This window comes from beta proteobacterium MWH-UniP1 (assembly GCA_036362785.1).
Classification (GTDB): Bacteria; Pseudomonadota; Gammaproteobacteria; order Burkholderiales; family Burkholderiaceae_A; genus Lacustribacter.
Genome location: CP143625.1, coordinates 1490317 through 1719221 on the forward strand (window position 1 = coordinate 1490317; position 228905 = coordinate 1719221).

Genomic DNA, 228905 nt, shown 5'->3' on the forward strand with positions numbered 1-228905 from the left:
CATGAGCCAGGTCATTGATCTTGGCCCCTACTCCACTGCGATCTGGGCCGTTGGCATTGTCTTGTTACTCACACTGATCAACATCGCAGGCATTCATGCGTCTGCCCGCGTTCAAACAGTGATGACCATTTCCGAAGTGCTCGGACTGATTGGGGTGGTGATTGCGGGATTCATGCTGACCGCTCCGGCGGGTGCCGCCAGCACATCGGCCGCATTTTCATCCACACCACCGCTGGGCATGATGGGCCTGGCCATGGTCTTTGTTCTGCTGACCTATGGGGGCTGGAATGAATCCGCCTACATTAGCGCAGAAGTCAAAGGCGGCCCACGCACCATGGTGCGTGTCATTGTGATCAGCCTAACGGTGATCGCCCTTGTCTATTTGTTGGTAAATGCAGCATTACTGCACGGCCTGGGCATTAAGGGGCTGGCTGAGAGCAAAGCAGCCGGGGCCACGGTAATGGAGGCTGCTTTTGGCCCCTGGGGGCAAAAAGCAATTGGTGTGATCGTTGCAGTGTCGGCACTTACCAGCATCAATGCCACCATGGTGGTGGGTGCTCGGTCGAACCATGCCTTGGGCAAAGACTGGCACAAACTGCGGTTCCTGGCCCAATGGGAAGGCAGCAAAGGGTCCCCAACACCAGCCTATCTGATTCAATCGGCGATCGCCTTGGCCTTAATTGGTTTTGGCACCATGCAGGCCGATGGCTTTGAGACCATGGTGGAATTCACGGCACCAATTTTTTGGGTGTTTTTGTTTCTGGTGGGCATCTCGATTTTTGTGCTGCGTTTCCGGGACAAACATCGTGAGCGACCATTCCGTGTACCGCTTTATCCCGTAACGCCGATTGTCTTTTGCTTATCGAGTGCCTATTTGGCCTACTCCAGCATCACTTACGCAGCCAGTAAAAATGCAGCCCATGTGGCGCTATGGGTGATGGTTGTGGGGGTGGTTGCACTTGGCCTTTTGAAACGGGCGCGCGCCCAATAAAAAACCCGCTTGGTTTCGCAAGCGGGTTTTCAAAGCACGACCAGCAGGCTTAGTCGATCTTGGCGCCAGAGTCTTTCACAACCTTGGCCCATTTGGTGACCTCAGCACTAACCATCTTGGCAAACTCATCAGGGCCCAAGCCGCCAGGCTCAGAACCCAGGGTCTTCCACACATCTTGCAGCTCTTTGGTTGCAAGTGCCTTGACCACTTCCTGATGCATCTTGGTGATGACCGGGCGGGGAGTGCCGGCCGGTGCCCAGATGCCGTACCAGGTACCGGCATTAAAACCCTTCAGTCCCAACTCGGTCAGTGAAGGAACATCTGGCAGTGCATAAGAGCGCTTTTCGCTGGTGACGGCAATGGCAGTCAGCTTGCCGGTCTTGATCTGGGGCGCCGAGGTACCGAGTCCGTCGAACATCATGTCGACCTGGCCGGCCAACAAATCGGCCATGGCTGGGCCAGCACCACGGTATGGAATATGGGTAATGCGGGTGCCGGTTGCGCCCTTGAACAACTCGCCAATCAGATGGTGGGCGGTGCCGCTACCTGCTGAGCCGTAGTTCAACTTACCAGGGCGCTCTTTTACAAACTTTAAGAATTCAGCGTAATTCTTCACGGGCACCTTGGAAGGGTTCACCACGATCACATTAGGTACAGACGACAACAAAGTGACGGGCACCAGATCTTTTTGCAGGTCGTACCCGAGCTTGGGGTACATGGAGACTGCGATGGTGTGGTGAACTGCACCAACCAAGAAGTTGTAGCCATCTGCTGGGGACTTGGCTGCGATATCCGCACCAATTGTGCCACCGCCGCCGCCACGGTTATCAATCACAAAGGATTGACCCAACTGGCCGGTGAGTACCTTTGCAAGTGGGCGGGCAAACGCATCGGTGCCGCCACCTGCAGCAAAGGGAACCACTAACCGAACAGGCTTGGTGGGCCATGCGGCCTGCGCATTGGCCTGACTGGCCAAAGAGGGCAATACCGCTGCAGCAGCAACACCCTGCACAAACTGACGACGATTGATCTTGGACATCTTGTCTCCTTTAAAAATTTAGTCGCCAAGGATGTCAGAACTCGCAAGCTTTGTGGCTTCGGGAAATCCCCTGAACCCGTCAGTGACATCCGTCACCGCGGCAATCTTGAAAGTTCTTGCGTGGCATAATTTGGCTATGGCTAGAACTGTGCAATGCATCAAATTAGGTCGAGAAGCCGAAGGCTTAGACTTTCCTCCCGTTCCAGGTGAAATGGGCAAAAAACTCTGGCAGTCTGTCTCGAAAGAGGCCTGGCAGGACTGGATTCGTCAGCAGACCATGCTGGTAAATGAATACCGCTTAAATCTATCAGATCCAAAGGCCCGCAAATACTTGGCCCAGCAGATGGAAAACCATTTCTTTGGCACGGGTGCCGATACGGCATCGGGCTACGTGCCCCCACCAAAATAAGACAAGGCTAGTGGGTTGCCCGGACAAATAATCTCTGGGGAAATAAAAAAAGCGGACTTTACAGTCCGCTTTTTTGCATCTATGAGTTAGATCAATCAGTCCGCTTGAACTTCGCGTTCAACATCTTCCACATCAAGGTGGCGAACATCACGCCCCTTGACCATGTAGACCACATGCTCGGACATGTTCTTGGAGTGGTCGCCGATGCGCTCCAAGGCTTTCGCAATAAAGAGCAGATCAATTGATCGAGAAATCGTGCGCGTGTCCTCGATCATGTAGCTAATCAGCAGGCGCAGCGTGTTACGGAATTGGTCATCGACACTGATGTCTTGGCGAATCACCTCGGGCAAGGTTGAAGAATCATTGCGCGCAAAAGCATCTAATGACTGACGCATCATCTTAAGCACCAGCCCATACATCGACGATAGGTCAATGCGCGGCGCAAAACTTCCCGCATTCGTATCGTGAATCATTAGTGACATACGGGCGATCTTTTCAGCTTCGTCACCAATTCGCTCAAGATCACGAATCATCTTCATGCAGGTCAGCACGAAACGCAGGTCCGCTGCTGTGGGCTGGCGACGGGCAATCACATGGTTGCAGCGGTCATCAATCTCAATTTCCATGCGATTGACTTGTTTTTCTCTGTGCAGGACGTCTTTTAACAGGGGCACATCGGAATCTTCCAAGCCCTGAACGGCGCTCTTGATCATGCCCTCGACCAGGCCGCCCAACTCCAGAACGCTGGTTCGGATGGTCTCTAGCTCTTTGTCGAATTCTTTTGAAATGTGTTGTAGCGGCATGCCTCACCCTTTAGCGAATAACGAAGGACCAACCCACCCGCCAGGGTAGGCCAATTTTGCCGAGTGTAGCCCAGACGTGTTTCAGTTTTGTGTCAGCCGGGCAACACCGCTGGCCGCGGCCACCAGCGCCACATCCGCCCGACGCAGGGCAAAAATCCCGTTGGTGACCACCCCGGGGATCTGATTTAGGGCCGTCTCCATAGCGACTGGGTCCGAAATCGAGAGCCCATGGACGTCCAGAATGGGGTGGCCGTTATCCGTCAGGACTCCAATCCTTCGGCGCGGGTCTCCGCCCAGGGCACGTATCGCCCAAGAAACAGGGGTGATGGCGGACTCGATAACCTCAATGGGCAAGGGGAACCTGCCAAGACACTGAACCTGCTTGGAGGCATCCACAATGCAAACAAAGCGCTTGGCAGCGCTGGCCACGATCTTTTCCTGGGTCAGCGCGGCACCACCCCCCTTGATCATGCAGAGCTTGGGGTCAATTTCGTCAGCCCCATCGATATACAAATCCATGGGGGCGTCTAACTGGTCAAGGCCGATGACTTTATAGCCCAAGGACTGAAGCCGAGCGGAACTGCGCTGCGAGCTTGAAATTGCAGCAGCCAAGCGCACGCCGGCGCCAGCCAGGGCATCAATGAATAAATCGACCGTAGATCCGGTCCCAACGCCAAGCACAGAGTCTTGCGCTACTTCTGCGACTGCAGCCCTGGCCACGGCCAGCTTGAGCGCCTGTTGATCGGGGATCGTCATACAATCCTTTCTTTGAATACAAAAGGATTGTGCCATGTCCAAAGCCAAATACGATTGCAGCAAGTGTCCCGGTTACTGCTGCAGTTATCCCAGAATTACCGTCACCAAAAAAGACGTGAAACGGCTAGCGGAGCATTTCGGCATGACCGAGGCGGCGGCATGGAAGAAATTCATCACCCAGTACACCGTTGAGGAAGGCGATGAAAAAGGCGAGGTTGAAAATATCCTGAAGCATCAGAAGGATGATGTCTACGCAACCATCTGCCAATTCTTTGACAAAGATGAGCGCCGTTGCACAATCTACAAGGCGCGCCCCAGCGTCTGCCGTGAGTACCCAGATGGCAAGACCTGTGGCTATTACAACTTCCTGAAATTCGAGCGAAAGCACCAAGGCGACAAGGAATTTATTCCCAGCGCATAAGCTAAGTGGTCTGAAGTGCAACGCCAAGCATGACGCTCTCGGTTTTCTTCAGAATCTTCGACCAACCCTGACCAAGGGTTACCCGCCGTGCTGCTCGGCCCAGAGAAGACCGAAACTCTGGGTCGGCAGCCAGCCGATGAGCAATCGCGACGAATCCACGCTTGTCGCCAAGACTTGCCAAACACCCGCTCTCGGCATCCCGAATCAACTGCCGCGCTGCTGCGCAGTCAAAAGCGGCCACCGCCAAGCCACTGGCCATCGCCTCCAAGGTCACGTTACCAAAGGTTTCCGTCACGCTAGGAAACAGAAAAACGTCGCCGCTCGCATAGTGGGCGGCGAGGGCCTCTCCGCGTTGGGTCCCCGTAAAAACGGCATCAGGGCAGGCCTTAGCAATCTGTTCGCGTAGCGGCCCGTCGCCAACGAAAACCAAACGAACATCACCGCCACTGTCGCGGATTTGCTGATACGCCTTAACGGTGAGATCCAGGTTTTTCTCTGCAGCAATTCTGCCCACGGAGAGCAGCACCGTCGTCTTCGGCCCCACACCCCAGCTACTTCGCAAGGCCAAAGAGCGCTTTGCCGGATCGAATAGATCGGTATCAATGCCCCGCGGGACCACCACCAGTCGCTGAAATCCCAGGAGAGCTAAGGATTGATGTAATTCATCGGTGGGCACCATCGTGCACTGAGTAGTGTTGTGAAACTTACGCATGTAGCCAAGAATGGCTTTTTTAAGAAAACCAAGGTTATAAAACGCACTGTAAGCGTGAAAGTTAGTTCGAAAGTCCGACGTAATCGGAATCTTTAACTTTTTCGCAGCCTGTATTGCCGACCAGCCCAACGGACCTTCTGTCGCGACATGAACCAGATCAGGTCGATGACGGGACCAAAGCCTGACCAAGTAACGCTTGGCTGGCAGACCAAGCTTTAATTCGGGATACATTGGAATTGGGATACCCCGCACCAGAGACTCGTTGTCCTGGCCCTCTGGCACCGGAGCCCCCAATGGGCGTGGGCGCACCAACCAGACATCATGGCCCAGCGATTGCAGCCCCTCAACAATACGCTGCAGTGTCATGGCAACGCCGTTGACATCCGGTGGATAGGTTTCTGTAACAAACGAAATTCTTAGTTGTCGGCGGGCGCCGAGAAAGGGCCTTACTTCAATCGCAGGCAGGTCAGGTAAATCCATGACCGCAAGCCTAGGGCTGCATCATAACGGTTACATGACAGAAAAAAGAAACTTCTATGACAGGGTTTTAATTGCGCATTTAATCTGAAAGAAATGTGTCATGAATCTGACATGATCAAAGTGCAGAGTTCGGGCTTACCAAAAAAATTGCCAAGTATGGCGACACATGTTCAATTGCCCGAAGGGAGAGCGCAAATGGCCAACGCACTAAAACAACTCTATGAAGCGATAGAAGTGCAACGCTGGGATGATCATCGTTATTACCATCAGAGCCGAATCAACCAGTCGCTACATTTTGTGAGTGCGTTATCGTTTTTAGCGGCTTATGCATTGTTGTTCGTTGACCCTGTGATGGCAGCCTTGATTGCCTGGCTGGTGGCAATGACCACCCGGCAGGCTGGCCACTTCTTCTTTGAATCAAAAGACTATGACGTGATCAACCAAGCCACGCATGAGTACAAAGAAGCCATCAAGGTGGGCTACAACCTAAACCGCAAGGTCGTGCTGTTATCGGTCTGGGCGGCCATTCCGGTATTTGCATTTGTCTGGCCCCCCGCCATCACCTGGGCTGTGCCAGAACTCTTTGAGGATTCCGCCTTGCGAATGATCGGTATGGCCTGGTTGTTTCTGGGGGTAGCGGGCCAAACGCACTGCCTGCATCACCGCCTCGGTACCCGACATATGAAACGACACCTCGTCCATGCCGGAGATGTCGATCAATTCGCTCACCACCTGCCCAATTGCCGGATGGTAGCCCCCCAAAAATGGACCCAAGGGTTTGGCCTGTGTCACGGCCTGATCAATTGTCTCTTTGTAAAAATCCAACCCAAAAAGATTCACGCCATAGCAGCCACTGACATCAATAAAGCGCTGCCCATCCAAATCAGTCAGCCAGGCACCCTGACTCTGCTGCCAAATGTTGCCAACCGAGAGCCGGTCCAGGCTTGCATTACGAAATTGAAACGGAATCCGATATCGCTTGGTCAGCTGAATTTCAGATGGGGACGTTGTATTACACCAACATGACGAATAGATGACGATATGAATCGACTCGCGCACGCTCTCCGGTCTTTACTGATGCAGGAAGATTTAAATTTCCTGCTCACCAACCGGATTCCGCGCTCGGCAGCGACGCGATTTATTGGCTGGTTTAGCAAGATCAAAAGCCCCTTGCTCGCAAGGGTCTCGATCTGGGTCTGGCAACGCTTTGCACCCCTTAATTTAGACGAGGCAAAGACCACTCAATTTTCCAGTCTTCACGACTGTTTTATTCGCGAACTCAAATCCGGTGTAAGGCCCATTGATGCCGACCCCACCATACTCACCAGCCCCTGTGATGCGATTATTGGCGAGTTCGGGACTATTCAAAACGGTCAGCTCTTTCAGGCGAAGGGGTTCCCATATGCACTAGCGGATCTAATTCTTGATGATCACGATGCGGCAAGGTGGAATCACGCACGTTACATCACGCTAAGAATCACCTCTTCGATGTATCACCGTTTCCATGCGCCTATCGACGGGACGCTAAAACGCGTTCGCTACATCTCGGGGGACACCTGGAACGTCAATCCAGTCGCGCTAAAACGTGTCGAACGGCTGTTCTGCAAGAACGAGCGGGCCGTCTTGGAAGTCAGCTGCCAGAACGATCAGTTCTCACTGCTGATGATTCCCGTCGCAGCAATACTTGTTGCAAGTATTCGGCTTCACAGCATTGATACAACGCTAAATCACGGCACCCCAGACGGACTGGTCGTGAACACGAATCACCGATTCGCCAAGGGAGAGGAGCTTGGGTGGTTTGAGCACGGATCCACCATCATCTTGTTCGCACCCCAAGAATTTGAGTTTCTGAGTTCTATCAAGACCGGCGACACCATTCGCATGGGAGAAGCCCTAATGCGACTGGTCAAGCCCGAACAGGGCTAACGTCATGCTTTTGAAACATTGCCAACCTAGAGTCACGCCAGTGTTATCTACCAGGAGCATTTACGTGAACGAGTTTGTTGATTCCATTGCCAATCCAAGCCAGAAAACCCCAGTGTCGGATCTTAAGAACCCGATTCGACGCCGCCTGTTAATCGGCTCGGCGATCGCTGCACTCTTTAACGCCAACCCGGTCATGGCCAGCACCAGCAGGCCTCGCACTGGATTTAGCTTTAATTCCGTTTCCATTACTCAGGCCGCCGACAACATCGTGCTGCCATCGGGCTATCGCTGGTCAGTAGTGGCCGCCTGGGGAGACCCGATTGATGGCGTTGGAAAGGAGTTGTCGTCAGACGCCAGTAATAGCGCTGCCGAACAAGAGCGCCAGTTTGGTATGCACCATGACGGTTGCGCTTTTTTCCCCGAGCAGGGCCACGATTCGACCAAAGGCCTGTGGGTGGTGAACCATGAATACACCGACGATGGCATGCTCCACCCCGGCGGGATGACGCCCTGGACCGCAGAGAAAGTGCGTAAAAGCCAGGCGGCACACGGCGTTACCGTTAGCATGATTGCCCGCCAGCCAGATGGTGGCTGGAAGCCTATTCCCAGCCCCCTCACCCGCCGAATTACTGCGTTTACACCTTGCGATGTAAGCGGCCCTGCTGCGGGCCACGCCCTGATGATGACGGCCGCCGACCCAAGCGGAAAGACAGTGCTCGGCACACTCAATAACTGCGCGCACGGCGTAACACCATGGGGTACTTACCTGACCTGCGAAGAAAACTTCAACGGATATTTCGTCAAGACTGGCAACCCATCACAAGAGGAACGCCGCGTTGGCATTGATGCCAAGGGGTTCGGCTATCGCTGGCACGAGTTTGATGAGCGGTTTGACGCCAACAAACACCCTAACGAGCCAAATCGCTTCGGCTGGGTGGTTGAGATTGATCCGCGCGACGCAAGCCGTCGGCCAGTTAAGCGCACGGCGCTCGGACGCTTTAAGCATGAAGGGGCCTGGGTCACGCTCGCCCGTGATCGGCGCGTGGTGGTATACATGGGAGACGACCAGCGTAATGAATATGTCTACAAATTTGTCTCAAAGCTGCCCTTTGATGCCCAGAAAAATCCCAAGGGCGATGGTTTGTTAGACAACGGCACGCTCTACGTTGGCCGGTTTGAGTCCAATGGCTCCGGACAGTGGGTCGCCCTTGAGCATGGCAAAAATGGGCTGACAAAAGAAAATGGCTTTCCTGATCAAGCCTACATCGCAATCAATGCACGTTTGGCTGCGGATTTTGTTGGCGCAACACCCATGGATCGACCCGAGTGGATTGCAGTACACCCCAAGTCCAATGATGTCTACGTCACCCTGACCAATAACTCGGATCGCGGGAGCAAAACACCGATTAACGCGGCCAACCCAAGAGAAAAAAATCTCATGGGCCATATTGTCCGGTGGCGTGAGTTCAACAAAGACGCGGCCGCACCCACATTCAAATGGGAAATTTTTGTCTTAGCCGGGGACAAAACGGCACAAGACCCCATGCTTCGCGGCAATATCAATGGCGACCAATTTGGCTCGCCGGATGGCCTATGGTTCGATAAGCGCGGTATTTTGTGGACACAGACCGACATTTCCACCAGCACGCTCGGCAAGAACGCTTATGCCAACATGCCCAACAACTGCATGTATGCCGCTGACCCAACGACCCGTGAGTTCCGTCGGTTTTTGATTGGGCCCAAGGGCTGCGAGGTCACCGGCATTGACATCACGCCGGACTACAAAACCATGTTTGTGAACATCCAGCATCCGGGTGAGAGCCCTAGCGAGCGCGCCGATCCGGCCAACCCAACGGCAGTTTCGTCCTGGCCAGATGCTGCCGTATATAAACGTCCTCGTTCCGCAACCATTGCCATCTGGCGTGAAGACGGCCAGGCGGTTGGCACCTAACAAAACCGTTTAGCTGAAAGGGTTTGGGCCGCCGATGAGGCGGCCCTTTTTTTGGGAAAATAAGAGAGACCAGGCCGCTGGGCCACCCCAGCGCAGGTCACACAAGTGTCACAATATTTCGATACAATTGGAAACATGAACAATCAGCAAGCCATCGTCGCCTTCCTCGCCCTCGGCCAGGAGTCCCGCCTGAATATCTTTAGGCTCATCGTGCAACGCGGAGATCTAGGGCTATCCCCGGGGGAGATTGTGGAAAAACTGGGCATCCCTAACGCGACGCTTAGCTTTCACCTAAAAGAGCTCAGCCGGGCGCAGTTGATTTCGGTAGAGCGCCAAAGCCGACACTTGATCTACCGGCCCAATGCAGAGCTGGTCCAAAAGCTAAGCGGCTTCTTGCTGGATAACTGCTGCGGCGGCAAGTCATGTATTCCACAAACCACCCCTAAAAAGACGAGAACCAAATGAAGCAATACAACGTACTCTTTCTTTGCACACACAACTCTGCCCGATCGGTTCTTGGAGAGGCGCTTGCTTCGACTCACAAAAGCGGTCGATTCGTTGGCTACTCTGCTGGCTCTTCGCCGGGCGGCCAAGTCAACCCCTTTGCACGCGAGATTGCACTTACTCTAGGCTATCCCGAAGCGAAGCTTCGCAGTAAAAGTTGGGATGAATTCGCCATAAGCGGTGCCCCCCAGATGGATTTCATTATTACCGTCTGCGACAACGCCGCAGGCGAGATCTGTCCGGTCTGGCCGGGCAAGCCGGTGACCGCCCACTGGGGCTTTCCAGACCCACCTCAGGTCCAAGGCTCAGATGACGCCAAACGTCGCGCCTTTCGCGAAGTAATGCAGGGCCTTTCGCGACGAATTGATGCGTTAGCCGCACTCCCATTTGAACAGCTTGATCAGATCAGCCTGCAGGCAGAAGTTCGCCGGATCGCATCGACATGAGTATTTTTGAACGTTATCTCACCCTGTGGGTAGCCTTGTGTATTGTGGCGGGCATTGCCTTAGGGCAGGCATCGCCAGAGTTTTTTCAAGCCGTCGGAAGCCTGGAGGTCGCGCAAGTCAACCTTCCAGTGGGACTACTGATTTGGGTGATGATTATTCCGATGTTAGTGAAGGTGGATTTCGGCGCCCTGCATCAAATTCGCCAACATGTTCGCGGGATTGGCGTGACTCTTTTTGTGAATTGGCTTGTCAAGCCATTTTCAATGGCGCTGTTGGGATGGTTGTTTATCCGCGAGCTATTCGCGCCTTATCTTCCCGCAGGCCAGATTGATAGCTATATTGCTGGCTTAATCTTGCTTGCCGCAGCCCCCTGCACTGCCATGGTGTTTGTCTGGAGCAGGCTTTCCAACGGTGACCCACTCTTCACTCTGTCACAGGTGGCGTTAAACGACACCATCATGATTTTCGCCTTTGCGCCACTGGTAGCGTTTCTATTGGGAATCTCCTCGATCACAGTGCCATGGTCGACGCTGCTGATCTCGGTAGTGCTCTACATTGTGATTCCCGTATTGATCGCCCAGGCGTGGCGAAGACATTTGCTTGCGAAAGGCGAGCAGGCCTTTGACCGCGCCATGCATTGGATTGGCCCCTGGTCCATTGCCGCCCTGCTGCTTACCCTGGTATTGCTTTTTGGTTTTCAGGGAAAGGCCATTATTGAGCAGCCATTGGTCATTGCACTCTTGGCAGTGCCAATCCTGATTCAGGTGTTCTTCAATTCTGCCTTGGCGTATTGGCTTAATCGACGGTTGGGCGAAACACATAGCGTGGCCTGCCCATCTGCATTAATTGGCGCTTCGAATTTTTTTGAGCTTGCCGTTGCTGCTGCAATCGGTCTGTTCGGATTCGAATCAGGTGCTGCCCTGGCCACGGTCGTGGGGGTGCTGATCGAAGTTCCGGTAATGCTCTTGGTGGTCAGTGTCGTGAACCGATCAAAAGGCTGGTACGAAAAAGGCTTGGCGAGATAGTGGGGTGGCCGATGGGACTCGAACCCACGACAACAGGAATCACAATCCTGGACTCTACCAACTGAGCTACGGCCACCACTGACTCAACAACGTTGTCCCCGGCCTGCGCCAATGGCCTGCCGGGAGGGAATCGAACCCCCGACCTACAGCTTAGAAGGCTGTTGCTCTATCCGACTGAGCTACCGGCAGCGGGCCGACACAACGCCAGGCTTTACAAGCTAGCCTGGTCGGGGTGGAGAGATTCGAACTCCCGACCCTCTGCTCCCAAAGCAGATGCGCTACCAGACTGCGCTACACCCCGAGAAGCCCGAGATTATAACAGGCGCAACGGGGCTTTTTAAGCGACAATCTCGCTCCTGAATACGCCTGCGCGCCATGCCCATGACAACGGTTCACCTGACCCTGATCTATATCGCCGCCATGACCGGGGCAAACCTGTTGGTGGCCTGGCTTGGCCCCTGGTTTAGCCCCATCAATGCGTTTTTCCTGATCGGGCTGGATCTCACGCTACGAGACAAGCTGCACGACGCCTGGCAGGGGCGCCATTTGGCCCTGAAGATTGGGGGGCTGGTGGTGGTGGCAGGGCTGATTTCCTACCTGCTCAACCCGGCCAGCGGCAAGATTGCAATAGCAAGCATCACGGCCTTTGTCTGTGCCATGACGGTCGATTCGCTGGTCTATCAGTTAATGCGGCACCGCAAATGGGTTCAGCGGGCCAACAGCTCCAACATTGCCGGTGCGGCAACCGACTCCCTGCTTTTCCCCACGATCGCCTTTGGCGGGCTACTGCCGCACATTGTGCTGCTGCAATTCGCAGCAAAGGTGGCGGGCGGAGCAGTCTGGTCTTTGGTGCTCAATCGCCTTGTTGTTCGACGACAAGCTGCGGAGCAGTAATTCACCCGCCATTAAAAATGGCCGCATTGACATGCGGCCAAGCCATCAGCCAAAACGACCCGTGATGTAGTCCTCGGTTTCTTGTCGTTTGGGCTTGATGAAGATTTCGTCGGTTTTTCCGAATTCAATCATCTCGCCAAGATACATGTAGGCCGTAAAGTCGGATACCCGGGCAGCCTGCTGCATGTTATGCGTCACGATGGCCACTGTGTAGTCTGATTTCAGTTCATGCACCAGCTCTTCCACCTTGGCCGTTGAAATTGGATCCAAGGCCGAAGTAGGCTCGTCCAGAAGAATCACCGATGGCTTCACCGCCACCGAGCGCGCAATACAGAGACGCTGCTGTTGACCGCCTGATAGCGCAAGACCGCTCTGATTTAGCTTGTCTTTGACTTCGTTCCACAGTGCAGTCTTGGTCAGGGCCCACTCCACACGAGCATCCATTTCGCCTTTTGACAACGGCTCATACAGACGAACGCCAAAGGCGATGTTGTCGTAAATGGACATGGGAAACGGCGTGGGCTTTTGGAAGACCATACCGATTTGAGCGCGGAGTAGGTTTAAGTCCTGTTTGGCGTCGAGAATGTTTTTACCGTAAAAATTGATCTCGCCTTCGGCACGTTGGCCGGGATACAGGCTGTACATCCGATTCAGCGTGCGCAGCAGCGTAGATTTACCGCAGCCCGACGGGCCGATAAATGCTGTTACTTTGCGTTCGGCAATATCGAGATTGATATTTTTGAGACCCTGGAACTTGCCGTAATAGAAATTCAGATTACGGATTTGCAGGGCGGTCTTGAAATCGAATTCGGTGTTCTGCGTCATGGTCTACTTTCTTTCATGTCTTTTTTCATCCACGGGCGGGCACTTGGCCCTGCCCCGATCACTCAACTAGGTTATCGCTGGCCTTTTTCTCGGAAAAACACCCGGGCCACAACATTCAGCACCAACACTGCCAGGGTGATTAACAATGCACCACCCCAGGCAAGCCGGACCCAGTTGTCGTAGGGGCTCATGGCAAACTGGAAAATCACCACGGGCAGGTTGGCCATCGGTGCGTTCATGTTGGTTGAGAAGAACTGATTATTTAGTGCCGTGAACAACAGAGGAGCCGTCTCACCGCTGATGCGCGCAATCGCCAACAGCAGACCAGTCACCACACCTGACTTCGCAGCCCGAAGGGTGACATAAGAGGCCACTTTCCAACGGGGTGCGCCAAGCGCAAATGCGGCCTCGCGAAGACTACCGGGAACAAGCCGAAGCATGTTCTCGGTTGTTCGCAACACCACAGGAATCGCAATCAAACACAAGGCAAGGCTGCCCGCCCAGCCCGAAAAATGCTTCTGCTGAGCAACCAGAATGGCGTAGACAAACAGACCCAGCACGATGGACGGTGCGCTTAACATGATGTCGGTCACGAATCGCGTGATTTCTGCCGTCTTACTTTCGTCACCAAACTCGGCCAAGTACACACCCGCAAAAATACCAATTGGCGTGCTCACGAACGCTGTGACGGCAATCATCATTAGACTGCCGACAATCGCGTTGGCAAGACCGCCGCCCTCAGACCCCGGTGCTGGTGTGGACTGGGTAAACAGGGCCCAATCAAGCGCAGCAAAACCATTGGCAAACAGAATGGTCAAAATCCACAGCAGGACAAATAGTCCCAGCCCCATGGCCGACATGGATAAGGTTAGCCCGATCGAGTTAACGAACTTTCTTTTTTGATAAAGACGCTGATTGATGTTCATGTCTTCGCTCCTTTTGCGCGCTCCGTGCGAATAATCAGAATCTTGGCGAACGCGAGCACGAAGAACGTAATCACGAACAGCAAAAAGCCCAGCGCAAACAATGTGTTCAAGTGAAAATCACCTGCCTCGCCAAACTCATTGGCAAGGGTCGAGGCAATCGAGGTTCCCGGTGCAAACAACGAAGGAAGCAGGCGCTGGGAGTTTCCGATCACAAAGGTGACCGCCATGGTCTCGCCAAGGGCACGGCCCAGGCCAAGCATGATGCCGCCGATCACACCCTTGTTGGTGTAGGGCAGCACCACATAGCGCACGACTTCCCAAGTGGTGCAGCCAACCCCATAAGCGGACTCACGAAGGATTGGGGGGACGATCTCGAACACATCACGCATCACCGCGGCGATGAACGGCAGCACCATGAAGGCCAGGATGATGCCGGCCGCCAAAATACCGATTCCGTTGGTTGCCCCGCCAAAGAGCGGCCCAATCAACGGCATTTGACCCAGCGTGGACTGTAATGCCGGCTGTCCATACTCGGCGAATAAGGGCGCAAAGATGAACAAGCCGAACATACCGTAGATGATCGACGGTACCGCCGCAAGTAATTCAATCGCTGTTCCCAAAGGCCGACGTAGCCAAACGGGACAAGTCTCGGTAAGAAAGAGTGCGATCCCGAAGGCAAGCGGCACCGCAATCAAGAGTGCAATTGTTGCGCTGGCAATCGTTCCGTAAATTGCAATCAGCGCGCCGAATTCTTCATTAATGATGTCCCATTCGACACGCCATAAAAACTCAATGCCAAATTTTTGAAACGCCGGCCAGGCGTTGATAAAGAGAGACACCAAAATGCCGACCAAAGACACCAAGACCAGCAAAGAAAACACCATGGTGATCTTGTGGAAGAACCAATCCTGGGTTCGCTGGGTTTTTACGACAGCAAGCCGGCGTTGCTCCAGGGCTTGCGAATCGGCAGAGGGACTCATAGGTACTCCAGATAATGCTGTTTTACAGACGACACAACTGCGGGACCCTGATGAATGTCAGGAATTAGCCCGCGGTTTTCATAAATATTGCTTTTATTACTTCAGGTTAACCTGTGACCAAACCTTGTCACGAATCTGTGCAGTCAAGGCATCGGGCAGCGGCACATAATCCAGCTCGGCAGCCATACCTTTGCCGTTCTTGAAGGCCCAGTCGAAGAACTTGATTGCGTCAGCAGAAGCTGCCTTGTCTACGGGCTGTTTGTACATCAGCACAAACGTTGCGCCAGTAATCGGCCATGCCTTTGCGCCCTTTTGGTTCACCAAGGAGATGCCCATGCCAGGAACGCTAAACCAATCTGCACCCGCAGCTGCGGCCGCAAATGTGTCGTCGTCAGGATTGACAAACTGGTTGCCACGGTTCTGCAGTTGCAGATGGGGGATCTTGTTTTTCTTGGCGTACGCATACTCAACATAGCCAATCGCACCTTTTACACGGCTTACGTTTGCGGCAACGCCTTCGTTACCTTTGCCACCAACCGAGGAAGCTGCGGGCCACTTCACTGCAGCGCCTTTACCAACTTTGTCTTTCCACAGTTTGCTGACTTCGTTCAGGTAGTCTGTGAAAATGAAGGTAGTGCCGGAACCGTCAGCACGGTGTACCACGGTGATTGCCTGGTCAGGCAATTTCTTACCGGGGTTGAGCTTGGCGATTTTTGGGTCGTTCCACTTGGCGATATCGCCTGAGAACATTTCTGCAAGAACTTCACCGGTGACACGGAGTTCACCCGGCTTGAAACCATCGAGGTTAATCACGGGAACAACGCCGCCGAGCACGGTGGGGAACTGAATCATGCCGTCTTTATCAAGATCAGCACCAGATACGGGCGCATCGGTGCCGCCGAAGGTCACGGTCTTGGCACGGATTTGGCGAATGCCGCCGGAAGAACCAATCGACTGATAGTTCAGACCAACATTGGTGGTCTTTTTGTAAGCTTCAGCCCACTTGGCATAGATCGGGTACGGGAAGGTTGCACCTGCGCCAGTGATGTTAGCCGCCTTAGCGGAGCTGATCACAGCAATCGCAGACACAGCCGCAATCAGGTACTTCTTAAGCGTTGATGTCATGTTTTCATTCCTATTCAAGTTACCAACTGTTTTCACTTCAAACTCTCCGATCTCGGATCGCTTCCCACTAAGGGGTAGGCGTAATTTACGAGCCGAATGTTTCAAATTCGTGACACTATTGCAGCGCAAAAACAAAAAATTCTTTAAAAATCAATTAGTTACAGAAGCCCAAAATGTTTTCCGTAGCGGGGGTCAATCTTTTGTAGATCCAGAAGCATTAGAAAATCGGCCGAATTAAAGTCAGGGTCCCAATTGGGTTCACCACAGATTCGGGCCCCAATTCGAAGATAACCGCGAATCAGCGGGGGTACCTCTACCTTCGCTAGACGCGGGATCTCATCAAGCTGAAGCGGATGTTTAGGGAAGGCTTCCAACATTGGGTCGACCATTGCATCTTGGCGAAACTGGCCCCATAGCGAGGCGGCCAGGGCACCACCGTCTCTCATGCTGACACTGGCACAGCCAATCAGATGCTGATGGCCGTGATGCTTCATAAACCGGGCGATTGCGGACCAGAGCAGCATGATGACCACGCCGTTACGATGCTCTGGGTGCACGCAGGATCGGCCCAGCTCGATCAAATCCGGAACATTACGTTCGATCCTTGGCATAAAGAATTCGCTCTGGCTGTAGTAGCGGCCAATGCGCTTTGCCTGATAAGGCGTCAGCAGCCGATAGGTGCCGACAATCTCTTGGGTCTGGGACAAACGAACAATCAGGTGCTCACAGTAATCATCGAATTCATCTTCATCAATACCCGATGCTGAGCTAGAAAATACCGCACCGTACTCGGCCTGAAATACAGAGAAACGCAGACGCTGTGCTGATCGTAGAGCTACTCAATACGGCGATCGAAAAGACCGTGGATCGGATTTCAACGGAATCAAATCCGCTGTCGAAAAAGGTGAAAGATATTGGGAGCGCCGCGGTACTCGGGGCGATTATTAATGTGGTGATTGTTTGGACTTTTGTGCTGATCTAAGGTCAGCCCGCGTGGGCGCGCAGCACATCGGCGACTTGTGTTGCCGTGGTTTTGGCAAGCAGCGCATCGTTGGCCTCGACCATGACCCGGACCACCGGCTCGGTGCCCGATGCCCGGATTAATAAGCGGCCCTGCTGGCCAAGTGCCTGCTGCGCGTCAGTGCAGGCCTGTTTGATTGCTGCGATCTTTTGCCAATCGCTACCCGCCGCTACGGGAACATTGATCATGGTCTGCGGGAAGCGCTGGAAATCCGACACAATCTGGGCAAGCGGCTGCTGAAAGCGAACGATGGCCGCCAAGACCTGCAAAGCACTCACGATGCCGTCGCCCGTGGTGTGTTGGTCCAGACACAAGATATGCCCCGAAGACTCACCGCCCAGATTCCAGCCGGTTTCTTTGAGCATTTCCATCACATACCGATCGCCCACCTTGGCGCGCCGAAAATCCAGATGCAATCGATTGACGGCCTGCTCAAAGCCAAGATTGGTCATAAGCGTGCCCACGACACCGGTTACCGAATCCACACTGACGTGGCGCAGCCGGTCTTTCACAATCGCGTACAGCAATTGATCACCGTCGAATACAGTGCCGCTTCGGTCCACCATAATCAGGCGATCGCCGTCACCATCAAGGGCAATGCCGTAATCGGCCGACTCTGCAACGACCCGTTTGGCCAGCGCTTCTGGGTGTGTGGCACCCACATGATCATTGATATTAAAGCCATCGGGCTCGTGTCCCATCACCACCACTTCTGCGCCCAGTTCATGAAAGACGGGGGGCGCGACCTGATAGCCCGCCCCATGGGCACAATCAATCACCAGCTTTAAGCCACGCAGTGACAAGGCCGATGGAAAAGTGTTTTTACAAAATTCAATGTAACGGCCGGATGCGTCTTGTAGACGACGAACCTTGCCCAAATCTGCCGAAGCAACACAAGTCAGCGGGCTATCCAGTGCGGTTTCGATCGCCTGCTCAATCGCATCCGATAGCTTTTCACCCTGGCCATTAAAAAACTTAATGCCGTTGTCATCAAAGGGATTGTGTGAGGCGCTGATCACAATACCCGCTGACAGGCGCAAGGCACGCGTGAGATAAGCCACTGCGGGGGTGGGCATCGGCCCGACCAAGAGCACATTCACACCGGCGGCGCTAAACCCGGATTCAAGCGCCGACTCCAGCATGTAGCCAGAAATACGCGTGTCTTTGCCGATCAAAACGGTGGGGTGTGCTCCGCCATCTGTCTGCGCGCCAGATGCAGCCTTTGCGAAGACCTGGCCAGCGGCCATGCCAAGCCGCAGGACAAAATCTGGGGTGATGGGGGCCTGGCCGACCTTGCCCCGAATGCCATCGGTGCCGAAGTATTTTCTGCTCATGCTGGCATTTTAATCGCCGACCAGACGGCAAGCGCCTGGGCGGTTTCTTGGACATCATGTACACGCAGGATCTGGGCGCCCTGATCGGCAGCCCACAAGGCGGCCACCACACTACCGGTGACCCGTTGGTCTGGGGGGTAGTCCTGGCCGAGCAGGCCGGCGATCATCCGCTTACGCGACACCCCCACCAAGATCGGCTGCTGCGCCGCCATCTGGCCAATGGCCCGCATCAATGCCAGGTTGTGTTCCAGGCTCTTGCCAAAGCCAAAGCCGGGGTCGATCAGCAGCCGACGGCGATCCACGCCTCGATCCACAAAGGCCTGGCAACGGGCCATTAAAAAGTCGGTGACCTCGCCCACCACATCGCTGTATTGCGGGTTGTCTTGCATGGTGCGGGGCTCACCCAGCATATGCATGATGCAAAGCCCACAAGACGAATTCACGGCGGCCTCAAAGGCCTGCGGGTCTCGAAAGCCGTTGATATCGTTGAGTAGGTCCACACCCAGAGCGACCGCTTCTTTCATCACCTGCGGTCGACGGGTGTCAATTGAAATGGGAACACCCAGATCCATCACGCCGCGCAAGACCGGAAGCACACGCTGCAACTCTTCTTCCACGCTTACCGGTGCCGCACCAGGCCGAGTGGACTCGCCACCAATGTCCAGAATATCGGCGCCCTGGCTAATCAGTAACTTTGCGTGGGCGATGGCCTGCTCGGCTGTGTCATGCTGACCGCCATCAGAAAAAGAATCGGGCGTGACATTCACAATGCCCATGATCTTGGGCCGATCTAGCGGTATTGAAAAACGGCCACACTGAAATACGGTCGACATAGTGCGATTGGGAGTCTTTAACGAAAAACGGCGGGGCAACCTTGGGGCTACCCCGCCGTTTGTGATGGTCACTAACGCTTAAGCTGCTGCCGGGGCAGTGGGTGCAACACCCGTTGGGCCCTGGCCAGAACTTGGCGTGTTGCCCGGTCCGGCATTTTTCGGTGGGCGCGGTGGGCGACCTTCGATGATGTCGTTGATCTGATCAGCATCAATCGTTTCCCACTCCAGCAATGCATTGGCCATGGAGTGCATCTTGTCTTTGTTGTCCTCGATGATCTTGCGGGCAACGGCATACTGCTCGTCCAGAATGGCACGAATCTCGGCATCTACCTTTTGCATGGTGCTTTCCGACACGTGGGTAGTCTTGGTGACCGAACGGCCAAGGAAGACCTCGCCTTCGTTTTCCGCATAGACCATCACGCCGAGCGAATCACTCATGCCGTAACGGGTTACCATGTCACGGGCCAACGCCGTGGCGCGCTCAAAGTCATTGGATGCACCGGTGGTCATCTGATTCATAAAGACTTCTTCGGCAATACGGCCACCAAACAAGACCGCAATGGTGCTGAGCATGCGCTCTTTGTCCATGCTGTAACGATCACCCTCGGGCAACTGCATGGTCACGCCCAACGCACGGCCACGAGGAATGATGGTGACCTTATGCACTGGGTCGGTCTTGGGCAGCATGCGTGCCACCAAGGCATGGCCAGACTCGTGATAGGCGGTGTTCTTACGCTCTTCTTCCGGCATGACGATGGACTTGCGCTCAGCGCCCATCATGATCTTGTCTTTGGCCTTTTCGAAGTCACTCATTTCCACCACACGGCCATTACGGCGCGCGGCAAAAAGCGCGGCTTCGTTCACCAAGTTGGCCAAATCAGCACCAGAAAAACCAGGCGTACCGCGGGCCAGGATGTCGGCGCGAACGTCGGTTGCAATGGGAACCTTGCGCATGTGCACGTTGAGGATCTGCTCACGGCCACGGACATCGGGCAGGCTGACCACCACCTGACGGTCAAAGCGGCCGGGGCGCAACAGCGCGGGGTCCAACACATCGGGGCGGTTGGTTGCAGCGATCACGATAATGCCCTGGCCGGTTTCAAAGCCGTCCATTTCCACAAGCATCTGGTTCAATGTTTGTTCACGCTCGTCATTGCCGCCACCCAGGCCAGCACCACGCTGACGGCCAACCGCATCAATCTCATCAATGAAGATGATGCAAGGCGCGTTTTTCTTGGCCTGCTCAAACATGTCGCGGACACGGGCAGCACCCACACCCACAAACATCTCAACGAAGTCAGAGCCAGAGATGGAGAAGAACGGCACCTTGGCCTCGCCTGCGATGGCCTTTGCCAACAGGGTCTTACCGGTACCCGGCTGACCCACCATCAACACGCCACGAGGAATGCGGCCGCCAAGCTTCTGGAACTTGGAAGGGTCGCGTAAAAACTCAACGAGCTCGACCACATCTTCTTTGGCCTCGTCGCAACCAGCGACATCGGCAAACGTGACGGGGTTGGTGTTCTCATCCAACAGACGGGCGCGAGATTTCCCAAAGGAGAACGCGCCGCCCTTGCCACCGCCCTGCATCTGTCGCATAAAGAACACCCAGACCGCAATCAAAAGCAGCATGGGGAACCAAGACACGAAGATGCTCATGAGCAGAGAAGGCTCTTCTTCTGCTTTTGCAGAGACCCGAACCCCATACTTCATGAGATCAGAGACCATCCAGAGATCCTGGGGAGTATTGACCGATATTTGACGCTCGTCAGACGTGACGGCGCGAACCGTGCGGCCCTCGACGCTGGCGGACTTAATCCGGCCCTGACGCGCGTCTTCCATGAACTGCGAATACGGGACCTCTTGGCCGCGGGTCTGGCGATTGTCAAACTGACGAAACACCGTGAACAGGACCAGCGCAATCACCATCCATATGGCGGCCTTGGGGATCATGTTGTTCAAGGGCACTACTCCTTCAAGAAAACATCAATAAAACATCGAAACTGCAGGTGACTGAAAACCCCAGCAAGTTACTTGGATTCTATGCCTCGGGCTTAGTTTCCTCAATGAGATTTTTATATCCCCACCATAGGGAAAATGGCGTCAGAACGCCATTTTTCAAGGGTTGATCCTGTAAAAAACGGAATAAAAGCAGCTTCAATGTGGGATTTCACTACTGCTTTAGGGGTTTTAACTTACGACCCAGCAGAAAAGTCTCAGACGACTGGGCCCGGGAGGCCGGGGGCTTACGGGAGGATACCGACACAAAATGGCGCTTAAAGAGCTCCACCAGCTGGCTGTAGCCACTGCCATTAAAGGCCTTCACCAAAAGCGCCCCATCAGGCTTTAGGTGAGCCAGCGCAAACTCCAGGGCAAGCTCACAGACATGCATCACACGGGCCGCGTCGGCCGACTCTACGCCTGAGAGATTCGGGGCCATATCGGAAATGACCAAGTCAACTTTCTCACCGCCCAGCCGATCCGCCAGGGCCTTGGCAACCGCGTCTTCACGAAAATCACCCTGAATAAATTCGACATCGGCGATCGGCTCCATGGGCAAAATGTCCAGGGCCAAGATGCGGCCATGCACGCGTTTGCCTTCGTCGCCAGCCCGTTTCACACACAGGATTTCACGCACCACCTGGGACCAGCTGCCGGGCGCACTGCCCAAGTCCACCACGGTCATGCCGGGCTTAATGATGCCGTCTTTTTCATGAATGCCAAGCAGCTTGAATGCGGCCCGAGAACGATAGCCCTTGGCCTGCGCCTGTCGGACATAAGGGTCCGTCAGGTGCATATGTAACCACTGTGGGTTGAATTTATTTTTTGCCACTGACGGCGCCCGTAAGCCCATGCGCCGAGGTTCGGCGCAACAGGGGATTAGATGTAGCGGACTTCCAGAATCTCAACCTGACGTGCACCGCCTGGGGCATGCACCACCGCAACATCGCCCACCGACTTGCCAATTAAGGCACGCGCAATCGGGCTGGAAATTGAAATCTTGTTTTCTTTTAAATCGGCTTCGTCGTCGCCCACGATCTGATAGACCGATTTCTTGTCTGATTCAATCTCAACGAGTTCCACTGTTGTGCCAAAGACCACACGGCCGTCTTGCTCGATTTCAGCGGGGTCAATGATCTGTGCATGGGCCAATTTGCTTTCCAGCTCAGAGATACGGCCCTCGATAAATCCCTGACGCTCTTTCGCGGCGTCGTATTCGGCATTTTCAGACAGATCACCCTGGGCACGTGCCTCGGCGATTGCAGTAATCACGGCGGGACGCTCCACGTGTTTTAAACGTGTGAGTTCTTCCTTTAATAGCTCAGCACCGCGAACGGTTAACGGGGTAATGCTCATAACTAGCCTTTGCTTGAATTAATGGGCGATTTGCTTGTGCATAGACTGCACATCAATCACGGTCAGGCTGGCATCGGCCAAGTGACGGATGCCCTCTACCGCAGCCTCGGCCCCTGCAATCGTGGTGAATGTGGTTACCCGCGATGCCAGGGCCGTGGTGCGAATGGAACGCGAATCCGCAATTGCAGAACGCTTTTCATCCACCGTGTTGATCACTAACTGTACATCACCATTTTTGATCATGTCCACGATATGTGGCCGGCCCTCGGTAACTTTGTTGACCGTGGCCGCAGGAATGCCCGCCGCCACAAGTGCTGCCGCAGTACCACGCGTACCCAAAAGCTTAAAGCCGAGATCGGTCAACATCTTGGCGATCTGCACCATGGCCGGCTTGTCGCTATTTTTCACACTGATAAAGGCCGTACCGGAAGTGGGCAGCTTGATACCAGCGCCGATCTGGGATTTCACAAAGGCCTCGGCAAAGGTCTTGCCCACGCCCATGACTTCACCCGTTGATTTCATCTCTGGGCCAAGAATGGTGTCCACACCCGGGAACTTCACAAACGGGAAGACCGCTTCTTTGACTGAGTAATAAGGCGGGGTGACTTCAACCGTGACGCCCTGGGCATCAAGTGTCTGGCCCAGCATGCAACGCGCCGCGACTTTCGCCAGCGGAATGCCCGTGGCCTTGGAGACATAGGGCACGGTGCGGGACGCACGTGGATTTACTTCCAACACAAACACGGTGCCGTTTTGAATGGCGAACTGCACATTCATCAGACCCACCACGTTGAGTGCACGAGACATCAAGGCGGTCTGGCGCTTGAGCTCGTCAATCATCTCGGGCGACAGGGAGTATGGCGGCAGACTGCAGGCCGAATCGCCCGAGTGCACGCCCGCCTGCTCGATGTGTTCCATCACGCCACCAATGAAGACCCGTTTGCCATCGGACAGACAGTCCACATCAACTTCAATCGCGTCATTTAAGAAACGATCCAAGAGCACTGGCGAATCGTTGGACACTTTTACCGCTTCACGCATGTAGCGTTCCAAATCACGCTGCTCGTGCACGATTTCCATGGCCCGGCCGCCCAAGACATAGCTGGGGCGAACCACCAGTGGGTAGCCAATTTCTTGGGCCAGACGAATGGCCTCTTCTTCTGTGCGGGCCGTGCGATTGGGCGGCTGGCGCAGTTCAAGCTTGACCAGAAGTTTCTGGAAGCGCTCGCGGTCTTCGGCGATATCAATGGATTCGGGGGATGTGCCCACAATCGGCACGCCAGCGGCTTCTAAGGCCTTGGCCAACTTCAATGGGGTCTGACCGCCGTACTGCACGATCACGCCGATGGGTTTTTCTTTATCAACGATCTCTAGAACATCTTCTAGTGTGAGCGGCTCGAAATACAAACGATCGGATGTGTCGTAGTCGGTCGAGACAGTCTCGGGGTTACAGTTGACCATGATGGTCTCGTAACCGTCTTCGCGCAGGGCCATGGCCGCATGCACACAGCAGTAATCGAACTCAATGCCCTGACCAATTCGGTTGGGGCCGCCACCCAAGACCATGACTTTTTTGCGGTCGGTCGGTCGGGCCTCGCACTCGTCTTCGTAAGTTGAATAGAAGTACGAGGTTGATGTGGAAAATTCTGCCGCACAGGTGTCCACCCGTTTATAGACGGGCCGAACATTTAAGGCGTGACGCAGTTTGCGCACTTCGGCTTCGGTTGTTTCTAGCAGGTAGGCCAGGCGACGATCAGAAAAGCCTTTGCGCTTGAGGGTGCGCAGAGACTGTGCATCCAAATCAGACAGGGTTCGCTTGTCGAGCTCGAGTTCGATGTCCACGATCTCTTTGATCTGCACCAGGAACCAAGGGTCAATCTTGGTGAGGCTATGGACCTCTTCAACCGTGAAGCCCTGGGCAAAAGCATCACCCACATACCAAATCCGCTCGGGACCAGGCTCGCCAAGTTCTTCTTCAATACGCTCGCGGTCGGTGGTCTTTTGGTTCATGCCATCGACACCGACTTCAAGGCCGCGTAACGCTTTTTGGAAAGACTCTTGGAAGGTGCGGCCCATGGCCATGACTTCGCCGACCGACTTCATCTGCGTGGTCAGGTGCGAATCTGCCGATGGAAACTTTTCAAAGGCAAAACGCGGGATCTTAGTGACCACATAGTCAATCGATGGCTCAAACGATGCGGGGGTTGCACCACCCGTGATGTCATTTTTGAGTTCATCAAGCGTATAGCCAACCGCAAGCTTCGCCGCGACTTTTGCAATAGGAAAGCCAGTGGCCTTGGAGGCCAATGCCGATGAGCGAGAGACCCGTGGGTTCATCTCAATCACAATCAATCGGCCGTTTTCTGGGTTGATGGCGAACTGTACGTTTGAGCCACCGGTATCCACGCCGATTTCGCGAAGAATCGCAATCGATGCGTCGCGCAGGACCTGGTATTCCTTGTCGGTCAGGGTCTGGGCTGGCGCTACCGTGATGGAGTCGCCGGTGTGGATGCCCATAGGGTCTAGGTTTTCAATCGAGCAAACGATGATGCAGTTATCCGCGCGGTCGCGGACGACTTCCATCTCGTATTCTTTCCAGCCAATCAAAGACTCTTCAATCAAGAGTTCGGATGTGGGCGAAGCCTCGATGCCACGCTTACAGATCGTTTCAAACTCTTCGGCGTTGTACGCGATACCGCCGCCCGTGCCACCCAGCGTGAAGCTGGGGCGAATAACCATGGGAAAGCCACTGCTGCCAGTGGTTTGCGCAATTGATTTTTGCACGGCCCAGGCTTCTTCAAGCGTGTGGGCAATGCCCGACTTGGCCGAGTCCAGACCAATCTTGGTCATGGCGTCTTTAAATTTCAGACGGTCTTCTGCTTTTTCAATCGCCTCTTCTTTGGCCCCGATCAGCTCCACGCCGAATTGGTCGAGCACGCCGTTGCGATGCAAATCAAGCGCACAGTTCAATGCGGTCTGCCCGCCCATGGTGGGCAGCAGGGCATCGGGCCGCTCTTTTTCAATGATCTTGGCCACCACCTGCCAGGTGATGGGTTCGATGTAGGTGACGTCGGCCGTTTCGGGGTCGGTCATGATGGTGGCAGGATTGCTGTTCACCAGAATGACTTTGTAGCCCTCTTCTTTCAGAGCTTTACAGGCCTGTGCGCCGGAGTAGTCAAATTCGCAGGCCTGGCCAATCACAATTGGGCCAGCGCCGATGATCAAAATACTTTTTAGGTCAGAACGCTTAGGCATTCGCAGTCTCCATCAGCGCAATAAACCGATCAAACAATGGGCCAATGTCATGCGGGCCGGGGCTTGCTTCCGGGTGGCCCTGGAAACAAAAGGCGGGCACATCGGTTCTAGCCAACCCCTGAATCGATTGATCAAATAAGGACACATGGGTCACGCGCAGGTTGGCCGGCAGTGAGTTTGGGTCGACCGCAAAGCCGTGGTTCTGGGATGTGATGAACACGCGCTTGTCGCCCAAGTCTTGCACGGGGTGGTTGCCCCCATGGTGACCAAACTTCATCTTCAGGGTCTTGGCACCCGAAGCCAAGGCCATGATCTGGTGGCCCAGACAAATACCAAAGACCGGGATTTTCTTGGCCATGGCGGCCTTGGTGGTGGCAATGGCGTAATCACAGGGCTCGGGGTCGCCAGGGCCGTTGGACAGAAACACGCCATCGGGCTTTAAGGCCTCGATTTCCGCAAAAGTGGTTTGGGCCGGCACCACGGTGACCTTGCAGCCACGATCGGCCAGCATGCGCAAAATATTGAGCTTCACACCAAAATCAAGCGCCACCACGTGAAAGCGGGTTGCCCCCATGGGCTGATGGCCCTTGCCCAGCACCCAGCTGCCCTCGGTCCAGCTATAGGGTTTGGTGGTGGACACGACCTTGGCCAGGTCCATGCCGACCAGGCCAGGAAATTTCTTTGCCGCTTCAATGGCGACCGCGGGGTCCAGCGTTTCGCCAGGCTTACCCGCCAACAGTGCGCCGTTCTGGGCACCCTTTTCCCGAAGAATTCGGGTGAGCTTGCGGGTGTCAATGCCCGCGATGCCAACCACGCCCGCGGCCCTGAGGGCATCCGACAGGCTTTCTTTGGCGCGAAAGTTAGAGACCACGGCTGAGAGGTCGCGAATGACCAGGCCTGCGGCGTGAATTTGTTTGGATTCCGCGTCTTCGGGGTTCAGACCCACATTACCGATGTGCGGGTAGGTGAGGGTGACGATTTGGCGGCTGTAGCTGGGGTCGGTCAGGATTTCCTGGTAGCCGGTCATGGAGGTGTTGAAAACAACTTCCCCTACCGACAAACCGTTGGCACCGATAGACTGCCCTTGAAACACCGTGCCGTCGGCAAGCGCGAGCAGAGCCGGAGCCACGGTCGAAGACTGGCTGAACAACAAGAGATACTCCCGGAATTTTTTCGATTATACGCTTTAAGCGCCCGAGGCGAAAATCACCAGAGTGGTGATAAAGCCAGCCAGCCAGGCCAAAGTCCGCAATGTCGATAAATTCGCGAGATAAAAGCCGATGAACAAAATTCGGCACACGATGAAGATGATTGCCAGATCATCGATCTTTCCCGGGTCCGCCTTGGTGGCCATGGCCACCAGCACAGCAATACCGAACCAAAGAAAAGCTTCCCAGCTGTTTTGCTGGGCGGCGTTGGCCCGCTTGCGATGGCCCTCTTGTTTGGCCAACCACTCGCGGGGATATTGATTGTCAAAATCTGAAGCGCCCCACTTCGAGACACCAGCGCAGACAATCGGCAACCAGCCAGCAATCATCAGGCACCACAGGGCAATACTCATAGTCGTCTCCGATCTCTCATGGCCTGGGCAATCGTGCCCAGATCGATGTATTCCAACTCGCCCCCCACCGGCACACCTCTGGCCAGACGAGCAATTTTCTTTTGCTCTGTTAAACCCCGGGATTTCAGGAGCGATTCAATCGCGTGGGCTGTGGCCTCGCCCTCGGGTGTGAAGTTGGTGGCAATCACAATTTCTTTCACTTCTTCATCTGCGACCCGGGCAATCAAACGATCAAGATGAATCTCTTTGGGCCCAATACCATCGAGCGGTGAGATGTGGCCCATTAGCACAAAGTAAAGGCCCCGCCAGGCATGGCTTTGCTCCACCGCCAGTAGATCAGAGGGGGACTCCACAACACAAAGCTGAGAGCGATCACGCGATGGACTCACGCAGACCTGGCAGACCTCTTCTTCCGTAAAGGTGTTGCACTGCCGGCAGTGCTGAATGGCGGACACCGCATGAAGCAGTGACTGGCCCAATAATTCCGCACCGGAGCGATCGTGTTGCAGCAAATGCATGGCCATGCGTTGCGCAGTTTTCGGGCCAACACCCGGTAGCCGCCGCAGGGCTTCGGTCAGCGCATCAATCGCATGGGGTGTAGCGGGAAGTTCACTCACACGCGTTGTTAAAAGAGTTTCATGCCCGGGGGAATCGGCAGGCCCGCCGTGACTGCAGACATGCGCTGCTGACTCACTGCCTCGGCCTTGGCGTGCGCATCATTAAATGCCGCCACCAAAAGATCTTGCAAGGTCTCACGATCATCGGCGTCAGCCGACATCAGGCTTGGATCAATTGCCAAACTCTTGACTTGGTTTTTGCAGGTCATGGTGATCTTCACCAAGCCGGCACCCGCCTGACCTTCGACAATTTCATGCTCCAGGCTATCTTGCACCTGTTTCATTTTTTCTTGCATCTGCTGGGCCTGACGCATCAGACCTGCAATCTGGTTTTTCATCATGATGAAGTTCCTTTTTAATCTTTCGTCGATCGAATCGAGCCGGGCACGATCTTGCCGCCAAAGTCTTGCAAAATGGATTGCACCACAGGGTCAGCAGCAATCACCTGCTCTGCCTTGGCAAGCGCTTGGGCGGCGGCCTGTGCATCTTCTGCAGCCGCAGTTTTAGTGGCCGCCTGGGCGACTTCGGTCTCAATACGGCAAGGCTTTCCAAAATAGGTCGAGAGCGCGTCCTGAGCCTTAGCGATGATGGCGGTTTCCGTGAGCGCCGGAATCGCCACGCGAAAACGGCAATTCACTGTGCGGCCCGCATCTTCACAGGAAATGAGCTCGGCCTGCTGCACAAACTGCTTGGCCAGGCCCGAGATCGACAGGCTGCGAGACACCGTGGGCCATTGCTCGGGGCTTAGCGATGCAGCGGCAAGCGCAGGCGCATAGGACGGCTCATCCACAGTGCTCGCAGCCCGTGCCGATGGTGCCGAAGCATTTGATGTCGCTGGCCGCGGCCGTGGGGCCGCAGACGAAGGCATCACTGCCGGAGTCGACGTTGCATCCGATCGTGTTTTGATTGGTGGCGTCGGGACCGCAGGAATTGCGGCAGAGCGCTGTGATCCGGCCGCCGCCAAAGCCGCTGCACGCGCATTACCGGCCGATGGCGTGGCCGTGGTCACGCCGGCTGCGGTGGGTTGAAAGGCAAATAGGCGCAGCAGTGTCATTTCAAGGCCGGTGCGCTCGTCGGGCGCAAGGCTCAAATCACGCCGGCCCAAAACGGTAATTTGGTAATTCATTTGCAGCAACTCTGCCGACATTTTTTCTGCAAGCAGGGCTACCGTGCCAGTGGGGTCGTCATTCGATTCAATACCGAGTGCAGACTGGGCGGCAGCCTGATGGAACCACTTGGCCATGTCGCCCAAGAGCGCCTCTGCGGAAGCCCCCGCTGTGAGCAACTCTTCCATGGTGGCAAATGCCGCAGCAGGCTGGTGCTCGGCGATTGCACGAAGCAGCTTGGCCAATAACTCCCGCTGCACCAGGCCCAACATCGATTGCACTGCGGGTGCTGTGACCTGGCCTGCACCATAAGCAATGGCCTGGTCAGTGAGCGACAGACTGTCGCGCACGCTGCCCTGGGAGGCCGCAGCAATCCAAGCCAATGCGGTTGGATCGGCAGTAATGCCTTCTTGCTCCAGCACCCAAACAAGGTGCTGCTGCAGGGTGTCGGGCGGTACATTCTTAAGATTGAATTGCAGGCAGCGCGACAAGACCGTGACCGGAATCTTCTGTGGGTCGGTGGTGGCCAACAAGAACTTCACGTCGGGTGGCGGCTCTTCCAGGGTCTTTAACATCGCGTTAAAGGCGTGGTTTGAGAGCATATGGACTTCGTCGATCACATAGACCTTGAAGCGGCCCGCCGTTGGCGCAAACTGCGCCTGCTCTAAAAGCTGTTGAATCTCACCAACCCCACGATTCGATGCGGCATCGATTTCGATGTAATCAACAAACCGGCCACCATCAATCTGAGTGCAGCTGCTACAAACACCACAGGGCGAGGCGCTAATGCCCTGCTCACAATTCAGAGCCTTAGCGATGATGCGTGCGAGCGTGGTTTTCCCGGTACCACGGGTACCGGTCAGAAGATAGGCATGATGGAGCCGCTGGGCGTTGAGCGCGTGGGACAGCGCCTTGACCACATGGTCTTGACCCACCACCTGTTCAAATGCTTTGGGCCGCCACTTTCGGGCGAGCACCACAGGCGCAGAACTGGCCATTGAATTGGCAGACCCCATGGGCAACTCATCTGCAGAAAACAAAGCGTCCGTCATTGGGGTGATTACATCCGTCCTGATTAAGGCCCAAGCCCTGGGTGTTGGCGATGACACATCAAACAAAGGGGGCGAGCCGGACCCCCGGCACTTGGGAAATTCAGCATTGGCTGCTTCGTTCCCGACCTGACCAGGTTTACCGACTCCCAATGCGGGGCGGCCCGCCTACCCGAAGTGTACCAAGCGGCCCTGATCTAAGTCCCAGATTTCTGCTTCGGACGTGAGAATCTTGGCAAAAACCCGGGCCTGCGGCCGGATCGATTGCATCAGAGCCTGATAGCCAGCGAGCTGTTTCGCGTAATCCGACATCTCAGAGGCCAGCACCTGCCATTTGAAGTCGATGATCCACCAGGTCTCGGGATCTTCTGAGACGCGAACGATTCGGTCGGGGCGGGCTAGACCAAGATCGGCCGTTGGCCACTCGCGCTCGGCATAGGCAAGCAGATGTTTAGAAAAAATTCTCTCGGCAATCTCACTTTTGGCGATACGTTCAACAGCACTTACCACTGCTACCTGAGCATCGCTTGGCAAGGCAAACGGCGCGATCAACCGTGTACGCTGGTTCGGCGTAATGTTCGGGCCAAATTCCAATAGTCGGTGCAGGGCTTTGCCCTGACGCACTGCCAGGGAATCAGGTGTGGCACGGGCAATCGCACCGTTGCCCTGCTTGTCAAACCGCAGGCCCCGCCAGCGCAGGGCTGGGGCTGCAGAACCCTGGGCCGCAATCGGCGAGAGCATCATTTCTTGGCAATGATCGGCGACCTTGGTAAACCATTTCTTGTCCGCGTTCTTGCCGCTCTCGGTCGCGCTAAACAACAGGAAACGCCGAGCGCGGGTGCAGCCCACGTATAGCAAATTGAAATCTTCGTCGTCGCTTTGTCGGCGATCATCCAACAAGGCCCGTTTCACGGTTGGGTCCATTGGCTCGCCTGATCGCCATGCCGCCACGCCACGAACCTGATCACGGGAATCACTCCAATCGACCAGCCATCGAACACCCACGTCTGACTTATCACGATCCAAGAGCCCGGCGAGCACCACCACATCGGCCTCTAGGCCCTTTGCAGAATGAATGGTCGAGAGCATGACTGCATCGGTACTGGGCATGACACCAGGGCCAGGGGCGTCGGCATCTTTGACCTGTGACCAGCGATGCAACTCTTGCAGAAAACGGGCCAGGCTTGGAAAGCGGCCCGTATCTAAATCCAGGGCCAGAGTGAGAAAGGCTTCCAGATTGGCAATGCACTGCAGTCCACGGCCATGCGCGAAACGCCCCGCCATGCGATCAAAGACATCTTGGCGATGAATCATTCGATCTAAAAGATCATGGACTGGCAGCTGGGCAGACCAGTCAATCCATTGGGCCAAAGAAGCACAGGTCTCTTTGAAAATTGCTGCGGTGTCGGACTGATTCGCCAGTGTTTTTAGCTTCTCGTAAAACGAGAGTGGCCCATCGGCCGATGTCACTGCAGCGATTGTGGCCAGCTGACGATCAGCGCAGCCAAAGATCGGGCTTTTTAATGCATGGGCACAGTCCACATCAGACCATGGGAAGGCAAGAAACCGCAGTAAGGCCATGACGTCTCGGATCTCTGGCTCTTTTAACAGGCCACCGGTTCGGTCACTGACAAATGGAATGCCCGCCGCGGCCAAGGCCTGCTCGTAAGCGGCCATGTGGGTGCGGCTTCTGACCAAGATGCGCATATCGGACCACTTCAATTCAGCGTGCTCGGTCTTGATCTGGGCCAGGGCCTGCGCAATGGATGCACCTTCGGCAGACCAATCGCTGGCGACTGGCAACTTGGCCACGAAGCCCTCGCGATCCGTGGTGTGGCTCTCGTGGGTGTGATAGCGGTGCGACGGATCAGCACCCGGCATGGCGGCGTTTAAAAAGTTAACCACCTGTGGGCCGCAACGACGGGTGGTATTGGTGGGCAAAACAATTGCGCCATAGTGCTGGCACAGCCAATCCGAGGCCACGCGAAACACCTGCGGGTCTGCGCGACGGAACCGATAAATCGACTGCTTGGGGTCCCCCACCAAAAAGACCTTTGGTGCTTGTGACCGCAGAACTTGGTCGGCCTGCACATATTGGCCCAACCACTCTCGAAGCATGGCCCACTGCACAGGATTGGTGTCTTGAAACTCGTCGACCAACACATGAGAAATAGTCTGATCGAGTCGCTCATGAAAACCGGCCGATGCCTGGCCACCCATTAAGTGCCACGCGGTCAACTCCAGGCCTGTGAAATCAATTTCGTTGGTTTTTGCCATGACCCGATCTAGGCATTTCCCCAAGGCATTGCCACAGAGCCACAGGGCCTGGGTCTGGGCATGCAGTAATCGAGCACTGTTGGCATCCAGCAGACGGGTTAATGCGCCCACCAGCAATTCCACCTCTGCGCTGTATTGCGCAGCATTAGCGCCCCATTGTTTCAGCTCGGTACCCTTGCGAATCAGCACATGACTTCCGCCCTTCATGCGATAACGGGCGGGCGGTGTCTCGGTGCTGTCCAACTGCGCATCCGTATCGATCTTGGTGAGCAAAAATTTCACCAAACCATCCAGGTCACTCGGCTGCCAACGATTAAGCATCTCGCAAAACGATTCGCGGCCAGCACATTGCGCAAAGGCCTTTGCCAGGCCCTGGGCACATGCAGACTGCTCAGCAAAAAAAGACGCAACGGCCTGCTGATTCAATTGCTCCGCCTGCATCAGAAGCTCTCTGGCCTGATCCGCTGCCATCTGATCCAGACCAAGCTGCTGGCCAAAGGCAGCCCATTCGACGCGGCTTTGGACCCAAGCCTCCATGGCCTGCCGTGTCGGGCTATCCCCCATGGATGCCACGAGTGCGGCATAAGGAAGGCCGTCCATCTCTTCGGCGTAAAACAACTTCCATGCCTGACGCAACAGATCCCATGGCCGCTGCGTGAGCGAGCGCGTTGCGATGCCAGCAAGCGACAAGGGCGCCATTGCAGCAAGCCGCACATACCAGCTGTGAAAAGTTGCAATGACCGGTGGCTGTGGATCTAACAAGTAACGGGCCAGCAGGCCTCGCGCATCCAACATGGCCTTGGACAGTGCTTCCCCCGTGAGCCCCCAATCACGCAGTTTGGTCTCAAGCGTGTCATCACGAAGATCTGCCATCTCTTTGAGATGGCCAACCACCCGGGTGCGCATCTCGGCCGCAGCTTTGTTGGTAAAGGTGAGTGCCAGAATCTCACGCGGCGGCGTGCCCTCGAGCAAAGCGCGGGCAATGCGCGAAGACAACAACCAGGTCTTGCCACTGCCGGCACAGGCCTCCACCACCACACTGCGTGAAGTGTCGAGTGCGATGTGATTGTCCAAACTCATTCGTCGGCCCCACCCTCTTCTTCATCGCCCACCACTGCCGCGATGTCGTCGCGCCGGCAAACACCACGGACATTGCAACGCTCGCAGATTTTCTTATCCCGCGTCATGCCCAAAAGCTCAATCGGCTGGCCGGCAGCAAGTCGGCCAAGGGCATCGCCCACCTGAGTCAAGACCGAGTCAGTGAGTTGCGACATGGTCTGGCCCGTGGTTTTGGTCAGCCCAATTTCTTCAACCGCATCACGCCTGATCGAGACATAGGCGGCATCTGCAGCGGCATGTTCCGGGCCAATCAACCAGGCATATAGCGGTAGCTGCACATCTTGATCACCTGGCTTGACCGATTTTTTAAGCTGATCTGGGTCAGAGGTTTTGAAATCAATCAGCATGGATGCTTGATCGCCTTTTTCCCACCGGTCGATGCGGCCCTTGATGCGAACACTCAGATCATCCAAGGCACGCTCGACCGTTTTTTCCGTGAGTGTTTCAGTCCACTGCCACGCTGAGTCATTACTGCGTTTAAAAAGCCACTCGCTTAAGCCTGGCACCAGGGCCATGGCATCGGCACGAAGCTTGGCAGCGATCGCAGGCGGCACAGATAGTCTTTCCAGTTCTGCGCCCCGCCGAACAAAAAAGGGCTTATGAAGGAGTTCATCAATACGCTCGGTGAGCCAAACGGCCCAGTCGTGGGCAGACGCCTGCCGCATCCGCGCACCGGAGAGCGCCTGGTGAATCAAGGAGCCAAGATCACTGGGCGGGCTCTCTTCTTCTAAGGTTGTGGTGGGGGATAAGCCCAACAGCGTTTGCAGATAAAACTGATACGGGCAGTCAATCAATTTTTGTAGATCCGTCACGCTGATCACATCGGGCAGCTGGCCTGTGAATTGCGCAGTTTCAATGGCCGTGGGTTGATCCGACTCTGCCGAGATCGCGTAGAGGCCGATCATCTCAGAGGCGTGTGTGCGCTCGACCAAGTCAGGCCGCTCTATGGCCAACAACTCAATCCAACTTGAGAATTCAACGTCGCTGTCTGACTTTTCAGCGCAGGCAATCAACGCCATGGCAAGCGGGTCTGCCCAGACCGATGCGAACTGACCAAAGCCCTCGGCCTCGGCGAATTCGGGCGGATTGATCAGGCCCATCTCGGCAAACCGCTTCGGGCCAAAAAACTCAGGTGTTGGCCGCTCCGGAAGCCGCTGTGCATCGGCACCCAGCACCACCACCGCCTTGGGGCGTTGCCATGAGAGCGAGGCGAGCGAGCACATTCTGACGCAGGCCTGTGTGACCGGCTCGACAAATCGAGACCGGGCCAAAGACTCATTTAAAAGGGCCTGCCACAAAGACGGCGTGATCCGATTCTGGTCCAGCGAGGCATCGGCATGCAGCATCTGGATGGCCGCCAGCACCGCCTGGCCTGCGGGGTCTTCAGCAAGCGACGACTCCAGGCCACTTGTAGCCACGGCATGCATCAATTGCGCTGACCAGAGTGCCAGCGGCTGTCGAGCGGCGCTTGTTGCAAGCGCTGCTTGCAACTCCTGCAGGGGCAACAGCCCCTGACTCACCAGGTCGGTCAGTGTGATGGGCGCCACACGGCCATAGGCCCGCAATGCACTGTCGAGCCGACGACGATCCGAATACTGAAACCCACACCGAAGCCCAAGACCACGCATGACAAATGGTGAGTGAATCCACTCTAAGACTGACTGTGTGTTGGCCTGATGGATGATCAAATCATTGAGACCAACCACTGCTGATGCAGCCACCGTTGTGTCCAGCGCCCAGCCCGACCGATCAGAAAAGGGTTCCCCGGCGCGCTCAAGCAAAGCCCGCAGACGACGCAGCATCTTTCGATCCAGTGGGACCACCCCAATGTCATCCATGCCCTGTGATCGCCAGTCCAGAATTGTTTGCACGGCGGCCCAGGCCGACTCCTCGGTGGTCTGCGCGGCAATTAGGCGACGCGGCAAAACAGACCCACCCGGGCGTGAACTGAATTGCTGATCAAGAAGTTTGCGCAGTGCTGTCATGGAATCCACTGCGGGATGGGACCAGAACCGAATCGCATCACTTGGCACACGCCAAATGAGTGCGGCCATGGCAATCTCTTTGGGCGAAGGCGTGCGATTGATACAAAACCAGACTGCCGATGCCGACAAGGTGCTGTGTTTGGCTGCCCAGGCAGCACGATCTACATCACTGCGATTGGCCTGATGCAGGTTTTTTAAGAGATTGAGATCGTCAGACAGATGCGTGGCATCCGCCATGACGTTTGCCCAATCGGTGCCCCGTGACTGCAATTCCAGCCATTCCCAGCCATCGAAGATGTCGACCCACTTCGTCGCCAGATGAAGGGCCGCACGGGCCGACCCCCCGAGAGACTCGGCAATGCTGCGGTAATCCATGAGCTGCTGCGCCAGCTGAACTCGACGCACGAACAAAGGCCGGGGCGCGGGAATCTCTGGGTTGATCGCACCACCCTCCACTGATGCCTCGAAGGCCTGGTCCAGGGTTCCACACCAAGGCAGCGGTTCGCCACGGTCACGGCCTGGCCAGCCGGTCTTTGCCAGGGCGGCCTTTACCGCCTGGGCAGTCAATGCCGAATCCACCACGAGAGCCGGCGGCAGATCTGTCGGGCCAAGCCCGGCCATCGCCTGGGCAAGGGCCTGGGCCATAGAGGTCGTGGTGTTGGCAGAAATATCTTGGGGGTTCACGGGATTTATGCTATCTTTTTTCACACGGTGGTCCTGATGGGGTCACCATTTAATCCGCCAGGGGGCTCACCAGTTGACCCTAACTCGGCTAAAAACCTTTTCCAACCGACTTTTCGTCCTCTTTGACCACTACGGTCTTTCATCTCACACACTATGAGCCAATCCGTTATTGCCTTATCCGATGCCTCGTTTGATAGCGAAGTCTTAAAATCTGACCTGCCCGTCCTGGTGGACTTCTGGGCCGAGTGGTGCGGTCCTTGCAAGATGATCGGCCCAATCGTGGAAGAGATTGCCAACGAATACAACGGCCGTCTCAAGGTCGCCAAACTCAATGTGGATGAAAATGCGGCCGTTCCGGCAAAGCATGGCATTCGGGGCATTCCCACACTGATCCTGTTCAAGAACGGCGCGGTCGTCTCCCAAAAGGTTGGGGCCGCCGCAAAATCCCAACTCACTGCATGGATTGATAGCAACCTGTAAGAACGACCTGTAAGCGGGCCGACCAACGCGCCTGCTTACCGCTTGCGGCGATCGCAGCAAGGGAAAGCCTCCCAGCGATCGCCGAACACACAACACTCCCTACCCCTTCTCTATTTGTCACAACCCAAAGCCGCTGTGGCGGTGAATTGTTAAAACACTTATGCATCTTTCAGAACTTAAAGCACTACACGTTACGCAGCTGGTCGACCTGGCCATGACCCTGGAAATAGACAACGCCAGCCGCCTGCGCAAACAAGAACTCATGTTTGCCATCTTGAAGAAAAAGGCCAAGCTTGGCGAACAGATTTTCGGAGATGGCGTACTCGAAGTTCTGCCCGATGGCTTTGGCTTTTTACGGTCCCCAGAATCGTCTTACCTGGCCAGCACCGACGACATTTATCTCTCCCCCTCGCAGATTCGACGCTTCAATCTGCACACCGGTGACTCGGTCGAAGGCGAGGTCCGCACCCCCAAAGAGGGCGAGCGTTACTTCGCACTGGTCAAGGTCGACAAGATCAATGGCCAGCCACCGGAAGCATCTAAAAACAAGATTCTTTTTGAAAACCTGACGCCACTCTTTCCCGACGAGCCGATTCGCCTTGAGCGGGACATGAAGGGCGAAGAAAACATTACCGGCCGCGTGATCGACATGATTGCGCCGATTGGTAAAGGCCAGCGGGGCCTGCTGGTGGCATCACCCAAAAGCGGTAAGACCGTGATGATGCAGCACATTGCCCATGCCATCACCACCAACCACCCGGAAGTCACGCTGATCGTGTTGCTGATTGATGAGCGCCCGGAAGAGGTCACCGAAATGCAGCGATCAGTGCGCGGCGAGGTGGTGGCCTCCACCTTCGATGAGCCCGCCACACGCCACGTTCAAGTGGCCGAGATGGTGATTGAAAAAGCAAAGCGCCTGGTCGAACACAAAAAAGATGTGGTGATTCTGCTGGACTCGATCACACGGCTGGCCCGGGCCTATAACACCGTGGTGCCAACGTCTGGCAAAGTGTTGACCGGTGGTGTGGATGCCAACGCCCTGCATCGGCCCAAGCGCTTTTTCGGTGCCGCACGAAATATTGAAGAGGGCGGCTCGCTCACCATCATCGCCACTGCCCTGATTGATACCGGCAGCCGGATGGATGAAGTGATTTATGAAGAATTCAAAGGCACCGGCAATATGGAAGTCCACTTGGCCCGCCGCCTTGCCGAAAAACGGGTCTACCCGGCGATCAACATCAATCCGTCAGGCACCCGCCGCGAGGAGCTGCTGATCAAGCCCGATGTGCTGCAAAAGATCTGGATCCTGCGCAAGCTGCTGCACGACATGGACGAGCTCCAGGCCATGGAGTTCCTGCTCGACAAGATGAAGCAGACCAAAAACAACGCCGAGTTCTTCGACATGATGAAACGAGGCGGCTAAACCAGGGTCCATACGCCGGGAAGGCCCGCCGCAGGCGGGATTCCGGGCGTGAGAAATTTCGTATATAATTCAAAGGTTTAGGCACGTAGCGGGGGGTTTTCAGCTCGCCGGCGACCCACACCAATTAAGGAAAAATCATGAAACAAGGCATCCACCCCGATTACCGTGAAGTCGTGTTCGTCGACCTATCGAACGACTTCAAATTCATCACCCGCTCCACGGTCCAGACCAAAGAAACCATCAAATGGACCGACGGCAAGGAATACCCGCTTTACAAACTCGACACCAGCTCTGAATCTCACCCCTTCTTCACGGGCAAACAGAAACTGGTCGACACCGCTGGCCGTGTTGAGAAATTCCGCCAGAAGTTCGGTGCTAAAACCGGCAAGAGTGCCAAATCTGAAACGGCCGCCGGCTAATGCGGTGTCGGTCACGCAACGCCTTGGTGACCTAAGCACACTCAGCATTCGTTGATGAACACGCACGAAAAAGGCAGCCGTCCGGCTGCCTTTTCTTTTTTCGACGGCAACTCCAACGCCCCGCTGCCGGGCCTGGCCGCAAGCGCAGCCAGCCGACTGCCGCGATGGGCCCTGATTGCACTGGTCCTGCTCTATGTGGGCCACGGACTGGTGCACCGTGATCCTTGGCGTGGCGATGATGTGATGGGCATTGCGCTGGCCCGATCCGTGATCGAGGCGATCTGGTCGGGTGACATTGGTGGCCTCTTCATGCCTTACCTGCAGGGGTTTGCTGTGAATGGCACTGGGCCGCTTTGGGCTGCCATCAGTGCCCTGTTCATGCTGCCGGTCTATCTCTGGTCCGCCCTGCAACAAACACCACTGGCCATTGGGCTGCTCGACGATCTAGCAAGGATTCCGCTGGGTATTTCACTGTTGATTGGCCTGACCGCGATATGGAAAGCCACGGATCGGTTTGCTCGGCGGCGTGAGGCACAGCCAGTAGACCCCCTGGGGGTTGGCCCGAAGTCTCAGGATTTTGGAAAGACATTGGCCGATTGCGCTTTGCTGCTTACCACCGCAACCCTTGGGGTGATCTATCCCTGGCATCAGGCGGGCACGGCCAGCGTGAGCTTTATGCTGCTGGCCTTGTTGCTCTGGTCGTTCGCGACCGCCCCCGAAACACCCAAGCGCGCAGGGCGTCAATCCGGAATCATTCTGGCCGCAGGCCTACTGACCCACGGCCTGGGGTTGGCGACCACCATTGTGCTGGCCATGGTCTTGGTGTTTTCCTTCGTTGGCCCCTACCAGCTGGTGGCACGCGAGTTTTATCGGCGCAGCTTCACGACTGCGGGGCTCATCGTCGGCATTTGGATTGGGCTATCGCTACTCACAAATCCCTGGGATCGCGTAATTCAGTGGTGGGTGGCCGGTGTTTCGCAATGGTGGCTTCTGAAGTGGTTTACCAATCCGGTGTCCTTGCTGTCGATTAGCGGCTGGGCCAACGACAGCCTTTGGAAATGGTGGCCCCTATGGCCCATTGCGGCTTTTGGGCTTTGGAACGCGCGAAAAACTGCCTTGCTCAAGGCCCCCCACTGGGCTGTGCCACTTCTCTTTGTTGTGGCAACCATCTGCGCGGGATTGATTGGCCCCACCGAATGGAAAGTCCATCAACTCTTGCCGATTGCACCGCTTGCACTGATCGCGGCTTTTGGCCTGCTGTCTTTGCCCCGACCGATTGTGAATCTGGTCGACTGGTTTGCCGTGGTGCTCTTTACCGCGCTTGGCGTCTTTATCTGGCTTTACTGGAGCGCATTAAATTTCGGTTTCCCAGAAACATTGGCCAACCGTGTCCCACTACTGGCACCCGGTGTGAAAGGCAATGCCAATGTCTACGAGGTTTTCATTGGCATCACGGCAACTTTGGCATGGATTGGCCTTGTGTCTTGGCGTGTGCGCCGCGGCAACCCCAGGCTGTGGCGCCCGGTGGTGTTGAGTGCCGGTGGTCTCACGCTGGTTTGGGTCTTGCTCATGACGCTATGGATTCCTGCCATCGACCGTATTCAAGGCCAGGCAACCCTGGCCAGCTCACTGACATCGGGCTGGGTGCGTGCCGCCGAAGTGAAATTGGAAATACCTGCCACGGAAGTGCGTCGTGCACTTGCCAATCGCCGTCACGGACAAACCAGTCTTAAGGCGACATCACCCACATCATGTATTCGACTCTCCGGCGAGAGCGCCAACTTAGATGCCATGGCCGTTGCCATGACTCCGCTACCCATTGCCAACAAGGTCGATTGCATTTGGCAACTGGCGCTCTTTAATCCCAATCAGATTCGTGCCGTGGATCAGACCGCAAGGCTCGAAGCCGATCGTGCGGCGACACTGCCGCGATGGAAAATTGTCTGGCAGAGTTCGGTGGGCGAAGACCGCCGAAGCCGTGACCGATACGTGCTTTTAGAGCGTATTGATTCGCGCTGAAAGACTGCACGATGTCCACCACGCGGGCACGCGATGTTTTTCTTCTGGGTTGGCCTATCTTGGTGGGCCAGATCGCCGTGCTGGGCAATGGTGTCATCGACACCATCATGGCCGGCCAACGCTCAGCCGTTGATCTGGCGATTGTTGGCCTTGGTGCCAGCATCTATATCAGCGTATTCGTTGGTTTTCGTGGCGTGTTGATGGGCCTAACCCCCATTGCCGCAGGCCATTTTGGCGCCGGGCGTTTGTCCGAGATTGGCGACGATGTCGGCCAGACCGTCTGGGTGGCCCTGATTCTGGCATTACTCGGTGTTCCCTTGTTGCTCTGGGCCGACCCGTGGCTGTGGCTGATCAAACCAGATCCATCATTACATGCGCCGCTGTCAGGCTATCTGCAGGCCACCTTAACCGCCCTGCCCGCCACCTTGCTGTTCAGTGTGTTTTTCACCCTGAACAGTGCAACGTCTCGGCCAGCGGTCACCATGACCATCAATCTTGTGGGGCTTGCCCTGAAGTGGCCACTCAACATGGTCTTCATGGATGGACTCTTTGGCTGGGTGGAGCCCATGGGTGCAGTTGGCTGTGCAGTCGCCACGGCAGTCTTGGCCTGGACATCTTTTTTCATTGGACTTGCGGTCTTGGCAATCGATCGGCGCTACCGTGAATTTCATATTCGACTGCGCCGCCCAGACACCAAGAAAATCGGTGAGCTCTTTCGAATTGGGCTGCCCATCGGTGTTGGCTACCTGATTGAAGTCACATCCTTCACCCTGATGGCCCTCTTGATTGGTCGATTTGGCACGATTGCGAGCGCCAGCCACCAGGTTGCTGCCAACCTGGCAACACTCATGTTCATGGCACCGCTGGCGCTATCAAATGCCACCAGTATTTTGGCGGCCCAATGCATCGGCGCCCAAGATGAGCGAAAGGCTAGAGCGTGGGTCTTTGCCGGCATGCGGCTGGTGATGGGAATTGCAATCACTCTGAGTGTTGCGCTGGTGTTGTTCCGATCACCGATTGCAGCACTCTATGCAGAAAATGCCCAAGTCCGCGCCTTTGCAGAAACACTCATCGTGATGGCCGCAATCTGCCATGTGCTGGATGCCCTGCAGTGCCTGCTCTATTCCTCGCTGCGCGCATGGCGGATCACATTTGCACCCATGCTCGTCTATGGCGTGAGTCTGTGGGGGCTTGGCGTGGGGGGCGGCTGGCTATTTGCGAACCATCTATTCACGCCTGATGCCAGCGCGGCCCAGGGTTTTTGGATTGGTAATTTCTGCGGCCTGGCACTGGCCTGCATGGGCCTTTGGTTCTTACTGCGGCAGCGGTTTTTGAATCCAGTTGTCGCGATAAAAACGTAATTCCTGAATCGACTCTTCGATATCGGCCAATGCCGTGTGGGCCCCTTTTTTCTCAAAGCCCTTCATGACTGCAGGACTCCAACGCCGGCACAATTCTTTGATCGTGCTGACATCAATATTTCGATAATGAAAAAAGGCCTCGAGCTCAGGCATGTAACGGGCCATGAAGCGGCGGTCCTGATGGACCGTGTTGCCACACATCGGTGCCTTACCAGCCGGCACATAGCCACGTAAAAACGCCAAGAGCTCGGCAGCCGCCTGTGACTCCGTTGTGGTGGACGCCTTGACCTTGTCAATCAGGCCCGAACGGCCATGGGTACCTTTGTTCCAGGCATCCATGGCGTCTAACACCGTATCGGGCTGATGCACCACCATCACGGGGCCAACCCCAAGGATATTGAGTTCAGCATCCGTCACGATCACCGCCACTTCCAAGATACGGTCGGTCTCGGGATTCAGGCCGCTCATTTCCATGTCGACCCACACCATATTGAGTTCATTTACCTGTGTCATAGCCCGCAATCATAGCCTGTGCGATGATTGCCGCCATGCCGTTAGACGCTCTATCCGCCCGCCTGCTCAGCCACCAAGGCCGCCAGGCTTTGGTATTGGACGAGGCCGGTGAGACTCGGCGCTGCGTGTATAAGGGCCGCGACTTAGCGCCCACGGCCAACGACCAGGTCATCATCGATACCACCGTGACACCGGCGGTCATCACAGCCATTGTCGAGCGCCACAACCAACTCATCCGTAGCGAGGCCCACCGGTCCAAGATTCTGGCCGCCAATATTGATCAGGCCATGATCGTGATTTCAGGGGCCCCGCTCTTTTCCGATGAACTGCTGGCCAGAATGATTTGCGCCTGTAGCGCCGAGCATATTCCTGGCATCGTTGTGCTCAATAAAATTGATTTAAAAGACGAAACAATTCGGGCCCGCGCACAGCTTGCGCCGTTTGGAGATTGCCTGCGGCTTTTGGGCTGGCGGATTTATGAAGTGTCTGCAAAACCGCAGGCCTCCCCACAGGTGTCAGACACCGCAGACAAGGTGTCTGACACCTGGCAAGATGGGTTGGCAAACGGATTGGCCCAACTTCGGCTGGCCCTCGAAAATAAAACGACCGTGATCATGGGCCAATCGGGCATGGGCAAGAGCAGCTTACTCAATGCACTGGTGCCCGGCTTTAATGCCATGACCCGCGAAATCTCTGAAGCGTTGCAAACGGGCAAGCACACCACCACCGCTGGACAAGTTGTGAAGTATTCAACGAGCCCAGGGCAAGACGGCGCACGCGCCTCAGATCAAGGCTGGTTGATTGACACGCCGGGGTTCCAACTCTTTGGCCTGCACCACTTGTCGGAAAGCCAGATGGCACTTGGCTTTCCAGAGTGGCGTGAAATTCACGAGCAAGATGGCCGATGCAAGTACTTCAATTGCCGGCACATCAATGAGCCCGGCTGCACGGTGCAGGCTGCTGCAGAAAATGGTCGCATTGCAAGGCGGCGGCTAGGCCTGTGGGCCAGTCTGGTTGGCGGCTAAGCGCCTAGCCGATTGAATTAGAAAAAGTGTTCGCTAGTGCAACAACACTAGCCTAGCCAGTGGCCAACTGACACCAAGAACATTAAGGCCACCCAAAGAATCAGTGCCCGCCAGACCAGACCAACAGCAGAGCGCAAGGAAGATTCGTCTGCCTCGCGAAAGTCGGGCATGTCTTGATACAGCGATGGCCACGGGCCACCGAGTGCCTCGGTCTCAGCAGGCTCATCAATCTGTATGGATACCGAATGGGCCTCGGGCACACTGAGCCGAACGCCCATAGCACCGGCACCTGAAGACAGAATCACACGCTCCGTGTCGTTGGCATGGGGCACAAAACCAGATTTGATTCGCCACATCAAAATGGCATCTTCAAAGTTACCCACAATCGCAAACACGATGGCGGTGACGCGTGCGGGAAACCAGTCGATCCAGGCAAAAGCACGGACTGCAAATTCGCCAAAAGGTGACAGCGGTGGCGTTGGCGCATTCGGCGCAAGACTGACTTCCTGGCGGGCGTCGGCCCAGACACGCCGTGCCTCAGCGCTTAAGCGATACAGCATGGCACCGGCAGGGCCGGGCAGAATCACAAACCAGAACAGCACACCAAAGACGTGACGCTGCGCCCCCACCAAGGCAAGACGAATGGCCTCGCGAGAGATGGCCGATGCATCACCCGAATCGGCCGCGATACGGGTCATGAGATCACCACCAGAGTGGGCCGCCCACTTCCTTAACTCTTCGCGGGCCAGCGGTAGATCGTTGTTGGCCAAGGCCAACTGGATTTCGGTGAAGCGATTGCTGAACTGACGAAAACCAATCGTTACATAGAGCACACCAATTGTGGCCAGAAAACCCAGAATCACATGGACCCGAGTGAGCAGCGCCACAACGATCCAGGTCAACAGCGTGCCGCCAATGACCACCACCAGCCATGTCCATCGGGCCGAAGCCGCATCGCCCGCATTGGTCACACGCTCGGCGCGCAACAAAATCCGCTCGATCCACGAGCCCAGGCGTGAGTCATCCCGGACGGGCCGGACCTGCTCAAGCAACATGGCAAAAATAAAGCTAAATAGCGTCATGGCCGTTAGTCTAGCTGCTTCGGGTCAAGTTTCAATTTTGATGCCAGGCGGCATGCAGTAGGTGGTAGAGATTGCGCAACATGGCCGCCGTTGCACCCCAGATAAAGAAATCCTGGTAGGGCATGGCATAGAACTGGATTCGCTCACCCGTTGGGCTTCGCTCCGCGGGAATGACACGGACCTGGTGGTGGCTGGGGTTCATCAGAAACGAGAGCGGCACCTGAAAAATATCCGCCACCTCGCGCTTATCGGCGGTAAAACTCGGCTGCGCCTGAATATGGCCAATCACCGGCGTGACGCAAAATCCTGTCGCCGTGAAGTAGTCAGGCAGTCGGCCCAAGACCTGGACCGACTGCGGGGAAAGACCAATTTCTTCGAAGGCCTCCCGCAGGGCAGTGGCCTCGACCGATGGGTCATAGCGCTCAGCACGGCCCCCAGGAAAACTAATCTGACCAGCATGACTGGACAGACCAGAGGTGCGTTTGGTGAGCACCACCTGTGGCTGCTCATGGCCCACCAGGGGAATCAGTACCGATGCCCTAACCGCATTTTCTGGTGTGACTGGACGCACGGGCCTGCGGCGATCACGCAACAATTCAGGGGACCAACTTGGAAACGTGGGATCGGCACGGACTCGAGAAAACAAAGTGTCGAGGGCCGAAAACGACAAAGCCTGCTCGGGTAGAGCAGGCTCTGTGGGGCGGGCTTCAAAGTCCGCTGATTCGGGATCGAAGCCAATCTGGGACGACATGATGACCCGTTGGCTCCGGCCCTTGTGCGACCTGAATTACTCGGCGGCCGAATCAGCCTTGCCTGCGTCAGCTTTGCGTGCAGGCAGCTTTTCGCGGATACGGGCCGATTTGCCGGAACGATCACGCAGGTAATACAGCTTGGCACGGCGAACATCACCGCGACGCTTGACTTCAATCTTTGCAATCAGGGGTGAGTACAACTGGAAGGTTCTCTCAACGCCCTCGCCCGAGGAAATTTTTCGAACGATAAACGAGGAATTCAATCCACGATTACGTTTTGCGATGACCACGCCCTCGTAGGCCTGCATACGTTTGCGGTTACCTTCCACCACATTCACGCTAACGACCACGGTATCCCCTGGTGCGAATTCGGGGATGTCTTTGCCAAGACGGGCAATTTCTTCCTGCTCAATTTGACGGATCAGATCCATGATTTCTCCAAAAACCATCGTGGGTCCAAGAGGAGAACATCGCTTAAGCGATTGCGCGATATTGCGCACGTTCCCATTGACCTATTGGATGGGGTTCACAATTAACAACACTCATTTTTTGGCGCGACCCCGAGTGATGAAACGATCGGAATCGGTCACAAGAAACGACTAGTCCGGTTTTTCTAACAGGTCTGGCCGAAGCTGCTCTGTGGCCGCTAAAGCGGCCTTTTTGCGCCAATCTGCGATTCTCTCATGATGTCCGGATAAAAGCACGTCGGGCACGGCCTGCCCCGCGAATACCTCTGGCCGGGTGTAGTGGGGCCAATCCAACAGCTGGCCACCGGAAAACGAGTCCTGCACCGCCGATTCGGCATCGCGCAAGGCCCCAGGCAGGCGACGAATCGCGCCATCTAAGACGGCCATCGCCGCAATCTCGCCGCCCGAGAGCACAAAGTCCCCCAGGCTCCAGAGTTCATCGACCTGCTGATCAATAAACCGCTGATCCACACCCTCGTAACGCCCGCAGATGATGGTCCAACAAGGCGTAGTGGCCACCCGGTCCATCAGGGCCTGGTTCATCGGCTGGCCGGCTGGACTCATCAGCACCACCGGGCCCGGGGCAAGGCCTGCTGCCTGTTGCTGGGTTTTTACGGCAGCCACCGCCTCGGTCAGGGGGCCGGGCATCATGACCATGCCAGGGCCGCCGCCATAGGGCCGATCGTCGACGGTTTTATAAGCGTCGTGGGCGTAGTCCCGCAGCTGGTGGGTGTGCAGCTGGGCAAGCCCCCGGTCCAGGGCGCGGCCGGTAATGCCAAATTTCGAGACCGCATGAAACATCTCGGGAAAGATGGTCACGATGTCAAAACGCACCAAAGGCTGGGCCATGCGAACTGCTCTTATTTCATCCAGGCCGGATCCCAATCCACGTGAATCACACGCTGATCGGAGTCGACCTGGTCGATGTATTGGGCAACAAACGGGATCATTCCGGAATCCACCACAAGCCAATCGTGTTCGCCATTGGTCTGTAGCGAACCCACCAGGCCAAGATCTAGCCCTTGTCGATTGATGACCCTGCAGCCGATCAAATCAGCCCAGTAAGTCTCGTCTTCATCAGGTTCGGGAAATTCACTGCGCGATAGCCCAACGAGCGCGCCGCGAAGCAATTCGGAATGATTTCGATCACTGACCGCTGCGAGTTGAAGCTTTAGGCCACGGGTCTGCGGCGAGCACTCGACAATATCGGAGTGCAACCATTGGCCGCTTTTGAGTTTTACCCAGCAGTGGGAAAAATCCTGCAGCAGAGAATCGTCGATGGGAAGTCCGGTCACGGACTTCAGCGTGTGGAGCCGAACGGCTCCTTTCAGACCGATGGGTGCGCCGACCTCGGCCAGCGGCACCCAATCTTCAGGAGGTGAAACCTCAGGCAGCTTTTTGGCTTGCAAATTCTTTGATCAGGCGCTGAACGCGCGGGCTTACCTGTGCGCCCTGGCTACGCCAGTAATCAACGCGATCCATTGCGATGCGCAGTTTTGTCTCGCTGGCCGCGGCCACGGGATTAAAAAAGCCAACACGCTCAATGAATTTGCCATCACGGCGGCTGCGCGAATCAGTCGCGACCATGTGAAAGTAAGGCCGCTTGTGTGCGCCACCACGGGCTAAACGAATAATGACCATAAATGCTCTCTCGTATCAAAATCGGGTCGGCGGCAGGCGCCTTGCCTACAGCCGGAAAAGCCCTCGATTCTAGCAGTCTGGCCTTTATTTGGAAAGGGCTTGGGTTAATTCAGGGACAACCTGAAAGAGATCCCCCACCAGGCCGTAGTCGGCCACCGAGAAAATCGGTGCCTCGGCGTCTTGGTTGATGGCCACGATCACTTTGGAGTCTTTCATGCCGGCCAGGTGCTGAATGGCGCCAGAAATGCCCACTGCAATGTAGAGCTGGGGGGCGACCACCTTGCCCGTCTGGCCCACCTGCCAGTCGTTGGGGGCATAGCCCGCATCCACGGCGGCCCGGCTTGCACCCATGGCGGCCCCAAGCTGATCCGCCAGCTGCTCCAACATGGCGAAGTTTTCTTTCGAGCCCAGGGCCCGACCACCGGAGACCACGACCTTGGCCGCCGTTAATTCCGGGCGGGCCAGCACGGCGATTTCACGCGAAACGAACTTGGCGCAAGCCGCAGGGGCAGCGGCGACAGCGACGGGTTCAATCGGGCAGGCGGCCTGTGCACCCTGTGCCTCGAAGGCAGTGCCACGGACCGTCATGACCTTCACCGCATCGGTTGATTGCACAGTGGCAATCACGTTGCCCGCATAGATGGGCCGCTTAAAAGTGTCGACCCCAAGGACTTCGATGACGTCGGAGATCTGGGCCACATCCAACCGAGCCGCCACACGTGGCGAGATATTTTTACCAAAAGCCGTGGCAGGAAACACGATCGCGTCCATGCCGGCAGCGCTGACCAGGATCTGCTCGGCCATAGGCTCAGCCAGTTGGTCAGCAAGCAGGGGCGCGTCGGCCACCATCACGCGTTGCACGCCCGCGATCTGGGCGGCCGCCTGGGCAGCAGGTCCAACATTGGCACCGGCAACCAAGACGCAGATTTCTGCACCACCGCCAGCCTTGGCCAGGGCACTCGCTGCAGCGACCGCATTGGCCGTGACCGGACGCAGTTGATCGTTACTGTGTTCTGCAATGACTAGAATTTTCATGAGATCGATTCCTTAGATCACTTTGGCTTCGTTGCGCAGCTTGTCAACGAGCGTGGCGACATCGGCCACCTTGATGCCGGCCTTGCGGCTTGGTGGATCTTCAACTTTTAAGAGTTTGAGGCGATGGGTAATGTCGACCCCATGGTCAGCCGGCGTGGACTGCTCAATGGGTTTTTTCTTCGCCTTCATGATGTTGGGCAGGGTGACATAGCGGGGTTCGTTTAGCCGCAGGTCGGTCGTTACCACTGCAGGAAGATTTATGGAAATTTTTTCCAGACCACCATCGATTTCACGCGTGACCAGGGCCTGCTGACCCGATATTTCAAGTTTGCTGGCAAAGGTGGCCTGGGGCACGCCCCAGAGTGCGGCCAGCATCTGGCCGGTCTGATTGGCGTCGTCGTCAATGGCCTGCTTGCCCATGATGACCAACTGAGCCGATTCTTTTTGCGCAACCGACTTCAGAATTTTTGCAACCGCCAACGGTTCCAAGAGCTGGTCGCACACCACATGGATGCCCCGGTCTGCGCCAATGGCCATTGCGGTGCGAAGCACATCTTGGGCCTGGGCAGGGCCACAGCTGACCGCCACAATTTCTGTGGCCACACCCGCCTCTTTCAGGCGGGTTGCCTCTTCGATCGCAATCTCGTCAAAGGGGTTCATCGACATCTTGACGTTGGCGATATCCACATCCGAGCCATCCGACTTGACTCGGACTTTCACGTTGTAGTCCACCACGCGCTTTACGGGTACCAACACTTTCATTACGGTCTACCTTTTAAATACGGATTTGGTCAGGGACATGCGGCAAAAAGGCTTGACGCAACAAGACGCCAAGCTACATTCTAATGCGACAATTCCAGCAACCCATCCATGCCCAACGACCACGCCATGCAGCCCCGCCGCCGACGCACACTTGCGCTTGGGGCTGGCCTGCTTCTGTCAGCCGGGTTTCCTGCAGCGCACCTATTGGCGCAGCCCCGCAACAAAACCGCCCGCGAAACTGAAGAGTCTCTGGCCATTGGCCTGCGGCATGGTTGGCTGGGCCGAAGCGATGTGCAAACCTTCATCTCGGATACTGCCGACAAACACAACCTGCCGCGGACATGGCTGTGGAGCCAGTTTGAGGGGCTCGGGGCGCAGCCCCGGGCACTACTGCTGATGAATCCGCCCCCACCGCCCCCGGGCGAAGTGCCAAGAAAACGGTCCTGGGCCCGTTACTTATCGCAGCACGCCGACATCACCCGGATCAACGCGGGGCGCACCTTTATGGCCGAACATCGGCAGGTACTCCACGATGTTGCACAACAATCTGGTGTGCCGGCACAGGTGATCGCCGCCATCATTGGTGTTGAAACCAAATACGGGCAATTCACCGGTCGATTTCCAACATTAGAAACGCTCACCACGCTGGCCTTTGAGTCACCAAGGCGGGCGGATTTTTTTCGTAAAGAACTCGAGACGCTTTTGGTGATGGGCCGGCAAGGTGTTGTGAATTTGAAAGAACTACGGGGTTCGTTTGCGGGCGCACTGGGCTTGCCGCAATTCATGCCCAGCAGTTGGCAGAATTTTGCCCTTGGCTACCGTAACCCAGCACGTGCCGATTTGATCAACAACCCGCATGACGCAATTGCATCGGTGGGGAATTTTCTAAAACTGCATGGATGGCGGGCCAGTCGCCCGAGCCACACCGTGGCAGTGATTCCACTGCACACCAACCCAGCAAGATTCGTAGCACCACAGCTTGAACCGCTACACACCGTGGCACAGCTTCAGGCGGCCGGTATTGAACAAGAAACACCCAGACTTTCGGCGGATACAAGCGCGAGCCTAATCGATCTTCCCGAAGAAGATGACAACGTGACCTACTGGATTGCAGCCCATAATTTTTTTGTGATTACCCAGTACAACCGAAGTTTCATGTACGCAGCGGCCGTTTTAACGCTCGCCGAATCCCTGGAGAGTTAAGTCTTGCGCGTGATTCAATGGCTGGCCGCGACGCTGGCTGCACTGGTCATCGGCCTGTCGGGATGCAGCTCACAGCCAGGCCTGGCCCCACCAAGTGGCCCCTACAAGATTGCGGAAATCTTTGATGGTGATTCCTTTAATCTGATTGCTGCCAATCAACAGATCGTGCGCGTGCGCATTGCGGGCATAGATGCGCCAGAAAAACGCCAACCTTATTCCAACAAATCCAAAGAGTCTTTAGAGTCTTTGCTCGCGGGCGGCACAATCACGCTCACGCCTGTGAAGATCGACCGGTTCGAGCGCTGGGTGGCCCATGTGTCGGTGAATCAAAACGATATTGGATTACTTCAGATCCAGCGGGGCTACGCCTGGTTCTTCACACGCTATCAGCAAGACCTGGATGATCGCCGCAAATCGGACTATGCCCGGGCCGAAGAAAACGCCCGCCGAGAAGGCCTAGGCTTGTGGGCCGGCATTGCGGCATCGGTCAACAACCCCGCACTGGCACCCGAGCCACCGTGGAAATTTCGTGAGCGGACAAAGAAAGAAAAATAATTGATTTACTTACGCGCCTGACGCTGACGCAGCGCTTCATAACAACACACGCCGCAAGCCACTGACACATTCAGGCTTTCCACCGACCCTTGCATGGGCAGCCGCACCAGAAGATCACAACGCTCCCTCGTTAAGCGGCGCATGCCCTCGCCTTCGGCGCCCAGAACCAGAGCGATCTTGCCCGTGAGATCGGTGGCATAGATTGACGCCTCTGCCTCGCCGGCCAGCCCAATCACCATGTAATCGGCCTGCTGTAGCTCTTCAATGGCTCGCGCCAGATTGGTCACCTGCAGATACGGCAGATGATCCGACGCACCAGCGGACACACGTGCGGCGACATCGTTCAACGGTGCGGATTTGTCACGTGGTGCAATGACTGCCGCCGCACCGGCAGCATCCACACTGCGCAAAATCGCCCCAAGGTTGTGAGGATCGGTCACGCCATCCAAAACCACCAGCCACTGATCAACCGGCTTGAGTGATTCCATCTGCTCTAATAAGTCTGACAGGCTGTCAGGCTGCGGACGTTTGCTGGCAATGGCCAACACGCCCTGATGTCGCTGCCCCTTGGCCAGCCGATCCAGCTGAAGTATTGATTCCGAAATGGTTTTGATCGAAGCCTGTTCGGCCTGCTTCAAAAGCCCATTGATGCGTGCGTCTTTACGCTGGCCATCAAACACGATTCGGCTGATGGTGTCGGGCGCCGCCCGAAGGCGGGCACGAACCGCATGAAAACCGAGTAAACAAATTTCTTTGGGATCTGCCATTGGGAATTAGCGCCGGCTGCGTTTGGATTTGCGCGCTTTGCCGGCCTGAGATGCCGGCTGGCGGGCGGTCTTGGTTTTCGCGGGTTTTGCCCTCGCGGACTTCGTGGAATTTTTCGTGCCTGAAGGCGGCGCAACGACTGGTGTCACCGATGGTTTGGATTTTTTCTTCTTGCCGCCCCGTTTCGCTGCGCCACTGGCCTGCTCTGCCAAGGCCTCGGCCAGCCAGCGGGGCATATCGAGCACTTCTTCCTCATCATCAGGAAGTTCGTAATAGTCTTGCTCGCGCTCGGTCGTCTTGGTGGACTTGGTTGCGCGCATCAGGCTTGGCACCAGCTGAAACTCAATACGGCGGGCATCCAGGTCAACACGGGCAACCTGCACCACCAGGCTGTCATAGAGCCTAAAACGCCGGCCGGTTCGCTCACCGCGCAGCTCATGCAGGACTTCGTTGTGTTGGAAGTATTCTGCGCCGAGCTCTGACACATGAACAAGACCCTCGACATAGAGTGCATCTAGAGTGATAAACAAACCAAAGGGCGCAACGCCTGTGACGGTGCCGCGCAGCTGCTCGCCCACACGAGACTTCATGTATTGACACTTCAGCCAAGCCTCGACATCGCGCGATGCCTCATCGGCACGACGCTCTGCTGCCGAGCAATGGTCACCAATATTGCGCCAACGCTGCAAGGGATCGTCGTCGCCGAGATCGCCAAAAGACGGCACATAGTGGCCCTTGTTGTGGATGATGGTCTTGATCACCCGATGCACTAACAAATCCGGATAACGGCGAATCGGCGATGTGAAATGGGCATAAGCCTCGTAGGACAGGCCAAAGTGGCCGGAGTTATCCGGTGTGTAAATGGCCTGCTGCATACTGCGCAAGAGTAGCGACTGAATCAATCGCGAATCGGGTCTGGCACGAATCTCTTTGGCCAGGCGGGAATAGTCCCCGGGATTGGGCTCATCACCCCCCTCGAGCTTTAGTCCCTGCACTTTCAGAAAATCGCGTAGTGCCTTTAAGCGCTCCGGCGTGGGCCCTTCGTGAACGCGGAATAAGCCATGGCGTTTTGCCCGCTTAAAAATATCGGCAGCACAGGTGTTGGCCGCCAGCATGCACTCTTCAATCAGACGATGGGCATCGTTGCGGACTCGCGGCAAGATCTTCTCAATTCGGCCATTGGCATCGAATTGCATAAAGGTCTCGACCGAGTCGAAATCAATCGCGCCACGGGCCTCGCGCGCGCCCAACAGCGCACGAAAGACTTCCTCGAGTTGGCCCAGCGGTTCAACCAAGGGGCCAAGCTGCACCGCCTCTTCCGACAGCGGGTCGCACAACACCGCCCAGGCGCGGGTATAGGTGAGCCGCTGATGGGAACAAATCACGGCGTCATAAAACTGATAGGCCTTGACCTCGCCGTCGGTGCTCACCACCATGTCGCAGACCAGGGCCAAGCGATCGACATGTGGATTTAAGGAGCACAGGCCGTTGGAGAGTTTTTCCGGCAGCATGGGAATGACCCGGCGCGGAAAATACACCGATGTGCTGCGTGAAAATGCATCGCGGTCCAGAGCATCACCCGTTTGCACATAGTGGCTGACATCGGCAATGGCCACCAACAAACGCCAGCCTTTGCCGGGAATGGCTTCGGCATAAACCGCATCATCAAAGTCTCGCGCATCTTCGCCGTCAATGGTCATAAACGGCACATCGCGCAGATCAATTCTGTTTTTCAGGTCTTTGGCACGGACCTCGTCTGGAAGACGGCTGGCGAGTTTTTCCGCCTCGGCAGAAAACTCATGGGGTACATCGAATTTGCGTACCGCAATCTCAATTTCCATGCCGGGGTCGTCGACCCCGCCAAGTACCTCGACCACCCGGCCCACCGGCGGCGTGTACCGGGTGGGGGGGTCCACAATCTCAATGGAGACCACCTGTCCCGACTCCGCCCCCATGGTGTCGGCCGGCGCCACGATCACGTCGTGTTTAATGCGCTGGTCCTCGGGCACCACCACTAAAATGCCGCGCTCATTGACCAGTCGGCCCACGAGCTTGCGATTGGCGTGCTCCACCACTTCCAAAATGACCGCCTCGGGCCGGCCCCGCCGATCGGTGCCCACCACACGGGCACTCACCCGATCGCCATGCATGGCCTTGAGCATTTCTTTTGGCGAGACAAAGACGTCATCGCCGCCAGTATCGGGCCGAATAAAACCGAAGCCGTCTCGGTGGCCAATCAGGCGGCCATAAAAACCACTGGGCTGGGCTTTGGATGGGGTCAGAGGCGAGGCTCGTTTTGACAATTGTGTGTTTCCAAGTAAAGTACGCGGCTCACTTGCCCAGATGGCGGAATTGGTAGACGCACTAGGTTCAGGTCCTAGCGGTGGCAACACTGTGGAGGTTCGAGTCCTCTTCTGGGCACCATCTTAATCCCCTGAAGTTCAAACACAACCAGCCCGAGCAACGCGCCCGGGCGGTCACCGCCTTACTTCCCAAACGGATGGTCGAGCAATATCGTGTCTTCCCGGTCTGCACCGGTCGAGACCATGGCAATGGGCGCCCCCACCACCTGCGCCAGACGCTCAAGATAGCGCTGGGCCGTGGCCGGAAGATCTTTCCACTGGCGCACGCCCTGTGTCGATTCCGTCCAGCCCGGCATGGTCTCGTAAATGGGCTGGCATTGTTCCACCGCGTCCGAACCAAAAGGCAGCACGTCTAAGCGGCCGGCAGGGGTGTCATAGCCAACACAGAGTTTGATTTCTGATAAGCCGTCCAACACATCAAGCTTGGTAATGCACAGTCCCGTCACACCGTTAATCTGCATGGAGCGGCGCAAGGCTGCGGCATCGAACCAGCCGCAACGACGAGGCCGGCCCGTGACCGAACCGAACTCATTGCCACGTTTGGCCAGGGTCTCACCTACCGTGTTGATCTGCTCGGTGGGGAATGGGCCACTGCCCACTCGGGTGGCATAGGCCTTGGTAATGCCCAACACGTAATGCAATTTCGAAGGGCCAACACCGGCGCCAGCACCCGCCGCACCGGCAACACAGTTGCTGCTAGTGACATAGGGATAGGTGCCGTGATCAATGTCGAGCAAGGACCCCTGGGCACCCTCGAACAGCAGGTTGTCACCGCGCAGGCCAGCTTCGTATAGAAGCTGAGGCACATCGGCCGTCATCTTCAAAAGCCTTGGTGCCATGGTCATCAGATCATCAAAGACCTGATCCACCGACAGGGGCTTGGATTTCAAATGATGTTCCAACACAAAGTTATGCAGGCTCATGGCCTCGGCAAGCTTTGTTTTTAAAGCAGATGGGTTGGTGAGATCCAGCAGACGAATCGCTCTGCGGGCCACCTTGTCTTCATAAGCTGGGCCAATGCCACGGCCCGTGGTGCCAATCTTTGCATCGCCCTTGGCGGCCTCGCGGGCCTGATCCAGAGCCACGTGATAAGGAAGAATCAGTGGGCAGGCCAGACTGATTTTTAGGCGTGACTCAACGTTAATGCCATTGGCCTGTAATTCGTCGATCTCACCCAAAAGCGCTGATGGGGAGAGCACCACGCCGTTGCCGATATAGCAGGTCACGCCGGGGTGCAAAATGCCCGATGGGATGAGCCGCAGAATGGTTTTTTTGCCATTGACCACCAGGGTATGGCCCGCATTGTGGCCACCTTGGAATCTCACCACGCCACTGACCTGCTCGGTCAGCCAGTCCACAATCTTGCCTTTGCCCTCGTCACCCCACTGGGTACCGATGACGACCACATTCCTGCCCTGCTGTACAGCTGTTGCGCCTGCCATTTGTTTTCCGATTCTTTTGAGTAACCAAGCCCGACAAGCCCAAGGCCTGCCTTCATTCAAAGGCCTGCCTTAGGCCACGGACCAGCTGCCCGCCTGATTCACGAGCTTTTCGCCGGTCCACACCCCTAATTCTGCATCAGGAAGAGCAATTACCGTTTTCCCCTGTGCCCGCAGGCTGGCAATCGCTGCCCGAAGCGCCGCATCGTCACGCCAGGGCGCGGCGATCGGGGCGAAAGAACAATCCGCCTCGCCCTCTGAAGAGGCCGTGATGCCGAGTAATTCCCGTAGTTCCAGGCTAAACCCGGTGGCCGCACGTGCACGGCCAAAGATCTCACCCACACCGTCGTAGCGGCCACCACGGACCACGGCGTTGGGCAGGCCCTCGCAGTAAATCGAGAACATGACACCGTTGTGATAGCGATAACCGCGGAGATCGGCGAAGTCCACCGTTAACACGCACTGCGGGTGTTCGGTAAAGAGTGCCGAATTGGCCACCGCCTGCAGACGATCCAGCGCCTGGCTAATCGTTGGCACGGCCGGCAAGACTGCCCTGGCTTTTTCAATGACATTGCCTGGGCCCGTTGCTGGGCCGTACAGATCGATCATGGCCAGAAGCGACTTTGCCGTTGCCGGTGCTAGCCGGGTAACGAGTTGATTCAGGCGAACACGGTCCTTGGACTGCAAGGCCTGCAGCACATCAGTCTCAATCGCTGCCAAGGCCGGATCCTGGTCACGCAAGGCCAAAAACACCCCGCGGTGCGAGAGATCCAGCCTAACTTTTTGAATGCCAGCAGCATCTAAAGAGGCCAGCGCCAGTTCTTGAACTTCCAAATCCGCTTCCAGGCCAGCATGGCCAAAGAGTTCACAGCCCACCTGAACCGGCTCACGCGACGAGAGCAATCCAGCCGGCTGCGCATGCAGCACCGAGCCGGCGTAACACAGGCGGGTCACGCCCTGATGTTGTATTTGATGGGCGTCAATACGTGCTGCCTGCGGCGTCATATCCGCCCGCAGGCCCAGCAACCGGCCGCTGGCCTGATCCACCAGCTTAAAGGTGCGCAGATCAAGATCGCGGGCCTGATCAATCATGAGTGATTCGACATGCTCCACCAGGGGTGGCTGAATCAATGCGTAGCCGTAGCCCGCATAAAGGTCGAGAAGGCGACGGCGAAGCGATTCAAGCCGCTTCGCCTCGAGCGGCAAAATATCCGAGAGTTGGTCAGGCAAAAGCCATGCGGGCATAAAAAATTCGCCTGTGGTTACTTGGCGTTTCCGTTGCCGCTTGGCCGAACACCTGAAGACCTGAAATGACGGAAGAAGTCGGATTGCGGGTCCGCCACAATCACGTCCGATTTGTTTTTAAAGCTCTCGCGATAGGCCTGCAGGCTTCGGTAAAACGAGGCGAATTCCGGGTTTTGTCCAAAGGATGCGGCGTAAAGCGACGTGGAGCGTGCATCGCCGTCACCCATGATGCTTTGGGCGCGACGATAGGCCTGAGCAAGAATGACTTCGCGCTGGCGATCGGCATTGGCACGAATCTTTTCAGACTCGGCAGCACCGGAAGAGCGCCGCTCATTGGCGATGGCTTTTCGCTCGGACTCCATGCGGCGGAAAACAGAATCGCGGATTTCATCAGCCAGATCGACACGCTTGATTCGCACATCGACCACTTCCACACCAAGCCGCTGGGCATCGGCATTCACGCGGTCGCGAATGCCCGTCATGATCTGCTCGCGCGATGCGGAAATCACTTCATTCATGGTGCGCTTGGCGATCTCGTTATTCAGCGCGTCACGCAGGCTGCGGGAGATACGGTCTGCGGCACCGGCCGGGCGGCCAGCCACCGAGACCCAATACTCTTTGGGATCGATCACACGCCATTTCACATACGTATCCACCAGCACGTTTTGTTTTTCACTGGTGATAAAGCGATCAATCTCGGGCGTGTCGATGGTCAGAATGCGTTTCTCAACGAAAACCACGTTTTGAAAGGGGGGTGGCATCTTGAAGTACAGGCCAGGCTTATTCACCACTTCTTTGATTTCACCCAGGGCAAACACAATAGCGTATTGCCGTTGATCCACCACAAAAATGCACGAACCGGCGATCAGGACCAACACGACCAGCGCGGAAATCGCTGTAAAGAGCTTATTCATTATCTTGCCTCCCGCAGACGGTCACGCAGGCTTGGCCCGGAATTGTTAGCGGCTGGAACCGATGGCTCGGCTGCTGGTGCAGCCGGTGCAGGTGCGGCTGTTGGTGCGGCCGGTGGAGTGGTGGCCATGCCCGATGCGGCGGGTGCCGCGCCCGGGGCGCCGGCAGCCGACTGCTGCATCAAACGATCCAGGGGCAAGTACAACAGATTGCTGTTGTTCTTGGACTCGACCATGACCTTGCTGACATTGCTAAAGACCTGCTGCATGGCTTCTAAGTACATCCGTTCACGCGTGATCGCAGGGGCTTTGTTGTACTCCACCATGATCTTGCGGAAACGGTCTGCATCACCCTGGGCCGTGGCGATCACACGCTCTTTGTAACCTTCGGCTTCTTGGATGAGTCGCTCAGCAGAACCGCGGGCACGAGGAATGACATCGTTGGCATAGGCCTGGCCCTCGTTTTTCGCGCGCTCGGCATCTTGGCCTGCTTTGATCGCATCGCTAAAAGCAGCCTGGACTTCTTCAGGCGGCTGGGCATTTTGAATGGTCACGTCGATGATGCTCAAACCCGAGGTGTAACGATCCGCAATGGCCTGGATCTGGGCGAGTGCTTCGCGAGCGATGCCCTCTTTGTTTTCGTAGAGCACCGTGTCGCTCAGGCTTCGGCCCACAATTTCACGCATGGCGGTCTCAGCAGCCTGGGCCACGATGTCATCAGTGGCCACGTTGTTAAACAAATACGACTTGGGATCAGCGATTCGGTATTGGACCGCGAACTGCAGATCCACCATGTTCTCGTCACGGGTCAGCATCAGGGAATCACGCCCGCGATTACCCGCACCGCTACCGCGAATACCAACGCTCACCTGACGAATCTGAGACAGATTCACAATCTCATGCGATTCAAAAGGGTAAGGCAAACGCCACTGAAAACCAGCGGGTGCCGTGGTGCGGAATTCGCCAAAGCGCAGCACGATCGAGGACTGGCCCTCTTGCACAATATAAAAGCCAGTGGCCAGCCAGATCAGCGCACCGGCAACCGCCACCATGCCAAAGGCTGGGCCGGTTTTGACATTCGGGGCCTTAAAGCCGCCGCCGCTACCACCAGGGCTACGTCGGCCACCACCGCCAAAGCCCCCACCTGAATTCTTATTGCCCTTGCCGCCAAACATGCCGCTGAGTCGGCGATTAAAGTCACGCCAGACTTCGTCGAGATCGGGGGGCTCGTTGTTGCCCGAGGGGCGATTACCCCGTGGCGGCTCAGACGGCCCGCGATTTGGTTCCTGCTGGTCCTGGGCAGATGGCCCCTGGGCATTGCGGCCAGGCTCTTGGCCGCTGGGCTGCCCATTACTGGCAGGCGGCTCTTGGCCAGAGCCCGATTGACCCCAGCGGGGGTCGCCTAGGGCGAACAAGCGCCGAAAAATAGACCAATTTTTAAGTCGAATCATGGGCTTTTAGAGAAGGGACTGAACAGAAGGTTGCACTGCATCGACATTATCGCTGAGAGCCCCCAAAGTCGGTTCGGAATTAGGGAAAGCCGGCATATGGGATCTGACCGCCTGCCGCAGAGCATCAATGCCGCTGCCAGAAGAGGCGCTCAACCAAACCCGGCGGATCCTACCATAGGGATCTACCTCGGACCGTGGGGGCAAATCGGTCAAGTCAATCTTGTTGTAGACCTCGATTCTGGGAACGTCTGCCGCCCCAACCTCAGCCAATACTTCTTCAACGGCCTGTTTATGAAGATCGCGGTCAGGGTCAGATGCATCAATCACATGTAACAGCAAATCGGCGTCGGCCGCCTCGTGCAGCGTCGACTTAAAGGCCTCGATCAGGCTGTGCGGGAGTTCACGAATAAAGCCAACTGTGTCTGACAAGACCATAAACTCACCTGGCGCAAGAAAGACGCGACGGCTGGTGGTATCTAGCGTGGCAAACAACTGGTCAGCCGCATAGACATTGGCATGGGTGAGGGCATTAAAAAGCGTGGATTTGCCGGCATTGGTATAGCCCACCAAGGACACCACAAAAGCCCCCTGTCGGCTGCGCTGACGACTTCGATTCTTGCGCTGCTTTTCCACCAATGCCAGCCGCGACTTCAACTGTTTCACACGCTGGCCAATCAGCCGCCGGTCGGTTTCCAACTGAGTCTCACCTGGACCACGCAGACCAATACCGCCCTTTTGCCGCTCTAAGTGGGTCCAGCCACGGACCAGCCGGGCCGACAAATAATCTAGCTGGGCCAGCTCCACCTGCAATTTGCCCTCATGGCTGCGGGCCCGTAGGGCGAAGATATCCAAGATGAGCGCAACACGATCGATCACGCGACGTTTTAACAATTTGGTCAGGTTGCGTTGCTGACCAGGCGTCAGGGTGTGGTCAAAAATGACCAACTCTGCCGCATGCTCCTGGCAGGCCAACAGAATCTCTTCCGCCTTACCAGTGCCGACAAACAAAGCAGAGTCTGGTTTGTCTCGGCGGCCTGTCATCACGGCCACTACCTTTGCGCCTGCCGATTCAGCCAGGGCCTGAAGCTCATCAATATCTGGCCGTGGGCCTTGGCCCAGGGTCAAGGCGACTAGAACAGTGCGCGGCTGTTTAGAAAAATCAACGTCATTCGACGTTGAGACGGAACCGAGGTCGCTCAGCTCGACTCACCCTCTGCTGTGAAGTTCACTGCGCGGGCAGGAACAATTGTGGAGATCGCATGTTTGTAAACCATCTGCGTCACGGTGTTGCGAAGCAGCAGCACATACTGATCAAACGACTCAACATGGCCCTGCAATTTAATACCGTTAACCAGATACACCGATACCGGCACATGCTCTTTGCGGAGCAGGTTTAAAAACGGGTCTTGTAACGCCAGCCCTTTTGCTTGTGACATGGTAGAGAACTCCCAAATAGAGCACCTACTATACCCATTTCAGGCCTGGGAATCACTCTTCTGGCTTGTAGGGATTGGTGGACGTCTTCCACTCAATTCTCAGGGGTGTGCCCTCAAGTTTGAAGACCTTGCGAAACCGGGCCTCCAAGAACCGCTTGTAAACGTCGGAGATGTGTTCCAGGGCGTTGCCATGCACCACGATAATCGGTGGGTTCTGTCCCCCCTGGTGGGCATAGCGCAGTTTTGGCCTAAACCGGCCATGCCTTGGTGGCTGCTGATGTTCCACCGCCTCGCGCAGGGCCCGCGTGATCTTGGGTGTTGAGAGTTTGAGTGTCGCCGCCGCATAGGCTGCATCCACCGACCGCATCAGGGCATCCACGCCGGTGCCTTTTAATGCCGAAATAAAGTGGAACTTCGCCCAATGCAAAAAGTGGAGCTTGCGGTCTAAGACTCGCTTCACATCGTCACGGGCAACGGAATCCAAGCCGTCCCACTTGTTGACCGCAACCACCAGGGCCCGGCCCGCCTCCATCACGAACCCAGCAATGTGGGCGTCTTGATCCGAGACCTCTTCCCGGGCGTCCAGCATCAGAATCGCGACATGGCAGGACTCAATCGCCTGCAGGGTTTTAATCACCGAAAACTTTTCAACGGCTTCAAAGACCTTGCCCCGTTTGCGCAGGCCCGCGGTGTCGATTAGCTGATACTTTCGGCCATCACGCTCAAATGGAATCGTGATGGCATCTCGCGTGGTGCCTGGCATGTCAAAGGCAATTACACGCTCTTCACCCACCAGGGTATTGATCAGCGTGGATTTCCCCGCATTTGGCCGGCCAACAATGGCCACACGCAGGCCGCGCTCAGCAATCTCTGCGGCTTCATCTAGTTCCGGCACATGGGCGGGCAATACTGCAAATACCCGTTCCATCATGGTGTGAATGCCGTCCCCATGGGCCGATGAAATTGGGCTGGGATCACCCAAGCCTAGCTCGTAAAATTCGGCCGTGCGGCCCTCGCCGGTCAGTCCCTCAAGTTTATTCACAGCCAGCGTGACGGGACGGCCTGTTTTGCGCAAAAGATCGGCAATCTGAAAATCCTGTGGCGTAAGACCCGCGCGGCCATCAACCAAGAACACCACCGCATCAGCCTCGGCAATGGCCTGCTTGGTCTGCTTGGCCATCTGAAAGGTAATGCCCTCTTTGACCACGGGCTCAAAGCCACCCGTGTCGACCACCAGATAGGGCCGTTCACCTAAACGGCCCTCGCCGTAGTGGCGATCTCGCGTTAAGCCAGGCAGGTCGGCGACCAACGCATCACGGGACCGCGTAAGCCGATTAAACAGCGTGGACTTGCCGACATTCGGCCGACCCACTAACGCAACGACAGGTTTTGGATTCAAACCATTAGCCTTCCGTGCGGATCAGCATCAGCTGGCCGCCTTGGGTCTGAATCAAGAGGCCCGAACGCGTTGTGCGAATCGCACCGCTTGGCGCACCGCCATCCAAGCTCATGCGCGCCAGGAGCCGCCCGTCTTCACGGTTCACGGCATGAAGATAGCCAAAACGATCTGCAACCCACACAGCGCGGCCCCATGACACGGGTGTCATCAAGTTGCGCAACTGAAAGCTATCAATGGTCCAGGCGGTGGTGCCATCTTTGCGGTTTAACGCATGCAAACGGGATTGGTCATCGGACACATAAACAAACCGTGTGTCGGCGGCCACCGGTGTGCTGACCACGATATCGCGACTCCACAGCCTGCGACCACTCTCTGCACCAAAGCAAGAGACCATGGTCTGATAGGCCGCAACGCAGACATCAGGGCCATCGACTGTGGGTGCGCCAAGTAAATCGATGATGCGTTCGACCTCGTTTGCGCCACGAGGTGTCACCACCTGGGATTCCCAACGGACCGCACCCGTGGTGATATTCAGCCAAACCAGCCGGCCACCGGGCATGTTGACCAGCAGATCACCCGGGCCCAAGACAGAGCTGGATAACTCCTCGGGTGCCTGAGGCAGTCCGCGCAGGCCAGACTGCGCATGCAAGACCAAAGGCGGAAGACTGCGCTGTATCACCCAGCGACGTGCGCCAGTCTGTATGTCCCAGCCGGCGACACGGTTGTCTGCCAATCGGGCCACAAGAGTGCTGCCCAACAGTGCCGGAATTTCAAGGGCAACGCCACCCAATGCAATGCGCCGAAGAATTTTTCCATCGGCATCAATCAAGACAGCCTCACCGCGATCGGTCAGTACTGCAGATACGCCAGTGGATGCGCCGCTACCGGTGGCCACACCCGCCACAATCGGAGCGCCCACCTGGGTGCGCCAGAGCTGTCTTCCGTCAGCGAAGTTAATTTTCGACACGGCACCAGCAGCAGATGCGGCATAAATGGCGTCGCCACTGACGGCAGGTGAAAACTGGCCAACGCCAAACTCAAATTTCGGTGAGCGGCCAACATCCGCCTTCCAGGCCACCTTGGCCTGAAGGGTTGGCGCGAAATTGGTCAGTGATGCCGGTTGGGGTTTTTTGGTGCCACCACAGCCGGCCAGCAGCACCGCCGCCGTGAGAGCTGCACCCCAAGTCATCATGCGGTTCATTTTGTTGCTCCAAAGGAATCAATGGTCTGCAATTTTCTTAAGACCAACTCACGTGATGGCGACTGGGGAGGCAGTTCTTCCGATGCTGCCTTCCACGCGGCTCTGGCTTCTTCTTTGTTGCCCAAAGCGGCATGTACATCGCCCTTGCGGTCATTCACCAAGCCAGCAAATTCTTTGGGTGGTTTGCCTGAGAGCGCATCCAGTGCCGCCTTGGCATTGTTCTCGTCTAACAAAATTCCAGCAAGCCGGATTTTCGCAATCCAGGCAAATTCGTCGGCTGCTTTTTTAGAGACCTGCTCTAAGACACCCCGTGATTCGGCTAGCTCACCGCTACTGGCCAGGGCCTTGGCAAACTGCAGCCCACCAAGTGCGGCCTGAGTCGATGCGCCGTAATCCGCGGCCAAGGCCTTATACGCCGCACGAGCCTTGTCTAAATTCTGTTCCGTCAACGCGGTTTCCATGGCCACCAAGGCATCCGTTGCCTGATTGGCCTGACGATTTTGCCACCAATTCCAGCCGTTAAATGCGGCGGCTGCAATCAGCAACAAACTGATCAGCGGAACAATCCAGCGCTTGTTTTCGCTCCAAAAGCCTTTAATGGCATCTAACTGTTCTTGCTGTTCAAGATCTTCACGCATATCGCAACCACCCTTTTAAATTCTGATCATGCCGCGAATGACCGCGGCGACATCTTCTTGCGGTACCTGGTCCTGTTGGGCCAGGCCAACTTCTGAACGCAGCGGTTTAATACTCGCGGCATCGGCTGCCCGCTCATCATCGCCCAGAAGCACAGCCACACGGGCACCGCTCTGGTCGGCTTTTTTCATCTGAGACTTCAAACTGCCCTCGCCGCAATGCATCTGCACCGTCAACCCAAGACCACGACAGCTCTCGGCCACGCGCAGCGCTGCGGCAGTCGAGTCTTGGCCCCAGTGCACTACGTAGACATCTAAGGCCGATGGAAGTGCCGGTGGCGCGACTTCTTTCAATAATTCCACCAAACGCTCCACACCAATCGCAAAACCACAGGCGGGCGCAGGCTTGCCCCCCATCTGCTCCACCAGGGTGTCGTAGCGGCCACCACCACAGACCGTGCCCTGGGCGCCGAGCCGATCGGTAATCCACTCAAACACCGTCAGGTTGTAATAGTCCAAGCCACGCACCAGTCGTGGATTCACGGTGTAAGCCACACCGTGGTCACGCAGCGTCTGTAGCACCGCCTGAAAGTGTGCCCGCGATGACTCGCCCAGAAAATCTTGGAGTAGCGGCGCACTCTCAATCACCGGACGCATGGCTGGATTTTTTGAATCCAGAATTCGCAGAGGATTGGACTGCAAACGGCGCTGCGCATCAGCGTCTAACACTGATGCATTGGCTTGGAAGTGGGCAATCAGGGCCTGACGATGGGCGATCCGCTCGTTTTTTTCACCCAGGGAATTGATTTCCAATTTCGGCGCGTTATCACCAGTGAGCCCCAGCAGCTGCCAGAGCCGGTGAATCATCAGCAACTGTTCCGCATCGATGTCCGGGCCAGGCAGGCCCAGGGCCTCGATACCAAACTGGTGAAACTGCCGATACCTGCCGCGCTGCGGCCGCTCATGCCGAAACATGGGGCCAACATACCAGAGCCGCTTGGGGCCGTCGTAGAGCAGGTTGTGTTCAATCGCGGATCGCACCACCGCTGCCGTATTTTCCGGGCGCAGTGTGAGCTGCTCACCATTGAGCGCATCGGTAAAGGTATACATCTCTTTTTCAACGATGTCGGTGACTTCACCAATACCACGAACAAATAACGCAGTGGGCTCAACAATCGGTGTGCGAATAGCGCGATAACCGTACTGACGAAAGACACTTGCCACCTGCTGTTCAACCCACTCCCACAGTCCCGACTGATCGGGCAGCAGGTCGTTCATGCCCTTCACACCAACAATTTTTTCTAAAGATTTTTCTGCCACGCTTGACTCGCTTCTTGCTCGTTCAGGCTGCAGCGCCGTAGCGCTTTTGGACATAGTCGGCGACCAGGGCCTGAAATTCTTCGGCAATGTGGTCACCCTTTAACGTCACGTTGCGTTCACCATCAATGAAGACTGGCGCAACCGGCGATTCACCGGTGCCCGGCAGACTAATGCCGATGTCCGCATGTTTGCTTTCACCTGGGCCATTGACCACACAACCCATCACTGCCACGGTCATGTTTTCCACACCGGGATATTGGGTCTTCCATTGCACCATTTGTTCGCGCAAGTAGGCCTGAATCTTGGCCGCCAACTCTTGGAAATAAGTCGAGGTCGTGCGGCCACAGCCAGGACAGGCCACCACCATCGGGGCAAAGGCCCGCAGGCCCATGGACTGCAGCATCTCTTGGGCCACGATCACTTCTTGCCGGCGATCACCGCCGGGTTCGGGCGTGAGTGACACACGGATTGTGTCGCCAATGCCCTCTTGCAAGAGCACCGCCATGGCGGCAGTCGAAGCCACAATGCCTTTGCTGCCCATGCCGGCCTCGGTTAGGCCAAGGTGCAAGGGATAGTCACAACGCTTGGCCAACTCGCGATAAACAGAAATCAAATCTTGAACACTGCTGACCTTGGCCGACAGCGTGATGCGATCACCGGGCAGGCCCCAGGCCTGGGCCTGCTCTGCGCTTTCAATCGCCGAGGTGACCAAGGCTTCACGCATCACGGCCTGGGCATCCCATGGTTCAGCGCGCTTACTGTTGTCGTCCATGAGCCGGGCCAATAATTCTTGATCCAGGCTGCCCCAGTTCACACCAATGCGAACTGGTTTGTCATAGCGGCAGGCCGCTTCAATCATGGCGCCGAATTGATTGTCGCGCTTGGCACCCTTGCCCACATTGCCCGGATTGATTCGGTATTTGGAAAGCGCCTGCGCACACTCGGGGTAGTCGGATAACAGCTTGTGGCCATTGAAATGAAAATCACCAATCAAGGGCACGCTGCAATTCATACGATCCAACTGTTCACGAATCGCGGCCACTTCTTTGGCCGCTTCCGGTGAGTTCACCGTGATCCGCACCAGTTCACTGCCAGCCTGGGCCAGGCCCTGCACCTGAATGGCGGTGCCAATCGCATCGGCCGTATCGGTATTGGTCATGGACTGCACCACGACTGGCGCATCACCGCCAACCGTGACCGTGTTCGAGCCCCATGAAATGTGCATTGCGCGCGATTTGCGACGCGCCGCCGGCCCACAAGGAAATGCCGAAGCAGACAGATTGGTACAGGGGGGGTTAGAGGACTCGTTCGCGCTCATTTCCGTCTCAGAGTAATGCTAGTTCGATCTTGGATATCACCGGCCAGCTGGCCACAGGCTGCATCAATATCATCGCCACGGGTCTTTCGAATCGTGGTGACAAAGCCTTCTTGCGTCAAGAGATCGGCAAAGGCCCGGGTCTTGGGCCAGGCTGGTTTTTTATAGCCGGAATTGGGGAAAGGGTTAAAGGGAATCAGATTAAATTTGCAGGGAATCTCTTCCCGGCGGACCAGCTGCACAAACTGCCGTGCATGGTCTAAAGAATCATTTACGCCGTCTAACAGCACGATCTCAAAGGTAATGAAATCTCGTGGCGCAGGTTCAATATACCGCCGGATCGACGACATCAAATCCCTGAGCGGATACTTCTTGTTAATCGGCACGAGCTCGTCACGTAAAGCATCCGTTGGCGCATGCAGCGATACCGCGAGAGCCACTGGGCAATCCCGAGCAAGGCGATCGATCATGGGCACCACGCCAGAGGTCGACACCGTCACCTTTCGGCGCGACAGGCCATAGGCATCGTCATGCAACATCAGCTGCAGAGCCGGTACCAGATTGTCGTAATTGAGGAGCGGCTCACCCATGCCCATCATGACCACATTGGTCACGGGCTGGGCCAGTTCATGCCGGGCCCACCAGAGCTGGCCAATGATTTCTGCCGTTGTCAGGTTGCGATTAAAGCCTTGACGGCCCGTCGAACAGAACGGGCAGGCCACGGTGCAGCCCGCCTGAGAAGAGACACACAGCGTGCCGCGGTCGGTCTCGGGAATAAAGACTGTTTCCACCGCATTACCGGCGCCTACATCAAACAACCATTTGCGTGTGCCATCGGCTGACACATGGTCTTGCAAAACCGCAGGCGCCTGGATCACCGCGTCTTGTTCGAGACTGGCGCGGAAATCCTTGGCCAGATCGGTCATCTCTGAAAACTGACTGGCGCCACGCTGGTGAATCCACTTCAGCAGCTGACGGGCACGGAAAGGTTTTTCACCACGGGCCACGCACCAGTCGGTGAGTACCTGCGGAGAAAGGCCAAGAAGATTGGTCTTGGGGGTGGAGGCGGCGGTGTCGCTCATGGGGTCCTGAAGCATCTGGAAAAGCGTTCCGCCGCAGCGGGGGTGTTACAACGGCACCCCCTGTTCTGCAGCGCTTTGGCCTTATCGGCTGTAAATCGACATTGCGGGGAAGAAGAAAGCCACTTCCTGGCATGCCGTTTCAGGGGCATCAGAGCCGTGAACGGCATTGGCATCAATGCTGTCTGCAAAGTCAGCGCGAATGGTGCCAGGGGCTGCCTTCTTCGGGTCGGTTGCGCCCATCAGGTCACGGTTCTTCGCAATGGCGCCTTCGCCTTCCAAGACTTGCACCATTACTGGGCCAGAGATCATGAAGTCGACCAGATCTTTGAAGAAGGGGCGCTCGCGGTGAACACCGTAAAAGGCTTCGGCTTCGCCACGGGAGAGGTGCATCATGCGGGCGGCGATCACTTTCAGGCCAGCTTTTTCAAAACGGGAATAGATTTCGCCGATCACATTTTTTGCGACTGCGTCGGGCTTGATAATGGAGAGGGTGCGTTCGATTGCCATGTTGTCTTAATTCCGGGTTGAGTTAGGGGTTTTTATGCTCCCGACAGGCGGGGCGGGAGGGGCCCTGGGGACAGCCCCGGAACCTTTCCCTACTTGATTTGTCAAGTAAACCTGAGATTATACGTGCTGGCGTCCGCCCGGGTAGCATTGGGCTTTTCGGGATTTTCGCCAACGAATCATGATCCCAAAGGAGAAACGATCACTATGGTTCCGAGCTTTAATAACAGTACTTCATTGCCACGTGCCGAATCGTCTGCAGCGCGCAATCGGGTGCTACGCAACACCTATTGGCTGCTCGCCGCATCGCTGGTGCCAACCGTGTTGGGAGCTTGGGTGGGCCTGCAGTTTGGCTTTGCCTGGTTTGCCGGCAGCCCCCTGATCGGCGCCCTGCTCTTCCTGGGCATCGCCTTTGGCTTTTTCTACGCCATTGAGCGGACCAAGCACAGCACCACGGGGGTCTACCTGCTGCTGGGCTTCACCTTCTTTATGGGCCTGATGCTGTCCCGCCTGATTGGTGTCGCCCTTGGCCTGCAAAACGGCGCCCAGCTGATGGCTGTTGCTGCCGGTGGCACGGCCGCAGTGTTTTTCGGCATGGCCAGCATCGCCACCACCACCAAACGGGATCTGTCCAATATGGGCAAGTTCTTAATGATTGGCGTGGTGCTGCTCTTGGTGGCCTCGATTGCCAACATCTGGCTGCAGATGCCTGCCCTGATGCTGACCGTCTCCACCCTGGCCGTTGGTATCTTTTCGCTCTTTTTGCTTTACGACTTAAACCGTATCGTCAATGGTGGCGAAACCAACTACATCTCGGCAACACTGGGCGTGTACTTAAGTGTTTACAACATCTTCAGCAACCTGCTGGTCCTGTTGATGTCGCTCTTCGGTGGCAACCGCGAGTAAGTAAAAACTGGCGCCCGCAAATTCTGCGGGCCAACCAAAAGCCCACGTTGATCAACAGCGTGGGCTTTTTTATTTGTAAAGGCGAAGGTGTCAGACACCACCCTCAAAGGTGTCAGACACCATGCTCGTGACACCACGCTCGAACATGGCGATCGATTCCACATGGGCCGTATGCGGAAACATATTGATCACGCCGGCCTGCTGCAACTGCCAGCCGCCCTGGTGCACCAGGATCGCCGCGTCTCTGGCCAGTGTTGCCGGGTTACACGACACATAGACCATGCGTTTGGGCAGAAGTGATGCTGCAGCAGCCGGGTCCGACTGATGCAAATCTGCCATGGCCTGGCACAACGCCTGGGCGCCCTCGCGTGGTGGGTCCAACAAGACACGATCAAAACGGCCCGCGTTCTTAAGCCACTCCGTGGTCACTTCAAACAAATTACAGGTATCAAAACTCACACGATCCCCGAGCTGATGCAATTGCGCATTTTTCATGGCCCGATCGGTGAGCGACTTTGAGCCCTCAAAGCCTGCGACTTGCGCTGCGCGACGGGCCAGCGCCAAAGTGAAATTACCAAGGCCACAAAAATAATCGGCCACACGATCTTGCGGCCGCGGATCTAAAAGATCCACAGCGCGCTTGACCATGACTTGATTGATGCCCGGATTCACCTGGGTGAAGTCCACCGGTGAAAACGGCATGTGCAGATTAAACTCAGGCAGGTAATAGGCCAGCTCTGGTGCGTTGAGCGGGTAAAACAATGCAGCAGTCTGTGGCCCACCCGGCTGAAGCCAGAACTGAATTTGCCATGCATCCGCAAAGGCCCGCAGTTTTTCTTCATCATCCGGCGTAAGCGACTCCAGGTTTCGCAGCACCCAGACAATCACCGGGTTTAAACGTGCCGCCGAATAATCACCCTGACCAGATGCAGGCGGTTCGCCCACCGCCACTTCGGCCTGTGGCAATCGCTTGGCAATACTCAGGCTACCAATCAGGTCGCGCATGGCGGGCAACATCTCGGCCACACGCGGATGCAGAATTTCGCAGGAATCCATCACCGCGACATAGCTGCTTTTGCGTTCATGAAAGCCCAGCAGCATGCCGCCTTTTTTGTCCACCCAGCGGGCGGTCAGGCGGGCCCGTGTTCGATAGCCCCATGCCCCGCCATCCAGTGGCGGCAGTATTTGATTGGGTTTGAGCCGGCCGATATGCCACAGGTTATCTTCCAGCACACGTTGTTTGATCGCAATTTGGGCAGCGCTGTCAATGTGCTGCATGGAGCAGCCGCCACAAACGCCGTAGTGCTTGCAGCGCGGCACAACACGCTGTGAGCTCTCTTTGTGCCAGGCCACTGCACGGCCTTTGGCATAGCTGGCCTTGCTGCGTGTAATCTCAATATCCACGACTTCGCCAAACAATGCGTTTTCGACAAAGATCACTTTGCCATCGTGTCGGGCCAAGCCCTGTGCATCAAGATCTACCGACTCAATCGGGCAGGTAATGCGCGCTGACATGCCCAAGCCTTAGGTCGATTGAAGTGCAGGCGCTGCTTCGATATACCGCTTCCAGTGTGCGCCCTGTAATGGCGCCGAGGCATCACCAATCAGGGCCTGTAGTGCATCCCGGACCACCTGAAGTTCCTGCCGATACTGGGCATCTGACCACTCGCCGCGAATCATGCGAAAGCGGCAATACAGCAAATAGGTGTTGACGACATCGGTCTCGCAATAGGCACGAACGGATTCACCCTTGCCTTCCAGAAAGGACTGCCAGACCTTGCTGCCGTCTTCACCAAGCTTGCCGGCAAAACCACACAGCCGTGCCAGCCCATCCAATGGCGCAAAGGCACGGTTTTGATAACCCGACACCACGTCCATGAGATCTAAATGGCGGGTGTGATAACGCGACAGGTAGTTGTTGTATTTGAAGTCGCGATCATCGTCGCCCTGGTCCCAGTAGCGTGGCGCAGGCACACCCTGAATCAAGGCCCGGTGATGCAGCACTGGCAGATCAAAGCCACCACCATTCCAGCTCACCAGCTGAGGCGTGTGTTTTTCAATCGTTTTAAAAAACGACCGCAGGCGTGCCACTTCTTCGGCATCACTTGCCCCATGTGAATCGCCCAGACAACGCACTCGAAAGCCTTCGTCGTCACGAAAGGCGCAGCCAATCACCCAAATACGCTGCAGATAGTGGGGCAGGAAATCACTGCCATGGGATTCCAATCGTGCGGCTTGCACGGCCGCCACACCAGCGGCGTCATCGAGTACCGGATCAAAGAAATCAAGCCGCCGCAGGCCGGCAGCATCTGGAATGGTTTCCAGATCAAAGCAAAGAATGGGTGTCATAAGAATTAGCGCTGTGCCAGAAATTTCAGCGGATCGACCGGCTTACCGGATCGGCGGACTTCAAAGTGAAGTTTGGGAACATCGGAATCTGTTTTGCCCAATTCTGCAATTTTCTGGCCGCGCTTCACGCTCTGGCCTTCTGACACCAGAATTGATTTGTTGTGGGCATAGGCCGTTAGAAAATCACCATCATGTTTCACAATCACCAAGTTGCCATAACCACGCAGACCATTGCCGCTGTAGACCACTCGGCCATCACCTGCGGCTAAGATTGGGTCGCCTTCGGTGCCCGCAAGTGCAATCCCTTTGTAGCCAGGGTCGGCAAATTGCGTGATCACCTGCCCCTGTGCGGGCCAGGCCAACTGAATTCCATCCGCAGCTTTTGCCGCTGGCGCAGCCGCTGCTGGTGGCGCAGCCGCTGCTGGTGCCGCAGGCTGCGGGCTTGGTGCTGGTTTTGCTGCCGCCAAGGGGCGAATCTCAGTGGCCTGCTTTGGGTCTGGCGCGCTGCGGGGTGCGGCCGCAACGCTGGTCGATGCCGGCGGGCGAACCCGTAAGAGCTGATCGACTTCAATCAGATTGGGATTATCGATTTGATTCCATGCGGCAATTTCACGCCAAGCCACACCGTGGTCTAAAGAAATACCAATCAAAGTATCACCACGGCGTACCCGATAAAAGCCATCGGGTGCCGGTGCAGCCGGTGCGGCGGGTGCGGCCGCAGCGGCGCTCGGGCTTGATCGTGACATGGCATAGCCCGACTTTGATTTAGAGACTGATCGGCTCTCAACTGGTGCGGGATATTTCGGGGAAGAACAGCCGGCCACCAAGACCGCTGTCGTGATCGCTGCAACAAGCAGTCCGCCCGATGGATGAAAAGCGTTTTGTTTCAAATTGCAAGATCCCTTACGCAAGAGCATTACTCGGTTCCCCGCAAAACAGGCACGTAACGCACCATATCAAAAGCCTTGGAATCGAATTCAGATTCACCCAGCCGATGGATGACCGTTAAATATTGTTCGGGCTCGCCAATCGGCGCCACCAGCACGCCCCCAATGGCCAACTGCGCCACCAATTCCTGGGGCAGGCTGACCATGCCAGCAGAACACAAGATCACATCAAAGGGGCCGTCTTCTGCCGCCGCAACAAGGCCGTCCCCATAGACTAACTTCAAGTTCGATCGCCGAACGGTTCTCAAGTTCACTCGCGCAAGATCTGCCAGGGCCTTGATGCGCTCCACCGTGACCACACGATCAAAGCAATGCGACATGACGGCCGCCTGATAACCGCAACCCGACCCAAGTTCCAGGGCCTTGAGTGGCCGGTTGGGGTCGGTCACCTGTCCCAAGGCGAGTTCAATCACCCGGGCCACAACGAAAGGCTGAGAAATCGTCTGCTGGTGGCCGATGGGCAGGGCAGTGTCTTCGTAGGCCCGGCTGGCCAGGGCCTCGTCTACAAATTGATGGCGTGGTACTTGGCGCATCGCCGCAAGTACCCTGGGGTGGCGAATGCCCTGCTGCATGAGCCGCTCTACCATCCGGGCCCGGGTCCGTTCACTCGAGAGCCCAGGATTAATCCAGCCCGTGGGTGGGCGTTTCGGCGTAATGCGCGCCGAAAACACTGCTTTTTCAGGGCCACTGCCAGCACCAGGTTTTTCTGTCGACTTACCCCCCCAGCGCGGCTCTAGTGTTGGTGCTTTGACCTCGGTCGTTTTGGTGCCCAAACGCAGCCCCGGCTGGGATGGCTTAACGGGCCCACGAACCTTGGTCAAATCTTTGTCAGCCATTGGCCGACCTCATCAATGGCATACGGGTCCCCAAGATCAACACGCAAAGGCGTGACAGAGACGCAGGACTGATTCAATGCATAGAAGTCTGTGCCGGGGCTTGCATCGCGCTGGCCACCCGGTGGGCCCACCCAATAGACTTTTTCACCCCGGGGCGACACAGCAGTCTCAACCGGCTGCGCCACATGGCGCCGACCAAGGCGGGTGAGTTCATAGCCCCGAATGTCTCCAACCGGCACAGCAGGAATATTGACGTTTAAAAGCCTGGGCATTGAAAAAGGCGAGGCCAATGCATGGGCCACCACACGTTTGGCAACATCGACTGCCGTATCAAGATGCTCAAACCCACGGCTTGCCAGCGAAAAAGCAATGGCGGGAATGCCCAGCAGATAGCCCTCCATGGCCGCTGCAACCGTGCCCGAATACAGGGTGTCTTCGGCAAGGTTTGCCGAATTGTTAATTCCTGACACCACCAAGTCCGGGCGGTCGGGCAAAAATCCGGTTACCGCAACGTGCACACAATCAGTGGGCGTGCCATTGACGTAATAAAAACCATTGGCCGACTGACGCACATAAAGTGGCCGATCAAGTGTGAGAGAGTTTGAAGCACCGCTGCGGTCGGCCTCGGGGGCCACTACCGTGACCTGACCAAAGGCGGCCATGGCCTGGGCCAATGCAGCAATGCCCGGGGAGAAGTAGCCATCATCATTCGAAACAAGAATTCGCATTAAACAATTTCCATAGCAGCGGACCGCGACAGTTTATTTCGTCTCGCCATCTTCTTGCGGCCAGTCGCGGATATAGGCCTTGAGCATTTTGTTTTCGAACCCCTGCATGTCCAAGACCGCCCGCGCCACGTCGTGAAAGGACACCACACCAAGAAGGGTTGTGTTCTCCATCACGGGCAGATAGCGCTCGTGAGAATCGACCATCATCTTGCGCAGAGTGTCCACATCCATATCCGGATTGGCCACGGTAGGTGTTGGGTTCATCACCTCGCCCACGGTAAAGGCTGACACCGGCGGTGTTGGCCCAGAGCGATTTTCCGCTTGGCGCTTGGCCAAAATACGAATGACTTCGCGAAAGGTCAGCATGCCAGCAAGCTTGCCATCTGACATAACCACGATCGAACCAAGGTCGTGCTCGGCCATCACCATGACTGCAGTGGCCAGAGACTCCTCTGGCCCAAGTGTGTAAAGGGCCTTGCCTTTGACCTCTAGAATTTTGCTGACCTTCATGTTTTGTCTCCCGTGGTCTTTTTACTGACGGAAATCCTAGCACTGACTGCCCGCCAGCTCGGCAGAATCGAGGCCAACAGGGCCCCCGCCAGAAACACCCACCAGGTCAAATAGGTCCAGATCAACAACGCGGGAATCGCCGCCAGTGGGCCATAGACCTGCTGATAGGTCGGTACCGCCGTAAAGTACCCTAGAAAAACTTCCCGCGCGATCTCGGACAAGACTGCTCCGGCCAGCGCACCCATCAGCGCATCGCGCCAGCGGACCTCGACATTGGGAATCCACCGGTAACACAGGGCAAAGGCCGCCACGGTCAGTCCAAGATTGACCAGATCCCACCACTCAACACCAAGAAAGCCCGAACTCATGCCGCGCTTTCCACCCGCCAGCACAATGGCAAGCGATGCACCAGCACCCACAAGAATCGGCCCCAAAATTAAAGCCATCCAATAAATTGAAATGCGGTGCAAAAGCGGCCTTGGTTTTCGGACACGCCAAATCAGGTTTAAGGTGCGATCCAGGGTCAGCATCATGATCGTTGCTGTCACCAACAAAAAACCAATACCAATTAAGGATAGTGTTCTGGCTTTGGCAATGAACTGATTGATATAGCGATAAATCATGGTGGCAAAACCATCGGGCAGCAGGTTTTGCACCACCAGCAGCTGCACGGCTTCCAGAATTTTGGAAAAAATTGGAAACGACGCCAACGTGGCAAAGGCCAGCGTGAGCAACGGCACCATCGCCAGCAAAGAGATAAAGCTCAGGCTTGCCGCAGTCTGCCCAAGTCGAAGTTCTCGCTCACGGGCCGCCATGGCCCGCACAAAATACGCCAGGTTCAATTTGAGTTGGGTCGACATGCGCCTATCATAAAGTCTTGTCCCCCTTAAAACGGAGCCAGTAGTGGAAATCCTTGTCGTGTACTACAGCCGATATGGCGCCACCCGAAAACTTGCCGATGCCATCTGCGACGGCATTGCTCTGGTTCCAGGCTGTCAGGCCCGCTTAAGAACCGTGCCGCCGGTATCCGCTGTCTGCGAAGCAACCGAACCCGCCATTCCTGCCGAAGGCCCCCCGTATGCCGAACCAAAAGACCTGGAAGAATGCGATGGCCTGGTGTTGGGATCGCCCACACGGTTTGGCAACATGGCAGCGCCCATGAAATTCTTTTTAGATCAGACCATCAGCCAGTGGCTCTCTGGCGCAATGGTTGGAAAACCGGCCGGTGTGTTTACCAGCACGGGAAGTATGCATGGCGGCCAAGAAGCCACACTGCTTTCCATGATGCTGCCACTGCTTCACCACGGCATGATCATCGTGGGCATTCCTTATCGAGATACCGACTTGCTCACCACCACATCGGGCGGAACCCCTTATGGCGCTTCTCATTTGGCGGGCGCCGATAGCGCCAAGCCAGTGACCGATGAAGAGATCCGCATTGCCCGTGCGCTTGGCCAGCGCATTGCGCTTACTGCAAAAAAATTAAAGAGCGCATAAGTGAATTCCACCGCAACACCTTTGGCCCAGATCACTGTGCCCAAGCCATGGCCAGTGCTCACAACAGTCTTGGCAGTGGCATTGATTGTGTTTGGTCTGGCATGGGAACTCGTGTTGGACCCAATCCGGCCAGGCGGCTCTTGGCTGGCGATTAAAGTCCTGCCTCTTGTCTTTGCGCTGCGTGGCCTATGGGCGGGCAAGATGTACACCTTTAAATGGATGTCACTGCTGGTCTGGCTCTATGTGGGCGAGGCACTCGTTCGAATTGTTGGTTTGTCGGAAACTGAACGGCTGCTGGCCTGGAATAGCCTGGCCATATCAGTTGCGTTATCGGTCGCCGTGCTCATAGGCGCCCGCGCCCAGATCAAACTCGCGACATTAGCTGCTGATAGAGCTTAAGCGGGCCCACCTGCCCTTCACAGATTTCACGGCGCCAGACCCGTGCACCCGGCTGGCCGTGAAAGAGCCCATGCCAATGTCGTGTCATGTGTTTGGGTGGCACGCCCAGGCGCACCTGTTTCTGAAAGTAATCTTCTAGTGGCGGCAAAATATCAGCACGTTGTTTGGGTGATGCATCAGCAAACGCATTGCTGATCCACTGATCAATCTCATGCAACACCCACGGATCGTGATAGGCCGCACGGCCAAGCATCACACCATCCACGGCAGGCAACGCACCATCGGCCGCCATTAATTCGACAACCTGCGCCAGGCCATGAATGCCGCCATTGGCCACAATGATCGCTTCTGGAAAATCTTGTTTTAACTGCCGCACCACCGACATGTTGAGCGGGGGAATCTCACGGTTTTCCTTGGGGCTTAAGCCCTTCAGAATCGCCGATCGGGCATGAACAATAAATACCCGACAGCCCACATCAAAGAGCCGCCCAACAAAATCACGCACAAAGCCATAGTCGTTTTGATCATCAACACCAATCCGGTGTTTGACCGTAACCGGAATATCCACCGCATCTTGCATGGCCCGTACACCATCGGCCACCAAATCTGGCTCTCGCATCAAACAGGCCCCAAAGGCGCCGCGCTGCACGCGCTCACTGGGGCAGCCGCAATTTAAATTGATTTCATCGTAGCCCCACTGGGCACCAACTTTAGCGGCCTTGGCCAAGTCATCGGGTTCGCTTCCACCAAGCTGCAAGGCCACCGGATGTTCTGCTGCGTTGAAATCCAAGAGTCGATTCAAATCACCGTGCAGAATTGCACCGGTGGTAATCATCTCGGTATAGAGCAATGCACTCGGTGCGATCAGCCGGTGAAAGAACCGGCAATGCCGATCGGTCCAGTCCATCATCGGCGCCACACAGAGCCGATAAGAATCCCGCGTCAGAGCCACCGCGTTAAATTGCCCCGGGCCTTAGCCCGACAGCAAGGCATCCACATGGTGGGCCACACCGCGGGCCAGGGCCTCCACGTGATAGCCGCCCTCGAGCGACGACACAATGCGGCCGTCACAAGTCTTTCTTGCGACCTTCACCAGCTGCTCCGATAACCATGCATAGTCTTGGTCAGTCCATAACAAGTGGCTCATGTCGTCTTCACGGTGGGCATCAAACCCAGCAGAGACCAAGATCAACTCCGGCTGAAAGGCTTCAATCGCCGGTAGCCACTGAAACTGCACCGCCTCGCGCATGGCCGTGCCGTCGCTATAGGCTTCAAGTGGCACATTGAGCATATTGCTGCCCATGGGGATATCGCCTGTGAACGGATAGATCGCACTTTCAAAAGTCGATACCATGAAGACCCGCTCTTCATTGGCGAAGATCTCTTCTGTGCCGTTGCCATGGTGCACATCAAAGTCAACAATCACAATTCGCTTCAGGCCATGCACTTCCATGGCATGTGCTGCGGCCACTGCAATATTGTTAAAGAAACAAAACCCCATCACGGCATTGCGCTCGGCATGATGGCCAGGGGGGCGGACCGCACAAAAGGCATTGCGGGCCTTGCCGGCCAACACAAGATCTACCGCCTGGATCACTGCGCCCGCCGCCAAGTAGCCGGCATTAAGTGTGTGGGGGTTCATGGCGGTGTCTGGGTCCAGCGCCTGATAGGGCTTGTCTTTTGGCGAGGCCGCCACCAGCCGATCCAGGTGGTCCATGGTGTGGACCCGCAGAATCGCCTCGTCACTGGCGTGGGTGGGCTCGTGCATGTCCAAAAGGGGCAGCAGCCCCTTACGGGTCAGGTGGTCATGGATGGCCCACAGCCGCTCGGGCGACTCGGGGTGATGGGGCCCCATCTCGTGCTTAAAGAAAGCGGGGTGCGAAAAAAAAGCCGTCATAGCTTTAGTTTACGATAAGGCCCTGCCCACGCTCGACATGTAGGCGTGGCCTATCTTGGATATAGATCAAGGTTTCCCGCCTCCGTAGCTCAGTGGATAGAGCATCCCCCTCCTAAGGGGAGGGTCGCACGTTCGATTCGTGTCGGAGGCGCCAGTTATTTGCAGCGCCGACTGATTAAACCGAGACCGGCACCCGCACGTGATCCGGCCCCACCAGATAGAGATCGTCGGTGTACTGGCTTGGTGGCTCGCGATTTAACTCCACACCGTTATAGCCAACACCCACCAGGCAGCGGAAGCTGCCATCTGGCACTGCGACTTCGCCCGTTAAAAACTGTAATTTCTCGGGGCTGAATCGGCCTTTAATGTCGAGCCCCCAGAAGGCTTCCGGTGTCCAGGTGTCTCTGACCAAGTAATACCCCTTGGGGTTAGACACGGCATGCCGCACCACCGGTGCTGGGCATTTGCCCAGGATCTGAATCGCCAGGTCAGTCCGGTCTTTGCCATTGACCTGCACTTGAAAATTAAGGGCATCCACGTCAAACGTGAACCCGTAGAGCAGGGTCTGAGACATCAGGTCTTCTTCCAGTGAAGCCCACGCCTTGCTGTGTCGACCATCTTTTTTAATTTGGTTGTACTGGGCTTTGGTGATCTCCATGATCATGATGTCGCACTCAAAGCCTTTAACGATGACTTTACTCATAGCAAATTTGTTTAGTCAGAAATAAATGATTAACCAGGGAAAATGCCCGTTGAAAGATAACGATCACCACGATCGCAGACAATGAACACGATTCTTGCGTTTTGCACTTCTTGTGCGATTCGCAATGCAATCACTGCTGCACCGGCTGCCGAAACGCCACAGAACAAGCCTTCTTCTTTCGCCAAACGGCGCGTCATCTCTTCGGCCTCTTGCTGTGACACTTCTTCAATGCGATCAATAAACGCCTTTTGCCGAATGGGTGGGATGTAATCGGGCGACCACTTCCGGATACCAGGAATCGACGATCCATCGCTTGGCTGCGCCCCCACAATCACCACATTCGGGTTGCGCTCCTTTAAGTAACGAGACACACCAGTAATCGTTCCCGTAGTACCCATTGCCGAAATAAAGTGGGTGACGGTGCCATTGGTCTGCTGCCAAATCTCTGGCCCGGTGGTCTCGTAGTGCGAGATCCAGTTATCGTCATTGGAAAACTGATTCAAGACCTTGCCCTTGCCATCGCGCTCCATCTGGTCGGCCAGGTCGCGGGCGCCTTCCATGCCCTGGGCCTGGGTGACCAGAATCAGTTCGGCACCAAAGGCCTTCATGGTCTGGCGGCGCTCTAGCGACAGGTTATCCGGCATGATGAGCACCATGCGATAGCCGCGCATGGCCGCAGCCATGGCCAATGCAATACCCGTGTTGCCGCTGGTCGCCTCGATCAGCGTGTCGCCGGGTTTGATCTCGCCGCGGGCTTCCGCCCGCGCAATCATCCAAACCGCAGGCCGGTCTTTGACCGAACCAGCTGGGTTATTGCCTTCTAGCTTGCCCAGCAAAATATTGCCGCGCGTGCGGTTCACTTCCCCTGCGATCCGATCAAAGCGGACCAGGGGCGTGTCGCCAACCGACTCTTCTAAGGTTTTGTAGTTCATAGTTTTACGCAGCCGGGCAGATCCACCGACAAAATGGTTTTACGCAGGGCTTCAATGGCCTGGGTGCGCGTGAACGATTTGCGCCACGCAAGCAAGACCCGCCGATTGGGCACGGGTGCCTTAAAGGGAATAAATTTCAACAAGGGGTCGTCTTCATTGGAAATCGACATCTTGGGAAGCACGGTCACACCCAGGCCCTCGGCCACCATGTGGCGGATGGTTTCAAGCGAGCTTCCTTCGACAGTTTTTTGAATGCCAGCAGAGTTGGCTGAAAAACGCGCCGCTTCGGGGCAGACTTCGAGCACTTGGTCGCGAAAGCAGTGGCCAATACCAAGCAACAACATGGTTTCCTGTTTCAGGTCGACCGATGCGATGGATGATTTCTGGGCCCACGGGTGTTTTCTTGGCACGGCCACCACAAAGTCTTCGTCGTAAAGCGGTGCGGTCTCTAAGCCAGAATCATCAAAGGGTTCCGCTAAAACGGCCACATCAAGATCACCGGTGCGCATCATTTCCAACAGACGCACTGTAAAGTTTTCCTGCAAGATCATCGGCATCTCGGGATGCTGATCAATCATGGATTTGATAATGCGCGGCAAAAGATAAGGACCAATGGTGTAGATCACACCAAGCCGCAGAGCGCCCCGCAGCGGATCCCTTCCGTGATCGGCCACTTCTCTAAGTTGACTGGCCGCATCCAAGACACGTTGGGCCTGCTGCACAATCTCTTCGCCAATTGGCGTGAGTGTGATTTCAGTGCCGCCGCGCTCAAAAATCATGACGCCCAATTCGGACTCGAGCTTTTTGACACTGACCGATAACGTGGGCTGGCTGACAAAGCAGGCGTCGGCCGCGCGGCCAAAATGCTTTTCACGCGCCACCGCAACGATGTACCGAAGTTCTGTCAGAGTCATGTCATCCGCTTGCCAAAAGTGATTCTTTTCCAAAGGCCCAACGATCTACCAGGGCATCCAGAGCCCCCGCTGGGGCCCCGCCCGCCACTGGCCCCTTGCGGGACCCTTCGGCAGCCATCAATTTTGCCGCAAATGCGACAGCTTTCTCGACCAACAAGACATCTTTCTCAAGATCGCTGTAGCGCAAAGAGGGCACCCCCGACTGCCGCACCCCCAGAAACTCTCCCGGCCCCCGCAGGGCCAGATCCCGCCTTGCCACCTCAAAACCATCATCGGTCTCATACAGGGTCTTCAGACGCTCTTTGGCAAGATCAGACAAGGGCTCATCAAACAGCAGGATGCAAGTGCTTTGCTCCGAACCCCGGCCAATTCGGCCACGAAGCTGATGCAACTGGGCCAGGCCAAAACGCTCAGCGTGTTCAATCACCATGAGTGTGGCCTTGGGCACATCCACGCCAACTTCAATCACCGTTGTAGCTAACAAGAGACGGGACTCCCCGCGGCTAAAGGATTGCATGGCCGCCTGCTTGTCTTCAGCACTCATGCGGCCATGGACCACCGCCAATTGATCGCCAAAAAGTGGCTCCAGCCAAGCCTTTGCGGTTTCAATCGCCTGCAAGGCAGACTCTTTGCCCTCGCGCTCCGCCTTGGAAGTCGACAGCACGGTGTCAGACACCATCGCGGTGTCTGACACCGTGGGGAACTCCTTGCCTGGCTCGTCGGAAGCCGCCTCGATCACGGGGCAGACCCAATAGGCCTGGCCACCCTGTGCCAGAAAATCACGGAGCCGGTCAGCAAGTTCTTCGCGCCGACTAGATGACATCAACTTGGTGATGATCGGCTGTCGATTGGGTGGCCGCTCATCCAAAACTGAAACATCTAGATCGGCAAGATAGGTCATGGCCAGGCTACGTGGAATGGGCGTGGCCGACATGCCCAAGACATGCGGCACACGGCCAGCATGCGCACCTTGACCACGTAGTGCCAAACGTTGCCCAACACCAAAGCGGTGCTGCTCATCTACCACCACCATAGAGAGCCGATCAAAGCCCACATCTTTTTGAATCAAGGCATGGGTTCCCACAACAATCGGGATTTCACCGCTCGCAATTCTCTCCAACATTGTGCGCCGCTGCCTTGCCGGCAGGCCACCTTTGAGCAAGACCACCTCTGTGCCCAAAGCCGAAAACCAATCGTTAAATTTCTGAAACAACTGTGCTGCCAGAATTTCAGTGGGCGCCATGACCGCCACCTGACCACCAGAGCCCACAGCAAGCGCTGCCGCCAATGCGGCAATCACGGTCTTGCCGCTGCCCACATCGCCCTGGAGTAAGCGCTGCATGGGCTGGGCTGATTGCATGTCGTTACTGATTTCCGCCCAGACCCGCTCCTGGGCCTTGGTGAGAGAGAAAGGCAAATGCTTGCGAAGCCCCTTGACCAACTGATCATTGCTCAACGATTCAGCGGACTCATTACGCCGCAGACGACGGGCACGCCGCATGACCACCTGTTGTGCCACCAACTCGTCAAACCGGATGCGATCCCATGCGGGCCCCTCTCGGCGAACGATCTGCTCTAAAAGACCGCTTGATTCTGAATCGGCTGGCGGTTCATGCAGCAGCCGAATGGCCTGGGGGAGTGGCATCAGCCCAAACGCTTTCAATTGATCTGTCGTCAGCCACTCTGTTGGCATGGCAACACTTGCTGCACGGGCCACCGCACGCCGTAAGTTCAACTGCGAAAGCCCCGCAGTCGTGGGGTACACCGGTACCAGTGGCTGCTGGCCAATCACTTCTGTGGTGAGCCAACCCGATCGAATACGGGGGTGAATAAATTCAATGCCTGCCAACGACTTGCGTGCATCACCCAAGACGCGAATCTTGTGGCCCACGGGAAAGGCGTTTTTCTGTGCGTCTTTGAAATAAATAAATCTAAGAATCGCACTACCGGTGTCGTCTTCAACTTCAACCACCAACATTCGCCGGGGCCGAAAGACAATGCGGGCCGATACTACCGTGACCTGGACCTGTGCAAACTGCCCCGGTACGACTTGGTTAAGCGTCAAGACCTGCGATTCGTTTTCATACCGCAGTGGAAAGTGCAGCAGCAGATCCACCCAACGGGTGATGCCAAGTTTCTGGATACCCTGGGGGAGCGCTGCTGACAATTACGACAAGACCATTATGGCTTCGGCTTCAAACGCCACACCACGGGGCAGACTGGCCACGCCCACTGCAGCACGTGCCGGATAAGGTTGCGTGAAATACTCCGCCATGATTTCGTTCACCTTGGCAAAGTGGCCAAGATCCGTCAGGTAGAGATTGAGCTTCACCACGTTGTTCAGCGACCCACCGGCGGCCTTGGCCACTGCGGCCAGATTTTTAAACGCCTGATGAATTTGCTGGGCCACACCATCGGGCGAGTTATCCCCCACCACCTGCATGGTGACGGGGTCCAAAGGGATCTGGCCAGAAAGCCACACGGTGTTGCCAACCGCCACGGCCTGGGAATAAGTGCCGATCGCCTGTGGTGCCTGATCGGTTGCGATAATTTTCTTTTGCATAAGAGTTTCCAAAAATAGTGTTTTCTATCAACAAGATTCGACGTTTTAACTTGCCAAGACCAGCGGCCGCACGCCAATCAACCAGGCATGCCCCTGGAACACAAACCAGGCCCATACGCCAGCCCCGACCACAACAGTAATGAGTGTGCTGAGCAATTTACCCTTGGGCCGGACCACGCCTTCACGCTGATCACGCTGACGCGCCGCACGAAAACTCAGGACCGCCCAAATCAACAAAACACCAAACAGAATCAGATCAGCCAGGTTGCCATTGGCCAGCAGGTGGGAAAAGGCCCAAATCTTGACCGACACCACCATGGGGTGACCAATCTTGGCCTTGATCCCATTGCCTGGCACATAGGCCGCAATCAGCAAAATGAACGCAATCAGCATCAGTAAAGACACCAGATGCGAGATCCAAAACGGGGGCTGCCACAAGATGACCGGTGCCTGCCGGGCCAGGCCATACCCCATCACGATCAGTACAAAGCCAACCAAGGAGATCACCGAGTTCAGGCCCTTCCATGGCATCTCACCAAGACGGGCCACCATCTGACTGCGCCAACCGTCAGCAAAGATTCGCAACGAATGCGCACCAACAAAAATAATCAAACCAAGAATCAGATAGGTCATAAGACTTCCTTAAAAAAGATAACTAAGACTTCAGTTTAACGATACCGTCACGCGACAGCGTTTCGATCTGCGCCTGGCCATACCCCAGGCTTTGTAACAGCTCAACCGTATGTTCCCCCAGAAATGGCGGCTCTAGCCGCACACCCAGGCGTTGCCCATCCATGACCAAGGGTAATAAGGGCGAGAGCCCCTGGGTTGTGTCCGTCTGCGGATCCGGGATGCGGACCCTGGACAGACCACCCGTGGCAAGAAGATGGGGATCTTCTAACAACTCGTGGGGTTTGCTAATTGGTGCATAAGGCAGCCCTTTGGCCTCGAATCGATCGGCAAGCGCTTTGGCAGAGTATGCGGCTAGCCGGCTGCGCAAATCAGGGATTAGCCAATCGCGGGCCTTGACCCGCTGATTGTTCGTTTCAATGCGAGCGTCTGCCAAGAGATCTTGAAAATCAAATTCTTGGCAGAAGATTTTCCAGCTGGTGTCGGTCACCACCGCCAGAAAAATCTGCTCACCGTCTTTCACTGTAAATACATCGTAAATGCCCCAGGCCGATATCCGGCTGGGCATGGGCGCTGCGGGTTTTCCAGTCACCGCGTACTGCATCATGTGCTGGCCAATCAAAAAGATATTGTTTTCAAAGAGCGCACTCTGCACTTCCTGACCCCTGCCCGTGATGTCACGACTCCGCAAGGCGGCAATGGCACCCAGCGCTGCAAAAATTCCGCCCATCATGTCGTTCACCGAAGCGCCTGCCCGCAGTGGCTGGCCCACAGGGCCAGTCATGTAGGCCAGGCCACCCATCATCTGCACCACCTCATCGAGTGCGGTGCGATGCTCATAAGGGCCAGGTAAAAAACCCTTCATGGAGACATAAATGAGTCGCGGATGATCTTTCGAGAGCTCGGCATAACCAAAACCCAGCTTCTCAATCGTGCCGGGCTTGAAATTCTCGGAAACGATATCGGCAGTCGCAATCAGTTCTTTTGCGATGCGCTTGCCAGCGTCTGTTTTGAGATCCAGTGCGATACTTTTTTTGTTTCGGTTGTAGTTGGGGAAAAACCCCGCACCAGAGCCCAACAAATGCCGTGTGTTATCGCCTGCAATCGGTTCAATTTTGATGACCTCGGCCCCAAGATCACCCAACACCATGCCGCAGGTTGGCCCCATCACCATGTGGGTGAACTCCACCACCCGAACACCTGCCAACGGCAGTGCCTCAGACTGATTTTCAGGCGCGCCAGAACTAGCCGGCATGGGCAAACCCCTTGGGTAATCCAGCGGCCGGCAACATGCCATAGGTCGGCTCATCGGGCAGGCCACGCGCAAACACATCACGGGCAAGCATCAGTTTTTCGAGATCAACACCCGTGGAAATTCCCATCGACTCGAACATGAACACTAAGTCTTCGGTGACCACATTGCCCGACGCACCCGGTGCAAATGGACAGCCGCCGATGCCGCCCATAGAACTATCAAAAATACGAATGCCCGCCTGATAGGCTGCGAGCGCATTGGCCAGGCCAAGGCCGCGAGTGTTGTGCAGATGGGCACTGGTGCAACGCTCGCCAATCTCGGCGCGCAGCCGCTCAAACAAACGGCGGACCTGGGCTGGGTTGGCATAGCCGGTGGTATCGGCCAGGCCAATTTCCTCCACGCCCAATTCCACTAACTGGCTTGCCAGCCGCGAGACCGTGTCTTCTGACACAGGACCAGCAATCGAACAGCCAAAAGCTGTCGATAAACTCGTTTCAATCTGAACATGCGGATACTGGTCTTGACGCAGAGCCAAGATGGCAGCAACTTCATCCAGCATCTGGGCATGGGTTTTTCGAACATTGGATAGCGAATGGGCCTCGCTTGCCGAAAACGGAATAGTGATCTTGTCAACGCCAGAGGCAAAGGCTGCCGCTGCGCCCTTGACGTTGGGCACGAGTGCAGTCACCAAAAGATCTGGCAGGCCCTTCGCATAGGCCACAACTTGCGCAGCGTCGGCCATCTGGGGCAGCAGCTTTGCCGGAACAAAAGAGGCCACTTCAATTTCGCGCAGGCCTGCATCGGCCAGGCTTTTGATCCAGGCACATTTGTCCTGCGTGGCCATGGTGCGCGCAATCGACTGCAGCCCATCACGCGGCCCCACTTCACTAATTAATACTTCTGGCATGGCCAAGACCCCATGGTTCGTCGATCACTTACGTTTTAAAAAATACGCAACAGAGAAATTATGACCCGTCTTTGGGGGGCGGGTTCTGCGGGGTGCCCGGCATACGCTTTACCGGCTGCCAGCGATCCATGCCAATGATGCCCTGGGACCAGAATCGCGGCTGCAGATGTCCCGAAACACCTGAAAACACAAACTGAACCATCCGAGTATTCAGGTGGGGCAGATCCGACACCACACGGTGGCCCAATACCCCAAGGCTGGCCCACAGCAGTGTTAGTGCCAGCCCTTTCTGCAAACGAGAAGGGGGTGATGACAACACGCCTTTGGGCCAATGCAAGGCCAAACACCAGCCTGAAATAATGGCTAACCAGAGCTGGGTATAGGGCATGACCAACACACCATCGACCAGGCTCTGCGTGAGCGACGCCACCAAGGCAGCAGCCACGCCCACACGAAGCACGGATGTGTCTGACTGCGAAGCGCTTTCCACACGAATTCTTCGAAACACTGCGATTGCTGCCGTGGTGATGAGGCCAAGTAGAGCAATCGCAGAAGGCAGACCCCACTCGGCCGCCCACTGCAGAATCGACTGGTGTGGGTGGGTCGCGTTGTTGTTGATTACATCGGCAAAGTGCATGGGGCCATTGCCCAGAAGTGGGTTGGACACCATCAAATCAATGGCCTGCTGCCAGATGACTTCCCGGCCAGACAGCGATGTGGTGAGCCGTGTGGCTGCATGACCAGACACTTCAGTGGACCACTGCTTCGGGATGACCGTAAACAGCCACCAATACAGCAAGAGACCAATGATCACGGCCAGGGCTTGAACAACCACCCAACGGCGCGCATTACTGCCCAGCCACAGCATTATCAAAATAGCCGTACCAATACCCAGCCAAGTGCCGCGTGTGCCGCAGGCAATTGCCAATAACCACCACAGCGCGAGCAAGACAAAGGCAGGGGCAGCGTAACGGCGCAGCCGATCTTTACTCATCACCGCCACAGCAAGCATTGGCAGCGTGAGCGAGACGAATTGGCCAAAGAACCGCGGGTTGGAAAACCCAGTAAAAATATCGTGCACATTCAGCGCACGATCACCACGGACAATCAGGCCGGCGTAAGTCGCCAAATCACGCGATGTCAGCGCAGCACAAATCAGGCATATCAGGCCCAGAATTCCATAGTCCACCCATTGCGGACTTGCGCGGCGAGCCAGGGCTATCGCATAGGCCAGACCCATCAAAGCAAAAAATAAGCCCCACTCGACCAAGGCCCAGATTGGCTGCCGCGATAGCGCAGCAGACAGTAGACCAACTACCGCAATCGCCAAGACAACGAAAAAGGTTTTGCGGGGCAGCGATGGGAAAGTTGCCGATGGCCGCAGGGCGTAAATAGTCAGGCCGAGTGCCGCCAACCCAAGGATCAGTATTTCGCCAACACGCTGGCTGTCATGCCAAAACAGTGTGATTTGAAAACGCCAGAGCGGCAGCACAAAGCAGAGTGCCGCAATGAGTAGCCCAAAAAGATAAAAGATCCAATCGCGGCGCGTTAGCAAGGATTGACCTTTAGAAAAGTGGTGCCGATGAGAGGAGTCGAACCCCCGACCTTCGCATTACGAATGCGCTGCTCTACCAACTGAGCTACATCGGCCTGGCCAAATTCATGGCGTTTTGGGGCCAGGAGCGCCCCGGAAAGCCGGCAAGTTTAAATCAAACCCCGAAATAAATCCTTGCCGGCCCAGCGCCCGCGGGTTAGTTCAGGCCCTTGGGCATTGGAAACTTCACGTGCTCTTCCACGCCCGGCAGCTTGCGAACGACCGACGCACCGCACCGCTCGACCGCTGCCAATAGGCCCTGCACCAGTTCTTCCGGTGCCGAAGCACCTGCCGTGATTCCCACCCGCTGAACGCCATCAAGCCACTCGGCCTTGAGCTCACGGGCACTACCGATCAGATAGGCAGGCACGCCAAAGCGTTCGGCCACTTCGCGCAGACGGTTGCTGTTCGAGCTCGTTGGGCTGCCAACAACCAAGACCAGATCGACCTCTTTGGCCAAGGCCTTGACCGCATCCTGGCGGTTCTGGGTGGCATAACAAATGTCACTTTTCTTGGGCGCCTGAATACCGGGGAATTTCTTTTGCAAAGCCTGAACAATCACATCGGTGTCATCTACCGAGAGCGTGGTTTGACTGACATAGGCCAGCTTTCCTGGCGTCTTCACGTTTAAGGTTTCAACGCCATCCACGTCTTCGACCAAATACATACCGCCTTCGACCTGGCCCATAGTGCCCTCTACTTCAGGGTGACCCGCATGGCCAATCATCACAATCTCATAACCCTCGGCCCGTAGTTTTTTCACTTCAATGTGGACCTTGGTCACCAGCGGGCAAGTGGCATCAAAGACTTCAAGTTGTCGCTCGCTGGCATGGTCGCGGACTTTTTTGGACACGCCGTGGGCACTCATGATGACCCGCGCACCAACGGGAACCTGTTCCAGGTCTTCGACAAACACCGCACCCTTTCGGCGCAAATCCGTGACGACATGATCGTTGTGCACAATCTCATGCCGCACGTAAATCGGCGCACCAAACTTTTCCAAGGCACGCTCGACAATATCAATCGCCCGCTCAACGCCGGCGCAAAAGCCACGGGGTTCAGCCAGCACGACTTCCTGGAGTTTTTCAAAACGAATCGGCGATTCAGTCACGGCCACGCGATGCCCTTTCTTAGAGAAGACCAATGATTCGGACATCGAACCGTAGCGTCTGTCCTGCCAAGGGATGGTTGAAATCAAACACAGCCGAATTTCCTTCCCAACCCTTGAAAACGCCTGCCACACGGCCACCCGAGTCGTCTGGTGTCGGAAACTCCACGACATCCCCAGGCTCAATGGTCTCATCTTCTTTGGCGTATTTATCCATCAGTTGTTTGCTGATTTTTTGCACCAAATCTGGGTTCCTTGGCCCGAAGCCATCGTCGGGGCCAAGTTCGTAGGAGCGCTCATCGCCCTCGTTCAAGGCAATCAGGCAACGCTCCAATGCTGGAGAGATCTGGCCCTCGCCCACCTGAATCGTGGCAGGTTTGTCAGTAAACGTATCGAAGATCACATTGCCATCGCCCAGCGTGAGTCGGAAGTGAAGCGTTACGTGGGAACCGGGCTGGATGCCGGATACGGCATTCCCGTCAATCGATGTAGGCGTCATGAACGATAGTCAATTTCAGAAAAGTTGCAGATAGTCCCTGATTTTAGGCGCAAGGCAATGTTTGGACCCAGAGAAAAATTAATGGCCCGCGGGGTCAAGAGTTTGGAAGATGCCGAGTTATTCGCCGTCTTGCTCGGCACCGGCGTTGCCGGGCGATCCGTCACCCAACTCGCTCACGACTTACTCAACCGGTTTGGCAGCATTCCCGCCACCCTGTCGGCCTCTTGGGAAGAACTGCGTGAGCTGCCCGGGATTGGCTCTGCCAGATTCGCGATGCTTCAGGCCTGCCTGGAACTCGCCCGCCGGTCGTCTTATCGGCCAATAAGTGAGCGGCCACTAATAAATAGCCCCGGCGCGGTCTCAGAGTTCCTGATGGCCCACTTGGGCGGGCTTCCGCATGAAGTCTTCGCCGTTTTATTTTTAGACGCCGGCATGCGGCTGATCCGATTTGAGCAGCTCTTTGTGGGTAGCCTGACCCAGACCAGCGTCTACCCCCGGGAAGTCGCAAGGCGTTGCCTGCAGCTCAATGCAGCGGCCATCATCGCCGCCCATAATCACCCCTCGGGCGTGGCCGAACCCAGCCGAGCCGATCAATTATTGACCACTAGCCTGCGCCGAAGCCTGGCCGTCTTAGAAATCGAGCTTCTGGACCACCTGATCGTGGCTGGGGACAGGACCGTGTCGGCTGGCGGCATTTGACCTAAGTCTTTGTTTTCTCATAGAATCTCGGTCTTTGCCGAAATCCGGCAGCCCGAATTAAATCAGAGGAAAAATCATGGCGCGTGTATGCCAAGTAACGGGGAAAGGCCCCATGGTTGGGAACAATGTATCCCACGCCAACAACAAGACCAAGCGTCGTTTTCTGCCCAACGTACAGTACAAGCGTTTCTGGGTAGAAAGTGAAAACCGTTGGGTACGCCTGCGCGTTACCCCGGCTGCTGTTCGCACCATCACCAAAAATGGCATTGATGCTGTTTTGGCCGATCTGCGTGAGCGCAACGCACTGTAACCAACCCTCTACTGATAACCGAGAACAATCATGGCAAAAAGCGGCCGCGAAAAAATCAAATTAGAGTCCAGTGCTGGCACGGGCCACTTCTACACCACCACCAAGAACAAGAAGACCACGCCTGAAAAGATTGAGATCAAAAAATTTGATCCCAAAGCTCGCAAGCACGTCATGTACAAGGAAACCAAGATCAAGTAATCAGTATCTTGGCCCAATAAAAAACCGCGACATCTCGCGGTTTTTTATTGTCCAGTCGCCACATCACTAAGCGACAAACAAACTCTCCATTTCTTTTCGTAAACGATAAGCCGTCTGCGTTGGATCGATCTTCACGTCGTCCCACGTGAGTGACTGGCCTGCCGGCACATCGCGCACCAGCATCAGGTTGTGGGCTAGCCCCAGGGGCAGTCCACCAATCTGCTTTGATCTTTGCGCTGACAGCAGTTTGCCGTGAACGGTGTAACCACCTTCGCCGTCCAACATTTCTCCGGCCTTGAGATTGCGCTTTGCCGTTGCCACAACATCGGCATTCCAGCCAATCGCGGCACCCGTGGATTCTCCACGCAGGGCAACAGACGCTACAGAGATACCGACCTCTAGGCCAATCAAATGCCAACGTTTATACATGCAGGCGTACCGACCGGATGGATCAGTGCGGACCATGTATTCCTTAAAGCAATTACGGATGTATTCAGTGTCGCCTTCAAAAACAACAAAGACACCGAATCGAATGTCATAAGGAATCACGCGACCATCTTTTTCCAGAGACGACACCACTTCGACCTGGCCCTTTTGATGCAGTACACCGCCCTCACTGATGGGTCGGCAGACAAAGGGGATGTCATCTACTGATGCCGGCGGATAGGTGAGTCCGTCAGGTGGCGCAACGAGACCCGTGGCGTTACAGATTGCCGTGCTCTCAATCGCAGGCTTCGATCCATCTAAAAATGAGTTGAACATTTTCGGATTCAAACCACCGATACGCGCCTGTTCCGGTGACAAGCCGTAGTAGCCCCATACGGTTTCCGGTGTGGACTGCGCGAAATGCGGCAACCACTTGTGGCCCCGGCCAGCCGCCACCACGGAAAAACCTGCGGTACGGGCCCAGTCCACCAACTCACAGACCAAGGCGGGCTGGTCACCATAAGCAAGGCTGTAGACAACACCATTTTCCGCCGCACGCTTGGTGAGAAGCGGGCCGCAAAAGGCATCTGCTTCCACAGTGACATTGACCACATGCTTGCCATTTGCAAACGCCAACAAGCAATGCTCGACCGCAGCGATGGGGTGGCCTGTGCACTCCACCACCACATCTATTGCAGGATGTTTAACCAGCGCCTGCCAATCGTCACCGATGTAAGTTTTTCTTTGGGCAAGTGCCTGGTCAATGGATGCGGCAGCGTATTGCTCGGGCTGCCAGCCAACGCGGGCGAGATTTTGTTTCGCGTTATCCGGTGATAAGTCTGCAATGGCGACCAGATGCAAGCCCGGCGTCTTGGGCACCTGGGCCAGATACATCGAGCCAAACTTGCCGGCGCCGATGAGACCCACACGAATGGGTTGTTGCTGCGCTTCTCTTTGCTGCAGTTTTGTATACAGATTCATGCCAAACCTTTTGCTTTGATTTTTTTCAAAACTATTTCAGATTTTATTTGTGCAATCTTGTGCCGTACATTCTTATTTGATACAAGTCGCACATGACTTTAAACCGCCCCTTCCAACCAACCCGGGTACTGATCGTGGAGGACGAACCCGAGTTAAGAAAAATTCTCCGCGCCTTGATTGAGTCGATTGGTTTTCCGGTCGACGAAGCCACCAACCGACAAGACGGTCTTGCCATGTTAGGCGGGGATCGCGACATTGGCATTGTATTGCTTGATTTGGGTTTGCCGCCCGCAACCGACAACTACTCCGAGGGAATCTTGTTTCTACAGAAGGCACAAACGCGGAGCAGCCTGACCAAGGTCATTGTCCTGACTGGCCGGGACACCCCGGATGTGGCGCTCCAGGCAATTGAGTACGGCGCAGCCGACTATCTGACCAAACCCTTTGATGGGGCATCACTGGTCAATGCGGTCAAACGGGCGGCGTTTTACCACCAGAAACAATCGATCTTGTTGGAGCAATCAAAGGTGTCGATTCATTTGGTGGCCGACACATCGAAAACAGATTCGGTTCAATGCCTAAAGGATCAGACCATGAGTCAACTGATTCGCACTGTGTTGACCGAGGTTGATCACAATATTTCCAAAGCGTCCCGCCGCCTGAACGTTTCCCGCGAACATTTGTACTACTACATTAAGAAATACGACATCCATCGGCCAGAAGAATGACCCGTAAGGCCACCTGACACTGTCCACTTGCCCGACTAGGCGGCCCCTACGCGCCTGCGGAACATGGTGTTGTCACTCGGGCATTTTTGATTTGCATCCCACCGCCTGAGTGAGCACCACCGGTTCAACACACAGGAGGCAATGATGGCAAAAGGTTTTTTGATTCGGCATGTAGCAGCACTAGGCGCCCTGGCCCTAACCGCACTACCCGCGCTGGCCGACAGCAACAGTGCGAGTTTTGATGTGACGGTTCAGGTTCTTGCGAGCTGCTCAATCAGTTCTAGCAACATGACGTTTAGCAGCATCACAACTGGCACCACATCAAATTCAGATGCCGCCTCATCACTGACAGTGAATTGTTCGTCAGGAACGCCGTATACGATTGCTCTCGGCAACGGTAGTAACTACATGAACGTCCGCAGAATGGCATGGGGTGGTAGTTACCTAAACTACCTGCTTTATCAAGACAGCGCGAGAACGGCGGAATGGAACGGCGTCTCCACGAAGGCTGGAACGGGCAACGGCTCTGATCAACTTTTCACAATTTACGGTCGAATTCCGAGCGGTCAAACCTTAACCAACACGGGTAGCTACGGCGACACCGTCATCGCAACCGTCACTTACTGAGGTGCGCCATGACCACACCTCTACTTTTTTGGTCGGACGGCGTTCGTTCCTCGTTGATCAAAGTCTTCTTGGCGAGCGCTTTTGCCATCACTCTATCGCCACACGCGTCTGCGGCATTACAAATTACGCCACCTCAGCTCGCACCTGACGACCAGGGGGTGATCGCCACCGAAGTTAAATCCAGCCTGGCATCATCGTCCCGTTGGTCGGTTCGGGTCATCCCCTGGGACCCAACCCAGCCTGAGACTACTGCAGCAGGTGCCATGCCGGTCTCGATCACCACGAACACGACCAACACACCAGAGGTCGAGATCTCGCCACGCTTTTTCTCCCTGGCGGGTTCCGGCCGGCAGGTTATCCGGGCAAGAGTGACTGATCGCTCTCGGCACTATCGACTGCTGATCGAACAAATCCCCGACGACCAGCCTTCTGGCAAAGGCGTGAACTTTCGCTTCCGTTTCAGCCTGCCCATTTACCGCTCAAGCCAGGACCCACTGATTCCGCGCGGCATAGTCATCCAGTAACGCCATGCTAGAGGCCGCATGGCTGCTGGCCGCGATTGAGTTAAACGGCGCCTTGATTTCGCGTGGCGCGGGCGCCCAACTCACCGACCGCGACTGCGTGGTTGAGGCCCGCGTGATTGCCAAACATTTGGCACCAAAGTATCGCAAGGCAATCAGCCAAGGTGACAAATGGCGAACCGAACCCAAACACTGCAGCTTCCACCCCGCCGAGGGCCTGCTGCGCATCAAACTGCCACAGCACCACCTTGCGAAAAAAACCTTGTCGCTCGGGGAACCCTCAAGCCAGGTCAGCATTGCCCTGCTGCACGATGCAAATCTTTTATCCCAACACCCTGAGTACGCGAGCCAACCTGCAACACGCGCTATCCCCGCTGCAGCCGTTGATGTATTTCTGGGCTCTGGACTCAACGGCCTTGGGGCCGCCATCACCCATGGCCCCTGGTCTTTGCAATCACTCCATCAGCGACCAGAAAAAAGTGCCTCGATTGGCCGCACCACTGCCGAATACTTTTTTGTAAATGGCGCGCAAATTCGCGTTGGAGATTTTCGTACCGAGTCTGGCCCGGAACAACGCTTTGGCGAATATCGTGGCCTGTTACTGACCAATCGCGCCGCGCCACTTCGGGGCGATGGCAAAGCCGAGGCCTCTCTTTCGATTGCCAGCCCGTCGCGGGTACAGTTTTTCGATCGCAATGGCGTGCCGGTCTATGCCAGCGAAATTCTTGCGCCCGGCAACTATCAAATCCAGGGGTTTGGGGCGAGTACGCTGCCTGGTTTTTTGGAAGCGCGGCTGGTGGACATCAATGGCATCACCCAGTCCGTTACCCTGCCCTGGTCTGCGGACCGCCGACTGCTATCGGCCGGACAGACCGAATGGGAGGTGTTTTCCGGCAAGATGCGGCAGACCCAAGGCGGCCTTGGCCAACAGCCCACCCACTCCGCAAGGGTCCGTTACGGCTTGAATCAAAACTTCACCGGCGGCATCTATTTGCATCGTGATGCCAACCAGCACAACGAAATTCTGGAAATCAATTCACGGGCAATACCAAGCCTTATTGGCACCCTGGCCATTGGTCAGACCTGCCCAACAAACCAAACGAACCAATGCCAAGCCACATGGTTTACCGAGGCAAGAACCTCGGTCCAACGCGGTATCAACATCATTGCCAGTGCAAGCCACACCACACCCCATGGCGATCAACAACAACGCCAACGCACCGCCTTTCTTGGTCTGACCGGCGCTCTTCATGCGCGGGCAAACGGCGCAGTGCAATTTGCCCAATCAGACACAGACGGGGGTAGCCGCCAATCGGCCAAAACAATGTCGCTAACCGTTCGACTCACACCCCAGGCCAGCCTGCAGACCCAGATTCGCCACCAGCAGACCGATGGCTCGGCATCAGTTTGGTCGGGCTTTGTGGGACTGACATTTTATTTTTCAAGCCACAAGACATCGGTGAGCAGCTACGCCAATCTAAGATCGTCTGAGTCGGGCAAAAACAATCAGCAGCAACTCACCCTGCAGGCGAATTACGGAAGCGGCAGCCTGTATGGCCCACAAATCAATTTCGCCCACACTCAAGACCAACGGCCAAAGTCCGATGCATTCCTGCGTTACGCCAGCCCCTTTGGTGATGCATCACTGCACGCCAACAGCCAATCTGATCGCAGTAACTGGTCCGCCAGCACCCGACTCTGGTGGACACAAGAAGGCGTTTTATTCACCCCTGCGGGAGACGACAACCTGGTGATCCAAAACCTGGGCCTGCCATCCATCCGCGTGCGCCACTCTGGCCGTGACCAGCAAACAACCGGCCAAGACGGCAGGGTCATTTTCCGAAAGGCGCCTCCTTGGACCGACAGCAGTTACACCATTGATGCGAAATCAATGCCCTTTGGTGTCCACCTGGCCACGGGGCGGGTTCGCATTCCGTTGGCTGCCAACCGCGCCTATCTTGTGGACTACCGTGGGCTGTGGTCTGCGGCCAAAGCATGGCGCATATCCACACCAAACAATGACGCCTTGCCCGAAGGCCTAACTTTAAAAGATCGCTTTGATCGCCCTGTCTTTGTCACGCCCGATGGCTATGTGGATCTGCAGTCCAGCGACCAGTTACCGCTGACCGGCCAGGCCGCGAATCGCACAAGCCTGCAATGCCGCCCAGTTGCCAGTACCGCCAACGCTGCTGAAGTCAAACTTATCTGCCAACCAGCCGGCCCCTTCAACATGTTTTAAATCGGCGACAATAAAGGCCTTCTTTTAGACCTTTCTTATCGCTTGTCGAATGCCATCTCACGTGACTGATCCGCGTCGTCTCGCCCACGACATTTACAATCAGCTGGCCATCATTTCCGGACACGCTAGTCTCTTGCAGACGAGTCCCAACCTGACCCAAAGCGAACAGGCGGCACTTCATTCAATTGCCCATGCAACGCAGATCATTCAACAGCAGGTGAGACATCTGGCCAAACCGGCACACACCACTGCCTTGCCAGACGAGAAAACAGCTGAAGTCGTTGCGCCCTAACCGCGACCAACAAACGGCATCTTGGTGGCCATCACGGTCATGAACTGCACGTTTGCGTTTAACGGCAAGCCCGCCATATAGGCCACGGCATCGGCCACGTCTGAGATCTCCATGCGCGGTTCCGCCATGCGGGATCCGTTGGCCTGAAGCGCGCCTGCGCCAAAGCCAGTGGTCATTTCAGAAGCTGCATTGCCAATATCAATCTGGCCACATGCAATATCAAAGGGCCGCCCATCGAGCGATAAGGACTTGGTCAAGCCGGTAATGGCGTGCTTGGTCGCGGTATACCCCACCGACTGTGGACGTGGTGCATGGGCCGAAATAGAACCATTGTTGATAATTCTGCCGCCCTGCGGTGATTGTCGGCGCATCTGACCAAAGGCAGCGCGGGCACATAAAAAAGCGCCGGTTAAATTCACGTCGACCGAGGCCCGCCAATTTTCAACAGACAACTCATCAATCAACTGACCCGGCGGAAAAATGCCGGCGTTATTGAATAACAAATCAAGCCGTGACCAACGGCCCACGATTTCTGCAAACACGCGGTCAACATCTTGTTCATCTGCGACATCCCCCATCAGGACCAAGGCACGGTCCTGAAAGCCCTCTGCGGTTTCCGCAAGCGGTCCCTGGCGACGGCCCATGAGCGCCACCTGCCAACCGAGCGTTAAGAGTTTTCGGGCCACACCACGGCCAATGCCGCTTCCCGCACCCGTTACCAAGGCAACGCCTGGGCTGCGACCCGCTAAGGATGTGGTTGATTGGGGAGTGCTCATTGACTTTATCCTTCTCAAGTAAGATTGCTGATCACCAATAGCCGACAGTGTAAATAGAAATTGAAAACAATCAGCGTTCTCTACCTGCATGGGTTTCGCAGCTCTCCCCAGTCGTCCAAGGCTGTCTTGATCGGCCAAGACTTGGCCCGCGATCAGGTTGATTACTGCTGCCCTGCGCTGGACATCGCCCCCTTAACGGCGATGGCGCAGATCAATACTGAAATCGAACAGCGGCTAAATGCAGGACATGCGATACGGCTGATTGGCAGCTCATTAGGCGGTTTTTATGCCAGCGCAGTCATGGAGCAACACCCACAGCGTAGCGAATTTAAAGCGGCGCTTCTTAACCCAGCCCCATGGCCGGCCCGGGATCTGGCCCCCTATGTTGGCGACTTACCGGCCTGGCATAGCCAGGAAGTACTGCATTTTCGCCAGGAATATATTCACGACCTGAAAGCACTTGAAGTGGGGATCTCACAGCCAGAGCGCTATCTTTTGGTTGCCGCCAAAGGCGATGAGCTATTGGACTGGAATGAAATGGTGGCCCGCTACCCGGGCGCACGCCACCACATCATTGAGGGCTCTGATCACGGCCTCACAGACTTTGATCAACACTGGCCAGCGATCAAACAATTTCTATTGCGCTAAGTAAGCAACTAATGAAATAGTTTTTTTACGCCGAACCAACGAGCGGCTAAACAATTTCTGTTGAGCCAGAGTCCCCGTTGGCCGACAACGCATCCCGCCGGCCACGCGCAAAATCCACACGAAATAAAAGCACCAAACCAAGCAAGAAAAACAGACCTGTTGTCAGCATGGCAATTCGATGGGCATTGCCGGTAAGCCAGGTCACCAGGCCATAACTCAGTGGCCCCAAAATGGCCGATAAATTCACGGCCACACCCCAGAGCCCAAAGGTCTCTGCCTCGCGGCCGGGCTTGGCCAAATACGCCATGGCCGCACGCGCACCGCTTTGTGAGGCACCCATGGCAAGCCCCGCAAAGTTTGCAGCCACCCAAAACATCTCCACTGTGGTGGCCTGCCAGGCTACCACAACCATTGCCAACCAAGACAAAAGCGCCGCTGCAAGACCCTTGGTATGGCCGAGCCGATCTTGAAAAAAACCAAATATCCACGCGCCGATCGCTGCAGTGATGTTGACAATCAGAATCAGAAAAATGGTCTGGGTCATGGAAAAACCCATCACCTGCTGGGCATAGACAGCGGCAAGCGTGATCACAGTCTGAACACCAGCGTGATAGACCACCACGCAGATTAAGAACCTACGCAAATCAGGCTGATGCTTTGATGCCTGCCAAGTCTCGATCAGCCGGCCCCAACTGGCCGATATCCACTGCTGGACAGTCCATTGTTCGGTGTGCGGCAGGGCAATGGCCCGGTCGCGGACCACCCGCAGGGCTGGCCAGCCCACGATTAAAAATAGTGCTGCGGTGGCCAGCATCGTGCCCCCCATCAGGGTCTGCCCACTCATGTCATAAGCGCGGGCCACAGCAACCCAAATCAATGACAGACCGAGTGCCACCAACCCGCCCAGATAGCCCCAGGCCCAGCCATAACCCGATACCCGGCCAAGCGCCTGCGGCCGAGCGATTTCCGGCAAAAACGCAGCCGTCATATCTTGGTGGGTGGCATAACAAAGATTCGACACCACCAAGAGCAGGGCCGCCCACCACCACATGCCGGGCCCAACGCTCGCCAGCAGAGCGGTCGCAATCACGCAGCCGACTGTGGCCCAAGTCAAAAACATTTTCTTTCGGGCACGCAGGTCCGCATAGGCGCCAATGAGCGGCGCAGTCACCATGACCAAGAGATAACTGACTGCCAGAATCGTGGTCCACACCAGGGTGGCCGCGTGATCATCCGCCATCACGGTCGCCACAAAATAGGCGTTGAATACCGCGGTCAAGACCACGGTGGTGTAGCCAGAATTCGCAAAATCCAGGCTTGCCCAGGCAAAGACCTCTTTTCGGGTGACCCCGTCGGCCAGGGACGCACCAAGACCATTGCCGCCCTTCGGTTCTGGCGGTGGCCCTGACGGGGGTGACACTAATCGCGTTTCGTGGCTTTGCTTTCGCATAGAGCGTGATCATGAGGCAAAATCGGGCCTGCGTCCTCCAGTTCAACCCCTGGCACGACGAAAATCAGATGACCGACACCACCACAAAATCCGCCCCCAAAAAAGTATTCGTGCGCACCTTTGGCTGCCAGATGAACGAATACGACTCCGACAAGATGGTCGACATCTTGAACGCTGCCGAGGGCGTCGAGCCCACCAATTCCGCAGAAGATGCCGACATTATTTTGTTTAACACCTGCTCGGTGCGGGAAAAGGCCCAGGCCAAAGTCTTTTCTGATCTTGGCCGTGCGCGAGAACTCAAAGAACTCAAACCTGATTTGATTATTGGCGTGGGCGGCTGTGTTGCCTCCCAAGAAGGCGACGCCATCGTGCAACGTGCGCCCTATGTCGACGTGGTGTTCGGGCCACAGACCCTGCACCGGCTGCCCGAATTAATCAAGGCCAGGCGCCTGACCCGCAAGCCCCAGGTTGATATTCGTTTCCCTGAAATCGAGAAGTTTGATCACTTACCGCCAGCACGTGTCGAAGGGCCAACCGCCTTTGTCTCGATCATGGAGGGTTGCAGCAAGTACTGCAGTTTCTGTGTGGTGCCCTACACCCGTGGCACCGAGGTCTCGCGACCACTCGAAGATGTCATGGCGGAAATTATTGAGCTCACCGAAAAAGGCGTGCGCGAAGTCACCCTGCTAGGTCAAAACGTGAACGCCTATCTGGGCTCACTCGATAAGCACGACCCCAATGCCGAAAAGGCAGACTTCGTCACCCTTTTGGAAATGATTAGTGGGCTCGATGGAATCTACCGTATTCGTTACACCACATCACACCCCCAGGAATTTACCCAGCGCCTGATCGATGCCTATACGCGACTGCCCAAGCTAGTCAGCCATGTCCATCTGCCCTTTCAATCCGGCTCAGATCGTATCTTGGCGGCAATGAAGCGCAACTACACGGCACTGGAATACAAATCGATTATTCGGCGCTTAAAGATCGCCAGGCCCGATATTTCGCTATCCACCGACATTATCGTGGGCTTTCCTGGCGAAACCGAAGCAGACTTCCAGGCCACCATGCAGTTGGTGAACCAGGTTGGCTTCGATACATCCTTTAGTTTTATCTACAGCCCGCGGCCTGGAACACCCGCATCCGACTTAAGCGATGACACGCCACGCGAACTAAAACTCAAACGCCTACAAGAATTACAGGCCACGATTGAAGCCCATGCCATGTCGATCAGCCAGTCGATGCTCAATACCGTCACCAAAATTTTGGTCGAAGGCCCGTCGCGAAAAAACCCAGAAGAGTTGCAGGGCCGAACCGAAAACAATCGGGTGGTCAATTTCCAGGGTCACCCAAGATTAATTGGGCAGTTGATTCCTGTGCGCATCACGCAGGTCTATCCGCACTCCTTGCGGGGCGAAGCCGTTTAAATGGTCGGCAGACAAAACCCTGCTGCGCCACGCTTCCCCGCAGTGCCAGCGCTTCGTCTGTCGGTGCAATTTAGCAAAGGGGCAAAAACCGCGCATTGGCCGCTCTCAACACCCCGCATGCGGCGCATGATCCTTGCGGCACTTGCCAACCGCTGTGTCAGCGCAGAACTGACTGTCATGATTGTTGGTGAAGCGGAAGGCCGACAGCTCAATGCCGCCTATCGAAAAAAAGACTACGCCACCAATGTATTAACTTTTAATTACACGTTGCCGCCAAACGTGCACGCAGATCTGGTGATCTGCCAGCCCGTGGTGGCCAAAGAGGCGCGGACTCAGGCCAAACGCCTGGACCATCATGCAGCCCATCTTCTGATTCATGGCAGCCTTCACGCCTGCGGGCTGGACCACATGAATGACCGAGACGCCGAACAAATGGAGACGCTCGAAGTGGCGCTTTTGCGTCGCTTTCGCATTCCTGACCCGTATTCCACATAAATCGGTGCTATTCCCAGGCCAAAACCTTGCAGGCTTGTGGCAACATAAGGGTCCTTTCAACTCGCTCCTTGATGCATGAGTGACCCCTACCCCGGTAACGGGCCATCGAAATTAAAAACACAATTCGAACGCCTAATCGCCCGTCTGCTTGGACGGCCCGATGACAAAGAAGATCTGATCGAGCAACTGCGCGAGGCCCAAGAGCATTCGGTCATCGACGCAGACGCCGTCTCTATGATGGAAGGCGTTATGCAGGTGGCGGACATGCAGGTCCGCGACCTAATGATTCCGCGATCACAAATGGATGTGATCGATATCGAAGATCCGATCGAAAAAATCCTGGAACTTGTGGTCAAAACAGCCCACTCCCGTTTCCCTGTGATCGAGGGCAAACGCGACAACATCATTGGTGTGTTGCTGGCCAAAGACCTGCTGCGCTGCCTGGCCCAGCACGACGACGACTTGCGGGGCATGCTGCGGCCCGCAGTGTTTGTTCCAGAATCCAAACGCTTAAACGTGATGCTGCGCGATTTTCGGGTAAACCGAAATCACATTGCGATTGTGGTCGACGAATACGGCGGTGTCGCCGGCATGATCACCATTGAAGATGTGCTCGAACAGATTGTGGGCGACATTGAAGACGAACACGACATTGAAGAAGATGACGACAACATCGTGGCCATGCCCCGTCAGCCAGGCCGTTTTCGTGTCCGCGCGCTCACGCCACTTGAGCAATTCAACCAGGCCTTCCAAACAGAACTCGAAGATGAACAGGTTGACACCATTGGCGGCTTTGTCACCGACTTATTTGGCCGTGTGCCACACCGTGGCGAAAAGATCGAACATTCAGGCCTGCGATTCGAAATCCAGCGGGCAGATGCCCGACAGGTCCATGTCTTGATTGTCGAGAAGACCCCGGTCACCGACACCGAGTCGGCATAGCCCAGTTCAGACCTTGCGCCTGAATCCGGTTTGGTTTTTCGCACTGCTTGCCTTGGTGGCCTACACCGCCGGGCTGCACTGGATTTACATCAGCCTGCATGTCTACGGCCTGATGCCCGCATGGCTCTCAGCACTAGCGACAGTCTTACTCGCCGCCTATGTCGCTGCCTATGCCGTTGCCGCCTTTGTCGCCTGTCGATGGCTCCAATTAGACAGCCGAAAACTCACCACACCATTGGTCATTGCCAGCGTGGTCACTGCGGCCGAATGGCTTCGGGGCACAATCTTTACCGGTTTTCCTTGGCTGTCGATTGGCTACTTTGGCATTGACACCCCCCTGTCGGGCTATGCACCAGTCATTGGTGTTTATGGCGTGGGCTTTGTGCTGATGGCCTGTCTGGTGCTGCTCTATCAATGCCTAAAACACCGAAGCTGGCGCTCATTTGGTGTCTTGGTGGCGTTCATTACACTTGGGTGGGCTCTGCAATTTCAAGAATTCACCACGCCCACAGGCCGCCCGCTGCGTGTTGCCTTGGTGCAGGGTGCAATCCCCCAATCCATGAAGTTCGATCCGGCCCGCGAAGCGCAGGCGATCACCACACACCTTGAGCTTGCCAGAGCAGCAGCTGTTCCAGGTGGCCCCCACCTCATTGTCTTCCCCGAAACAGCAATGGTTCGGCCGTGGGACATCACCACCCCTGAGACCAAGGATCTTTTTCATCGGCTTGCCCAGCAATCCGGCGCCACCGTAATGCTGGGGCTACCCCTTCGGGACAGCGATGGCTATCGCAACAGCCTGATTGCCATTGACGAGCAAAGCCCAAGTCATCAATTCAGCGCCCGCTACGACAAATACCACCTGGTTCCTTTTGGGGAATTCATTCCGTTTGGGTTTCGATGGTTTGTTGATCAAATGCAAATGCCCCTGGGCGACTTTCAACGCGGTGCGCCGGTGCAAATGCCAATCGGTGTGCGTGACCAGCGTATTGCGGTGAACATCTGCTTTGAAGACTTGTTTGGTGAAGAGCTGATTCGGGTCCTGTCGCCCAACCGGCCTGCAGAACAGCAGCCAAGCATTTTGCTCAATGTGAGCAATCTGGCCTGGTTCGGTAACACCATTGCTTTAAATCAGCACCTGACCATTGCCCGCATGCGTTCTATTGAAACGGGCCGGCCCTCCATTCGCGCAACCAATACCGGGGCGACCGCCACCATTGACCATCGCGGGCGATTGCTGGACCGACTGCCCTTCGGGGAGCCTGGCCTGCTGGTCTCACAAGTCCAAGGCATGCAGGGCACCACGCCGTATGCCCGCTGGGGCAACTGGGTGATTCTGGCCATCTCCTGGGCCATGATTGCGCTGGCAATTTTTACCCGACGCAAGTCCGCCGCCCACAAAAACCGCCCATAAGGCCTTGCTGCTGCCCGGTTAGGCCCCGCGCAAGGGCTAAAATGCGGGCTATGCAAAGTTTTCAAAAAATCATTTTGACCCTGCAGCAGTACTGGGATGCGCAAGGCTGCGCCCTGCTGCAGCCAATTGATCTGGAAGTCGGTGCCGGCACTTCCCATACCGCCACCTTTTTGCGGGCCCTTGGCCCTGAGCATTGGCGTGCTGCCTATGTCCAGCCATCGCGCCGGCCAAAAGATGGCCGCTACGGTGAAAACCCAAATCGCTTACAGCACTACTACCAATTCCAAGTGGTGCTCAAGCCATCGCCTGAAAATATTCTTGAGTTGTATCTTGGCTCGTTGCGGGCACTTGGGATTGACCCCGAGGTCAATGACATTCGTTTTGTGGAAGACGACTGGGAAAACCCAACACTGGGCGCCTGGGGGCTGGGCTGGGAAGTCTGGCTCAATGGCATGGAAGTCACGCAATTTACTTACTTCCAGCAAGTCGGAGGTATTGACTGCGCACCGATTACTGGCGAGATCACTTACGGCATTGAACGCCTGGCCATGTACTTACAGGGTGTCGAAAACGTATTCGATCTTACCTGGACAGAGTGGGAAGAAAACGGGCAGGCCAGAAAACTCACGTATGGCGATGTGTATCACCAAAACGAAGTGGAGCAATCCACTTACAACTTTGAACACAGCAATGTGCCCGTGCTCTTTACACGGTTTGGCGAACACGAAGCTGATGCCAAGCGCCTGCTCGATGCGGGTCTGGCCCTGCCCGCTTACGAACAGATTCTAAAAGCAGCCCACACCTTTAACCTGCTTGATGCCCGTGGCGCCATTTCGGTAACAGAACGGGCCCAGTACATTGGGCGGATTCGCAACCTGTCGCGTGCGGTGGCGCAGGCCTATGTGGCGTCACGCGAAAAGCTTGGCTTTCCAATGCTGCACCAATCCTAATCAACACCCCGCACACCACCGACACCACGCCAAAGAGTTTTTCGAAAGATCACGCCCGAGATGAGCGCTTCCAACAACGCCCCTTTGTTAATTGAACTTCTCACCGAAGAGTTGCCGCCAAAGGCACTCAAGCGGCTTGGGGACGCCTTTGCCAACAGCATTGTTGAGCGGCTCGTTAAAGAAGCGCTGTGTGCGCCTGGCGTCACCACAACCAGCTATGCCAGCCCCAGGCGCTTGGCAGTCCACATTCAGGAAGTCCACGCACAGGCCCCTAACCGGGAACGCCAGGAAAAACTTCTGCCGGTCTCGATTGCCCTGGATGCGTCCGGCCAGCCCACGCCACCACTCATTAAAAAACTTGCCTCGCTTGGTGTGACCTTGGGCGACCAAATCCAGCTTGCTGATTTAGAGCGGGTCCACGACGGCAAACAAGAACAACTGATCTACCGATTCACCGCCCCCGGCGCACGATTACAAGATGCGGCGCAGGCTGCCTTGGAAGAAGCCATTGCAAAGCTGCCCATCCCCAAGGTCATGACCTATCAGCGGGCCAATGGTGACACCGTGAAGTTTGTTCGCCCAGCACACCGGTTACTCGCCCTGCACGGTGCGGCCATTCTGCCCATCAGCGTGCTTGGCTTAACAGCGGGCAACACAACTCAGGGCCACCGGTTTCACTGCAGCGCGCCGATCACCATCGGCCATGCTGACCAATACGACCAAACGCTAAAAGAAAAAGGCAGAGTCATTGCCTCCTTTGCAGAGCGCCAGTCACAGATTGCCAAAGCACTGCAGGCCAAGGCGGCCCCTGATATCGCGATCATGCCCGAAGCACTTTTAGAAGAAGTCACCAGCCTTGTGGAGTGGCCCGTGGTGCTACAGGGTCAGTTTGAAGCCGAGTTTTTGTCTGTGCCGCAAGAGTGTCTGATTCTGACCATGCAGCAGAATCAAAAATATTTTGCACTAACCAATCAACACGGAAAACTGATCAATCGCTTTTTATTGGTCAGCAACATCGAGTCCAAAGACCCGACAGTGGTTGTGTCTGGCAACGAGCGTGTGCTGCGGGCCCGACTGTCGGATGCGAAATTCTTTTTCGATCAAGATCGTAAAAAGACATTGGCGTCCCGGATCGATGGCCTGGCATCGGTTGTGTATCACAACAAAATTGGCAATCAACGCCAACGCATCGATCGGCTGGCCCGGCTTGCCAAACAGTGGGCACCATTGTTGGGTGCCGACCCAGCCCATGCTGAGCGGGCCGCCATGCTGGCCAAGGCCGATTTGCTCACCGACATGGTGGGGGAGTTTCCTGAATTGCAGGGTGTGATTGGCACTTACTACGCCCGGCATGACCAAGAAAACGAAGATGTAGCCCAGGCCATCGAGGCCCACTATCACCCACGCTATTCGGGTGACAGTCTGCCCGCCAACCCAACCGGCTGCGCACTGGCCCTGGCCGACAAACTTGAAACCCTGGTTGGCATCTGGGGCATCGGCTTAGCCCCCACGGGCGATAAAGACCCATTTGCCCTGCGCCGCCATGCCCTGGGTGTGATTCGCATCCTGATTGAACACAAAATCAATGCACCACTCAATCAGCTGTTAGCCGATACGGCGGCCTGCTTTGCTGGCATCAGCACCGTGGCCCCTGATCTGGCAGCAATCGAGGCCTTTGTGCACGATCGGCTGCGGGCCTGGTTAAAAGAAAAAAATTACAGCATTGAATTGATCGAGGCCGTGATTGCCCAGTGCCCCCATCAGCTTGACCAGATTCTATCGCGACTTGATGCGCTCAAAGAATTTTTAAACCTGCCAGAAGCGGCTTCGCTGTGCTCGGCCAACAAACGGATTGGCAATATCTTGAAAAAATCGGAGAGCAGCCACGGGGCCATCCAGGTAGAACTGCTCACCGAGCCCGCCGAGCAGGCTTTGGCGCAGACATTAGAAAAAATCGCGCCTATCGCAGCAGCAGCTGTTGCCCAAGGCCGTTATGCCGAAGGGCTGTCGGCCATGGCTGCCCTGAAAGCACCCGTTGACGCCTTTTTCGACACGGTGATGGTCAACGCAGACGATCCACAGCTGCGTGCCAACCGGCTGGCGTTGTTGCATCAATTGCATCAGGCCATGAACCAAGTGGGCGACCTGTCGCGACTGGCCGCTTGATCATGTTACGACTGATTATTCTGGACCGCGACGGTGTCATCAATCATGACAGCGACGATTACATCAAATCCCCCGATGAATGGCTGCCCCTTGATCGCAGCTTAGAAGCCATTGCACGACTCACGCATGCCGGCTGGTCCATCGCAGTTGCCACCAACCAATCCGGCATTGAGCGCGGCCTATTCGATATCAACACGCTGCATGATATTCACAGCAAAATGATGGATGCCGTGTCCGAGGCCGGCGGCCGAATCGATGGCATTTTCTTTTGCCCACACGCCCCCAATAGCGGCTGCAACTGCCGCAAACCGGGAACCGGGTTGTTTGAAGATATTTCAACCCGATTTGGTAAAGCACTTGCCGATGTGCCAGTAGTGGGAGATTCCCTGCGTGACCTGCAGGCCGCCCACGCCATGCAATGCAGGCCCTTTTTGGTCAAAACCGGCAAGGGCAAGAAAGCACTTGCCGCTGCCCAACAAGATTCCGCCAAGGCCCTGCCCCCTGGCACGACAGTCGCAGATGATTTGTACGCTGTCGTCGAACAACTCCTGGAGCACGACGGACACCGTCGGCCCACCTAAGGCAAACACACATTTTGTTAATACTTCCCAGCAGGACCCAATGCTGATTCTTCGCGCTACCGCTTTTTCAATTTTCCAAATTGTCTCGCTTTGTATCTGGGCCATTTTGTTTGTGGTGATTGGCCCATTTCTGCCCTATGGTCCGCGCTATTACTTTGCGATGCGCTGGTCTGCCATGTGCATCTGGGCGGCCCGGGTATTGCTGGGCATTCGCTACAAAGTGACCGGCCTGGAGCACCTGCCTGACGGCCCGGCGATCTTGCTGTCAAAGCACGAATCGGCATGGGAAACCATGTTTTATCCCAGCTATTTTGCGCGGCCACTCTGCTTCGTATTTAAACGTGAACTCTTGTGGATACCATTTTTTGGCTGGAGTATTGCGTTGCTGCGCATGATTGCGATTAATCGCAGCAAAGGCGCATCCGCCTTTCAGGAAATTCTGACAAAAGGTAACGATGTCTTGCACCAACAGAACCGGTGGATAGTGTTCTTTCCAGAGGGCACCCGTGTGCAGCCGGGCCGTCATCTTCGTTTCAAAACGGGCGGCACGCGACTTGCTGTTGCCGCCAATGTACCGGTGGTGCCGATCGCCATGAACTCCGGGGATGTCTGGCCCAGGAAATCTTTTATCAAAAAACCGGGACTAATTACCGTTTCCATCGGCCCGGCCCTCTTGCCTGAAAACGAAGATGCGTCTACCCTGATGGCCAAGGTAGAGGATTGGATCCAAAAAGAGATGACAAGAATTAGCCCCAACCGAACCCGGAAAGGACATGAATGACGCTGCTTGAGCAGTTTCTCTTGCCTTTTGGAATAGGCGACTCAGCATCTCCTACTACCGGAAAATCCGGCACTCCCTCTTCTTCATCGTCTGATCGCAATCCCAAAGACGCTGGCCAGCCCAACTCTTCTCGAGCCGCACCACAGAAAAAACACCGTACTGTTGCACTGCAGGGGCAGCCGGTGCCGTGGCTACTCAAACGAACGCGGCGCAAAACCGTCGGCATGTCGATTGGCCAGGGCATGATTCAGGTCAACGCGCCGAAATGGGTTCCCATCAGCGATATCGAATACATCCTGCAGGAAAAATCAAAGTGGCTGCTTGCGCGGCTTACCGAGTGGTATCAAAGCGAACAACACCGTCTTTTGCCCGAGCAGCAATGGATTCATGGCGCAACCATGCAATATCTGGGCAAGCCCATGACACTGCTGCTCTGCCCCACCAACCGTCAGACTCAGTGGGATGATTTTCGCCGCGAGCTTCAGCTTGCCCTGCCCACCGAAGCGTCTCTCGAGCAGGTCCGTGACACCGTGCATGCCTGGCTGCAGCATCAGGCCAAACGGCTTTTTGCCGCACGGCTTCAGACCATTAGCCGGCAGTCGAATCGTTGCTACTCAAAATTTAGTCTTAGCAATGCCCGTGGCCGCTGGGGCAGCTGCACAGAAGACGGCCATATTCGACTCAACTGGCGGCTGATTCATTTTGGCCAAGAAGTCATCGACTATGTGATTGCCCATGAGCTGGCCCACACCTACACCATGGACCATGGCCCAAGCTTCTGGGATGAAGTCGCGGTAATTCTGCCAAATTACCAAGAGGCCAAAGAGATCCTGCGCAAGACACGGCTAGATACGCTGCCAACGTTTTAGGCCCACCCGCTGATCAGCGGGGTGTCAGCCGGCGACACAGCCAAAGAACAATCATTACTCTGTCAGGCTGTTGGCCAGCGCAATAAATTTCGTAACCGGCACTTCCTCAGCACGCTGGGTGGGCAAAATGCCCAACGCGTCCCAATCGATAGCATCCCCATAGGCTGCCAGCGTATTGCGCAACATCTTGCGGCGCTGAGAAAAGGCCATGGCCACCACCGCGCCAAAAATTACCCAATCCTGCACCGCCACCTGGTCCGCCGGTAATGGCACCATGCGAATCACTGCCGAATCAACTTTCGGGGCAGGCTGAAAAGCCCCGGGGGGCACCAACAGGCACCGCTGCATGCGATACCGGGCCTGCAACATGACACTTAAGCGGCCATAGATCTTCGAGCCACAGTCGGCCGCCATGCGGTCGACCACTTCCTTTTGCAGCATGACATGTTGATCTTCAATTACATCGGCCGATTCCAACAAATGAAAAAGAATCGGGCTGGAGATGTTGTAAGGCAGATTCCCCACGATGCGAAGCGGGCCACCAAGTTCACGCGCCAGCGCATGAAAATCAACCCGCAGGACATCCTGCATTTGTAGTGTTAACTCCGACTCGGTAAACCGAGACCGTAAAAGCGCCACCAAATCACGATCAATTTCAATGGCATGGACATGGCCCGCCTTGGCAATGAGCGGTGCAGTAAGCGCGGCCTGGCCGGGACCAATTTCAACGAGCCGGTCGCCAGCCTTGGGCTGGATGTGATCAATGATTTTGGCGATTAGCCCAGCATTGTGAAGAAAATTCTGGCCGAACCGCTTCCGCGCCTGATGGGCAGGCGCGGCTGATTCGTCAGAGTTCGTCGCGCTTGATTTCAACATACGCATTGGCACGCACTTCGCGAGTCCACTCGGACACGGCCTCTGCAAGTTTCTGGTCACGTAACACCATGCGTGCCGCTGTACGCAGACGGTCTTCTGTTAATGGTTCACGTTTACGCTCGAGTAGTTGAATCAGATGCACACCGAAGACTGAACGCACCGGGTCACTCATCTGGCCAGGCTGCAGGCCAAACATGGCCCGCTCAAACTCTGGCACAAGGTCACCGGGGTAGGCCCAATCGAGTTCGCCGCCCTTTTGTGCAGAACCTAAGTCTTGTGAGAAATCGCGGGCCATCTGCGCAAAGTCACTGCCCAATTCAATTCGGCGGCGGATATCCAGAATGCGACGGCGGGCCACCTCTTCACTGACCTGTGCATCAACCCGCACCAGTATGTGGCGGGCCCGGTGGACGGCAACTTCCTGCGTGCGCAAGGTAGAGCGGCGATCTTCTAACTGAAGGATGTGAAAACCATTGGCACTACGTACCGTCTTGCTGATTTGCCCCGGCTTTAAGCCGGAAACCGCATCCAGAAAAAGTGTGGGCAGGCGATCGGGCGGGCGCCAGCCCAGGCTGCCACCCTGATCACGGTCGGGCGAATCAGAAAACTCTTTTGCCGTTGCGGCAAATGCCTTGGGATCGCGCAGGGCCTCTTCAATCCGTTTTACTTTGGCTTGGGCCGCCGCTAATTCGTCTTTGCTGGCGTTCTCTGCGACCCGCACCAGAATTTGTGCCACCTTTAATTCTTCAACCCGCTGAATCGACTGGCCCTGCGCCGCCAAAAAGGTGTCGACCTCGCTGTCACTGATCTGCAAACGATTGTCGACCTCCCGCTCACGCAGACGGGTCAGAATAATTTCTTCACGTATGTCTTGGCGAAAGGCAGCAAATGAAATGCCTTCGGACTCAAGCTGATTACGCAGGCCCGAAACCGACATGCCGTTTTGATCTGCAATGCGGTTAATGCTGCGATCCAAGGTGATGTCATCCACCCGAATGCCAGTCTCGCGGGCCATCTGCAGCATGGCCCGATCATTGATCATGCGCTCTAAGACCTGCTCTCTTAAAAGCGCTGGGCTTGGCAGCGTAATGTTCTGGCGCTTCAGGTTGGCAATAAACTGCTTTTCTCTTCTGGCCAATTCGCTAGCGGTGATCACCTCGCGGTTCACAATCGCCACAACACGATCAATAAGCACCGGTGAAGCGGGTGCCTTGAAGCCCTGACTTTCCGAGGGCGGCGCCAACGGCCGGACCTGGGCGCTGGCCCCAAGAGGCGTGACCTGGGCCGAACTGCTCGATGGCGCTACGACCTGGGCCGACACGGTAACTGACATGGCCAAGGCGGCCGCAGCGAGCCAGGATTGAAGAAGGACTAATGGGGTCACAGCGTTTCGCATGGTGCCTTTAGGTGAAAAAACTAATGGTTACTGGAAATTATCAAATTTCGATGGCAGGGGTGTGATCTGGTTAATCATCTGGTAATTCGGGATATTACGCGTCAATGCCCCCAAGGGATTGGTGCCGACACGGGCCATGCCGTTTAACTCCAGCTGAAAAAAGATGGCCGTATTTTTCTCGGAACCGCTGGCCGCGTACTGCTGGACCACAAAGCGGCCAACCCAGCAGCCACCGTCGTACTCGAATCCAGCCAAGGCCTCGACCACACCCGGGTTCTGGTTTTCGGTATTGCCCCCAAGGTTACGCAGCGCGTATTGGTAACGGCCGACCGCATACCAGTGTTTCGCAACGGGCCACTGAAAGGCCAAATCAATCGTGTTGGAGGAGTCACGCACAAAACGATAGGCGGCACTCACCGCGCTGGCAGGCTTCGGGTTGTAACGATTGACCAGCGACACACTCTGCCAACGAGATGTGGATGGTGTGTACTGGGCCTGGGCATCGGTGACCCAATCTTTGATTGGCCTGGCGGTGATCTGGCCGAGCAGATCGGATTTGCGATCAGTACGAACGGTTCCGCCAGGTAGCGTCACCCGCTGGTCGTCTAAGTAAAAGCGCTGGCCGAGCGACGCGCGAAAACGCTCTGCACCACTTCGCTCTTCAATAAACCGCGTGGTGACACCCGCCGTGATCTGGTTTAAGTCGGCAACGCGGTCTTGACCGTTAAAGGCAGACTCCGAAAAAATCTGCGCAAAGTTCAGGCTTGGCGAACCCGTGTCAAACACGGGATAGCGCGACTGGTCTTTATAGGGTGTGTAGATGTAAGAAATTTTTGGTTCAAGCGTCTGCTCCAGTGCCAGCTTACCCACCGACACAGAGCGCTCCAAAATGGTGCTGACCTCGGTGCTAAACGTTGGCAACACCCGTGTGTAGGAATCGGTTGTGGTGCCCACGTTGTTGGCATAAATCGTGCCCGAAGGATTGGTTAAATACTTGTTTTGCGTTTCGGTGCTGCTGCCGTTTTTACGATGTTCGTAATGGGTTGCATGCAGCGCGACTTTCGGAGTGATGTAAAAGCCCTGTTGGAAATGCCGCCAGGCTACCGAGCCTGACGCGACAGCACGTTCCCCCTCGGCCAGCGTTGGGTGTTGATACGACGTGAGTTCGGTGCTGACATTCCAATCGAGCGGCAAGGCATCGCGGCCAGGCGTTGCCCGATGGTTTTTGGAAGCGGCCAGGCGTGGCGCATAGCTATATGGTTTGATCAGCGGGGATGCTGTGTCTTGCAAGAGCTGATAGTCCTGAATCTCGGCCTGGAAATTCCAGCCACGCGATGCGGTGGTCAGCGTTAGCGCACCGGGTAGCAGCCGCTGGGCCGAAGACAACAGCGAATTACCAAGGTCGGTAAAGTAGTTGTCATCGGACGCCCGCTGAATATTTAGCCCCAGGGCCACATCTTTGGTTGGCCGATACGTTGTGGTCACCGAGCCAAACTGCCGATTGGTCTTGGTCACGCTATCGTTGGGCAGCACCTCGTAGGCCACCGTGCCCAGGCTGCTGGGCTCAAGAAAACGAAACTCGGTGCCAAGCTGAACACCGCGCTTGGTGATCAAGCGCGGGTAAAGCGTCATGTCGTGGTGGGGGGCCAGGTTCCAATAAAACGGTGCCTCAATTTCAAAACCAAGCTTGGTCGATGTGCGGTAAGAAGGCGGCAGAAATCCGGTCTTACGCCGATCACCAATTGAAAACGATGCATCTCCAAAGGGCAGGATCGGCAGGCCACCCCAATACAGCGTTGATGATTTTGTGACACCCACTTCACGAATCTGATCCACCAGCATTTCGTCCATGCGCAACTCCCAGGCAGGGCGATCGCGCGGGCAGGTGGTGTAGGTGGCCTGGGTCAGCTTGGTCTCCATTGGCTGAATAAATTCCGCCTGCTTGGCCGTGCCACGGCCCCCAGTAGAGGTCAGCTGATAACCAACTTCATTGAAAAAGCCCTGCGTGGTTCCAAGTTTTAATTCAAGCTTGGGGCCCTCGTAAAACTCACCTTCGCGAAAGAGCTTCACGTCCCCTTCGGCAAACAGCATGTCTTTCACCAAGTCGTGCCGAATATCTTTGGCCTTGATAAAGAGGCCTAGCTTTCGAAATTCAGCATCGGTATTGGACTGCACCCAATCGTCGGTCTGGCCCGAGATATCACGGCCAAAAATATAGACCGGCGTGTCGCCCGACGTGGCAGGTTCAAGATTTAAGATCGGATCAAACTTCAGGCCCAGGGGGCTTTGAACATTGGCTGAAAGCGCAATGCTTGGCGTCTCGGCCTGGGCCAGCCGAATCGGGGCCGCATAACCAGGCACATCGCCGACAGACAGCTCAGCCCTGGGGCAGCTACCAATCAAGGGGGAAGCAACAACGGGGCCCGCCCCAAGGGTCAGACCAAGGCCGAGTGTTGAACCCACCATAAAGAGCGCCACAGCGCTGCTCACCCGCAGGGTGACGATCCCAGAAAAACGCATGCTCTATTATAGGGAGCGATGATGCAGCCCTCACCGCAAAACACCCATTCCGACCCACGAATCGACCTGGCCAAGGCTTGGCTAGAAGACCGCAGTGCCGAACTCCAGGCCCTTGGCCTGACCATCTCGGCCCAGTCCTGCCGGCCGGCCTCAAGCGATGCCTCATTTCGGCGCTATTTCCGGTTCGACGCCCAAATCCATGGCCAGGCCGGACATGTTGTGCTGATGGACGCCCCGCCTGACAAAGAAGACATCCGGCCCTTTGTGGCCATCGACCATTTATTTGAGCAGGCCGGCCTGTCTGTGCCCAAGATCTGGGCATCGGACAGCCAACAGGGGTTTCTTCTGTGCAGCGATCTGGGGCAAAAGACCTATCTTGCGGCCCTGACCGAGTCCCGCGATAAGCCCGCCGAATGCACCCGGCTGTATCGAGACGCCTGGCAGGCCCTAGTAAAGCTGCAGGCCTTTAGCATCGCCAAGGTTCCACCCCTTGCAACCGGATCACTGCCCACCGAACGAAACCCCGCTTGCGGACTAAACCCTTACGGCGCCGAAAAATTAATGCAGGAAATGCGGCTCTTTGATGAGTGGTATCTGGGCCGACACAAGCCGATCGATCTGTCTGCTTCCGAGCGCGAGGGTCTGATGCAGGTCTACGACCGCATTCTGTCTGCCTGTCTAGCGCAGCCGGCGGTGATCGTGCATCGGGACTATCACAGCCGAAATCTGATGGTGATGGCCCAGGCCAACCCCGGTGTGTTGGACTTTCAAGACGCAGTGATTGGCCCAATCACCTATGACTTGGTTTCGCTACTGCGCGATGCCTATATTGAGTGGCCAGAAGATGTCCAAATCGATTGGGCCGTGCGTTATTGGCAAGACGCCAAAAAAGCGGGGCTGCCCGTGGCCGATGATTTTGGTGAGTTCTGGCGTGACTTTGAATGGATGGGTCTGCAGCGTCACATCAAAGTGTTGGGCATCTTTGCACGGCTCTACCACCGAGATGGCAAAGAAAATTACCTTAATGACATTCCCTTGGTGGGGCGCTACGCCATGTCGGTTGCGCGGCGCTATCAGGGGCTTGGTCCGCTTGCCAAACTCTTGGAGCGCTGCCTGTGATGCAATCCAAGCCACCCATGCAGGCCATGGTGCTTGCCGCTGGGCGAGGTGAGCGGATGCGGCCTTTGACCGACCACACGCCAAAGCCTCTTTTAAAAGTCAAAGGCAAGCCCCTGCTGGTCTGGCATTTAGAAGCCTTAGCCCAGGCGGGGTTTACATCTGTTGTGATTAATCTGGCCCATCTTGCTCACCAAATTCGGGAACTGATTGGCAGTGGCCAGGCCTTTGGTCTGCAGGTGCGCTACTCCGAAGAGCCCCCCGGAGCGCTAGAGACTGCCGGTGGCATTGCCCAGGCAAAACCATGGTGCAACCAAGCCGGCCAGGCCGTAAGTCCCTATTTTCTGGTGATTAATGCGGACACCTGGACCGACTGGCCCATGGCCCGCGCCTTTGAGATTCGCGACCAGATGATGCAATCTACCGCCGCAACACTTTGTCACTTAGTCTTGGTGGACAACCCCGTTCAGCACCCCGATGGCGACTTCTCGCTGGATGGCCAGCAGGTCGTGACCAAACGGGCCGGGGACAGCCTGACCTTTTCAGGCATTGGGGTCTATGATCACCAAATGTTTGCCGCTATTGCCAGCGGAACCCGCGCGCCGCTTGCGCCGCTTTTGCATCAAGCGATTGGCCAAGGCCGATGCTCGGGTGAACGCCACGGCGGCATATGGTCCGATGTTGGGACGCCTGAACGACTTGCACAACTGAATCAATGAACGCACCTGACCCAACCATGCCCACCCATTTCATCGAGTCGCTCTCTGAAGAATTGCGGCCACAGGAGTGTCTTGGTCCGATTCATGGTGATCAGCACTTTAAGCGCAGGCAGTGTCTGGCGGCGTGGATTGCAGGCCAAGGCGGTGGCGTGCTGGTCTTGTCTGCTGGCGAAGAAGTATTAAGAAACCGAGATAACCCATTTCCGTTTCGCAGCCACAGCGATTTTCTCTATATGACGGGTTTCCCAGAGCCCGACGCCTGGTGGGTCATGCGGGTCGAGGCCGACGGCAAGACCACCAGTGTCTTGGCGTGTCGGCCAAGAGATCCAGAGCGCGAAATCTGGGATGGCGTGCGTGTGGGCCCAGAGCGCGCCGCAGAACGCTTTTATTTCGATCGGGCGATCTGCATTGATGATCTGGATGCCACCATCATCAAAATGGCAGCCAATCTTCCTGCCTTTTACGCACACGTGGGCATGCATGCCGAATTAGATGGGCGGCTACGACACTGGCTCAATGCGTTGCGTACCCAAGGCCGTGCTGGCGTGACCGCACCAGACCGCATCGTGGACATTGGCCAGGCGATTGCACGGCAACGACTGATCAAAGACAGTCTTGAAATTGACACCATGCAGCGGGCCGCAGACATATCGGCCGCCGCCCATGTGCGCGCTATGCAATTTGCCAAACCGGGTCAGCGCGAATACGCGCTCGAGGCCGAACTCTTACATGGCTTTCGGGCCGCAGGCGCCCAATCAGTGGCCTATGGGTCGATTGTGGCCGGCGGGCCGCACAGCTGCATCTTGCACCACCGCGCCGGTGACCGCGTGATTCGCAACGGCGAGTTGATTCTGATCGATGCAGGCTGCGAACTCGACGGCTATGCGTCTGACATTACCCGCACCTTTCCCGCAAACGGGAAATTCACACCGCAGCAGCGGGCCATTTACGACATCGTGCAGGCAGCGCAGCACGAAGCCGTTGAGGCCACCAAGATTGGCGGTGCCTTTACCGCACCGCATGACGCTGCTGTTCGGGTGTTGGTGCGTGGCATGCTGGATCTTGGCCTGATTCCCAAACAGTCGGTAGATGCTGCCATTGAATCGGGTGACTTTAAGCGGTTTTACATGCATCGCACCGGCCACTGGTTGGGTCTGGATGTCCACGATGTGGGCGACTACAACCTGCCCTTGACCGAGGGCATGGTGCTCACCATTGAACCAGGGTTTTATATTCGGCCTGCCGAAGATATTGACCCCGGCTATTGGAATGTCGGTATTCGCATTGAAGACGACGCGCTCGTTACCAAACACGGCCCCCGGCTACTCACCCGCGGTGTGCCGGTGGATGCCGATGCCATTGAAGCATTGATGAATCACTAACTACATAAAACAACTCCATGATGGATCCCTTTGTACGCATTCAGGGCGCTGGCCCAGTTGGCATTCTGACCGCACTCTTTTTGGAAAAATATGGCTGGAGCAAATCGGCAATCGGCCTGATTGATCCCGCAATCACTGCGCCATTGCCGGCCCACGATAGTGACCCAAGAATCTTGGCGCTCTCGCACGGCACGCTCGTTCGACTCCAGCAACTTGGCATCGACACCGAAATCACCCGCATCAAACAAATCAATGTCTCTTCCCAGGGGCATTTCGGCAGCATGGAAATCCGAACTGATCGGGTCGGCGTTACCGATTTGGGCGGATTGGTGAGCTATGCGCGCTTGCTCACCGCCCTGCGACAAAAAATCAAAGAGGTTGGCATTCCCATTTATGCCAATGCAGATGCACAAGAGTTGGCCAACCCCGGTGTCTGCGTGATTGCCGAAGGCGGTGTCTACCAGCCGGGTGCACCCCTTGCAGACCCACGCATGCAGGTGGTGCGCGACTATCACCAGTCTGCTGTGTTGGGCTGGGTGACCACGTCGCCCGCGCCAAATGATGTCGCCTGGGAGAGATTTACCGCCGACGGTGTGGTGGCCTTGCTGCCGATCAGGCAACGCTATGCTTTGGTGTTTTGTCGCGAGACTGGATTGGCCCAGGCCTTTCATGACGCGGGCCCAGACATGCGCAACCGATTACTGTCTGACGTAATGGGTGGCCGAGTCAGCGGCATTCAAAACGTGGAAGTCACCGGGATCTATCCGCTGGGACTGAAATGGCGAGACACACTTGCGGAAAACAATACGGTCTGGATTGGCAACTCCGCCCAGGCCCTGCATCCCGTTGCGGGCCAGGGGCTTAATCTCGGTTTCCGAGATGCTGAAACCTTGGCCATGTGCTTACTGCAACGCGGGCAGCCCATTGAAGCTCGGCTGCAAGATTACGCCCGCCGCAGAAAAGTCGATCGATGGTCGGTCAGAACCGCAACGGACACGCTCGCCCGTCAGCCCTGGGTCCGCTACACCATCGGCGGCGTGGCGATGGTGCCCGGTGCCAAGAAGTTGCTCGGCCAGGTCCTGATGTACGGGGGCTAATCAGCATGCCGCCGAGCGGGTTTCCGGTCTATGGTGCACCACTACGAATTGGGCCTTATGCCTTGCCCAATCGCGTGTTTGTTGCGCCCATGGCTGGTGTGACCGATCGGCCCTATCGGCAGCTCTGCAAACGCTTGGGTGCCGGTTATGCCGTGAGCGAAATGGCAGCGTCTAACGCACTGCTCTGGGCCACAGACAAAACCACCCGCCGGATCAATCACGACGGTGAAATTGCACCCAAAGCCGTGCAAATCGCGGGGGCAGATCCCGCCATGATGGCCCAGGCCGCACGGTTTAATGTGGAGCGTGGCGCACAAATTATTGACATCAATATGGGCTGCCCAGCGAAAAAAGTCTGCAACGTGGCAGCGGGTTCGGCGCTGATGCAAAAACCCGATCTGATTCGCGATATCGTTGTGGCAGTCATAGATGCAGTGAAAGATAGCGGTGTTCCAGTCACGCTGAAAATGCGAACCGGGTGGAATCGACAGCATCGCAACGCCCCCGAGATTGCCCGCATGGTGGAAGACCTTGGCATTGCCATGCTCACCATTCATGGCCGCACCCGCGAAGACAAATACCAAGGCCAGGCCGAATACGACACGATTGCCGCGATCAAGCAACAACTCCGCATTCCGGTAGTGGCCAACGGCGATATCGACAGCCCGCAAAAGGCCAAGGCAGTGATTGATTACACCGGTGCAGATGCCGTCATGATTGGCCGTGCCGCGCAGGGCCGGCCCTGGATTTTTCGTCAAATCGCCCATTACCTGGACACGGGTGAATTGCTGCCCGACCCAACGGAACAAGAAATCGCCAGCTGGCTAAAAGATCATCTGCTGGATCACTATCAGTTTTATGGCGAGTTCATGGGGGTGCGTACCGCACGCAAACACATCGGCTGGTATTTAAAAGGCCTGCCAGGCGTGAAAGTATTTCGAGACTTTCTCAATCAGCTCGAATCCACTGATGAGCAGCTGCAAGCCATTGATCATTTCTTTTCCAGCCGTCATGAACTTCGATCCCACTAAGCCCACGAGTGCGGCTGACTCCTCCGTCATCGCAGCCGATCGTCGACGGGCCGTTAAAACCGAAGAATCTGGCGCTCCAAGAATTGACGACACGATTCGCAAGGCCCTGGATCACTACTTCCACACCCTGGGCGATCAGCCCCCCCACGCGCTTTACGACATGGTGATCTCGGCGGCGGAGCGGCCGCTGCTGTCTTATGTCATGCACCGCTACCAGCACAATGTCACCCATGCGGCCAAGGCCCTGGGCATCACCCGCAACACCCTGCGAAAAAAACTCGACCAATATGGTCTGATTGCCACCGATCAAAAACCGTCACAATCTCGTTCTTCCCGATAAACAAACACCTTTTCCGGAGCCCCCAATGTCGTCAGTTGCCCCCGTCGCCTCTTCGCCAAGACCAAACCGCATTCCCATCAAGCGGGCCCTGATTAGCGTGTCGAATAAGGCCGGCATTGTTGAGTTTGCCCAGGCCCTGGCCAGCCGTGGCGTCACCATTTTGTCCACCGGTGGCACAGCAACCTTGCTGCGCGACAAGGGCTTAAACGTAATGCCAGTCGATCAGGTCACCAAGTTTCCCGAAATGCTCGATGGCCGTGTCAAAACACTGCATCCCGCTGTGCATGGCGGCCTGCTTGCGCGGCGCGATTCTCCCGAACACATGCAGGCATTGGCCGCAGCCGACTTCACGCCGATTGATCTGCTGGTGGTGAATCTCTATCCGTTTCGTGAGACCCTGGCCCGGCCTGGTGCGAGCTATGAAGATGTGATTGAAAACATTGATATCGGTGGGCCGGCCATGCTGCGGGCTGGCGCAAAGAATCACGACGGCGTGGCCGTGGTGGTGGACCCCAGCGACTATGCGGGCCTGTTGGCCGAGCTTGATCAGCACAACACCACGCTGGGCTGGCCAACCCGTCAGCGCCTCGCGCGAAAAGTCTTTGCCCACACCGCTGCTTATGACGGGGCGATTAGCAACTTCTTAAATGGTTTGGCGCCCATTGAATGCGATGCCAGTGCAACGGGCTGCATGCCACCCGCACCGGAATCCGCGCAGGCCTATCCTGATGTGCTGAGTGTTCAAGTACAAAAAGTGCAAGGCATGCGGTATGGCGAAAACCCACACCAGAGTGCCGCGTTTTATCGTGACCCAGATGCCCGCGAAGGCACCCTGGCCAACTACACACAATTGCAGGGCAAAGAGCTCTCGTTTAACAACATCGCCGATGCCGATGCCGCATGGTCTTGTGTGCGCAGCTTTGATGGCCCTGCCTGCGTGATTGTGAAACACGCCAACCCATGTGGTGTGGCGATTGCAGAAGATGCCTTGGCGGCCTATCAAAAAGCATTCAAAACAGACCCCACATCGGCATTCGGCGGTATTTTGGCCTTTAACACCGAGTTGTCTGAGTCGGCCGCCCAAGAGATTTCAAAACAATTTGCGGAAGTCATTATTGCGCCAAGCTTTCACCCGAATGCGCTCAAGGTATTCGCGGCAAAAGCCAACCTGCGGATCTTGCAGGTGCCGCTTGGCCAAGACGACGCTATTTCTTCTGGCCGTGAGTTAAAGCGTGTGAGTGGCGGGCTTTTGGTGCAGACCCCGGATCGCAACACCTTAACGGCAGCGCAGCTTAAAGTGGTCACGCAAAAGCAGCCCACCGCACAGCAGCTCCAAGATCTCTTCTTCGCATGGAAGGTCTGCACTTGGGTGAAAAGCAATGCCATTGTGTTCTGTGGCAACGGCATGACCCTTGGCGTTGGTGCCGGCCAGATGAGCCGCATTGATTCGGCCCGCATTGCTGCGATCAAGGCCCAACACGCTGGCCTGGAACTCAAGGGCTCCGCGGTGGCCTCCGATGCGTTTTTCCCATTTCGTGATGGCTTAGATGCCGTGGCCGATGCCGGCGCAACCTGTGTGATTCAGCCAGGCGGGTCGGTGCGAGACGATGAAGTGATTGCAGCGGCCAACGAGCGTGGCATTGCCATGGTCTTTACCGGCATGCGGCACTTCCGGCACTGATCGCAGCGCATCGCCACGCGCATGAAAATCCTTGGCATTGACCCCGGATTGCGCCGCACTGGCTTTGGCGTGATCCAGGCCAATGGCCAACGTGTTCAATATGTGGGCAGCGGTGTCATCAAGCCTGAAATTGATGGCACCGAGCCCGAACGACTTGCTGAACTCTTTAGTGGAGTCGTGCAGATTCTTGATCACTTCCAGCCCGACTGTGCGGTGATTGAACGGGTATTTGTTAACGTCAATCCAAAATCCACGCTCTCTCTTGGCCAGGCCCGCGGTGTGGCGATCGCGGCGCTGTCGCAGCGGGGCCTGCCCATCGATGAGATCACGCCACTGCGCATCAAGCAGTCGGTGGTGGGCTCTGGCCGTGCCACCAAAGATCAGGTGCAGTTCATGGTGCAGCGGCACTTGGGCCTGACCAAACCCCCCGGTGCCGATGCGGCCGATGCGCTGGCCTGTGCGCTGGCCTGGTGGCAGACCCTGGGCCACAGCAATGCAATTCAGGCCGCCCAGGCCAGCACCAGAACTAGCCCTGCGGCTGCCAGATCGCGTCAGCGCTAAAAGTACCGCACAATAGCGGCCATCATGATTGGACGTCTATCGGGCTTGCTACTGGCCAAACACCCTCCCCAAATCCTGCTGGATGTGCAGGGCGTTGGATACGAAATCGATGTGCCGATGAGTAGTCTTTACGAACTGCCCGAGATCGGCAAACCCGTGACCCTGCTCACCCATATGGTGGTGCGGGAAGACGCCCAACTCCTTTATGGCTTTGTGACCGATGCCGAACGCACCGCCTTTCGTGAATTGATTCGCGTTAGCGGCGTGGGGCCACGCATTGCACTTGCGGTCTTATCTGGCCTGTCGGTAGAACAACTTCAACAAGCGGTCGCCATGCAAGAGGTCGGGCTTCTTACCCGCGTGCCTGGCATTGGCAAAAAAACCGCCGAGCGCCTGATTCTGGAATTAAAAGGCCGGCTTGGTCAGGCCATTGGAAGCGATACCGGATCGGTAGTGTCGGCAAGTGCCGATGTCCTGAATGCGCTTCTGGCCTTGGGCTATTCTGAGCGCGAGGCGGCGGCGGCGGCCAGAGGCATTCCTGCGGGCACATCGGTCTCCGAAGCGATCAAGGCCGCACTCAAACAGCTGGCGAAATAAACTAGGCCCATGATCGAACACGACGATTTATCTGCCCTGCCCGACGATAGTGATCGGCTGATCTCTGGCCAGGCCAAGACCCCTGCAGAAGAAGCGCTTGAGCGGGCCCTGCGGCCACAACGACTCGAAGACTACGTGGGCCAGGCCAAGGTCCGTGACCAATTGGGGCTGTTTATCCAGGCGGCCCGCCAACGCAGCGAGGCCTTGGACCATGTCTTACTCTTTGGCCCACCAGGCCTGGGCAAGACCACCCTGGCCCATATCCTTGCGAGAGAGCTCGGCGTCAATCTTCGGCAGACTTCTGGCCCTGTTTTAGAGCGGCCGGGCGATCTTGCTGCCTTGCTCACCAATTTAGAACGCAACGATGTGTTGTTCATTGACGAGATTCATCGGCTTAGTCCCGTGGTTGAAGAGATTCTGTATCCAGCGCTTGAGGACTATCAGATTGACATCATGATTGGCGAAGGCCCCGCGGCGCGCTCAATCAAACTGGATCTGCAGCCGTTCACACTGATTGGTGCCACCACGCGGGCCGGCATGCTCACCAACCCACTGCGGGATCGTTTTGGCATTGTGTCTCGGCTTGAGTTTTACTCGCCGCAAGACCTGACCAAGATCGTGACCCGCTCTGCGGGCTTACTCAATGCCGCCATTGACGACACCGGCGCCTTTGAGATTGCAAAACGCTCTCGTGGCACGCCCCGTGTGGCCAATCGGCTATTGCGGCGTGTGCGTGACTTCGCCCAGGTTCGATCCGATGGCAGCATTACCGCCAAGATCGCCGATCAGGCACTTTCCATGCTGGAAGTAGATCGCGAAGGCTTCGATGTAATGGATCGCAAGTTGTTAGAAGCGATTATCGAAAAATTCTCTGGCGGCCCGGTTGGTTTAGATAACCTGGCGGCTGCCATTGGCGAAGCAAAAGACACTATTGAAGATGTGCTTGAGCCCTATCTCATTCAACAAGGCTTTTTACAGCGCACACCACGGGGCCGCATCGCCACAGCTTCGGCCTATCAACACTTTGGCAAGATTGTTCCTGACGACTCATCCAACACAAGGCTCTTTTAAGCATGACCGCCACTCCTAATTTATCTGTACTCACGCTGATCCTCGAAGCCAGTCTGCCCGTGCAGCTCGTCATGCTGCTGTTGATTGTTATCTCGATTCTGTCGTGGACCGTGATCTTCAAAAAATGGCAGTCGATTGGCCGTGCCCGACAAGAGACCGAGAGTTTCGAGAAAACATTTTGGGCTGGCGGCGATTTAATGGGCATTTACAAGCAGGCTGAAAATGGCCAACTGCCCGGCTCACTACCCAAGATTTTCGAAGCTGGCATGCGGGAATTTTTAAAAAGCCGCTCTGGGGCCGTGTCTGATCCCGTTGCCATGATCGACGGTGCGCGCCGCTCCATGCGGGCTGCCTTTCAACGCGAGCTCGATGGCTTAGAGCGCAACCTGCCCTTTCTTGCCTCGACCGGTTCGGTTTCGCCTTACATCGGTTTATTTGGCACCGTCTGGGGAATCATGCACGCGTTTTCAGGCCTAGCCAATGTGCAACAGGCGACCCTTGCAAGCGTGGCCCCTGGCATTGCCGAGGCACTTGTGGCCACCGCGATTGGTCTGTTTGCCGCAATTCCTGCTGTGGTGGCCTATAACCGTTACGCCACTGACATCGATCGGTTGAGCATTCGCTTCGAGGGCTTTATCGAAGAGTTCTCCAATATCTTGCAGCGCCAGGCTGCCCGTTAAGGACAGGCGCGAGACGATATGGGAAGCTCTGCAAACCCAAGGCAGCATCGCCGGCGGCGCATGATGGCCGAGATTAATGTGGTGCCTTACATCGATGTCACCTTGGTGCTGCTGATCATCTTCATGGTGACCGCCCCCATGATCGTGACAGGCACGATTGATCTGCCCAAAGTCGGCCAGGCATCTCAGGCCCCGGTAGCGGCTGTTGAAATCATGATCCGCCAAGATGGGTCCATCACGCTTAGAAAAAACACCGAGGGCGAATCTGAAAAACCTGTCGCCCGTGATGAGTTAGCAGCTGCTGTAAAAGTATTGGCCCCAGCGCTCGACACGCCGGTCATTATTTCGGCAGAAAAAGCGGTGCGCTACGAACACGTGATCGGCGCCATGGATGTGTTGCAACGGGCTGGCCACACGCGGGTCGGGCTAAACGTTCGCAAGGAATAAGCATGCTGGCCATCGAGGCACGCGAGAGTCGCAACGCTGCAGGCGCTGCATTGCTAATGCATGGCTTGCTAGCCGCTGGCCTGCTGGTCTCGTTGAATTGGACACGCCAGCCCAACACTCCCGTGCAGGCAGAACTCTGGAGTGGCCTGCCGCGCCAAATTCCTGCCACACCAACACCGGCTGTGACCAAACCCGCACCAACGCCACCCAAGCCAACGCCTGTTGAACCCACCAAGGCGGACATCTCTGTTCAAAAGAAGAAAGCTGAAGCTGCCAAAGAAGATCTAGAAAAAAAACGCGAGCAGCAAAAAGAAGCGGAGAAAAAAGAGGCTGCAAAAAAAGCCGCCGAGAAAAAACTGGCTGAACAGCGGGCAGCAGAAAAACTTGAAGCGCAGCGTAAAGCAGAGCTTGCACGGCTTGGCTTAGATCCCAATGCCAAGGCCAACGCAAAGGGCAAAGACATTGCCACCAAGGCAGGTGTTGTGGGCGGGGCTGAACTCGGCAGCAAGACCGGAATCGATGCCGATTACGAAGCGCTGATTCAGGCCCGAATCAAAGCCAGAATCAATTACCCAGACCGCAGCCCCGGTAACCCAGAGGCCATCGTGGCAGTAGAGCAACTCCCCACCGGCGAGATCACGCGGGTTCGGCTGATCAAACCCAGCGGCACACCCACCTGGGATGCTGCTGTCCAGCGCGCCGTCTGGGCCGCCAATCCGCTTCCCAAAAAGAAAGATGGCACAGTGGCCAGAGTCTTGGAACTAAGCTTCCGACCCAAGGAAAACCCCTAAAACATCGCGCTGCAAGTTCTGGGCCCTCGCCACGTGGTTGTCATGATTGCTGACTATAATGGGTCGCATGATGCTGTTGGGCGGCTCGATCATCCGTAATACCTTTCAGGCGATTTTTCGCTGGCGACTCGGCCTGACCGCGTTGCTGCTGTGCGTTTCTGCCGCACAGGCCCAGACCCCACTTCGCATTGACATCACTGGCGTGGGTACCAAACAGATTCCAATCGCGGTGGCCCCCTTTGATGCCACCGACCCAACGCAGAAACTCACCCGTATCGTGACCGATGTCATTCGGGCAGATTTGGCACGCAGTGGTGTGATGTCGATTGTCGATGCCGGCACGCCCGCACCCGCACTCAATGAACGCAGCCCAATGGCCCCCTTATTTGCTGAGTGGCGGGGCAAAGGCGCGCAGGCGCTTGTGGTGGGCAGCGCATCCACCACCGCTGATGGCCGAACCGAGACACGTTTCATTTTGCTGGATACCGCCCGCAACGAAAGCCTGGGTGGCCTGGCCATTATCCATGCCACCAGCGAATTGGAAGCCCGGCGCACGGGCCACCGCATTGCCGATTTTATTTATGAAAAACTCACTGGCGAACCCGGGTTTTTCGCCACGCGCCTGGCCTTTGTCCGCAAAGATGGCGACACCCACAGCCTGGTGATCTCTGACTCCGATGGCCAAAACTCGCAGATCGCGCTGCGCACTCGACAGCCCATCATTTCACTGGCCTGGTCTCCGGATGGCACCCGGCTGGCCTATGTGTCTTATGAAGAACGTGACGGCATCACCAAGCCGATCGTTTACGTGCACACGCTCGCTACTGGCAAGCGTCACATCGTGGCCAACGAGCGTGGCAGCAACAGCGCACCGGCCTGGGCGCCAGATGGCAAGCGGCTTGCAGTGGTGCTCACGCGCGACGGTAATTCCCAGATCTATCTGGCCAATGCCGAGGGTGGCGGTTTAACCCGAGTCTCGCGTTCAAGCGGTATTGATACCGAGCCCACCTTTACGCCCGACGGAAAAACCATCTACTTCACTTCAGACCGAGGTGGCTCTGCTCAGATTTATCGGGCACCGGTCAGTGGCGGAACCGCCGAGCGCGTGACCTTTAATGGCCCCTTTAACGCCCGGCCACAGGTAAGCCCCGACGGAAAATATCTGTCCTATATCACCCGCCGTGAAAAACTCTTTCGTGTGGCTGTGATGGAGATCGCCACGCAGCAAGAAACCATTGTGAGTAACGGCCCCAAAGACGACTCCCCCAGCTTTGCGCCCAACAGTAAATGGATCATTTACAGCAGCCGCCAAGGCGAGGGCAATGTCCTGTCGGCGGTCTCGCTCGACGGAAAATTACGATCCCGATTGTCCGCTGAAGGCAGTGAAATCAAGGGGCCCGCCTGGGGGCGGCTGCCGTAAAAGCAGCTAAAAATGGCTACCAATCCCTTGAGCTAGCGAATCATGCGAAGATTTACCCACTAAAATAGCCTGATCTAACCAAGGAGAAACCATGCAACAACTGCTCAACAAGTTTTCACGCCTCCCTCTTGTTTTGTCATCAGTGGCCATCGTTGCACTTGCTGGCTGTGCATCGCAGGTTCCCTTGGATGACAAACAGTCTTCCGCCCCAGTATCTACCGCAGGTGCATCCGGCAGCAGTGGTTCCTCCGCAGCCGATGCCGCCATGTCCGCCGCTGAGCGCCAAATCGCAGCAGCAAAGGCCGCGCTGTCACAAGTGAAACCCAGCGTTTACTTTGATTTCGACAAGTATGAAATCAAGCCTGAGTTTCAAAACACCGTCACAGCTTTTGCCAATTACATGAAAGCCGACGCCAAGGCCCGCCTGGTCATTGAAGGCAATGCGGATGAGCGTGGCACGACCGAATACAACCTGGCCCTGGGACAAAAACGTGCCGAAGCCGTGAGCAAAGCGCTCGGCGTGATGGGTGTGGGTGCAGGCCGTGTTGAAGCCATCAGCAACGGCGAAGAAAAGCCGCGTGCCAAAGGCTCCAACGAAGCCGCCTGGGCAGAAAATCGCCGTGCTGATCTGCTGTTGAAGTAAACCAGAACGGTCGCATTACCCATGTTAGTTTTGCGTCAGATCACGGCCGCATCGTTATCACGTGCGGCCGTTTTTGTTGGCACGCTGGCAATCGCCGCCTCGGCTTCCGCCATGTTTTCCGACGACGAGGCACGCCGTGCCATTTTGGATTTGCGCGCACGGGTCGAGGCGGCTAACGCCCGCATTGATGATCTGCAAAAGCAACTGCAAAGCACGTCACAGGCCCACCTGCAGCTTCTTAATGAAAGCGAACGGCTGCGTGCCGAGCTTGCTACTCTGCGTGGGCAGCTCGAAGAAACGGGGCGAGTGGCTACCACAGGGAAAAGCCAGCAAAAAGATCTGTATCTCGACCTGGATCAGCGACTCAAACAGATTGAACCCGTCACGGTAGAAACCAACGGCACGACCTATCGCGTTAGTCCCGCTGAAAAAGCCCGGTTCGACGAATTGCAAGAAGCCCTGAAAGCGGGTGAATTTAAAAAATCGGTTGGCCTTGCCAATCGTTTCATGCTGCAGTTCCCAGGGTCTGCACTTGGCCCACGGGTCCTGCTCAATAAAGGCACCGCCCTGTACGCCGACAAAAATTACAAGGCGGCCATTGCCGCCCGAGAAGACTTTATTGATCGCTACCCTGGCCACCCTGAAGTGCCACTGGCCATGCTCAATATGGCGGCTAGCCAAGCAGAATCGGGCAGCCCCGCAGCAGCGCGCACCACTCTGCAATCCCTGATCAAAGAATTCCCCGATTCCCCTGCCACCGCTGAAGCAAAAGAGCGGCTCAAAACGCTAGCGAAACCTGCCAGCACAGCCCCCGCTAAAGCACCTGCGGCCAAGGCGCCCCTCGCCAAATAAAGTTCAGTAAACTTCGGTAGATGATTCCTACCGAAGAGATTGCGGCGCTTGAGCGTTATGTTCCCCTGCTGGGCCTAGCCATCGGTCTGGCACTGGGCTGGATCTCTCGATACGCCCGTTTCTGCACCATGGGCGCCATTGCCGATTGGTATGCCAGCGGCGACACCGCCAGGCTGCGTATGTGGCTTTTGGCCATTGCCACGGCCATCGTTGGCACACAGGCCCTGATCGCCACCAATGCCATTGAGATCAAAGACTCGTTTTACATTGCGCCACGCCTGCTGTGGCTGTCGAACATTGTGGGTGGGCTGACATTTGGCTTTGGCATGGTCTTGGCATCGGGCTGCGGAAGCCGCACGCTGGTCAGGATTGGCGGTGGCAGCCTAAAGGCCCTGGTGGTGTTCTTGGTCATGGCAATCATTGCCTTTATGACCATGCGCGGCATTCTTGGAGTCTTGCGGGTCAATACCATTGAAAAAATCGGCGTGACCCTGAATTCCAAGCAAGACCTGGCCAGCCTGATTGGCCTAGACCCGGTCCTGATTGCATCAATCGCTACCGCCAGCCTACTCGTGTTCATTTTCACAAACAAGTCCTTTTTGCGGCAGCCCAGATTGATTGCTGGGGGCCTGGTCATTGGCCTGCTGGTCGTGGCGGGGTGGTTTACCACCGGCAACATCGGTTTTGTGCTGGAAGATCCCAACACCCTAGAGCCCCGATTCGTTGGGACCAACACCCGCGGCATTGAATCACTCACCTTTGTGGCCCCCCTGGCCTATGCCCTGGACCTGTTGATGTTTTGGAGCGATCGGGCTCGTGCGGTGACTTTTGGCATTGCTGCCGTGTCGGGGGTGGCACTTGGGGCCTTTATCCACGCGATTGCCAGCCGAGAATTCCGGCTAGAGGGCTTTCAGAACCGGCAAGACCTGTCACGCCATCTGGTGGGTGCCGCCCTGATGGGCTTTGGTGGCGTGGTGGCCTTTGGCTGCACCATTGGCCAGGGCATTACCGGCCTGTCGCTTCTGGCCTTGGGCTCTCTTCTCGCCACGCTATCGATCGTGGCGGGGGCCTGGCTGGGCCTGCGCTGGATAGAGCGCGGAGCCTGACCGCAACGCTCGAACCTTCGCCGTGCAAGGTTTTTTTGAATACGCTAAAATTTAGGGCTTCGTGAAACAGACCTAAAGAAGTTTTCCAGAGTCCGTCTTTACGATCCATCGCAGCAGGTTTCACCACACTGGGTCGGTAGCTCAGTCGGTAGAGCAGCGGACTTTTAATCCGTTGGTCGCGAGTTCGAGTCTCGCCCGACCCACCATCTTTTAAAGGTAGGCTCTTCCCCATGGCTCTTCCCCATTAACGGGGGATGCGGCATTCATCAACACCCGATTAAACACGATTAATTATTCCATCCCAACCGCAGTGGGCTAATACCCGCAGTCGGTAATTCTCAAAGTTTCTAAACCCAAACGCTCGCCGCGACATCATTTCCATTTTGGTGTGGAAGCCTTCCGTTATTCCGTTGGATTTTGAGAACCGCCACATTCGAACAATCGGTTCTAACCAAGACAGCAGGGTGTTGGCCAGACTCTTGGCGGGGCTATCGGTAAATTGCCGCAGTAACGCCAGAAGTTTGGGTAGCTGTTTCTTGGCGTAGTTGGAATTGGCGCTTTTAATCAACAGCAGCTCAGCCAATCGTTGCTTGGCGGCATAGAGCGCTTCTAAGACCGGGTAGCGGGAGAGATAGCGGCCAAGGTTTTCTTGCTGCTCTGCGGTCAATCGCCACTGATGCCTGCGCATCAGACTGAGCAATCCACGATCCTTTCTGCCCACCGGATCTTGCTGCTGCCAGAGCTTTAAGAAGTGGTGGTTAACGAGCCGGATGACGTGGAACCGATCGGCAACGATCTTCGCATTGGGGAAGTACTGCCTTGCGATCTGACGGTAACCATCCGATAGATCCATGACCACCACCCGGACCTTATCTCGCCCTCGCAGGCGGCTTAAATAGGCCCTCAGACTGGGTTCTGAGCGCCCCAGGACCACATCGAAGACCTTGGACTACCCCCGATATTCAGACAGGTCCAAGCCTCAGGCTGAGGCACGTTCAAATGCCTCGGGGCTGACGTCACCGAGGTGGCTGTGACGACGGGTTCGATTGTAAAACGCTTCGATGTAATCAAAGATGTCTGCTTTCGCTAATTCTCGGGTTTTGTAGATTCTTTTTCGGATACGTTCCTTTTTCAGGCTGCTAAAAAATGATTCGGCGACAGCGTTATCCCAACAATTGCCACGCCGGCTCATGCTGGGCTCCAAATTGTTCGCTGCGCAGAACCGTCGCCAATCATCACTGCCGTATTGACTGCCTTGATCCGAGTGCACCACAACCTTCTGAGTCGGCTTACGACGCCATACAGCCATCAGTAACGCATCCAAAACGAGTTCTTTAGCGATGGTGGATTTCATAGACCAGCCGACCACCTTGCGGACATATAGATCCAACACCACCGCCAGATAAAGCCAACCCTGCCAGGTGCGGATATAGGTGATGTCGGTAACCCAGACCTTATCTGGTGCGTCAACCGTAAATTCTCGATTCAGAGTGTTAGGCGCCAAGATCGAGGGACGACCGTTAGTGGATCTGTGAACCTTATATCCCCGCTGAGCCTTGATCTTGTGGTCATGCATGATTCGGGCAACACGGTTTCTACCGCATCGCTCACCAGCTTCGCGCAGGTCTGCAAACACACGCCGTGCCCCATACACACGGCCGCTGCCCGCATGAGAGTCGCGGATCAAGGTCAGCAGCCGTTGGTCTTCAATCGCTCGATCCGACAACGGCTTATGAAGCCACGCATAAAAACCAGCCTTATTTGCACCTAGCACCCGACACATTGTGGCCACGCCATGTTCATGCCGATGATCGTTAATAAACCGGTACTTCACTCTGGCTCCCGAGCCAAGTACCGAGCGGCCTTTTTTAATATGTCGCGCTCCTCCTCAACGCGTCGAAGCTGGGAGCGCAATTTAAGGATCTCGCTTTTAGCAGCAATTAGCTCTGCTGCCTGCTCTTGGCTTTTGTCTGGTCGGACTGCCTTCACCCACTTATACAAACTATGGGCGGATACACCGAGACGCTCTGACACCTCGGAAACTGGATATCCACGCTCAACGATCTGTCGGACTGCTTCTTCTTTAAACTCAGGGGTAAAACGGGGTGTACTCATGGTCTGCTCCTATGAAGAAATCATAGGCCCGGACCGTCTAGCAGACCAGGGGCAGTCCAGTTTTTCAGTAAACTTAGACACTGGGGGAGCTTTAATGGTAGTTTCCAAACTTTCACCACATGTCCTCACCAAGTCACTTGACCGCAATTAACGATCTCATCGAAAAAAACAAGGCATGGGCCCGCGACGTTAGCGCCCAAGACCCCGAGTTTTTTCAAAAACTTGCCAACCAGCAAAGCCCCGAATACCTGTGGATTGGCTGCGCCGACTCACGTGTGCCCGCCAATGAAATTGTGGGCCTTGCCCCCGGCGAACTCTTTGTCCACCGCAACATTGCCAACCTGGTGATTCATACCGACTTAAACGCCTTGTCGGTGATTCAATTCGCGATTGATTTATTGCGTGTAAAACACATCATTGTGGTCGGACACTACGGCTGCTCCGGCGTTCGGGTGGCCCTTGATAAAGGGCGGGTTGGGCTTGCCGACAACTGGATCCGCCATATTCGCGATGTTGACGACAAGCACGGTGCCTATTTGGGAAAAATCATTAACGCCAATGAACGCCACGACGCCTTGTGCGAACTGAATGTCATTGAGCAGGTGGTCAATGTCTGCCAGACCACCAGCGTGCAAGATGCCTGGGACCGGGGCCAGCCCCTGACCGTTCATGGCTGGGTCTATGGCTTAAAAGATGGCCTGGTGCGCGACTTAGATGTCAGCATCGCCAATAACGACGACTTGGCATCACGTTATGCGGCAGCAATGACCCAGCGGTCTGCCTCCTAAAGCCCTACTACGACTCAGCGGGAGTAACGCCCATATGGCCCAACACATTCGATTCTTTTTCCACGCGGCGGCGCTGATCTTCGGGTTGGCGGCGGCCTTGCACCCACAAAGCAGCCAAGCCTTTACCGACGATGACATTCGCGGCATCTTGAAAAAGAGCAACTGTTTTAAATGCCATTCCGAGCTTGAAAACAAGGCCAAAGATGCCCCGTCGTTTAAAGAGCTAGCCGAAGACGTGCGCAAACGGGCCAACAAGGAAGAGCGGTTTTACAAACGGGTGACCACCAAGACCAAGGCAGAAGTCAAGGGCAAGGAAGTGGATCACGACCCGCTCAAAACAAAAGATGAGGCCGAGATTCGGGCCGTCGTGAAGTGGCTGTTGAGCCGATAGTGGCAGAGGGTTTTCGCTCTGGAGCGAGAACACTCTGGGGCGCTAACGTTTTAATGCCCGCTCTTGATAAGTGGTGTAGCGAAGAGCGGTTCTTTCGCGCTCAATACGATCCCAGACAACCGCCTTCTCTTCGTTGGTCATGATGACCCAGTTGGTTACCTCTTCAAATGTGCGGCCGCAGCCCTTGCATATGTCGTCGCCATTGGTCGTGGAACATATTGCAATGCAGGGCGTATCCGGTCGGCTATCGTGTGAAGACATGTTGGATGTTCTGGGCCATGCGTCTGTCAGAGGTCTCGCGGTATTCTAGCGGCCCAAGACCATCAATGCCCCTATTTCTGTCGCCGGACAAACCCCTGCTCCATGGCCAATAAACTTACTCCCCACATAACCATTTTGGCGGCAATCATCTGCCTGCTGGTCTTTGGCATCACGACTGATCGGCCAGAAATCGGAACAGCAATCGGTGCGGCCATTGGGCTGACTCTGCAGCCGATCAGCATCGTGACCGCGATTGTGCTTGGACTGTGGTTTGTGCCCTATCGGTCATTTTTGCTTGCTGTGGGCGCTGCAGTTGTAGTCTTGCAGCTGTTGGCGAGCCTGACACAGGCCCCACACCCGGCCATTACACAACTCAATCTCACACCGAACGAAGCCATGTTCCTGCGGGCAGCGGGCTTTGTCTGTCTTGCCCATCTTTCTAACGCAGCTCGGCTATTTTTTAGCCACAAGGCCTGATCGCAAAAATAACGCCGCTGATCTGTCAGCGCATGAATAATTAACGAAATCGCTGCGGCGAGTAAGGCATTAGATTGATTTCGGGGGGCTGATCTGTCAGCAGCTGGGCCACCACACGGCCGGTGCGTGCCGAGCCCGCCAACCCCACATGGCCGTGGCCATAGGCATGAATCACATCGGGAGATGCGTGAGCGCGGCCAATACAAGGCAGCCCATCCGGCGTGCTGGGCCGGCGGCCCATCCAGACCTCAATCTGGTCTGCCGACAAAATCGATGCCAATTCCGGATAGACCCGGGCCAACAAGGTACGCAGAATTTCGGCACGCTGCCAATTGGGCTTGTCATCCAACGCTGCGATTTCAACCTGGCCAGCGATTCGCAGGCCCGTTGTCATTCTGGTCACGATCACTTTTTGGTCCATGAACATGGTTGGGGTCTGGGGGCCAATGCCTTCCACCTGAACCACCGCATGATAGCCACGCTCAGTTTCTAAGCTGACACGGTCTCCCGCCGCAAGCGCCAGTTCTTTTGCCCGGGCGCCCGCTGCAATCACTGCACGATCACAGGCAATCTCACCGTCGGTGGTCAGAACCGCTTGAAGGCGATCGTCTTGAAACCGAAAGCTTCTGGCTTGCGTCTGGCGAAGGCTCGCCCCGTGCTGCGTGACGTGTTGTATCAGACCCTGCACATAGGCACCCGGATTGATGCAGTTGCCGGTGTCAGGCACATAAAGCCCCAGGTGATAACGACGCTCAAGATGCGGCTCATGGGCCCATAAGTGTTGATTCTCTAATTCCTCCCAACGCACCCCCTCGTTTTTGCGTATCTGCCAGGCCCGTGCATCTTTTGCAAAGTCATCACGGCTTGGGTAGACATGGAGCAGGCCTTTTTTCTGAATCAACTCTGGCACGCCTGCTGCTGATGCCATTTCCATGTGGAGATCGGGCGCATCCCGCAGCATGGCCCGCAGGCCTTTGGCGGTTTGTTCAATCTGGCCGTAAGTCCATGCCGCGCCCAGGTATTTTGAGAGCCAAGGCAGTGCGCTGGGCAGATGACGCCAGCGCACCGTGAGTGGGCCCAAAGGATCGAGCAGCCATCCGGGTACCTGCTTCCAGACCCCTGGAGATGCTGGCGGTATCACTGAGTGAGACGACAGCCAGCCAGCATTGCCATAACTTGACGCCTGCGGACTACCGGGCACGCCCGGCTCCAAAATAGTTACCCGAAAGCCGGCGCGAAGCGCATGAAAGGCACTTGCAGCCCCAACGATTCCGGCGCCAATAATCACGACATGCGGAGAATTCACCATGTCGTGATTCTATGCGGACGGGGCAACACCCAATGCTTGACCGAGCCAGAACAAGTTGCTGCAAAGGCAAAAATACGAGATAGTCATTGGCATGCAACACCTCATTCGCCGCAGCACCTTCCGCCAGGCTAGTCCGGCCAAGGGCTTTACCCTGATCGAACTGATCATTGTGGTGTTGATTATTGGCATCTTGTCGGCAATCGCCGTGCCCAACTTTGTCGACTTAAGCGGCAATGCCCGCAAGGCCGCCTTGAAAGCACTGGCCGCCAACCTTGGCACAGCTGCCAGTCTGAACTATGCCAATTGGGCCTTAAACCCATCCGTCACAAGGATCACAACCTGCACAGGCTTTAAAACTCAGGTCACACCAACACCGCCCGATAACATTGTGTTCACCGACCCCCCGGTAAATAACATCTGCACCATCAGTGACTCAAACCTTTCCGGTGAGACCGCGACCTTCGCAATCCCAGGCCCGGCAATTTAACGTTTAGCGACAACGCGGTCGATCACAGCGCGTTTTGGTTAGAAACGAATGGATCGGCCAGCCGGGGCATAGCCCCCTGGATTTGAGCCGGCCTAAAAAAGCAAAAGCCCCGATAAACGGGGCTTTTTTCCGCCATGACATTTGATTCGGGGGAGCGAATCAAGCGCCGTACAACAACGGAAGTCAAAGCTTATCTTCTGCAAACAAAACTTTGTTTGCACTAGATCAAACTTTATTTACCGCCGCGATTAAAGTGGTTGGCCACCAAAATAATTGCCACAACAAACCAAACGACCAAGATTACTTGCCAGGGTGCCATTGTGATATCCGACCTTTCTTGTTGTAAAAAACTATGCCCGTGCCAAGATGTTTGAGCCATCTCGCCGCACGAGCGGCGCCATAACCACGATGGTAACAATCATCAGCACAAGTTCAATGAAATAGACCACCACGTAGCCACTTGCCGGGCCCGCAAAGCCCAATCCCAAGAGCTCAGGTGATCCCAGCATCACGACCAAGTCGCGAATCATGCCCCCCAGCGCCATGGCCACGCCCGCTGCGGTTGCCTGCACGGCGCCCCAAGCCCCCAGCGCCAGGCCCACCTGATCCTTGGGGGCAAACTGCATCGTGGCGGTTAAGGTGCCATGGCCAAACAAGCCGCCACCAAAACCGATTAAAAAAGTGCCAAAACCGAAGACCATGGGGGATTGCATGGGCGCAGCAATAATCACCGCCAGAAAGGCCGGTATCCCTACAAGAGTGCCAATGCTGGCCATTCGAAATGGATCGGCGCCCTTGCTCAGTATCTTGGAGGCCAGGGCAAATCCGAACAGGCTGCCTGTGGCCAATGTGGCGGTTAGAAAAGTGGTGGAGCTGACGCTGAGATTTAGGATTTCACCGCCGTAAGGCTCGAGCAGCACATCTTCCATCGTAAAAGCAGCCGTGCCCAGGCCCACGGCGACCAGCCGACGAATGGCCGCACCGCCCTTTGAAAAGCTTGCCCAGGACTCTTGAAATGTCGGGTCCGGGATTGGGGATCGTTTCCGATTCCGATCACGCGATTCTTGCTTCCACAGGGCAATCACGTTGAGCACCATGGTGGTCAATGCCGCCCCCTGGATGACCTGGACCAGACGGCCAGGACTGTAGTCTTCGAGCAGGACACCAAAAATAAAGGCACTGGCGATCATGCCCACCAACAGCATGACGTACATCAGACCCACCACCTTGGGCTGTGATTCTGGTGGCGCCAGGTCAGTAGCCAAGGCCAGCCCAACGGTCTGCGTGGTGTGCATGCCAGCGCCCACCAGCAAGAAAGCAATCGCTGCGCCCAATTGGCCAATCCAGGCTGGCGCATCTGCCGCGTGACCCGCCCCCGCCAATACCAATAGCGCAAATGGCATGACGGCAAACCCACCAAACTGCAGCATGGTGCCCATCCAGATATAGGGAACACGGCGCCAGCCGAGCTCGCACCGATGCACATCTGACTTAAAACCAATCAGGGCGCGAAACGGCGCAAAGACAAGCGGCAGGGCCACCATAGCTGCCACGATGGTCGCTGGTACCTTGAGCTCAACGATCATGACGCGGTTCAGTGTGCCAATCAACAAAACCATGGCCATGCCAACCGAGACCTGAAAAAGCGAGAGTCGCAACAGCCGAGACAAGGGCAGGTCAGGGCTGGCGGCGTCAGCAAACGGCAAAAACCTGGCCCCATAGGCGGCCAAGGAGTTGATCAACGTTTTGCTAAAGCGATTCACGGTAGCTGCATTCTAAGAAATGCAATTGGAAACAACACGTCGAATAGCCACAGACGTATTAATTCTGAATCTTGAAATAAAAAAGGGTCCCAAAGCCGAATGACTTCGGAACCCACTTGAACAACACCTAATTACTTCTTCGCGGGTGCTGCTGCAGCTGCTGCTGGCGCTGCGACTTTGCCAGCTGCGCCCTGGTGATAGTCCTTGATCCAGGTGGTGTTCATCACTAATGCAACGTGAACAGCAAATGAAGCAATGGCTACGGCACTCAGGAAGAGAGGAATACCAACCGAAGGTTTTACTACGCACCACAATTTTCCGTAAATCATGATTGGCTCCTTTTACTTCAACCAGGGTGAGTAGATGTAGGCCAACAAATGCGCCAGGACAGCAATCATCCCGAAGATTTGTGTGCCTTGAATCAGATTGCGGTGAATCTCTTCTGATTCGGCTTCGGTAAGGCCTGTGGGCCATACTTTATTTGGGTCTGCCATAGTTGTTCTCCTTTGAAAGACCGCCTTTCGTGCTCAACCCGCACGAGGGTTATTGGTGGCAACTGCAGCCACAAATGATTTCCGTACTGCCTGTGGGTGTAATTCTACGCTTACACATTTATATGTCAAAAAAAAGTGACATGTTGACGTAGACAGTGTGGCGCCAATGCACGTAATTGGCCCAAATTCGGCGGCAAGCCTTGTTTTGTCTAGGGTTCGGTGCTCTGCCGATTCTTTTTTGAATCTTCTTTCAAAATTGCAAACGAAAATCATTCGTATTAAGATTTGGGCATTGGAGAAGTTCACTTAACAAAAATAGCGGCCGCCCCCAGGGTTTCCCAATAGGACCACCAACCATGACGACATCAACCCCCAAACGCAACGCACGGTTTCGCCGACTCATCGGCGTTGGCATGCTCTCAACGCTGGCAGCCCCCTTTTTCTTTTTTGGCCAGGCGTCCAATGGCCACGCCCAAAACAAAGAGTTGAATCTCTATTCGGCGCGCCACTACTCAAGCGACAACGAGCTCTATGCCGCCTTCACGAAAAAAACCGGCATCAAAATTAACCAGATCCAAGCAGGCGACGAGGCGATTCTTGAGCGCTTGAAAAGCGAAGGAAAGGCATCGCCTGCCGACGTCATCCTGCTGGCAGATGCGGCAAGACTGTGGAAGGCGCAGTCCGAGGGGCTGTTCCAGAAAGTTCAATCACAGATTCTTCGAAATGCGCTGCCAAAAGAAATGCAGGCCGATGACATGTGGTTTGGATTTACAACACGCGCACGGATCATGGTGTACGACAAAGCAAAACTAAAACCCGAACAAATCCGCAACTATGAAGACCTTGCCAAGCCAGAACTCAAAGGCATGGTCTGCAGCCGCTCGGGCACACACCCGTATATGTTGTCGCTCTTGTCGTCACGCATTGCGCATGAAGGCGAAGCCAAGGCCCAAGCATGGGCAAAAGCCGTTGTTGAAAATCTGGCACGCACGCCACGTGGCGGCGACACCGATCAAATCAAGGGCGTGATCAGCGGAGAGTGCGCCGTTGCGCTGACCAACTCTTATTACTTTGTGCGCATGCTGAAATCCACAAAAGCGGACGAGAGAGATAGCGCTGCAAAGCTCGGCGTGGTCTGGCCGAACCAGAGTACAACGGGCACACACGTCAACGTCAGTGGTGGTGGCGTGGCGCGATACGCACCAAACCCCGAGGCCGCACGACAGTTCTTGGAATTTCTCGCCTCTGATGAGGCCCAGGCACAGCTGGCCAATGCCAACAACGAGTGGCCCGCCGTTCCCAAAGTCAGAATCAACAACCCCGAGCTTGCCAAGCTCGGCAAATTTAAATCTGACCGCCTGGCCATTACTGAGATTGGAAAAAACCAGCCAGTGGCGGCCCGTTTAATGGACAAGGCGGGGTGGAAATAATCAGGATTTTTTAAACCGAAAGCATTCATTTGATCCTGACACTTACTTGCCCGGATTAGATTTAAACCGCTAAAAATAAGCCCAAAATCGTTTCGCTAGCGCACGCTTTCAGGTAAGGTATGGCTTCGTTCTATTCACGCCAAAGCTGCGCATATGACCGCTGTTCAACCAACACCCGAACAAGCCAAATCCATCGGCGATCTGCTGAAAACGACCCGCGAGAATCAAGGCAAAAACATTTCCGATGTCGCCTATCAAATTGCGCTGTCACCAGCACAACTTCGAGCGATCGAATCGGCTGACTTAAAACCTTTTTACAGCCCAAACTTTTTTTATCAGGCCGCAGAGCGTTACGCGCACTTCTTAAACGTGTCACTTCCAAAGTTCGCTCCGGCGGCAAAGCCCGAGCCAGAAGACACCGAGGCTGCAACCACCCAAGCCCCACAGGAAGAAGCCCCGGTAATCAAAGCACCGGCCCTGCCAGCAGCGGAAAAAACCGCAACCACGATTCAACCACCACCAAACCAAGTCGATTCACCTCGTCGCTCACGGTGGAAGCCAATCGGATTAGCTGCCGCGGTTGCGGTCATTGCCATAACGCTGTTCGTTGATCAAGAGTCGTCTGTCAACACCACACCTGCCGACAACACCGCCAACGCATCATCGAACACCACTGCAGCAAGTGAAGCGGCCTCAACAACGTCAGCCAACACACCCGCTTCTACCGCTGCGCTAGCGGTTGTTGCTTCTGGCCAAACAGCGAGCGCGCCGGCCAATCCGCCCGCCGCCGTAACTACAAAACCTGCAGCGAGCCCGCCCAGCGCGCCAGAACAAAACGACAGTCGACTGGAATCGGCAACCACCGCCTGGGTGCAAATCGTGCAAAAAAACGGGGAAAAAACCAATCTCAAAATCGAACCCGGACAAAAAATCGAGTTCACTGCTGCCAACACCGCTGCGATTGTTTTTGGGCAGCCCGACAAGGCCAAGCTCTTGGTGAAGGGCAAGGCGGTCGATATCAATCGATTTGTCACCGCCGACAACCCCTCTCGGGCCCTGGTCATCCTGAATCAACTCCCCTAGCCGGGGGCGCTTGGCGCCCGGCTACCCAGGGAGTTGAGCTATTCGGGATTTAGATCTAATGTATGGTCATGCGCGCAAAAATTTCTTCGCTCGTCGTCGTTCTCGGCATCACGGGCATGTCGGTGGGCATGAGCCATGCCCAGTCAACCCGTGGCCAGTCCAACACTAACGCCCACCAGACCACCCAGTTCTGCCAAGAAGAGCGCCGTTTCGCAGAGCCATGGATCCAGTGGGCCGCGGAAAGTCGACTGGCCTGCATCCAGCAGACAAAATCAGAGCCCGAACGGCAGGCCTGTTTTGGAACGGTTTTAGCCCAGCTTGATGCCCTTCAACAAGAGCATGCCGAGGTCTACCGGTCTCAGATGAAGACCCTGAAATCCGACCACCCAGTGATGCTCAGCATCATGCAAAGGCTGCAATCGAATCGTGAGTTCGCCAAGATGGCCCTGGAAACGGGCAATGACCCCGCCCAGCTGGCCATGCACCGCGAGCAGACCTGTCTGGCGCGCCGGTAAAGTAACGCCCATGACCCGAACCACCTATCGCTACGCTCTGGTTGCTGCGCTTCTCGCTATTGGCCTGACTGGCTGCCAGACACCCACCAGCCTGCAAGACCCCAATGTACAGGCCGCAGAAGGCAGCCAAGATTTCGACAAGATTGTCTACCTGCAAGACTTCCCTATCCCGCGCGGCACCAAATGGGATAACAGTCGCACACTCATTCTTGGAAGCGGCAAGGGCTGGACCGGAAGGCTGGCCTTTACTTCCCCCATTTCCGAGGCAGAAGCCTTTCAGTTCTTTCAGGAACACATGACCAAACTCGGCTGGCAGCCGATCTCACTCGTCAGAAGTAAAACGTCAATTTTGGCCTTTGCACGAAGTGATCGGGCGGCGCTCGTGGAATTTACAGGCCAGCCCTTTGGTGGGATTTCGGCAAGTATCACGGTCACCCCGCGTTAACCCGCTGTCACAGGGCATTCATGCCCGCCCCTTACAATCGCCCAATGCCTGATTCAAACGCCTGGCTGTTTGGCCCCCAAGTGGCACTTCACCGTGCCCGTCAATCCTTGGGAAGTGCTGAGCATGACCAAATCCTTCAGACACTCGACGTCAGCCAGCCCTCTGGCCAGCGCATTCTCACGCTACGAGACCAGGTGTTTTCAGGCCAAAAGATCAACACCAGTGAAAACCGCGCCGTTGGCCACTGGGCCTTACGACTGGTGGTGGCCGGCCGTCACGCTGGCGTCTCCACAGAGGGCTTGGCCCAGCATTTCGCGCCCGATCAAGAAGACTTGCTCCCCCGATTCTCTGCGCAAGACCAGCGCGTTGCTGCATTCGTAGAAGACCTGCGCTCAGGGAAAGTGCGCTCAGCCAAGGGGCTCGGCTACACGACTATCGTTCATCTTGGCATTGGCGGCTCAGATCTCGGCCCCCACTTATTGATTGATGCACTTGCCGGCAACCGGCAGAACCACCCAATTCAAGCCAAGTTTCTATCCAATCTCGATTACCACGCGGTACAGCATTGTTTGGCAGAGCTAGACCCCAACACCACCTTGGTCGCCATGGTCAGCAAGTCGTTTACAACGCAAGAAACGCTGCACAACAGCCAACACCTGTACCAATGGATGAAAGACGCCGGAATCGCCAATCCACTAGAGCAATTTGTGGCGATTACGAATCGGACCGATCTTGCCTTGCGCTGGGGCATTACGGAAGACCAGACGTTTTGGTTTGATCAGAGTATTGGCGGGCGCTACTCGCTATGGGGGCCCGTGTCGCTCACTGCACGAGCCGTCCTTGGCAATGCGGTTGTTGATGAAGTGTTAGCAGGTGGTTTGGAAATGGATCAGCATTTTCTAAATACGCCCCTGCTGAAAAATTTACCTGCCGTGCTGGCCGCAACTGATTTTTACAATCTGCGCCACCGGAAAATTCCAACGCTCATGGTGTCCGCTTACGACAGCCGGCTGTCGCTGCTTGTGCCCTATCTCAAACAGCTCTGGATGGAGTCGCTGGGCAAGCATACCGACCAGCAAGGCCGACCTATCCAGGGGCCGGCCTGCCCAATTCTCTGGGGGGATATTGGCACCAATGCCCAGCATGCTTTTTTTCAACTCTTGCACCAGGGTGGGCAGGGTGTCGCGGTGGATCTGATCGGCACGGTTCATCCAGAGCATGACGCTGTCGAGAGTCACCAGGCCCTGCTGGCCAATTTAATTGCACAGGCGCAGGCGCTCTCTCTGGGCTACGAATCTTCAGACCCAAATAAATCCTGCTGGGGCGGCCATCCGGTGCACTTATTTATGCTGGATCGGCTCAACGCCAGAAGTCTCGGTGCTTTTCTCTGCATGTGGGAACACCGCGTGATCTGCCTGGCAGCGCTGACCGGCGTGAATCCATTTGACCAATGGGGGGTGGAGCTGGGCAAGGCCATTGCGGGCTCCGCGATTGCAGCCATGCGAGAGGACTCAACCAAACACTTGACCCCAAACGGCCAACCGATTGCACATCAAATTGATGCAGTAAGCCAGTCCATCATTGACTGGATTAAGCAGCGATAACCCGAAAAGCGTTAACAACCTGTGGCGCTAGAAAAAGAACGCTATCGGCCGATGGCAGTGTGAAACCCCAATTTCTTGGCTGCGCGAAGCACCAGTCGCAACACGGAAAACATCACGATCACGCCCATGAAATCCCCGATCATCATCAGGGCGAGATCCCGCATGGTGATGGTGGATGCAAGGCCGAGCAGCTCCCACGCCAAACCATGAAGCAGTGCATTAAAGGCGCAGTACAGAGTGGCCAGCACCATTAACACCGGCAAAGAAAAGGCCAGCGCCTTGCCGTTATAGGCATAGCGCAACACCAGATACGACAGTGCAATACCGATAGAAGAAGCGATCGACACCCAGACCGCCGTGACCAATGGTTCCTGGTAGACCACTAAGCTAATCCATAACGAGCCGATCACGACGCCAGCAAGGCCAGCGAGTCCTGCAATCAAAATGGCCGCAACCCGAATAAACGCCGGCAAAAACAACAGCGACACCCGACCGGGAACGACATCAAAAAAGGGAGCGATCAGAAGATTGAGGTGATAAAGGCCAACGTAGAGTGCCGCGAACGCTGCCGTCCAACGCAGGGGCTGCGTTGGCAGCCAGTCGTCGAGCGTTTTACCCAAAGTCGGTCGAAAGGAAGATGATGCACGGCCTTTGGTCGACTGGCCCGACCAAAGGCATTAGGTTTATTGCAAACAGGACGTCATCAGGTCGTTAACTCATCAGCCCAGGCTTTCACCTTTTGGGAGAGTTTGGCCATAAGCTTGCGGGCCCGGTCAGTGGGGCTCACGATACGCCGACGGGTGTCCTCTGGGTCCACCACCACAGAGATCAGGCCCTCGCGCTCCAGAATGGCCAGGCCCTTGTGAATCGTCGCCGGCGAGGCAACTTCAGACTTCATCACAATGGTTTGGACAAACATTGGGCGCTCTGAGGAATAATGGGCGACAATCCATTCCAGAAGCCGCTGGGTTCGGTCATCAATGGACTTGAAGTCGGTGTCGGTGTTCACGACATCAAGCAGTTCACGCAGGTTTAACCAGGCATTCATCGGGGGCATGTTTGATTTCACTTTATCAGTCGGTATACGGATGATTGTTAGTGGTGAAATCCTATCAAAAGTTTCATTTAAATACGTGTTCTATACAGGTTAGAAACTAGAATCAGTCAACGCATCACGCGGGTGTAGTTCAATGGCAGAACGAAAGCTTCCCAAGCTTTAGACGAGGGTTCGATCCCCTTCACCCGCTCCAATTCATACTTGTTTGAAATATGTCGACCACAAAACCTTTTGATTTCACGCTACAAAACGCCAGCGGGTCCACTTGTATCTCACAAGCTTGGGCAAAGGTTGAGTCGCCATTGGGGGCCAAAGAAAAGTTTGCGCTGCAACAACAGATCAAAGAAGAACTCGCCCGACAGAATGCGGTGTTGATCGCCCACTATTACGTGGACGGGGACATTCAAGACATCGCGATTGAGTCGGGTGGTTTTGTCGCCGACTCACTCGAGATGGCCCGATTCGGGCGCCGGCATCCCGCCAAAACGATTGTGGTTGCGGGTGTGCGCTTTATGGGTGAAACAGCCAAGATTCTCAGCCCCGATAAGACGGTGCTCATGCCAGATTTAGATGCCACATGTTCACTCGACTTGGGCTGCCCGGCAGACGCATTTAACGCCTTTTGTGATGCCCATCCAGATCGCACGGTGGTGGTCTACGCCAACACCAGCGCAGCGGTCAAAGCCAGGGCCGACTGGATGGTGACCAGCTCTTGCGCCTTATCAATTGTGGGTCACTTGAAGTCGCAAGGGAAAAAAATTCTCTGGGCACCGGATCGTCATCTTGGCCGCTACATCCAAGAGCAAACGGGTGCCGACATGCTGCTGTGGAATGGCGATTGCATTGTTCACAACGAATTCAAAGGCGAAGAACTCGCCATGCTCAAACGTGAACGGCCACATGCCAAGATTCTGGTTCACCCAGAATCGCCAGCAAGTGTTGTGGCCCAGGCCGACGTGGTGGGGTCCACATCTGCCCTACTCAACGCAGTGGTTCATAGCGATGCCAAAGAATTTATCGTCGCCACGGACAAGGGGCTTTTTCATCGCATGCAACAACTCGCGCCACAAAAAGTCTTGATCGAGGCACCCACCGCCGGCGACAGCGCAACCTGCAAAAGCTGTGCGCATTGCCCCTGGATGGCCATGAATGGATTGCGCGGCCTGCTGCACTGCCTGCAACAGCGCACCGGTGAGATTCAGGTCGACCCAGCAATTCAACAAAAAGCCTTGCTCTGTATTGAACGCATGCTGGACTTCACTCAGCATCAGGCCCAGCCGGTTGGCTCGGGCATCGTTCCCAACATTGGCGCGGCATAACACGTCATGTTTGACACCAACGAAACCCTAGCGCAGGCCCGCTCGCGCAATATCCAAGATGCCCTGCGTGAAGACCTAGGGTCCCGTGATTGGACGGCGCTACTGATTCATCCAGACACTGTGGCGAGTGCTGCGCTTCGTGTTCGTGAATCTGCAATTCTTTGTGGTACCGAGTGGTTTGATGGCTGCGTTGCCGCGCTTGATCCGCAAGCCCAGATTCACTGGCAGGCCAAAGATGGTGATCGGCTTACAGCCGACACCATCATCTGCACCATCGAGGCCAATGCACGCGCCCTACTCACGGCGGAACGCTCAGCCATGAATTTTTTGCAGTTGCTCTCGGCCACTGCCACGCAGACCAGTCGGTATGTGGATGCCATCGCAGGGATAAGCCCTAACCCGAAAGGGTGCGTGGTGCTCGACACCCGCAAGACAATCCCAGGCCTAAGACAGGCCCAGAAATACGCAGTCACAGTGGGCGGTGGCTCCAATCAGCGCATGGCGCTCTGGGATGGCGTCCTGATCAAAGAAAACCACATCATGGCCGCAGGTGGCATTACCGCTGCATTGCGGGCGGCCCAGAACCTGCATGCGGGCGTGTCAATTCAAATCGAGGTGGAGTCGATCGACGAGCTCAAAGAGGCATTGGCCGCCGGGGCCAGCAGCATCCTGATCGATAATTTTTCAACCGAACAAATGCGTCAGGCCGTTGCTGTGAATGCCGGCCAAGCCCTTCTCGAAGCATCGGGTGGCATCACCCTGGAGTCGATCCGCCAGATTGCCGCGACCGGTGTTGACCGAATTTCAATTGGCCAAATCACCAAAGACATTCGGGCGATTGATTACTCGCTGCGGGTGACGGCACGCAGCGGTGACAAAATAGTCGGCTGAGACACTGGCCAGGTATCGGGATAGTCGCGGCTGTAGTGCAGGCCACGGCTCTCTTTACGATCGAGTGCGGAGCGCACAATCAGCTCAGCACAGACCAGCAAGTTACGTAGCTCTAACAAATCACTGGTGACCTTAAAGTTGGAGTAATACTCCTGCACCTCGGATTGAAGTAATTCAATTCGGTGCAAGGCACGTTCAAGCCGCTTGGTGGTGCGCACAATGCCCACATAGTTCCACATGAGCAAACGCAGCTCGTCCCAGTTGTGGGCAATCACCACCTGCTCATCGGCATTGTCGACCTGACTCTCGTCCCATGGCGGAATTGACACCGCCGGCTCAGGAGCAGACGCCAAGATGTCTTGCGCAGCGCCACTGCCCACCACCACACACTCCAACAGAGAATTACTGGCGAGTCGATTGGCGCCATGCAGGCCCGTGTAGGCGGTTTCACCAACCGCATATAAACCGCTCAGATCGGTACGCCCCAGCAAATCGGTGACCACGCCACCACAGGTGTAGTGGGCTGCTGGCACCACAGGGATGGGCTGCCGGGCAATATCAATGCCCAAGGCCAGACAACGGGAATGAACCGTTGGGAAGTGCGATTTCAAAAAGTCTTCGCCCAAATGAGTGGCGTCGAGATGCACATAGTCGATACCGTGCTTTTTCATCTCAAAGTCGATAGCGCGGGCCACGATGTCACGCGGGGCCAGCTCGCCGCGCGGATCGTGCCGAAACATGAAGCGGGCCTGATCGGCGGGGAGCCCCGGTATTTTCAACTGACCGCCCTCACCGCGAAGGGCCTCGGTAATAAGAAACGTCCGATCTTCAGGGTGGTAAAGACAGGTGGGGTGAAACTGTATGAATTCCATATTGCCCACACGGCAGCCTGCCCGCCAGGCCATGGCAATGCCGTCGCCCGTGGATGTGTCGGGGTTACTGGTGTAACGATAGACCTTGCCAACCCCACCACAGGCCAACACCACAGCTGAGGCGGCAAGCGATTCGACCCGCTGGTGGTCGATATCCAACACATAAACGCCATGACAGCGATCACGGCCACCCGTTTTGCAATGACGATTGGTCACCAAGTCCAGGGCGATCCAATGTTCATGAATGGCGATGTTCGGGTGAGATTTACATTTTTCAAGCAAGGTGTCGTGGATGGCCTTGCCGGTGGCGTCTGCCGCGTGGGCGATTCGACGCACTGAATGGCCTCCCTCGCGGGTCAAATGCAGGCCCAGCGGGCCTGTTGGATCTTGCGTGAAGGGAACGCCCTCTTGGACCAGCCATTCAATGGCCTGGGGGCTTTTCTCGGCGATCCATCGGGCAGTCGATTCCACCACCAGCCCCGCGCCCGCTTCCATGGTGTCGTGCACATGCGACTCGATGCTGTCTGCCCTGTCCAGCACGCCCACAATTCCCCCCTGGGCCCAGGCCGTGGCGGACTCGTTGCGGCTTCTCTTGGCAAGCACCACCACCTGACGGTTCTCGGCCAAGTGCAATGCAACAGTAAGACCCGCTAATCCTGCACCGATGATTACAACTGGAAGCGCCATGGGGACAGATCTCGATAAGAAGGCTTTAAAAATCCAGGAATAAAAAAGCCCAGGATAACCTGGGCTTTCAAACGCATTAAAACAAAATTACTTCTTCTTGTTAACTGCGTCTTTGAATGCTTTTCCTGCAGTGAACTTAACGGTTCTGGCTGCAGCAATTTTAATGGCTTCACCTGTACGGGGGTTACGGCCAGTACGTGCCGCACGCTTTCCCGAGCCAAATGTACCGAAACCAACGAGCTGAACAGTGTCGCCCTTTGTGACTGCTTTAATGACCGCTGCAATGGTCGCGTTCAACATTTCATCAACAGATGCTTTGGATGAGTCGGTGGCACTTGCGACGGCTTCAACGAGTTCTGCTTTATTCATGATGGTTGGATACTCACTAAAATTAATGGAACGATTCGCTAGTTTAGCAGGTGTCTCGATTCGGAAAGCAAGCGATACTTAATCTTTTTTCAGGGTCACCTGCCTAGGGAATTCCCGCCTGCGCCCTAGACAAAACCGCAAGGCATCAGATTAAAAATGCTCAATAAATTCCCCGAACACATTCGTAGTTTTGTCATGCGAAGTGGACACATCACAGATGCGCAACGCAATACGCGGGAGCGTTTACTGCCTGTTTGGGGTATCCCCTATCAGGCCGAACCAATTGATTTAAAAGAATTTTTTGGCCGTACCGCCAAAAATGTATTGGAGATTGGCTTTGGCATGGGCGAGACCACCGCACAGATTGCCCAGGCCCACCCGGACTGGAATATCTTGGGGGCCGAAGTCTATAAGCCCGGGGTTGGTGCACTCTTGGGTCGAATTGATCGGCTTGGCCTTACCAATATCCGCATCATTGAGCATGATGCCGTGGAAATTCTGACCCACATGCTCGCCAATGAGAGCCTGGATGCGGTGCACATCTATTTCCCGGACCCCTGGCCCAAAAAACGTCACCACAAACGGCGACTGATTCAACCCTGGTTTGTGGCCCTGTTGTGCAAAAAACTAAAACCTGGTGCTGTGTTGCATATGGCCACAGATTGGCCTGACTATGCCCAGCAGATGCTAGAAGTGTGCCAAGCGTCTGCCGAATTGGAAAACACAGTATCGCAAGGCTATGCGCCAAGACCCGACTGGCGACCACTTACCAAATTTGAGTCACGTGGCCTGCGCCTTGGTAACCCTGTTGCGGATCTTTTGTTTCAGAAAAAATAAGCCAACGCCAACACCAGGCAGCCAAACACAATCCGATAAATGGCAAAGCCATTAAAGCTGTGATGGCTCACCCAGCCGATTAGCCAACGAATCACAATCAATGCGCTGATATAGGCCGACACCAGTCCCAGCGCAAACATGGGCATATCCTCAAGCCGCAGGAGTTCACGGTTTTTCAATAGATCGTAGGCGCCCGCTGCAACCAGGGTTGGTACCGCCAAGAAAAACGAAAACTCGGTTGCCGCTTTGCGGGACAGACCAAACACCATGCCGCCAATAATCGTGGCACCGGATCGGCTGGTACCAGGAATCAAGGCAAACGCCTGGGCCACCCCCAGCTTGAAGGCATCCCAGTTGGTCATCTCATCCACCTGCTGGATGCGGGTTCGGGATGGTCTGGCCGCAGTCCAATGCTCGACCCACAAAATCACAAACCCACCCAGGATCAAGACAATCGCCACCGGTACCGGTGAAAACAGATAAAACTTGATCCACCCGCCGAATAAAAGACCCAACACTGCGGCAGGCAAAAATGCAATCAATAGGTGTCGAACGAATTGCCACGATTTGTCGTTGAGCAAATGACGACGGGCTGCTTGCCCAGCAAACAAATCGGAAAGGCGGCCAACAAAGCCCCAGGCCTGCGGGTGCACCAGGCCAAGAAAACGCGACCGATAATGCCAGACCACTGCCACCATGGCGCCTGTCTGAATTGCAATATCAAAGACTTTGGCACGGGCATCATCAAAGCCAATGAATGCGCCAAACAGAATCAGATGGCCCGTTGAAGAGATTGGCAAAAACTCGGTCAAGCCCTCGACAATACCCATGAGTAACGCCTTTAGCATCACAGGCATGTCGCGAAGTAACTCAAGGATTTCCATTATGAATTGGGGGGCAAAATAGGCACTGCGGCATTATGCACTCTGATTAAAATATCTGCGATGCAACCCACTGATCCGCACGAATCAAACGTCAATCACACGGCGCCGAAAAATATTCGTCAGGGGCCGCGTTGGAAACGCCGCAAAGATGCCCGCCCGCAAGAAGTCATTGATGCGGCCTTGGCACTGTTTGCTGAATTTGGTTACGCACAAACCCGGCTCGACGATGTGGCCGCTAAAGCGGGCATTTCAAAAGGCACGGTCTATCTCTACTTCGCCAGTAAACAGGATTTGTTCGAGGCCGTGGTGCAAGATCGTGTGACGCCATGGCTTGAGGCCATTGCCAGCCAAACAATCAATGATGAGGAACCCACCGAACAGGTCTTGAGAAATTTTCTCAATTGGGGGTGGAATCAATTTTTGGAATCCAAGCTCTACCTGATTGCCAGGGTAGTGCTTGCAGAATCTAACAACTTCCCCAATCTGGCCCAGGCCTATCTCCGGGAGGTCATGGGTCCCATTCACACCCATTTAGAAGCCCTGCTGCAGCGTGGCGTGGAACGGGGCGAAGTCCAGGGGCCGGTCTCACGCGAACGGGCCAAGGCAATGCTTGCGCCACTGGCCTGGCTGTCCATCTGGCGGCAGGCGCTCCTGGCCCATGTCGAGCCCCCATTTAACGAAGAGCTCTTTGTCCAAGAGGCCATCGACATGATTGTCCGGGGAACCCGCCCCAGCCCGGCTTAAAGCCCGTCAATGCTAGACTCAGGGTCTCGCTGGAGTCTTGCAATGAGCCCTGAATTTTCATCTATTGAAAACGCCCGATCCAAGATGATCGAGCAACAAATACGGCCCTGGAACGTCCTGGACCCCAATGTCCTGGAGTTACTCGCCGAGATCCACCGTGAAGATTTTGTCCCCAAGACACATCGGCATCTTGCCTTTGTCGACATGGAGGTGCCTCTGCCGGAGCACCAGGTCATGCTGGCCCCCAAGGTCGAGGCCCGATTGCTTCAGGAACTGAATCTCAGCCCCGACGACCAGGTGCTAGAGATTGGCACCGGCTCGGGATTCATGGCCGCCCTGCTGGCCCGCCAGTCGGGCAAGGTCCTGACGATCGAAAAATACGAACAGCTTGCCGCTATGGCGCAGGAAAACCTGAACCAGGCCGGTATTTCGAATGTCGAAGTGGTGCAGGCCAACGGTCTGGAGGAAAACCCCCGCTGGGCCCATGTCGGGTTCGATGCGGTGGTGATTTCTGGGGCCGTGGAACAGATCCCAAACCATTTGCTGGCAAGGCTCAATCCAGGTGGCCGGCTGGTGGCGATCGTGGGCCAGGCACCAGTGATGCAGGCCGTCCTGATTGAACGGGTCGGCAGTGGTCTTGCATCGTCTACCAATGGTCTGCGGTCCACAGTACTTTTTGAAACACTGACCAAGCTACTCGAAGATGCCCCAAAAATTTCGCATTTCAAGTTCTAACTCACTGATCGCCATTGCCGTTGTTGCTGGCTTTTCAGGCCTGCCGGTCATGTCGTTTGGCATGGACCTGTCCACGGCCGCACGCGAAGCCTTGCAGTTTGATGCCACCTTTTTGGCGGCCCGTAAAAAAGCCGAAGCGGATGCCACCCGGTTTGGGCAGGGCCTTGGTCTGCTGTTGCCTTCTGCGTCACTTGGGGCGAATCGCACGCGGACCGATTTCAATGCGTCTTCTGATGCCAATAACGCAAGCCCAGCGATCAAGGACTACTCGGGTCGTTACGGCAACACCTACAGCCTGACGCTCACACAGCCGCTTTTCCGTTTAGACCGCATTGCAAGCTTTAATCAAAAGCGGGAAGAATCTAAAGCGGGCGAGGCCAACTTCGCCCAGGCCCGCATTGATGCCCTGCTGCGTGTCACACAGGCTTACTTTGATGTGCTGGTGGCCCAAGACACACTGACCAGCGCCCAATCAGAACTCAAGGCGATTGGGGAACAATTAGAGTCTGCCAAACGCAATTTCGAAGTGGGCACCGCCACCATCACCGACCAGCAAGAGGCCCAGGCCCGCTTTGATTTGGCCACCGCCAAACTGAGCGTTGCCCAGAATGACCTTAACGTCAAACGCAACTCGCTAGAACAGCTAGTGGGCAAGCCCCTGCCCAAGTCTTTGTCGGGCCTGCGGGATGAAGTCACCATCAAAATGCCAGAGCCCCTGAATATAGACCGCTGGGTTGAGCAGGCCCGCTCTGCCAATCTGAAGGTTCAGGCGGCCCAGTCCACTGCGGAAATTGCGCGACAAGAAGTCACCCGCACGATCTCGGCCGACAATCTGCCGTCCATCGATTTGGTCGCCAAACGGGTCCGTGTGGATCCTTACAGATCCGGAAGCACGCCCTACGACAGGGCGGATACCGATACGATCGCCGTCGAAATGACCCTGCCATTGTTCAACGGCGGCATTGCCTACAACAAAGCCAAAGAGGTCATTGCCCTGCGGGACAAATCCAGTTTTGATTTGGAAAATGAACGCCGCACTGCTGAGCAGAGTGCCCGCACATCGTTTCTCAATGTGTTGGCCGGCTTGGCGCAGGTGAAAGCGTTTGAAGCAGCGGAAAAATCTAGCCGTCTTGCGTTGGAGTCCAATCTTTTGGGTTACGAAGTGGGTGTGCGTATCAATATCGATGTGCTCAATGCGCAACAACAGCTCTATACAACCCAAAAAGACCTGTCAAAGGCCCGCTACGACACGCTGATCAACAGCTTAAAACTTAAGGCTGCGGTTGGCGCACTGGGCGAAGCCGATATCGATGACATCAACGGCCTGCTTGCAAAATAGTTTCTAAAAACTTGGCGGTCCGAAGGGTGGCACCCCGGTGGGCCTGGGCAAAGTCCTGGGCCGCCTGGCGGGCCGCCGCATAAGCAGCTGCATCGTTCAGTAACTGACAGCCCTGATCAATCCACTCATCAGTGGATCGGACCTCTTTACCGGCACCGCAGGCCCGTAATGCCCGTGCAATCTGATGAAAATTAAACATGTTGGGGCCAAAAAATACTGGCCGGCCAACAGCACAGGCCTCTACGGGGTTTTGCCCGCCAAGCGCTGGCAGGCTGCCCCCCATGAAGACCAGGTCTGACATTTGCAGATAGGCAAACATCTCCCCAAGCGAATCCCCCACCAGGACATCGCAGGCCTGATGTGGATTCCAACTGGAGCGGCGTTGCACAGTCAGCCCCGCAGACTCCAGCAGACGCACGACACGATTAAATCGCTGCGGGTGCCGAGGCACAACCACCAGAAGATGCTCTGCACTTAAGCGGCCATCACCGCGGGCCTTCTGCCAAGACTGCGCAATCTGGGTTTCTTCATCATCTCGGGTGCTGGCCGCTAGCCAAATGAACCGGCGCCCCGACATCCCACGCCACTGGTTTCCAAGGTCACGCATCGGCTGGGGCACATCGATATCGAATTTCATGTTGCCAACGACTTCCATGCGCACCATTGGTGCAACGCCTGCAGTGTTCTTCAATCCTGCACTGCTGCAGGCAGCCAGAAAGCCTTGGGCGTCGGCCTGTGTCTGCGCCGCAATGCCTGTTAGATGCGCAATCGCAGGCCGTGAAAGCCAACGAAATTGTTGCAATCGTTTTGCTGATCGTGGCGATAACCGTGCATTGATCAAGACCACGGGAATACTGCGGCGTCTGGCCTGGGCCAACAAGTTTGGCCAGAGTTCGGTTTCCATCAACACGCCAAGCGTGGGCTGCGCCCATGCCAAAAACATGGCGTTGGCCCAGATCAGGTCATAAGGCAAATAACGCTGCACCACACGGGGCGTATCCATGGTCAGCCACCTGGTAAACAAGTTCTGCCCTGTCTCACGGCCTGTGGGCGTGGTGTGGGTTAAGACCACACGATGGGCATCCCCCTTGGCGAGCCACTGTTCAATCAATGGCGCAGCAGCCCGCGTCTCCCCCACCGAGACGGCATGAATCCACATGACCGAAAGCCCGGCATTGGTGGGAAATGCGGTTGATGTCTGTGGACCACGGGGACTGCGTTGCACCGACATGCCAAAAAACCGTTCGGCCCAGTACTGCAGGTAATCGGGCTGCTTGATGCCACGCCACAGCAGATGTGCCACCAACAGCGGCAACAGACTGATTCCAAAAATGCTGTAGAGCGCCCTTGCTGCCTTTTCAATCAGGGTTTCAGAATCTTGGATGATGTGATCTGCCATAAGTGTATTGGTAAGCTTGGGCGCTGGCCTTTGGAATCTTAGCGCTTTACCAATTCATGCCAAGCCAAGAGCACTTCCTTGGGCCCGATGGGCTGGTCGCCAGATGCCCGCTCCACCACCTGTGCATGTTGCGCCCAAAACGGTGCGAAGCGCGCTGCTGAAAATTTCGGCAGATGTGCTGCCGACATGATCGCCACCGTGGGCCGGCCAAGCGCCACACTTAAATGCATCAGGCCACTGTCCACGCCAAAAGAACCATACGTTTTGCACAAGGCCTGGGCCAACTGGCCAGTCGACATCTGCGGCAGTACCTGGGCCGCATCGCCAATCGTATTAGCGATTTGCTCGGCCTGATGGCGCTCTTGTTCACTGCCCCATGGCAGTTGAATGCGATACCCATCACTGGCAAGTTGACGGCCAAGCGCCACCCAAGAATCAAGTGGCCACGCCTTCTCGGGGCGGGATGTGCCGTGCAGAAAAAAAATAGTCTTCTCAGTCGGGGCTGCGGCGGCCTGGGGTTGCGCCAGCACGGCCACCGATCCCGTTGGTGCATAGCCAAGCGCTGCCCCAAACAATGCGCGAAGCCGATCAATCGCATGCCAATGGGCTGGCGCATGGACTTTGTGATCCAGCACCAATGATGCCAACGGTTCGCGAATCGTGGACCAATCGAGGCCCCAACGCTGCTGGCCAGTGCAACGCGCAGCCCGCGTGATCCAGGCACTCTTAATCAAACCCTGCGCATCAATCACCAAATCGTAGTGGGTCTTTCGCAGCCGGGAAAGAAAGTGGCGGACTTCGGCACGTGTTTTGGCTGACCACCAGTGTTTTCGCCAACGCCGAATGGCCACAGGAATCACCTGATCGACCGCCGCCGAGAGCAAAGGAATATCTTTAAAAGACTCTTCGCAGACCCAGTCCACGACAAGGCCCGGACAATGCTGTCGCGCCTCTTCCAAGGCCGATAAGGTATGCACCAGATCCCCCATGGAGCTGGTCTTGACCAGCAACACACGCCGGGGGGCAACAGGAGATGCGGCCTGAATCACTAAAACGGCAGCTCCACGCCTGGCACAAGACGCGCAAGCGCCGAGCGAAACTCTGACTGTATGCGGGCCAACGCGGCTGGATTGTCTGCCTCGAAACGTAGCACCACCACGGGCGTGGTGTTCGATGGCCGTGCCAGGCCAAAGCCGTCGGCGTATTCCACACGAATCCCATCAATCGTGATGCGTTCAACCGCAGTGGGGAACTCGCCCTCGTCGCGCAGACGATTCACCAATGAAAAGTTTTCACCCTCTTTGGTGGCCAACTGCAACTCTGGTGTGGATGCGGAATCGGGCAATGATTCTAATAACGCTGATGGATTCTCAACACGCGACAAAATCTCAAGCAGGCGGGCTGCGGTGTAGATCGCATCATCAAAACCAAACCACCGATCGTTGAAAAAGATATGGCCGCTCATTTCACCAGCCAATGGGGCGCCCGTCTCTTTCAGCTTGGCTTTGATCAGCGAATGACCGGTCTTCCACATAAGTGGCTTGCCACCATGCTGCCGCACCCAAGACGCGACATGGCGCGTGCATTTCACATCGAAAATAATGGCCTCGCCGGGCCGTGCAGCCAGCACATCTGCTGCATAGAGCATGAGCTGACGATCGGGCCAGATAATGGCGCCTGATTTTGTGACCACACCAAGCCGATCCCCATCGCCATCAAAAGCTAGGCCCACCTCTGCATCACTGGATCGCACGCAGGCAATCAGATCTTGCAGATTTTCAACATGGGCAGGATCGGGGTGATGATTGGGGAAGTTTCCATCAACATCACAAAAGAGCGCCTGGACTTTGCAGCCCAGCTGCGACAGCAGTTGTGGGGCCAGACCGCCTGCCACACCATTTCCAGCATCAATGGCAATCGACATGGGCCGGCTGAGTTTTACGTCTGACAAGACAGCAGACTGATAGTCGTGGATGAGCTCGGGGCAGGCGATTCGTTTTCCGCGTTGGGATGCTGTGAGTTTTGATGCGGCCTCTTGGGCGTGGCCCGACACGATGGTCTGCCGCAGTAACTGAATTGCATCGCCCCAGAGTGTTGCACCAGCCACCATCATCTTCAGGCCGTTGTATTGCGGGGGGTTGTGACTTCCAGTGACCGCCACACCCGAACCACAGCCCGTCTTTACCGTTGCAAAGTACACCACCGGCGTTGGAACCTGGCCAACATCCAACACATCCACACCCACCGACATTAAACCTTCGGCCAAGGCATCCACAAGACGCGGGCCAGACAGCCGGCCGTCGCGGCCCACCACACAGGCCTGCTTGCCGGCCTGAAGGATCTGCAGACCAAGGGCCGCGCCCACGGCCTGTACGACCGGCTCAGTCAGGGTGTCATCCACAACACCGCGAATGTCATACGCTTTAAAAATGGAAGCACTTGCCTGCAAGGGCCTTCTCCTGAAAACCGCACAAATGGTGCGAGAATGATGGGCCTATTTTAAGGATTTAAATCCCCCAAAACAGCGTCATGGCAACTTATGTGATTGGTGATGTGCAGGGCTGCTGTGACAGCCTAGAAGCCCTGGTAGCGCAACTGCCCTTTTCTGCCCGGCGGGATCGGCTATGGTTTGTGGGCGACCTAGTCAATCGGGGGCCAAAATCTCTCAAAACCCTTCGCCGAATTATCTCGGCAGAGCGCCGTGCCATTAGTGTGCTGGGCAACCATGATTTACATCTGCTGGCATTGGCGGCAGGCGCGCGCCGTGCCCAGCCAATGGATACGATTTCTGGAATTCTGCGGGCGCCCGATGCAAAAGACTTGATCGACTGGCTGCGCAAACGGCCACTGGCACACGCCGAAGACAGCACCCTGATGGTTCACGCCGGTGTGATGCCCAACTGGAACTTGCGCCAAACCATGACCTATGCGAAAGAGGTGTCCGCTCGGCTACGCAGCCAACACTGGGCAGATTTTCTGCATGAGATGGTGAACCAGACCAAGCCCCACTGGGCTGATGGCATTCGCGGCCAAAGACGCATGCGGGCCATCTTAAATGCCTTCACACGCTTGCGCTACATCACCGCCGATGGACAGGCGGAATTCAAAAGCAAGCTTGCACCCAATCAAACACCGAACCTGACACCTTGGTTTGATGTGCCTGGCCGTAAGACCATAAAAAACCGAATCGTCTTTGGCCATTGGTCCACACTTGGATTGGTGGTTCGGCCCAACTTAATCTGTCTGGACACGGGCTGCGTCTGGGGACGGCAGATGGCGGCGATTCGGCTAGAAGACCAAAAACTATTTATTCAAAATAGTCTTGAGGGCGCAGCCAAAGGCGTAACGGACTGACGAATCTCTTGCTCGACCGCCGCCGCAAGCGCGTGACGGGTCATGGTGGGCGGCACACGCTCAATCACTGGCAAATACTTTAGCTCCACCTGCAGTCCGCGATGGCTCAGAATTTTGACAATTGACCCCACCAAAGTGTCGTTGCCAATATAGGCCGGAATATCGCTTGGCATGTCGTTTTGTAAGTACCGAATCCTCATTGGCATCACGGGAACAGGTGCTATCGCGGATTCACTAGATGCAGCGCGGTCTTGCTGCTCTGTCCCACCCTGCGCGACTTGGGCACTGTGAAGCGCCGCTGCAAAGAGACTCGTGTGAAATGGCAATACGTTTTGCCCGTTAGATGTCGTGCCTTCTGGAAAAAACCCAACATGTTCGCCGCGTGCCAGCCGATGACGGATTTGATGATTCACATGGCGCACCGCATGACGGCTACCCCGTTCAATGAAGATCGTACCGGTGCCTGACACCAGCCAACCCAGCAGGGGCCAGCGTCGAATTTCGGACTTGGCCACAAAGGTCACTGGCATGGCCGCGTTTAACGCAAAGATATCGAGCCAAGACACATGATTCATGACCACCAGCCCTGGCAGTGTATTGGCGGCGATGGGCTGGCCTTTGACTTGAAGTGCCACGCCACATACCCACAGCAGGCGCTGTGACCAATACCGCCGAATCTGAGATTGTCGGCGCAACGACACGAAGCGATAGGCCGTAAACAAAACGGCCAGACCTGCAAGCAATAGCAGCACCAGCCCCACCACCCGCCACAGCAGGCGAATCATGAGGCGTGCTTCGATCCCAGATAAAAACCGCCCCGGGAGCGATCAAAGACACAGCGACCGTCCACCAAGACCGCATTGACTTGGCCCTGCAGGTCCATGCCCACATAAGGCGTGTTGGCCCCCTGAGAAAAGAGGTTCTTGGGGTTCACCTGCCACTGGGCGTTGGGATTAAAAATGCAGATGTCGGCCTGAGCACCAATGGCCAGTTGACCAGCATCACGGCCCAAGACCGCCGCTGGCGCCACCGTGAGTAACCGAAGCGCCTGATCCACCGGAACCTTGGCCTCTTGGGCCCACTTCAGGGTTAGCGGCAACAGCAACTCCAACGCTGTCACACCTGGCTCGGCCTCGCCAAAGGGCAACTGCTTGGCGTCTTCATCAATGGGGGCGTGATCGGAACAAATGACATCAATCGTGCCGTCAAGCAGCCCTGCGCGAAGCGCCTCGCGGTCTCGCTGAGAGCGAAACGGCGGCACCACACGATAGTTCGGATCAAAATCAGCGATGTCGATATCAATCAGGTGCAGATGATGGACCCCCACATCTGCAGTGATGCGCAGGCCCTCTTCTTTGGCCTGACGGATGAGTTCAACGCCCGCAGCAGACGAGATACGGCAGATGTGGACTCGGGCGCCAGTGGAACGCATTAATTCGAAAATCGTCTGCAGAGCGATGGTCTCATTGGCCACCGGGATTCCTGGCAGACCAAGACGCCCAGAGACCACGCCTGAGTGGGCAATCCCATTGCGACCAATCCAGGGGTCGCTTGGATAGAGCCAGACCGAATAGTCAAACGTGCGGGCGTATTGCATGGCCCGCAACAAGACCTGGGTGTTCACGATTGGAATGGGGCCCTGCGAGAAGCCCACACAGCCAGCCTCCGACAACTCGGCCATCTCGGTAATGTGCTCGCCCTTGAGCCCCGCCGTTAAGGCCCCCAGTGGGTGAACGTGGGCCTGGGTGAGGTTGCGTGCGCGATGCTTGAGCATTTCCACCAGGCCGGGTTCATCCAGCGGTGGATCGGTATCGGGCGGACAGACCAGCCGCGTGACACCGCCCGCAATTGCGGCACGCATTTCTGACTCTAGTGTGGCCTTGTATTCAAAGCCGGGTTCGCGAAGCCGTGCCGACAAATCAATCAGTCCCGGACAAATCAGATTGCCCGTGGCGTCAATGACCTCGTCGGGCTCAAACCCCGCCAAGGCCTGCCCCGACGGCGTAATCGCGATGAGGCTGCCATCCGCAATCCAGAGATCTGATATCTGATTACGCTGATTGGCGGGATCTAATAAATGGCCGCCACGAATCAATAAACGCGGCAAAATCGCGGGGACCGACATCATGCGGGTAGGTGCCATCATGGTTTTACCTCGGCCAACATACTCATCACCGCCATGCGGACCGCAATACCAAAGGTGACCTGAGACAGAATCACCGACTGCACTCCATCGGCCACTGCCGAATCAATCTCGACACCACGATTCATCGGGCCTGGGTGCATCACGATCGCATCGGGTTTGGCAACGGCAAGCTTCTCAGTTGTTAAGCCGTAATGTTTAAAGTATTCCTGGGTGGAAGGCAGCATGGCGCCACGCATCCGTTCGTTTTGTAAGCGCAGCATGATGATGACATCCACATCACGCAGGCCCTCGACCAAATCTGTGTAGACCTGCAGCCCCATTTCTTTTAGGCCCGAGGGCAACAGGGTCAGTGGTGCGATGGCACGAATCTCTGGCACACCCAGCGTGGTGAGTGCATGAATATTCGAGCGCGCCACACGTGAATGCAGAATGTCGCCCACAATGGCCACCCGCAGGTTGTGAAAGTCGCCCTTGAAATGTCGAATCGTGTAGGCATCGAGCAAGGCCTGGGTGGGGTGCGCATGCCGGCCATCGCCGGCGTTCATCACGCGAATATGGGGTGCCACCGCATTCACGTGCTTGGCGATCAAATAGGGGGCGCCACTCTGGCCATGGCGAACCACAAACATATCGGCTTTCATTGCCGCTAAGTTGTCAATCGTGTCGAGCAGTGACTCCCCTTTTGCTGTGCTAGACGCCTGAACATTTAAGTTGACCACATCGGCCGACAGCCGCTTGGCAGCAATCTCAAACGTGGTGCGGGTTCGGGTGGAGTTTTCAAAGAACAAATTAAACACACTCTTGCCGGAGAGCAAGGAAGAGTTCAACACTTCTTTGGGGTCGTTGGGGTTGAGAAATGTCTTGGCGCGATCCAGGATTTTTAGAATCATGGACTTCGGCAGACCCTCGGTGCTGAGCAGGTGTGTCAGCTCGCCGTTGGCGTTAATTTGAATGGACCTGGGCATGAGTTGAAAGTGTATCTAAAACCGCTTGCAAAAGTATGGCGGCCGCCTCGGCGTCAATGGCGTCGATCCCCGGTGCCAATGCCGATGTCCAACGCTCGTCGGCCATCTGAACCGGAAGGCCAAAACGGCCATGGAGTTGGTTGGCAAACCGCTGGCAGCGGGCCGCAAAGGGGTGAGGGCTTCCGTCCGGGTGGATGGGCAGCCCCACCACGAGTGAATCCGGGGCCCATTCTGCAAGCAGCGACGCAATGCGGGCAAAACGTTCTTCGCGCCGTTCGCTGTCGATTACCGTGAGTGGCCGCGCGCCACCAGTGATGGTGTTGCCAATGGCCACCCCAATACGACGCTCACCGAAATCAAAGGCCATGAGGGTCTGCCCCCCAAGGGCCTGATCAGGCATGCCCTGCGGCCCCCGAGAAGTGAATGGGGTCTACCCCGAGAATGCGAAAGGCGTAAGCAAATCGCTCTTCCGAAGGCACATCAAACATAAGCGATGTATCCGAGGCGGGAACAGTCAGCCAGGCATTGGCCGCCAACTCCTGATCTAACTGACCGGGGTCCCAGCCCGCGTAGCCGAGAGAGACGAACATGCGCCCAGGTCCACGGCCGGTGGCCGTGGCCTCCAGGATGTCGCGTGAAGATGTCAGGCCAAGCATGTCATTGATCACCAGCGTGGAGCTCCATTTGCCGACCGGCTCATGCAACACAAAGCCCCGGTCCGTCTGAACAGGCCCACCCAGATAGACGGGCGAATCCGCCAAACGCTTTTGCGCGGTGTCAGACACCGAGATTTCACCGCCAGGGCCAGAGGGCGCGGCCACATCAATGCGCTCCAGCAAGGCCCCCAGGGTCATGTCGGACTGGCGGTTGACCACCAGGCCCATGGCCCCTTTTGGGGTGTGTTCTGCAAGATAGATGACGGTGCCGCCGAACTGGGGATCCGACAGTAGGGGCATGGCCACGAGATAATGCTGAGCCATGCTTTGGAAACTCGCTGGAGAACCAGGATCAAGATGACGCATTCCCGAATTCTAACGTCAGACCGCCCAGAAACACAGCCCTGCTCGCTGGTCTGGATTCGACGAGATTTACGGCTGGAAGACCATGCAGCACTCGCCAAGGCCCTGAGCTATCCGGAACCAATCCAGCTGGTCTTTGTGTTCGATCAGACAATTCTGCGCGCCATTCCAGGAGCAGACGACGCCAACCAACCCTGTGAAGATCGGCGGGTTGGTTTTATCCATGCAGCAATTGAAGAAATTTCTGGCCGACTCTCAGCATCGGGCGCTCATCTGATCACCCGCTATGGTGACCCGCGCAGTTGCATTCCGGATATTGTTAAGGCGACTGGCGCATGCCGCCTGATTTTCGCCCACGATGATGAGCCAGCCGCACTGGCCCGCGACCATGCAGTCACCGATCAGTTGCGATCACAATCCATACAAGTTGAATCGGTCAAGGATCAATGCATTTTCGAGCGCAGTGAAGTACTCACTGGATCAGCCACACCGTTTTCAGTATTTACGCCTTATAAAAACGCCTGGCTAAAACGCTTTACCCCCCACGATGCCGCAGCACGCGCCACAGGCGCAGGCCAACCAAAGCCCGGAAAACCAGTGGGCGCAGCGCTGGCACAACGTTTATTGCCCGCATCACGACTTGGTGCTCTGGCAAGCCCAGTGCCCACCATGGCATCCATGGGGTTTCGTGCGGGCAATCTGGCCGATCTAAAAATCCCCCTGGGTGAATCCGGCGCCGGAACTTTACTGGAAGAATTCAAGCCACGAATTGGCCAATACAAAAACAGTCGCGATTTCCCGGGCATCAAGGGGCCATCTTATTTATCGGTGCATCTACGGTTTGGCACGGTATCCATTCGGGAATTGGTCCGCTATGCCATGCAGGTGCAATCCAGCAGCCCGAGTGATGCCGAAGGTGCCGCTACCTGGCTTTCAGAGCTGATCTGGCGGGACTTTTACATGCAGATCTTGCACCATCACCCCAGGGTTGTGGGTCGCAGTTTTAAGCCTGAATACGATGCAATCGTTTGGGCAGAAGGCGACGAGGCTGATGCGCTATTTAACGCATGGTGCCAAGGCAACACCGGCTACCCCCTGGTCGATGCTGGTATGCGCCAGCTCAACGCCACCGGCTATATGCACAACCGCCTGCGCATGGTGGTGGCCTCTTTTCTGACCAAAGATCTGGGCATCGATTGGCGGCGTGGCGAGGCCTACTTCGCCTGGAAACTCAACGACTTTGATTTGTCCGCCAATAACGGTGGCTGGCAGTGGGCGGCATCCACCGGCTGCGATGCCCAGCCCTATTTCCGAATCTTTAACCCGATCAATCAAAGCGAAAAATTTGATGGCCGTGGCAGTTTTATTCGCCGCTATGTGCCGGAAATTGCTGCCTTGCCCGACAAACACATCCACGCCCCGTGGCTGACGCCACCCCTTGTCTTAAAAGAGGCCGGCATCACAATGGGCAGCACCTATCCCCACCCGATTGTGGATCACGATCAGGCGCGGCAAAAAACCCTAATGCGCTTTTCGGTCGTAAAAAAAGCGAAGGCATAACCCTTCGCTTGTTGCCAGAGATCTGAGCTATTTTTGAACTAGATCAAACCTCGACCATTTCAAAATCAGATTTCTGGGCGCCGCACTCTGGACAGGCCCAGGTGATTGGCACATCCTCCCACTTGGTGCCCGGCGCGATCCCATCTTCTGGCCAGCCGGCTGCCTCGTCGTAGATCCAGCCACAAATCAGACACATATAGGTTTTCATGAATTACTGCTCTCTTCGTTAAACTGTCGATAGTAGAAGTTTATCCTCAAGACCGATAGAAAGCCCGTTATGCCCCAGCAAAACACCGCCAAAAGTGAAGCCCTTTTCGCACAAGCACAGCAGACCATTCCCGGGGGTGTGAATTCGCCCGTCCGCGCCTTTCGGTCGGTCGGCGGAACACCGCGTTTCTTTGCCAAGGCCCAGGGTGCCTATGGCTGGGATGCCGATGGCAATCGCTATGTCGACTATATCTGTTCATGGGGGCCAGCGATCGTGGGCCATGCCCACCCAGATGTGATTCGCGCAGTTCAAGAAGCCGCTGCAAAAGGCCTGTCATTTGGTGCGCCAACTGCCGCTGAAGTTGAGATTGCAGAATGGATCCGCAGTCACCTGCCATCCATGGAAATGATGCGGCTCACTTCTTCGGGCACCGAGGCCACCATGTCGGCAATTCGTGTGGCACGTGGCTACACTGGCCGCAACAAAATTATCAAGTTCGAGGGTTGTTATCACGGCCACGTGGATAGTCTGCTGGTGAAAGCAGGCTCTGGCCTCCTCACCTTTGGTAACCCAACCTCGGCTGGCGTGCCAGAGAGTTTCGCTGCCGAAACCATCGTGCTGGACTACAACGATATTGAAGCAGTGAAGAAGTGCTTCTCGGAAATTGGCCGTGAGATCGCCGGCATTATCGTTGAGCCTGTGGCGGGCAATATGAATCTAGTGAAGCCTGTGCCGGGCTTTTTGGAAACCCTGCGACAGCAGTGCGACCAATACGGTGCCGTTTTGATTTTCGACGAAGTCATGACCGGTTTTCGCGTTGGGCCACAGGGCGTACAGGGCCTAACCGGCATTCGGCCAGACCTGACCACACTGGGCAAGGTCATTGGCGGAGGTATGCCCATGGGAGCGTTTGGTGGCCGCAAAGACATCATGCAATGTGTGGCACCACTTGGCCCCGTGTATCACGGCGGCACACTGTCAGGAAACCCAGTGGCCGTGGCTGCGGGATTGGCCACACTTAAAATTGTCAGCGCCCCCAGCTTTTATGAAAAATTAACCGCCATGACAACATCGCTCATGCAGAGCCTGACGCAGATTGCGCGCGATGCTGGCGAAAAGAATTTCTCCGCAGATAGCGTTGGTGGCATGTTTGGCATTTACTTCAGCCCGGCCACGCCCACATCATTTGAGGATGTGAATCGTTCAGACCGGGAAAAATTCAACCGCTTCTTTCATGCCATGCTGTCACGCGGCGTGTACCTTGCCCCGTCTGCATTCGAGGCAGGATTTCTATCCATTGCCCACGAAGGCGAGCCGATTGCACAGACCCTGGTCGCTGCCAAAGAAAGCTTCCAGGAAATTGCCTAATCGGGTGTAACTTAATGTTCCCGTGATTCAACGCGGCCGCTTCGCTCCTTCTCCCACCGGACCCCTGCATATGGGGTCGCTCACCACGGCGCTGGCCAGCTGGTTAGATGCCCGTGCCAGCGGGGGCAAGTGGTTCGTGCGCATTGAAGACATTGATCAGCCCAGAGAAACGCCGGGCGCAACACAGGAAATTCTCAAGCAACTCCGGGCCCACGGGCTGCACTGGGACGCCTGGCCAGACGATGGTGCCGCCCAAGATGGTGTGCTGTTTCAACATCAACGTCTGGGGGCTTATCAAGACGCACTCGAGCGACTTATCGCCCTTGGCCTAGCCTACCCCTGCACCTGTTCACGCAAGAAACTCCAACACGCCATTGAGGTGGGCAAGACACAGTACAACCCCGATGGCGAAATTCTCTACCCCGGCTTTTGTACCCCCGCCACGCCAGAGACAAGATCAATCGACGAGACGGCCCAATGGTTTCATGAGCATGATGGCGAAGGCATTGCTTGGCGTTTTCGCAATCACAATGGAGATGACTTTGTACTAAAACGTGCTGATGGTTTTTGGGCCTATCAGCTCGCGGTCGTGGTCGATGACGCCTATCAAGGCATCACGAAAATTATTCGGGGTGACGATTTATTTCATGCCGCCCCAAGGCAGAGCGCCCTGCGCTATGCGCTTGGTTATCACGAGCCAGATGTCTTTCACGTGCCCGTGGTGAAAAACGAGCAGGGAGAAAAACTATCCAAACAAACCAAGGCCATGCCCCTGCGAACCGATGATGAAAAAATTATTTCACTGCAGTTGGAATGCGCCTGGTCTCACTTAGAACTCCATATGTCAGTGCGCTGGGTGGCGCGTGTGCGGCCCATTTATCTGCGGCTTGCCATGCAGCCCAAGCAAATGGCTTAGCTTGATGATTTGGGCTTGCCACCCAACAAGGCTGAGACTGGCTTAGGGGCCCGCTTGATGCCAGAAATTCCCGGGCGAGCTGCGGGCGCAGTCGGTGCCGCGGCAGCCTGCGCAGCCGCCTGCGCGACTGACACTGGCTTGGGCTCATAGGGCTGAGAAAAAATTGGATCAGCAGGCGCTGCGGTTTTTGCGGCAAAACGCGGCGTGGGCCGAACCGGTGCACGCGAGGCGTGTTCATCGGAATCGAATCGTTCTCGACGGCTTCGGCCAGCGGGGCGCTCACGAGATGCATCACGGGAAGCGTCACGGGCGGACAGCTCGGCGTGATCAAAAACGAGTTTTTCTTTGGTGATCGTTTTTTTGACCAGCTTTTCAATGTCAGAAAGCAGTCGTTGATCTTCGGCCAACATTAGGGACATGGCCTTGCCGCTGGCCCCTGCGCGGCCCGTGCGGCCAATGCGGTGAACATAGTCTTCAGGCGAATACGGCAAGTCGTAATTAATGACCGCTGGCAACTCTGCAATGTCTAAGCCCCGGGCCGCCACATCGGTGGCCACCATGACTTCCACTTCACCCTTTTTAAATTTTTCGAGTGTGGCGAGGCGCTCTGACTGAGATTTGTCACCGTGAATGGCGTCGGCAGGAATGCCCTCTTTCTGAAGCTCGCGGGCAAGACGGCTGGCACCGATTTTGGTGTTGGTAAACACAATCACCTGGCGCAGCCCCATGGACTTCACCAAGTGCGCCACGGCGGCCCGCTTCAAATCCGAACGATCGACCGTGTAGACCACCTGCGACACATTTTCTGCAGTGGCATTGCGGGCGGCGACTTCAATCACCACGGGCGAATCATTTAAAAATGTCTTCGCCAGCTTTCGAATCTCGGGCGAGAAGGTTGCAGAAAACAGCAGGCTCTGCCGGGCCTTGGGCAGCAGATTCACAATGCGCTGCAAATCGGGCAGAAAACCCATATCCAACATGCGATCGGCTTCATCAAGAACCAACACCGAGACCGATGCCAAGGAGACTGTTTTTTGCTGGACGTGATCAAGTAGTCGGCCTGGTGTGGCAATCAGAATTTCAATGCCGCTGCGTAATGCTGCCGTCTGTGGGGCCATGTCAATACCGCCAAACACCACAGCGCTGCGCAGTGGCACATACTTTGCGTACTGGGTAACGTTTTGCGCGATCTGGTCGGCAAGCTCACGGGTGGGAGCAAGCATCAGGGCGCGCACCGGGTGGCGGGCGGGCGAGGCGCTGGTGTTGGCATTGGCCATCAGCCGCTGCAAGATCGGCAGGGTAAAGGCAGCCGTTTTACCGGTACCGGTCTGGGCAGCCCCCATCACGTCCTTGCCCTCGATCACGACGGGAATGGCTTGTGCTTGAATGGGGGTGGGCGTTGTGTAGCCGGCTTCGGCAATTGCCCGCATCAAATCTGGATGCAGACCAAAAGAATCAAAACTCATTCAGGCATTATCCACGATGTTGCGCTAAAAACACCATGCAAACCGCCCTAAAACGCCTGATTCCTACCACTTTTGTGCTGATTTGGAGCTCTGGCTTCATCATCGCCCGCTACGGCATGCCCCATGCTGAACCGATGACCTTCACCTTTTTGCGATTTGCTGGGGTGCTGGTGCTGATGGTGCCGGCCGTGCTGCTGCTTCGGCCGGTCTGGCCAAGCGGGCGGCAGATTGCCCATATCGGCGTGGCAGGCCTGATGCTGCAGGCTGTCTATCTGGGCGGGGTCTGGGCCGCGGTCCGCAATGGCATGTCGGCGGGCCTGGTCGCCTTAATTGTGGGCCTACAGCCCATTCTTACCGCCTGGTTCTCGGCCTTTGTTGCCGAGAAAATCACCGCCAAACAATGGATTGGGCTGCTTCTGGGGCTCTCAGGGGTGGCATTGGTGGTGGTGGCCAAACTCTCGCTTACCGGCCTTTCCGGGGCCAGCCTGGGGCTTGCGGGCCTGGGATTGGCGGGCATCACGGTCGGCACGCTCTATCAAAAACGCTTTTGTCCAAGCTTTGACCTGCGGGCCGGGTCAGTCATTCAGTTCACCGTCTCGGCGCTGGCCTGCCTGCCTTTTATGTTTTTGCTGGAGACCCGGGAAATTGATTGGCACCCGGAGATGATTGGTGCCCTGGTCTGGGCCGTGCTTGGCCTATCGATTGGGGCAATTTCATTGCTCTTTGTCATGATCCGAAATGGTGCCGCGACCCAAGTGACCAGCCTGCTTTACCTCACGCCGCCCACCACAGCCGTCATGGCGTGGATTCTCTTCGATGAACCCATTACACTTTTGACGGTCTTAGGAACTTTACTCACCGTGTGGGGTGTTTGGTGGGTAATGTCCAATAAAAAATAACACCCCGTACCTCAGAAGGAATCCTCCCCCTATGAAACTTCAAACCACGCTTCGTCTTGGTGCTGCAGCACTTTTTGTTGCCGCACTGCCTTTTTCAGCATCCGCTCAGTTCGCCAAAAAAGAAGATGCCATCAAATACCGTCAGAGTGCCTTTGCTTTGATGGGTACCCATATGGGCCGTATTGGCGCGGTCACCAAGGGTGAAACCCCCTTTAACGCCGCTGAAGTTCAGAAAAGCGCTGCCCTGATCGCCACCCTGTCCAGCCTGCCCTGGGAAGCTTTTGGTCCCGGCACCGAAGGCGGCAAAGCCAAGCCCGCTATCTGGAAAGAAAACGACAAAGTGAAAGCAGGCGCTGACAAGTTCATGAAAGCGGCAGCCGACTTAAACGCTGCTGCCAAATCAGGCAATCTAGACCAGATCAAGAAAGCCTTTGGCGCAACAAGCCAGACCTGCAAGTCCTGCCACGACAGCTACAAAGACAAGTAAGCCATCAGCAGACCCGCAAGAGCAATCACCACGATGGCTCTTGCGCGAATTGCGAAGTCGTCCCGCGATGGGACGACTTTCACATCATCCCCAACCAACTGATCACCAGTGAACATGGGTGTGACCAGATCGTGCCGATGGACCAATCGGTGCACGATCACGGCACCAATGTGCAGCACCACCAGCCCAATCAAGACCCACTCAGTCAGTTGATGCCATTCAGAAGCCAACGCGACCATATCGGAACTGACGTGCTTGACCAATGGGCCATCAAACGCGATTTCGTCAGTGGTAAACAACCCCAGTGTGGATTGAATCGTAAAAAGCCCGATCAGGGCCAAGACCGACAGCGCCCCCAGTGGGGCATGGCCCACCACTGCGGGGAATTTCCCCCGGATTTGCGCGAACACTGCGGAAGGCCCCCGCACAAAACTGCGAAAGCGCGCATGCTCGGGGCCGATAAAGCCCCAGACCAAACGAAAGAGCAACAAGGCGAGCACCGCCATGCCGAATCGGCTGTGCCAGATCATGGCATTGCCACCAATCTTGACGGATGTAAAAGCGCCAAAAACGCTAAATGCCAATGCCCAATGAAAAATTCTTGTGGGCAGATCCCACACACGCACACGACGCATCACTTTTACCTATTCGCTTGAGTTACCAGCTTTTGACCGCGATCACTGCGGCCACAATCACCACTGTGGCCCACCCTAGTTGATCGACATAACGCTCAAGTAAACGTTCCATTTTTTGACCGCCCCACTTCATCAGACCGGCCACCAGATAAAAACGGCCGCCGCGGCCAGCAATCGACGCCAGGGTAAAAGGAATCAATGGCATTCCCATGACACCCGCTGCAATGGTGAAGACCTTGTATGGAATCGGAGAAAAACCAGCAATCAGCACCGCCCAAAAGCCCCACTCCGTAAACCAGCTCTTGGCCGTTTGAAACGCCGGCCAATAATCGGACTGAGATAACCAAGGCTCAATCGCATGAAAAAATGTGGCGCCAATCCAGTAGCCGAAAAGCCCGCCCAACACCGATGTGGCCGTAGTGATCGTGGCATACCACCAGGCCCGATGGGGCTGTGCCAGGCTCATGGGCGCAAGCATCACATCCGGCGGGATCGGAAAAAATGAGGACTCGATAAAACTCAGGCCCCCTAGAATCCAGGGGGCCTTTGGATGACGAGACCAAGACATGACCTGTCGGTACAAGGCAGAAAAAAGACGCATGGCCGGATTATCGGTTATTTTCTCGGCCTGCCTACAATCTCACCAATGACACTCACGCCCTCCCACACCCGACGACAGGCTTTCTTCGCTGGCTGCAGAGATGCGTTAGGTGTGCCCGCTGCGGTGCTACTGGCCGGCATGATCGGGTTTGGTGCGCTGGGGCATGCCAACGGGCTCTCGCTCGGTGTGACCACCGCCAGCAGCATTTTCATGTACGCACTGCCGGGGCAAATCGTGTTTGTGGAAATGCTGGCCCTTGGCGCATCAGGACTCGCCATTGCGATTGCTGCCACGGTGACAGCAGCACGTTTTCTGCCCATGACACTGACCATGGTGCCGCAGTTTCACCCTAGCGATCGGAAACCGTCGCTCTATGGCACTGCGCATTTCATTTCGATGACCAGCTGGGCGGTGATGATGCGTGAGTTCCCCAAAACACCAGTGGAACTGCGGGCGACTTATTTCACGGGCTTTGGCTTTGTCTGCTGGGCAAGCGGGATTCCGGGAACAGCGATTGGCTATCTCATTGCAGGCCATGTGCCTACGCCGATCACCATTGGCCTGGTCATGCTCAATCCACTTTTCTTTTTGCTGAGCTTTGCAGAGGTACGTGCGCAGGCCTATCGGCTTGCGCTACTGATTGGTGGTATTAGTGGGCCGATCATTTACACCTGGTCTCCAAGCTGGAGCATTTTGATCTGTGGTGTTGTGGGGGGCACGATCGCCTTTGTTATTGATGCCAGCCTGCGAAACAGAAAGCGCTGATATGGAAACCTTGCTCGACATTCCAAAATATTCTGCGCTCTGGGCCTGGGCCGTGCTGATGCTGGCGTCGATTGGCACCTATACTTGGCGCGGTCTTGGGGTGATGTTGTCAGGAAAACTTTCGCAAGACAGCCCAATGTTTCGCTGGGTGACTTGCGTGGCTTATGCCATGGTGGCATCGCTGGTGATTCGAATCATCGTGCTGCCCGTTGGCGTGCTGACCCAAGTGCCCATGAGCTATCGACTGATTGCAGCCGGTGTGGCCTTGAGCATTATGTTGTTGCGGAAAAACGCACTCCTGCCCGCCATTAGTACAGGTACGCTACTGATTATCTTGCTCGCCTGGCTGGGCTAAAAGGCCTGCACAAAAAAGCGCAGCGCTTATTCGTTACGGGTGTAAACCGTGCGGCTGGGGAATGGAATTTCAATGCCCTGGTCATCAAATGTGTTTTTCAAGCGACGCAAAAACTCTCGCCGAACCGGGCCTTGTTCGAGCGGCATGACTTTAAAGCGGCAACGCAAGACCACAGCCGAATCGGCCCATTGTTCCACCCCCATAAACTCCACAGGTTCAAGCAGTTTTGAACCAAACGCTAGATCAGCCTGCATGTCGGCACCCACGCCGGTAATGATGGCCTGGATTTTCTCGATACGCTCCCGATATCCCACACTGACGTCAATCACCGCATAAGCAAACTCGCGGCTTCGATTGGTGACCGTTGCAATCACCCCGTTGGGCACATAGTGGACAGCACCTTCAAGATCGCGCAGGCGGACATAGCGAAGGGTGACTTCTTCGACAAGGCCAGTCTTTCCCCCCACCTCAACAGAATCACCAACCCGAATCTGGTTTTCCAGAATCATGACAAAGCCGGTGAAGTAATCTTTGACCAGACTCTGAGCACCGAAACCAACCGCCAGGCCGGCCACACCAGCAGTCGCCAGAATTGGCGCAATGGATATGCCAACTTCCGAGAGCACCAGCATGATGGTGATGGCACCAATCACCACCGTGGCGATATACCGAAACACCCGGATGAGTGTGTCGATGCGCTTGCGTTCTTCGAGATCTGGATTCCTGGCGGTCATGCGCGCGTTCAGGGTACGCAGCACACGGCCCGAGCCACTCATCAGGGCCCAGGAGATCAGCAAAATCAAAAAGACATTGGTCATCGATACGACGACCTTGGCCCAGCCGGGAAGCTCTGCGCCGAACTGAGTAACGAGAAACCGCTCCAGAATATCTTTCATCGTAGAATTCCCATGGGCTGCCCCAGGCAAACACTGACACGGTGTCAGACACCGTGTCTTGGTGTCTGACACCGAGCCTGACACCCAGTAATATAACGTCAATAAATTCCAAGGGAGTCGTAATGACTGGCATTCGCCCAATGTTTTACACCGACGAGCTTTTTGTCGGCCAGACAGCGCAGCAATCCAAGACCATCACTGAGACCGACATTATTTTGTTCTCAGCCGTCTCGATGGACACCAACGCCATCCATCTTGATGAAGACTATGCCAAGACCACCCGGTTTGGCACACGCATTGTGCACGGCATGCTCACTGGCAGCCTGATTTCATCAGTGTTGGCCAATCGCCTTCCGGGGCCAGGCACCATCTTCTTAAGCCAGAGCATGAAATTTTTAGCGCCCGTTCACCCAGGTGAGACGATCACCGCCAAGGTCACGGTTACCGAGATCATGAAAGAAAAAAATCGTGTGAAGCTAGAAACCATCTGCACGGTCAACGGTAAAGAAGTCTTAAAGGGTGAAGCCGTGGTGATGTCGGTGGCCCGCGAGCAATAATGCATATTCGATTCGAAGGCGCCGCCGGAGAAGTTACCGGCTCTCGCTATCACGTTCACACCAAAATCAAGGGGGCTTCCCATGATTTTTTAGTGGACTGCGGCATGTTTCAAGGCGGCCGAGATGCCGACGAAAAAAACATCCTGCCGTTTGGCTTTTCGCCAAAGAAAATCGAATTTGTTGTACTGACCCATGCCCATATCGACCACAGTGGGCTATTGCCAAGGCTCTGTGCCCAGGGGTTCTCGGGGCCAATTTTCTGCACACCGGCCACACTCGATCTGCTGCAAGTCTTACTCACCGACAGCGCCCATATTCAGCTGGGCGAGCGGCAACGCGCCGAGAAGAAAAAGGCCGCCGGTAAATGGCGTGGCGATTTGCCCGAGCCGCTCTACTCACTCAACGATGTTGATCGCTGTATTTCCCAATGCCGGCCCGTGGCTTACGACACACGAAAAAAAATATCGAACAGTGTGACACTCGAGTTTGTCGACGCCGGCCATATTCTGGGCGCGGCATCGGCCATACTGGACATCACTGAAGACGATGAGACAGGCGGCCAGCAGACCAAGCGCCTGGTCTGTTCTGGCGATATCGGCACGCGAAACCGCCCGATCATGAATGACCCGCAACGCATCAAGCAGGCGGATATTCTGATTGTCGAGTCCACCTATGGCAATCGACTGCATCGCACGCTAAAAGACACCGAAGACGAATTGGTGGAAGTCGTGACCAAAACGCTCGCCCAGGGCGGCAATGTGGTGATGCCGGCTTTCGCGGTGGGCCGCACCCAAGAAGTGATCGCAATCTTGGTGGATCTGGTTCGCAAAAAACGCCTGCCGTTTTTGTCCATCTTTGTCGACTCCCCCATGGCAGCACAGGCGTCCCGTATCACGCGCGAACACATGAGCAGCCTGGATGCCGACAGCCAAAACCTCTACCAGTGGGCCATGGCCAACCCCAAGGCCGTACACCTGCGATTCCTCACCGAGGTGGCCGACTCCATCGCATTAAATCAGGTCAAAGGTGGCGCCATTATTTTGTCGGCCAGCGGCATGTGCGAGGCCGGGCGTATCGTGCATCACCTGTATTGGAACCTGCCACGGCCCCAGTCCGCTGTGGTGATTACAGGCTTTCAGGCCGCTGGTACTCGGGGACGACAACTCGTTGACGGGGCCAAGACCATTAAGGTGCTTGGCAAAGAGGTGCCCGTAAAAGCGTCGGTCCACACCCTGGGCGGGCTATCGGCCCACGGAGACCAGGCAGATCTCTTGTGGTGGTGTCGGGGTTTTGAATCTCAGCCCAAAAAAATCTTCGTGACACACGGTGAAGATCTGGCCAGCGAAAACTTCGCGCAGGCGCTACACACAGAACTCGGCTGGGATCATGTGATTCGGCCCAAAAAAGACGATCTCTACCCCTGCTGATCCCGCAACTCGCGGCGCAGAATCTTCCCCACGGTAGACTTTGGCATGGCCTCACGAAGTTCGATGTCGCGTGGCCGTTTGTAGTTGGTGAGATTGGCCGCACAACACGCACGCAGCCCATTGAGATCAAGGCCTGTCGGGCTCGGTACCACATAAAGCCTAACGGCTTCCCCGGTAAATGGATCTGCAACACCCACCGCAGCACATTCCACCACACCAGGAAAGCTGCTGACCACTTGCTCAATTTCACTGGGATAGACATTAAAACCGCTCACCAAAATCATGTCTTTCTTGCGGTCAAGAATGTGCAGATAGCCCTGCTGATCAAAGGCCCCAATATCACCCGTCCGGAAAAAACCGTCAGGCGTAAACACCTGCTCTCGGTCTTCGTCTGAATTCCAATACCCCAACATAACCTGCGGCCCGCGAACGCCAATCTCACCGGTCTGCCCTGGTGCTGGGGCCTCAATCACCTGGCCCTGACCATCAAAGAGCCGTATCTCTGTACCCGGCATGGGCAGGCCCACCGAGCCAGTAAATTCAGACAGGCCCCTGGGAGTTGCCGCCACCACAGGGCTAGTTTCCGATAAACCATAGCCCTCGAGCATGGCAACGCCCGTTTTCTCTTTCCAACGCTTGGCCACACTTTCTGTGACCGACATGCCGCCCCCCACCGCGATTTTGAGCTGAGAAAAATCCATTCGATGAAAATCGGGGTGATTCAACAAGGCATTAAAAAGCGTGTTGACCCCCGGAAATAAATGCGGCGGGTCCATGGCCAGCGATTGAATCACCGATTTCAAATCCCGGGGATTGGGCAGCAGCAGGTTTTTTAAGCCCACCCGAAAGCCCAACATCATGCAGGCCGTAAACGAGAAGATGTGATAAAGCGGCAAGGCACAGACCATGGTCAGGCCGCGAAAATTTGCGTGCTTGGCCTTGATCTCTTGCTCTAACTCGTGCGGCACCAGCCATGAAACGCACTGGTCCAGATTGGCCAATAAATTACCGTGCGTGAGCATCGCCCCCTTGGCCACACCTGTGGTGCCCCCCGTGTATTGCAGCAAGGCCAGATCACTGGGGGATCGCCGAATTGGCGTGCCATTGGTGTTGATCAGTGGCAAGGCCGGATCTTGATCAGATGGTTTGCTCAGAATCGTGGTCCAACGAACAATCCGCCAACGGGCGGGAAACTTCCAAGCCGGAATCATGCGTTTTACATAACGGACAACCCAGTTCACGAAACGGCCCCGCAGGCCCATGGCATCACCCAGCTCCGTTAACACCACCGTCTGTAGTTTTGGGAGTCCGAATTCTTGATCGGCCTTGTCAATCGTGTGGGCGAAATTTTCCAGAGCAATCAGCACCGACACCTTGGCATCGTTCAGCTGCAAGGCAAGTTCTCGGGGCGTGTAGAGCGGGTTGACATTGACCACCACCATGCCCGCACGCAGTATGGCGGCGACGGCCACTGGGTTTTGAAAAATATTGGGCAGCATGACCGCCACCTTGGTGCCGGCAGGCAGGCCCTGCTGAATTAGCCAATATCCAAGGGTCTGCGTCTGCTTGCCAAACTCATGAAAAGAAAGTTCTTGGCCCATGCAGGCATAGGCTGGCCGATCCCGGTATTGGCGTATGGCGTTTTCGATCAACGAGATCAGGGACTGCATCGTTCGGACCCCTTCGATACCAGACCACTACAACTATTGGGCAACCCGCGAACGCAATCCCCACTTCCACAGGGCCTCAAAGGGCAGTGGAATCACCAAAAAGAAATGTTCCAAAATGGCCAGCGAGAAGAGCGTGGCCACCAATGTTAGTCCAGCCGCCTCGAAACTTCCAAGGGTGGCGGCCCCAACTGCCTGCCACATGGGCACGGCCACCAGCAGGGCTGCCGCCACCGAGATCGGAAGAAACAGATTCATCGGCTTGCGGGTGAAATACGTCTGCAAATACTTCAAGTGCTGGGGCAGGAAATCCTCGTTCAGATTTCTGACCCCAAGATAGACGTTGAGCTTGGCGCTCTGACGCATGACCCAAAGCACCAAGTAGGTCCAAAATCCGATTTGATTGGGGCCGTCTTTGGTCATCCACCATACCGCCGCACCCAGTCCGACCAGGGCCAACTCATGATGCAGAACAGCTTCGGCGGCAAACCCAAACTTTTTCCAACCACGCGCGTCTGCAGGGCAGTCGGTTTTCCGAGTGCCTGTGACATAGCCCAGCAAAAACCCAATCTCTTGCCAGGCCCAGACCAAGACGGCGCAGGTAAAGGCACAGTAGGCCGCCCAGACCTCGGTCACCTGACTGGTGAACTGCAGGGCGTAAAGCGCTGCAGCCAAGACCACCGTTGCGCCGCCCATGGTCCACTTAAACGTGTGACGCGGCAGCCCATTCAGATAAAGAATGACGCCGGTGCTAAACCACCATACAAAAACCGTATAGAGCGCTGCGGTGATCACTGCCACTACCATGTCGGGGCGAGACGGACTTCTTTGGGAAGCGCTTGATAGTTCGCAGGAAGAATGTACAAACGGCCAAATACCAAGGCCGCGTTTAGGCCGAGAGCCACCCGCTTCAATGCCCCCATCACACCGCCCTGCTCGCGGGCCTGGGCCACACGCTCGGCGATATCACAGAGCTTTTGAAAACCTGCCAGCAGGCGCGGATCATCAAGATTCAACGTGACCGGAAAGACCTGCTTGGAGATCTCGGTGGTGGTGCGGAAAACTTTGAAATCGTAATCGGTTGGATGGATGCCCACGGCCCGATGAAACTCTGGCCGGGCATGGTCACGAACAAACATGGTGGCGTAGACCGCGAGCTGGAAGAAACGAATCCACAAAAGATTTACCCCTTTTAAAAGCTTGGGGTCGGAGCGCATCAAAATGGCAAAGGCCTCGCCGTGGCGAAACTCGTCATTGCACCATTCTTTGAACCAGCCAAAGATGGGGTGGAACTTGAGCTCGGGGTGCTGCTCAAGCTGACGATAGATGGTGATGTATCGCGCGTAGCCAATCTTTTCAGATAAATAGGTGGCGTAATAAATAAATTTTGGCCGAAAGTAAGTGTACTTCTTGGCCTTGGCCAGAAAGCCCAGATCCACACCAATGCCAAAGTCTTTTAACCACTGATTGATAAAGCCGGCGTGGCGGCTCTCATCGCGGGCCATGTAGCCAAACAGATCACGCATGTCTTCATTTTTAATACGCCGTTTAATCTCGGCATACAACACGCAGCCCGAAAATTCAGAGGTGACCGAGCTGATCAGAAAATCGACAAACTCCTGATACAGGCCATCCGGCAGGTGAGAGTAATCCTGGTTCATGGTCTCTGCCGGCCGCTGGAAGTGATCGCGGTTTTTATCGGAAGCAAATTCCGCCATGAGCGCATCCCACTGCGGGCGAATATGTTCCACGCTGATGCGATCAATCGCATCAAAATCCGTGGTGTAAAAACGCGGGTTGAGCATCGTGCTCTCAAGCGCACGTTCGGTCGCCTCGTTGGTATCAATGCCACGTGGCATGTCTTGTGCAATGGTGTTCATGATGCTCCCCCTGATTGACCGGCAGCATTGCCGGGATGTTTCGGCCGCGGATAGCGCCGCGACTTTGAAAATCTTGTGGTTGAAAAACTCACTTCGTAGAGTGTGGTGAGTTCAAAACGTGCGATAAATTTTGTCCAGAACCGTGAAAACCAGCTGGCTTTGGAGATTGTGGCCTGACGGTCCACCTTGATGTGCTGCCCATAGTCGATGGACGTGGGTGCGTCGTGAACCAAGACCTGATCGCCGGGCCCAATGTCGTTGTCTTGAAGCTCGACATGGGCATAAAAATCGTAAGAGGTGTGGGCGATCTCGACTGTGCACGGTGTTTTAGTTTGCATGACGGCCCCCCGTTTCAGCACTGCCTGGCCGAAGCATGCGTGCAAAGATTGCGGCATTGGTTGGGCCAAAAGATTCCAGGTCGACAATTCGCCCTGTCTCTGGGTCGAACAATGTCAGCCGGCCATCGGCACGGCCCATCAATTGCAGTGGTGCCTCTGGCCCAATGCCGCGTGCCCGACGGTCTCGTGCAAAGCCACGCAGCGTGCCCCGGGCAAAGCCGGCCTCGCCTGTGATGGCATCAATTTTTTGGCCGGTTTTGGCGTCTTTCACCGCAACACTGCCGTCGGGCTGATCTTGAAAGACCAATTCCCGCATCACCAGTGTCTGTGCATCGGGCACCCGAATGGACTCCCCCGAAAAACGCGTTGTTGCGGCAAAACCAATGATGGCCAGCAACACCACGCCCACCGCCAAGATAGGCCAGCGGTTTGAGGAAGCGGCCACCAGTTGACTCATGCGGCACTCATGCGGCCCGATGCCGTGGTTTTGTGGGCATCGCGATCGGCAGAGTGAGCAGCCAAGCGCTGGGGCTCTGCTGGTGCCGATGTTGCCGAAGTGGTCGCAGCTCCCATGTGCTCAGACCATGCCTGCGTGAGAATCTTGGCAACCTGCTGGGCATTGGGCACACAGCGCAGCATGGGCTCTGGCTTGGCATAACGCCATGGGCGCACATGTGGCCAGAGCTGTACATAGCCAATCTTGTCGTTGCCCATGAGTTCCACTGGAATGTCTCCCGTGCCCCGGGACAGTGGCCGAAAGTTGGCTGCCGTGATTCGCTTAAATGGCAGATTAAACGTGACCGTTAATACAATGCCGACCCGCATGATCAGACGACGATTGGTGATCGTATAGACGGTGGTCTTGGCTGAAAAATACGCGATCATGGCCAGAACGCCCATGGCGGAAGACGCCAAAATGGTCAGCCACAGGGCAGACACCAAGGCCGTCTGCAGGCCCAGCCCGTCAGTCAGCACCACAAACACACGAATCGCGATGATCACCGCAAAATAGACCACCAGCTTTCGAAGATGAAGGGCATGGCGGGCCATAGCCTTCCAATCTGGTGCCCCCTGCCAAAGAATCCGCTCGGTTGGCGGAAGCTCCTCTGGCAGTCCGTATTGCGGCTCGATCTCATGCTCGTGATCGTGGCCGTGGGTGTGACTGACAGCGGGTTTCATATCAGCGGTTCCTGGCGATCAGGCGTGGCATACAAACGACCGCCACCGTAATAGCCGGCGATCTTGTCTTCCTCTAGAAGCGTGACCTGATCGGGATGCTTGGTCGTGGGCACATCCGCAAACTGCCGGCCAGTGATGGCTGGCACACGTACGCCGTAGCGATACACACGGGCAAATGGCACCGGCAACAGAACGCGCTTGCCGCCCGGCACTTCGACCTCAAAGTAACGGAAGAGCATTTCAGACTGGTCAACCCAGAGATCGACAATCTTGCCGCCCACTTCGTTATCGGCGCCCAACACATCTAGGCCGCGCGGATCAATGTCATTGACCGAAACGCTGTGATCCGGCGAATTCCGCAGCGGCAGAATACGCAGGCCGCCGTCGTGGGTGTGATCGGGATGATCCGCACGGGCAGTCCACGCGCCGGGGCCTATGCCATCGAGCATAGGGTTGCCGGTTGGTTCGATCGGCGAGCCGGGGTAGTTACCGAAACGACGTGCTGCCAATGGCGGCGCGTCTTTATCGCGACTGTGTGGCGCGACCATCTCGGTGCCGTCGGCAAGCTTATAGGTCTTGGGACGGGGGATCGGAGGCCAGCCCTGGATGTCTTTGTAATCTTTGCGATCACTCTCCAGTGGATAGCCCTCGCGCTTGCCTTCTTGCACTAGGTAATACACCAGACCAAAAAAGAAAATCCAGAATACGTAGAGCACCAGCTGCGCTGCGTCTACATATCCGGTAATTGCACCTGTTCCCATGGTTACTCTCCTTAAATGATTGGTTAGCCGGGGAATTCAGCTAAACCAAACTTCGAAACCGGTTTTGTTGAATCTTTTGATGCGCGTCTTGAAATGCGCACCAGTGGACCAATCGCCACCAGGGTTGCCAACAACATATAAATCTCAAGGTGATACACAAAGCTGTAGCCGGTGGCCGGGTTGGCCAACGTGCTGCCGATCTCGCCATGGACTGCGAGTGTGGAGACCAGATCTCGAATCGCACCACCCAAGGCCATGGAGACACCCACCGCCGTGGCATTCACCGCGCCCCAGGCCCCAAGAATTAATCCGCTGGTGCCAAAGTGATCGTCTGCATCATGGGCGGCAATCTCCATTGCCGCAGTCAGCGTGCCCACTGAAAAAAGCCCGCTACCAAAACCAATCAGGGTCGCACCGAATCGGAATAAATTCGGCTCGCCCAGTGGCTCAGAAAAAATCACGCACGAAAATGCGACCAGACCCACCACCGCCCCAAGGGCAGAGATGCGATAGGGATCGGCACCACGACTTAACCAACGGGCCGACAGGCTAAACGCCAACAAGGCGCCTGCAGCCATCATGGCCGTGAGCATGGTGGTGGCCGATACCGACAGGCCAAGAATCTCACCGCCATAGGGCTCAAGAATGATGTCCTGCATGCCAAACGCTGCTGTCCCCAGGCCCAGCGCCACCAAGAACCGCATGGTGTTGGGCTGCTTGGAAAAGGCGCGCCAGGTCTCGCCAAATGTTGGCCGTGCAATCTTTGCGGATGTGCGATGGGGGTTGCGGGCCTCTTGTTTCCAAAGCGCCACGACATTTAACACAGCACTCATTCCGGCCGCGCCCTGAATGACTTTAATCAGCTTGAGTTGGGTGAATTCCTCAAGCAGCCAGCCAAAGACCAGGCCGCTGACCACCATGCCCACCAACAGCATGGCGTACATCATGGCCACCACGCGGGGGCGAGAGTCTGCGGGTGCAATGTCTGTAGCGAGCGCCAGGCCCGCTGTCTGAGTGGTCTGCAGGCCAATGCCCACCAGTAAAAATGCCAAGGCCGTGGCCACATGGGCTACCCAGGCCGGCCAATTGCTATCGCCAGAGAGCAAGATCAAGGCAAACGGCATGATCGATAGGCCGCTGAACTGAAACAGTGTGCCCAGCCAGATATAGGGCACACGGCGCCAACCCAAAACAGAACGATGGGTGTCGGATTTAAATCCGACCAAAGCACGAAACGGCGCAAACAATAAAGGCAGTGCCACCATCAAAGACACCAGCCAGGCACCCACGCCAAGCTCGACAATCATGACGCGATTCAGTGTGCCAATCAGCAACGCAGTGGCCATGCCGACCGACACCTGAAAGAGCGACAACTGAAACAGGCGCCGCAGCGGCAGCTCTTTGGTGGCGACATCGGCAAAGGGCAAGAGCTTTGGACTCACACGAGTCCACTTGCGCCAGGAACGAAGTTGTTTGGCCTTGCTCATGCTGACCTCACCAGTTCCATTGCCTGAGAGGTATAAAAGCCGCTTGAGATCTTCTCAGTTCGGCCCACCTGAAATTCGCGCAAGGCCGACTCTGATTCAACCAATCGACGTAACTTCGTGTAGGCCACCGGCTGAATAAACGGCGCCCGGTCTTTGCGCGGAAATAATTTGCCCACCGTGATCATGGTCGCCAGGGCCATGTTTTTGGGCGGAAAGGTAAAGATCACGGCTCGGCGCGTGCGGGCTGCAAAACCCGACAGCACCCGCACGACATCTTTCGGGTGATAGTGAATCAGCGAATCCATGCCCACCACGTAATCGAACTCGCCGAGCGCTGGGTCAAACATATCGCCCGACAAAAATTCAATGGCGCCTTCGCCAAGATCTGCAGGGGCCCGCTCACGGGCCAAGTTCACCAGCGTGGGCGACAAATCGATCGCCACCACATGGGCCCCACGGCGGGCGGCCTCGACCGACAAGGCACCCGTGCCGCAGCCCGCATCCAATACACGCAGCCCCCTTAGATCTTGGGGCATCCATGACAAGAGCGTGGCCCGCATACGATCACGGCCAGCACGCACGGTGGCCCGCACGCCACTCACCGGGGCGGTCGATGTGAGACGGGCCCAGGTCTCAGCAGCAGTGCGATCGAAGTAATGCTCGATTCGCTCGCGCTGCTTGATGTAAGTGCCTGAATGCGTCTGGTTCATGGTCTGGTTCGGTTTACTCACTCTGATCAATGCGCTTAATTAATCAAACCCAAGCAAATCAAAAATATCGCGATCTTTCATGGGCTCTGCATTTAAGGGGTCGACACCCGCCCAGAGTTTTTCGGCCAGACGGATGTATTCGTCTTGGACTTTTTTCAACTCTGGCGAGTCTTCCATCTCGAACAGCGTGGACTTTTTTAAGCGGCTACGACGAATCACATCCAGATCGGGGAAGTGGGCCATGGTCTTTAGGCCAATCTGCTCATTGAACTTGTCGATCTGGTCGGTCGCTGCACTGCGGTTGGCAATCACGCCACCAAGGCGGACGTTGTAATTTTTTGCTTTGGCGCCAATCGCCTGAACGATTCGGTTCATGGCAAAGATGGAATCGAAATCGTTGGCCGTGACAATCAGTGCGCGATCGGCATGCTGCAGGGGCGCTGCAAAACCGCCACAGACCACATCACCCAGCACATCAAAGATCACCACGTCGGTGTCTTCTAGCAGATGGTGCTCTTTTAAGAGCTTGACTGTCTGACCAACCACATAACCGCCGCAGCCTGTGCCTGCGGGTGGGCCGCCGGCCTCAACGCACATCACGCCGTTGTAGCCTTTAAAGACAAAGTCTTCGATACGCAGCTCTTCGGAGTGAAAATCGACCGACTCCAACACGTCAATCACGGTCGGCATCAGTTTTTTGGTGAGCGTAAAGGTGGAGTCATGCTTGGGGTCACAGCCAATCTGCAACACCCGTTTACCGAGTTTGGAAAACGCGACCGAGAGATTCGATGACGTGGTGCTCTTGCCAATACCGCCTTTGCCATAAATGGCAAAGACCTTGGCATTGCCAATCTTCATGTTCGGGTCTAGTTGGACTTGGACACTGCCCTCGCCGTCAGGACGGCTGCTAGGTCGTTTGATGTCCGAAAACGGCACGGTTGCCACGTTCATGTTGATGCTCCCTCATAGACGCCTTCAAGGCGATCTTCTAGTTCTTCACCGGCCTGACGCAGCGCCGCTAATGTTTTGGCATCCGGATTCCAGAATTGCCGCTCGGATGCCTCGAGCAGACGATTGGCCACTTTGGCAGAGGCCGCTGGATTAAGTTTGGCCAGACGATCACGCATCTCGGGGTCGAGCATGAAGGTCTGGGTGAGTTGCTGATAGACCCAGGGCTGGACCTGGCCAGTGGTGGCCGACCAACCCATGGTGTTGGTGATATGGACTTCAATCTGACGCACACCCTCGTAGCCATGCTTGAGCATGCCCTCGTACCACTTGGGGTTCAGCATACGGGTGCGGGTCTCAAGGGCCACCTGCTCGGTGAGTGTGCGAACCGTGCCCTCGCCCTTGGTCTGATCCCCGATATAAACGGGTGGTGTCTTGCCGCCCTTGGCGCGCTTGACTGCACCAGTAATGCCGCCCAGGGTGTCAAAGTAGTTATCCACCGTGGTGACACCCAGCTCGACCGAATCTAGATTCTGATAAGTGAGCTGCACGTCTTTCAGCACACTTTGCAGCAGCTTGGGCTGCTGAATGGGCCGGCCACTTCGGCCATAAGCAAAGCCTTTGCGGCGCGAATAGGTTTCGGCAAGCTCATCTTCCTGATCCCAGCGGCTGTTTTCCACCAGGTTGTTGACGTTGGAGCCATAGGCGCCCTCGGCATTGCCGTACACGCGAAGAGATGCCTCTTCCAGGCTGCACTGATGCTCGGCCATATAGGCCAGGGCATGCTTGCGAATGAAATTCTGCTCGGCGGGCTCGTCGGCCTCGGCAGCCAAGAACGCAGCCTCTGCCAGTAATTTAATTTGCAACGGCATCAGGTCACGGAAGATGCCAGACAGCGTAATCACTACGTCAATACGCGGGCGGCCCAGCGCTTCTAATGACAAGAGCTTGGCACCCGCAATCCGGCCATAGCTATCAAAACGTGGCTCTGCGCCCATTAAGAAGAGCGCCTGTGCAATCGGGCTGCCCTCGGTCTTTAAGTTGTCGGTACCCCAGAGCACCATCGCAATCGACTCGGGCAGTGGATTGCCATCGGCAATGTAACGATCCAGAAGCTTTTGCGCCTGCTTGGCACCATCACGCACGGCAAAAGCACTTGGAATTTTGAAGGGATCAAAACCGTGAAGATTTCGGCCAGTGGGCAGCACTTCAGGTGTGCGCAACACATCGCCACCAGGCGCAGGCCGGATGAAGCGGCCATCAAGGGCCTGCAAGACACCGTCGACTTCGGTGTCTTTGGCCAGTAATTCATTGGCATTGACCAAAGACTGCACCAGACTGGTCAGGCTTTCTTCTTCGATTGTTGCCGCCTGACGCTCATCGTTGCGCTTGATACCGTCTTGCGTATCACGCTGGACACGCTTGATCACCTCGGAAACAGACTCGCCTTCAACAATCGCACGAGCGGTATCACGGGACATCGACAGGCCCGATGATGCGTCCGCCATAGAGGTGAGCATGTCGATGCGCTCTTCTTCGTTGGGCGGTATGCCCACCACATGCAGGCCATGCGGGATCAGGGTGTATTCCAGTTCCAATACCGCTTCATAAAGCTTGTGGATTTCGCGCTCAGCCTCACTCTCCGCACCATCCGTCGACATAATCGACCACAGGGGCTCGGCCGCTACCAAATCCAGCTCTGCTGCCTGCGATTGCACCAACACAGCGGTCTCGGCCCGATCTGTTGAATCCGGGTCCAACTGACGCCAACGGTCAATCGAGGATTTCAAGTCCATCAGGCCGCGATAAAGCCCCGCCTGCGACACCGGCGGCGTGAGATAACTGATCAGGGTCGCACCAGCACGGCGTTTCGCAATCGCGCCCTCGGAAGGGTTGTTCGACGCGTACAGATAAAAATTGGGCAGATCGCCAATCAGCCGATCCGGCCAGCAGGCGCCTGACATGCCCGACTGTTTGCCCGGCATAAACTCCAGCGCGCCGTGGGTACCGAAGTGCAAGACTGCATTGGCCTTGAAGTCCTCACGCAGATAGCGATAGTTTGCGGAAAACGCATGGGTCGGCGCAAAGCCCTGTTCGAACAACAGCCGCATGGGGTCGCCTTCGTAGCCCATGCTGGGCTGAATCGTGACCAACACATTGCCGTACTGTCGGCCCAAAACAAAAATGGAACTGCCGTTGCTGAGATGACGGCCAGGTGCTGGCCCCCATTGGGCTTCAATTTCTGAGAGCCACTTCTCACGACGGACATGATCGTCGGCCGAGATCAGGGTGTGAACGTTGGCATCTGTGCCGTACTGATCTTTGTTACCAATGATGATCTGATCACGCAATGCATCCACGCTCTCGGGTAATTCAACCTGATAGCCCCGGGCCTGCATGGCCTTCATCACCTGATAGAGCGACTCAAACACCGACAAATAAGCGGCAGTGCCCGTGTTGCCTGCATTGGGCGGGAAGTTGAAGATCACAATGGCAATCTTGCGCTCGGCACGGGCCGCACGGCGCAACTCAACCAAGCGAGCCACCCGAGAAGCCAGCATGTGAGCTCGCTCTGTGCAGGTGTGCATGTCTTGCGCGTTGTGGCTTTGGGTAAAGGCGCAATGCTCGTGACAGCCCTGACAAGTCGTGCCAGGGTTGCCCGCACGGCCACCAAAGACCATGGGCGATGTGGCGCCATCCAGCTCAGGAATCGCCACCATGATGGTGCTTTCAACCGGCAACAGTCCCCGCTCAGAATCGCCCCACTGATCCAGCGATTGAAATTCCACGGGGTGTGCCGCAATATAGGGCACATCTAATTTCGCGAGTGTTTCTTCTGCTGCCTTGGCATCGTTATAGGCGGGCCCCCCGACCAGCGAAAATCCCGATAACGACACCACCGCGTCTACCGTGGGCTGGCCATTTTCAATAAAGAATTTATCCACGGCGGGACGTGCATCCAGGCCCGCTGCAAAAGCGGGCACCACCTGCAGCCCACGCGCTTCAAGGGCGGCGATCACGCCGTCATAGTGGCCTGAGTTTCCAGACAGCAAGTAAGAGCGCAACAACAACAGGCCAACACGGCCTTTGGCATTGGCATTCGACACCACCGTTGGCAACTCGGAAGCCTCGTCTGACATGCGGGACTTCATGCGGGGGTGATAGACACCAAGATCGGGATACTCAATTGGTAATGGCGGATCGTCTTTGCCACGCAAGACTTCACGTGGGCCGGCCGCATATTTGTTCACCAAAAAACGCACCATGTTGAGCATGTTCTCTTCAGAACCGCCCAACCAGTATTGCAACGACAGGAAATAAGAGCGCACATCCTGTGCCGTGCCAGGAATAAATCGCAGCATCTTGGGCACACGGCGCAACATCTTCATCTGCGCAGCGCCACCGGTGGATGTCTTGTCTTTGTTGCCACGCAGCCGCTTTAAAAGTGCCGTAAGGCCGCTGGCGGGCTTACTCATATCAAACTTACCAAGCCGGGTGTAGCGGACCACTTCAGATGCCGACATGGCGCAGACCATGGCATCACACTGCTCGCGACGCGACTCAAGCGTGGGCAGAATCGGCAAGAAATGCTCTTCCAAAAAGAGCATGGTCACCACAATAATGTCGGCCTGCTCAATATCCTGAATGCACTCTTCTAAATAACGCGGATCATTACTCCACTCCGATGCGGCATGCATAGTGAGCGACAGGTTGGGGAGCTGCTTGGTCAATCTTGCTTTGGCACGTGCAGTTGCCGTGGCCAAATGCGTATCCATGGTCACGATCGTGACCCGAATCGGCGGAACAGACGTGGTTCCTTTATCGACTGAAGTGGGCTTTGGCATCGTAAAGTGTTTCAACAGTGATCAAATGAACGCCACGCTCTTGGGCATAGCGCTCGGTGTTACGGCGGGCTTTGCCCCGCACAAAAAATGGAATTTTGTTGAGTTCTTTTTGCGCATCTGGTGCCCAGTTGGGCACCACGATCGCTTCGGCGGCATCACTCCCCGCCGCAAGGGCGGTGGCGGTGCCTTGCTCGGCTGCAAGAACCGTGGCCCCTGCCGCCACCGCAGGTTGTTTTGCAGCATCTGCCGAGAGCGGGGCTGCGGCACCATGGCCCAGATGCGACGGCGCAGCACCATCATGAAACTCAAAATCTTCCCGAAACATGTGAATCAGGTGCTCTTCCAAGCCCATCATCAGGGGATGAATCCAGGTGTCAAACAACACGTTGGCGCCTTCAAAGCCCATCTGCGGTGAGTAACGGGCAGGAAAATCCTGCACGTGAACCGGAGCGGAAATCACCGCACAAGGAACCGACAAGCGCTTGGCAATATGGCGTTCCATCTGGGTTCCCAGCACAAGTTCCGGATGAAGCGCAGCCACCTGCTCTTCCACTTCCAAATAATCGTCGGTGATCAAGGGCTCAACGCCATAGATCTTGGCGGCTTCACGAATTTCACGGGCAAACTCACGGCTGTAGGTGCCAAGGCCCACCACGGTGAACCCCATTTCCTGGGCAGCCACACGAGCGGCGGCAACCGCATGGGTGGCGTCGCCAAAAATAAAGACCCGCTTGCCGGTGAGATAAGTCGAGTCCACCGAGCGGGAATACCAGCCGGCCCGTGCCGAAGCATTCGCCAGACTTGTGGCATCAATGCCCGCTAAGCCAGCGACTTCCTGAATGAATTCACGGGTAGCACGATTGCCAATTGGAATTGTTTTGGTGAACGGCAGACCAAACTGCCGCTCCAGCCACGATGCCACCTGCTGGCCTGTTTCCGGATAGAGCAGCACGTTGAAGTCAGCATGAATCAGCTCGGTTAAATCAGAAGGGCTGGCATGCAGGGGTGCTACGACCGCGACATCAATACCAATCTGATCAAGCAGCTTGGTGATCTCGGTCACATCATCACGGTGTCGAAACCCAAGCGCGGTTGGCCCCAAAAGATTACATCGCGGCCGGCCGGATGTTCTTGGTGTGCGGGTGCGGCCATGACACATGGCCCGAACCATCTGATAAAAAGTTTCTGATGCGCCCCAGTTTTCTTTACGCTGATAGGAAGGCAGCTCTAGTGGCACCACAGGAATGGGCAGATTCAAAGCAAGTGCCAGGCCAGCGGGATCGTCTTGAATCAATTCAGCGGTGCAGGAAGACCCCACCATCATGGCTTGCGGCTTGAATCGCTCATAAGCGGCACGGACCGATGACTTAAAGAGCTCAGCAGTGTCTTTGCCCAGATCGCGCGCCTGGAAGGTGGTGTAAGTCACCGGCGGCCGCTGCGGCAGCCGCTCAATCATGGTGAAGAGCAAGTCAGCGTAGGTGTCGCCCTGCGGCGCATGCAAGACATAGTGGACATCACGCATGGCCGTGGCCACGCGCATTGCGCCAACATGGGGCGGTCCTTCGTAAGTCCAGAGGGTAAGTTTCATCTCTGCCCCCTTAAGCCGCTAACAAAGACCGGCGCCGTAATGGCCGCACGAAAAGTTCTGCGAGATCTGGCGCCTGGTCATAGCCCTGGATGGGACTAAAGACGAGTTCAATCGACCATTTGGTCGTGATGCCCTCTTGCTCAAGCGGATTGGCCAGACCAAGCCCACAGACCACAATATCGGGCGCTGCAGCCCGACAGCGATCGAGCTGGGCTTCGACATCTTGCCCCTCGGAGATGACCGTGCCCGCGGGCAACATGGCCATTTCTTCGGCCAGATGTTGTTTGTGAAGATAGGGTGAGCCAACTTCCGTGAGTTGCATGCCAAGCTCGCGATTCAGAAAACGGGCCAAGGGCACTTCCAACTGCGAATCGGGAAAGAAAAAGACGCTCTTGCCCGCAAGGTGTTCACGCTGCCGCGCAACCGCCGCAGCCGCACGATCCCGGCTGGGTGCAATGGTCTGTTCAAAATGCGCCACATCCACGCCCCACTGGGCTGCGATGGCCGATAGCCATGCTGTGGTGCCCTCGACACCCAAGGGAAACGGCGCGGCAATGCGTTGCGCTCCGCGCGCTTCTAACGCCCGGGCGGTGTCACCCAAAAATGGCTGGGCCAAGATGAAACGTGTGTTGGGGCCAACCGTTGGCAGTTCAGTGGATCGACGCGATGGCAGACAGACCACCGGACCAACGCCCATCTTTTCAAAAAGGCGCATGAACTGGTCTTCCACGATATCGGCAAGCGTGCCCACAATCATGAGTTCGGGTGGCGCCTGTACTGGGGCCTGCTGCAACGTGGGCACCAGTGCCGCCAATGCAGCATCTTCCCCCTGGGTAAAGGTGGTCTCAATACCGCTGCCTGAATAAGAGAGCACCGCCACTTTTGGCGCGAACTGACGGCTAAGCCGCTGGGCCGCCCGTGAGAGATCAAGCTTGATCACCTCGGATGGGCAAGAGCCCACCAAGAACAGCATCTTGATGTCCGGCCGACGCTCTAATAAACGGGCCACCACGCGATCTAATTCATCATTGGCGTCGGCAAGACCGGCCAGATCACGATCATCGATGATGGCGGTTGCAAAGCGGGGCTCTGCAAAAATCATCACTCCCGCTGCGGATTGGATCAGGTGGGCACAGGTACGCGAGCCCACCACCAAGAAAAACGCATCTTGAATTTTTCGGTGCAACCAGATGATGCCGGTCAGGCCACAAAAGACTTCGCGCTGGCCGCGCTCACGAATCACCGGTGCGTCCGCACACCCACCCGTTGTGGGAAAGCTGGCCACCACAGGATGAAGTGGGATTGTCTTGGTCATGCGGCCACTCCCCGCAAACAATCGTCTTGGGCCTGCTGCAATCGCGCAGCGCGTAATTTCAAAATGAATTGGGTGGCATTAATCACATAGGCCAAGTAAGCGGCCAGGGCCAGATACATCAGCTGGTTGACCGACCACCATTGGCCAAACAGACCCAGCAGATAAGCCGTGTGTAAGGCCAAGACCAGCATGCTGAACACGTCTTCCCAGAAAAAGGCGCGTGCAAACAGATACTTCCCAAAGACGACCTTTTCCCAGATACAGCCCGTCACCATAATGAGATACAGCAGGCAGGTTTTTAAAACGATTGAGGCCGTGGCAATCCACTCCCCCTGACCCGTCCAAAGAAATCGAACCACCAAAATGGTGCTGGCAATAAAGACCAAAAACTGGATCGGGGCGAGTACCCCCTGAACAATTGTCCAAGGCGTCTGGTCCCGACGAATACGCTCTTCCGGTGTGTAAAGAGGCTTCAGATCAGCCAACGCGAATGCTCCTACTAGATGCTTTTGTCCCAACTTCGACTCTAGAACTGAGGGCCATAACTGTCAACTAAATTTGACATCAATTGTCCTTGACAAACTGTAAACTAGCGCGTACATCTAGCTTTGCCTTTTGACAAGTTCCGCGCGACCCCTTAAAACGAAGTGTTTTCCGGTGGATCGTCGCGGGCACCAGGAACTCGCAAGGACTTCGCGGCTTATGATTAATGAGTGCTCACATTCAAAAAGAGCGAATCGGGGTCTAGGTTCACCCGCTAGGCTTTTTGTTATTGACTACCATGCAGGACCCCAAGCACATCGGTCAAAAGCGCGAACCGTTGACGGACTCCTGCGGGGTGTCGTCTGCAGCGCAGAATCCCATAAATGGGGACGGAACATCCCGGGGCTTTGCCGAAGCCACCGCCAGCCAACATCCGGAGGAACACATGGAATGGCTGGTTAAAACCATCGAGGCGGAGATCATTCCGCGATTAATGGCCGCCCACCACGAAGAAGAACTAGGTGCGGCTGCCGATGCCGCATCAGTCCAGCCCTCTGAAGTCTTGGACTTCACCGAAATTATTCTGAATAACGAGTCGGCGATCTGTCACAGCTATATCGAATCCATTCGAAATCGTGGGGTCTCACTGAAAAGGGTTTATTTGGAACTGCTGACCCCGTCGGCAAGACTTCTTGACGAGATGTGGACCCAGGATCGTTGCGATTTCACCCAAATCACCATTGCGCTCTGGCGAATCCAGCAGGTCATGTGCGACCTGAGCCCCGAGTTTCGAACCGACACGGAACTCTGGAATGCCCATCGGCGCAAAATTATGCTCATGCCCGTGCCGGGGTCGCAACACACGCTGGGCGTCCTGATGGTGGCCGAGTTTTTCCGCCGTGCTGGCTGGGCCGTCTGGGGTGAGCCGGCCGCAGGCAAAAACCGACTGCTAGAAGCCATTAGCCAAGAGTGGTTTGATATCGCTGGGGTCTCCGTTGGTTCCGAGGCACAGTTAGCCGGCCTGGCCGAATTCATTGCCGATTTGCGCAACGCCTCAAAAAACAAGGCACTGCTGGTGATTGCGGGTGGCCCCCTGCTGATCCACCACCCTGAGCACGCTGCCAGCATTGGTGCCGATGCGACCGCAAGAGATGCGGAACACGCGATTGCCGAAGCCGAACGGCTCTTGGCCCTGCACCAACAAAAACTATCCATGCGGGAGCCGCGGTCAGTCTCACCATGAATGCCCCGACCAACGGAAACCATCCGCCCATCGCGCTGGACATCAGCACAACGCTGAGCATCATTGCAGCGGCTGCGGATCTTTCCTTGGTCATTGACCCCAACGGTGACATTCGCGAAGTACGGGTCAGCAACGAGCAACTCCCTCTCGATAGCATCGAGACTTGGCGCGGAAAGCCTTGGGCCTCGGTCGTCACAAGCGAGAGCCGCGTCAAAGTTGAAGAACTAATTGCAGATGCGGCAGCACTGCGGCCAAGCCGCTGGCGGCATATCAACTACCCATCGCGCCAAGGCGCTGATGTTCCAATCCTCTGCGCAGCAATTCGGGCCGGTGAAGACGGCAGCATCATCGCCTTTGGTCGTGACCTGCGGACCATGGCTTCGCTTCAGCAACGCCTGGTCGAGGCCCACCAGGCCATGGAGCGCGATTACCTGCGCATGCGTCACATGGAGACGCGCTACCGGTTGCTGTTTGAGCTTGCCGCAGAGGCCGTGCTGATCATTGACACCAGTAGCCAGAGAATCCTTGAGGCTAATCCAGCTGCATCAAAAATTCTCGGCATTCAGACTAAAAAAATGCTCGGCAAAACCTTGTCCGAGTGTGTCGCCGAAACCCACCGCAGTGTGATCGAAGACCTACTGCAGGCCGTGCGCTCCACCGGCGAGGCAGACGCAAGAACCATCTCCGATGCGAAAGACAGCCTGGACATTACGGTGTCAGCATCGCTCTTTCGCCAAGAAAGCGGCACGCTATTTCTGGTGCGGCTCACGCCATCGATTCTTCATGACGATACGGCAGGCGCCAACACAAAACGCAGTGTGTTAATGGAAGTGCTAGAGCGCTCCCCCGATGCGTTTGTGGTGACCGACAATAGCGGCAAGATCCTAACCTGCAATCACGCGTTTATTGAGATGGCCCAGCTCACCAAGGTGGAGCAGGTGATTGGCCGTAACTTAAGCGACTGGCTTGGCCGCTCGGATGTGGACTTAAGCGTGCTGATTGCCAATATCCAACAACGCGGTGCGGTGCGTTTATTTGCCACCATGCTGCACGGGGTCAACGGTGCCGATCTGCAAGTGGAAATTTCCGGTGTTGCCGTGAAATCCAGCCCAACGCCATGCCTTGGCTTTAGCATTCGTGATGTGGGCCAGCGCCTTGGCACGGAGCGCCCATCATTACATCAACTGCCACGCTCCGCTGACCAGTTGGTCGAGCTTGTGGGCCGCGTGCCACTCCAAGAAATTGTGAGCGAAACCGCTGACTTGATTGAGAAACTTTGTATCGAAGCGGCACTCCGGCTCACCCGTGACAACCGGGCTTCTGCCGCAGAGATGCTGGGCTTGTCCCGCCAGAGTCTCTACGTGAAGCTGCGGCGCTATGGGATTGGTGAAGTCACCGACCGCAGTAAAAAATAGTTTTTTTGAGACGTGTCAATGAAGTCTTAAAAAGCACCGCAAGACCTTCATCTGACAAAATTCCTTCCAGTACACTAAGCCGATGATTGCAGTCATTGTCTTAGTGAATATCAAGCCCGGAAGCAGACTCTGGGGGTTCATGCGTTTTGTCCTTGGCCGTTTTCCTTTGCGAAACGTGCCGGGCCTGCGTTTTTCAAAAATTCTGGGCAGCGGCCAAAACGGCGGCTTTGGTCTGAAACCCAGCGCGACACGCCAGGGCCTATTCTGTATCTTCGACCAGCGCTCACAGGCCGAAGATTTTTTAAATCACTCGAAAGTTGTCGCAGACTATCGGGCCCATTCCGATGAGTTTTTCTGCGCCACGCTGTCGGCGTTCTCGGTCAAAGGTACTTGGTCTGGCCAATCCATGGATGTCACCGACACTGAACCTACCACCGGGCCGATTGCCGCACTGACACGCGCATCGATTCGGCCATCAAAAGCATCGCAGTTCTGGAGCAATTCCCCGCCCGCAGAAGAGTCATTGGGCCAAGCCACCGGCTGCCTTCTTGCCGTCGGACTCGGCGAAGCACCAATCTTCCGACAGGCCACCTTCAGTATCTGGGAAAGTATCGACCACATGAATCGCTATGCACGCACCGGCGCCCACATGGAAGCCATTCGTGCATCACTGGGCGGTAATCATTTTTCCGAATCCATGTTCGTGAGATTTAGGCCCCTGCAGACCAGCGGCCAGTGGAAAGGCAAACGCTTTGCCTAAGGCCAGCGGCCATCGTGTTGTGGTGGTCGGTGGTGGCATTGCAGGTCTGGCCAGCGCGCTTGAATTGGCTATTGCGGGGTTAGACGTCACCCTGCTCGACAGGGCCAACACCCTTGGCGGCAAACTTCATCAAGTCCAAACCAACGGCGTGGGCATTGATGGCGGCCCCACCGTCTTTACCATGCGCTGGATATTTGATGCGCTCTTTGAAAAAGCGGGCACACGGCTTGAAGACGAGCTCAATGTTCATCAGGCGCAGATCATTGCCCGGCACGCCTGGGGGCCAGGTGAACAACTAGATCTGCACGCCGATCTGCATCAATCCGTAAAAGCCGTGGAAGCGTTTTCAGGGCATGCCGAAGCCAATCGTTTTCTTGCCTTTTGCGAACAAGCCAAGCAGGCCTATCAAACGCTTGAGGCCGCCTATATTCGCTCTGAGCGGCCAAGCGTGATGTCCATGAACAACGACCTGGGCTTATCGGGCTTAAAGGTCCTGTGGGATATCGGCCTGTTTCAGACACTTTCGAAATCACTGGGTCGTTATTTCAAAGACCCCCGGCTACACCAGCTCTTTTCTCGATACGCCACCTATTGCGGCTCATCTCCGCTGCAGGCCCCCGCCACGCTCATGCTGATTGCGAATGTGGAAATGCAAGGAGTCTGGGTGATTGATGGCGGCATGACCGCACTGGCCCGATGCCTGCAACGACTCGCCGAAAAGCATGGGGTGCGGGTGCAAACCAATGCCGACTGCCAAACTATTGTCATGCGCGATGGCCGTGTCTGCGGCGTGCAACTCGCGGGCGGTGAAATCATTCCTGCCGACTCTGTGATTTTTAATGGCGATGTTGCAGCACTACGAAACGGCTCCGTTGGCCTGTGGGAGCAACACGATCTGACAGCAGCTTTAACGTCTGCACAAAACAAGCCATCGTCAATCGCAGAAAAAGCCTTTGGCCCAGCAGAAGATGACCTTTCAAAACGCTCGCTCTCGGCAATGACACTATCGATTCATGCCAAGATACAAGGCTTTCCGCTGGTCTATCACAATTTGTTTTTCAATCAGAACTACGCCTCTGAATTTGAAGACATCTTTGCACACCATCGGCTGCCACGGCATCCAACCGTCTATGTCTGCGCCCAGGACCGTCGAGATGATGCGCAATCGAATGCCGATCTTGGGGCAGAACGACTACTATTGTTGATCAATGCACCGGCGACAGGAGATCGCCGGGAATTCGATTCTTCGGAGATTGAGGCATGTACCCAAGCCGGCTTTGCACTGATGGCACGCTGTGGTCTAACGATCGACCATCAGGCCCACAACACCGTGATCACCACACCCAGCAGTTTTCATCGGCGCTTTCCCGCAACCGGTGGGGCGCTCTATGGCCATGCGACTCACGGCTGGATGAGCTCGTTTGCGCGCCACTCCTCCAAGAGCGGCATTCCGGGCTTGTATCTGGCGGGGGGCTCAGTGCACCCGGGGCCGGGCGTACCGATGGCGGCCATGTCGGGCCGGTTGGCGGCCGCCACCCTAATGGGGCACCTCGGTTTGATCAGACCGTCCGGCCGGGTGGTTATCTCTGGTGGTATGTCGACGCATTAAGTGACGATGGCCAATATGGCCTGTCGATCATTGCCTTTGTTGGCAGCGTGTTTTCACCCTATTACCACTGGGCCTTGGCCCGCAATCCGCAGACCGATCCTGAAAATCATTGCTGCATCAATGTGGCGTTATACGGCCGTGGGGCGCGCCGCTGGGCAATGACCGAGCGCAGTAAACGCCATGTATCTCGAGACAGTGAACACTTTCGGGTCGGCCCAAGTGAACTGAGCTGGAATGGCAACTGCTTGGAAATTACGCTTAAAGAACGCTCTGCACCACTTGGGCAGAAAATTGCGGGCAAGATCCGCGTGTTTCCCGATCAGCTTTTTCATTTCATCACCCCACTCGATCAACGGGCCCGCCATCACTGGGGGCCAATTGCCCCTTCAGGCCGCGTCGAGGTGTCGCTTAATGCGCCAAAGCTTAGCTGGAAAGGCCATGCGTATCTCGATTCCAACGAGGGTGAGGAGCCCATCATTGGTGCCTTTACCGAGTGGGATTGGTCCAGAGCCAACATGAAAGACGGCGGTGTTTCAGTGCTCTATGACATTCGCGAAAAATCAGGCGTAGAGCGTGTGCTGGCATTGAAATTTAATCCCGATCGGTCGGTCACGCCTTTCGAAGCACCACCACGGCAGGCGCTACCCAAAGCCTTTTGGCGGGTTGGCCGAAGCATCTGCAGCGACAGCGGTTACCCCCCACGTGTCTTGCAGACCCTGGAGGACACACCGTTTTACATCCGCTCAGTGATTGATTCCAGCATTGGCGGCGAGCGAGTAATCTCTATGCATGAAACACTGAATATCCCCAGGCTGGATACCAGTAGTACCCGCTTCATGCTGCCCTTTAAGATGCCGCGGGTCCGGTAATAAAAAAGCCGCGAGCAAAGTCGCGGCTTTTCATGACGCAAGTCGTGCTTAGTCAGCGAAAGCCCCGGCCTTTTTGATGATCGGGCCCCACAGGTCGATCTGCGACTGCAGCAACTGCTTGTGATAAGCAGGCGTTGCCTTCTCAGGACCAACCGGAGCAGTTCCCAAACCCTCGAAACGCTTGGCCACTTCAGGATCTTTCAGGGCGGTGTTCAAAGCAGCATTAAGTTTGTCCAATGCCTCTTTGGGGGTGCCCTTAGGTGCGTACAGACCGTGCCACACCGTGACTTCGAAGTTTGGCAGGCCAGACTCAGCAACGGTTGGCAGCTGGGACAAGCCCTCGGTCTTTAAGCGCTGCTTGGTGGTAACCGCATAGCCTTTGACGCTGCCAGCTTTGATTCGGGGTGTGGTGTTGGTGGTCTGGTCACACATGAAGTCCACCTGGCCGCCCATCAGGTCGGTCATGGCAGGGCCAGTGCCCTTGTAGGCCACTGTGGTCAGGTTGGCATTTAATGCCGACTGGAACAACATGCCGCACAGATGGGAAGCAGCACCCAAACCAGCGTTGGCCATGTTCCACTTGTTGGCATCTTTTTTCACCAACTGAACGAACTCTTTCATGTTGGCCGCAGGAAAGTCTTTGCGTGCAATGAAGGTCATGGGCACTTCATTGATGATGCCAATGTGCTCGAAATCTGTGATTGGGTTGTAAGCCAGCTTGCGATATAAAGCGGGCGCCGTGCTCATGCCGATGTGGTGGACGAGCAGGGTGTAGCCATCGGGCTTGGCCTTGGCCACAATGCCGGGGCCACGGGTGCCGCCAGCGCCGTCCAGGTTTTCAACCACGACAGGGCTATTGAGGGCCTTGCGCATGGCATCGGCCATGGTGCGGGCTACCACATCAGTTGGGCCACCAGCCGTAAAGGGCACCACAATTTTGATTTCACGCTCTGGATAAGCTGCGAATGCCGATGCGCTGACCACTGCCGTGCTGGCAATCATCAGGCTGGATACCAAGTGCTTTAGTTTCATAGGAAGACCGCTCCTTTTCTCGTTATATAACTTTGAATTTTAGACAGGTTTGGCGTGGGCCTGAATCCGGGTAAGCCTTAGTTGGTCTGCCCTAGAAATGCAGGGCGACATTAAGTACTCCGCCTTGATCGGACACGCTGGCCTCGGGCGGGGTGGCCGTTGCGCTCCAAGATACCCACTACCGAGGCAAATAGACCAGGGTCTGGCCGATTTTGTTCACCAGGGGGAACCGCCTGCACCAGAAACTCGATTGCCGGCAGTGGCTTTAACAAATAGTCTTTCTGCGGTGCCAGCAGATAGCTGCTGACTGCCCGGGCCAGCAAGACGAGCTTTCTTGAACGCGACACGACCGATCGATGGTTGATCGAATCAAAGCGATGCTGCGATAGCTTGCGGCCAATCTCAGCGTAAATCAGCCGGGCCGCCATGATCGAGGCGCGTGCATCACGGGGCAATGCGGCAATGCCGGTTTCAGCACGGGTGTACAACTGATCAGCGGCGTTTAATAGCCGCTTGGTCACCGATGCCAAAGCAGGCGAAAACTCTGGGTTTTCTAAAAACTTATCGGGATCAATGCCCGCCTCGCGAAGCCAGGCCAGGGGCAAATAGATTCTTCCGCGTCGGGCATCTTCGCCAACATCGCGCGCAATATTGGTGAGCTGCATGGCCACACCGAGCTCACAGGCACGCGCAACAGTCTGCCGGGACCGGCCACCCATCACGAGCGTCATCATCGCGCCAACGGTGCCCGCCACTCGGGCGCCATAGTCGTAGAGTTCTTCAATCGTTTCATAACGCCGGCCAGTGGCATCCCACTGAAAACCATCCAAGAGCGCCAGGGGAAGTGCCTGCGGAATGCCGTAAGCGTGAGCTGTGGCCGCAAAGGCCACATCGGCATCAATGCCAAAAGGCTCATGGCGATAGATCGCGTCTAAGCGCTCATGCAGATAGGCCATCACCACATCAATCGATGCGCCGGGCGGCATCTCATCCACCGCGTCATCGGCCACACGACAAAAGGCATAAATGGCCGTAGCCGCACAACGATACCGTGTCGGTAGCAGACGTGAGGCCGCGAAAAAAGAATGCGACCCACCACGCATCAGTCGCTCGCAGGTGGCATAGACCTCGGGCGAATGAATATGCAGCTGGGCAGCACGGTTAGGCATGTTGGGGCACCAGACTGTCGGCCTTTGGAATCACGGCCTCAAGCGCCATGGCCGAGGCAATCACACCTGGAATGCCAGCACCAGGATGGGTACTTGCGCCCACCATGAACAGCCGATCAATGTCTTCGCTTCGGTTGTGTGGCCGAAACCAGGCACTCTGCAAAAGAATTGGCTCGGGACCAAACGCTGCACCGCGATAAGACAGCAAACGATTCTGAAAATCTAAGGGCGTGGTCACTAACGATTCGGTGATGTGCGCTTCAAAGCCCGGCATGATCGTGTCGTTTAAGTACTTGGCAATCGCCTGGCGATAGGGCTCCGCCTTCTGTGCCCAATCGGTGCCATCTTCCAAATGCGGCACGGGCGAAAGCACATAAAAAGTGTCATGGCCTGGTGGCGCCACGGATGGGTCACTGGCACTTGGCCGGTGCAGATACAGACTGAAATCATCGGCCAGATGTTGCCGCTTGAAAATGTCGGTCAACAGCTCTTTGTAACGCGGCCCCATCAGAATCGTGTGATGCATCACGTCTGAGTATTGCTTGTTGGTACCGAAGTACCAGACAAACAGACTCATCGACGACTTCATGCGTTTGATTTTTTTGTCCGTCCAGTGCTTGCGATGTTCTGGCGCGATCAGATGTTTATAGGTCCACGCGGTGTCGCTATTGCAGACCACAATATCGGCCTTGATTTCTTCGCCGTTGGCCAGGACCACACCTGTGGCGCGGCCCTTGTCCACTGTAATTTGCTTGACCTCTGCACGGCAGCGGACTTCATGGCCTTGGCCATTGATCAAATCAACCAGTCCCTTAATCAGGGCACCGGTGCCACCCATGGCCCAATGCACGCCATGGCGGCGTTCTAATGAATTAATCAGTGAATAAACACAGGTGACCGAAAATGGATTGCCGCCAATCAACAGCGGATGAAAACTAAAGACCATGCGCAATTTGGGATTGCGCATGTATTGGGCCGCCATGCTGTAAATGCTTTTCCATGCCTGCATGCGAAACATGGACGGCATGGCCGCGAATAAATCGGTAATGTCGTCAAAGACTTTGGTACTCAGGCCGATAAAACCCAGCCGATAACACTTCTCGGCTTCTTTAAAGAAGGCTTCATAGCCCGGCAGGTCGTCGGGCGCAAACCGGGCGACTTCGCGGCGCATGGCCTCGGGGTCGCCGGAGTAATCGAAGTGTGTGCCGTCATCAAACCGAATCCGGTAAAAGGGGTCCATCGGTTTTAGCGTGACGTAATCCGACATGCGTTTGCCGCAGATGGACCAGAGTTCTTCCAACAGGAATGGTGCCGTGACGATCGTTGGGCCGGCGTCAAACACGTGGCCGCCTCGGCGGTGGACGTAGGCCCTGCCCCCCGGCTGATCTAGCTTTTCCAGGACGGTGACCCGGTAACCTTTGACCCCAAGGCGAATGGCTGCTGCCAAGCCACCAAAACCGCTTCCCACCACCACGGCGTGTGGCTTTGCGGGCACAACATTTGGACTCTTCATGCTTTGATTGTAAGTGTAAGTTTTAGTTGACGGTTGAATATGTCAATACGAAAATGGCACGATGAGTCAATCCGTGTCGCCCCGAGCCCTGCCCGACCCTGCGGCAGTCGCCGAACTGCTCAAGCCCATTACCTGGTTTCCTCCAATGTGGGCGTTTACTTGCGGTGTAATCGCCTCCGGTATTGATTTATTTCCGAACTGGCCGATTATTTTGATTGGCCTGCTGCTGACCGGCCCCCTGGTCTGTGCCACCAGCCAGGCCGTCAACGACTGGTACGACCGCCATGTCGATGCCATTAACGAACCGAATCGACCGATCCCGAGCGGAAGAATTCCCGGCCGCTGGGGCCTGTTTATTGCCATTGGCTGGACTGGCCTGTCCCTGGTGGTGGCCACCGCGCTTGGTGCCTGGGGGTTTGCCGCCACGGTCTTGGCCCTGATCCTGGCCTGGGCCTACAGCATGCCACCCCTTCGGCTCAAGCAAAACGGCTGGTGGGGCAATGCGGCCTGTGGCCTGAGTTATGAAAGCCTGGCCTGGATCACCGGGTCGGCTGTAATGATGGGCGGCATGATGCCCAGCCCATCTTCCATGGGACTGGCCCTGCTCTATGGCCTGGGCGCCCACGGCATCATGACCCTGAATGACTTCAAATCCGTGAAGGGTGATCAGCAGATGGGCGTGCGCTCGTTGCCAGTGCAACTTGGTGTACAGCGTGCCGCACAACTTGCCTGCTGGACCATGGCCCTGCCCCAAGTCGTGGTGATTGGCATGGTCTGGTCATGGGGGGCTCCGATTCATGCGCTGGCCATTGTTGGCCTGCTAATTGGCCAAATTATTTTGATGCGTTGGTTTTTGCAATCGCCAAGTGATCGGGCGCTCTACTACAGCGGTTTTGGTGTGCCGATCTATGTGTCGGGCATGATGGTGAGCGCATTTGCATTACGGATCACCACATGAACAGCATCACCAATCCAACACTTACAAACATCAAGCCCTTCGGCTGGCTGGCCATTGTGCGGCTGGGCCTGGCGCAATTTAGCCTTGGTGCCATCGTTGTACTCACCACATCCACATTGAATCGTGTGATGGTGATTGAGCTCGCCCTGCCGGCTTTGCTGCCAGGCATCTTGGTGGCCCTGCATTACGCAGTACAGATGCTTCGGCCACGCATGGGTTATGGCTCTGACATGATGGGCCGTTGCACGCCATGGATTCTGGGTGGCATGACCATTCTGGGGGTCGGCGGCGTAATGGCCGCAACCGCCACCACACTCATGGCCACAAGCGTTTTGTGGGGTGGCTCGCTCGCCTTTGCGGCCTTCTCTTTGATTGGCGTGGGCGTCAGCGCGTCGGGCACCTCTGTTCTTGTCTTGTTGGCCAAGCGTGTGGAAGACCAACGCCGCGCAGCAGCAGCCACGATTGTCTGGCTCATGATGATTACTGGTCTGGCCATGACCGCCGGCATTACCGGCCAGATGCTTGATCCCTATTCGCATGAACGTCTGTTGGTGATTGCCACCGTGGTGTCCTTGGCTGCGATTGCGCTGACGTTTCTTGCGCTCTACAAATTAGAAGGCCAGGCCGGCTCGATTAACCCCAACTCGGTCAACGACACGACCACAGAAAAGTCCAGCTTTAAAGAGGCCATCGGCCAGGTCTGGAATGAACCAGCAGCCCGTCGATTCACGGTCTTTGTGTTTGTATCGATGCTGGCGTTTTCTGCACAGGATTTAATCCTGGAGCCCTTTGCTGGGATCGTTTTTAATTTCACGCCTGGCGAGACCACTGGGTTGTCTGGCCTACAGCATGGCGGTGTGCTCTGCGGCATGATTCTTTGTGCCTTTACCTGCGGCCGCTTTGGCGGCCGTTTTGGCGACCGCCAGTTTGGTTCCTTACGCAGTTGGACCGTGGGGGGCTGTATTGCATCGTCACTCGCACTCTTTAGCCTGGTAGCCGCCGGCATGGTGGGGCCCGGCTATCCATTAAAAATCACGGTCTTCTTATTAGGCGCATCGAACGGTGCATTTTCAATTGCCGCTATCGCATCCATGATGCGACTGGCCGGCGAAGGCCGTGGCCAGCGAGAAGGCACACGCGTGGGCCTTTGGGGCGCGGCACAGGCGATCGCCTTTGGCGCGGGGGGCTTGATCGGTGCCACCGCCAGCGACATTAGCCGGCGCTTTATCGATGACCCGGGTCTTGCGTATGGCGTGGTGTTTTTTGCCGAAGCAGGGCTTTTCTTAGTCGCCGCACGACTTGCACTTGGCATTGATGCCGACCTGGATGAAGCAGCGCAACAGCCTGCCACCAGCACAACCTCATGGAAAAGAGAGGAAGGCCATGAACCCGCTTAATTCAAATGATATTCAGACTTTTGACGTCGCCGTGATTGGTGGCGGCCCAGCCGGTGCCACCGCCGCAGACGATCTGGCACTCAAGGGCTTTTCGGTCATGCTGCTCGATCGCGCCGGCCGCATCAAACCCTGTGGTGGTGCCATTCCGCCGCGGGCCATGAAGGATTTTCTTATTCCGGATTCCATGTTGGTGGCCCATGCGACCAAGGCCCGGATGATTTCGCCAACCTTTAAAAAAGTCGACATTCCCATTGAAAACGGGTTTGTGGGCTTGGTTGACCGCTGCGAATTTGATGAATGGCTTCGCGAGCGTGCGCAGTCTCATGGCGCTGATCGCCGCATTGGCACCTTTGATCATTTGGAACACTTAAGCGATGGCAGCGCCATCGTGCATTACAACGGCCGAAACACGGCAGGCGATACCGAGACCTTCCCCGCCAAGGTCCGCGCCAAAGTCGTGATCGGCGCCGATGGCGCCAAGTCAGAAGTTGCCCGCCAAAACATCCGTGATGCCGAAAAAACCAAATATGTGTTTGCGTATCACGAGATCGTGAAAACCCCTGAACAGCCCCCTGCCGACTACGAGGCATCGCGCTGCGATGTGTACTACAACGGCAAGATGTCGCCCGATTTCTACGGCTGGGTCTTCCCCCATGGCGCAACGGCCAGCATTGGGGTTGGCAGTGCCGACAAGGGCTTTTCACTTCGCAATGCCACCGCGCTCGTACGCCAGGCAGCGGGCTTAGACTCTGCCGAAACGCTACGCCGCGAGGGTGCGCCGATCCCGCTCAAACCATTGCGCTACTGGGATAACAAAAAAAATGTGGTGCTCGCCGGCGACGCTGCGGGTGTCGTCGCACCCGCATCGGGCGAAGGCATCTATTACGCCATGGCTGGCGGCCGCTTTGCTGCCGAGGCCGCCGAGATGTTTCTGAAGACCGGCAACGTCAAGGCACTGGCCACCGCCCGCAAGCGCTTCATGAAAGAGCATGGTCGCGTGTTTTGGATTCTGGGGCTGCTACAGAAGTTCTGGTATTCCAGCGACAAACGCCGCGAGAAATTTGTGAAGATCTGCGAAGACAAAGACGTGCAAACGCTCACGTTTGAGTCTTATATGCACAAAAAACTGGTCCGCAAAAAACCCATGGCCCATATCCGAATCTTCTTCAAGGATATGGCCCACCTGCTGGGCATTGCCAAGGCTTAAAACGGCCCGTTGAGCTGCACGTTGGCGTAGTTGAGAAAGCCCGCGATCGTAACCCAGGCCAAATAGGGCAGCAGAATCACGCTGGCCAGCCGCGAGATCTTCCAAAAGGTCCAGATAATCGCGGCAATCGACAGCCACAGGAAGACCAATTCCACTATGGCCCAATCGGGCCGCTTGACCGTGAAAAACAGCATGCTCCACAGCACATGCAAGATGCTGTTAATCCCAAAGAGCGCCAGGATCTGCACCCGTTGGGCGGGGTGCGTGGTGCGCCGCCACGCCATCACTCCCGCAATCACGATCAGAACAAAGATGGATGTCCAGATGACACCAAAGGCCCAGTCGGGCGGCTTCCAGTCTGGCTGCTTCAGGTTCTGATACCAGGGGCCTAGGTCGGTGAGCATCTGGCCCAAGACCGATACGGCCGACACCCAGATCACGGCCACCGCAATCTGCCGCACTAGGGTCCAGTTGGAAGAAGGGTTTGTACTCATAGCCGACAGTGTAGAGGGTTTCAGCCTGAAGAAGCGCTAAGAAATCCGTAAACTACGCGGTGTTTGACTGCCGCGCTAGTGATGCACCTGCGGCGTTTTCCCGATTAATTTTTTTCTGGAGATTTGCATGAGCGTATCCCCGATGAAACAACGTGTCGTTAAAAATGCTGTAGTGCTGAGCCTGACTGCCGTGGCCATTGGCTTGGCGGGCTGCTCCAAACAAGACGGTTCCGTGAAAATTGGCCATGTGGCCCCCATGACGGGCAACCAGGCCCACCTGGGCAAAGACAATGAAGCCGGTGCCAAACTGGCCATCGCCGATCTGAACAAAGCTGGCGTGCAGATCAACGGCAAGCCGGTGACCTTTACCCTGGTCTCTGAAGACGATGGCGCCGACCCCAAGCAAGGCACCGCAGCCGCCCAGAAATTGGTGGATGCCAAGGTTGCCGGTGTGATTGGCCACCTGAACTCGGGCACCAGTATTCCCGCATCGAAAATCTACAGCGACGCTGGCATTGCCCAGATCTCGCCCGCTTCGACCAACCCCAAGTACACCATGCAGGGCTTTAAAACCACCTTCCGTGTCGTGGCCAACGATGCGCAGCTTGGTGGCACCCTGGGCAAGTACGCTGTTCAGGAACTGAAGGGCAAGAGCATTGCCGTGATTGATGACCGCACGGCCTATGGCCAGGGCGTGGCCGATGAATTCGCCAAGGGTGTTGAAGCCGCCGGTGGCAAAGTGGTGGACCGTCAGTTCACCACCGACAAATCGACCGACTTCATGTCGATTCTGACAGCCATTCGCGCCAAAAAGCCTGACGTCGTGTTTTACGGTGGCATGGATGCGGTTGCTGGCCCCATGCTGCGCCAGATGGAGCAGTTAAAAATTAACGCGAAGGTCATGGGTGGTGACGGCATGTGTACCAGCGAATTGCCAAAGCTGGCGGGCAATGCAGTCGGCAACAACAAGATCTTCTGTGCTGAAGCCGGTGGTGTGATCGGTGCTTACGAAAAGAAACTGGCTGATTTCCGTGAGCGGTTCCAAAAAGAAACCGGCGCAGAGGTGAAACTCTATGCACCTTACGTCTACGACGCCACCATGGTTCTGGTAGAGGCCATGAAAAAGGCCAATTCGACCGACCCCAAAAAGTATCTGCCCGAGCTGGCCAAGATCCAGTACGACGGCGTAACGGGTCCCATCTCGTTTGACGAGAAAGGCGATATCAAAGGCGGCACTCTGTCGCTCTACACCTATCGCAGCGGCAAGCGTGAACTGGTCAAGGTGATTCAGTAAGGCAATGCTTGGGGGGGCCACGTGCCCCCCAACAATTCCGCGAACGCGCAACTCATCACTTGATTAAAGTGACTCCTATAGCCTGACTATGGATACCCTGATCCAACAACTCATCAACGGCCTGGTACTGGGCAGTGTGTATGCCCTGGTGGCACTGGGTTACACCATGGTCTATGGCATTTTGCAGTTGATTAACTTCGCCCACGGCGAAGTGCTCATGGTGGGCGCCATGGTGGCGTTAACTGTGTTGGGGCTTTTGGGCACCTTTGTGCCAGGCCTGCCGCTGGTGATTCAACTCTTGATTGCAACCCTGGTTGCCATTCCCGTGTGCATGCTGCTCTCGGCTGCGATTGAGCGCATTGCCTATCGGCCACTGCGGCAGGCGCCGCGATTGGCGCCACTGATCACCGCCATCGGCGTGTCGATTGTCTTGCAGACCATGGCCATGATCATCTGGTCCCCGAATCCACGTGTGTTTCCGGACTTGCTGTCCACCTCTGCGTTTGAAATTGGTGGGGCACTGCTGGCACCAAAGCAAGTCCTGATTCTGGTGGTCGCAGCGATCGCCATGACCGGCCTTTTAATTCTGATTCACAAAACCCGGCTGGGCCGCGCTATGCGGGCCGTGTCTGAAAACCCAAAGATCGCCAGTCTGATGGGCGTGAATCCAGACCGCATCATTTCGGCTACTTTTATGCTGGGGGCAGCTCTTGCTGCAATTGCTGGCGTGTTAGTGGCCATGAATTACAACATCACCCATTTCACCATGGGCTTTATGTTGGGCCTAAAGGCCTTCACCGCCGCAGTGCTGGGTGGCATTGGCAACCTGGCTGGTGCCGTTGCCGGTGGGCTGCTGTTGGGCATTATTGAAAGCCTTGGCGCTGGCTATATCGGTGATCTCACCGGCGGCTTTCTTGGCAGCCACTACCAAGACATTTTTGCATTCGCTGTGTTGATTCTGGTGCTGGTCGTTCGGCCATCGGGGTTACTGGGCGAACGTGTGGCAGATCGGGCATAAATCATGCGCTGGGGTAATGTCTCAATTCCACTCACTCGCCGCAATGCCTGGCTTGCGGTGGCAGCGATCGGCGTAGCGCTTGTCATCCTTCCATTTTTAGTGGGTATGGCCGGCAATGCGTGGATTCGCATCCTGGCCTTTGCCATGCTCTACATCATGCTGGCACTCGGCCTAAATATCGTGGTGGGATATGCGGGCCTGCTCGATCTGGGTTACATCGCCTTTTATGCGGTGGGCGCTTATATGTACGGCTTGCTGGCCTCGCCCCATTTGTTTGAACACTTTGCCTGGATCCGCAACACCTTTCCCGATGGCCTGCACAGTTCGATCTGGATGGTGGTGCCGCTATCGGCCGCACTCGCCGCGATGTTTGGTGTACTGCTTGGCGCCCCCACATTAAAGCTTCGCGGTGATTATCTGGCGATCGTCACCCTGGGTTTCGGCGAAATCATTCGCATCTTTTTGAATAACCTGAATGCGCCCGCCAATCTGACCAACGGGCCACAAGGGCTCACCAATATCGACCCCATTCGCATTGGCAGTGTGAATTTTTCAAAATCGCTGGATGTCTTTGGCATCACCATTCCATCCGTTCAGCTGTACTACTATCTGTTTTTAATTCTCACACTGGTGGTCATCGTGATCACGGTGCGGCTTCAAGATTCCCGCGTTGGTCGGGCCTGGGTAGCCATCCGCGAAGACGAGATTGCAGCAAAAGCCATGGGCATTAATACCCGTAACGTCAAGCTCTTGGCCTTTGCCATGGGGGCGTCGTTTGGTGGTGTGTCAGGCGCCATGTTCTCGGCGTTTCAGGGCTTTGTCTCACCCGAGAGCTTTGTGCTGATGGAAAGTATTGTGATTGTGGCCATGGTGGTCTTGGGCGGCATGGGCTATGTGCCCGGCGTCATTCTAGGTGCGGTACTGCTCTATGCGATTCCGGAAATCCTGCGCTACGTGGCCAAACCCATTCAAGAAACCATCTTTGGCCAAGAACTGATTGCACCCGAAGCCCTGCGCATGCTGATCTTCGGTCTGGCCATGGTGATCGTGATGCTCTATCGGCCGCGTGGCCTTCTGTCAGCGAAACGGGCCCTGTGACATGAGCCTGCTACGTGTGAATCAGGCCCGCAAGGTCTTTGGTGGGTTGGTGGCACTTGATAACGTGAGCCTGGATATCCCCGCTGGCCAGATCTACGGATTGATTGGCCCAAACGGCGCGGGTAAGACTACCTTTTTCAATGTCATCACTGGCTTATATGCGCCCGATGGTGGCCAGTTCGAACTGGCCGGTCAGACCTACGAGCCCACTGCCGTTCACCGGGTGGCAGAAGCAGGCATTGCCCGCACATTCCAAAACATCCGGCTCTTTCCAGATATGACTGCGGTGGAAAATGTCATGGTGGGCCGCCACCTGCGCACCCATGGATTTCATCGCGGTGTCTTGGGCGCAGTCTTGCGAACCAAAGCCTTTAAAGAGAGTGAACGACAGATCCGCGACGAGGCCCGCGCGCTCTTGGCCTATCTTGGTATTGAGCGTCTGGCCGATGCCACCGCCAAGACCCTGTCGTATGGCGATCAGCGCCGCCTGGAAATTGCTCGGGCACTGGCCACCGAACCCAAGCTGTTGGCCCTGGATGAACCCGCAGCCGGCATGAATGCCACCGAAAAAAATTCGCTCAAAACGATCCTGGAAAAAATCCGCCATGACGGCAAAACCATTTTGTTAATCGAGCACGATGTGAAGCTGGTGATGGGCCTGTGTGATCAGGTGACCGTGCTGGACTATGGCCGGGTGATTGCACAAGGACTACCTGCCGATGTGCAGCGGGATCCACGTGTGATCGAGGCCTATCTGGGCAGCGGAGCCACCCATGGTTAATGACATCCAGTCCCCTGTTGATTCAAACCCGACTGGCGAGAAGCACGGCACGCCAGCGCTCGAGCTGCGCGGGCTAAAGGTGCGCTACGGCGGCATCCAGGCCGTCAAAGGCATTAGCCTGAGTGTGCGCGACGGTGAACTGGTCACCCTGATTGGTGCCAATGGCGCAGGCAAGACCACCACACTAAAGGCCATCACTGGCCTGATTGGTACTGCAGAGGGCCATATTCTGTTTCAGGGGGAAGACATCACCCACCGCCCTGCCCACGCCCTTGCCAGCCGCGGCCTGGTAATGGTCCCCGAGGGCCGCGGTGTCTTTACCCGCATGACGATTTTGGAAAACCTACAGATGGGTGCGTATTGCTTGGGCAAGGGCCATCACAGTGGCCAGTCCGCCTCATCGCAGTCGATTGCCCAGGCCATTGACGAGCAGTTGGCATTGTTTCCACGATTAAAAGAACGCTGTCATCAGCTGGCCGGCACCATGTCGGGCGGCGAGCAGCAAATGCTGGCCATGGCGCGGGCACTCATGGCCAAGCCTTCGGTTCTGCTGCTCGATGAACCCTCCATGGGGCTATCGCCCGTGATGGTAGAGAAGATCTTTGAAGTGATTCGCGATGTATCTGCCCGTGGCGTCACGATTCTGCTGGTCGAACAAAATGCGCGGCTGGCACTACAGATTGCCGATCGCGGCTATGTGATGGAGTCCGGCATGATCACCACCAGTGCACCGGCCGCACAGTTACTTCACGACCCAGCGGTACGCGCCGCCTATTTGGGCGAATAGATCAAGTCTCAAACACGGTGTCAGACACCGTGTTTTGATCGACCAGATGTCTGACACCGTGTTTTGGTGCCTGACACCTAGATCAGTTTCGAGAAGCGGCCTGGGTTGACCTGAGACTGGAAGTAGCGGTCAAACACCATGGCAATGCCCCGCAGGAAAAAGCGGCCCTTAGGCGTGATGTCAATTCGCTCTTCGGACACTGTCAGCATGCCCTCAGACTCAAAGGTCTGGCGCAACTGCGCGAGTTCTTTTTCAAAATATTCCTGGAACTGAACCCCATGGGCCTGACCCACCGACTCCATAACCAGGCTGCCCTGGCACATGAGTTCCATGATCACGTCACGACGAATGAGATCGTCAGCGCTGAGTTCAATGCCACGAATAATCGGCAGCACACCGCGATCGAGTGCTGCATAGTATTCGTCGAGTGTTTTTGCATTCTGGCTAAATGATGCGCCGATCTTACTAATCGATGAGACACCGAGTGCCAACAAATCGCAGTCGGCCTGGGTGGTGTAGCCCTGGAAATTACGATGCAGGGTGCCATCACGCTGGGCAATGGCAAGCTCGTCATCTACCCGGGCAAAGTGATCCATGCCCACATACTGATATCCCGCATCTAACATCATGTTGATGGCAAGCAGCATGATCTCCAGCTTGACTTCTGCCGTGGGCATGTCGGCCGGGTCGATACGGCGCTGCGGCTTAAAGCGTGCCGGCAGGTGGGCATAACTGTACAAGGCCACGCGATCGGGAGATGCCTCTAACACCCGCTCAAGCGTGCGGGCAAAGCCCTCTGGCGTTTGCTTAGGCAGGCCGTAGATTAAATCCATATTGATCGATTTAAATCCGCACTCGCGTGCCGTGGCCAGTGTGCCCATGGTCATCTCGGCGGGCTGGATGCGATGCACGGCTTTTTGCACGGCCTCATCAAAATCCTGCACACCAATACTCATCCGATTAAAGCCCAGATCGGCCAAGAGATGAATCATCTTGGCGTCTGCACTGCGGGGATCGATTTCAATCGCATATTCCCCATCTTTGGCGAAATCAAAGTGGTCACGCAGCATGCGCATCAGTCGCGAGAGTTCGCCTGCATTTAAAAATGTGGGCGTGCCACCGCCAAAGTGCATCTGGGTGACATAGCGGCTATTGGGTAAATAAGACGTGGCCAGCCGAATCTCTTTTTCCAGATAGTCCAGATACTGGGCCGAGCGACTATGGTCTTTGGTGATGACTTTGTTGCAGGCACAGTAATAACAAATCGATGCACAAAACGGCAGATGCACATACAGAGACAAGGGCTTGTCCCGCTCAATGCGATCACGGTGATCGAGCCACTTCACATGGGTCTTGGCGTCAAATCCCTCGTGGAAACGATCCGCAGTTGGGTACGAGGTATAGCGCGGCCCAGGCATATCAAAACGGCGAATCAACGCCTCGTCTACGCCAAAGCTCTCAATAGTTGTTGTCATGCCAGTCCACCCTGTTTTGTGTTTTCGCAGTATGTCAAACGGCCAGAAAAATACGTTGATCTCGATCAACCGGTCCCGGCTCGCCGCCGATTCACGCCAAATGCTTTGCAGAATGTTGATTCGGATCAGAAAAAACAAACGCCCAAAGGGGGGAGCCTTTGGGCGTCGCCTCCGCGGCCTGGACGGGGGACATCCGTGTGCGGCCTTTGAGGGAGGAGGGAAAGATGGGACTGCCGGTCAGACAGCCCACCAAAAGCGGAGTTCCTTGTGTTTAGTAGTTGATCACCGTGCTTTTTGCGGGACCCACCTTTGCCGCAGCAGCGGCCGCTTCAGTCGCTTTTTGCGAGAGCTTGGCAACAGGGCCCACCAACTCTGGGTGAGTCTTTGCCATCGGCTCGCCGTACAGCGGCTTATAGGCACCCTGGTGACAGGTCGCGCAGTTCACCTTCGCCACGTCTCCCATCGGGCCGAGACGATTCGGTGGGAATGCACCGGTCAGCGGTGTCATGAACTCATTGTTCAGCTCGCGAACCATACGAATGCCATGCCATGCGGCAAGACGCTGTGGTGGGCTCTGGCCCCAATCCGCAAAGTTGCGGGAGTTGTGGCAGAAATTACAGTTCACGCCCAGGCCTTTAGACATATGCACCATCAGGCCATAGGTGGCTTCTGTTGCCTGAATGCTCGACCCAGTGCTGTTGATACCCTGTGGCAACGCATTCAGTGAGATCTGACGAATGACGTTGTCGTTTTGCAGGTATGCCGTAAATGGATCTTTTGGCAAGGTGCTCAGACCCACAGACGGGGCAGGCTCGTTTTGGCCATTGCGCTGACCAAAGAACCCTTTGGCTAACTTGGCCTCGTCGGGCTTAAACCAGACCTGATTTGGAATTGGCTGACCGCGGTGGCAGGTATGACAAGTCACGCCTGTGGCTGCAACGTGATTTTTCCAGGCAGCGTTTAAGTGCTTGGTCATCTCGGTCATGCGGCGGGCAACAACCTTGGTGTAGAGCGAATCGTCGGCCAGGTTTTGCAGGTTGTGGCAGTAGGCACAGCCCTGCTCTGGTGCGATCCACAGCGTCATGGAGATCATGACCCGGTTGAACTCGCCAACGCTCAGATCACCCAAGACCTTAACGTTTTTGTAAACCTGCCGAGCACGCGGGCCGCCCTTGTCAGCCTCTGGCAGGGCTGCTGGTGCAGTCTGCAGGGCTTCCTGGCTTGCCAGTGTGCGTGGGTTATAGACCAATTCCATGCCTGTGCCACGAAAACCCGTCTGCACAGCATCGACCGGGGGCCGCTCACAGCCAGCCAGGAGCGCGGACGCTGCAACGACCAGCGCCACCAAAGAGGTTCTGAAGTTCATTATTTCGCTCCTTGTACAGTCAATGGGTCAATGGTTGGCACACCCCACATATCAGGGTAAGGCGGCGCAATGCCATGCTTCACACCCCAGAGATACCAGTTATCCACCACGGTGCCGGTCAACAAGATGCCGATGCCGCCAGTTAATGGGCAGAGCACGGCAAACCACCAGGCCCAACGGTGAATCGATTCCATCGTGGCGTTAAAGCCCATGGTCCAACGCCAGAACAACGCGGCGCGCTCTGATGCCGAGCCACGATCCACGATCTGCTCAACCTCGCGATCACCGCCGTACTGGGTGGTGGCCAAAATGGTGGCACCGTGCATGGCAAAGAGCAGTGCCGAGCCATACAGGAAGGCAATCGACAGCATGTGGAAGGGGTTATAAAACAGGTTGCCGTAACGAATCGAGAACGCTGCCGTCCAATCCAGGTGAGAGAAGATGCCAAAGGGCACACCCTCGGACCAGCTGCCCATGATCACAGGACGAATAAAGCCCAGAACCAGGTAGAGCCAAATAGCAGCAGCAAACGCCCAGGCCACATGGGTCCCCATGCCCAAGGCACGGGCGCGGCGATAGACCCGGACCCACCAGAGCAGAATCGACACGGTGAGAAAGAGGCCGGCAATATTCCACCAGCCACCCTGATTCAAGGGTGCCAAGCGCAGGCCGTATTCGGGTGGGGGTGGATCCAATGACAGCCAGAACAACTGACGAATGAACTGAATCGGGTCGTAATTGACCTGAACCAGCATGTTCCAGCCCACGATAGTAAAGGCGATGATGAAGCAAAACGCCGAGGCAACACCAAGTTTGCCGAGATAGAGCGGACCGATCTGTGCGTTGCCAAGACGGCCGGCAAGATGCACCAAAAACGGTTTGATCACACGTTCGTTATTGTCAGGATGCTTGAGTTCAACGCCGTGATGCGGCGTTGCCACTGCCTGGACTTGTGTAAATAGATTCTGATATTCCATGTTGTTCTCCAGATCCCAGGCTTATGACCAAATCGGCAGATTGAGCCACCAGCCCCACCACTCTGGCCACCCGCGTGTCCAGAAGGGGCCACTGATCACAATACACACGGCACTGAAAAACACTGCCGCCAGCGCGAGATATAAGCCCAGACGGTGAATGCCCAAGGTGCCTACCGAGTAACCAATGGTGTCGCGAAAGAAGGTGTCTTCGTGATCGGAGTTCTTGACCGTCTCACCCTTGGCAGGATTTGCGGCCGACAGAATCAAGCCACCGTGCATGGCCAGGGCCAGACAGCAAGTGAAGAACAGTGTGATGGCCAGCATGTGTGCTGGGTTGTAATGAAAGTGCAGATACTGATAGCCAACGTTGGACACCCAGTCCAAGTGGCTCAGGATGCCGTATGGGAAACCGTGCCCCCACGCACCCATCAGAACGGGTCGAATCACGACCAGCGTGACATACGCAAAAATCGCCATGCTAAAAGCAATTGGCACGTGATAGCCCATGCCCAGCTTTCGGCAGATCTCCACTTCGCGCAGCGCCCAAGACACAAATGCACCAATGGCGCAGATGGTGATGAGCTGCCATAGCCCGCCTTCTAACAGCGGGGCCATGCCCAGGCCATAGCTCAGATCTGGCGGAGCAATATTGATTTGCCAGATATTCCAGGTCGGCCCTTGCGAGGCGCCCCACAGAATAAGAAGTGTGCCCAGTGCGGCAAAAAAGACGGTAGTCAGCCCAAAAAAGCCGACATAAAAAGGCCCGACCCAAAAGTCGAACATGTCGCCACCAACCAGGGTTCCCCCGCGGACACGATACTTTCTTTCGAAACTGAGCATCGCCATTTGTATTTCTCCAGTTTAAGGAGCAGAGAGGTTTGCGATGACCGCAAACACCCCCTGCTTTGTTCTACAACAATTACTTCGGTGAAGCAGCAGGTGCCGGCGTCGCTTTGGATGCCTTGACTTCTGCCTGGGTCTTGCCGTTGAGCCAGTTGTAACGCTCGGTGCTGAGCAAGATGAAGTGAATCATCGCTGCGACACCAAACAGAAAAACCGCCTGAGCTGCTAAAGCGCGAAGCGGATCGAACAAGCGCCAAATTCTCCACATGGTTCCATCTCCTAAAAAATTAAGTGAGTTGTGACATAAAGGTGTAAACCGCTGCCTTCACATCACCGATTAACGTCTTGCCACCTTCTGCTCCCGGAAACCAGGAACGCCACCGCAGGAACAGCACCTGCGCGACGAGAGCAATCGCCAGAAAGACGACAAAACTGACAGCAAAAATGCTGTAGTAAGTGATCGAGTTGGTTTTCACCGACTCGTGAAACAGATCGTCTGTTGTCTGTGACATAGCATTCCCCTAACTAAGAAAGTGACGAATCAGTTAATCCATGGACGCCATGCCCAGACCAGCGCATGAGCGATAACGGCAGTTGCCGTAAAAGCAAGAAAACCCTGGATGTAAAACTTGTGAAACTCCTGAGCTTCCTCGTCGGTAAGTCCCGAAAGACTCTGATTGTTGTTACTCATAGGATCTCTCCAATAAGTTGACCTTGCGGTCGTTACCACGACAACCCCCCGTGGCAGGAGATGACGCAGCGAGCTGCGACATTCTTGATGACAGACCGATCATGTGTGCGCTCATGCAGGGGCTCCCTGCTTGAGTACATCGCGTGCCCGTGACACATGGTCAACGGTCACACGCCGCACACCCTCGCGCTTGGCTTCTCGTTCCGCACGGTCACGCAGACGCTTAGCGGCAGAGATTTGAACCAGCACGGGTTCGGTCTGAACAAATTCGTTTAACAACTGCTGGGCATCAGCGTCCCAGGCATAAGATTCTTGAGCGGCACCATCGCCCACACGGGCCGGTGTCGGATCGACGCGATCCATATCGGTACCCAGCGGCAAGATATGAAAGAGCGCATCAAAGAGTGCGTTACAGAACTCTTGCAGCAAATAAGTGGCGCCGGCATAACCCATAAATGGTGTGCCGGTGTGGCGACGAATAATGGCCCCGGGGAACGACGCGGGAATATAAGTGGCCCGCGCGCCGGTCTCGGCGAGATACATACGCTCGTTATAGCTGCCAAACATCACGAGCGGTGGCTTGTCTTTACAGAGTTGGCGGATGGCTTCGCTGTCAGTTTTTTCACCGGGCTTGCGTGAGACTGCAAAGTTGCAAGGCAGGCCCAACTCGTCTTCCAAATAATGCCGAATACCGCGGGTATAAGTTTCATTGGCCACCACTGCAAAGCTAGCGGTGCCGAAAAAGTCTTGGGTTACCGAGCGCCACAAATCCCAAACGGGCTTGATCGTGGTGTGCTTTTGCTGGGTGATGAAGGGCTCTGGATCTAAGTCCAAGAGCTCGCCCAGTTTTCTTAAAAACTTGGTGGTGCTGTGCATGCCAATTGGGGCCTGCAGATAGGGCCGATCCAAGGCTTCACACAGCAGGCGGCCAAACTCGCGATACATGCAGATGTTCACATCGGCCTCGACCAGGCGCGAGACATCGGCCAGGTGGCTGCCCAGGGGGAAGACCATATTGATCTCGGCACCAATGCCCTGCACCAGGCGGCGGATCTCGGCCAAGTCGCTGGGCATATTAAAGGTGCCGTAGGCGGGGCCAATAATGTTGACCCGTGGCTTTTCACCAGGCTTACGTTCACGCGGTGGTGGCACTTTTTTCATGCCGTATTCGGTCCACAGCCACATCATGGCGCGGTTGGCACACTGCCACTGATCTTCATCAATCGTGCGTGGCAAGAACCGCTTGATATTCGTGCCCTCTGGTGTAACACCCCCGCCGATCATCTCAGCGATCGAACCGGTGACCACCACGGCGGGCAGATCAGGATCGAGCGTGGCATGGGCCCGCTTCATAGAACCCTCGGTGCCTTCGCGGCCCAATTGTTCTTCGGCCAGACCCGTCACCACAATCGGTAATTCGTGGGGTGGCAGCGCATCGGTGTAATGCAAGACGGAAGTCACCGGCAGGTTCTCACAGCCCACTGGGCCGTCGATCACCACCTGCATGCCCTTGATCGCTGTGAAGACATACACAGCACCCCAGTAGCCACCAGCGCGGTCATGGTCGATGACAAACATCAGCCCATCTCCTCGGCCTTGCGGGCCTTTTGCTGTTTGGCCAACTGACGGCGGGTCATCTCACGAAACTCGGGATGGGCTTTGGGCATGTCTTCCCAGACACCGGCGTTATCGCCGTTGCCGATTTCTTCAAAAAATTCCGACATCTGATCAAAGCGCGCCTTGTTGCCAATCGCCGCATTGATCACCTGGGCAAGTGAACCTGCACCGGCAGGGCCCATAAGTGGCCGGGCAGAAATCAGATTGGTGAAGTACAGCGCTGGAATGCTGGCCTGCTTGGCGGCCTGCACAACCGGCGTGGTGCCAATTGCCAAGTCGGGTTTGAATTCCGTCATGGCCTGCAGGTCTTGCTCCAGAGAGGCGCGAAACTGCACCGCAACGCCTTTGGCTTCTAACCACTGACGATCGGCATCAGACCAAACCGTTTTCGGGCATGCCGTGCCGACATAGCGGACATCGGCGCCAGACTCGACCAAGAGTCGCGCTACCAACAGCTCAGAGCCTTCGTAGCCACTCATGGTGATACGGCCTTTGATTGGCATCTTCGAGAGCGCCCCCTTGATGGCAGGGAGCATGGCGTTTTTCGCCGCATCAATTTTTTCTTGGGCCACATTGGCGGCCTGGCCAATCGCCTGAAGCCAGGCTTCCGTGCCTTCCACACCAACGGGCGCAGATCCCACAACGGGGCGGCCAGCCGCTTCGAATTCACGAATGCTGGCAGTGTAAAACGGGTGAATGGCAGCAACGGCAGCGCAATCTAGTGCGGTGTAGAGCTCACGCCACTCACGTGTGGGAACCACAGGGCCAGCGGCCAAGCCCATGGGGGCCAGCATCATGCCAATGCCGACTGGATCAGCCGGGAACATCTCGCCCAAAAGCGTGATGGTGGGTTTGTCGGTCACACGATTTTTTGGCGCCTGAACCGGACCCGCCAGAATTTCCTCGCGGGCAAATTTCAGCATGGCACCCGCCAAGACATCTTTTGCTTCTGCGTGAGTGGGCACACCAAAACCCGGCACATCAATGCCGATAATGCGCACACCATTAATTTCTTTGGGCAACAGCTGCAGCGGCACACCACTTGCGGTAGGCACACACAGATTGATGATCACAATCGCGTCGTACTTGGCAGGATCGGCCTGGGCGTGAACCGAGTCACGAATGTCTTCAAAGAGTTTTCCGGTCACCAGGGACTCGGAATTAAAGGGCACATAGCCAACACTGCGGCGTGCACCGTAGAAATGCGATGTAAACGTTAGGCCATACACACAGCAGGCCGAGCCCGAGAGAATCGTGGCGGTGCGGCGCATACGCAGACCCACACGCAATGAACCAAAGGCTGGGCACATGCTCTGGGGCTGATCGTGCGGGCCTTTGGGGTAGTCGGCCGCGTATTGATCCAGAGTGTCAGATTTTCCAGCGGATTTCGCTGCCGACATCAGTTGTTCTTTGCCAGAGTGGCAGCCAAGACCATCGGTCTTCAATGCGTCTGCATTGACCACGCCATTGGGCATGCCGGATGGTTTCACATCCTGGCTACTGACAATGGGAATGGAGATGCTCTTGGCCATGTTGGACTCGATCAGACTTCCTCGTAGACCACTTCAAGTGTTTTCTTCTCAACCACGTCTTTGCCCATCATGTCGGCAATCGTGGCGGGCTCTAAGACCACATCACGGCCAACGGCATCGGCCGAAAAGAGCCCCAGGAGTTCGTCTTGCGAGAGTGGCTTCGGGCGCACCGGTGGCGCATCAGCAACATTCGTGGCCAACTGCTCAAAGAGCGGACCCCACTGTGTGCCAGGACGGCCAATGATTTCGTAATTCGCGCTCTTGCGGCGAATGTCTTCGTTGGCAGGGATGGCGGATAAGACCGGAATGCCGGCTTGTTGCGCAAAGGCAGAGGCTTCACCAGTGCCATCGTCTTTGTTGATGACCATGCCGGCCACACCCACATTGCCACCAAGCTTGCGGAAATATTCCACTGCAGAGCAGACGTTATTGGCCACATAGAGTGACTGCAAGTCATTGCTGCCCACCACAATCACTTTTTGGCACATGTCGCGGGCAATTGGCAGACCGAAACCGCCGCAGACCACGTCGCCCAAAAAGTCGAGCAGCACGTAATCAAAACCCCAATCATGAAAGCCGAGTTTTTCGAGTGTTTCAAAGCCGTGGATGATGCCGCGGCCACCGCAACCCCGGCCCACTTCGGGGCCGCCAAGCTCCATGGCATAGACACCATCGCGCTTAAAGCAGACATCACCGATTTGAACTGTTTCACCGGCGAGTTTTTTCTTCGATGAAGTCTCGATGATGGTGGGGCAGGCCTTGCCGCCAAAGAGAAGGCTGGTTGTGTCGCTTTTGGGATCACAGCCAATCAGCAGTACTTTTTTGCCAAGCTGGGCCATCATGTACGACAGATTCGAGAGCGTGAAACTCTTGCCAATTCCGCCTTTGCCGTAGATGGCGATGATCTGTGTTTCTTTGGTCACAGGGCCTGTGGCCACTGGATCGGGGTCCACCGCTGCCTCGGCACGGAGGTTTTCTTTCAACACGAACTGAACCGGTGCTTCAGCGGGGCGTGAATTCGGATTCATTGTGTATTTCTCCAGTCAAGGATCATCTTCAGACAGTCGGGGTCTTGAAATGCAGTGCGATAAGCCGCATCCGCATTGGCGGGTTCACTACGATGAGTAATCAGGCCATCTAAAGACAGCTTTCCAGACTCGGCCAAACAGCGCACAGCGGTTAAATCTTGTGGCTGCCACTGGGCAGCAATACGGAAACTGGCTTCCCGCATAAATGCAGGAGGAAACGTGAACGACAAGGGCTCTTCATAAAAACCGGCCAGAGCGATTTCACCGTTCATGGCAAGGCGTGAGACCAAGGTGTCGAGAATTTTCGGATCACCACTCACATCGCAGATACGACGGTAGTCACGACGTGCATCGTCTGCTGGGTCAATGACCTGATAACCCAGCGCCCCTGCGCGACGAGTGGGGTTGGTTTCCCACACCACGGGATGATGACCTGCCACCACCGCAAGGCGTGCAATTAAGCGGCCCAACACCCCATGGCCAATAATCAAATCGGGTTGGGCGTTGACATCGCCCTGGTAGACGTGATGCGCAGTTGCCGCAAGGGCTAACAACACACCGCGTTCGCCAAGCGATTCACTAATCGAGAGCGCACGATCGGCGGGCACCACCACTCGCGAGGCCGCACCACCGAATAAACCACGGATGTCGCCAAAGCATTTGGCACCGGGTACAAATACAAAATCGCCACACTGATGGGCCGCACTTTTTGTCGTAAACACAACGCGGCCCACTGACTCATATCCCGGCACCAGCGGATATCCCATGCCGGGGAACATTGGCATACGGCCTGACCACAAGAGTTTTTCAGTGCCGGTGCTAATCCCGCTAAACAAAATATCCACGACCACGTCACCATCTTCTGGGGCGGTAATGGGCACCACACTCAGAGAGAGCTCGTGCGGTTTGTTTAGAACAATCGCCTTAGACTGATTGGCGACGCGGGACAGATCCATTTGTCAGTTTTACCTTACTTTTCGTATTGTCAATTTCAGTTGACATTCTGATCGTAGTCTTCCTAATTTCTTTGTCAAGGGCAAACTCCGATCAAAGCGCTCAGGAAATATGCGCCAGATCAATCAGGTTAGTAAGTCCTTACGGACGATTAGCCACAATCAATCTGGTTTGGAGAGGAAGCCGGGTGTTTTCAAGCCGTGGGGAAGTAAAACCAGCCTGGGAAATGAGCTCGATCAGACGCTGTGCAGTTCTCGAGCGGCCCTTGCCCATGGCCAGCAGATAAAAACCAAAATAGGCATCTCCCATGGATTCGGCCCCTGGGGTGCCTGACATCGGCTCGGCCACGACCAGCTTTCCACCGCTTGGCAGGGCAGCAAAGACGGCCTTCAAGATGGCCAGCGCCCGGTGATCGTCATGGTCATACAGCACCCGGATCACGGTCGCGATGTCAGCCCCCTTGGGCAGTGGGGTTTCAAAAAAACTGCCCCCATGAGCAGTCACCCGCTCACCCAGCCCCGCCTTTTGGAAGTGCCCCCTGGCCAGATTGGCTACCGCAGGCAGATCAAACAGCATCATGGGCAGCTTGGGAAAGCGCTCGGCTGCCGCCAGCAAAAACGTGCCCTGCCCGCCGCCCACATCCATCAGGCAGCGATGCTTATCAAAAGGGTAGGCGGCCAGAATCTCGCCCGCCACCAGGGGCTGGGAGGCGCTCATTAACTGGGAATACTCGGCCACACGCTCTTCACTCAACAGCGTTGGCGAACTGGCTTTCTCATCCGCATAGGGCCAATAACTGGCCAAGTTGGCCTGGGTCTCACCACGCAAGAGTGCTACCGGATCGCGCAGGTCTGCATAAAGGGTGGCATGGTGCTCGACCAAAGCAGTCACAGCAGTATTGCTGACCAACACGCCGCCCAGCATGCCCAGGCCCCACTGTTGATCGCCACGCTGCTCGACCAACCGCAATGACTCCGCGGCGCAGAGTAGCCGTAAGGCTGCGTCTTCACTGAGCTTTAAACGAACAGCGAGTGTTGCTAATGGCTGCGGCCCCGAGGCCAAGATGCGAAACAGATCTAGCTTCACGCAGGCAAAGAGAATCTGCGAGTAGACAAACCCCGCCACGATATCGAAGAGATTTTTCGCCTCACGCCGGGCGATGGGCCGTGTTAACGGAAACCAGGCAGCAAAACGATGAAACCCTTCGCTTGCGAGAAGCCGATCCCGCAAATCAAGCCACTTTTGAACCAGGGACACGCTTACGCCTGCACCCTCTCTAAAGCATCGCGCGGCACCAGCCGCTCCGACTCGGCCAAGACCAGGGCCCGCAGATAGGGAGCACCTGGGCAGGATGGAATGGCGCGAATGGCTTTACCGACCAATAAATCGAAATTCTGAATTGCACCGAAGAGCCCCAGTGATCGGGCAGAACTCTGCCGATCATTGGCGAGATCTTGGCCCGTTGGTTTACCCAGTGCATCGGGGTCACCAATCACGTCGCGAATGTCATCGGCCACCTGATAGGCCTCGCCCAGCCACTCTCCCAGGGGCCGCCAGGCCTCGGCTGGAGCGCCGGAAGCCAGGGCACCACAGGCGGTGGCAGCACCAAACAGGGCACCGGTTTTGGCCCGCTGATAATCCCGCAGATTGGCCTTGGGTTCGCACTCCCAGGCCTGGCCCGCCACAATGCCATCGGGCGCGCCAGTCGCCTGGGCAATCACCGACATGACGCCGGCAAGGCGCTCGGGGTATTTGGCCTTTACCGTGGCCAGTGCTTGGAAGGCCAACACAATCAGACCATCGCCGGTAAGCACGGCAATGCGCTCGCCAAACTTGGCGTGAACAGAGGGCTGGCCCCGACGGGTGGGGGAATTGTCGAAACAGGGCAGATCGTCGTGCACGAGCGAGCCGCAGTGAAGCAGTTCGAGTGCCACGGCAGCCGCCATGGCAAGCTCTGGGTCGTCGTGACCACAGGCCTTGGCCACCGCCAGCGTCAACTGGGGGCGGATACGGGCACCGCCAGGAAACACAGCGTGGTGATAAGCCTGGGCGAGCAAGGCCGGGCCATGTGGGGACTCTGCCATTGCCACGGCCGAGGCCAATGCCTCTTCCAAGGCCGATTTAATCGATTCTGCTGACGCCATAATGACCCCTAAAGACGTTTAAACCGGGCCCTACCAATAACCCGGCTGTGTATAGGTATATTGTCACTTATGACTGTCAACTGCAATAGACACTTTTTGGGCAATCAAGCCGCCGTCGACAGACTGCTGCCCCCCCAGTGGCCATTCCGCGCGACTAGCAGCCTAGTGTCGGCAGGCCAGCTGACTTGGCATGTCCAGTTTCACAACGCCAAGCGGCCATCCCGCACCACCCTGGTCCTGATTCACGGCACGGGCGCTTCAACCCATACCTGGGCCGACTTAATCGAGCCCCTGCGCGAAAACGCCTGCGTGGTGGCGATTGATTTGCCCGGCCATGGCTTTACCAGGGGTGCGGACCCCGCCATGTTGACCCTGCCACTTATGGCCAACGCACTCCAAGAGTTGTTGTTGAAATTAAAACTTGAAGGCGATGTGGTCTTCATTGGCCACTCTGCAGGCGCACCGCTTGCCATTGAGTGGGCGCTCCGATTCGCAACAGCGAAGCCACAGACATTTACGACCACACACATCATTGGCCTGAATCCATCGCTCGTGCCGCCGCCACCGCTTTACACCACGCTGCTTGGGCCGATGGTTGCCCCCATTGCCACATCAGGTCCCATGACCGGAATGCTCGCCTTTATTGCGGCGAACACCAAAATGGTGGACCAGTTATTAGATTCCACAGAATCAAAAATTCCTGAAGCCAATCGCAAGCACTATCGCTATTTGTTTTCGCAGCCACAGCATGTGCAAGGCGCCATGGGTTTTATGGCGGGGGCAGATTTGCCATCAATACTTGCGCGCGGAAAAGCGTTATCGATTCCAACAAGCTTTTTATTGGGCGCTCAAGACAGCTGGGTCAAAGAGGCGCCGCTCAAAGAAGTGCTGCGCGATGCTTTTCCAAAGGCGCGTGTCGAGACCTGGCCCGGCGGGCATCTACTTCACGAAGAGCGTCCACAGGCGGTCGCCCAGTGGATTTACACCATACTCTTTACGGCCTGAGAGACCTGAGCTGCGCCGGCATGCGGCAGCGGCATGTAACGGGCGTGCATCTGCAAAGATAGTTTCTGTGCGGCCTCCGATGGCTGTGGCGATGTATCAATCACCATGGCCGCAAAGCCTGCAACGGCAAACTGCTGCGCGGCCAACATGGCATCGGCCTGGGCCTTTTCACGGCCGGGATTGCCATCACGATCTAAATTGGCTTTGCCGTCGGTCAGCATCACCACCAAGGGTGTTTCGCCCTTACGGGCAATCGATAAGGCCAACTGCATGCTGGCATCAATGGCGATCGCCAATGGTGTTCCCCCGCCGCCGGGCAGGCCCGACAGGCCACGTTTGGCACGCACCAAAGAGCGCGTGGGCGGCAGAATAATTTCGGCCTGTTTTCCGCGAAATGCAATCACTGCCACTTGATCGCGCCGCACATAACAATCGGCCAGCAACAACTCTACGGCGCCTTTTGCCTCTGCAAGCCGATGAATCGCCGATGAGCCCGATGCGTCGACCACAAAAATGGTGGTGGTTTCAGAGCGTTCTTTAAAGCGCTTGATACGAAAATCTTCCGACCGAATCGAAAGCCTGCGTTTCGCAATCGGCCGCGATTCTCTGTGACGGATCTTTTGCCACGGCGCTGCGGCACGCAAGGTGTCAATGATGCTAAGACGCGCCTTGCCACCGGGCAGCCCCTGACGCGAGCCCAATGGTCGGCCACGACTGCCGCCTTTTTTCTGTGCACCCGATTTACCAGAACCAGAACTTCTGGCCATCAACCGCTGATCCGACAGTAACTGCTCCAAAAGACCCGCAGGAATCGCAGCCTTGGCCGCTTCTAAAATCACATCCTCAAGATTTTCCAAATCTTCTTGGGGTTTCGATTCGTCTTGATCGTTTTGATCATCGGGCGGTGGCTCTTGCGAGTCCTCGGGCGGTGGCGGCTCTTCTGGTGGTGCTTCCTGCGGATCCATGGGCATCATGGTGGCCCGTGGTGACAGCACCAAACGTGCCGCAAGCGCGACATCTTCTTTTTCGGTGTGGGCATGGCCAAACCATTTGCCGGCAAGTTCTGCAGCACGGCGGGCCAGAATCACCGCCCGAATGGAATCAATGCCAAGGGCAAGACCGGTAGCGCATAAGGCCTGCGTGAGTTCATCGCTGACCTCTTGCGGATCAGTGCGCGAAACATGCAGCGCTGCATCGTCAGCCTGCGAACCTGATAAAGCTTCTTCAAAAAACTTAATGTCATTTTCCGCCTGCGAGACCGATACCTCGCGCAGATCCACATGAAATGCAATGCGGTCGAGCAATTCCACGGGCACACGCTCATCATCGGCCACGCTTTCATCCAACAACACCAGGCCGAATTCGGCTGGCATCTCGGCAGATAAACCCTCGCGCTGCACGGTGATCTGGCCGCGATCCATTGCGCTGGCCAGCCGTGCGGCCAGTGGCCCACTCATACGCTCGGCCATGGGCACGAGCAACACACCACCGTGTACTTCTGCCAACAGGCCCTTGCTTAACACGGGCTTACCGGCGTTTAGTGTTGCAGAAAGATCCAGGCCACCCAATAGCCGCTCATCCTGAATAGAGAGTGGCAGTTTGCGAAACGGTGTGCCCGGCGCAATGTGAGACTTTAGAAAATCAAGATAGCGATCCCGCACAGGCCCAGCATGGGCCTTGATCACCATGCCACCCAAGAGCGATGGATCCCGGGCAAATAGCGTCGCTGCAATCAGCGCATCTTGCATTGCGCGAATCAGGCCGGAAATAAATCGTCGATCACACGCTGGACCCGCACACCAGAGGCTGTGTCGTCTAACGGATTACGCCGCAGTCGATGCCGCAAGGCCATGGGTGCAATTCGCTTCAAATGGTCTAATGACACTTTCGCCGCGCCCTCAAGGGCGGCAAGCGCCCGGGCGGCGCGCATGAGTGTGAGCTCCCCACGCAGGCCATCGGTGCCAAGCTTCATACACAGCTCGGCGGCTCGCTCCAAAATTTCATCGGGCACCACGACCGAGTCCAGTTTGTCTCTGCCAGTGGCGATTTTTTTACGAATCTTGTTGTCTTCTTTTTTCCAGCTCTCAATAAAGCCAGCCGGGTCGCGCTCAAAGGCATCGCGGCGCTTTACCACTTCAATGCGCGCTGGCAGCTCTTGCGGTGTTTTCACATCCACCGACAAACCAAAACGATCCAATAGCTGTGGCCGCAACTCGCCTTCTTCCGGGTTGCCACTGCCCACCAAGACAAAACGGGCCGGATGCTGAACACTTAAACCCTCACGCTCCACCACGTTTTCGCCACTGGCCGCCACGTCAATCAGCAAATCAACAATATGGTCTTCCAGTAGATTGACCTCGTCGATATACAAAAAGCCACGATTGGCCTTGGCGAGAAGACCAGGCTCAAAGGCTTTCACACCATCGCTAAGCGCGCGCTCTAAATCCAACGCACCCACCACGCGGTCTTCGGTCACCCCCAGGGGAAGATCCACCACGGGCACTGGCACCAAATGGGTCTTGGGGTGGGGCTTATCTTTTTTAAGCGTTGCGCAGAATTCGCAGACGGATCGCGTTGACTCCGGGTCGCAGGCATAGGGGCAGCCCACGACCGCTTTCATCTTGGGCAGAATTGCCGCCAAAGCACGGACTGCCGTGGATTTACCGGTTCCGCGGTCGCCAAAGACCAACACACCGCCAATGGATGGATCGACCGTGGTGACCAACATGGCCAGTTTCATTTCGTCCTGACCAACGATTGCGGAAAACGGGAATGCTGCTGCCATACGCTTGGGCTCCTAAACCCCCATTTTAACGCCGCCAGCGCCTATACAAATCCAGACCGTGCAGCACACCTGCTGCGGTTAAGGCGAGCGCCACAGGCCCGGGGCCGCTTTCTGCCAGCGCGAATCGCAAGGCCAGCATGAGCGATAGGCCTGAAAAGAGATTCAACCCAATCTCACCCGGCGCAACCCCACGGCCCGTCTTGCGATACCAGGCGGCAATCGCAATAAATTCAATCAGTGTTAATGCGATCACCGCATCCACCAGGTGGACCAGCCAGGCCATTAAAGCAGCGCGCCCCTGGCCGTGATCGGCCAGATATCCACCACGGTGTTGTTTTGAATCACCACCAGTTCGTCGTACAAATTAACGGTGGGATCGCAGTGGCCAGGAATTAATTTCAGTTTTGCCCCCAGGGCCAGAGGCGGCACCAGTTTGGGATCAATCACCAAGACCCCGTGTTCGTCAGATGCTTTTACAAAAGTAACGCCAGGGTGATCGGCGACCACTGGCATTCCAGAGTCCACACTGGATGCCTTTAGGCCTGCATCCACTACCGCATGCGAATCCCCCGCCACACTCATCACCGATGTCCAGACAAATAGGCTGTGTTCAAACTGTGGCATGCCACTGCTCTGCCAATCATTACGTGCGTAATCGGCATCCATAAAAATATACGAACCCACCTGAAGTTCGGTGTAAAGATCACTCGCTGCTTCAATTAGAAAACTACCGGTGCCCGCGCCCGCAATCGTGGTGCAGGTCATGCCATGGCTTGCTAACAAGTCACGGGTTGACCGCGTGAGCTCAATGGCACGGCCAATCGCAGCACGCCGCTCTTCTTGCGTGCGCATATGCTGGGCTGGCCCATGATAGGCCTGCAGGCCCTGAAAGCGCAGGCCTGGCATCTGCACAATCGCTTTCGCCAATGCCAGTGTCGGCTCGCCGGGGGCAATCCCACACCGATGGGCGCCCACATCCACCTCGATCAAGACAGGAATCACCACTCCCGCACTGAGCGCAACAGCATTCATGGCAGCGGCATTGTCCACGTGATCAACACAGACCGTCACGCGGATGGACTTGGCCAGCTCACACAGCCGCGCAATCTTTTTATCACCTACCACTTCGTTGGAAATCAAAATGTCTTGAATCCCCATCTCGGCAAAGGCCTGGGCCTCGGAGACTTTTTGACAGCAAATGCCCACGGCACCACGGGCGATCTGCCGCCGGGCGATTTCTGGGCACTTATGGCTTTTGGCATGCGGCCGCAACTGAATGGACCGGCCGCGCAATGCCGCATCAAGCCGATCGCAGTTTCGCTCAAAAGCATCGAGATCAAGAATTAGCGCAGGCGTGTCCACCTGGGCCAAAGACTCCCCCAAACGGGCAGCCGATACGTGAATTGCCATTAAATCGATTAGCCCAGGGTTTTAGCCGCCTGCAGGACTTCTTCCACGTGGCCTGCCACTTTGACGCCACGCCATGAACGGCGCAGCACCCCCTTGGCATCAATCAAAAACGTCGAGCGCTCAATGCCACGGACCTGCTTGCCGTACATGTTTTTGTTTTTGATCACGCCAAAGGCGCTGCACAGTGTCTCGTCGGTGTCTGACACCAACACAATGCTTAAGCCATGCTTTTGAATAAACTTTTGGTGAGACGCAATGCTGTCACGTGACACACCAATCACCTGGGTGTCTGCCTTTAAAAAGGCCTGATGCTGGGCCGAGAAATCCTTGGCCTCGACGGTGCAGCCTGGCGTGTCATCTTTGGGGTAAAAATAAATCACCAGGTTGTGGCCCTGGTAGTCGGCCAACTGAATATTGCCCAGCGTGGTGGTCAGTGCCAAACCCGACACCATGGGAGAGAGTTTTTCACCATCAAGAACGTCTTGCATTGTCGATTGCTCCAACAAATTGGGAAGCCCAAATCATAGAGCAAGTCACTGGCCAAACCGCCGCCAGCCACCCGCCAATCAGGCGGGGTAACGGACCGAAATAATCTCGACTTCCCTGGGGCCAGAGGGGCTTTGCACAGTCACCGTGTCTCCCTCACGGGCCTTAATGAGCGCCCGGGCCATAGGGGATATCCAACTGATGCAATGTTCCCCAAGATGGGTCTCATCCACCCCCACGATGCGATAAGTGTGCTCTTGACCATCGGACTCCATGATGGTGACTTCGGCCCCAAAAAAGATCTGGTCATTGCCCGCCTGCTGGGCAGGGTCCACCACCTGGGCAATCGCCAATCGCTTGGTCAGAAACCGCAGCCGACGATCAATTTCACGCAGCCGCCGCTTGCCATAGATGTAATCGCCATTTTCCGATCGGTCGCCGTTTGATGCCGCCCACGACACGATCTCCACGGTCTTGGGCCGCTCCACTTTCAGCAGGTGCTGCAACTCATCATTTAAGGCCGCATAGCCTGCCGGTGTCAGATAGTTGGGCGTGCCGGCCGGCAGACTGCTGGCCGCCTGCTCTGGGCCATCGTCTTCTTCCTGGTCGGTCTCTTTGGTAAAGGCTTTGCTCATAGAATGCTGACTCTAGCAAAAGGAGACCCCATGATTCATGAACTACGCATCTATCACTGCTGCCCCGGCCGACTGCCCGATCTGGTCAACCGCTTTAAGACCCACACCCTTGGTTTTTTTCAGCAATACGGCATCAAGCACGACAAGTTTTGGACCACACTCATTGGTCCGTCTAACGCGGCGCTCTATTACATTTTGGAATGGGAATCGCTCGCTGAGCGTGAAGCCAAGTGGAATGCCTTTCAGGCCGACCCCAAGTGGATCGCCACCCGCAAAGACACTGAAGCGAACGGCCAGATTGTCGAGCGTATTGAGAACCTGATTCTGAGCCCGCTGCCGCTGTAATTCCGGCAGCCACACGACCCCGACCGCCTGGGTATTTAGGCCACGCCAAAGGCCTGGGCGCGGGGATCGACCAAGCCATTTTCCGCAAAACCCTTATTGCGAAGTTGGCAGGCATCGCAGCTGCCGCAGGGCCGTCCATCAGGGCCTGGGTCATAACAACTCGTGGTGCGTGCGTAGTCCACGCCCAGACTTAAGCCCAGCCGAATAATCTGCGCCTTGGTCATGTCCATGAGTGGCGTGTGGATGGTGACACCACGGCCCTCGACACCCTCGCGCGTTGCCAAGTTGGCCATGGCTTGAAAGGCCGCAATGTATTCCGGCCGGCAATCGGGATAGCCACTGTAATCCAGCGCGTTCACGCCAATAAAGATGTGACGCGACTGCGTGACCTCCGCGCAGGCCAGTGCAAATGACAAAAAGATGGTGTTTCTTGCAGGCACATACGTGATCGGAATCTCTTCCGAAGGCTGCGATAACTCGCGATTTTTGGGCACCTGAATATCACTGGTCAGCGCCGAGCCCCCAAAGGGACGCAAATCAATGCTGACCACCCGATGTGCTTTGGCCCCCATGGCGGCAGACAAATCCGCAGCCGCATCAATCTCTGCCCGGTGCCGCTGGCCATAATCAAAGGCCAGTGTGGTGACTTGATAGCCTTGCGATAAGGCCTGGGCCAGCACGGTGGCCGAATCCAGGCCACCACTGAGCAGAACAATTGCGCGCATATTCATGCGCTGGATCGTATCACCAGGTCACTTCAAACACGCAGGATGAATCCCCCGAGGCTTCACACTTGGTCTCCTCGACACGGGAATTGGGGTGCACGATCACACGAAAGATGCGTTCAAACGTGGCCGCATAAAAATCGCATACCGGGATGTCGGACTTGATCTGGCTACACAGTGGGTTATTGATGATTTCAAACACAAACGGCTTGCCGGGCCGAAAGGAAAAAGTGCCGCTACCCGCAAATGTCCAGGAATGTTTACCGATCGCTTGCGCCAACACACGCGCAGCGATCGAGGCGGGAAGAAAACGCAAAACCGCCTGTGCAAACTTTGGAATACGGTTGGCAAGTAAATAATCGCCCGTGCGCAGGCCCGCATCCCAGGAAAGCGCCTTGGCCTCGGACTCGCCAAACACTTCACGCAATTTGGCCTGCAATACGGCCACATCACGCTCCGACACCATTTCGGTTGGGCGCGACAGCAAATGATGCGATAAGCCCGCTGACGAAAAGAGCGCCTCGCAGGCGCCCTCTCCGTGTTTCGCGGTTACCGAATCAATGACCTGCAAAATTGCATTGGGCCCGATTCGGTCGCGTGCCGCAGTTGTAAGACTCATCTCAACCAGTCTTGCCCACTAAACAACGGCCGCTTCGTCTTTCTTTTGCACATCAACCAGCTTCTTACCCGATAAGACCGCGTCCATCTCTTCTTCGGTCAGCTGCTCGGCCTGATTGCCGCCACCGCAGGCCATGGCGGCATTGATCTCGCCCTGACGACGCTTGTGCTCAATCTTCGGCCCGTGCATGGTGACCCAGCCCTCGTCGCTCGCAACACTATCATTGCCCGCTTCAAAGGTACGCGTGGTATCAAACGCAAAGTCCACCTTCTT

At 56.1% G+C, this 228905-nt stretch carries 232 protein-coding genes, 8 tRNA genes, 1 other RNA gene and 2 pseudogenes (2 of these 243 only partly in view); 101 read left to right on the forward strand and 142 right to left on the reverse strand.

Translation table 11 applies throughout. The features are described from left to right. Positions 1 to 991, forward strand: partial view of an amino acid permease gene (locus AOB54_07270; protein ID WVN41285.1) — the 3' portion only. 344 nt of this gene lie to the left of the window's left edge; only the last 991 of its 1335 coding nucleotides appear in the window; its start codon lies beyond the left edge, outside the window; its stop codon occupies positions 989 to 991. Positions 992 to 1040: 49 nt separating this feature from the next. Here AOB54_07270 and AOB54_07275 read toward each other — a convergent pair whose 3' ends face one another. Next, complete coding sequence (locus AOB54_07275) at positions 1041 to 2030, reverse strand: tripartite tricarboxylate transporter substrate binding protein (protein WVN41286.1); 990 nt, start codon at positions 2028 to 2030, stop codon at positions 1041 to 1043. A 136-nt stretch (positions 2031 to 2166) separates the two neighbouring features. On the opposite strand from AOB54_07275, the gene AOB54_07280 reads away from it, so the two are divergent. Beyond that, positions 2167 to 2439 carry an oxidative damage protection protein gene (locus AOB54_07280; protein ID WVN41287.1) on the forward strand — a complete coding sequence of 91 codons (273 nt, stop codon included), beginning with the start codon at positions 2167 to 2169 and terminating at the stop codon, positions 2437 to 2439. Positions 2440 to 2534: 95 nt separating this feature from the next. Here the strand turns inward: AOB54_07280 and phoU are convergent, their stop codons facing one another. Continuing rightward, positions 2535 to 3242: a phosphate signaling complex protein PhoU gene (gene phoU, locus AOB54_07285; protein WVN41288.1), complete on the reverse strand. Its 708-nt coding sequence runs from the start codon at positions 3240 to 3242 to the stop codon at positions 2535 to 2537. An 81-nt stretch (positions 3243 to 3323) separates the two neighbouring features. Beyond that, complete coding sequence (gene rpiA / locus AOB54_07290; protein WVN41289.1) at positions 3324 to 3998, reverse strand: ribose-5-phosphate isomerase RpiA; 675 nt, start codon at positions 3996 to 3998, stop codon at positions 3324 to 3326. A gap of 34 nt (positions 3999 to 4032) precedes the next feature. On the opposite strand from rpiA, the gene AOB54_07295 reads away from it, so the two are divergent. Continuing rightward, entirely contained in the window at positions 4033 to 4419 is a 387-nt protein-coding gene (locus AOB54_07295) for a YkgJ family cysteine cluster protein (protein ID WVN41290.1), read from the forward strand. A gap of 1 nt (position 4420) precedes the next feature. On the opposite strand, the gene AOB54_07300 is transcribed toward AOB54_07295, so the two are convergent. After that, on the reverse strand, positions 4421 to 5611 hold the full coding sequence (locus AOB54_07300) for a glycosyltransferase family 1 protein (protein ID WVN41291.1): 1191 nt from the start codon (positions 5609 to 5611) through the stop codon (positions 4421 to 4423). Positions 5612 to 5806: 195 nt separating this feature from the next. Here AOB54_07300 and AOB54_07305 point away from each other — a divergent pair. From AOB54_07305 to arsB, 6 genes and pseudogenes are all read left to right on the forward strand, one after another. Beyond that, positions 5807 to 6145: pseudogene (locus AOB54_07305) on the forward strand (Mpo1-like protein). Between the two features lie 507 nt (positions 6146 to 6652). Further along, a complete protein-coding gene (asd, locus tag AOB54_07310; GenBank protein ID WVN41292.1) occupies positions 6653 to 7537 on the forward strand; it encodes an archaetidylserine decarboxylase in 885 nt (294 codons plus the stop codon). A 4-nt stretch (positions 7538 to 7541) separates the two neighbouring features. Further along, on the forward strand, positions 7542 to 9488 hold the full coding sequence (locus AOB54_07315; protein WVN41293.1) for a PhoX family phosphatase: 1947 nt from the start codon (positions 7542 to 7544) through the stop codon (positions 9486 to 9488). A gap of 135 nt (positions 9489 to 9623) precedes the next feature. After that, on the forward strand, positions 9624 to 9953 hold the full coding sequence (locus AOB54_07320; protein WVN41294.1) for a metalloregulator ArsR/SmtB family transcription factor: 330 nt from the start codon (positions 9624 to 9626) through the stop codon (positions 9951 to 9953). Further along, positions 9950 to 10438 (forward strand): arsenate reductase ArsC, encoded by a 489-nt coding sequence (locus AOB54_07325; protein WVN41295.1) that lies wholly within the window; start codon positions 9950 to 9952, stop codon positions 10436 to 10438. Before AOB54_07320 ends, AOB54_07325 begins: the two co-directional genes overlap by 4 nt. Next, positions 10435 to 11463 carry an ACR3 family arsenite efflux transporter gene (gene arsB / locus AOB54_07330; GenBank protein ID WVN41296.1) on the forward strand — a complete coding sequence of 343 codons (1029 nt, stop codon included), beginning with the start codon at positions 10435 to 10437 and terminating at the stop codon, positions 11461 to 11463. Before AOB54_07325 ends, arsB begins: the two co-directional genes overlap by 4 nt. On the opposite strand, the gene AOB54_07335 is transcribed toward arsB, so the two are convergent. The 3 genes from AOB54_07335 to AOB54_07345 all read right to left on the reverse strand — a co-directional run bounded on the left by AOB54_07335 (position 11464) and on the right by AOB54_07345 (position 11764). Further along, positions 11464 to 11539: transfer RNA gene (locus tag AOB54_07335), tRNA-His, on the reverse strand. A 36-nt stretch (positions 11540 to 11575) separates the two neighbouring features. Next, positions 11576 to 11652 (reverse strand) — tRNA-Arg (locus tag AOB54_07340). Between the two features lie 35 nt (positions 11653 to 11687). Beyond that, positions 11688 to 11764: transfer RNA gene (locus tag AOB54_07345), tRNA-Pro, on the reverse strand. A 74-nt stretch (positions 11765 to 11838) separates the two neighbouring features. Between AOB54_07345 and AOB54_07350 the strand changes: the two genes are divergently transcribed. Beyond that, the gene (locus tag AOB54_07350) at positions 11839 to 12357 is read left to right on the forward strand and encodes a VUT family protein (GenBank protein ID WVN41297.1); all 519 of its coding nucleotides are present in this window, start codon (positions 11839 to 11841) and stop codon (positions 12355 to 12357) included. Between the two features lie 45 nt (positions 12358 to 12402). Here the strand turns inward: AOB54_07350 and pstB are convergent, their stop codons facing one another. The 5 genes from pstB to AOB54_07375 all read right to left on the reverse strand — a co-directional run bounded on the left by pstB (position 12403) and on the right by AOB54_07375 (position 17028). After that, positions 12403 to 13182, reverse strand: a complete 780-nt coding sequence (gene pstB, locus AOB54_07355; protein ID WVN41298.1) for a phosphate ABC transporter ATP-binding protein PstB — start codon at positions 13180 to 13182, stop codon at positions 12403 to 12405. A gap of 71 nt (positions 13183 to 13253) precedes the next feature. Next, entirely contained in the window at positions 13254 to 14108 is an 855-nt protein-coding gene (pstA, locus tag AOB54_07360; protein ID WVN41299.1) for a phosphate ABC transporter permease PstA, read from the reverse strand. Continuing rightward, complete coding sequence (pstC, locus tag AOB54_07365; GenBank protein WVN41300.1) at positions 14105 to 15088, reverse strand: phosphate ABC transporter permease subunit PstC; 984 nt, start codon at positions 15086 to 15088, stop codon at positions 14105 to 14107. The genes pstA and pstC overlap by 4 nt, the downstream gene beginning before the upstream one ends. A gap of 96 nt (positions 15089 to 15184) precedes the next feature. Then, positions 15185 to 16213, reverse strand: a complete 1029-nt coding sequence (pstS, locus tag AOB54_07370; GenBank protein ID WVN41301.1) for a phosphate ABC transporter substrate-binding protein PstS — start codon at positions 16211 to 16213, stop codon at positions 15185 to 15187. 158 nt (positions 16214 to 16371) lie between these two features. Next, positions 16372 to 17028 carry a GNAT family N-acyltransferase gene (locus tag AOB54_07375; GenBank protein ID WVN42801.1) on the reverse strand — a complete coding sequence of 219 codons (657 nt, stop codon included), beginning with the start codon at positions 17026 to 17028 and terminating at the stop codon, positions 16372 to 16374. A gap of 5 nt (positions 17029 to 17033) precedes the next feature. Between AOB54_07375 and AOB54_07380 the strand changes: the two are divergent. Further along, a pseudogene (locus tag AOB54_07380) lies at positions 17034 to 17195 on the forward strand (diacylglycerol kinase). A 2-nt stretch (positions 17196 to 17197) separates the two neighbouring features. On the opposite strand, the gene glmM reads toward AOB54_07380, so the two are convergent. The 14 genes from glmM to AOB54_07450 all read right to left on the reverse strand — a co-directional run bounded on the left by glmM (position 17198) and on the right by AOB54_07450 (position 36435). Continuing rightward, the gene (gene glmM, locus AOB54_07385; protein WVN41302.1) at positions 17198 to 18568 is read right to left on the reverse strand and encodes a phosphoglucosamine mutase; all 1371 of its coding nucleotides are present in this window, start codon (positions 18566 to 18568) and stop codon (positions 17198 to 17200) included. Continuing rightward, positions 18565 to 19401: a dihydropteroate synthase gene (gene folP, locus AOB54_07390; protein ID WVN41303.1), complete on the reverse strand. Its 837-nt coding sequence runs from the start codon at positions 19399 to 19401 to the stop codon at positions 18565 to 18567. The genes glmM and folP overlap by 4 nt, the downstream gene beginning before the upstream one ends. 78 nt (positions 19402 to 19479) lie before the next feature. Continuing rightward, entirely contained in the window at positions 19480 to 21363 is a 1884-nt protein-coding gene (ftsH, locus tag AOB54_07395; GenBank protein WVN41304.1) for an ATP-dependent zinc metalloprotease FtsH, read from the reverse strand. A gap of 211 nt (positions 21364 to 21574) precedes the next feature. Beyond that, positions 21575 to 22234: an RlmE family RNA methyltransferase gene (locus AOB54_07400; protein ID WVN41305.1), complete on the reverse strand. Its 660-nt coding sequence runs from the start codon at positions 22232 to 22234 to the stop codon at positions 21575 to 21577. A gap of 47 nt (positions 22235 to 22281) precedes the next feature. Continuing rightward, positions 22282 to 22758 carry a transcription elongation factor GreA gene (gene greA, locus AOB54_07405; GenBank protein WVN41306.1) on the reverse strand — a complete coding sequence of 159 codons (477 nt, stop codon included), beginning with the start codon at positions 22756 to 22758 and terminating at the stop codon, positions 22282 to 22284. An 18-nt stretch (positions 22759 to 22776) separates the two neighbouring features. Then, a complete protein-coding gene (gene carB, locus AOB54_07410; protein WVN41307.1) occupies positions 22777 to 26013 on the reverse strand; it encodes a carbamoyl-phosphate synthase large subunit in 3237 nt (1078 codons plus the stop codon). Beyond that, the gene (gene carA / locus AOB54_07415; GenBank protein ID WVN41308.1) at positions 26006 to 27166 is read right to left on the reverse strand and encodes a glutamine-hydrolyzing carbamoyl-phosphate synthase small subunit; all 1161 of its coding nucleotides are present in this window, start codon (positions 27164 to 27166) and stop codon (positions 26006 to 26008) included. The genes carB and carA overlap by 8 nt, the downstream gene beginning before the upstream one ends. 33 nt (positions 27167 to 27199) lie before the next feature. Then, positions 27200 to 27574 (reverse strand): MAPEG family protein, encoded by a 375-nt coding sequence (locus tag AOB54_07420; GenBank protein ID WVN41309.1) that lies wholly within the window; start codon positions 27572 to 27574, stop codon positions 27200 to 27202. Then, positions 27571 to 28191 (reverse strand): recombination mediator RecR, encoded by a 621-nt coding sequence (recR, locus tag AOB54_07425; GenBank protein ID WVN41310.1) that lies wholly within the window; start codon positions 28189 to 28191, stop codon positions 27571 to 27573. Before recR ends, AOB54_07420 begins: the two co-directional genes overlap by 4 nt. A gap of 8 nt (positions 28192 to 28199) precedes the next feature. Next, a complete protein-coding gene (locus AOB54_07430) occupies positions 28200 to 28532 on the reverse strand; it encodes a YbaB/EbfC family nucleoid-associated protein (GenBank protein WVN41311.1) in 333 nt (110 codons plus the stop codon). A gap of 14 nt (positions 28533 to 28546) precedes the next feature. Then, entirely contained in the window at positions 28547 to 30349 is a 1803-nt protein-coding gene (gene dnaX / locus AOB54_07435) for a DNA polymerase III subunit gamma/tau (GenBank protein ID WVN41312.1), read from the reverse strand. A gap of 67 nt (positions 30350 to 30416) precedes the next feature. Then, positions 30417 to 30515, reverse strand: an RNA gene (gene ffs / locus AOB54_07440) — signal recognition particle sRNA small type. Continuing rightward, entirely contained in the window at positions 30515 to 33703 is a 3189-nt protein-coding gene (locus AOB54_07445; GenBank protein ID WVN41313.1) for a UvrD-helicase domain-containing protein, read from the reverse strand. The genes ffs and AOB54_07445 overlap by 1 nt, the downstream gene beginning before the upstream one ends. After that, positions 33700 to 36435, reverse strand: a complete 2736-nt coding sequence (locus AOB54_07450) for a PD-(D/E)XK nuclease family protein (protein ID WVN41314.1) — start codon at positions 36433 to 36435, stop codon at positions 33700 to 33702. The genes AOB54_07445 and AOB54_07450 overlap by 4 nt, the downstream gene beginning before the upstream one ends. Before the next feature lie 129 nt (positions 36436 to 36564). Here AOB54_07450 and trxA point away from each other — a divergent pair, with 129 nt between their 5' ends. The 5 genes from trxA (at position 36565) to AOB54_07475 (ending at position 42113) form a co-directional block, all read left to right on the forward strand. Further along, on the forward strand, positions 36565 to 36891 hold the full coding sequence (trxA, locus tag AOB54_07455; protein WVN41315.1) for a thioredoxin TrxA: 327 nt from the start codon (positions 36565 to 36567) through the stop codon (positions 36889 to 36891). 160 nt (positions 36892 to 37051) lie between these two features. Next, positions 37052 to 38314: a transcription termination factor Rho gene (gene rho, locus AOB54_07460; protein ID WVN41316.1), complete on the forward strand. Its 1263-nt coding sequence runs from the start codon at positions 37052 to 37054 to the stop codon at positions 38312 to 38314. 137 nt (positions 38315 to 38451) lie between these two features. Beyond that, positions 38452 to 38733 carry a type B 50S ribosomal protein L31 gene (locus tag AOB54_07465; GenBank protein ID WVN41317.1) on the forward strand — a complete coding sequence of 94 codons (282 nt, stop codon included), beginning with the start codon at positions 38452 to 38454 and terminating at the stop codon, positions 38731 to 38733. A gap of 54 nt (positions 38734 to 38787) precedes the next feature. Beyond that, positions 38788 to 40752, forward strand: a complete 1965-nt coding sequence (locus AOB54_07470; protein WVN41318.1) for a hypothetical protein — start codon at positions 38788 to 38790, stop codon at positions 40750 to 40752. 11 nt (positions 40753 to 40763) lie between these two features. Continuing rightward, complete coding sequence (locus tag AOB54_07475; GenBank protein WVN41319.1) at positions 40764 to 42113, forward strand: MATE family efflux transporter; 1350 nt, start codon at positions 40764 to 40766, stop codon at positions 42111 to 42113. Here the strand turns inward: AOB54_07475 and orn are convergent. After that, a complete protein-coding gene (orn, locus tag AOB54_07480; protein WVN41320.1) occupies positions 42066 to 42626 on the reverse strand; it encodes an oligoribonuclease in 561 nt (186 codons plus the stop codon). The two genes, AOB54_07475 and orn, sit on opposite strands and share 48 nt — an antisense overlap. A 35-nt stretch (positions 42627 to 42661) precedes the next feature. Here orn and rsgA point away from each other — a divergent pair, with 35 nt between their 5' ends. Further along, positions 42662 to 43651, forward strand: a complete 990-nt coding sequence (gene rsgA / locus AOB54_07485) for a ribosome small subunit-dependent GTPase A (GenBank protein ID WVN41321.1) — start codon at positions 42662 to 42664, stop codon at positions 43649 to 43651. Positions 43652 to 43698: 47 nt separating this feature from the next. Here rsgA and AOB54_07490 read toward each other — a convergent pair whose 3' ends face one another. The 8 genes from AOB54_07490 to AOB54_07525 all read right to left on the reverse strand — a co-directional run bounded on the left by AOB54_07490 (position 43699) and on the right by AOB54_07525 (position 49390). Beyond that, the gene (locus AOB54_07490; GenBank protein WVN41322.1) at positions 43699 to 44733 is read right to left on the reverse strand and encodes a cobalamin biosynthesis protein; all 1035 of its coding nucleotides are present in this window, start codon (positions 44731 to 44733) and stop codon (positions 43699 to 43701) included. Between the two features lie 31 nt (positions 44734 to 44764). Then, entirely contained in the window at positions 44765 to 45484 is a 720-nt protein-coding gene (locus AOB54_07495) for a CoA pyrophosphatase (protein WVN41323.1), read from the reverse strand. A 36-nt stretch (positions 45485 to 45520) separates the two neighbouring features. After that, positions 45521 to 45916, reverse strand: coding sequence for a 50S ribosomal protein L19 (rplS, locus tag AOB54_07500; GenBank protein WVN41324.1), 396 nt, complete (start codon positions 45914 to 45916; stop codon positions 45521 to 45523). Positions 45917 to 46084: 168 nt separating this feature from the next. Further along, a complete protein-coding gene (gene trmD / locus AOB54_07505) occupies positions 46085 to 46786 on the reverse strand; it encodes a tRNA (guanosine(37)-N1)-methyltransferase TrmD (GenBank protein WVN42802.1) in 702 nt (233 codons plus the stop codon). A gap of 26 nt (positions 46787 to 46812) precedes the next feature. Next, entirely contained in the window at positions 46813 to 47361 is a 549-nt protein-coding gene (gene rimM / locus AOB54_07510) for a ribosome maturation factor RimM (GenBank protein ID WVN41325.1), read from the reverse strand. After that, complete coding sequence (rpsP, locus tag AOB54_07515) at positions 47339 to 47593, reverse strand: 30S ribosomal protein S16 (protein ID WVN41326.1); 255 nt, start codon at positions 47591 to 47593, stop codon at positions 47339 to 47341. Before rpsP ends, rimM begins: the two co-directional genes overlap by 23 nt. A gap of 84 nt (positions 47594 to 47677) precedes the next feature. Beyond that, positions 47678 to 48628: an FAD-binding protein gene (locus AOB54_07520; protein WVN41327.1), complete on the reverse strand. Its 951-nt coding sequence runs from the start codon at positions 48626 to 48628 to the stop codon at positions 47678 to 47680. Between the two features lie 12 nt (positions 48629 to 48640). After that, a complete protein-coding gene (locus tag AOB54_07525) occupies positions 48641 to 49390 on the reverse strand; it encodes an electron transfer flavoprotein subunit beta/FixA family protein (protein ID WVN41328.1) in 750 nt (249 codons plus the stop codon). A 108-nt stretch (positions 49391 to 49498) separates the two neighbouring features. Here AOB54_07525 and AOB54_07530 point away from each other — a divergent pair, with 108 nt between their 5' ends. Beyond that, on the forward strand, positions 49499 to 50593 hold the full coding sequence (locus tag AOB54_07530) for a lytic murein transglycosylase (GenBank protein ID WVN41329.1): 1095 nt from the start codon (positions 49499 to 49501) through the stop codon (positions 50591 to 50593). Between the two features lie 9 nt (positions 50594 to 50602). Then, positions 50603 to 51148, forward strand: coding sequence for a thermonuclease family protein (locus tag AOB54_07535; GenBank protein WVN42803.1), 546 nt, complete (start codon positions 50603 to 50605; stop codon positions 51146 to 51148). A gap of 5 nt (positions 51149 to 51153) precedes the next feature. On the opposite strand, the gene rlmB is transcribed toward AOB54_07535, so the two are convergent. Beyond that, positions 51154 to 51915: a 23S rRNA (guanosine(2251)-2'-O)-methyltransferase RlmB gene (gene rlmB, locus AOB54_07540; protein ID WVN41330.1), complete on the reverse strand. Its 762-nt coding sequence runs from the start codon at positions 51913 to 51915 to the stop codon at positions 51154 to 51156. A 6-nt stretch (positions 51916 to 51921) separates the two neighbouring features. Continuing rightward, a complete protein-coding gene (gene rnr / locus AOB54_07545; GenBank protein WVN41331.1) occupies positions 51922 to 54216 on the reverse strand; it encodes a ribonuclease R in 2295 nt (764 codons plus the stop codon). A gap of 34 nt (positions 54217 to 54250) precedes the next feature. Between rnr and AOB54_07550 the strand changes: the two genes are divergently transcribed. Then, a tRNA-Leu gene (locus AOB54_07550) sits at positions 54251 to 54337 on the forward strand. A gap of 61 nt (positions 54338 to 54398) precedes the next feature. On the opposite strand, the gene AOB54_07555 is transcribed toward AOB54_07550, so the two are convergent. The 13 genes from AOB54_07555 to ndk form a co-directional block, all read right to left on the reverse strand. Next, positions 54399 to 55718 carry an adenylosuccinate synthase gene (locus AOB54_07555; protein WVN41332.1) on the reverse strand — a complete coding sequence of 440 codons (1320 nt, stop codon included), beginning with the start codon at positions 55716 to 55718 and terminating at the stop codon, positions 54399 to 54401. Between the two features lie 69 nt (positions 55719 to 55787). Then, complete coding sequence (locus tag AOB54_07560) at positions 55788 to 56960, reverse strand: ATP phosphoribosyltransferase regulatory subunit (GenBank protein WVN41333.1); 1173 nt, start codon at positions 56958 to 56960, stop codon at positions 55788 to 55790. Between the two features lie 17 nt (positions 56961 to 56977). Next, positions 56978 to 57874, reverse strand: a complete 897-nt coding sequence (hflC, locus tag AOB54_07565) for a protease modulator HflC (GenBank protein ID WVN41334.1) — start codon at positions 57872 to 57874, stop codon at positions 56978 to 56980. After that, a complete protein-coding gene (gene hflK, locus AOB54_07570) occupies positions 57874 to 59322 on the reverse strand; it encodes an FtsH protease activity modulator HflK (protein WVN41335.1) in 1449 nt (482 codons plus the stop codon). The genes hflC and hflK overlap by 1 nt, the downstream gene beginning before the upstream one ends. A gap of 6 nt (positions 59323 to 59328) precedes the next feature. Further along, positions 59329 to 60522 (reverse strand): GTPase HflX, encoded by a 1194-nt coding sequence (gene hflX / locus AOB54_07575; protein ID WVN42804.1) that lies wholly within the window; start codon positions 60520 to 60522, stop codon positions 59329 to 59331. Beyond that, on the reverse strand, positions 60519 to 60758 hold the full coding sequence (gene hfq, locus AOB54_07580; GenBank protein WVN41336.1) for an RNA chaperone Hfq: 240 nt from the start codon (positions 60756 to 60758) through the stop codon (positions 60519 to 60521). Before hfq ends, hflX begins: the two co-directional genes overlap by 4 nt. A gap of 52 nt (positions 60759 to 60810) precedes the next feature. Then, complete coding sequence (der, locus tag AOB54_07585) at positions 60811 to 62157, reverse strand: ribosome biogenesis GTPase Der (protein WVN41337.1); 1347 nt, start codon at positions 62155 to 62157, stop codon at positions 60811 to 60813. A gap of 4 nt (positions 62158 to 62161) precedes the next feature. Continuing rightward, complete coding sequence (gene bamB, locus AOB54_07590; protein ID WVN41338.1) at positions 62162 to 63358, reverse strand: outer membrane protein assembly factor BamB; 1197 nt, start codon at positions 63356 to 63358, stop codon at positions 62162 to 62164. Beyond that, complete coding sequence (locus tag AOB54_07595; protein ID WVN41339.1) at positions 63355 to 63996, reverse strand: tetratricopeptide repeat protein; 642 nt, start codon at positions 63994 to 63996, stop codon at positions 63355 to 63357. Before AOB54_07595 ends, bamB begins: the two co-directional genes overlap by 4 nt. 15 nt (positions 63997 to 64011) lie before the next feature. After that, on the reverse strand, positions 64012 to 65367 hold the full coding sequence (gene hisS, locus AOB54_07600; GenBank protein ID WVN41340.1) for a histidine--tRNA ligase: 1356 nt from the start codon (positions 65365 to 65367) through the stop codon (positions 64012 to 64014). Beyond that, a complete protein-coding gene (ispG, locus tag AOB54_07605) occupies positions 65336 to 66631 on the reverse strand; it encodes a flavodoxin-dependent (E)-4-hydroxy-3-methylbut-2-enyl-diphosphate synthase (GenBank protein WVN41341.1) in 1296 nt (431 codons plus the stop codon). The genes hisS and ispG overlap by 32 nt, the downstream gene beginning before the upstream one ends. Further along, complete coding sequence (gene rlmN / locus AOB54_07610) at positions 66628 to 67710, reverse strand: 23S rRNA (adenine(2503)-C(2))-methyltransferase RlmN (protein WVN41342.1); 1083 nt, start codon at positions 67708 to 67710, stop codon at positions 66628 to 66630. Before rlmN ends, ispG begins: the two co-directional genes overlap by 4 nt. 81 nt (positions 67711 to 67791) lie before the next feature. Beyond that, positions 67792 to 68217, reverse strand: coding sequence for a nucleoside-diphosphate kinase (gene ndk / locus AOB54_07615; protein WVN41343.1), 426 nt, complete (start codon positions 68215 to 68217; stop codon positions 67792 to 67794). A gap of 204 nt (positions 68218 to 68421) precedes the next feature. On the opposite strand from ndk, the gene AOB54_07620 reads away from it, so the two are divergent. After that, entirely contained in the window at positions 68422 to 69120 is a 699-nt protein-coding gene (locus AOB54_07620) for a Bax inhibitor-1 family protein (protein ID WVN41344.1), read from the forward strand. A gap of 90 nt (positions 69121 to 69210) precedes the next feature. Here AOB54_07620 and rlmD read toward each other — a convergent pair whose 3' ends face one another. The 7 genes from rlmD to AOB54_07655 are packed head-to-tail and all read right to left on the reverse strand — an operon-like array spanning position 69211 to position 75350. Continuing rightward, positions 69211 to 70635: a 23S rRNA (uracil(1939)-C(5))-methyltransferase RlmD gene (gene rlmD, locus AOB54_07625; protein WVN41345.1), complete on the reverse strand. Its 1425-nt coding sequence runs from the start codon at positions 70633 to 70635 to the stop codon at positions 69211 to 69213. Between the two features lie 9 nt (positions 70636 to 70644). Next, the gene (locus AOB54_07630; GenBank protein ID WVN41346.1) at positions 70645 to 71469 is read right to left on the reverse strand and encodes a 3'-5' exonuclease; all 825 of its coding nucleotides are present in this window, start codon (positions 71467 to 71469) and stop codon (positions 70645 to 70647) included. Positions 71470 to 71474: 5 nt separating this feature from the next. Further along, the gene (locus AOB54_07635) at positions 71475 to 72359 is read right to left on the reverse strand and encodes a peptidoglycan DD-metalloendopeptidase family protein (protein WVN41347.1); all 885 of its coding nucleotides are present in this window, start codon (positions 72357 to 72359) and stop codon (positions 71475 to 71477) included. A gap of 26 nt (positions 72360 to 72385) precedes the next feature. Next, positions 72386 to 73252: a protein-L-isoaspartate(D-aspartate) O-methyltransferase gene (locus tag AOB54_07640; protein ID WVN41348.1), complete on the reverse strand. Its 867-nt coding sequence runs from the start codon at positions 73250 to 73252 to the stop codon at positions 72386 to 72388. Further along, positions 73234 to 73980, reverse strand: a complete 747-nt coding sequence (gene surE, locus AOB54_07645) for a 5'/3'-nucleotidase SurE (GenBank protein ID WVN41349.1) — start codon at positions 73978 to 73980, stop codon at positions 73234 to 73236. The genes AOB54_07640 and surE overlap by 19 nt, the downstream gene beginning before the upstream one ends. Before the next feature lie 33 nt (positions 73981 to 74013). Further along, positions 74014 to 74490, reverse strand: coding sequence for a CBS domain-containing protein (locus AOB54_07650; protein ID WVN41350.1), 477 nt, complete (start codon positions 74488 to 74490; stop codon positions 74014 to 74016). Continuing rightward, positions 74487 to 75350 (reverse strand): YihY family inner membrane protein, encoded by an 864-nt coding sequence (locus AOB54_07655; GenBank protein WVN41351.1) that lies wholly within the window; start codon positions 75348 to 75350, stop codon positions 74487 to 74489. Before AOB54_07655 ends, AOB54_07650 begins: the two co-directional genes overlap by 4 nt. 43 nt (positions 75351 to 75393) lie before the next feature. On the opposite strand from AOB54_07655, the gene wrbA reads away from it, so the two are divergent. Both wrbA and AOB54_07665 read left to right on the forward strand, forming a co-directional pair. Then, positions 75394 to 75987: an NAD(P)H:quinone oxidoreductase gene (wrbA, locus tag AOB54_07660; protein ID WVN41352.1), complete on the forward strand. Its 594-nt coding sequence runs from the start codon at positions 75394 to 75396 to the stop codon at positions 75985 to 75987. Beyond that, positions 75988 to 76386 carry a DUF2069 domain-containing protein gene (locus AOB54_07665; GenBank protein ID WVN41353.1) on the forward strand — a complete coding sequence of 133 codons (399 nt, stop codon included), beginning with the start codon at positions 75988 to 75990 and terminating at the stop codon, positions 76384 to 76386. Here the strand turns inward: AOB54_07665 and dusA are convergent. Beyond that, a complete protein-coding gene (gene dusA / locus AOB54_07670) occupies positions 76352 to 77332 on the reverse strand; it encodes a tRNA dihydrouridine(20/20a) synthase DusA (protein ID WVN42805.1) in 981 nt (326 codons plus the stop codon). The two genes, AOB54_07665 and dusA, sit on opposite strands and share 35 nt — an antisense overlap. Positions 77333 to 77359: 27 nt before the next feature. After that, positions 77360 to 78283 carry a histone deacetylase family protein gene (locus AOB54_07675; GenBank protein WVN41354.1) on the reverse strand — a complete coding sequence of 308 codons (924 nt, stop codon included), beginning with the start codon at positions 78281 to 78283 and terminating at the stop codon, positions 77360 to 77362. A 78-nt stretch (positions 78284 to 78361) separates the two neighbouring features. Here AOB54_07675 and AOB54_07680 point away from each other — a divergent pair. Beyond that, positions 78362 to 78437: transfer RNA gene (locus AOB54_07680), tRNA-Arg, on the forward strand. A gap of 21 nt (positions 78438 to 78458) precedes the next feature. Here AOB54_07680 and AOB54_07685 read toward each other — a convergent pair. The 12 genes from AOB54_07685 to AOB54_07740 all read right to left on the reverse strand — a co-directional run bounded on the left by AOB54_07685 (position 78459) and on the right by AOB54_07740 (position 89388). Beyond that, positions 78459 to 78986 (reverse strand): hypothetical protein, encoded by a 528-nt coding sequence (locus AOB54_07685; GenBank protein ID WVN41355.1) that lies wholly within the window; start codon positions 78984 to 78986, stop codon positions 78459 to 78461. A 29-nt stretch (positions 78987 to 79015) separates the two neighbouring features. Next, positions 79016 to 79918, reverse strand: coding sequence for a cysteine synthase CysM (gene cysM / locus AOB54_07690; protein WVN41356.1), 903 nt, complete (start codon positions 79916 to 79918; stop codon positions 79016 to 79018). Then, positions 79915 to 80832, reverse strand: coding sequence for a hydrogen peroxide-inducible genes activator (locus tag AOB54_07695; protein ID WVN41357.1), 918 nt, complete (start codon positions 80830 to 80832; stop codon positions 79915 to 79917). The genes cysM and AOB54_07695 overlap by 4 nt, the downstream gene beginning before the upstream one ends. 1 nt (position 80833) lies before the next feature. Then, complete coding sequence (locus AOB54_07700) at positions 80834 to 82999, reverse strand: ATP-dependent DNA helicase RecG (GenBank protein ID WVN41358.1); 2166 nt, start codon at positions 82997 to 82999, stop codon at positions 80834 to 80836. Then, the gene (locus tag AOB54_07705; protein WVN41359.1) at positions 83000 to 83395 is read right to left on the reverse strand and encodes a RidA family protein; all 396 of its coding nucleotides are present in this window, start codon (positions 83393 to 83395) and stop codon (positions 83000 to 83002) included. A gap of 45 nt (positions 83396 to 83440) precedes the next feature. Then, positions 83441 to 84028, reverse strand: a complete 588-nt coding sequence (locus AOB54_07710) for an NnrU family protein (protein ID WVN41360.1) — start codon at positions 84026 to 84028, stop codon at positions 83441 to 83443. A 22-nt stretch (positions 84029 to 84050) separates the two neighbouring features. After that, positions 84051 to 85280 carry a CaiB/BaiF CoA-transferase family protein gene (locus tag AOB54_07715; protein WVN41361.1) on the reverse strand — a complete coding sequence of 410 codons (1230 nt, stop codon included), beginning with the start codon at positions 85278 to 85280 and terminating at the stop codon, positions 84051 to 84053. Further along, positions 85270 to 86187: a hydroxymethylglutaryl-CoA lyase gene (locus AOB54_07720; protein WVN41362.1), complete on the reverse strand. Its 918-nt coding sequence runs from the start codon at positions 86185 to 86187 to the stop codon at positions 85270 to 85272. The genes AOB54_07715 and AOB54_07720 overlap by 11 nt, the downstream gene beginning before the upstream one ends. Before the next feature lie 58 nt (positions 86188 to 86245). Next, positions 86246 to 87742 carry an O-antigen ligase family protein gene (locus AOB54_07725; GenBank protein WVN41363.1) on the reverse strand — a complete coding sequence of 499 codons (1497 nt, stop codon included), beginning with the start codon at positions 87740 to 87742 and terminating at the stop codon, positions 86246 to 86248. Positions 87743 to 87761: 19 nt separating this feature from the next. Then, a tRNA-Thr gene (locus AOB54_07730) sits at positions 87762 to 87837 on the reverse strand. A 101-nt stretch (positions 87838 to 87938) separates the two neighbouring features. After that, positions 87939 to 88898 (reverse strand): 4-hydroxy-3-methylbut-2-enyl diphosphate reductase, encoded by a 960-nt coding sequence (ispH, locus tag AOB54_07735; protein WVN41364.1) that lies wholly within the window; start codon positions 88896 to 88898, stop codon positions 87939 to 87941. A 13-nt stretch (positions 88899 to 88911) separates the two neighbouring features. Beyond that, the gene (locus tag AOB54_07740; GenBank protein WVN41365.1) at positions 88912 to 89388 is read right to left on the reverse strand and encodes a peptidylprolyl isomerase; all 477 of its coding nucleotides are present in this window, start codon (positions 89386 to 89388) and stop codon (positions 88912 to 88914) included. A gap of 57 nt (positions 89389 to 89445) precedes the next feature. Between AOB54_07740 and radC the strand changes: the two genes are divergently transcribed. From radC to rpmG, 3 genes are all read left to right on the forward strand, one after another. Further along, positions 89446 to 90087, forward strand: coding sequence for a DNA repair protein RadC (gene radC, locus AOB54_07745; GenBank protein ID WVN41366.1), 642 nt, complete (start codon positions 89446 to 89448; stop codon positions 90085 to 90087). A 76-nt stretch (positions 90088 to 90163) separates the two neighbouring features. Beyond that, positions 90164 to 90397 carry a 50S ribosomal protein L28 gene (rpmB, locus tag AOB54_07750; GenBank protein WVN41367.1) on the forward strand — a complete coding sequence of 78 codons (234 nt, stop codon included), beginning with the start codon at positions 90164 to 90166 and terminating at the stop codon, positions 90395 to 90397. Positions 90398 to 90427: 30 nt separating this feature from the next. Then, positions 90428 to 90595 (forward strand): 50S ribosomal protein L33, encoded by a 168-nt coding sequence (gene rpmG / locus AOB54_07755; protein ID WVN41368.1) that lies wholly within the window; start codon positions 90428 to 90430, stop codon positions 90593 to 90595. Between the two features lie 66 nt (positions 90596 to 90661). Here the strand turns inward: rpmG and AOB54_07760 are convergent, their stop codons facing one another. Next, complete coding sequence (locus tag AOB54_07760) at positions 90662 to 92002, reverse strand: Gfo/Idh/MocA family oxidoreductase (GenBank protein ID WVN41369.1); 1341 nt, start codon at positions 92000 to 92002, stop codon at positions 90662 to 90664. 92 nt (positions 92003 to 92094) lie between these two features. Between AOB54_07760 and AOB54_07765 the strand changes: the two genes are divergently transcribed. The 5 genes from AOB54_07765 to AOB54_07785 all read left to right on the forward strand — a co-directional run bounded on the left by AOB54_07765 (position 92095) and on the right by AOB54_07785 (position 96409). After that, positions 92095 to 92730, forward strand: coding sequence for a response regulator (locus AOB54_07765; protein ID WVN41370.1), 636 nt, complete (start codon positions 92095 to 92097; stop codon positions 92728 to 92730). 144 nt (positions 92731 to 92874) lie between these two features. Beyond that, a complete protein-coding gene (locus AOB54_07770; protein WVN41371.1) occupies positions 92875 to 93357 on the forward strand; it encodes a spore coat U domain-containing protein in 483 nt (160 codons plus the stop codon). Between the two features lie 8 nt (positions 93358 to 93365). Further along, a complete protein-coding gene (locus tag AOB54_07775) occupies positions 93366 to 93881 on the forward strand; it encodes a hypothetical protein (protein ID WVN41372.1) in 516 nt (171 codons plus the stop codon). Between the two features lie 4 nt (positions 93882 to 93885). Continuing rightward, on the forward strand, positions 93886 to 96117 hold the full coding sequence (locus tag AOB54_07780; GenBank protein ID WVN41373.1) for a fimbria/pilus outer membrane usher protein: 2232 nt from the start codon (positions 93886 to 93888) through the stop codon (positions 96115 to 96117). Between the two features lie 49 nt (positions 96118 to 96166). Further along, positions 96167 to 96409, forward strand: a complete 243-nt coding sequence (locus tag AOB54_07785) for a hypothetical protein (GenBank protein ID WVN41374.1) — start codon at positions 96167 to 96169, stop codon at positions 96407 to 96409. On the opposite strand, the gene AOB54_07790 is transcribed toward AOB54_07785, so the two are convergent. Then, complete coding sequence (locus AOB54_07790; GenBank protein ID WVN41375.1) at positions 96406 to 97185, reverse strand: SDR family oxidoreductase; 780 nt, start codon at positions 97183 to 97185, stop codon at positions 96406 to 96408. The genes AOB54_07785 and AOB54_07790 overlap by 4 nt on opposite strands. A gap of 60 nt (positions 97186 to 97245) precedes the next feature. On the opposite strand from AOB54_07790, the gene AOB54_07795 reads away from it, so the two are divergent. Next, entirely contained in the window at positions 97246 to 97833 is a 588-nt protein-coding gene (locus AOB54_07795; protein ID WVN41376.1) for a YqiA/YcfP family alpha/beta fold hydrolase, read from the forward strand. A 46-nt stretch (positions 97834 to 97879) separates the two neighbouring features. Here the strand turns inward: AOB54_07795 and AOB54_07800 are convergent, their stop codons facing one another. Continuing rightward, a complete protein-coding gene (locus AOB54_07800; GenBank protein WVN41377.1) occupies positions 97880 to 99253 on the reverse strand; it encodes an MFS transporter in 1374 nt (457 codons plus the stop codon). A 98-nt stretch (positions 99254 to 99351) separates the two neighbouring features. Here AOB54_07800 and miaB point away from each other — a divergent pair, with 98 nt between their 5' ends. The 9 genes from miaB (at position 99352) to AOB54_07845 (ending at position 108905) form a co-directional block, all read left to right on the forward strand. Then, positions 99352 to 100710, forward strand: coding sequence for a tRNA (N6-isopentenyl adenosine(37)-C2)-methylthiotransferase MiaB (gene miaB / locus AOB54_07805; protein WVN42806.1), 1359 nt, complete (start codon positions 99352 to 99354; stop codon positions 100708 to 100710). After that, complete coding sequence (ybeY, locus tag AOB54_07810) at positions 100711 to 101205, forward strand: rRNA maturation RNase YbeY (protein WVN41378.1); 495 nt, start codon at positions 100711 to 100713, stop codon at positions 101203 to 101205. A 75-nt stretch (positions 101206 to 101280) separates the two neighbouring features. After that, on the forward strand, positions 101281 to 102147 hold the full coding sequence (locus AOB54_07815; GenBank protein WVN41379.1) for a transporter associated domain-containing protein: 867 nt from the start codon (positions 101281 to 101283) through the stop codon (positions 102145 to 102147). Further along, positions 102107 to 103558 (forward strand): apolipoprotein N-acyltransferase, encoded by a 1452-nt coding sequence (lnt, locus tag AOB54_07820; GenBank protein WVN41380.1) that lies wholly within the window; start codon positions 102107 to 102109, stop codon positions 103556 to 103558. Before AOB54_07815 ends, lnt begins: the two co-directional genes overlap by 41 nt. A 50-nt stretch (positions 103559 to 103608) precedes the next feature. After that, positions 103609 to 104508 carry a glycine--tRNA ligase subunit alpha gene (gene glyQ / locus AOB54_07825; GenBank protein ID WVN41381.1) on the forward strand — a complete coding sequence of 300 codons (900 nt, stop codon included), beginning with the start codon at positions 103609 to 103611 and terminating at the stop codon, positions 104506 to 104508. 60 nt (positions 104509 to 104568) lie between these two features. After that, entirely contained in the window at positions 104569 to 106674 is a 2106-nt protein-coding gene (gene glyS, locus AOB54_07830; protein ID WVN41382.1) for a glycine--tRNA ligase subunit beta, read from the forward strand. 2 nt (positions 106675 to 106676) lie between these two features. Continuing rightward, positions 106677 to 107255, forward strand: a complete 579-nt coding sequence (gene gmhB, locus AOB54_07835; GenBank protein WVN41383.1) for a D-glycero-beta-D-manno-heptose 1,7-bisphosphate 7-phosphatase — start codon at positions 106677 to 106679, stop codon at positions 107253 to 107255. A gap of 40 nt (positions 107256 to 107295) precedes the next feature. Further along, a complete protein-coding gene (locus AOB54_07840) occupies positions 107296 to 108036 on the forward strand; it encodes a lysophospholipid acyltransferase family protein (GenBank protein ID WVN41384.1) in 741 nt (246 codons plus the stop codon). Further along, the gene (locus tag AOB54_07845; protein WVN41385.1) at positions 108033 to 108905 is read left to right on the forward strand and encodes a SprT family zinc-dependent metalloprotease; all 873 of its coding nucleotides are present in this window, start codon (positions 108033 to 108035) and stop codon (positions 108903 to 108905) included. The genes AOB54_07840 and AOB54_07845 overlap by 4 nt, the downstream gene beginning before the upstream one ends. Positions 108906 to 108959: 54 nt before the next feature. On the opposite strand, the gene rsmA is transcribed toward AOB54_07845, so the two are convergent. Genes rsmA through lptD form a run of 3 tightly spaced genes read right to left on the reverse strand, consistent with a single transcriptional unit; the run spans position 108960 to position 113697 of the window. Further along, positions 108960 to 109787: a 16S rRNA (adenine(1518)-N(6)/adenine(1519)-N(6))-dimethyltransferase RsmA gene (gene rsmA / locus AOB54_07850; protein ID WVN41386.1), complete on the reverse strand. Its 828-nt coding sequence runs from the start codon at positions 109785 to 109787 to the stop codon at positions 108960 to 108962. Beyond that, positions 109753 to 111165, reverse strand: coding sequence for a peptidylprolyl isomerase (locus AOB54_07855; GenBank protein ID WVN41387.1), 1413 nt, complete (start codon positions 111163 to 111165; stop codon positions 109753 to 109755). Before AOB54_07855 ends, rsmA begins: the two co-directional genes overlap by 35 nt. A 39-nt stretch (positions 111166 to 111204) precedes the next feature. Then, positions 111205 to 113697, reverse strand: coding sequence for an LPS assembly protein LptD (lptD, locus tag AOB54_07860; protein ID WVN41388.1), 2493 nt, complete (start codon positions 113695 to 113697; stop codon positions 111205 to 111207). Positions 113698 to 113718: 21 nt separating this feature from the next. Here lptD and AOB54_07865 point away from each other — a divergent pair, with 21 nt between their 5' ends. From AOB54_07865 to AOB54_07950, 18 genes are all read left to right on the forward strand, one after another. After that, the gene (locus tag AOB54_07865; protein ID WVN41389.1) at positions 113719 to 114816 is read left to right on the forward strand and encodes a phosphotransferase; all 1098 of its coding nucleotides are present in this window, start codon (positions 113719 to 113721) and stop codon (positions 114814 to 114816) included. Positions 114817 to 114833: 17 nt separating this feature from the next. Continuing rightward, positions 114834 to 115532 carry a nucleotidyltransferase family protein gene (locus AOB54_07870; protein ID WVN42807.1) on the forward strand — a complete coding sequence of 233 codons (699 nt, stop codon included), beginning with the start codon at positions 114834 to 114836 and terminating at the stop codon, positions 115530 to 115532. Beyond that, positions 115529 to 116914, forward strand: a complete 1386-nt coding sequence (locus AOB54_07875) for an aminopeptidase P N-terminal domain-containing protein (GenBank protein WVN41390.1) — start codon at positions 115529 to 115531, stop codon at positions 116912 to 116914. Before AOB54_07870 ends, AOB54_07875 begins: the two co-directional genes overlap by 4 nt. 17 nt (positions 116915 to 116931) lie before the next feature. Beyond that, entirely contained in the window at positions 116932 to 118011 is a 1080-nt protein-coding gene (locus tag AOB54_07880) for an FAD-dependent monooxygenase (protein ID WVN41391.1), read from the forward strand. A 5-nt stretch (positions 118012 to 118016) separates the two neighbouring features. Next, positions 118017 to 119042 carry a tRNA dihydrouridine synthase DusB gene (gene dusB / locus AOB54_07885; GenBank protein ID WVN41392.1) on the forward strand — a complete coding sequence of 342 codons (1026 nt, stop codon included), beginning with the start codon at positions 118017 to 118019 and terminating at the stop codon, positions 119040 to 119042. Next, positions 119023 to 119382 carry a helix-turn-helix domain-containing protein gene (locus tag AOB54_07890; protein ID WVN41393.1) on the forward strand — a complete coding sequence of 120 codons (360 nt, stop codon included), beginning with the start codon at positions 119023 to 119025 and terminating at the stop codon, positions 119380 to 119382. Before dusB ends, AOB54_07890 begins: the two co-directional genes overlap by 20 nt. Positions 119383 to 119407: 25 nt before the next feature. After that, entirely contained in the window at positions 119408 to 121063 is a 1656-nt protein-coding gene (purH, locus tag AOB54_07895; GenBank protein ID WVN41394.1) for a bifunctional phosphoribosylaminoimidazolecarboxamide formyltransferase/IMP cyclohydrolase, read from the forward strand. A 21-nt stretch (positions 121064 to 121084) separates the two neighbouring features. Further along, complete coding sequence (ruvC, locus tag AOB54_07900) at positions 121085 to 121624, forward strand: crossover junction endodeoxyribonuclease RuvC (GenBank protein WVN41395.1); 540 nt, start codon at positions 121085 to 121087, stop codon at positions 121622 to 121624. A 24-nt stretch (positions 121625 to 121648) separates the two neighbouring features. Beyond that, positions 121649 to 122221, forward strand: a complete 573-nt coding sequence (gene ruvA / locus AOB54_07905; protein WVN41396.1) for a Holliday junction branch migration protein RuvA — start codon at positions 121649 to 121651, stop codon at positions 122219 to 122221. A gap of 9 nt (positions 122222 to 122230) precedes the next feature. Further along, on the forward strand, positions 122231 to 123292 hold the full coding sequence (ruvB, locus tag AOB54_07910; protein WVN41397.1) for a Holliday junction branch migration DNA helicase RuvB: 1062 nt from the start codon (positions 122231 to 122233) through the stop codon (positions 123290 to 123292). A 2-nt stretch (positions 123293 to 123294) separates the two neighbouring features. Next, complete coding sequence (gene tolQ, locus AOB54_07915; protein WVN41398.1) at positions 123295 to 123972, forward strand: protein TolQ; 678 nt, start codon at positions 123295 to 123297, stop codon at positions 123970 to 123972. Positions 123973 to 123990: 18 nt separating this feature from the next. Further along, positions 123991 to 124419, forward strand: coding sequence for an ExbD/TolR family protein (locus AOB54_07920; GenBank protein ID WVN41399.1), 429 nt, complete (start codon positions 123991 to 123993; stop codon positions 124417 to 124419). A gap of 2 nt (positions 124420 to 124421) precedes the next feature. Then, positions 124422 to 125210, forward strand: a complete 789-nt coding sequence (tolA, locus tag AOB54_07925; GenBank protein ID WVN41400.1) for a cell envelope integrity protein TolA — start codon at positions 124422 to 124424, stop codon at positions 125208 to 125210. A gap of 58 nt (positions 125211 to 125268) precedes the next feature. Next, positions 125269 to 126630 carry a Tol-Pal system beta propeller repeat protein TolB gene (gene tolB / locus AOB54_07930; protein ID WVN41401.1) on the forward strand — a complete coding sequence of 454 codons (1362 nt, stop codon included), beginning with the start codon at positions 125269 to 125271 and terminating at the stop codon, positions 126628 to 126630. Positions 126631 to 126721: 91 nt separating this feature from the next. Continuing rightward, positions 126722 to 127273: a peptidoglycan-associated lipoprotein Pal gene (gene pal / locus AOB54_07935; protein WVN41402.1), complete on the forward strand. Its 552-nt coding sequence runs from the start codon at positions 126722 to 126724 to the stop codon at positions 127271 to 127273. A 21-nt stretch (positions 127274 to 127294) separates the two neighbouring features. Then, on the forward strand, positions 127295 to 128125 hold the full coding sequence (locus tag AOB54_07940) for a YbgF trimerization domain-containing protein (protein ID WVN41403.1): 831 nt from the start codon (positions 127295 to 127297) through the stop codon (positions 128123 to 128125). A gap of 20 nt (positions 128126 to 128145) precedes the next feature. Continuing rightward, entirely contained in the window at positions 128146 to 129231 is a 1086-nt protein-coding gene (locus AOB54_07945) for a YeeE/YedE family protein (protein ID WVN41404.1), read from the forward strand. Between the two features lie 130 nt (positions 129232 to 129361). Further along, positions 129362 to 129437, forward strand: a tRNA-Lys gene (locus AOB54_07950). Positions 129438 to 129508: 71 nt separating this feature from the next. On the opposite strand, the gene AOB54_07955 is transcribed toward AOB54_07950, so the two are convergent. After that, complete coding sequence (locus AOB54_07955; GenBank protein WVN41405.1) at positions 129509 to 130165, reverse strand: transposase; 657 nt, start codon at positions 130163 to 130165, stop codon at positions 129509 to 129511. A 45-nt stretch (positions 130166 to 130210) separates the two neighbouring features. Further along, positions 130211 to 131346, reverse strand: a protein-coding gene (locus tag AOB54_07960) for an IS3 family transposase (protein WVN41406.1) whose coding sequence is annotated in 2 segments (ribosomal slippage) — positions 130211 to 131103 and positions 131103 to 131346 — 1137 coding nt in all. Because the reading frame shifts where the segments join, the coding sequence is not laid out codon by codon here. 119 nt (positions 131347 to 131465) lie between these two features. Here AOB54_07960 and can point away from each other — a divergent pair. Beyond that, a complete protein-coding gene (can, locus tag AOB54_07965) occupies positions 131466 to 132134 on the forward strand; it encodes a carbonate dehydratase (GenBank protein WVN41407.1) in 669 nt (222 codons plus the stop codon). A gap of 34 nt (positions 132135 to 132168) precedes the next feature. Continuing rightward, positions 132169 to 132525, forward strand: a complete 357-nt coding sequence (locus tag AOB54_07970; protein WVN41408.1) for a c-type cytochrome — start codon at positions 132169 to 132171, stop codon at positions 132523 to 132525. Positions 132526 to 132567: 42 nt separating this feature from the next. Here the strand turns inward: AOB54_07970 and AOB54_07975 are convergent, their stop codons facing one another. After that, complete coding sequence (locus tag AOB54_07975) at positions 132568 to 132786, reverse strand: DUF1289 domain-containing protein (GenBank protein ID WVN41409.1); 219 nt, start codon at positions 132784 to 132786, stop codon at positions 132568 to 132570. A gap of 102 nt (positions 132787 to 132888) precedes the next feature. On the opposite strand from AOB54_07975, the gene AOB54_07980 reads away from it, so the two are divergent. After that, positions 132889 to 133263: a hypothetical protein gene (locus AOB54_07980; GenBank protein ID WVN41410.1), complete on the forward strand. Its 375-nt coding sequence runs from the start codon at positions 132889 to 132891 to the stop codon at positions 133261 to 133263. A gap of 40 nt (positions 133264 to 133303) precedes the next feature. On the opposite strand, the gene AOB54_07985 is transcribed toward AOB54_07980, so the two are convergent. Further along, positions 133304 to 134572, reverse strand: coding sequence for an FAD-binding oxidoreductase (locus AOB54_07985; GenBank protein ID WVN41411.1), 1269 nt, complete (start codon positions 134570 to 134572; stop codon positions 133304 to 133306). Positions 134573 to 134663: 91 nt separating this feature from the next. On the opposite strand from AOB54_07985, the gene AOB54_07990 reads away from it, so the two are divergent. Then, on the forward strand, positions 134664 to 135059 hold the full coding sequence (locus AOB54_07990) for a prepilin-type N-terminal cleavage/methylation domain-containing protein (GenBank protein ID WVN41412.1): 396 nt from the start codon (positions 134664 to 134666) through the stop codon (positions 135057 to 135059). Between the two features lie 350 nt (positions 135060 to 135409). Here AOB54_07990 and AOB54_07995 read toward each other — a convergent pair whose 3' ends face one another. From AOB54_07995 to pufB (AOB54_08005), 3 genes are all read right to left on the reverse strand, one after another. Then, positions 135410 to 136822, reverse strand: a complete 1413-nt coding sequence (locus AOB54_07995) for a PucC family protein (GenBank protein ID WVN41413.1) — start codon at positions 136820 to 136822, stop codon at positions 135410 to 135412. A 131-nt stretch (positions 136823 to 136953) separates the two neighbouring features. After that, positions 136954 to 137151, reverse strand: a complete 198-nt coding sequence (locus AOB54_08000) for a light-harvesting protein (GenBank protein ID WVN41414.1) — start codon at positions 137149 to 137151, stop codon at positions 136954 to 136956. A gap of 12 nt (positions 137152 to 137163) precedes the next feature. After that, entirely contained in the window at positions 137164 to 137316 is a 153-nt protein-coding gene (pufB, locus tag AOB54_08005; protein WVN41415.1) for a light-harvesting antenna LH1, beta subunit, read from the reverse strand. 356 nt (positions 137317 to 137672) lie between these two features. On the opposite strand from pufB (AOB54_08005), the gene AOB54_08010 reads away from it, so the two are divergent. From AOB54_08010 to AOB54_08030, 5 genes are all read left to right on the forward strand, one after another. After that, entirely contained in the window at positions 137673 to 138746 is a 1074-nt protein-coding gene (locus AOB54_08010) for an extracellular solute-binding protein (GenBank protein ID WVN41416.1), read from the forward strand. Positions 138747 to 138899: 153 nt separating this feature from the next. Then, positions 138900 to 139829 carry a RodZ domain-containing protein gene (locus tag AOB54_08015; protein WVN41417.1) on the forward strand — a complete coding sequence of 310 codons (930 nt, stop codon included), beginning with the start codon at positions 138900 to 138902 and terminating at the stop codon, positions 139827 to 139829. A gap of 68 nt (positions 139830 to 139897) precedes the next feature. Continuing rightward, positions 139898 to 140344, forward strand: coding sequence for a hypothetical protein (locus tag AOB54_08020; GenBank protein ID WVN41418.1), 447 nt, complete (start codon positions 139898 to 139900; stop codon positions 140342 to 140344). Positions 140345 to 140354: 10 nt separating this feature from the next. Continuing rightward, on the forward strand, positions 140355 to 140789 hold the full coding sequence (locus AOB54_08025) for a hypothetical protein (protein WVN41419.1): 435 nt from the start codon (positions 140355 to 140357) through the stop codon (positions 140787 to 140789). Between the two features lie 44 nt (positions 140790 to 140833). Beyond that, positions 140834 to 142393, forward strand: a complete 1560-nt coding sequence (locus AOB54_08030; GenBank protein ID WVN41420.1) for a glucose-6-phosphate isomerase — start codon at positions 140834 to 140836, stop codon at positions 142391 to 142393. Between the two features lie 41 nt (positions 142394 to 142434). On the opposite strand, the gene AOB54_08035 is transcribed toward AOB54_08030, so the two are convergent. Both AOB54_08035 and AOB54_08040 read right to left on the reverse strand, forming a co-directional pair. Next, positions 142435 to 143013, reverse strand: coding sequence for a hypothetical protein (locus AOB54_08035; GenBank protein ID WVN41421.1), 579 nt, complete (start codon positions 143011 to 143013; stop codon positions 142435 to 142437). An 83-nt stretch (positions 143014 to 143096) separates the two neighbouring features. After that, positions 143097 to 143450 (reverse strand): hypothetical protein, encoded by a 354-nt coding sequence (locus AOB54_08040; GenBank protein ID WVN41422.1) that lies wholly within the window; start codon positions 143448 to 143450, stop codon positions 143097 to 143099. Between the two features lie 119 nt (positions 143451 to 143569). On the opposite strand from AOB54_08040, the gene AOB54_08045 reads away from it, so the two are divergent. The 3 genes from AOB54_08045 to nadC all read left to right on the forward strand — a co-directional run bounded on the left by AOB54_08045 (position 143570) and on the right by nadC (position 145660). After that, positions 143570 to 143643: transfer RNA gene (locus AOB54_08045), tRNA-Gly, on the forward strand. A gap of 19 nt (positions 143644 to 143662) precedes the next feature. Further along, positions 143663 to 144769, forward strand: coding sequence for a quinolinate synthase NadA (gene nadA, locus AOB54_08050; protein WVN41423.1), 1107 nt, complete (start codon positions 143663 to 143665; stop codon positions 144767 to 144769). A 6-nt stretch (positions 144770 to 144775) separates the two neighbouring features. After that, positions 144776 to 145660 carry a carboxylating nicotinate-nucleotide diphosphorylase gene (gene nadC, locus AOB54_08055; GenBank protein ID WVN41424.1) on the forward strand — a complete coding sequence of 295 codons (885 nt, stop codon included), beginning with the start codon at positions 144776 to 144778 and terminating at the stop codon, positions 145658 to 145660. Here the strand turns inward: nadC and nadB are convergent. Both nadB and AOB54_08065 read right to left on the reverse strand, forming a co-directional pair. Next, positions 145612 to 147219, reverse strand: a complete 1608-nt coding sequence (nadB, locus tag AOB54_08060) for an L-aspartate oxidase (protein WVN41425.1) — start codon at positions 147217 to 147219, stop codon at positions 145612 to 145614. The two genes, nadC and nadB, sit on opposite strands and share 49 nt — an antisense overlap. 87 nt (positions 147220 to 147306) lie before the next feature. Further along, entirely contained in the window at positions 147307 to 147588 is a 282-nt protein-coding gene (locus AOB54_08065; protein ID WVN41426.1) for an HU family DNA-binding protein, read from the reverse strand. A gap of 156 nt (positions 147589 to 147744) precedes the next feature. On the opposite strand from AOB54_08065, the gene trmB reads away from it, so the two are divergent. Then, complete coding sequence (gene trmB, locus AOB54_08070; protein WVN41427.1) at positions 147745 to 148425, forward strand: tRNA (guanosine(46)-N7)-methyltransferase TrmB; 681 nt, start codon at positions 147745 to 147747, stop codon at positions 148423 to 148425. Here the strand turns inward: trmB and AOB54_08075 are convergent. Then, entirely contained in the window at positions 148413 to 149282 is an 870-nt protein-coding gene (locus AOB54_08075) for an undecaprenyl-diphosphate phosphatase (GenBank protein WVN41428.1), read from the reverse strand. The two genes, trmB and AOB54_08075, sit on opposite strands and share 13 nt — an antisense overlap. Positions 149283 to 149369: 87 nt before the next feature. On the opposite strand from AOB54_08075, the gene AOB54_08080 reads away from it, so the two are divergent. From AOB54_08080 to AOB54_08090, 3 genes are read left to right on the forward strand one after another with little or no spacing between them, the layout of a single operon-like run. After that, the gene (locus AOB54_08080; GenBank protein WVN41429.1) at positions 149370 to 150053 is read left to right on the forward strand and encodes a TetR/AcrR family transcriptional regulator; all 684 of its coding nucleotides are present in this window, start codon (positions 149370 to 149372) and stop codon (positions 150051 to 150053) included. A gap of 42 nt (positions 150054 to 150095) precedes the next feature. Beyond that, a complete protein-coding gene (locus AOB54_08085) occupies positions 150096 to 150788 on the forward strand; it encodes a protein-L-isoaspartate O-methyltransferase (GenBank protein WVN41430.1) in 693 nt (230 codons plus the stop codon). Beyond that, positions 150757 to 152127 (forward strand): TolC family outer membrane protein, encoded by a 1371-nt coding sequence (locus AOB54_08090; protein ID WVN41431.1) that lies wholly within the window; start codon positions 150757 to 150759, stop codon positions 152125 to 152127. Before AOB54_08085 ends, AOB54_08090 begins: the two co-directional genes overlap by 32 nt. Here AOB54_08090 and AOB54_08095 read toward each other — a convergent pair. The 3 genes from AOB54_08095 to AOB54_08105 are packed head-to-tail and all read right to left on the reverse strand — an operon-like array spanning position 152105 to position 155975. After that, the gene (locus tag AOB54_08095) at positions 152105 to 153526 is read right to left on the reverse strand and encodes a 3-deoxy-D-manno-octulosonic acid transferase (GenBank protein WVN41432.1); all 1422 of its coding nucleotides are present in this window, start codon (positions 153524 to 153526) and stop codon (positions 152105 to 152107) included. The genes AOB54_08090 and AOB54_08095 overlap by 23 nt on opposite strands. Positions 153527 to 153564: 38 nt before the next feature. Continuing rightward, positions 153565 to 154575, reverse strand: a complete 1011-nt coding sequence (gene waaC / locus AOB54_08100) for a lipopolysaccharide heptosyltransferase I (protein ID WVN41433.1) — start codon at positions 154573 to 154575, stop codon at positions 153565 to 153567. Further along, positions 154575 to 155975 carry a phosphomannomutase/phosphoglucomutase gene (locus AOB54_08105; protein WVN41434.1) on the reverse strand — a complete coding sequence of 467 codons (1401 nt, stop codon included), beginning with the start codon at positions 155973 to 155975 and terminating at the stop codon, positions 154575 to 154577. The genes waaC and AOB54_08105 overlap by 1 nt, the downstream gene beginning before the upstream one ends. An 80-nt stretch (positions 155976 to 156055) precedes the next feature. Between AOB54_08105 and AOB54_08110 the strand changes: the two genes are divergently transcribed. Next, positions 156056 to 156880 (forward strand): symmetrical bis(5'-nucleosyl)-tetraphosphatase, encoded by an 825-nt coding sequence (locus AOB54_08110; GenBank protein WVN41435.1) that lies wholly within the window; start codon positions 156056 to 156058, stop codon positions 156878 to 156880. On the opposite strand, the gene AOB54_08115 is transcribed toward AOB54_08110, so the two are convergent. Genes AOB54_08115 through AOB54_08135 form a run of 5 tightly spaced genes read right to left on the reverse strand, consistent with a single transcriptional unit; the run spans position 156838 to position 160971 of the window. Then, on the reverse strand, positions 156838 to 157665 hold the full coding sequence (locus AOB54_08115; GenBank protein WVN41436.1) for a lysophospholipid acyltransferase family protein: 828 nt from the start codon (positions 157663 to 157665) through the stop codon (positions 156838 to 156840). The two genes, AOB54_08110 and AOB54_08115, sit on opposite strands and share 43 nt — an antisense overlap. Then, positions 157662 to 159026, reverse strand: coding sequence for a dihydroorotase (locus AOB54_08120; GenBank protein WVN41437.1), 1365 nt, complete (start codon positions 159024 to 159026; stop codon positions 157662 to 157664). The genes AOB54_08115 and AOB54_08120 overlap by 4 nt, the downstream gene beginning before the upstream one ends. After that, a complete protein-coding gene (locus AOB54_08125; GenBank protein ID WVN41438.1) occupies positions 159023 to 159991 on the reverse strand; it encodes an aspartate carbamoyltransferase catalytic subunit in 969 nt (322 codons plus the stop codon). Before AOB54_08125 ends, AOB54_08120 begins: the two co-directional genes overlap by 4 nt. Beyond that, positions 159969 to 160391: a Holliday junction resolvase RuvX gene (ruvX, locus tag AOB54_08130; protein WVN41439.1), complete on the reverse strand. Its 423-nt coding sequence runs from the start codon at positions 160389 to 160391 to the stop codon at positions 159969 to 159971. Before ruvX ends, AOB54_08125 begins: the two co-directional genes overlap by 23 nt. Then, on the reverse strand, positions 160384 to 160971 hold the full coding sequence (locus AOB54_08135; protein ID WVN41440.1) for a YqgE/AlgH family protein: 588 nt from the start codon (positions 160969 to 160971) through the stop codon (positions 160384 to 160386). Before AOB54_08135 ends, ruvX begins: the two co-directional genes overlap by 8 nt. 33 nt (positions 160972 to 161004) lie before the next feature. Here AOB54_08135 and AOB54_08140 point away from each other — a divergent pair, with 33 nt between their 5' ends. After that, positions 161005 to 162570, forward strand: a complete 1566-nt coding sequence (locus AOB54_08140; GenBank protein WVN41441.1) for a deoxyribodipyrimidine photo-lyase — start codon at positions 161005 to 161007, stop codon at positions 162568 to 162570. Positions 162571 to 162613: 43 nt separating this feature from the next. Here AOB54_08140 and AOB54_08145 read toward each other — a convergent pair whose 3' ends face one another. Beyond that, positions 162614 to 162778, reverse strand: a complete 165-nt coding sequence (locus AOB54_08145) for a rubredoxin (GenBank protein WVN41442.1) — start codon at positions 162776 to 162778, stop codon at positions 162614 to 162616. Between the two features lie 69 nt (positions 162779 to 162847). On the opposite strand from AOB54_08145, the gene hemL reads away from it, so the two are divergent. Next, positions 162848 to 164146: a glutamate-1-semialdehyde 2,1-aminomutase gene (gene hemL / locus AOB54_08150; protein ID WVN41443.1), complete on the forward strand. Its 1299-nt coding sequence runs from the start codon at positions 162848 to 162850 to the stop codon at positions 164144 to 164146. A 22-nt stretch (positions 164147 to 164168) separates the two neighbouring features. Further along, positions 164169 to 165062: a tRNA glutamyl-Q(34) synthetase GluQRS gene (gene gluQRS / locus AOB54_08155; GenBank protein ID WVN41444.1), complete on the forward strand. Its 894-nt coding sequence runs from the start codon at positions 164169 to 164171 to the stop codon at positions 165060 to 165062. Here gluQRS and AOB54_08160 read toward each other — a convergent pair. Next, positions 165059 to 166528: a DEAD/DEAH box helicase gene (locus AOB54_08160; protein WVN41445.1), complete on the reverse strand. Its 1470-nt coding sequence runs from the start codon at positions 166526 to 166528 to the stop codon at positions 165059 to 165061. The two genes, gluQRS and AOB54_08160, sit on opposite strands and share 4 nt — an antisense overlap. Before the next feature lie 35 nt (positions 166529 to 166563). Here AOB54_08160 and AOB54_08165 point away from each other — a divergent pair, with 35 nt between their 5' ends. Together AOB54_08165 and AOB54_08170 are read left to right on the forward strand one after the other, a co-directional pair. Then, positions 166564 to 167427, forward strand: a complete 864-nt coding sequence (locus tag AOB54_08165) for a DMT family transporter (protein ID WVN41446.1) — start codon at positions 166564 to 166566, stop codon at positions 167425 to 167427. A gap of 31 nt (positions 167428 to 167458) precedes the next feature. Continuing rightward, the gene (locus AOB54_08170; GenBank protein ID WVN41447.1) at positions 167459 to 167914 is read left to right on the forward strand and encodes a cytochrome c; all 456 of its coding nucleotides are present in this window, start codon (positions 167459 to 167461) and stop codon (positions 167912 to 167914) included. On the opposite strand, the gene AOB54_08175 is transcribed toward AOB54_08170, so the two are convergent. Next, positions 167899 to 168549: a cytochrome b/b6 domain-containing protein gene (locus tag AOB54_08175; protein WVN41448.1), complete on the reverse strand. Its 651-nt coding sequence runs from the start codon at positions 168547 to 168549 to the stop codon at positions 167899 to 167901. The genes AOB54_08170 and AOB54_08175 overlap by 16 nt on opposite strands. Positions 168550 to 168571: 22 nt before the next feature. Then, positions 168572 to 169150, reverse strand: coding sequence for a YqaA family protein (locus AOB54_08180; protein WVN41449.1), 579 nt, complete (start codon positions 169148 to 169150; stop codon positions 168572 to 168574). Positions 169151 to 169195: 45 nt separating this feature from the next. On the opposite strand from AOB54_08180, the gene AOB54_08185 reads away from it, so the two are divergent. Next, positions 169196 to 169915 carry an AzlC family ABC transporter permease gene (locus AOB54_08185; protein WVN41450.1) on the forward strand — a complete coding sequence of 240 codons (720 nt, stop codon included), beginning with the start codon at positions 169196 to 169198 and terminating at the stop codon, positions 169913 to 169915. A 1-nt stretch (position 169916) separates the two neighbouring features. Continuing rightward, positions 169917 to 170270: an AzlD domain-containing protein gene (locus tag AOB54_08190; GenBank protein WVN41451.1), complete on the forward strand. Its 354-nt coding sequence runs from the start codon at positions 169917 to 169919 to the stop codon at positions 170268 to 170270. A gap of 26 nt (positions 170271 to 170296) precedes the next feature. Here the strand turns inward: AOB54_08190 and AOB54_08195 are convergent, their stop codons facing one another. Beyond that, positions 170297 to 171166, reverse strand: coding sequence for a mechanosensitive ion channel family protein (locus AOB54_08195; GenBank protein WVN41452.1), 870 nt, complete (start codon positions 171164 to 171166; stop codon positions 170297 to 170299). 122 nt (positions 171167 to 171288) lie between these two features. Between AOB54_08195 and AOB54_08200 the strand changes: the two genes are divergently transcribed. After that, complete coding sequence (locus tag AOB54_08200; protein ID WVN41453.1) at positions 171289 to 171723, forward strand: MaoC family dehydratase; 435 nt, start codon at positions 171289 to 171291, stop codon at positions 171721 to 171723. Further along, on the forward strand, positions 171723 to 173150 hold the full coding sequence (locus AOB54_08205) for an MBL fold metallo-hydrolase (GenBank protein ID WVN41454.1): 1428 nt from the start codon (positions 171723 to 171725) through the stop codon (positions 173148 to 173150). Before AOB54_08200 ends, AOB54_08205 begins: the two co-directional genes overlap by 1 nt. On the opposite strand, the gene AOB54_08210 is transcribed toward AOB54_08205, so the two are convergent. From AOB54_08210 to bchF, 14 genes are read right to left on the reverse strand one after another with little or no spacing between them, the layout of a single operon-like run. Next, positions 173138 to 174820, reverse strand: a complete 1683-nt coding sequence (locus AOB54_08210) for an AMP-binding protein (GenBank protein ID WVN41455.1) — start codon at positions 174818 to 174820, stop codon at positions 173138 to 173140. The genes AOB54_08205 and AOB54_08210 overlap by 13 nt on opposite strands. Before the next feature lie 33 nt (positions 174821 to 174853). Beyond that, positions 174854 to 175618, reverse strand: a complete 765-nt coding sequence (gene puhE / locus AOB54_08215) for a putative photosynthetic complex assembly protein PuhE (GenBank protein ID WVN41456.1) — start codon at positions 175616 to 175618, stop codon at positions 174854 to 174856. Next, positions 175618 to 176676: a magnesium-protoporphyrin IX monomethyl ester (oxidative) cyclase gene (gene acsF / locus AOB54_08220; GenBank protein WVN42808.1), complete on the reverse strand. Its 1059-nt coding sequence runs from the start codon at positions 176674 to 176676 to the stop codon at positions 175618 to 175620. The genes puhE and acsF overlap by 1 nt, the downstream gene beginning before the upstream one ends. Before the next feature lie 17 nt (positions 176677 to 176693). After that, the gene (locus tag AOB54_08225; protein ID WVN41457.1) at positions 176694 to 177035 is read right to left on the reverse strand and encodes a hypothetical protein; all 342 of its coding nucleotides are present in this window, start codon (positions 177033 to 177035) and stop codon (positions 176694 to 176696) included. Then, positions 177025 to 177492: a photosynthetic complex assembly protein PuhC gene (gene puhC / locus AOB54_08230; protein ID WVN41458.1), complete on the reverse strand. Its 468-nt coding sequence runs from the start codon at positions 177490 to 177492 to the stop codon at positions 177025 to 177027. Before puhC ends, AOB54_08225 begins: the two co-directional genes overlap by 11 nt. Beyond that, the gene (gene puhB, locus AOB54_08235) at positions 177489 to 178214 is read right to left on the reverse strand and encodes a photosynthetic complex putative assembly protein PuhB (protein ID WVN41459.1); all 726 of its coding nucleotides are present in this window, start codon (positions 178212 to 178214) and stop codon (positions 177489 to 177491) included. The genes puhC and puhB overlap by 4 nt, the downstream gene beginning before the upstream one ends. Beyond that, positions 178211 to 178975, reverse strand: coding sequence for a photosynthetic reaction center subunit H (gene puhA, locus AOB54_08240; GenBank protein ID WVN41460.1), 765 nt, complete (start codon positions 178973 to 178975; stop codon positions 178211 to 178213). The genes puhB and puhA overlap by 4 nt, the downstream gene beginning before the upstream one ends. Before the next feature lie 23 nt (positions 178976 to 178998). Continuing rightward, entirely contained in the window at positions 178999 to 180462 is a 1464-nt protein-coding gene (locus AOB54_08245) for a BCD family MFS transporter (protein WVN41461.1), read from the reverse strand. Then, complete coding sequence (gene bchM / locus AOB54_08250; protein ID WVN41462.1) at positions 180459 to 181172, reverse strand: magnesium protoporphyrin IX methyltransferase; 714 nt, start codon at positions 181170 to 181172, stop codon at positions 180459 to 180461. The genes AOB54_08245 and bchM overlap by 4 nt, the downstream gene beginning before the upstream one ends. 39 nt (positions 181173 to 181211) lie before the next feature. Continuing rightward, the gene (gene bchL, locus AOB54_08255) at positions 181212 to 182123 is read right to left on the reverse strand and encodes a ferredoxin:protochlorophyllide reductase (ATP-dependent) iron-sulfur ATP-binding protein (GenBank protein ID WVN41463.1); all 912 of its coding nucleotides are present in this window, start codon (positions 182121 to 182123) and stop codon (positions 181212 to 181214) included. After that, positions 182120 to 185965, reverse strand: coding sequence for a magnesium chelatase subunit H (locus tag AOB54_08260; GenBank protein ID WVN41464.1), 3846 nt, complete (start codon positions 185963 to 185965; stop codon positions 182120 to 182122). The genes bchL and AOB54_08260 overlap by 4 nt, the downstream gene beginning before the upstream one ends. After that, positions 185940 to 187553, reverse strand: a complete 1614-nt coding sequence (gene bchB, locus AOB54_08265; protein WVN41465.1) for a ferredoxin:protochlorophyllide reductase (ATP-dependent) subunit B — start codon at positions 187551 to 187553, stop codon at positions 185940 to 185942. The genes AOB54_08260 and bchB overlap by 26 nt, the downstream gene beginning before the upstream one ends. A gap of 10 nt (positions 187554 to 187563) precedes the next feature. Next, complete coding sequence (locus AOB54_08270; GenBank protein WVN41466.1) at positions 187564 to 188868, reverse strand: ferredoxin:protochlorophyllide reductase (ATP-dependent) subunit N; 1305 nt, start codon at positions 188866 to 188868, stop codon at positions 187564 to 187566. Further along, positions 188865 to 189353: a 2-vinyl bacteriochlorophyllide hydratase gene (gene bchF, locus AOB54_08275; GenBank protein ID WVN41467.1), complete on the reverse strand. Its 489-nt coding sequence runs from the start codon at positions 189351 to 189353 to the stop codon at positions 188865 to 188867. Before bchF ends, AOB54_08270 begins: the two co-directional genes overlap by 4 nt. Positions 189354 to 189649: 296 nt before the next feature. Here bchF and AOB54_08280 point away from each other — a divergent pair, with 296 nt between their 5' ends. From AOB54_08280 to AOB54_08300, 5 genes are all read left to right on the forward strand, one after another. Next, on the forward strand, positions 189650 to 190594 hold the full coding sequence (locus AOB54_08280; protein ID WVN42809.1) for a cobalamin-dependent protein: 945 nt from the start codon (positions 189650 to 189652) through the stop codon (positions 190592 to 190594). Further along, on the forward strand, positions 190591 to 192009 hold the full coding sequence (gene ppsR / locus AOB54_08285; protein ID WVN41468.1) for a transcriptional regulator PpsR: 1419 nt from the start codon (positions 190591 to 190593) through the stop codon (positions 192007 to 192009). The genes AOB54_08280 and ppsR overlap by 4 nt, the downstream gene beginning before the upstream one ends. A gap of 82 nt (positions 192010 to 192091) precedes the next feature. After that, positions 192092 to 192769, forward strand: a complete 678-nt coding sequence (locus AOB54_08290; protein WVN41469.1) for a spheroidene monooxygenase — start codon at positions 192092 to 192094, stop codon at positions 192767 to 192769. Continuing rightward, positions 192762 to 194378, forward strand: coding sequence for a 1-hydroxycarotenoid 3,4-desaturase CrtD (crtD, locus tag AOB54_08295; protein ID WVN41470.1), 1617 nt, complete (start codon positions 192762 to 192764; stop codon positions 194376 to 194378). Before AOB54_08290 ends, crtD begins: the two co-directional genes overlap by 8 nt. A gap of 47 nt (positions 194379 to 194425) precedes the next feature. Continuing rightward, complete coding sequence (locus tag AOB54_08300) at positions 194426 to 195247, forward strand: carotenoid 1,2-hydratase (GenBank protein WVN41471.1); 822 nt, start codon at positions 194426 to 194428, stop codon at positions 195245 to 195247. Between the two features lie 48 nt (positions 195248 to 195295). Here the strand turns inward: AOB54_08300 and AOB54_08305 are convergent, their stop codons facing one another. From AOB54_08305 to AOB54_08315, 3 genes are all read right to left on the reverse strand, one after another. Then, positions 195296 to 196279, reverse strand: coding sequence for a tripartite tricarboxylate transporter substrate-binding protein (locus tag AOB54_08305; protein ID WVN41472.1), 984 nt, complete (start codon positions 196277 to 196279; stop codon positions 195296 to 195298). 110 nt (positions 196280 to 196389) lie between these two features. Beyond that, positions 196390 to 197448, reverse strand: coding sequence for a phytoene/squalene synthase family protein (locus AOB54_08310; GenBank protein WVN41473.1), 1059 nt, complete (start codon positions 197446 to 197448; stop codon positions 196390 to 196392). Continuing rightward, positions 197441 to 198961: a phytoene desaturase gene (locus tag AOB54_08315; protein WVN41474.1), complete on the reverse strand. Its 1521-nt coding sequence runs from the start codon at positions 198959 to 198961 to the stop codon at positions 197441 to 197443. The genes AOB54_08310 and AOB54_08315 overlap by 8 nt, the downstream gene beginning before the upstream one ends. 61 nt (positions 198962 to 199022) lie before the next feature. On the opposite strand from AOB54_08315, the gene chlG reads away from it, so the two are divergent. The 3 genes from chlG to AOB54_08330 are packed head-to-tail and all read left to right on the forward strand — an operon-like array spanning position 199023 to position 202523. After that, entirely contained in the window at positions 199023 to 199919 is an 897-nt protein-coding gene (gene chlG, locus AOB54_08320; protein ID WVN41475.1) for a chlorophyll synthase ChlG, read from the forward strand. Further along, the gene (locus AOB54_08325; protein ID WVN41476.1) at positions 199916 to 201316 is read left to right on the forward strand and encodes a BCD family MFS transporter; all 1401 of its coding nucleotides are present in this window, start codon (positions 199916 to 199918) and stop codon (positions 201314 to 201316) included. Before chlG ends, AOB54_08325 begins: the two co-directional genes overlap by 4 nt. After that, a complete protein-coding gene (locus tag AOB54_08330; GenBank protein WVN41477.1) occupies positions 201303 to 202523 on the forward strand; it encodes a geranylgeranyl diphosphate reductase in 1221 nt (406 codons plus the stop codon). Before AOB54_08325 ends, AOB54_08330 begins: the two co-directional genes overlap by 14 nt. Here the strand turns inward: AOB54_08330 and AOB54_08335 are convergent. Continuing rightward, positions 202520 to 203017 carry a TspO/MBR family protein gene (locus tag AOB54_08335; protein WVN41478.1) on the reverse strand — a complete coding sequence of 166 codons (498 nt, stop codon included), beginning with the start codon at positions 203015 to 203017 and terminating at the stop codon, positions 202520 to 202522. The genes AOB54_08330 and AOB54_08335 overlap by 4 nt on opposite strands. A 127-nt stretch (positions 203018 to 203144) precedes the next feature. Here AOB54_08335 and AOB54_08340 point away from each other — a divergent pair, with 127 nt between their 5' ends. The 5 genes from AOB54_08340 to AOB54_08360 all read left to right on the forward strand — a co-directional run bounded on the left by AOB54_08340 (position 203145) and on the right by AOB54_08360 (position 207995). Further along, positions 203145 to 204311, forward strand: a complete 1167-nt coding sequence (locus AOB54_08340) for a branched-chain amino acid ABC transporter substrate-binding protein (protein ID WVN41479.1) — start codon at positions 203145 to 203147, stop codon at positions 204309 to 204311. Between the two features lie 88 nt (positions 204312 to 204399). After that, positions 204400 to 205329 carry a branched-chain amino acid ABC transporter permease gene (locus tag AOB54_08345; GenBank protein ID WVN41480.1) on the forward strand — a complete coding sequence of 310 codons (930 nt, stop codon included), beginning with the start codon at positions 204400 to 204402 and terminating at the stop codon, positions 205327 to 205329. Between the two features lie 3 nt (positions 205330 to 205332). Then, positions 205333 to 206427 carry an ABC transporter ATP-binding protein gene (locus AOB54_08350; GenBank protein ID WVN41481.1) on the forward strand — a complete coding sequence of 365 codons (1095 nt, stop codon included), beginning with the start codon at positions 205333 to 205335 and terminating at the stop codon, positions 206425 to 206427. A 1-nt stretch (position 206428) separates the two neighbouring features. Continuing rightward, positions 206429 to 207208 carry an ABC transporter ATP-binding protein gene (locus AOB54_08355; protein WVN41482.1) on the forward strand — a complete coding sequence of 260 codons (780 nt, stop codon included), beginning with the start codon at positions 206429 to 206431 and terminating at the stop codon, positions 207206 to 207208. Continuing rightward, positions 207201 to 207995 (forward strand): ABC transporter ATP-binding protein, encoded by a 795-nt coding sequence (locus tag AOB54_08360; GenBank protein WVN41483.1) that lies wholly within the window; start codon positions 207201 to 207203, stop codon positions 207993 to 207995. The genes AOB54_08355 and AOB54_08360 overlap by 8 nt, the downstream gene beginning before the upstream one ends. A gap of 77 nt (positions 207996 to 208072) precedes the next feature. Here AOB54_08360 and hemN read toward each other — a convergent pair whose 3' ends face one another. The 13 genes from hemN to AOB54_08425 all read right to left on the reverse strand — a co-directional run bounded on the left by hemN (position 208073) and on the right by AOB54_08425 (position 220622). Continuing rightward, positions 208073 to 209470 carry an oxygen-independent coproporphyrinogen III oxidase gene (gene hemN, locus AOB54_08365; protein WVN41484.1) on the reverse strand — a complete coding sequence of 466 codons (1398 nt, stop codon included), beginning with the start codon at positions 209468 to 209470 and terminating at the stop codon, positions 208073 to 208075. 271 nt (positions 209471 to 209741) lie between these two features. After that, on the reverse strand, positions 209742 to 210836 hold the full coding sequence (pufC, locus tag AOB54_08370; protein WVN41485.1) for a photosynthetic reaction center cytochrome PufC: 1095 nt from the start codon (positions 210834 to 210836) through the stop codon (positions 209742 to 209744). Continuing rightward, on the reverse strand, positions 210836 to 211813 hold the full coding sequence (gene pufM, locus AOB54_08375) for a photosynthetic reaction center subunit M (GenBank protein ID WVN41486.1): 978 nt from the start codon (positions 211811 to 211813) through the stop codon (positions 210836 to 210838). Before pufM ends, pufC begins: the two co-directional genes overlap by 1 nt. Positions 211814 to 211834: 21 nt before the next feature. Then, entirely contained in the window at positions 211835 to 212659 is an 825-nt protein-coding gene (pufL, locus tag AOB54_08380; GenBank protein WVN41487.1) for a photosynthetic reaction center subunit L, read from the reverse strand. 73 nt (positions 212660 to 212732) lie between these two features. Continuing rightward, entirely contained in the window at positions 212733 to 212924 is a 192-nt protein-coding gene (gene pufA, locus AOB54_08385; GenBank protein WVN41488.1) for a light-harvesting antenna LH1, alpha subunit, read from the reverse strand. Positions 212925 to 212943: 19 nt separating this feature from the next. Next, positions 212944 to 213168 carry a hypothetical protein gene (locus AOB54_08390; protein WVN41489.1) on the reverse strand — a complete coding sequence of 75 codons (225 nt, stop codon included), beginning with the start codon at positions 213166 to 213168 and terminating at the stop codon, positions 212944 to 212946. A gap of 29 nt (positions 213169 to 213197) precedes the next feature. After that, positions 213198 to 213347 (reverse strand): light-harvesting antenna LH1, beta subunit, encoded by a 150-nt coding sequence (gene pufB / locus AOB54_08395; protein WVN41490.1) that lies wholly within the window; start codon positions 213345 to 213347, stop codon positions 213198 to 213200. Positions 213348 to 213458: 111 nt separating this feature from the next. Continuing rightward, the gene (gene bchZ, locus AOB54_08400) at positions 213459 to 214925 is read right to left on the reverse strand and encodes a chlorophyllide a reductase subunit Z (GenBank protein WVN41491.1); all 1467 of its coding nucleotides are present in this window, start codon (positions 214923 to 214925) and stop codon (positions 213459 to 213461) included. Next, a complete protein-coding gene (gene bchY / locus AOB54_08405; protein WVN42810.1) occupies positions 214925 to 216439 on the reverse strand; it encodes a chlorophyllide a reductase subunit Y in 1515 nt (504 codons plus the stop codon). The genes bchZ and bchY overlap by 1 nt, the downstream gene beginning before the upstream one ends. A 68-nt stretch (positions 216440 to 216507) precedes the next feature. Then, positions 216508 to 217524, reverse strand: coding sequence for a chlorophyllide a reductase iron protein subunit X (locus AOB54_08410; GenBank protein WVN41492.1), 1017 nt, complete (start codon positions 217522 to 217524; stop codon positions 216508 to 216510). Next, positions 217521 to 218480 (reverse strand): chlorophyll synthesis pathway protein BchC, encoded by a 960-nt coding sequence (bchC, locus tag AOB54_08415; protein WVN41493.1) that lies wholly within the window; start codon positions 218478 to 218480, stop codon positions 217521 to 217523. The genes AOB54_08410 and bchC overlap by 4 nt, the downstream gene beginning before the upstream one ends. Before the next feature lie 139 nt (positions 218481 to 218619). Beyond that, entirely contained in the window at positions 218620 to 219735 is a 1116-nt protein-coding gene (locus AOB54_08420) for a methyltransferase (GenBank protein WVN41494.1), read from the reverse strand. A gap of 2 nt (positions 219736 to 219737) precedes the next feature. Further along, positions 219738 to 220622, reverse strand: a complete 885-nt coding sequence (locus tag AOB54_08425) for a polyprenyl synthetase family protein (protein WVN41495.1) — start codon at positions 220620 to 220622, stop codon at positions 219738 to 219740. A gap of 96 nt (positions 220623 to 220718) precedes the next feature. Between AOB54_08425 and AOB54_08430 the strand changes: the two genes are divergently transcribed. Continuing rightward, positions 220719 to 221627, forward strand: coding sequence for an alpha/beta fold hydrolase (locus AOB54_08430; protein WVN41496.1), 909 nt, complete (start codon positions 220719 to 220721; stop codon positions 221625 to 221627). On the opposite strand, the gene AOB54_08435 is transcribed toward AOB54_08430, so the two are convergent. From AOB54_08435 to greB, 6 genes are all read right to left on the reverse strand, one after another. Beyond that, on the reverse strand, positions 221603 to 223375 hold the full coding sequence (locus AOB54_08435) for a magnesium chelatase subunit D (protein WVN41497.1): 1773 nt from the start codon (positions 223373 to 223375) through the stop codon (positions 221603 to 221605). The two genes, AOB54_08430 and AOB54_08435, sit on opposite strands and share 25 nt — an antisense overlap. Before the next feature lie 8 nt (positions 223376 to 223383). Next, positions 223384 to 224412, reverse strand: coding sequence for a magnesium chelatase ATPase subunit I (gene bchI / locus AOB54_08440; GenBank protein ID WVN41498.1), 1029 nt, complete (start codon positions 224410 to 224412; stop codon positions 223384 to 223386). Positions 224413 to 224437: 25 nt separating this feature from the next. Beyond that, positions 224438 to 224695 carry a hypothetical protein gene (locus tag AOB54_08445; protein WVN41499.1) on the reverse strand — a complete coding sequence of 86 codons (258 nt, stop codon included), beginning with the start codon at positions 224693 to 224695 and terminating at the stop codon, positions 224438 to 224440. Further along, positions 224695 to 225822, reverse strand: a complete 1128-nt coding sequence (locus AOB54_08450) for a DSD1 family PLP-dependent enzyme (GenBank protein WVN41500.1) — start codon at positions 225820 to 225822, stop codon at positions 224695 to 224697. The genes AOB54_08445 and AOB54_08450 overlap by 1 nt, the downstream gene beginning before the upstream one ends. A gap of 8 nt (positions 225823 to 225830) precedes the next feature. Then, a complete protein-coding gene (locus AOB54_08455) occupies positions 225831 to 226310 on the reverse strand; it encodes a peroxiredoxin (GenBank protein WVN41501.1) in 480 nt (159 codons plus the stop codon). A 78-nt stretch (positions 226311 to 226388) separates the two neighbouring features. Then, on the reverse strand, positions 226389 to 226943 hold the full coding sequence (gene greB / locus AOB54_08460; protein ID WVN41502.1) for a transcription elongation factor GreB: 555 nt from the start codon (positions 226941 to 226943) through the stop codon (positions 226389 to 226391). A 30-nt stretch (positions 226944 to 226973) separates the two neighbouring features. Here greB and AOB54_08465 point away from each other — a divergent pair, with 30 nt between their 5' ends. Beyond that, entirely contained in the window at positions 226974 to 227288 is a 315-nt protein-coding gene (locus AOB54_08465) for an NIPSNAP family protein (protein WVN41503.1), read from the forward strand. Between the two features lie 35 nt (positions 227289 to 227323). Here AOB54_08465 and queC read toward each other — a convergent pair whose 3' ends face one another. The 3 genes in view from queC to bchE are tightly spaced (at most 18 nt apart) and all read right to left on the reverse strand, a layout consistent with a single transcriptional unit that may run on beyond the window. Further along, complete coding sequence (queC, locus tag AOB54_08470) at positions 227324 to 228019, reverse strand: 7-cyano-7-deazaguanine synthase QueC (GenBank protein ID WVN41504.1); 696 nt, start codon at positions 228017 to 228019, stop codon at positions 227324 to 227326. A 13-nt stretch (positions 228020 to 228032) separates the two neighbouring features. Continuing rightward, positions 228033 to 228632, reverse strand: a complete 600-nt coding sequence (gene bchJ, locus AOB54_08475) for a bacteriochlorophyll 4-vinyl reductase (protein ID WVN41505.1) — start codon at positions 228630 to 228632, stop codon at positions 228033 to 228035. Positions 228633 to 228650: 18 nt separating this feature from the next. Next, positions 228651 to 228905, reverse strand: partial view of a magnesium-protoporphyrin IX monomethyl ester anaerobic oxidative cyclase gene (gene bchE, locus AOB54_08480; GenBank protein WVN41506.1) — the end only. 1437 nt of this gene lie beyond the right edge of the window; the window shows 255 of its 1692 coding nt (coding positions 1438-1692); its start codon lies beyond the right edge, outside the window; the stop codon is at positions 228651 to 228653.

What these genes read in the sequence shown, in the direction of transcription:
- AOB54_07275 (WVN41286.1), bottom strand. Translation starts at nt 2,030, where the DNA reads ATGTCCAAGATCAATCGTCGTCAGTTTGTGCAGGGTGTTGCTGCTGCA.
- AOB54_07280 (WVN41287.1), top strand. Translation starts at nt 2,167, where the DNA reads ATGGCTAGAACTGTGCAATGCATCAAATTAGGTCGAGAAGCCGAAGGC.
- phoU (WVN41288.1), bottom strand. Translation starts at nt 3,242, where the DNA reads ATGCCGCTACAACACATTTCAAAAGAATTCGACAAAGAGCTAGAGACC.
- rpiA (WVN41289.1), bottom strand. Translation starts at nt 3,998, where the DNA reads ATGACGATCCCCGATCAACAGGCGCTCAAGCTGGCCGTGGCCAGGGCT.
- AOB54_07295 (WVN41290.1), top strand. Translation starts at nt 4,033, where the DNA reads ATGTCCAAAGCCAAATACGATTGCAGCAAGTGTCCCGGTTACTGCTGC.
- AOB54_07300 (WVN41291.1), bottom strand. Translation starts at nt 5,611, where the DNA reads ATGGATTTACCTGACCTGCCTGCGATTGAAGTAAGGCCCTTTCTCGGC.
- asd (WVN41292.1), top strand. Translation starts at nt 6,653, where the DNA reads ATGAATCGACTCGCGCACGCTCTCCGGTCTTTACTGATGCAGGAAGAT.
- AOB54_07315 (WVN41293.1), top strand. Translation starts at nt 7,542, where the DNA reads ATGCTTTTGAAACATTGCCAACCTAGAGTCACGCCAGTGTTATCTACC.
- AOB54_07320 (WVN41294.1), top strand. Translation starts at nt 9,624, where the DNA reads ATGAACAATCAGCAAGCCATCGTCGCCTTCCTCGCCCTCGGCCAGGAG.
- AOB54_07325 (WVN41295.1), top strand. Translation starts at nt 9,950, where the DNA reads ATGAAGCAATACAACGTACTCTTTCTTTGCACACACAACTCTGCCCGA.
- arsB (WVN41296.1), top strand. Translation starts at nt 10,435, where the DNA reads ATGAGTATTTTTGAACGTTATCTCACCCTGTGGGTAGCCTTGTGTATT.
- AOB54_07350 (WVN41297.1), top strand. Translation starts at nt 11,839, where the DNA reads ATGCCCATGACAACGGTTCACCTGACCCTGATCTATATCGCCGCCATG.
- pstB (WVN41298.1), bottom strand. Translation starts at nt 13,182, where the DNA reads ATGACGCAGAACACCGAATTCGATTTCAAGACCGCCCTGCAAATCCGT.
- pstA (WVN41299.1), bottom strand. Translation starts at nt 14,108, where the DNA reads ATGAACATCAATCAGCGTCTTTATCAAAAAAGAAAGTTCGTTAACTCG.
- pstC (WVN41300.1), bottom strand. Translation starts at nt 15,088, where the DNA reads ATGAGTCCCTCTGCCGATTCGCAAGCCCTGGAGCAACGCCGGCTTGCT.
- pstS (WVN41301.1), bottom strand. Translation starts at nt 16,213, where the DNA reads ATGACATCAACGCTTAAGAAGTACCTGATTGCGGCTGTGTCTGCGATT.
- glmM (WVN41302.1), bottom strand. Translation starts at nt 18,568, where the DNA reads ATGAGCAGAAAATACTTCGGCACCGATGGCATTCGGGGCAAGGTCGGC.
- folP (WVN41303.1), bottom strand. Translation starts at nt 19,401, where the DNA reads ATGTCGACCGTATTTCAGTGTGGCCGTTTTTCAATACCGCTAGATCGG.
- greA (WVN41306.1), bottom strand. Translation starts at nt 22,758, where the DNA reads ATGAGCATTACCCCGTTAACCGTTCGCGGTGCTGAGCTATTAAAGGAA.
- carB (WVN41307.1), bottom strand. Translation starts at nt 26,013, where the DNA reads ATGCCTAAGCGTTCTGACCTAAAAAGTATTTTGATCATCGGCGCTGGC.
- AOB54_07420 (WVN41309.1), bottom strand. Translation starts at nt 27,574, where the DNA reads ATGAGTATTGCCCTGTGGTGCCTGATGATTGCTGGCTGGTTGCCGATT.
- AOB54_07430 (WVN41311.1), bottom strand. Translation starts at nt 28,532, where the DNA reads ATGATGAAAAACCAGATTGCAGGTCTGATGCGTCAGGCCCAGCAGATG.
- dnaX (WVN41312.1), bottom strand. Translation starts at nt 30,349, where the DNA reads ATGACGGACGCTTTGTTTTCTGCAGATGAGTTGCCCATGGGGTCTGCC.
- AOB54_07445 (WVN41313.1), bottom strand. Translation starts at nt 33,703, where the DNA reads ATGAGTTTGGACAATCACATCGCACTCGACACTTCACGCAGTGTGGTG.
- trxA (WVN41315.1), top strand. Translation starts at nt 36,565, where the DNA reads ATGAGCCAATCCGTTATTGCCTTATCCGATGCCTCGTTTGATAGCGAA.
- rho (WVN41316.1), top strand. Translation starts at nt 37,052, where the DNA reads ATGCATCTTTCAGAACTTAAAGCACTACACGTTACGCAGCTGGTCGAC.
- AOB54_07465 (WVN41317.1), top strand. Translation starts at nt 38,452, where the DNA reads ATGAAACAAGGCATCCACCCCGATTACCGTGAAGTCGTGTTCGTCGAC.
- AOB54_07470 (WVN41318.1), top strand. Translation starts at nt 38,788, where the DNA reads ATGAACACGCACGAAAAAGGCAGCCGTCCGGCTGCCTTTTCTTTTTTC.
- AOB54_07475 (WVN41319.1), top strand. Translation starts at nt 40,764, where the DNA reads ATGTCCACCACGCGGGCACGCGATGTTTTTCTTCTGGGTTGGCCTATC.
- orn (WVN41320.1), bottom strand. Translation starts at nt 42,626, where the DNA reads ATGACACAGGTAAATGAACTCAATATGGTGTGGGTCGACATGGAAATG.
- rsgA (WVN41321.1), top strand. Translation starts at nt 42,662, where the DNA reads ATGCCGTTAGACGCTCTATCCGCCCGCCTGCTCAGCCACCAAGGCCGC.
- AOB54_07490 (WVN41322.1), bottom strand. Translation starts at nt 44,733, where the DNA reads ATGACGCTATTTAGCTTTATTTTTGCCATGTTGCTTGAGCAGGTCCGG.
- AOB54_07495 (WVN41323.1), bottom strand. Translation starts at nt 45,484, where the DNA reads ATGTCGTCCCAGATTGGCTTCGATCCCGAATCAGCGGACTTTGAAGCC.
- rplS (WVN41324.1), bottom strand. Translation starts at nt 45,916, where the DNA reads ATGGATCTGATCCGTCAAATTGAGCAGGAAGAAATTGCCCGTCTTGGC.
- rpsP (WVN41326.1), bottom strand. Translation starts at nt 47,593, where the DNA reads ATGGTCATTATTCGTTTAGCCCGTGGTGGCGCACACAAGCGGCCTTAC.
- AOB54_07520 (WVN41327.1), bottom strand. Translation starts at nt 48,628, where the DNA reads ATGAAAATTCTAGTCATTGCAGAACACAGTAACGATCAACTGCGTCCG.
- AOB54_07525 (WVN41328.1), bottom strand. Translation starts at nt 49,390, where the DNA reads ATGAAAGTGTTGGTACCCGTAAAGCGCGTGGTGGACTACAACGTGAAA.
- AOB54_07530 (WVN41329.1), top strand. Translation starts at nt 49,499, where the DNA reads ATGCCCAACGACCACGCCATGCAGCCCCGCCGCCGACGCACACTTGCG.
- rlmB (WVN41330.1), bottom strand. Translation starts at nt 51,915, where the DNA reads ATGGCAGATCCCAAAGAAATTTGTTTACTCGGTTTTCATGCGGTTCGT.
- AOB54_07555 (WVN41332.1), bottom strand. Translation starts at nt 55,718, where the DNA reads ATGGCAGGCGCAACAGCTGTACAGCAGGGCAGGAATGTGGTCGTCATC.
- AOB54_07560 (WVN41333.1), bottom strand. Translation starts at nt 56,960, where the DNA reads ATGCCCGCATGGCTTTTGCCTGACCAACTCTCGGATATTTTGCCGCTC.
- hflC (WVN41334.1), bottom strand. Translation starts at nt 57,874, where the DNA reads ATGAATAAGCTCTTTACAGCGATTTCCGCGCTGGTCGTGTTGGTCCTG.
- hflK (WVN41335.1), bottom strand. Translation starts at nt 59,322, where the DNA reads ATGATTCGACTTAAAAATTGGTCTATTTTTCGGCGCTTGTTCGCCCTA.
- hfq (WVN41336.1), bottom strand. Translation starts at nt 60,758, where the DNA reads ATGTCACAAGCAAAAGGGCTGGCGTTACAAGACCCGTTTTTAAACCTG.
- bamB (WVN41338.1), bottom strand. Translation starts at nt 63,358, where the DNA reads ATGAACCGCATGATGACTTGGGGTGCAGCTCTCACGGCGGCGGTGCTG.
- AOB54_07595 (WVN41339.1), bottom strand. Translation starts at nt 63,996, where the DNA reads ATGCGTGAAGATCTTGAACAGCAAGAACAGTTAGATGCCATTAAAGGC.
- hisS (WVN41340.1), bottom strand. Translation starts at nt 65,367, where the DNA reads ATGTCCAAAAGCGCTACGGCGCTGCAGCCTGAACGAGCAAGAAGCGAG.
- ispG (WVN41341.1), bottom strand. Translation starts at nt 66,631, where the DNA reads ATGAGCGCGAACGAGTCCTCTAACCCCCCCTGTACCAATCTGTCTGCT.
- rlmN (WVN41342.1), bottom strand. Translation starts at nt 67,710, where the DNA reads ATGAGCGACACCGCCGCCTCCACCCCCAAGACCAATCTTCTTGGCCTT.
- ndk (WVN41343.1), bottom strand. Translation starts at nt 68,217, where the DNA reads ATGGCAATCGAACGCACCCTCTCCATTATCAAGCCCGACGCAGTCGCA.
- AOB54_07620 (WVN41344.1), top strand. Translation starts at nt 68,422, where the DNA reads ATGGTTCCGAGCTTTAATAACAGTACTTCATTGCCACGTGCCGAATCG.
- rlmD (WVN41345.1), bottom strand. Translation starts at nt 70,635, where the DNA reads ATGTCAGCGCGCATTACCTGCCCGATTGAGTCGGTAGATCTTGATGCA.
- AOB54_07630 (WVN41346.1), bottom strand. Translation starts at nt 71,469, where the DNA reads ATGACACCCATTCTTTGCTTTGATCTGGAAACCATTCCAGATGCTGCC.
- AOB54_07640 (WVN41348.1), bottom strand. Translation starts at nt 73,252, where the DNA reads ATGGCTGACAAAGATTTGACCAAGGTTCGTGGGCCCGTTAAGCCATCC.
- surE (WVN41349.1), bottom strand. Translation starts at nt 73,980, where the DNA reads ATGCGAATTCTTGTTTCGAATGATGATGGCTACTTCTCCCCGGGCATT.
- AOB54_07650 (WVN41350.1), bottom strand. Translation starts at nt 74,490, where the DNA reads ATGAAGGTCAGCAAAATTCTAGAGGTCAAAGGCAAGGCCCTTTACACA.
- AOB54_07655 (WVN41351.1), bottom strand. Translation starts at nt 75,350, where the DNA reads ATGTCGACCCAACTCAAATTGAACCTGGCGTATTTTGTGCGGGCCATG.
- AOB54_07675 (WVN41354.1), bottom strand. Translation starts at nt 78,283, where the DNA reads ATGACGGCTTTTTTTTCGCACCCCGCTTTCTTTAAGCACGAGATGGGG.
- AOB54_07685 (WVN41355.1), bottom strand. Translation starts at nt 78,986, where the DNA reads ATGAGTAAAGTCATCGTTAAAGGCTTTGAGTGCGACATCATGATCATG.
- cysM (WVN41356.1), bottom strand. Translation starts at nt 79,918, where the DNA reads ATGAACTACAAAACCTTAGAAGAGTCGGTTGGCGACACGCCCCTGGTC.
- AOB54_07695 (WVN41357.1), bottom strand. Translation starts at nt 80,832, where the DNA reads ATGACTCTGACAGAACTTCGGTACATCGTTGCGGTGGCGCGTGAAAAG.
- AOB54_07705 (WVN41359.1), bottom strand. Translation starts at nt 83,395, where the DNA reads ATGCAAAAGAAAATTATCGCAACCGATCAGGCACCACAGGCGATCGGC.
- AOB54_07710 (WVN41360.1), bottom strand. Translation starts at nt 84,028, where the DNA reads ATGACCTATCTGATTCTTGGTTTGATTATTTTTGTTGGTGCGCATTCG.
- AOB54_07715 (WVN41361.1), bottom strand. Translation starts at nt 85,280, where the DNA reads ATGCCGGCTAGTTCTGGCGCGCCTGAAAATCAGTCTGAGGCACTGCCG.
- AOB54_07720 (WVN41362.1), bottom strand. Translation starts at nt 86,187, where the DNA reads ATGCCAGAAGTATTAATTAGTGAAGTGGGGCCGCGTGATGGGCTGCAG.
- AOB54_07740 (WVN41365.1), bottom strand. Translation starts at nt 89,388, where the DNA reads ATGACGCCTACATCGATTGACGGGAATGCCGTATCCGGCATCCAGCCC.
- radC (WVN41366.1), top strand. Translation starts at nt 89,446, where the DNA reads ATGTTTGGACCCAGAGAAAAATTAATGGCCCGCGGGGTCAAGAGTTTG.
- rpmB (WVN41367.1), top strand. Translation starts at nt 90,164, where the DNA reads ATGGCGCGTGTATGCCAAGTAACGGGGAAAGGCCCCATGGTTGGGAAC.
- rpmG (WVN41368.1), top strand. Translation starts at nt 90,428, where the DNA reads ATGGCAAAAAGCGGCCGCGAAAAAATCAAATTAGAGTCCAGTGCTGGC.
- AOB54_07760 (WVN41369.1), bottom strand. Translation starts at nt 92,002, where the DNA reads ATGAATCTGTATACAAAACTGCAGCAAAGAGAAGCGCAGCAACAACCC.
- AOB54_07765 (WVN41370.1), top strand. Translation starts at nt 92,095, where the DNA reads ATGACTTTAAACCGCCCCTTCCAACCAACCCGGGTACTGATCGTGGAG.
- AOB54_07770 (WVN41371.1), top strand. Translation starts at nt 92,875, where the DNA reads ATGGCAAAAGGTTTTTTGATTCGGCATGTAGCAGCACTAGGCGCCCTG.
- AOB54_07775 (WVN41372.1), top strand. Translation starts at nt 93,366, where the DNA reads ATGACCACACCTCTACTTTTTTGGTCGGACGGCGTTCGTTCCTCGTTG.
- AOB54_07780 (WVN41373.1), top strand. Translation starts at nt 93,886, where the DNA reads ATGCTAGAGGCCGCATGGCTGCTGGCCGCGATTGAGTTAAACGGCGCC.
- AOB54_07785 (WVN41374.1), top strand. Translation starts at nt 96,167, where the DNA reads ATGCCATCTCACGTGACTGATCCGCGTCGTCTCGCCCACGACATTTAC.
- AOB54_07790 (WVN41375.1), bottom strand. Translation starts at nt 97,185, where the DNA reads ATGAGCACTCCCCAATCAACCACATCCTTAGCGGGTCGCAGCCCAGGC.
- miaB (WVN42806.1), top strand. Translation starts at nt 99,352, where the DNA reads ATGACCGACACCACCACAAAATCCGCCCCCAAAAAAGTATTCGTGCGC.
- ybeY (WVN41378.1), top strand. Translation starts at nt 100,711, where the DNA reads ATGGTCGGCAGACAAAACCCTGCTGCGCCACGCTTCCCCGCAGTGCCA.
- AOB54_07815 (WVN41379.1), top strand. Translation starts at nt 101,281, where the DNA reads ATGAGTGACCCCTACCCCGGTAACGGGCCATCGAAATTAAAAACACAA.
- glyQ (WVN41381.1), top strand. Translation starts at nt 103,609, where the DNA reads ATGCAAAGTTTTCAAAAAATCATTTTGACCCTGCAGCAGTACTGGGAT.
- glyS (WVN41382.1), top strand. Translation starts at nt 104,569, where the DNA reads ATGAGCGCTTCCAACAACGCCCCTTTGTTAATTGAACTTCTCACCGAA.
- gmhB (WVN41383.1), top strand. Translation starts at nt 106,677, where the DNA reads ATGTTACGACTGATTATTCTGGACCGCGACGGTGTCATCAATCATGAC.
- AOB54_07840 (WVN41384.1), top strand. Translation starts at nt 107,296, where the DNA reads ATGCTGATTCTTCGCGCTACCGCTTTTTCAATTTTCCAAATTGTCTCG.
- AOB54_07845 (WVN41385.1), top strand. Translation starts at nt 108,033, where the DNA reads ATGACGCTGCTTGAGCAGTTTCTCTTGCCTTTTGGAATAGGCGACTCA.
- rsmA (WVN41386.1), bottom strand. Translation starts at nt 109,787, where the DNA reads ATGCGTATGTTGAAATCAAGCGCGACGAACTCTGACGAATCAGCCGCG.
- lptD (WVN41388.1), bottom strand. Translation starts at nt 113,697, where the DNA reads ATGCGTTTTTCTGGGATCGTCACCCTGCGGGTGAGCAGCGCTGTGGCG.
- AOB54_07865 (WVN41389.1), top strand. Translation starts at nt 113,719, where the DNA reads ATGCAGCCCTCACCGCAAAACACCCATTCCGACCCACGAATCGACCTG.
- AOB54_07870 (WVN42807.1), top strand. Translation starts at nt 114,834, where the DNA reads ATGCAGGCCATGGTGCTTGCCGCTGGGCGAGGTGAGCGGATGCGGCCT.
- AOB54_07875 (WVN41390.1), top strand. Translation starts at nt 115,529, where the DNA reads ATGAACGCACCTGACCCAACCATGCCCACCCATTTCATCGAGTCGCTC.
- AOB54_07880 (WVN41391.1), top strand. Translation starts at nt 116,932, where the DNA reads ATGATGGATCCCTTTGTACGCATTCAGGGCGCTGGCCCAGTTGGCATT.
- dusB (WVN41392.1), top strand. Translation starts at nt 118,017, where the DNA reads ATGCCGCCGAGCGGGTTTCCGGTCTATGGTGCACCACTACGAATTGGG.
- AOB54_07890 (WVN41393.1), top strand. Translation starts at nt 119,023, where the DNA reads ATGAACTTCGATCCCACTAAGCCCACGAGTGCGGCTGACTCCTCCGTC.
- purH (WVN41394.1), top strand. Translation starts at nt 119,408, where the DNA reads ATGTCGTCAGTTGCCCCCGTCGCCTCTTCGCCAAGACCAAACCGCATT.
- ruvC (WVN41395.1), top strand. Translation starts at nt 121,085, where the DNA reads ATGAAAATCCTTGGCATTGACCCCGGATTGCGCCGCACTGGCTTTGGC.
- ruvA (WVN41396.1), top strand. Translation starts at nt 121,649, where the DNA reads ATGATTGGACGTCTATCGGGCTTGCTACTGGCCAAACACCCTCCCCAA.
- ruvB (WVN41397.1), top strand. Translation starts at nt 122,231, where the DNA reads ATGATCGAACACGACGATTTATCTGCCCTGCCCGACGATAGTGATCGG.
- tolQ (WVN41398.1), top strand. Translation starts at nt 123,295, where the DNA reads ATGACCGCCACTCCTAATTTATCTGTACTCACGCTGATCCTCGAAGCC.
- AOB54_07920 (WVN41399.1), top strand. Translation starts at nt 123,991, where the DNA reads ATGGGAAGCTCTGCAAACCCAAGGCAGCATCGCCGGCGGCGCATGATG.
- tolA (WVN41400.1), top strand. Translation starts at nt 124,422, where the DNA reads ATGCTGGCCATCGAGGCACGCGAGAGTCGCAACGCTGCAGGCGCTGCA.
- tolB (WVN41401.1), top strand. Translation starts at nt 125,269, where the DNA reads ATGGGTCGCATGATGCTGTTGGGCGGCTCGATCATCCGTAATACCTTT.
- pal (WVN41402.1), top strand. Translation starts at nt 126,722, where the DNA reads ATGCAACAACTGCTCAACAAGTTTTCACGCCTCCCTCTTGTTTTGTCA.
- AOB54_07940 (WVN41403.1), top strand. Translation starts at nt 127,295, where the DNA reads ATGTTAGTTTTGCGTCAGATCACGGCCGCATCGTTATCACGTGCGGCC.
- AOB54_07945 (WVN41404.1), top strand. Translation starts at nt 128,146, where the DNA reads ATGATTCCTACCGAAGAGATTGCGGCGCTTGAGCGTTATGTTCCCCTG.
- can (WVN41407.1), top strand. Translation starts at nt 131,466, where the DNA reads ATGTCCTCACCAAGTCACTTGACCGCAATTAACGATCTCATCGAAAAA.
- AOB54_07970 (WVN41408.1), top strand. Translation starts at nt 132,169, where the DNA reads ATGGCCCAACACATTCGATTCTTTTTCCACGCGGCGGCGCTGATCTTC.
- AOB54_07975 (WVN41409.1), bottom strand. Translation starts at nt 132,786, where the DNA reads ATGTCTTCACACGATAGCCGACCGGATACGCCCTGCATTGCAATATGT.
- AOB54_07980 (WVN41410.1), top strand. Translation starts at nt 132,889, where the DNA reads ATGGCCAATAAACTTACTCCCCACATAACCATTTTGGCGGCAATCATC.
- AOB54_07985 (WVN41411.1), bottom strand. Translation starts at nt 134,572, where the DNA reads ATGGTGAATTCTCCGCATGTCGTGATTATTGGCGCCGGAATCGTTGGG.
- AOB54_07990 (WVN41412.1), top strand. Translation starts at nt 134,664, where the DNA reads ATGCAACACCTCATTCGCCGCAGCACCTTCCGCCAGGCTAGTCCGGCC.
- AOB54_08000 (WVN41414.1), bottom strand. Translation starts at nt 137,151, where the DNA reads ATGATTTACGGAAAATTGTGGTGCGTAGTAAAACCTTCGGTTGGTATT.
- pufB (WVN41415.1), bottom strand. Translation starts at nt 137,316, where the DNA reads ATGGCAGACCCAAATAAAGTATGGCCCACAGGCCTTACCGAAGCCGAA.
- AOB54_08010 (WVN41416.1), top strand. Translation starts at nt 137,673, where the DNA reads ATGACGACATCAACCCCCAAACGCAACGCACGGTTTCGCCGACTCATC.
- AOB54_08015 (WVN41417.1), top strand. Translation starts at nt 138,900, where the DNA reads ATGACCGCTGTTCAACCAACACCCGAACAAGCCAAATCCATCGGCGAT.
- AOB54_08020 (WVN41418.1), top strand. Translation starts at nt 139,898, where the DNA reads ATGCGCGCAAAAATTTCTTCGCTCGTCGTCGTTCTCGGCATCACGGGC.
- AOB54_08025 (WVN41419.1), top strand. Translation starts at nt 140,355, where the DNA reads ATGACCCGAACCACCTATCGCTACGCTCTGGTTGCTGCGCTTCTCGCT.
- AOB54_08030 (WVN41420.1), top strand. Translation starts at nt 140,834, where the DNA reads ATGCCTGATTCAAACGCCTGGCTGTTTGGCCCCCAAGTGGCACTTCAC.
- AOB54_08040 (WVN41422.1), bottom strand. Translation starts at nt 143,450, where the DNA reads ATGCCCCCGATGAATGCCTGGTTAAACCTGCGTGAACTGCTTGATGTC.
- nadA (WVN41423.1), top strand. Translation starts at nt 143,663, where the DNA reads ATGTCGACCACAAAACCTTTTGATTTCACGCTACAAAACGCCAGCGGG.
- nadC (WVN41424.1), top strand. Translation starts at nt 144,776, where the DNA reads ATGTTTGACACCAACGAAACCCTAGCGCAGGCCCGCTCGCGCAATATC.
- nadB (WVN41425.1), bottom strand. Translation starts at nt 147,219, where the DNA reads ATGGCGCTTCCAGTTGTAATCATCGGTGCAGGATTAGCGGGTCTTACT.
- AOB54_08065 (WVN41426.1), bottom strand. Translation starts at nt 147,588, where the DNA reads ATGAATAAAGCAGAACTCGTTGAAGCCGTCGCAAGTGCCACCGACTCA.
- trmB (WVN41427.1), top strand. Translation starts at nt 147,745, where the DNA reads ATGCTCAATAAATTCCCCGAACACATTCGTAGTTTTGTCATGCGAAGT.
- AOB54_08075 (WVN41428.1), bottom strand. Translation starts at nt 149,282, where the DNA reads ATGCCTGTGATGCTAAAGGCGTTACTCATGGGTATTGTCGAGGGCTTG.
- AOB54_08080 (WVN41429.1), top strand. Translation starts at nt 149,370, where the DNA reads ATGCAACCCACTGATCCGCACGAATCAAACGTCAATCACACGGCGCCG.
- AOB54_08085 (WVN41430.1), top strand. Translation starts at nt 150,096, where the DNA reads ATGAGCCCTGAATTTTCATCTATTGAAAACGCCCGATCCAAGATGATC.
- AOB54_08090 (WVN41431.1), top strand. Translation starts at nt 150,757, where the DNA reads ATGCCCCAAAAATTTCGCATTTCAAGTTCTAACTCACTGATCGCCATT.
- AOB54_08095 (WVN41432.1), bottom strand. Translation starts at nt 153,526, where the DNA reads ATGGCAGATCACATCATCCAAGATTCTGAAACCCTGATTGAAAAGGCA.
- AOB54_08110 (WVN41435.1), top strand. Translation starts at nt 156,056, where the DNA reads ATGGCAACTTATGTGATTGGTGATGTGCAGGGCTGCTGTGACAGCCTA.
- AOB54_08115 (WVN41436.1), bottom strand. Translation starts at nt 157,665, where the DNA reads ATGATTCGCCTGCTGTGGCGGGTGGTGGGGCTGGTGCTGCTATTGCTT.
- AOB54_08120 (WVN41437.1), bottom strand. Translation starts at nt 159,026, where the DNA reads ATGATGGCACCTACCCGCATGATGTCGGTCCCCGCGATTTTGCCGCGT.
- AOB54_08125 (WVN41438.1), bottom strand. Translation starts at nt 159,991, where the DNA reads ATGCCCAGGTCCATTCAAATTAACGCCAACGGCGAGCTGACACACCTG.
- ruvX (WVN41439.1), bottom strand. Translation starts at nt 160,391, where the DNA reads ATGCCTGATCAGGCCCTTGGGGGGCAGACCCTCATGGCCTTTGATTTC.
- AOB54_08135 (WVN41440.1), bottom strand. Translation starts at nt 160,971, where the DNA reads ATGGCTCAGCATTATCTCGTGGCCATGCCCCTACTGTCGGATCCCCAG.
- AOB54_08140 (WVN41441.1), top strand. Translation starts at nt 161,005, where the DNA reads ATGACGCATTCCCGAATTCTAACGTCAGACCGCCCAGAAACACAGCCC.
- AOB54_08145 (WVN41442.1), bottom strand. Translation starts at nt 162,778, where the DNA reads ATGAAAACCTATATGTGTCTGATTTGTGGCTGGATCTACGACGAGGCA.
- hemL (WVN41443.1), top strand. Translation starts at nt 162,848, where the DNA reads ATGCCCCAGCAAAACACCGCCAAAAGTGAAGCCCTTTTCGCACAAGCA.
- AOB54_08160 (WVN41445.1), bottom strand. Translation starts at nt 166,528, where the DNA reads ATGAGTTTTGATTCTTTTGGTCTGCATCCAGATTTGATGCGGGCAATT.
- AOB54_08165 (WVN41446.1), top strand. Translation starts at nt 166,564, where the DNA reads ATGCAAACCGCCCTAAAACGCCTGATTCCTACCACTTTTGTGCTGATT.
- AOB54_08170 (WVN41447.1), top strand. Translation starts at nt 167,459, where the DNA reads ATGAAACTTCAAACCACGCTTCGTCTTGGTGCTGCAGCACTTTTTGTT.
- AOB54_08175 (WVN41448.1), bottom strand. Translation starts at nt 168,549, where the DNA reads ATGCGTCGTGTGCGTGTGTGGGATCTGCCCACAAGAATTTTTCATTGG.
- AOB54_08180 (WVN41449.1), bottom strand. Translation starts at nt 169,150, where the DNA reads ATGCGTCTTTTTTCTGCCTTGTACCGACAGGTCATGTCTTGGTCTCGT.
- AOB54_08185 (WVN41450.1), top strand. Translation starts at nt 169,196, where the DNA reads ATGACACTCACGCCCTCCCACACCCGACGACAGGCTTTCTTCGCTGGC.
- AOB54_08190 (WVN41451.1), top strand. Translation starts at nt 169,917, where the DNA reads ATGGAAACCTTGCTCGACATTCCAAAATATTCTGCGCTCTGGGCCTGG.
- AOB54_08195 (WVN41452.1), bottom strand. Translation starts at nt 171,166, where the DNA reads ATGAAAGATATTCTGGAGCGGTTTCTCGTTACTCAGTTCGGCGCAGAG.
- AOB54_08200 (WVN41453.1), top strand. Translation starts at nt 171,289, where the DNA reads ATGACTGGCATTCGCCCAATGTTTTACACCGACGAGCTTTTTGTCGGC.
- AOB54_08205 (WVN41454.1), top strand. Translation starts at nt 171,723, where the DNA reads ATGCATATTCGATTCGAAGGCGCCGCCGGAGAAGTTACCGGCTCTCGC.
- AOB54_08210 (WVN41455.1), bottom strand. Translation starts at nt 174,820, where the DNA reads ATGCAGTCCCTGATCTCGTTGATCGAAAACGCCATACGCCAATACCGG.
- acsF (WVN42808.1), bottom strand. Translation starts at nt 176,676, where the DNA reads ATGCCACGTGGCATTGATACCAACGAGGCGACCGAACGTGCGCTTGAG.
- AOB54_08225 (WVN41457.1), bottom strand. Translation starts at nt 177,035, where the DNA reads ATGCAAACTAAAACACCGTGCACAGTCGAGATCGCCCACACCTCTTAC.
- puhC (WVN41458.1), bottom strand. Translation starts at nt 177,492, where the DNA reads ATGAGTCAACTGGTGGCCGCTTCCTCAAACCGCTGGCCTATCTTGGCG.
- puhB (WVN41459.1), bottom strand. Translation starts at nt 178,214, where the DNA reads ATGAAACCCGCTGTCAGTCACACCCACGGCCACGATCACGAGCATGAG.
- puhA (WVN41460.1), bottom strand. Translation starts at nt 178,975, where the DNA reads ATGGGAACAGGTGCAATTACCGGATATGTAGACGCAGCGCAGCTGGTG.
- AOB54_08245 (WVN41461.1), bottom strand. Translation starts at nt 180,462, where the DNA reads ATGAGCAAGGCCAAACAACTTCGTTCCTGGCGCAAGTGGACTCGTGTG.
- bchM (WVN41462.1), bottom strand. Translation starts at nt 181,172, where the DNA reads ATGAACCAGACGCATTCAGGCACTTACATCAAGCAGCGCGAGCGAATC.
- bchL (WVN41463.1), bottom strand. Translation starts at nt 182,123, where the DNA reads ATGAACGTGGCAACCGTGCCGTTTTCGGACATCAAACGACCTAGCAGC.
- AOB54_08260 (WVN41464.1), bottom strand. Translation starts at nt 185,965, where the DNA reads ATGCCAAAGCCCACTTCAGTCGATAAAGGAACCACGTCTGTTCCGCCG.
- bchB (WVN41465.1), bottom strand. Translation starts at nt 187,553, where the DNA reads ATGAAACTTACCCTCTGGACTTACGAAGGACCGCCCCATGTTGGCGCA.
- AOB54_08270 (WVN41466.1), bottom strand. Translation starts at nt 188,868, where the DNA reads ATGACCAAGACAATCCCACTTCATCCTGTGGTGGCCAGCTTTCCCACA.
- AOB54_08280 (WVN42809.1), top strand. Translation starts at nt 189,650, where the DNA reads ATGCAGGACCCCAAGCACATCGGTCAAAAGCGCGAACCGTTGACGGAC.
- ppsR (WVN41468.1), top strand. Translation starts at nt 190,591, where the DNA reads ATGAATGCCCCGACCAACGGAAACCATCCGCCCATCGCGCTGGACATC.
- AOB54_08290 (WVN41469.1), top strand. Translation starts at nt 192,092, where the DNA reads ATGATTGCAGTCATTGTCTTAGTGAATATCAAGCCCGGAAGCAGACTC.
- AOB54_08305 (WVN41472.1), bottom strand. Translation starts at nt 196,279, where the DNA reads ATGAAACTAAAGCACTTGGTATCCAGCCTGATGATTGCCAGCACGGCA.
- AOB54_08310 (WVN41473.1), bottom strand. Translation starts at nt 197,448, where the DNA reads ATGCCTAACCGTGCTGCCCAGCTGCATATTCATTCGCCCGAGGTCTAT.
- AOB54_08315 (WVN41474.1), bottom strand. Translation starts at nt 198,961, where the DNA reads ATGAAGAGTCCAAATGTTGTGCCCGCAAAGCCACACGCCGTGGTGGTG.
- chlG (WVN41475.1), top strand. Translation starts at nt 199,023, where the DNA reads ATGAGTCAATCCGTGTCGCCCCGAGCCCTGCCCGACCCTGCGGCAGTC.
- AOB54_08325 (WVN41476.1), top strand. Translation starts at nt 199,916, where the DNA reads ATGAACAGCATCACCAATCCAACACTTACAAACATCAAGCCCTTCGGC.
- AOB54_08330 (WVN41477.1), top strand. Translation starts at nt 201,303, where the DNA reads ATGAACCCGCTTAATTCAAATGATATTCAGACTTTTGACGTCGCCGTG.
- AOB54_08335 (WVN41478.1), bottom strand. Translation starts at nt 203,017, where the DNA reads ATGAGTACAAACCCTTCTTCCAACTGGACCCTAGTGCGGCAGATTGCG.
- AOB54_08340 (WVN41479.1), top strand. Translation starts at nt 203,145, where the DNA reads ATGAGCGTATCCCCGATGAAACAACGTGTCGTTAAAAATGCTGTAGTG.
- AOB54_08345 (WVN41480.1), top strand. Translation starts at nt 204,400, where the DNA reads ATGGATACCCTGATCCAACAACTCATCAACGGCCTGGTACTGGGCAGT.
- AOB54_08350 (WVN41481.1), top strand. Translation starts at nt 205,333, where the DNA reads ATGCGCTGGGGTAATGTCTCAATTCCACTCACTCGCCGCAATGCCTGG.
- AOB54_08355 (WVN41482.1), top strand. Translation starts at nt 206,429, where the DNA reads ATGAGCCTGCTACGTGTGAATCAGGCCCGCAAGGTCTTTGGTGGGTTG.
- AOB54_08360 (WVN41483.1), top strand. Translation starts at nt 207,201, where the DNA reads ATGGTTAATGACATCCAGTCCCCTGTTGATTCAAACCCGACTGGCGAG.
- hemN (WVN41484.1), bottom strand. Translation starts at nt 209,470, where the DNA reads ATGACAACAACTATTGAGAGCTTTGGCGTAGACGAGGCGTTGATTCGC.
- pufC (WVN41485.1), bottom strand. Translation starts at nt 210,836, where the DNA reads ATGAACTTCAGAACCTCTTTGGTGGCGCTGGTCGTTGCAGCGTCCGCG.
- pufM (WVN41486.1), bottom strand. Translation starts at nt 211,813, where the DNA reads ATGGAATATCAGAATCTATTTACACAAGTCCAGGCAGTGGCAACGCCG.
- pufL (WVN41487.1), bottom strand. Translation starts at nt 212,659, where the DNA reads ATGGCGATGCTCAGTTTCGAAAGAAAGTATCGTGTCCGCGGGGGAACC.
- pufA (WVN41488.1), bottom strand. Translation starts at nt 212,924, where the DNA reads ATGTGGAGAATTTGGCGCTTGTTCGATCCGCTTCGCGCTTTAGCAGCT.
- AOB54_08390 (WVN41489.1), bottom strand. Translation starts at nt 213,168, where the DNA reads ATGTCACAGACAACAGACGATCTGTTTCACGAGTCGGTGAAAACCAAC.
- pufB (WVN41490.1), bottom strand. Translation starts at nt 213,347, where the DNA reads ATGAGTAACAACAATCAGAGTCTTTCGGGACTTACCGACGAGGAAGCT.
- bchZ (WVN41491.1), bottom strand. Translation starts at nt 214,925, where the DNA reads ATGTTTGTCATCGACCATGACCGCGCTGGTGGCTACTGGGGTGCTGTG.
- bchY (WVN42810.1), bottom strand. Translation starts at nt 216,439, where the DNA reads ATGCCCAATGGCGTGGTCAATGCAGACGCATTGAAGACCGATGGTCTT.
- AOB54_08410 (WVN41492.1), bottom strand. Translation starts at nt 217,524, where the DNA reads ATGAATCCGAATTCACGCCCCGCTGAAGCACCGGTTCAGTTCGTGTTG.
- bchC (WVN41493.1), bottom strand. Translation starts at nt 218,480, where the DNA reads ATGGATCTGTCCCGCGTCGCCAATCAGTCTAAGGCGATTGTTCTAAAC.
- AOB54_08425 (WVN41495.1), bottom strand. Translation starts at nt 220,622, where the DNA reads ATGGCGTCAGCAGAATCGATTAAATCGGCCTTGGAAGAGGCATTGGCC.
- AOB54_08435 (WVN41497.1), bottom strand. Translation starts at nt 223,375, where the DNA reads ATGCAAGATGCGCTGATTGCAGCGACGCTATTTGCCCGGGATCCATCG.
- bchI (WVN41498.1), bottom strand. Translation starts at nt 224,412, where the DNA reads ATGGCAGCAGCATTCCCGTTTTCCGCAATCGTTGGTCAGGACGAAATG.
- AOB54_08445 (WVN41499.1), bottom strand. Translation starts at nt 224,695, where the DNA reads ATGGCCTGGCTGGTCCACCTGGTGGATGCGGTGATCGCATTAACACTG.
- AOB54_08450 (WVN41500.1), bottom strand. Translation starts at nt 225,822, where the DNA reads ATGGCAATTCACGTATCGGCTGCCCGTTTGGGGGAGTCTTTGGCCCAG.
- AOB54_08455 (WVN41501.1), bottom strand. Translation starts at nt 226,310, where the DNA reads ATGCAAGACGTTCTTGATGGTGAAAAACTCTCTCCCATGGTGTCGGGT.
- greB (WVN41502.1), bottom strand. Translation starts at nt 226,943, where the DNA reads ATGAGCAAAGCCTTTACCAAAGAGACCGACCAGGAAGAAGACGATGGC.
- AOB54_08465 (WVN41503.1), top strand. Translation starts at nt 226,974, where the DNA reads ATGATTCATGAACTACGCATCTATCACTGCTGCCCCGGCCGACTGCCC.
- queC (WVN41504.1), bottom strand. Translation starts at nt 228,019, where the DNA reads ATGAATATGCGCGCAATTGTTCTGCTCAGTGGTGGCCTGGATTCGGCC.
- bchJ (WVN41505.1), bottom strand. Translation starts at nt 228,632, where the DNA reads ATGAGTCTTACAACTGCGGCACGCGACCGAATCGGGCCCAATGCAATT.